Source organism: Negativibacillus massiliensis (assembly GCF_900148495.1).
Taxonomy (GTDB): Bacteria; Bacillota; Clostridia; order Oscillospirales; family Ruminococcaceae; genus Negativibacillus; species Negativibacillus massiliensis.
Window position 1 is genome coordinate 460307 of sequence record NZ_FTRU01000007.1, and the last position, 202720, is coordinate 663026.

Genomic DNA, 202720 nt, shown 5'->3' on the forward strand with positions numbered 1-202720 from the left:
CAGAAGGATGAAATCATAATTCTGTTTGACTGTATCCAGGTACTGACGGAGAATGGTTTCTCGGCTCATGGCGTTTACCAGAGAAACCTCCAAGCCAGACAATTCGATATTGGCGGGCATATAGTCCACACCTTCGGGATGTCGCAGGATTCCTTCTCCTGGAGCAATCGGCTTCTCCGTGATGATCTTTCCCATCATATCCGAAAGGGTAGGTGACAACTCATCAGGATATGGGTTCCCAAGGCTGACGGTTAAGGATGCCTGGGGATCTGTGTCTACTAACAGAACCTTTTTACCCTCCATAGCCAATCCGACACCTAAGTTTTCACAGGTTGTTGTCTTACCCGTGCCGCCTTTTTGGTTTACTACTGCGATGACGGTCGCTTTTTTCGACAATTCTTGTCACCTCGCTTTCTTCTTTTGATTTGCTTCAATTCTTACCACCTCCCTCCAAGTTTTCCCGAAGCCATATCATGCCTTACTTGTGCATCATAGTGGGCATCTATGGTGTACGGGGCATTGTATATCGAAGCAAGTAGATACTGCTTGATATTGCGAACCTCTGTTGTGTTCTCTTTGAAACGATCTATTACAAACCTGATGTGTTCAGAATCCAGTTTCATAAAGGTACTTCGGACGATTTCTACCGGCTTATCATCGCTGGCTATTCGTATCTGTTTACGGTTGCTGCACATCACTTCAACGATAAGTCTGAGAATCAGTTCAAGAATTTCTTCATCATGCCGGAAGTCCTGCTTCAGATATTCCATCTCAAGCTGATCGTAAAAATACTCATAATACCGGGTGAACTCTCCGGTCCCGTCGGCTTCCTGTCCGTGAAAAACGGAAGAAAGGAAAGGATCAGTATCACTAAATTCAGTATTTTTAATATCAGTATTATTACATTGTGATTTTGGCAGTTCTTGAGTTGTGATTTTCATTGTTCCAGAATTGTGATTTTCACAATTCAAGAGTTGTGAATCCACAGCAGAAATAAAGTTCTTCACATAGATCAGATTGGGTTTTCCCAACCCCTGACGTTTTCGCTCGATCAATCCTGCTTTCTTCTCAAGTTCGCTGAGTAGCTTTATAGCCTTTTGTTCAGCGCAGTTCAAAGCCGACTTTGCTTCGTCGATTGTGAAGATGATATATACACGACCGTTTTCATCTATCCATCCATTCCTGGCAGATAAACTCATGCGATCAAGCAATATACCGTACAACATCTTGGCATCGGCAGAGATGTTCCAAAATCTCTCGTTCGTGAATAACACCTTCGGAACTCGATAGAATGTGAACAGTTCAGATTGCTGACCGTAGAAGTAATCATACGTCACTCATTTTCACCACCTCTTTCTGCGGGAAATTTTCTTTTTTCAGAGGGGATCTGCGGAATGTCGTGTCTTTTAATCCATACGGACAGCGGACGAAATAACAGGAACGATACCTCCAGCGAGGTTGATGATACTCACAATCTCGACAGCTTTTGGGCTTTTGGCAACGGACACGCTCATACTCATACATATCAACGCACCCCCACTTCCTTCAAAATCTTCTTGGTACACCAACCGATGCAGGGATGATCTCGACCATAAGGGCAACCATCACATTCGGACTTCGGTTTTTGGGGTGCAGAGATTAAGTAGTAGCATTTATCTTCACCCAGACAGCAGCCCTTTTTGTTATTTCTCCAGAAATGGCAGTAACGGCAGTCGTTTGGCTTGTCGGGGGAATAAGAAATCTTACTCAAAAATCAAACCTCCAATCTTTTTAGATTTACCCGTGGATTTGGGCATAAAAAAAGAGCGTCTATCCATCCCCAATGCGGGGCAAATAGACGCTCTATGTACGAGGTAATATTCAATTTTATCTGCTATAACGGGGTGATACTTAAAACATCCGCCTTTTGCAATTAGCAAGAATTTTAGCACGATTTTGGGGCTGATTAGCAGGAAGGGCATTTTCATTAGCAAAAACAGCCTTTTTTCTGCTAATCATTAGCAGAAATTTTTGTCTTATAACAGTAGTTCGATTTTTTAGGGCTTGTCAAAAATCAGAATTTGGAGTAAAATTCAGAACCATGATTTAGACACAGTAAGGGGAAGCTGTTGGGATGAAAAAAGCCGAAAACCCTTGAAAACAAAGGCTTTCGGCGTTGTTAGCTGGCGTCCCAAAGAGGACTTGAACCTCCGACCCCACGCTTAGGAGTAGACCCGATACGACATCGGGAAGTGGCATCTAATGCTTAAAAATGCTTGGAAATACAAGGTTTTTCAGCATTTCAAATCCCATCTGATACTACGCTGTGATAGCTAATTCAGAGGGATTTTACACCGTCCGATTGGCTCGAAATTAGCAAGTCTTTCGATTTTTGGTGGACGTTGCAAGTGCAAGTAAATGTCACTATGTAACTTCTCGTGATGCGAAATGATAGGAAATCCTATTCATTCTCGTGTGAGGGTGCGGGTGTCCTTAGACACAGATTTCAGTCTGTTTTATATATCATTTCAAAATGAATTTTTCAACCAGAATTATTAAGAATTTCAAAGGTTTTTCAGACTCAATGATTCTATGTAATTTAGACCCGCCGAAGCAGGTCTTTTTTTATTTCAGCATAATCTCTCTATCCTCAGCGCCGAGCATATAAGCACCCTTGGCAAAAGCATCCCTTGCAAGAAGCTCTGCTACATCAACCCTATCGAACAGCATCCATATTTCTTTCTCTTTCGGAGTCAGTTCATGGCTATGGTCAAACAAATGCTCAAGTCCCAATCCTTCAAGCAATGCCGACTTTGCTGCTTTGTATTCCTCAGCTCTGCCAACATATTCGTCGTTCCTTTCCTTGGAAAATGCCTCGATATTGTCAGCTCTCAGATGCTCGTAATACTCGTCCATAAAGATTCTATCCATACTCGTTGACCTCCATAACAAAAAAATAAGGGCAGACCCTTTTACAGCTATTGTAGCTATGTAAAAGGATCTGCCCTTGCAGTTACTATAATGTTTTTGCCAGCGACTTCAGGAGTGCTGCCATTTCCGGATTTTGCAGAAGCTTCAGAAGAAGTTCTTTATCATCAGCGGAGCTTTCCGTTGCGGCTGGTTGAACCGGCTCAGGCGTTGCCTGTCTGCCTGAGTAGAACGCAGCTTCCATTCTTTCAGCGTTCAGTCTGCGGTCATCGTCGATGATATGGGAGTAAACATCCGCTACCATCTTGACCTGTGCATGACCGGAATCGCCTTGAACGGATTTCATATCGCCGCCGTTCAGCTTCAGCTTGTAAGTGATACTGGAATGTCGGAGACTATGGAAAACCACTTTCGGCAGTCCCTTCTCCTCAATCAGCTTATTGAAAGCACGGTTGATAACCTGCCCCTCAATCGGCTTGCCATTGGAAGAACAGAAAACCAGATTGAAGTCTACGAACTCGTCACCGAAAAGGTCTTTCAGTTCTTCGATGTCAGCCTTTCGCTGTACCAACATTTCCGCTACGGTTTTCGGTAAGAACACCTTGCGGACACTTGTTTTGGTCTTAGGAGTTTTGAGAACCAATGCGGTATGCGTACTGGCGAAGGTCGGTGGGAACTTGAACATGATGTCCTTACCGTCCAGATCTGCCATCGCTTCACGATTTACTCTCTGCAACTCCTTTTCAACGAAGATGCTTGCCTGACCAAGTTCAATACTGGTGGGGGAAATGTCAATACAGTCCCAGGTAAGCCCCAGAAGCTCGCCCATTCGCAGGGAACAGGAGAAGGCAAGGTTAATAGCCAGACGAAGAATATCATCGTCACAGGCTTCCAGAGCCTTCTGGAGCACTTCTGCTGTCCAGATATCCCTGGTCTTGTGTTCTTCTTTCGGCAGCGTAGCGTGCTCCACAGGGTTTCTGGTCATCAATTCCCACTTGACCGCTTGATTGAAAGCATTTCGCAATGTCTTGTGAACCTCTCGGACAGTATGCGGAGTCAGATATTCTGTACGGGCTTTTACATACTTAGAAGAAACCGCTTTGACAGAAAGCAAATCTCGGTAATACTTGTCCATGATTCTCGGCGTGACATCCTCCAGCTTCATATCACCGATGAGGGGACGAATATAGTTTGCAATCAGGCTCTTTCTGCTTTCATAGGTAGACATCGCCCAGGTGTTCACACCATAGATTGACATATACTCATCCAAAAGATCATTGACGGTTTTAGCAGAAGGGGGAATAAAGGTTCCGGACTCCTGCTCATATTCAACCTGCAACTTCCTTTTCTTTGCTTCGGCATTCGTTTCAAAGGTTTCCCACTTCTGACGCTTGTTGCCGTTCTCATCGGTGTATGTATAAACCACAGAATACTTCTTTTTTCTCTTAACGATAGATGCCATGTAATCAGCTCCTTTCCTGTCTATCTTCCGCTAACTGGTAGCGGGTCTGATTGTGATACCATTTTTCAAAGCTCTCTTTGGTAGCTCGCTTATACCTGCCAACCTTGATAAGCTCAAAATCTTCATTGGCAACGATATAGTAAATGGTCTGACGATGTACCCCAAGCATTCTTGCCATTTCCGGCAGACCGTAGGTGGATGCCATAATATCTGCATCCAGTTCCTGATCCTCTACCGTGCGGTAATCGGTTTGAGAAGCATACCATCTTTCAAAGCTCTCCTTTGTCACTCTGCGCTTGCCCAGGACATCGACCACATCAAAATGCCCTTTGGCAACCAGTTCGTAAGCAGTCGCTTCTTTCAGCCCAAGGCGCTGTCCAAGCTCCTCCATTGAATATGTAGTTTTCTTCAATTCCTCGCCGGGAGGGGTTCCATCGACCTTCTGGTATTTGAACTGATTGGCATACCATTCTTCAAAGCTGTCGATCATCACCCTCATGGTGTTGCCGACAAGAATGGTTTTGAAGTAATTCTTCTTAATGAGCCAGTATGACTCCGTTTTACCAAGACCGAGCATCCTGCCCATTTCCAGAACAGACATACTCGTGCGTTTTCTCATTTCCGCCATCGTACAACCTCCTATGTAAAAAATGTAGCCATGTGTTTCTTGTCATGGCTACATTTTATCGAACTCTCAATATGTTTTGAAGTTTGTCGCCGGGTTGTACGACGCCCTTGACAAATCTTACATTTGATGATCCAACCACTCATCAAAACTCTTTTTGGAGATTCTGATACTGCCACCGATGCGGACGCTATGGAAAACTTTCTTTTTCACAAGGTTGTATGCGCTGGTTCTGCTGATGCCCAGAATATCCTGAATCTCATCAACCGTATAGGTTCTCTTATCAAACTGAACTGCGTTAGCAGCCATCGCTTCTTCGGTGCGCTGATTCATGGCAGCGATTCTTTCTTCAAACATTTATGTTCACTCCTTCGCTCTCTTTGCTTTATGTTTTGGGGAACGCTTTTTCAGCTGTTCCATTGCCAGGCTGACAGATAAGGCTTTCTCAATCGCTACCATTTCACGGGGCGTTACCTTACCTAAGTAATTATCAATCCTGCTTTTATCAATGGTACGAATCTGTTCCAGCTGAACAACGGACGCTTCTTTGAATGCAGGATTGTCGTAAATAACAAAGTGCGTCGGCATATTCGCTTTCTTATGGATTCTGGTGGTGACCGTTGCCACAATCAATGTGGGAGCGTGTTTATTACCGGTATCGTTCTGAATGACGATAACCGGACGGATGCCGCCTTGTTCCGACCCAACTACCGGGTCCAGCTTGGCGCAATAAATATCACCACGGCAATATACCCAATTTTCTTTCATCATGTGCCATGACCTCCTTTCGTTGGCTATGTAATAACTGACTGCCAGAAAGGAATCAGGCAGTCAGTCCAAAAGTCTATGTGTCCCATATTTGCCACGCACCCCTGGGAAAGAGGGCTTACGCCCTCAGGGAATCACCGAACGACTGATTGCGAATCAGTTCCATAGGAATCTAACCTCTGCCGGGTTCTCCGCCAGCTCCGTAGAGAAGTATCTTTAATCCTGTTGCTTTCATGGCCGTATTGGGAGCAACCCAATATTTACAAGCCAGTATTGATCGCTGGCATCGGGAGAGAGACAAGCGCTTAATTTATAGAAGAAAGTCGTTCTGTTTCTCTATCCGATACGTCTCGGCGTACCGCTGATGTGGCTGATGCTCTCGCACCGGCAACAGGAACGTATTCGATGACTGTGTATTCAGTTTTCAAGGATCAAGCAGCCGATTTTCTTTGGCTGTATCTAAATTGTACCTGTTCCTCATGCAAGTTTTTATTGCCTCGTAGGTATAGTTTTGAGGTTATTCACGACCTAAAAATATGTAATCAAGGGTTGTCTCAAAGCGCACAACCAGTTCGATTGCCAAATCAATAGAGATACCTCTGTTGCCGGTTTCAATTCGTGCAATGGTGTTTGCGGCAACACCTAACTGCTCCGCAAGCTGTTCCTGTGTAAGCCCATGTTCCTTTCTCAAGGCTTTAATTCTTTTTCCGCTTTCAACCAAGTCGTAATACATTTTCGTTCCTCCGTGTTTTTGAATTTGTGAAGTTGCAAAATCAAAAACAGCGGGAGGAGATCGTGCCCGATTCTCAATACCCTTTGCCATCTGCCTGTCCTCCTTGCAGGCATAAAAAAAGAGCCGGAGTAAATTACTCCAAGCTCTCGTTCATGCCTTTGTGTTAATTATGGGGGAAAATAGGCAGGTATAAAAAAAGCCCCGTACCCATTACAGGCACGAGGCGTAACTCTCTCTATTCAATTTTATGCCGCTATCTCCCAGCATAGCCATTTTAACACTGGACAAGTCGGACTTTCAGTAGGGGAACCGTCGTATTTTCATCGGATTTTAGTCGGACTAAAATCCTGTCTTAGCATTCACAATAACACAATGCTTCTTCCTCCCGGGCACTTTCCAGGAAATCTTTCAATTTAGGAATGGCTGTTCCCCAAAGTGACAGACCAAATAACAGTATCGCTTCTTTCTTTCGGTCATAGTAGGTGCTGCGTTCCATATTCAAAACCTCCAGCATTTCTGATTCCCTGTACTTGAAGCGGTTGAGATATGCCTTTGAGATAATCTCACAGTACAGAGCGCCTTTATCTGGATATTCTCTGATTTTCAACATAGCCATATCTACCAGTTCAATGATCCACTTTGTCTCAAATAAGCTGCGAATGCGTTCTTCAAATCGTTCTCTCGCTTCATCCGGAGCAAAGTTCTCCAGATAAATCAATGCACCATCTAAGCTGTCACCGTAAGTACAAATAAGGGTATCACATACATCATTCGCACGATCAATGGTAGACCAGCACACCTCTCGATATATGGATAAAATCAGCTTTGCTCTTTCATACAGAACCTTCTCGTCAATGTTCTGCATCCGGCAAAGCATTCGAATACTGCTTAATACCTGTGTATTATATCTGCTCATTCAGAATCTCCTTTCAGCCTAATCCATAAAATAAGAATTCCTTTCTAACTCCTGTCACTTGGCTAAAGGGAAACAAATACCATGGGACAAGAATGACTATAACTTCCGATATTTGATTAAAATAACAGAAGTGAAATCGGAAGTTCTTGACTTTATAAAAGTTCCGATATATAATTAAGTGGAATTAAAACTTCTGTTATGATTCTTATTATAGCATTTTCCAGAAGTTTGTCAACAAATAATCGGAAGTTACGAATAAATATTTTTTGAAAGGAAGGATACTACCATGACATTTGGAGAAAAAATTAAAGAAGCTCGTTTGGCTATGAACCTATCTCAAACGGAGCTTGCCCAGATGACCGGCATTTCCGAAAGATCCCTTTACACCTATGAGCAGCTCGGAACACTCCCCAGAAAAAGCAACATCAGAAAACTTGCTGAAGCACTGCATATCTCTGTGTCCTATCTTTTGGACGAATCTGAAACGGATAGCCAGAGCCATATAGATCAGGATATGTTTATTTTAGAGGCAAAGGAAAACTTCGGTTCAAAAGGAGCAAAAGAAGCTCAGGAAGTGTTGGGTCGTGTAAATTCTCTGTTTGCCGGTGGAGAATTGGACGAGGACGCAAAAGATGTATTCTTCCAGGCGATTATGTCAGTTTATATGGACTCTAAGAAAACAGCACGGGAAAAGTACACTCCGAAGAAATACAGAAAGCATAAAGATAAAGAGTAAAATCCTCAAGCACAGAATATGTTTTCTGTGTGCGATTCGGAGGTGAAGCAAATGAAAACGGCAGAGCATATCATTGAAACTGTCGATAAGCTTGTGCGAAAATATCACACCAGAGACCCTTACGAGCTATGTCAGCTGTTAGGTATCAAAATCCACTATTACGATTTACAGAAGAAATTGAAGGGCTTCTTCTATTACCAGTCCAGACAAAAGAATATCGTGATAGATCACAATGTGAACGGTATCCTGGAGCGTATATTAGTCGCACATGAATTAGGACACGCTGTCCTGCATACAAAAATCGCTATGATGCACGGCTTTCAAGAAATGGAAGTTTTTGATGATAGATCAATCGAAGAAAATGAAGCAAACTTCTTTGCGGCGGAGCTTCTGTTAGAAGATGGGAAAGTCCTGGAATGCCTTTCGGAACACACATTTTTTGAAACGGCTAAAATGCTCTATGTACCGGCAGCATTATTAGACTACAAATTCAGCCTGCTCCACGAAAAAGGAGAGCTGGTAAATTCGATGTATATTCGTAAAGCAGATTTCCTGAAAGAAGATCTTCATGCCTACGATAACGACATTGGTTATGGCGATATATGAATATCTATTTTTATATCTTTACAGAAAAAGTCCACCAGTACGATGCGTAGTGCATCATGACTGGTGGACTTTTTGCTTCTTAAAGAATCAGTATATTGTGCTGCAAAAAAGAACCCCATAGCAGTTCACTCTGTACCGTCAATGGGCTTCTTTTTCATTATATCAATCAAGCTCCGCTTTTTTTATCATCTCTTGCTGGTCAATCAAGACATCAATCAACTTTCCTACGGTTATCAATGTTGTTACATTACACTTTTTCAGTTTTGCAGCAATCTCATTATCAATGATGCTGTCGCATTTTGCATATGGGGTATCCAGTAAAAAATAGTCAAAGTTCTTTTCCAAGACGAATGCCAGTTTTAGAAGCATTGCCAAAGAAACTTTCGTCTGTCCAACTTCAACATGGCTCATATGATTGTTCGAGCAACCAACCAACGCACCCAAATCAGCCTGACTATAACCCTTTTCCAGTCGGGCAGCTCTAATGCGCTGACCAATCTTAACGTAATCAATTTCCGGTTGCGTTTCAATCACCTCCATGCTGTGTATGATTCTGCTATACATTATAAAATGTACCAAAAATCTCAACAACCAACATCGGGTGCAAGTTGCATTTATAAATGCAATATGATAAAATTTTATAGGCAGATTGCATTAAATGATAGAATGAAAAGAACCCCAAGACGACAATATGAGCTATCTTGAGGTTCTTTAAAATAAAAAATTCGTAGAGTACATTACTCCACGAATCGCATTCTTCTCTGTTTTTTTTAGTTTATATCTTTATTTTACAAATTGTCGCACTGTTTGTCAATATGTTAGGGACATAAAACACGAGGTTTTGCACAAAAATCCATCTTAGAAAGTTCCAAAGTCACAATTTGCCGTCAGAATTATAGTCATATTGAAGGAGGTGTACCTTATGGCACGAAAAGGAGAAAATATTTACAAAAGGAAAGACGGCAGATGGGAAGGAAGATACATTAAGTCCCGATCTTCTACAGGCAAAGCCAATTACGGTTATGTTTATGCAAAGTCATATCGAGAAGTCAAGGCAAAACTTATCAGTCAAAGTTCGTGCACGAGTAATTCTGTCACTGTCGATCCAGAAATTAGCTCAGATCAATTTGAACAGGTTGCTATGGAATGGTTTCAAGCTATATGTCCTAAAGTGAAGGAATCTACAAGCAACAAATATAGGAATCTTCTCAGCTCGTATATACTTCCTGTGTTCGGAAGCAAACAATTGCGTGATATAACACACGAGTTTATTGAAACGCAGTGTAATTTTTTCCTTGTTTCTGGTGGATTAAAGGAGAATGGACTTTCCTCTAAAACTGTTTCAGATATTTTATCTCTAATTCGAAATGTCTTACAATTTGCCACCCGAAACGGGAAAGCCATTTCTTGTGACGCACGATCTATACAGATAAAACGTCAAACGAAGGAAATGAGAGTTTTGAGTCGTGCTGAACAGGAAAAATTATGCCAATACTTGTATTCTAATCTTGATTCCTGCAATATTGGTATATTAGTATGTTTATTCACTGGTCTCAGAGTAGGTGAAATTTGTGCGTTACGATGGGAAGATGTTTCATTCTCAGATTACACAATCCACGTGCATCAAACGCTCCAGAGAATCCAAGATAGAACCAACAGTGAATACAAGACAAGGATTGTTGTTACCACACCAAAAAGTGCTTGCTCCATCCGTACTATTCCAGTACCCCATGGCTTAATGACTATTCTTACAGCACACAAAGCTTCTTCTACTGGCTACATCCTAACCAATAGCGATCAGAATCCATTAGAACCAAGAACCATGCAAAATCATTTTAAGAAGGTATTGAAAAACAGCGGAATCACCTCCGCAAATTATCACTCGTTACGTCATACATTTGCTACAAGGTGCATAGAGCTTGGATTCGATGTAAAAAGTCTCAGCGAAATATTGGGTCATGCCAGCGTGAATATTACAATGAATCGCTATGTACACCCATCCATGGATTTAAAAAGAGAAAATATGCAACGGCTTTCTGATTTATTAGCCGTCAAATAAATTGTCAACACCGTCAAATAATGCTGAGTTTTCAGTGTTTGGCGGTGTTTTTTCGTGGAGTAATGTACTCTACGAAAGAGTATACCCAGGAGGAGATTTATTGATTCAATTTGTAGGGCGAGATGCTTATAAGCAGTTTTGGAATTTTAGTAAAGATGAGAAAGAGAACTTGGCCACTCAATTGGCGATTGAGTTACCCGCACTCAGAGGAAAAGTTGGTGCATCACAAGAAGAAATTGCTTCGGCTGTTGGTATTTCACGACAAACTTATAGTGCCTACGAAAATCGGACACGCCCAATTCCATGGAGTTTATATCTAGCACTATTGTTTTATTTTGATTACATTCCAAGTACACATTATATGATTCGCCAGCTTGAATTATTCCCAAATGAAAGAAGTTATGGAAATAAGACTTAGAAGCAAACTTAAGAGTGTGTTGATAGTGCAGTATCTTAAAATTTTGTATAATAGGAATTGAAGTTAAATTAGATGCTAAAAATTTGTAATTAAGAAGGAGTGATTACATGAACAAAAATATAAAATATTCTCAAAACTTTTTAACGAGTGAAAAAGTACTCAACCAAATAATAAAACAATTGAATTTAAAAGAAACCGATACCGTTTACGAAATTGGAACAGGTAAAGGGCATTTAACGACGAAACTGGCTAAAATAAGTAAACAGGTAACGTCTATTGAATTAGACAGTCATCTATTCAACTTATCGTCAGAAAAATTAAAACTGAATACTCGTGTCACTTTAATTCACCAAGATATTCTACAGTTTCAATTCCCTAACAAACAGAGGTATAAAATTGTTGGGAGTATTCCTTACCATTTAAGCACACAAATTATTAAAAAAGTGGTTTTTGAAAGCCATGCGTCTGACATCTATCTGATTGTTGAAGAAGGATTCTACAAGCGTACCTTGGATATTCACCGAACACTAGGGTTGCTCTTGCACACTCAAGTCTCGATTCAGCAATTGCTTAAGCTGCCAGCGGAATGCTTTCATCCTAAACCAAAAGTAAACAGTGTCTTAATAAAACTTACCCGCCATACCACAGATGTTCCAGATAAATATTGGAAGCTATATACGTACTTTGTTTCAAAATGGGTCAATCGAGAATATCGTCAACTGTTTACTAAAAATCAGTTTCATCAAGCAATGAAACACGCCAAAGTAAACAATTTAAGTACCGTTACTTATGAGCAAGTATTGTCTATTTTTAATAGTTATCTATTATTTAACGGGAGGAAATAATTCTATGAGTCGCTTTTGTAAATTTGGAAAGTTACACGTTACTAAAGGGAATGTAGATAAATTATTAGGTATACTACTGACAGCTTCCAAGGAGCTAAAGAGGTCCCTAGCGCCTACGGGGAATTTGTATCGATAAGGGGTACAAATTCCCACTAAGCGCTCGGGACCCCTTGTAGGAAAATGTCCTAAGTGTGGCAACAATATTGTATTAAAAAAATCGTTTTATGGTTGTTCAAATTATCCTGAATGTACCTTCACTTTAGCTGAACATTTTAGAAAGAAAAAACTCACCAAAACAAATGTAAAAGAATTACTAGAGGGAAAAGAAACCCTGGTAAAAGGAATCAAAACGAAAGATAGAAAGTCCTACAATGCCGTTGTAAAAATCGGAGAAAAGGGATATATTGATTTTATCTCTTTTTCAAAATAAGCATAAAAGCCCTTTAAAGAGGGCTTTTATATATTAATCACAAATCACTTATCACAAATCACAAGTGATTAATCACAAATCACTTGTGATTTGTGATTCCTAATGATACAATATTACTATACAAAAAAAGAATGGGGCGTAGTTATGGAGAAGGAAGAACTCAAAATACTTGAAGAATTAAGACGTATTTTAAACAGTAAAAATGAAGCGATTGTTATCTTAAACAATTATTTTAAAGGTGGTGTTGGAAAGTCAAAATTATCGACTATGTTTGCTTACTTGACAGACAAATTTAATTTAAAAGTTTTAATGATCGATAAGGACTTACAAGCAACATTGACAAAAGACTTAGCAAAAACATTTAAGGTAGAATTGCCACGTGTTAATTTTTATGAAGGACTGAAAAATGGAAACTTGGCTTCTTCTATTGTTCATTTGACTGATAATTTAGACTTGATCCCTGGCACGTTTGATTTGATGTTACTGCCAAAATTAACTCGCTCATGGACTTTTGAAAATGAAAGTAGATTGCTTGCTACTCTTTTAGCACCTTTAAAAAGTGACTATGATCTCATTATTATTGATACTGTACCAACGCCAAGCGTTTATACAAATAATGCAATCGTGGCAAGTGATTACGTTATGATCCCTTTACAAGCAGAAGAAGAAAGTACAAACAACATTCAAAACTATATTTCCTATTTGATTGATTTACAAGAACAGTTTAACCCTGGACTAGATATGATCGGTTTTGTTCCTTATTTAGTTGATACGGACAGCGCAACGATAAAATCAAACCTGGAAGAACTGTACAAGCAACATAAAGAAGATAACTTGGTTTTCCAAAATATTATCAAGCGAAGTAATAAAGTAAGTACCTGGTCTAAAAACGGAATTACAGAACACAAAGGCTATGACAAAAAAGTTTTATCCATGTATGAGAACGTATTTTTTGAAATGCTTGAGCGAATCATTCAATTAGAAAACGAAAAAGAATAGAATCACAAATCACAAGTGATTAATCACAAATCACTTGTGATTTGTGATTGTTGATGATAAAATAAGAATAAGAAGAAATAGAAAGAAGTGAGTGATTGTGGGAAATTTAGGCGCACAAAAAGCAAAACGAAATGATACACCAATCAGTGCAAAAAAAGATATAATGGGAGATAAGACGGTTCGTGTTCGTGCTGACTTGCACCATATCATAAAAATCGAAACAGCAAAGAATGGCGGAAACGTAAAAGAAGTTATGGATCAAGCCTTAGAAGAATATATACGGAAATATTTACCTGACAAACTTTAAAAGGAGTGAAAATGAAATGGCAGTTACGTATGAAAAAACATTTGAAATAGAGATCATTAACGAATTATCGGCAAGCGTTTATAATCGAGTATTAAACTATGTTTTGAACCATGAATTAAATAAAAATGACTCTCAATTATTGGAAGTCAATTTATTAAACCAATTAAAGCTTGCAAAACGTGTAAATCTTTTTGATTATTCTTTAGAAGAATTACAAGCCGTTCATGAGTATTGGCGGTCAATGAATCGTTACTCAAAACAAGTTTTGAATAAAGAGAAAGTGGCTTAATATGGCAAATATAGTCAATTTTACTGACAAACAGTTTGAGAATCGCTTAAATGATAATTTAGAAGAATTGGTTCAAGTAAAAAAGCGGTTGAATCGCCAACCGCTTTTTTACTTGGTGGGCAATCAGGGTCAGGGAAAACCAGTTTGCGAAGAAGATGATTGAGCAGGCAGGAACAAAGTGATAAATTCAAATTGTGAGGGAAAATACAGATGAATCAAGGAAGAATTATTGTGATTACAGGCTCACCGGGGACAGGAAAAACAACAACTGCGTCAATTGTCGCAAAGGAATCAGATATGGATAAATCAGTGCATATGCACACCGATGACTTTTTTCATTACTTAAGCAAAGGCGCAATACCACCACATTTGCCAGAATCCAACAAGCAAAATCTGGTTGTCATTGAAGCCTTTTTAGAAGCTGCAAAGCGATATGCTCGTGGCGGATATGATGTAATTGTAGATGGGATTGTCGGGCCATGGTTTTTGGAGCCATGGAAAGCTCTTGCCCAAGAAGATTACGAGGTACACTATATTGTATTAAGAGCGAGTAAAAAAGAAACTATGAAGCGAGCTGTGGAACGCTCAAAATTAGATAGAAAAACAAATATTGAATTAGTGGAAACAATGTGGGAGCAATTTTCCGGTTTGGGGATATATGAATCAAATGTCATAGACACAACTACATTCACAATTAAAGATACGGTTTCCGCAATAAAAGAAAGAGTTGCATGTGGGACGTCTTTACTATCTTAGACATTCCCATTTGTCAGGAAGATAGCAAAGCCAGCCGAGCCAGTCAACGGTCAAGATGAACGGCGCATTTCATGCGCCGCCGTTGACAGTCACGCCCGTCTTTGCTAAAAAGTAATCAAGGCGGGAAAGCCCTAAAATGGCTTCCCGCCCATTTCAATTTTTAGAAAAGAAACGCTCCAAAATCAGAAAGAGAGCGTCCAAGCACTTTGAGGGATTGGCCGCCTTGTCCACCCATTCAGCGGGACAGCGGGCGGAGGTCAAGGCCGGGTGTAAACCCGTTCATTTCAGCTTAGAAACCCTTCATAAAACGGGCTTATTTAGCGATATAAGGCTTTATAATAGAGAAGGAGTGAAACTTCTATTCAAGTTTAGAAACGCCTTCCATTAGTCCGAAAGAGACCTTAGAAAGAGAATTAAATCGTAAAGTATCAGGGAAAGAAATTCAACCGACTTTGGAGAGAATAGAGCAAAAAATGGTTCAAAATCAACACCAAGAAACCCCTGAATTTAAAGCAATTCAACAAAAATTGGAAAGCTTGCAGCTACCTACACCACCAATACCCAAAACACCTAAACTTCCAGGACTTTAAACCTTAAAAAAGGAAAAGAGTAGTTACCAAAAAACGGTAACTACTCTTTTTTTATAAAAACCTTTCCTCATGTTTGAAAAGCTGATCGAGAAATAAAGCACACAACGGTATTCTTTCTTTTTTCAGTTGGTACATTTTGCAGTCTGTAACGTGTCATTTACTGTTTGTTACCTTAACATATCCAGTCGAAAACACAAGGGTATATAAACGAGCAAGCTCGCCCTTGTGTTTTCTTTGTGTCTATGTTGCGTTCTCGTCACAGCAAACGACACGAACACACTGGCGAAAATGAACCAACAAAACGAAAAAAGAAAGGAGCGTATACTTCACAGACGGTGTTAAGGATACTTACCAGATGAAACCGTACATTGCACCGACCGCTGCTGAGTTGGAACAATTTCTTTCCTCTCTAAATTAAATCTTGCCGAAGCAGTGATGTGTCAGACTTTCCTGACACATCGCCGCTTTGCACTTCACAAAATCCGCTGCCAGGAGGTGATGAAATGAGTATGGTAAATGCTGACTCCGTTCAGCTATTCGCAATGCTGAAAAAAATGCAGGATTCCATTTCCTCCATCGAAACTACCAAAAAATCTGTAAAGATGAAATATGAACAGTTAGGTGCTGGATGGCAAGATAAAAAATACAACGAGTTGGGCGTGGTTGTAAGAGACTGCAACAAGGCTCTCAATGACATATTGGTAATTATGCTTCAAGCAGAAAAATATGTGGCTTTACTCGCCAAGAGCCTTAGTGAATACGAAAGTGTTCAACTAGGATCTACAAATGGAATATCTGCAAGCACACCTCAGACCAGTAGTTTTGCTGTTACACCATCAAGTGCAGATACAACCACCTTTGAGTCAAATACCTTTGGTTCTAATCTTGCATTTGTTCAAGACAGACTATCAGCTGAACGATATTTTTCCCGTGGAAATCACTATGAAGAATATCGAGATTATTGGGAGAACGGGAACTATACCTTTTCTCGAAATGAAAATCCAGAACTCGTATACGTTAGAGCAAGGGATATTGAAGGAGTTTATCTCAGTGACCGAGAACTTGGGAACCCGGAAGGATTTTGGACACGGAATGGTCGAGAGGGATGGTCGAGAGAAAACATTCTAAGGCGAGCTTCGCACATCCAAGATGTTCGTCAAAATACTGAGTCAGGAATGTCTTTGGATGAGCTTTCACAAAACCCAGTGTTAGATGATACCATTCGTAGCTATTACAATAATCCTGTCCAGGTTGCGCAGGTAGGTTCTTATTATGTATTTCAGAGTGATGGGCGACATCGAACACTTGCAGCTCAATCGCTTGATACATATATCCCGGTTTTAGTAACAGGTAGCTACACTCGAAATGATTAACAAATGAGGAGGTGAGTGTTTGAGCAACGTAAATGCTGATGCAACTCAATTACTGACAATACTGAAAAATATGCGGACCTCCATTTCTTCTATCGAAACTACAAGAAGTTCTGTGAAGATGAAATATCAGCAATTGGGAATTGGATGGAATGACAAGAAGTACGATGAGCTGGGAACTATCGTAAAAGATTGCAACAAAGCCCTGAATGATATTTTACAGATTATGCTTCAGGCCGAAAAATACGTTGCTTCACTTGCCAAAAGTGTACAAGAATATGATAATGTTAATTTGGACACTCCTTCTGCACGAAATTCTTTCCTCCAGGGTCTGCAAACACCTAATGTTGGTAATTCGTCTTATCAGTATTGCCTTGGCGTGCTAACCCAAGGTAGCACACCAGACGGATATATCGCTGTTATATCACAACGCCATGAAAATGCAGAGCAGAATGTCAGAGAAGTGTTTGACCATTTCGCTGGTAAACTGATGATACAAGATTCTGAATATCCACCGGATCAGACAGCACATTACTCACCGGGAAATTATATAGGGCATTCACGAGGAGTCTACTACAATGCAGCTTCTGATATGACAAATCCAAGAGGTGCAGGAACAACTTATTTCCACGAGCTTGCTCACATGATCGACCATGCTTCGTGCAACTATCGGAGCAATCTATCCAATACTCCAGAATTTGCTGAGGCACTGGTTGAGGACGGACAAAGAATCCTGAGCTTATATAACAATCTTCCAGTGGAAAAGCAAACTGCTTTTCTGACCCGTATTAGGCAGGATTCAGCTCACTCCTTCTCGGACTTAATTGATGCGACAACAAATGGTCAATTGCACGGAAATTATGGTCACTCAAGGAACTATTGGACGAGACCGGGCAATCTACAAGCAGAAGCCTTTGCCCACTTTTTTGAAGCGTCTATGGGAGACCAAGGCAAATTAGAGCTATTAGCAAATTTCTTTCCTACAGCGTTTGGTATTTTTTCTTCAATGATTGATTCTATTAGACCAGATAATCATGTTAGGGTCTTGAGCAGAGAAAGGTAGGTGCATACAATGGACAAAAACAAGAGCGTTGCAGATTTTATGAATAGCTTCCTTAATACACCTGAACCGAAAATTGATAATGAGTATTATGAAATCGAAGAACAGTATTTTCGGCAATTCGGTCATGGTGTCCCAAGGGAAATGTTGCCTGATAGCATTTCAACGGAACAAATTAAACAAGCCATGAAAAAATGCATTCTTTCCAAAAAGGATAATCTCTTTGAACTATTAGGCATCATTATCAACGATAATTATTTATATTAAGAAAAGGAACGACGACATGGATGAAGACAACATTATAACTTTGAATGATGAGAATGGGAACGAAGTTGAATTTGAATTTCTTGACTTAATACCGTATCGCCAGAACGAATATGTTGTCCTGCTTCCTATTGGAGATTCGGATGGGCAAGTTGTTATTTTGCAGCTGAAAGAAATTGACGATGAAACAGAAGAATATGTTGGTGTTGAAAACGAATTTGTGTTAGAGACTGTCTTTGCTCTGTTCAAAGAGCGAAACAAAGATTTCTTTACATTTGAGTAATTAAACAATGCAAGCTCAAACCAACAACACGATAAAAGGGGGGTGCATTATGGATATTTGGCATCGTGTAGGCAGAATTGTTCGCTTCTCAAACTTAGGAACTCTTCTGTTCTTTACTCTTAATATTCTGCTGATTGTTGCTGTGTTCGGTTCGTCAGGAAGCATTGTTGAACTGATTTGTATTTACTTTTTCACAGTAGCTATCAGCTTATCCCCATTAGGCGAAATGTGCCTGGCTGCCTTCGCAGGAGCAAGCGATATAAAAAGAGTAGATATAAAACTTCGAGTTGTCCCGCTGGTTCAATATGTTTTAGATAAAGCAAAAGAGAACACATCATACTGTCCTAAAAAAGTGAAAGTGAAGATTATCCATGATCCTGCTCCAAATGCATTTGCTCTAGGTAGGCAAACACTATGCATAACTGACGGATTGCTTTTACTCTCCGATGATATGATACTTGGAATTCTCGCCCATGAGATCGGACATCTCTCATACGGACATACTGTTATCCAATTATTGATTGGCGGGGGCAATATATTTATATCCGGGTGCCTCCTGTTAATCAAAATATCCTACTGGATTTTTTCTGCAATCATGGGGCTGTTCGCAATATGCTCTCGTAGTGGTGTAATGGGTATAATTACCGCAGTTTTCGCAGGAATATCAACAGCACTTTCTTGGTTATGGGTAAAGTTCTGTATGCTTTTTCTGATGTGGTCTATGAGACAAAATGAGTATCTGGCTGATGAATTTGCTTATAAAATTGGTTTTGGTCTTGAATTAGCGACGGTATTAGACCAACATATCTCAGATGTTCCGCATGATGGTTTTCTCAGTGCAATATACTCAACTCATCCATGCAACGATGATAGGGTTGCAGCATTGCAAAATTTAGGTGTACCCTATTCTCGATACTAAATTCATAATCTCACAAATTGGCAAGCAGTGTAAACCTGTACAGGTTCACTCATTTTCTCGATTTTCCCTTCGGTGCAATCTTCGCAAATTTGCTTGTTGGGGAAGCATCCCCAATCCCCTTTGAACATCATCTGCCGATGATGGCTACACGATTTTCAATCGTTTCTCAAAGAACAGTAGAATAAAAATTTGCCCATGGTTGAAAGCACCGAAATCGAAAAGCAAAAAAGCAGCCACGATCCGCACCCTTTGGGGAGTGCAGACCGTGGCTTTTTGCTTTAACGGAAGTTCTTCTTTTCCTCTTTCTCTTTCTCTTTTTCCTGCTCTTTCTGCCTGTCGATATTCAAAATCGTTTCAACCGTCCGTTTGGCAATCAGCAGTTCTTCTTTCTCTTTTCTGATCTGACGGTACTCAGCGTAGTCCTGCTTTTTCTGGACTGCCAGCTGATGAAACTCCTCATACAATGATTGCATGGACGGGAGCTTTGTAATCTGCAATTCATCAAAGGCTTGCTTCGCCGCTTTATGAATTGTGATTTCCTGACGGTGTTCTTCAAAGAATTTTTTGCTATATCCAGACTTGCGGTACTCGATATAAATTTGCCTTGTGTTGCGATAATTTTTGATGTGCTGCTGCAACGCCTGAACCTCAACCATACGTTTCTCTGCGACCTTGATAGAATCAGAAAGCGCATCGAACCGGGCAGACAGATTTTCAATATGAGCAGTCAGATCGTCGTAGTTGCCCAAGCCTTTTTCTTTCAGTAGGATTACCGTTCGGGCAGCTTCTTTTCGGTTGAACTTCTTCGCCCACTTTTCATAACCGACCGTCTTGCCCTCGGCCATCTTTGCCTGAATATCAATCAGCATCTGGAACTGCTTCGGGGCAGGAGCCTTGGCAGAGCCGCCTTTTGATTTGTGCAGGTTCTTGCCGGAGATAACCGCTTGAATTTCCTCTTTGCTATATCCTTCGCCCAGGGAACGCAGCCGAATGAAACGCTTCTGATTCTCGCCCTTGAACGCAGGCTGCTTTCCATCCTTGAACTCAAATCCCATGTCAGCCAGAGCCTGAACAAAGCCATCAAAGCTCTTTGGTTTCTGCTTCAGCACCGCATCAATCGCATCACATAATTCGTCACGCTGGGTACGCTTCTTGGGATAAACAGTTCTTTTCTGGCGCTCCCGATACGGCTTCGGTGTAATAATGGACAGCCCGTGTTCCAGGCAAACCATATCACTGAGTCTTTGCACCGCCAGACCGGAAAGAAAGAAGTTTTTGAATTTCCGTGTGGCATCCAGCGAGGTCGAATTATAAATGATATGATTGTGAATGTGGGATTTGTCGATGTGGGTCGCAACGATGAAAGCGTGTTTTCCCTTTGTCCATCGCATCGCTGTTTCATAGCCGACTTGGTTCGCTTCTTCCGGGGTGATTTCTCCCGGCTTAAAGGACTGGCGTATCTGGTATGCGATGATATTGTTCTTCTGCTGTCTGCCGGTAATATGCTGATACTGCCGTTTGGAAAGCAGAAATTCCTCATCTGCTGTCTTTGGATCACACTCATAGGAACTGATAAATTCGCCATCATTGGTTTTTGCGGCATTTTGTGAGTAGTCGGTTCTGTCTGCCAAACATTGAGCGACCGTCTTTCCCTTATTCACATGGAGTGCAATCAATCTTGTCGCTGCCATTCCCATCACTTCCTTCCCAAAAAGAAAAAGCCACCGGTCGGTGACTTTTCTCTGATATTATCTTATGACCTGATAAATGCTCCCAGACTTTCTCCAATATTCTCGACTTTCATAACAGCCCAGACGAGCAAGAACACCGCTGCTATTGTCGCAATTCCAAGAACCACAAGAATAAGCAGGGACTGCCACAAAGCCTTTACAATGCAGTAAATCGCAGATCCGCCAATGACCAAGAGCAATAAACCAATTACATAGGACACAACATTTGTAAGCAGATTTCCAAGAATGCAAATCACTTTTACAACGAACAGCACCGGCAGTGCCAATATCTTCAATACCAGCTTCATAGGCTCAACCCCTTTCTTTTAATTATATTGTACAAGGGTATCTGCCATAACGCAATGATGTCAACCCTTATGTAAAAGCCGCAGCCGAAACTGCGACTTCCCAACAAGTTGTCGGATTACTGGATTGAGGACAGGCGAACAAGAACTTCTCTCATGTCCGTCCAGATCTCCTCCAGCCGTTTTTGCAAATCCTCAATGTCAGCACGATAGATGCTGCCTGTTTCGTTCGCTCGCTTTGCGTACTGGTTCAGGTTGTTGGAGCAGATTCGCAGGAGCGAAACCAGGGCTTTCACATCCTGCAAATCCAGTCTGATACAGTAACCATCCAGAGCCATTTTCCGCAGATAGGCTCCCATGCTGCGGATGCCAAGCTCGTCCATCTTCTCATGGATTCGCTCGACCTCCTCCTTGGATGCAAGGAAATGAACATCCTGATCTCGCTTTGCCATTACAACACCTCCTCACGGGTTTCAGAGTATTTTGCAGGCGGGATATGCTCCGCTTTGGATTTCAGATCAGCCAACACAGAAGGACGCTCTGACTCGCTTCTTTCGTCACGATTTTCCACAGAGTCCTCCATATTCAGGGCTGCATCCAGTTCTGCCAGTCGCTGACTTTTGGCTGTCAGCTCTGCTTCCTGCGGGAACGGTTTTCCAACCTCCGCCTTGGCTGCTTCCTGCTGATTGTAGAGATTATTCAACTGCTCATTGGCTCGTTCTAAGCGCTCAAGGATGCCTGCAAGGGCATTGTCCAGTCGGGTGATATTTCCTCGTGCGTCCGTTCCAAGGGCTACTCTGTGGCTCACAGCGCCCTTCAGGGTCACATCGAACTCGTTCCGGAAACTGTCAAACGAAAGCTCCATCTGAAAGCCACGGTAACTGCCAAGAGGAACCGGATCGGCACTTTTCGTGTCCTTACAAGCCGCAAGGAGGATTTCACCGGCATCTGCCTTTTCGGTGTAGGCTTTGCCCATGATTTCCATGCCGCAAAAGCCATCGGCAATCTGCGGGTGTGCTTCCACGGTTTTAATATCAGCTTCAAAGCCATGAATATAGCCTGTCTGCTTTTCAATCTCAGCCGGGAAGTATTTCAGAAGCTTATCTTCCATACGGTACTGCTGGCTCTGGTGGTCAGCTTTCAGCACCTTCAGCCTTGCCACATCAATGTCCAAGTCCATCTTTTCCTTGATAAGCGGATTGCCGGCACACAGCGCCTTGATCTCCGCATAGGACAGCGCCTGCTCATCCACATCGTCACAGGAGCGAACCGGTGATTTGGAGGTCATAATCTGAGAAATAAACTTCTGCTTGTTTTCCAAGGTCTGATACAGGTAGGCATCGAAGGTTCCCTCGGTCACATACTGATACACCTGAACCTCTTTGTTCCGGTTGCCCTGACGGATGATACGACCGTTTCTCTGGGTCATATCAGACGGACGCCAACCCACATCCAAGTGGTGAACTGCCACCAATTTGTCCTGGACGTTGGTTCCTGCACCCATCTTTTGCGTACTGCCAAGAAGCACTCGCACCTGCCCGGTACGAACCTTGGCAAAGAGGTCTTTTTTCTTTGCCTCGGTATCTGCATCATGGATAAAGGCAACTTCTTCCGCAGGCACACCGTTTGCAATCAGCTTGGTTTTGACATCATCATAGACATTGAAGGTTCCATCATTTTTCGGTGTGCTAAGGTCGCAGAACACCAACTGGGTCAATTTGTCAGCCTGACCGTCCTGCCAGATACGCAGGATATTTCCCACGCAGGCATTGAGCTTGCTGTCAGGGTCATCGGGTAACAGGGTGTTCATTAGCCGCTGATCCAGTCCCAATTTTCGTCCGTCGCTGGTAATCTTGAGCATATTATCGACGGACGGGTCTACAATACCGGCATGAACATCTGCTGCTCTCTCTGAAAGGGAAGCCACCATATCCTTCTGGTACTCAGAGGGCTGAACCACAACCGTTTCAAACTTTGCTTCGGGAACAGGGAGATGCAACTGGTCAGAGGTCTTGATGTCGGCAACCTCCTTGAACATATTCATCAGTTCAGGCAGGTTGAAGAACTTCGCAAATCGGGTTCTGGCACGATAGCCGGTTCCCTCCGGTGCAAGCTCAATCGCAGTTGTTGTTTCTCCGAAGGTCGATGCCCAGGAATCAAAATGGGTCAGGTTCTTTTGCTGGAGCGTACTGTACTGGAGATAGCGCATGACCGTATAAAGCTCGGTCATCGAGTTACTTACTGGAGTACCGGTTGCAAAGATCACACCACGCCCGCCGGTCAGCTCATCCATATAGCGGCACTTCATAAACATATCCGAAGATTTCTGGGCTTCGGAGGTGGACAGACCTGCCACATTTCGCATTTTTGTGTAGAGGAACAAATTCTTGAACGCATGGCTTTCGTCCACAAACAGCCGGTCTACACCCAACTGCTCAAAGGTAATGACATCATCTTTCTTGTCAGCGGCAAGGAGCTTGTCCAGTCTGGCTTCCAATGATTTTCGTGTTTTCTCCATCTGCTTGATCGTGAAGTTTTCGCCACGCTGCCATTTCAGCTCCGCAATCGCACCCTCGATCTCATCAATCTGCTCCCGCAGCTGCCGTTCCTGTCGTTCGGCAGAAAGCGGGATTTTTTCAAACTGGCTGTGACCGATGATGACTGCATCATAGTCACCCGTTGCGATACGAGCGCAGAACTTCTTACGGTTTGCTGTTTCAAAATCCTTCTTGGTGGCAACAAGGAGCTTGGCACTCGGATAGAGGTGCAGGAACTCGTTTGCCCACTGTAAGGTCAAGTGATTCGGCACAACGAACAGGGATTTCTGGCTCAATCCAAGCCGTTTACTCTCCATAGCCGATGCAGCCATCTCGAAGGTCTTGCCCGCACCAACTTCGTGTGCAAGCAGCGTATTTCCACCATATAGCACATGAGCGATAGCATTTCTCTGGTGTTCACGGAGGGTAATATCCGGGTTCATGCCGCCGAAACGGATATGAGAGCCATCATACTCACGAGGTCTGGTGGAGTTAAAAAGTTCGTTGTACTTGGTGGAAAGGGTTTCTCGTCTGTGCGGATCTCTCCAAATCCAATCTCGGAACGCATCCTTGATTGCCTGCTGTTTCTGCTGTGCCAGGGTAGTTTCTTTTTTATTGAGGACACGCTTCTGCTTACCATCTGCATCTTCAATCGTATCATAGATACGAATATCCTTCAGATTCAGCGTTTCCTCCAGAATCCGATATGCGTTGGCTCGCTCTGTACCGTAGGTGACATACGCCGCCACATCGTTGTAGTTGGGAGAACTCTTACCGTTGATGCGCCACTCTGCGGTCAGCTCGGAGAACTTGACCTCAATGGAACGGCGCAAGTAATACGGCGTTTCAAAGGTTTCCTCCATGAACTGCTGAATATAATCGGCATCAATCCATGTTGCACCCAAACGCACATCAATCTCGGACGCATCCAAGTCCTTCGGCTGTGCTTTCTGCAAGGCTTCCACATTGATGTGGAAGGAAGAATCCCTGTCTGCCGCCATCTGTGCGACACGCAGCTTGCTTCTTACATCACCGGAAAGGTAATCATCGGCAGTCTGCCATCCAACTTCCACAGCATCGGGAGCCATCGGGTCTTTGAAGATCACCCCTCGAAGCTCTGCCTGAATCGCATCGTATTCTCCAGGTGTTCCAAGCAGCTGTGCCATAAACGGCAAATCCACCTTGCCACGCTCACCGATAGAGATTGCCAGAGCTTCGGACGGCGTATCCACGCTCGTCACTCTGCGTTCCGGCTTGATGGTTCGCTTGGTGAACATATCCGCCTTGCTTTTCAGATTGCCGTCCTCATCCACATTTTCCAGAGAACACAGGAGATAGTAGGAGGAATCGTCAGCAAATGCCTGACCATTGGCTCGATTATTGATAAGCCCGTTCTTTGCGGCAAACGCATCGTAGGCATCATTCAGTTCTGCCTGTTTCTGAGTAATCATTTCATCCGGGTAATCCTCAAGCTGATATTCGATCAGCTCGTTGACGATACCACGAAGTTCCACCATGCCCATCACACGGTCTTTTGCTTTCTCATTCAGGTCTACACGGCGCATCAGGGAGTTTTCACGGAAGTACACATTGCCATCCACCACGGTATAAGAGAAATTCTTTACATCCGGGGTTGCAGGAATGGTTTCGATTTCCTTACCCTTGTCAGCTTCGGGAAGCTCCACAGCCTGATAGGTTCCTTGGATGTGGGAAACTGCTTCTTTCAGAAGTTCGGACAGTTCCATGCCCTCAATGGGACGCACTGTAATGTCCATGCCGTAGGCGGTACTTTCTTCCACCGTATCGCCCAGAACCATTTCAGGATGAGCGACAAAGTAGCTGTTCATGGTGTGTCCTTCTTCGGTGCGGTCAAGGTTTACCCATTCCGGTACAATGTCAATCGGATGGTCACGCTTTTGCAGGAACAGGATGTCGGACACGACTTCCGTGCCTGCGTTTTTCTTAAAGGCATCGTTTGGCAGACGGATTGCACCAAGCAGTTCCGCCCTCTGCGCCACGCCTTGCGTCAGAGTTCTTGGAATCCATGGTGTAACGGCTTGTCACAAAAGCGACCACACCACCGGGACGAACCTGATCCAAAGCCTTGGCAAAGAAATAGTTGTGAATGGAGAATCCCAGCTTGTCATACGGCTTGTCGGACACTTTGTAGTTGCCGAAAGGGACATTACCCACAGCCAGATCGTAAAAGTCTCGGCGGTCTGTCGTTTCAAAACCGGCTACTTTGATTTCTGCGTTGGGATAGAGCTTCTGAGCAATTCTGCCGGTGATGGAATCCAGTTCCACACCATACAAACGGCTGCTCTGCATTTCAGGAGGGAGCATACCAAAGAAGTTGCCGATACCCATAGCAGGCTCCAGAATATTTCCTGTTTCAAAGCCCATCTGTCCGACCGCATCGTAGATGGAGCGAATGACCGTAGGGCTGGTGTAATGTGCGTTCAGGGTGGAAGCTCTTGCCGCAGCATATTCATCTTCGGAAAGCAGGTTTTTCAGTGTCTGATACTCCTTCGCCCAATTTCCCTTGTCCGGGTCAAAGGCATCTGCCAGACCGCCCCAACCGACATAATTCGACAAAATCTCCTGTTCTTCGGTAGTGGCGTTCCTGTTCTCGCTTTCCAGTTTGAACAGAGTTTCAATGGCTGCGATGTTTCTTGCGAATTTCTGCTTCGGTCCACCTTCACCGATGTTGTCATCCGTGATGTGGAAGTTCACCGCAGGAACAGGTGGGATTTCTCTGGTGGTGATGGACTGCTCAAGCTGAGCGATAATGTCCATGACTTCGGCATTCTGCCATCCGTCCACCTGGGCATAATCCTGAATGATGGTGTCCTTTCCATCTACGCACTGTACGAAGTCCAGACTACCCGGCAGATCTCTGGTATTCATTGCACCCAGGGCTTTTCTCTGCGTGTCAGGAAGTGCATAGTAGGCTCGCAGGGCATCATCAAAGGAACTGTATTCCTTGATGTCCAGCGCACCCCGCTTCTGAATGTCCTCGGCAACATAAAAATGATCGATGAAGTGTTCCGGTTCCTGCTGTTCGGGTTCCGCACTGGCTCTGACCTGTGCGTGTGCCTTTTCGTCAGGGTAGTCCCCATAGATACGGATGCACTTATGCTCCTGCTGATCGTAAACGGCAGCACCATCGTACTTGAATCCGTCATCCTCCATGGTTCCGTCCACATAGCCCTGGGCAGCTTTTTCCGCTTCTTCCAGAGTGTAGTAGTCCAGTTTATCATCGAAGCCGTTTTCAAAGTGATGGTAGGCGGCAACCAGATAGCGGGGAGCCATGCGCTCCTCGTAGCTGTTAATCATCTCAGGTGTCAGCCATTCTGGTTTGTCGGGAATCATTTCATACAGCTCACGCATCTTGGCAATCTGTGCATGGCGGTTGCCTGCCCACAGATGCTTTTCGCTGTGCTGTCCTGCACCAAGGAAGTATTCGCAGTCCATACGCAGACGGTCTAACAGCTGATACTCAGGGGTGTAGTCCCTCGGTTCGGTTTTGCCCAGAAAATCCTCTGTAACGGGCTTTTCTTCGGTTTGGGCATCAACCCTTACCGCATGGTTTCTTTCGTCCTGAGAGAGCATACGCTCGAAATTCTCACGATTCTCGGCACGGAAGATGGGATAAGCAAGCGTAGGGTCACGCAGCTGAACTTCTCTGTCCGTGATCTGCTCCACACGGAAAGCTGTATCGTCCAGATATACCGTGTCACCGACCTGATAATTCCATTTCGGTTCCTCGGAAGCAGATGCTTCCACAACTTCGGCAGGCTCTGCCACAGGCGCTTCTGGCTGAACCGACTCCATCGCAGCTACGGACTGACGAACTTCCTCCAAATAGTCATTGGCAAGCCATTCGTCCGTGAAGTATTCCGTAACGCCTTCCGGGTCTACATAGTAGTCATCGGTCTGATTATCCCAGATCGCATACTCGCCATCCTCGGTATCAATCACTGCGAAACGGTCATAAACATCTTCCAACGGATCAGTTTTAGCTTCTTCGATAGCCTGTCGTTCCGCTTCTTCCTCCGGGCTGAGGTAGCGTCCCTTTCGTATCAGACCGTCGATTCTCTGCACCACCTGCGCCCAGGACATCTGCAATTTATCGCAACCGCTCTTGGTGTAAGCAACACCCTTGGCATCGTGATCCTGACCGCTGTGCGTTGCACCAGAGCAGGCATGGGAATGACCACCGGTTCCGTATTCATGCTTCAGGAAGTCCATCTTTTCCTTGGCAGAATGATTCTCCTGCCAGTAGTTATAAATACGGGCTTTACCACCGGAAAAGCCGCTTCCACGGGTCAAGTCTGCATTGACTTCATCATCCGTAATGAACTGGCGGACAAGGGGCATCTGCATCATATCGGTCTGATACTCACGCAAAGGCATATTCAACTCATACAGCTGTTTCTGAATGAGATTCAGCTTGTGATAGTGAAAACGAAGCAGATCGGGATTTTCCGCAAGGGTTTTTCTAAATTCCGAATACTGCTGTACCAAGGTTGCGTGGAAACGAGGGTCATCCAACTTTTCAGCCAAGTCTGCGGTTTCGTCAGGGAAACCACGAAACGGTTCCTGATGAAGAATTGCCAGATAGTTGCTGGAACGGGCTTCTTCACTCAAATCGTGATAAAGATGCCACAGGGATTCTGCCAACTTCTGACGCTCATATCCGGATGCTTCTACCAGTTCCACATTAGTTGCGAACCGACCATTTTCAAGCAGTTCTCCAATGCGCTCGGCAACCGTTTCCCAAGAAACGATCTGCGCTCTGGGGCTGTCAATGGCAGAGGAACCTTTGGCAAGGTGGATACCGTCCTCGGCATACCACGCACAGATATTCCCGCTATCTTCTTTCAGACCATAGCCGCCGTGATAGACCTGCTTTAAGGTCTGAACGATTTCTTCCAACGGCTTCTGCTTCATATATTCCAGCGCTACGACTTTTCGGGCTTCATCGGTATTGCTACCAAGCAGAAGGAAGTGGTCGATTTCTTCCTGGGCAAAAGAAAAAGCAGAGGGCGTAAAGCTCTCTGCTCGGTCGATAAAACTGATTTGTTCATTTTCGGAGAGGAAAAGGTTCAGACTCAGCTGTTGATAAGCTCCGTCATCACGACTTCCTCCGCCTGTGCTTTCAGGCTGTTCATGTGCTGCACCCACGCCATCTGCTGCGTTTCCTTGTCCGGTGCGGGGCTGTCCTTCAGGTACTGCTCCATCAGAAACTCCACTCTGGCTTTCGCTGTTTCCTCGATCTCCCACAGGTGCGGGAACAGGCTCTCCGTCAGAATCATGTCGTTCAGGAGCATCGGATTGTTCTGTTCCAAAAATGCTCGACGCATCCTGCCGTACTTGCCCAGAGGTTTCTCTCCCTCGTTCTCCAACTGAAGGTTCGGAATCTGATAATCTCCGGCCTGTCTGTAAGTCATCTCGCTCATAATCTGTACTCCTTTCGGTAGCTTTAATCTGCTCATGTTCTCCAATCGCTTTTTCGATTTCCTGAAACATCCTTGTGCTGATGGCATTCACCGCAGTACCAAGGGCATTTACCGTCTGTCTGGTGTTAAAATCAAACACCTTCTGGAAATCCTCATGCTCGAAGTAGTTGTCGGGACTTTCCACGAACCGGCAATACATCGTATAGGATACGCTGTTTGCCACCGCATTTTTGAAAGCTACTTCGATGTTGAGTTCATCATACTCCTCAAGGAAGCTGTTGGCAACGATGTCGAGGAACTGCTTTTTGTAATCGTCCCAATACTCAGCCGCCAGTGCGGATGCAATATCTTCAAGCTGTGCTTCCAGTACCCCGTCAGCGGCAACACCGAAGGTACGCTCCATCGCTTCCATGACATAGGAGCGGTTTTCAGGCGTCACCTCCCACGGTTTCAGTTCCGGGGAAGAACGGCGAACGCCGGTATCCGCCACATCAAACACATAGCGCAGATACGGTTTATCCCTGTTCATCACAAACAGAGCAATGCCGGTAGAGCCACGCTTTACATATCTGCGGTAATTTTCAGCGTTCCAGTCCTCATAGGGCTTGCAAAAGGTCGCATTGGGGCGCTGAGCATAAATCATCACCTGTTCCGGATAGGTGAACTCATAGTTGCGGGACATCGTTCTCAAAAACGAAGTCCAGTTATCTGTGTTCGAGGTGATTTTCCCAATCGTTTCTTTTGCTAATCCGGAATAAAATCGCTCTTTTGCGTTCATTGTATCCCTCCAATCCTATCAATCCGGATAAAGGTTCAGCTTCTCAAAGGCGGCATCGTCCATGGCTGAAACTTTACGGAGAACCGAGTCTGCCAAAGCAAAAAGCTCTGACTCGTCCTCCGAAAGCTGTTCCTTCATCAGTGTCAGTGCTTCACACAGCCCTGACCTTGTGCCAGGGCTGTAAAGCATCATCATGTTCCGCTCATCCTGTGTGAAATCCATCATTCAATCTCCCTTTCCGGGTGGCTCTTGGGCGGCTTATGGGAAACATCCGGCACGGGCTTTTCCTTTAACTGCTCCAACACCGAAGGACGTTCCTCTAATCCGGACGCTTTTCCGTTATTGATGATACCGTCAATCATCCCATAATCATCTTCCATTGCCATCTCTGCGTTTTTCAGGTAGTTTTCGGACTTCATAAAGTTTTCCAGCTTCTGAAACCCAACAGAATCTACATAGTGAAAGGATACCTCACCGACTACCTTTAAGGCTACGATGTCGCTGACCGACATACTGTGACCACGGAAATCATCCGGGTGGTCAATATTGAACTTTACATACAAATCTTCCAGCTGCCGATTCACATCCTCGGACATAGAAATGGAGCCATGATAGACCACCTCGTAACGGTCAATCTCAGGCTCCATTTCTTTCTTCTGAAGGTAGCTGTAATTTGCAAACATGAGCGGGATATTATCGTCTACATCTTCCCGCAGCTGAAGAATCGCATAGGAATCCGTGGGGCTTTCCAGAAAAGCAACCATTCTGTCATCCGGGGTGGTATTTCCGTGAACATCATCCCATTTTTCGTTTTTCATATCCGTGTCCTCCTTATCGTTCAGGCTCTTTGCGTTTGGGAGAGGGACTGGCAGGCGCAGCTTTTTCTGCGGCCTGTGCCAGTTTTTCCATGACCGACTCACGCTTCGGAGAGTCGAGCTTATCCAGCTGACTTTTCAGCACTTTGGCAACCTCAACCGCAGTTTCCTCACGGGCTTCTTCAATGGCTGTATTCAGGAACTCACGATACGGAGCCGTATTACCAGCGGCAAGATCTGCCTTGATTTCTTGGATATGCGCCTGCACATCATCGACCTGATCCATATATTCATAGGGGTCGAAGTTCTCTGCAAAACGGTCGAGCTTAAAAGCAAGCTCAGCGATAGGGTCATTGACCACCACCGCCTGTCTGCCGACTTCAAAAGCCTGCTCCATGACATCCTCATAGAACATTGCCCGCAGTTCCCGGCGCTCCAGCCCGAAGGATTCCAGAATATCCCGGCGGACTTCGAGCATGGACAGTTCAGGGTTATCAACCTGACCGCCATCAATCTCGTTGTAGTTTTCATCCAACAGGGTGTAGTCGTAACCATCTTCGCAGGTCTGCACCGCAAGGATTCTATCCTTTCCGACCTTCCATGCGGCTTCATCGCCCATAATCTCAGGCTCCGGCATATAGCTTGCGCCGTTGCGCTCCATAATTTCTGCAAACTGGCAGATATGAAACACATTGTATCCGATCTGCGTATGATACTCGTCAATGAAGGTGCAGGGCTTCACAACCATTTCATCCGGGTAGTGAATCTGCACACAGCTGCCATCGGGGATATGAAACAAATCCTTATAATGGCTGTCGATAAATCGGATTTCCTTACCATCCGGGTTGTACTCATTTGTCATTTGCGCTTTCCTCCATTTTCAAATTCCATACTGAACTTCGTTTTGCCATCATCTGATACCTCCATAAAGACGGTGGCATCAAAGGTGTTGCCCGTTCTTTCGGACTTGCAATTCTTGAGCTTTACCTTGCCGGAACCAAGCAATTTCTGCGCCGTGGCAGAAGTCATGCTCTTGCCGATGCTCGCAAAGTAGCGATTGTTTTTCCAGAGGGCAAATTTGCAAGCTCTGTTGGAACAGAAAAATGCCTTGGCTTTGTCCTCTACAGCACTGCCGCAGAGCGGGCATTTGCCGATAGAATTGGCTTCTTTCGACATCATAACCTCGGAATCACGGATTACTTCATAGTTCTGAATCAGACCGGCAATCACATCTTTGATCTCGTCCATAAAGTCCTCGCTGGCATATTCGCCTTTCTCAATGAGCAACAATTTTTCTTCCCAATCCGCCGTCATGGATGGGGACTGAATCTGTTCCGGCATGACTGTTACCAGAGCCGTACCCTTGTGGGTCGGAATCAGGTGTTTGGTTTTCTTATCACCCTTACGCTCCAGAAAACCGATGCGAACCAGCTTCTCAATGATACCGGCACGGGTCGCAGGCGTTCCCAAACCTTTGCGCTCCACCTCATCAGGCATTTCGTCCGCACCGGCAGTTTCCATAGCAGAAAGCAGAGTATCCTCGGTAAAGTGTTTAGGGGGAGATGTTTTCCCTTCCTTGATTTCCGTGCCGCTGACGGTCATTTCGTCACCAACGGAAACAGAAGGGAGTGTCTGCACGTTTTCGTCGGATTTTGTCGAATCATTTTTCTGAACCAGAGCTTTCCATCCATCCTGCACAACAGTTTTGCCTTTGGTGGAAAACACGGTACCGCCACAGTCCAGCTCAATAACTGTCTCTGCGTATCGGTGCGGATCGCCAACAGCTACGCACAACCGATTCGAGATCAGTTGCAAAATTGCAAGTTCACCCTTGGGAAGTTCGCTCAGATTGCATTTCTGCAATTCTCTGGTCGGAATGATGGCATGGTGATCTGTGACCTTTTTGTTATTCACAACCTGCTCTGCATGAACTGGTATGTTATCCACATCCTCCACGGGGAATGTGTGGAAAGCCAGCTTTACGAGGTCGGTCAGGCTATGTGCCATATCTTCCGTCAGAAACCTGCTGTCGGTACGGGGATAAGTGACCAGTTTCTTTTCATAGAGGTTCTGCGTGTAGTCCAAGGTCTGCTGTGCCGTGTAGCCAAGCACACGGTTGGCTTCTCTCTGTAAACTGGTCAGGTCATAGAGCGCAGGCGGCTTTTCTGTTTTCTCCTTACATTCAGCTTTCTGAACGATTGCCACCGAACAGCTTTGTTTGACAGCTTCGGCTGCTGCCTTGGTTTTGAAGCGTTCGCTTGCAGCCGTAAAACCATCCAATCCAATCTGAACTGTGTAGAACAGTTCAGGCTTGAATGCGGAAATGGCAGCTTCTCGCATAACAGCCATAGCAAGGGTAGGGGTCATAACACGACCAACATTCAGGGTCTGCCCGTAAAGGGTCGAAAAAAGTCGAGTAGCGTTAATACCAACAATCCAGTCGGCTCGTTCTCGACACAGTGCTGCTTCATACAAAGCATCATATTCCGTTCCAGACCTGAGATTTTCAAAGCCCTCCTTGATTGCTACATCTTCCATCGAGGAAATCCAAAGCCGCTCAAACGGCTTTCTGCACCCGGCTTTGTGGTACACCAACCGAAAGATCAGCTCGCCCTCACGACCGGCATCTGTTGCACACACAAGACTCGCAACATCTTCTCTGGCCATGAGCTTTTTCAGAATCCCAAACTGTTTTTTCGTACCGGCAGAAACCTCATACTGCCAGTCCATCGGGAAGATAGGAAGGTCTGCATAAGCCCATTTGCTGTACTTCGCATCATAGACTTCCGGCTGTGCCAGCTCCACCAAATGCCCTACACACCAGCTGACCACATATCCGTTTCCCTCTAAGTAGCCATCCTCACGCTTGGCAGCACCTAACACTTTGGCAATACTCTGTGCAACCGAAGGCTTTTCAGCCAAAACTAATTTCATTTGCATCTGCTCCTTTCACAAAAAAATAAGCAGCCACACACCGTAGTGCATGACTGCTATGTAAAAAGTTCGGAAAGGATTTTTGCAACCTGATACAATTTTCTGTTCTACAATCTCCGTCATAATAAAAATATCTCCATCATTTCAAAAGAGAATGACGGAGATATTTCACCTTGCTTATTCTTGTAGCAACCAATCGGCTATATCGTGAATTTCGATTCCTTCATAGCTATATTGGGGATGTTTGGTTCTGGCAATAATCATTTTCGGATAAGCGTCTCGAATCTGAAGCAGAGGAGAGCATTCTCTCTCAAATGTTTCCTGCCCGGAAATGTTGTCGCTGACCTGAATATAAATCTTTTCGCTACCTCTCTGAGCAACAAAGTCGATTTCCTTTTGATAGAGCTTGCCGACATAGACATCATATCCACGGCGAAGAAGCTCGATACAAACAACGTTTTCATATACTCTGCCATAGTCTATATTTCTGCTTCCCAGTATTGCATATCGAATACCGCTGTCACACAAATAGAACTTTTCAGAGCTTTCAAGGTATTTCTTACCTCGGATGTCATATCTCTTAATATCATAAAATACAAAAGCATTGCACAAATACTTAATGTACTTGCCGACGGTTACATGATTGGTTGGAGTCTCATTTGCTGTCAGTAGCTGACTGACCTTATTCGGAGAAGTCAGGTTGCTGATATTATCCATAAGGAACTCGCTCAGACGTTGTAAAACCAAAGTGTCCGGGAGAGTATATTTCTGTACCAAATCCCTTGTAACAATCGTTTCGTAGACCTCTTTGATATAGTTTGTTCTGTCTTTTTCGGTTCTATAAGCATAGGAACCTGCTAAACCGCCCTTGATAGCGTACTCATCAAAGAGCTTATCTTTGTCACTAATATCATCATAATACTGGCAATATTCCTGGAAGCTGAAAGGAAACACATGAATTTCAATATAGCGTCCGGTAAACAGAGTTGCCAGATCTGCACTCAACAGGAAAGCATTAGAGCCTGTTACATAGATGTCGTATTTTCCCTTAGAGTACAGGCTATTGATTGCCAACTCAAACTTGGGACACATCTGAACCTCGTCTACAAACAGGTAGTTCGTTTTTCCTTCCTGATAATGTTCTTCCACATAGGCGTGTAAGGCATGGTATTCCTTGATTTCTTCATACGCCAAATCCATGAAGTCGATGAAGATAATATTGATGTTTTCAAAATTGCTTTTCAGATACGCAATATACGCCTGCATCAATTTGGACTTACCAGATCGACGAATGCCCGTGATGATCTTGATGTCAGGAGTACCATTCAGTTCAATGATTCTATCGAGATATTTTGCTCTCGTGATTGTTTTCATATAGTCACCCGCTTTCAAAAATTGAAGTTTTTTCATTTCTCGAAACCGCTTCGCTGTACTTATTATACTGTCTGCTAATAGTATATGCAAGATGTCACTTTCAAAAACGCAAATTTTTTTATTTTTTGAAAGCGGAAACTATGTAAAGGCAACCCGAAGGCTGCCCCAGGCATCAAGCCTATCCTGTTTACACAGGTTCATTATCATCTTCATCGACGGAGCTATCTTCATCGTCGTCCTCAAACTCCGGATCGTACCCATAGTCCTCGTCATCGTCCACATAATCAGCATCTGGGTCAGGCTTTGCCGCTTCCTGTGCCTTCTTCTTTTCCTGGACTTTCTTAAATACGAAGAATCCACCACCACAGGCAAGCACAATCAGAGTAAGAATCGCCGGGAGCATATTTGTGGATTTCGGCTTTTCCTCCGGTGTCGGTTCTGTAATTTCAGGAACTGTTTCAACTACTTCCGGCTTTGTTTCCTCAACCGGCTTGGTGAACTCTGCAACTTCTTCCTCGTCCATCAGCTTGAGCAGGTCGGCTTCATCCACCTGATTCAGAAAATGCACGGTTTCCTCGCCCTTATCATCACGGTCAATGATGATATAGAAGTAGTTTCCGTTTTTGGTTACAGCGGTAATGAACTGCTTTCCGCTTTTCGTAGGCGAGCCAGCGTCATCAACCAAAGTCAGATTGCCGTCGGGAGTAAGCGGTAGCATCGGCTCCTCCGGCTCTGTTTCGGGAACTTTTTCTTCGACCGCAGGTTCTTCAGTCGCTACGCTTTCATCTACATAGGCAAATGCCGTTGTAGAAAACACGCCAAAACACATTGCACACGCCAGCAATGCGGCTCCAATTTTCTTAAATCTCATTCTGCGTTTCCTCCTCATTCATAGTATTGATCGTATCAGGCTTCGGAGCCATATCCGCAGCAAACATACGGAGCAGCTCGGAAAGCTGTTCGGGATTCAGGTTCGCAGCATGAACCATCTCATGGATTTCGGAATTTTCCTCCTCACGGTATCTGCGTTCCAGGTCTTTCACCTTAGCATCCCATTCTGCCCGTTTCTTACGGGCTTTTTCAAGGTCTGCACCTATTCTGTCTAACTTGGCACTCAATCGCCATCCCTCCTTTAGTTTCTGATTCTGCCGAAGCAGTAAAAATGCTGTTGCCAGTAATTCGATTCGATAGAAGCGTAGGAAATGGGGTTTCCGCAGTGGATCATCATACCATTGCCAACATAGATACCAACGTGTGATGCACCGGAGGTATCATAAGTGCCTTGGAAGAAAATCAAATATCCCGGTTTGGCAGAGCTTTTCGGGATAATGTCGCATACGCCCATCAAACCGTTTGCGGTCAAACGACCAACACTCCAACCGTTTCCGCAGTGATTGATTACATAGGAAACAAATCCGGAGCAGTCAAAGGAGGTAGACGGGCTGCTGCCGCCCCACACATACGGGTATCCCAGATATTTTTCAGCTTCCCGAATCATATTGGCAAATCTTGTGTCTGTCAGCGCTTCGCCCGGAATATCATAATCGGTGTACTCGCCGCCAGGGGTGGCGTAAATGTCATTTCCGAAAATATCCGGTCTGTTGCCCCTTGTCTGAAGCAAAATTCTATATCGCTCCATATCATCTTCCGACAAGCCGGAATTTGAAATCACACTGTTCAAGCCCTTATTTCTGAGCTTCACATTCAGAATATAATATTCGTAATCTTCTTCCTCTGTTGTTGTCTCTCCCGTTTCGGGATCAGTAGAAGATGTTGTTCGTGTACGAATCTCTACTACTTCCGTCAGGGTCAGCTCATATTGTTGCTCAAATAGCCATTGCAGGGTAGCCTGCACCTCATCTCTGGTGTAATCCTCAAACTTCACCGTCAAATACGCCGCCAGCTCATAAGGATTGTGGTTGATTTCATCAAGGTCATACCGGTACTCGTCATATCCGCTATGAGTACGCTCGATATTATTGATTTTATTGCGGAGCGCAGCTTCCAAAGCCTTGTAATCATTGTCCGCACCAATAATATCTTCCTCTTTTGCAGTAAAAGAAGTTCCCAGAATGATCTGTGTGCCGCCTTGGAACATAGCCGAACAAGACGAGAACATCCCTGAGAGTATCATAAAAAGCAGTCCGGCAATCAAAACAAACAGAATCGTTTTAGAGTGTGTGGTGCAGAACTCCGTTACTCTTTCTGTGATGTTCTTGGCTCCCTGAGCTGCTTTGCCCGTTGCCTTGCCTGCACCCTTAGATGCAGAAGCCGTTGTCGAAGCGGTATTCTTACCGGCTTTGGCGGCAGCATATTCTTTCTTGATTGCCCTTTTCTGTTGCCAACGGGAAAAGGGATTGGAACCGGCATCGGGGTTGTCCTTTTTGAACTTCTCATACAGGGCATTTACATTTGCTTTATCTGACTTCTCAACCAGCTTTTCCGCCTTGTCGTAGGCTTTCAGCTTGTGACTGTAAACGGCATGATCGACGGTATAGACAGTGGATTCAACAGCCTTGGTCGTTTCCTGCACAGCCTGAACGCCGATATTATCATCCTCATATTCTGACACCGCCCGATGTGCTTTGGATGTGAGCGTGACTGCGGCACCACGGCTTGCCATGTGCTTTGCCACAGATGGGCGCTCGATTTCCGTAAACTCCGCTTTTTCAAAACGGAGCTTTGCTTTACGGGAACCGGCTGCATCTGTTTCCAGCTTTAGCTTCGGCTTTGCCTTTTTAGAAGCCAATTTGTCTGCCGCTTTTTCAGCCCTATCAACCGCCTTATCTGCACGGTCGGCAGCTTTCTTCACATGAGAATCTGCAAGGTCATCTTCGGTAAAACGGAGTCGTGTAGGTCTTTTCGCCATACATTACGCCTCCTTTTCCTGTGCCACCTCGTTTAACTTCGTGGTCATAATGCGATACAGTTCCAGATCTGTCGGGAATCGGTCAATGAACGGCAGAATCACATTGCCATAGAACAGAAGTCCTTCGCCCTCACCGGAGTTGGTTACATAGGACAGCTGATGCGGCGAAATGTTCAACCGCTGTGCCAGAATACTTCGGTCATCGCTTGCCTGATTCAGCATATAGATGAAATCAGAGTTTTCGAGGATGTTGGCAATCTCCGGGGAACGAAGCAGGTCTTTGACATTCTGAGTAATACCGGTCGGCAAGCCGCCCCATTTACGGAATCGCTTCCAGATTTCTACGGAATAGGTTGCCGTCTGTTCTTCCTTCAGAAGCAGATGGAACTCGTCAATATAATATCTGGTCGATTTACCGGCAGAACGGTTGGCAGTTACACGCCCCCAGACCTGATCCTGAACGATCAGCATACCGATTTTTTTCAGCTGATTGCCCAGCTCCTTAATGTCGAAGCACACCAGACGATTCTGAATATCCACATTGGTTCTGTTGTTAAACAGTTTCAGAGAACCCTTAACATAGATTTCCAAGGCGGTCGCTACATGGTGGGCTTCCTTTTCGTCCTGTTTCAGAAGGGCATCATACAAATCCTCAAGGATCGGCATATTCTCAGGGGCAGGATTGTCGAAATATCTCTGGTAAATCTGATGCACACAACGGTCGATAACCGTCTTTTCGATAGGCTGCAAGCCATCCTTACTGCCCATAATCAACTCACAGAGGGACAGGATAAAATCAGCTTTCAGTGCTACCGGGTTGTCATCCTCAGAGTAGTTCAGGTTGATGTCCATAGGGTTGATATAGTTGGTACTGGAGGAGCTGATTTTTACCACCTGACCATTGAACTTGTGAACCAGAGCCGCATATTCCGCTTCGGGGTCGCAGATGATAATATCGTCATCCGTAACCAGGAACGCATTGGTGATTTCACGCTTTGCGGAAAAGGATTTACCGGAACCGGGAGTACCCAGAATCAGTCCGTTGGGGTTCTTGAGCTTCTTTCTGTCCACCATGATAAGGTTGTTCGACAGAGCATTCAGCCCGTAATAGAGCGTTTCTCCACCATTCTGGAACAGCTCCTGCGTGGTGAAAGGCACAAAAATAGCCGTGGAACTGGTAGTCAGGCCACGACGAATCTCAATCAGGTTTTGTGCCAAAGGCAGGCTGCTCATCAGTCCGGATTCCTGCTGAAAATCCAAACGACGCAGATTGCAGTTATGCTTCTGGGCGATGCTCTGTGCCTGGAACACATTGTTCTCCAGTTCCTGCTCGGTGCGCCCGGTGTTCAGCACCAGAAATGTCACCATGAACATTCGCTCATTCTGGCTCTGCAATTCTTTCAGAAGTGACTTCGCATCTTTACCATAGGTAGCAAGGTCAGATGGGATAATGTCCATGTCATAGCCAGAACGCACAGCCTTTTTCTGTTCCTCGATTTTGGAACGGTCAAGCTCGGTGATGATTCTCTTGATGGTCTTAATCGCCGCAGTCTGGTCAACCGACTGGATGTGCATGGTCACGATCTGCGTGGATTCCATATCCAGAAAATCCGCCAGCATACGATCAGACAGGTCTGATGCCGTAATTGCCAGATAAGACATCGAACCGAAGATACTGCCCATCTGGAAGGTGCGGTTGGTCTTAAAGGCAAACGCCGTCGGAGCAATGAAGTCCTTTACGGAAAGCCCGGATTCTACCAGCCACTTCCAATCAAAGAAGAACTTATCATTATCACCCATGTGGAACATAGAGTGCATCAGATGCAGCCGCTCTTTGCCGTTCATGGTAGTGGCAATGACACCCAAACGCCGAAAGTTATTGAGCAGATCGTTTTCGATATGGTTGAGTCTCGGCTTTGCCTGCCGCATGGATTCGGCTTCAATGCCGAATGTCAGGTACTTGGTTTTGGTCAAGCCGTTGTTGCCCTGCGCCAACTGCTTTTTCAGCATCTGGCTATACTCGGCACGGACGGGATTGAAGCTGTCCTTCTTGAACGGGATACGGATACTCTTTTCAAAGCTTTCAGCATCGGTACTCAGGTTCATAAAGGAAAGCTCAAAGTGAATGGAGCTGTCAAAGAAATTCAGGAAACTGCACCACTCATCGAAGATGGCAGTCTTATCTTCCTGCTGTGCCAGCTGATAGTTGATGTCCTGAAACTGAATGGTCTTGGTGTAATAACTGTCAGTGACACGGCAGATGCCATCCGGGAACATTCTCTGAAAGGGAATGGACTGCTGTGCAGTCTGCGGAATACCGTTGTCCTTCTTTGCCCGTTCCACAACAGCTTTAATTTCTCGCTGCTGCTTCCGATTCAGATTTGCAGGCATTTTGATGTTTCTTGCCTGTGGCTTCTTTTTGAAAAACAATTCGTTCAACCTCCTTTTCCAGTTTGTACTGACGCATCAAAGCGTCATAATAGTTGTCCGTCTGATAAGGGCGAACCTTGGGACGAACGAATTTGGTCTGAATGAAGTGTTCTACAACCACTTCCAACGGCTGACTATCCTTTTCATACATTGCCAGAAAGAACAACGGTAACATGACGATCATCATGGACAGTGCTGCAAGGCTCACATTTCCGGTTGCTTTGACCAGAAAGAAAATCGGCACTCCGATGAGCGCCGCCGCACCAAAGCAAAGTAACTGCCGTTTCGTCAGATTGAAGAACACTTTTGTTTTTACCCTCGTCAGGTCACGAGGTACGGGAATATACGCTGCCAAACAATTTCCTCCTTCCCTTAGTGAGCGCTGAATACACCCTTCGCAAGCGAACCAGTCTTAAACAGGGTGAAGCACAAAAGGACGGTGTAGCCCATAACACCCCAGATAGAACCGATGATGTCATCACTGAATGCGATAGACTGAATCAGCACCGCATAAATGCCCACGCAGATCATAATCAGGAATCCCTGGAATCCGATTGCAAACAGCGAACGCAGATAATTCTGTCCGATATTGCTCTGTTCTCTGTTTCCAAAAGTGGAAAGCGGAATCGGGGCAAGGCTGACCATCAGATAAATTTCAATCATTCGACCGTAGACGATCACAAAGATGATGATTGCCAAAGCGGACATCGTGACCTGCACGATAAAGGATTGCAGGAACAAGCCGAGCAAAGGACCCAAATCCATTGCCATCAGCGTTTCTTCCATTGTTTCCAATGCCGAAGCATCTATGGCAGTATTTCCGGATATGATACCGGCGCTTGCGTTTATAACGTGCTGTGTCACATCAAACACAGCCATCGTGATATTGAATGTGTTTGTGATTAACATGACCGCAACAAAAGTCTTGAACACCCATTTGAAGAAGATCCAGGTTTCAAAATTTGCCAGATTGTTGTGGTCAATAATCATCTGAATTAGCTCATAACAGGCAATGAAGGTCAGAATCAAGCCTGCGATTGGGATAATCACTGACTCGGAGATGTTTCGTACCATGGCAAAGACACCCGGCGAAAAATTCGCCGGGGTCATGCCAACGGAGGTTGCTATCTCGCCAACCTGGTTGTTGACGGACTCAAACATCCCCGACAGATTTCCCATAATAGCTGAAACGAGCATTTCTTTCAGCCAGTCTGTGATCTGTTGGAGTATGCTGTCCAAAGGCGATTACCTCCTTGTTTTGTGATTAACCGAACAGTCCGGAGAGCAGAGGTACAAGGGTGGTGCCGATGAGGGCAACACCGCCGCCAGCCATGAGCTGCTTCATGCCCTGGGACTTTGCGCCGGATAGCGATAGGTAATCCTTTGAAGTTATCTCCAGATTTTCCCCCGCTCCACACCGTGCATGCGACTTTCACCGCACACGGCGTTCCATCGAATTCAGCCGTCCAGGGTTTTAAACACAACTTACACACTTCGTTACAGCATTAAATTCAAAGAATAATAGGTGGCATTTCTGCCATAGTACGAAGTTTGTTAAGCTTTTCTATTTGTTTATCATCAAGATTTAAGGATTTCAGGTACTTCTCAATCGTAGGTTCTGAAGAAGCATGGATAAGGATATGAACTTCTTTGCTGACAAGAATAAGATTTGTGTATTCATCCGAACCACCATTGTTTACGGGCACTTTATGGTGGCAGTGAATATCATGAGAATCCATCAGAATTCCCGTCACTGCACATTTACCATACTGTGCCGCATACAAGGAGATACGGTTATCCGCATATTCAATGGTTCTGCCCTTTACAGGATTTCTCATCAGCCATAACATTGTCGCTGTGTCGATTGCAAGATTCTTATGAATCTGTTCCCGACCTTTGACCGTATACTTATTGATGGATTTCCTTTTATGCTGGGCATTCTTCGGCTGGACATATCCCAGTGGAATCACCGGACGTTCATGAAGGAACCTCATCTGTCTGCTTGCTCCATACTTTTCTTTAATAAACCCATTTCTGAGCTGTCCCTTTTTGGATAAGTCACCTTTCAGTCTGTTTCTGAGTTGTTTGTTGATACTGAAGGCAAGTCTGCTGAAATCATGGGATACTTCTGTGGAAATACAATAGTATTCATGAAGTCCGGCAACTACAGCGTTATATTTCTGAAGCTGCATGAACTGAGCATTATCATCTGACGAATGAGCCAGTTTCTTTACTTCTTCCGAGACTTTTCCATGAGCCTTTTTGTATGCTTTATCGCTCATATGAGACCGAACTACATACTTCTTACCCTTTTTACGGACTTTCAGCTTGAACCCGAGAAAATCAGAATACTGTCTTTTGAGATTAACTACTTTGGATTTGTCAGGGCTGATTTCCAGCCCCAGCCTGTCCTTTAGCCATAACTCTGTTGCCTTGTATGCTCTGACAGCATCCTCATGTGATGCGCAGAAAATTTTAAAATCATCTGCGTACCGGACTGCATGCATCTCTTTTAATCTGCTCCGACGCAGAGCCCTGTAAGCGTGGCTCTTAATCTCTGTTCCCTGCGCATTGCTCCTCTTTTTGAATTTTGTCTTTGTTGGCATCTGCTCCCATTGGGAAGCAATCCACCAGTCCAGTTCATTCAATACGATATTTGCAAGCAATGGCGACAAAATACCGCCTTGCGGGGTACCCCGTGTGGGATATGTTTTCTCCCCATTTGGCAGAACAACAGGTGCTTTCAGCATCTCTTTTATAATGCATAACAGCTTTTTGTCCCGGATTCCCAATGCCCATATCTGACGCATCAGCTTTGTATGGCTGATATTATCAAAGAATCCTTTAATATCGAGGTCAACCACATGGTACAGATGCTGTATCTGTATCAGCCTCATGCATTGCGCAATAGCAGTCTCAGCAGAACGGTTCGGGCGGAACCCGTTTGAGTTCTCACTGAATTTTGCTTCACATATCGGCTCCATAACCTGTAAAATACATTGCTGTACGATTCGATCAACGATAGTTGGAATTCCCAGAGGTCTGGTCTTTCCATTGGGCTTTGGTATCTCCACTCGCCTTACGGGTCGTGGATGATAATTACTGAATTGTCTCCGTATGAGACGGACGTAAGCTTCCTCGCTTAACTTTGCAAGGTCGGCTATCGTCCTTTTATCCACTCCCGAAGTATCACTTCCTGTATTCTTCTTTATCGTCCTGTATGCAAGCTTGATATTTTCTTCACTCTCGATGATTTCCATCAGATGGTTGAAGGTTTTATTTTTCTTACTTTCTGCATACAGCCTGTCAAAAGTGCCCTCCATGTCGTAATACTCTGAGTTGCGGATTTTTCTCTGTTTACTTTTCCTTTCTTGCTGCCCCGAAGTCAACACAGGCATCCTCTCCCTTCGGTTTGGATTTTCTTTGTCATACTCGAAGCTGTGTTTGTTGTGTTTTCATTTTTATTGCTGAATTCGACTTGTGGCTATCCCTCCACCGCTTACTTATTCACGGTTTCATAGGTACTGTGCCACTACTCTCACTGGAATAAAGAATGGTTATTGCCCTCTCGCGAGGGTATTCCCATCCACCACATCATTGGCTTGCAACCGCCTCCGTGTTCCCAGCTTTCCACGTTCCGATATTCCTATCATTAGATATCTTTAGGTTCTTCCTCTAAGCCTGTATCTGGTCATGCATAACCGCACCGCCTGTAACGATGCATGGACTTTCATAACAACCAATTTTACTCGCCCACAGATACCACCATAAAAGGTGTACTGCCTTTCGACAGCATCAACGTTTAGACTCGTACATTCGGAATTTCGTCAGTATTTTCATACATTCTCACCATGGATATCCGACCCCCGGCATATAGGCAACATCATCCACCTCTGGACAGCTTTCGTGTCTGGTCTGAAAACCAGTCTTACGGTTGCTCTCTGCCGACTTCACCGAGCTCTATAAACTTTTGGAGAGAGCCGTTGCATGCTCCCCGCCATTCGGAGTATTAGGGTGGCGCTTCGGGACGTTACCCCCTCATTTCACCCATCGGAATATCAGTTCTCCAAAGTTTCGGGCTACAATTGCCCTTCGACTTTGTGCGCAAGCTTTTCACTTACGAACGTGTCGCACGGTTATCGTTGCCGTAGCCCTCAAGCAGATTGATTGCACCCCAGATGCCAAGACCTGCGCCCAGAGCGATAACGAGAGTCTGAAGAACGGTTACTGCGCTATTGAAAAATGCCATAATATTTTCCTCCTAAAATTTGAAATTGTTTTGAGAATAGAAAAAGCCCTCCGTACTACCGGCATCAAAACCGGACGGAAGGCTTAGTTTACGAGAATCTTTTCAAGGAACTCCTCGACGGTTATCACGCCAAGTTTCTGTTCCATTCTGCTTCTTGCATATTCAGTTTCACAATCATATATATCACCACCACCTTTCATAAGAAACAGCCAATACATTGACTGCAACAAATCTTCACGAGAAGCACAGATTGTCGGTGAAAAAACGACAGGTGAAACCTTCAGAACCTCTGCGAGTTTCGCTGTGGTTTCTGCATTAGGGGTTCGAGCGTTTTTCTCATACTGAGCAATACGGACATCCGCTGTTTTCTCGGAATACCCCATCAGGAGTCCAAGCTCTTTCTGGGTAAGGCGGCGAAATCGTCTAACGAACTTCAATCGCTGCCCAATAGAGGTATCCGTGATCCACCAAGTCATTTTTTTTACACCTCGCTTTCTGCAAATTCTCGATATACAACCTCATTTTTTGCTCTGCGCTTGCCTACGGCTTCACTGGGAGCAAGGTCAGGGTAGGTTGCCTGCACTTTCTGTCTGCTTCTGCGGACAGTTTCAAACCCCGGAAAGCTGCGTCTATCCAGTTCCTTCAAAAACACAGGAACCGTCATGGCATGAATGTCGATGCCACGCAGACCGGAATAGTGTTCCAGTACCATCAGGTACAAATGATTGTCGGTATTTCTTGCCTTGTGGTCGTGTTCCAAGATGTTCTTAACCAGGGCAGATACCGTTTTCAGATTTTCCAAACAGAAACCTCCTTAATCCGCATCGACTACCACAAACTCATCACCTGCCTTGAGCTTCAACCTTCGACTCAGAAACTGCTCAATGTTGAACTCATTTCTCTTATCAAAGTCTGATGTGTACTTATAATTGGGGTGCTGCGTCAGATCGTACTTGTCAGAAAGAAACGGTCTGACACCACGCAACTGCAAAATACACTTGCTGCCATCCAGAACCGCAAGCTCATCTACGCTCGCAAGGTCTTTGCCTAACTTCTGATAATTCAAGCCGTAAGACGGGCTGTTACCTCTGGTGTTGGAGGTGTTGTAGGTGTCGATAGTTTCTTTTCCCAATGCCTGATTCAGTTCTTTGAGCGTGGTTGGCTCAGAACCACCCAGGAAAATTCGGGAATCCATGTTGCCGATGATGGTATCGGCATTGTCTTTATAAATGGCTTTCAGCTGTGATTGTGCCTGGAGAACAAGGCAAGCCGATATTTCACGGCTTCGGATTGTCGCTACCAGTTTTTCCAGATTGGGAATCTGACCGATGTTTGCCATCTCATCAATCAAGCAGCGCACATGAACCGGCAGTCTGCCGCCGTACACATCATCTGCTTTCTCGCACAACAAGTTGAACAGCTGTGTGTAAATCATGGAGATCAAAAAATTAAACGTCGCATCCGTATCTGACATAATCAGAAAGAGCGCCGTTTTCTTATCTCCGAGAGTATCCAACTGCAACTCGTCATAGGCAGTCACATCTCTGACCTCCTGAATATCAAAAGGAGCCAGACGAGCGCCGCAGGAAATCAAAATCGACTTAGCGGTCTTGCCGGCAGCCAGCTTGTATTTTTTATACTGACGGACTGCAAAGTGATTCGGCTTTTTCTTTTCCAGGGCTTCAAACATCAGATCCACCGGGTTCTGGAACTCCTCATCATCTTCCCGCACCTCCATTGCGTTCAGGAACTCAATCAGGGTGGAGAAATTCTGTTCCTCAACCGGAGCTTCATAGTGGATATATCCGATCAAGGCACAGTAGAGCAGCGTTTCCGCCTATAGTGATAGGTAATCCTTTGAGGTTATCGCCGGATTTTCCCCCACTCCACACCGGACATGCGACTTTCACCGCATCCGGCGTTCCATCGGTTGTTTTCACAAGCATTTAATCAATCTCCAAATGAAAATATTATATTTCTATTGCTGACAAACCAGCCTGCTCACGCAAACTGTTCACTTTTAACATCAGTTCCTTTGTCGCCTTGAAAGTATCAGCTATCGCTTTCAGCTCATTTTGCGGACAATCTTGCAGAAGCGGAAGAAATCTCTCGTGGAACAAAATCATATTCTGATAGCGTTCCTTACCGCCCATTTCTGCCGGAGTTTTTAGCCAACATACTATTTCAGCCGCATTTTCAAAAAGTTCTCCGCATAATGCACATTTTCCACGCTGAGCAGAAAATAATGAAATCCTGCTGTCTGTGAGTTCTGTGCTTCGACCACCAGACGGTTGGCTTCTCAAACCAGTCAGAACAAATGAGTTTAGACTTAGGTTCGTGTGTATCAATGCCCGCCCGTCAGCCGTGTAACTGCATACTGCCGTTTTCTTCGCCATTGGTATCTTGTTCTTGATGTAAGCAATAGGGTAGATTGGTTGGTCGATTCCTGATACATACCGCACCATTGCCGACTTTCCAAACCGTTCCTTTTCGCTCTGGGTCATAGTGCCGCCCTCACGAACAAGTTTGCACCCGGTTTCTGTATTGAGCCGATTTGTTAAAACCGTCATAACCTGCCTATGGATTTTCCTGCAATCAATGCTGATACAGGTAGCAAGCTGATAATAATTCTGTATTCCAAGAACCATTGAATTGTATATCCGTATTTCGTCCAAAGGTCTTTTTCCCTCGGACGGTCTGGCAATTCGTTTTGCTTGCTCCACCAGTTTTTGGCGTTCCAGCTCTAACTTTTTGTCGCAGATGTGGGATTGCACGATGTACTTATTGCTTTTCGGTCTGACCCGTATCTTGAATCCGAGAAATTCTGAATAGCGTTTTCTGACATTGACTATCCTTGTTTTCTCCGGCGATACTTCGAGCCTCAACCTCTCGGTTATCCACTCCGTTACAGCTTCTTTTGTTCTCAGAGCGTCCTCTTTGTTCCGACAGAAGATTCTAAAATCATCTGCATACCGCACGATATACATTTCTTTCAGACCCGTTTTCCTCATTTTGAGAAATGCTTTGCTCCGGTCAAAAGTAATCGAGTTTCCGATTTTTCTCTCATACCCGTATTCCTTTACAAGTGGGTGGTTCTGCCATTGGCTCTCTATCCATTTATCCAACTCATTCAACACGATATTGGCAAGCAGTGGTGAAATGATACCACCCTGCGGCGTGCCCCGGTCTGGAATGATAGTAGAGCCGTCCGGCATTTTAATCGGTGCTTTCAGAATCCGCTTGATAATAAAAATCAACTGCTTATCATGTATTCCCAATGCCCATATTTGCCGCACCAACTTACTGTGATTTACATTATCGAAAAAGCCTTTAATGTCAAACTCAATCACATAGTGCAGATTCATGCGTTGGAGCATGGTGTAGGTTCTCTGCATTGCGTGTTCAACGGAACGGTTTGGACGAAATCCATAACTGTTATCGCTGAATTTTGCTTCGCAGATTGGTTCCAGAACCTGCTTGATACATTGCTGTATCAGTCTGTCCCAGATACAGGGAATGCCTAACGGGCGAGTTTTTCCGTTTGGTTTTGGAATGTCTTTGCGTCTGACCGGCTTTGGACGGTATCCGTGCTGACTTCCTGTGACAATAAACCTCACTTTCTCAACAACTGTTTCGGGCGGCAAACACCCGATGTCACTGATGTTTTTGTTGTCTGTTCCTGCTGTGTAGCTTCCTCCGTTTGCTTTGATGTTTCGATATGCCAGAAGAATGTTGTCCCGACTAAGTATCATATCCATAAGGTCGGTAAAAGTATCTCCGTCCATACTTCGGCGATAAAGTTCGTCAAAGGATGGTTGCATACCGTAATACTCGGCGTGTCGTAAATCATCTACACATAGATTTTTGCTTTTCTTTGGCATAAGGCATCACCTCCTTTTGCGAAAGTGACCCTTTTGGTCTTACTCGAATCCTTATGTTGGATTGAATAATGCCTGCTTATTCCAACCGACTTGTGACCATTCCTCCACTCTCATTACAAGAGTTTCACAGGTTCAATCACTACTTTTCAGCAACAGTTCGTCTGCTTATTGTTCTTCGCCAGACTATTCCTTGCGGAATCTGCTGCCTTTCCTCGTTCCGATAGTTCTATCTGTACATACATACCCTTAGGTTCCTGCTATAGACCTGCCGGCTTGCCTGTGCCTGTAACACAGCATGGTCGTTCGTAGGGCAAATTTCTACTAAACCACACCGACTGCGCTTTAACGCACCCACGCATTTCTGCGTGGTCTTCTTTTAGACCTGTACATTCGCAGGTTCGTCAGTCCGCCCGCCAAAGCGAACATTCTAACCATAGGTATCTTGTAGACCCTCGGCTTATAGGTAACACAGTCTGCCTCCAGACCGCTTTCGACCACTTTAGGCAGTGGTTACGGTTACTCTCAGCCTTTGTCATGGGGCTTCGTACACAAGCCATTACAGCCAATGCACGCCCATCAAGGGTAGGCGTTTCAGAGCGTTACCCCGTCATTCCACCTATCAAACTACCAGTTCTCCGAACAACGGAAAACCGTTGCTCGTGCGCAGACTTTTTACCGTCTGCGAACGAGTCGCACTCGTCCAGAACTCATCACCGGCTTTTCCATCACCCTTTGTGTTGGCAATCAGCGTTGTCACCAGTTTCAGAATGTCTTTTTCTGAATGGATATAGGCAAATGGGTTATAGTGCATCGACTTCTGAAAGTTGATGGTGTTGAAAATCTTGATGGTGTAGCCATGCTTCAAAAGGGCGTTGCCGCACTCAATCACGATGCTGCCTTTCGGGTCAGTGACCACATAGGAACTGTGCATCTGGAGAAGGTTTGGCTTCAACCAAAAGCGAGTTTTACCGGAACCCGAACCGCCGATAATCAGAACATTCTTATTTCGGGCATTGGCAGGATTCTTCGGGCGATTGCTCATCATCAGCCGCTCCGTTTTCGTCAGGATCACATTGTCCTCGAACTTTGGTGCAATAAACGGCTCAATATCTTTTGCCGTTCCCCAACGAGCAGAACCGTACTCAACATTGTGTCGGTACTTCTTTGCGTTTTTGCCTTTTAGATAGACAGCCAGCCGAAGTCCTGCGCCGCAGAGAATACCAATCAGCAAATCCAACGGGTGAAAGCTGGGAAACGGATTGTTCAGGGCTATCGGAAGGGCATGAAAAAAGCTGAGGATTTTCGCAGATGAATCTGCCCCCTCAGCCAATCTCCATGCTTCTCCTAAATTCGTAGCGAACAACCCTACCAGAAAATACGGTAAATTCAGAATCAGGAGCTTTTTCATTTTTCTCTTATCCATCACAGATCACGCTCCTGTTTCTTCTCTCGAACCTTCTTCGGAATCGCTGCGACAATTTCCTTGAACTTCTTCAGCTGCGCCAGAACGCTCGGCTTTTCATTCTTGGTTAATGCCCTTGCCTGATGTTCCTTGCAGATTGCATCCAAAGCATCTGCATCTTTAGAACGGACAAAAACAAGAAACCGGGGAGGATCAACGGACTTATCTTTTCTTACGGCAAAGTCCACGCCATACTTCTTGGCGAGCTTTTCAAAATCACGGATACTCTCTTTGTCGATCTCAACATTCGTAGCACCCTGATTCTGTCCCAAAAGCTGTTTCACGGATTGCTTTCCATGAACGGCAGGGTCTCGTGCCTTTTTCATCTTCACTTTTTCCCGGTGCTGCAAATACTTGCGGATACCGGCAATGATAGTGCGCCCCGTCAGCTTGGTTGTGCTGATCGCCAGGTTTACTGTTCTGTTTTCAACTTCTTCCTGCATGATTCATCACCTCCTGCAAGCAGTAGAGTGAACAGATTATCGTGCCATATCTCTGTGGTCGTAATACAGATTGCCCTTGGCAACTGCGGCATGGCTGATAATCTTGATATTGCCAGCTTTCTGGTTATCCAGAGCCTTCTGATAACCCACATCGCTCAAATACAGGCGATTTCTTTCGCCTTTCCAACCGACAGGCGATTCATCGGTCAGCACATCGAAAATAATCATGTGCTTGGTGGCGTCATCAAATCGTGCCAAGTCCATATAGGTATGTCCCTGGTACTCCTTGGCACCATCCTGAATCCGCTTTCGCTCCATCAGCTCTCCAATCGTCGAATTTCTTTGCATAAGAACCTCCTTACAGAACATCTCGGTCAGGGTTACTTTTGTGGGGAACCGAATCAGCTTTGACAGGTGCATCTTCTTTCTTCACCATGTCATCCGGCAGGGGAAGCGCCATAATGCTGCGCCCCATGCGTACAAAAGTCTCAGGCTGATGAAAGTGTTCCTCAAACTGCTTCATCAGTTCCGGGGACAGAGAACAAAAATCATCCTCGCCCAATCCCACAACCAGAAAATCACCGGCGATAATGTCATAAATATCGCCGTCATCATCACGCAGCGCACGGTTCAGTTCTTTGCCTACGAGTTTACCTTCGTCGTGCATCACCAGTGCAACCGGCTCATTGAACGGATAAGTTGCCTCAATATCGCCACCTACGGCTTTCTGCAAATCCTCCAGCTCACAGCCGATCTGCACAGCCTGCGGATACATGAACGGCTTTACCAGCAACACATTCATGGTATCTGCCTGTTCTTTCTGAACCTCCCGTTCCTCGGTCGTGCCGAACGCAACACCGGTAAAGTTTTCGGAGTCCAGAATGTACTCCGAATTGTAATAAGCGGCTCTAACCTGTTCCTCTGCCGCATCGTGAGATTCTGCTTGCACCGTAACCGTTTTCTCCAAGGTTTCGGTGATCTTCACATCGTATTCTTTCAAGTTTCGATACCTCCGTTTCTTTGGAAATAAGAAAAGCGACCATCCATGAACCTGTTACAGTTCATAAATAGTCGCATCCACATCGGCTAAAAGCTCGAACAAGCAAATATCGTCCAGTTCGCAAATCAGGGAACCCATGTCGAAGAAAATATCGTCCTCGCATTCCACCGTAGTAACCACGCTGCGGTGTTCGTTAAGACAAATGGCTTCTTCCTTGTCCATCGTGATCGTAGACATACAGGACACCACATAGAATGTCATATCTTCTGCTAACCACAGCTCCTTGCTCTGAATCGTGCGAACTTTTTCATCGCCGCTCATATCTTCTACATAGGACAGAAGCCGCACGGCTCTGCTGTTCAGAAGTACCTTTCCCTGATAGTCGATACCCTCACCAGCAGAGGACAATACTCGATACTCGCTAATCATCTCGGCATTTTTCTGAAACGACTTTGCCAGAAGCGCAGGAGAAATATCATCGAACTCCTCACTGTAGTTTACGAGCATATCTACCATATAATCAGGATCGCAAAGGTCGTAGAGTTCTTCCAAAGCGCCCTGAATGTTTTTGGGTGTAAACATTTTTTACCTTACCTTTCCATTGATTTTTCTCTTTTTTTCTGCCATTGCTCCAAAAGCTGAATGATTTTATCCTCCATCTGCTTGTTGGTATAGGACTTCGGGAAGTATTTTCGCAACGAATCCGTTTTGAAGGTTACTCTGTCCAGCTCTCCCTTCTTGATTTCATTCATAATCTCGCACATCGCATCCAGCGTACACTCGCCCTCCTGTGCGAGCTTTTTAATTCGCTGTGCTTGCGAAAGGGAAGGAGCTGCTTGAGCATAATCCATTGCAGAAAGAAAATCCTTCTGTTCTTCACTTGCCAGATAGGAAAGCTCCACCGCAGGATTGAATTTGATCTGACCCGTATCTACCATATCCAGCAGTTCCGGAATCAGTTCGGTCAGACGGATATAACGGTGTACCTGATTTCTGCTTTCTCCTGCCTCCTGACCGACTATATCCATTGCCTGCAACTTCATCCCAACTTGGGATGAAGTTAAATCGGTGCGTTGACCTTGATGTTTAATCGCATCCAGCTTCATCTTATAAGCAAATGCTCTTTCACTCGGCAGGATACTCTCCCTCTGCAAATTCGCATCAACCATCAAAATAATGGCTGCATCATCGTCCAGGTCACGAACAATCGCAGGCATGGTTTCCTTACCCGCAAGCTCCGATGCCCGGTGCCGCCTGTGACCAGAAACGATTTCATAACCACCGTCGGGGTCAGGACGGACAATCGCAGGAGTGAGAACTCCGAAATCTCGGACGCTCTCTGCCGTTTTCATCATTTCTTCATCATCAACCACACGGAAGGGGTGTCCCTCAAAGGGGTGTAGCTCAGAAAGCGGAATTTCCTGCACACGCTCCTGCTGGGCTTCAGCTCTGGATTGATCGGTGGAGAAAATATCATCGTACCCCTTCAAGCTGATGTTTGCGCCTTTTTTCTGCATTGTTTAACACCTCCTTCGTCAGAATTTTATAGGCTTCGGCAACTTTGCCTTTGGGATCATGCTTGAAGATACTGGTTCCCTCTGCGCTGATTTCCTCTGCACGGACAGAGCGGGGAATGTCGGTCTTGTAAACCTTCAGCTTTCCGCCGTAGCTCTCCCGAATCAGATTGCTGATGTCTTTGGAGTAGTTGGTGCGGCTGTCCACCATCGTCAGAAGAATCCCTTCAATCCTCAGTTTCGGGTTGATTTGCCTCTTGACCTTGTTGATGGTTCCAAGCAGCTGTTCCAGACCCTTTGCAGGAAGGTATGCTGCCTGAACCGGTATCAGCACATTGTCGGCAGCTGCCAACGCATTGACGGTCAGCATACCCAAAGACGGCATACAGTCAAGAAGAATGTAATCATAATTCTGTTTGACTGTATCCAGGTATTGCCGGAGAATGGTTTCCCGGCTCATGGCATTGACCAGTGCTACCTCCATACCTGAGAGTTCGATGTTGGACGGCACCAAATCAACGCCCTCCGGATGATGAAGAATCCCTTCATCGGGAGTAATAGGGTTTTCCATCATAATCTTTCCCATCAGATCGGAAAGTGTCGGAGACAGATCATCCGGGCAGGGATTGCCCAAACTGACCGTCAGGGAAGCCTGGGGATCGGTGTCTACCAGAAGCACCTTTTTTCCTTCAAGAGCCAAGCCAACGCCCAGATTCTCGGTGGTGGTGGTCTTTCCAGTGCCTCCTTTCTGATTGACCACCGCAATGATGGTTGCTTTTTTCGACATTTATCGTCACTCTCCTTCCTCTCGCTTCATTTTCAATTTCTTAAATCCTCCTTCCAAATATCCGTGTGACATATCGTGCCGAACAAGAGCATCGTAGTAGGTGTCTATTGTCGTCGGCGCATTGTATATCGTAGTCAGCATATACTGACGGATATTTCTAATCTTTGTGGTGTTCTCCTTGAAGCAGTCCATAACATATCGAATGTGTTCGGCATTCAGTTTCATAAACCGACTGCGGACAATTTCTGCCGGACGCTCCTCTGCACCAATGCGAATCAACGGTCGCTTCGTGCAAACTGTTTCAACGATCAACTCCAGAATGTTATCCAGCATTTCGGAATCGTAAGGGTAATCCTTCTTCAACAAATCCATACTAAGCTGATCCGAGAAATAATCAAAGTATTCTTGATACCGGTCATTCTCGTCCATCATTCCACCATTTCCGGAAGGAAAGATAGAATCAGTATCACTAAATTCAGTATTTTTAATATCAGTATTATTACATTGTGATTTCGGAAGTTCTTGAGTTGTGATTTCCATTGTTCCAGAATTGTGATTTTCACAATTCAAGAGTTGTGAATCCACAGCAGAGATAAAGTTCTTCACATAGATCAGGTTGGGCTTTCCCAAACCCTGGCGCTTACGTTCAATCAATCCTGCTTTCTTCTCAAGTTCACTGAGCAGCTTGATAGCCTTTTGTTCAGCACAGTTCAGAGCCATCTTCGCTTCGTCGATTGTAAAAATGATATACACTCTACCGTTTTTATCTATCCAACCATTCTTGGCAGACAGGCTCATGCGGTCAAGCAAAATGCCATACAGCATCTTGGCATCGGCAGAAATATTCCAGAACCTCTCGTTCGTGAACAACACCTTCGGAACTCGATAGAATGTGAATAGATCGGATTGCTGACCGTAAAAATAATCAAAACTCACACGGCTTCACCACCTTCTTTCTGCGGAAAACTTTCTGTTGTCAGCGGAATGCTGCGGAAAGTCGTATCCGTCTTTTCGTAAGGACATCGGGCAAAATAGTAGAAGCGGTATTCCTGTTCATACACATCCATATCAACGAAGCCCCACTTCACGCATAACCTTCTTCGTACACCAACCAATGCACGGGTGATCTCGCCCATAGGGACAGCCATCACATTCCGACTTGGGTTTCGGCGGCAAAGAGATTAAGTAGTAGCAATTATTTCTACCCAGACGGCAGCCCTTTCTGCCATTCGTCCAGAAGTAGCAGTAATGACAGTCGCTCGGCTTGTCTGCGGTATAAACAGGCTTGCTCAAATAAAACACCTCCAATCTCTTGTATTTGCCCATGGGTTTGGGCATAAAAAAAGAGCGCCTATCCATCCCCAATGCGGGGCAAATAGACGCTCTATGTACATAACGATATTTAATTTTATCTGCTATAACTGCATGGTATTCAAAACATCCGCCTTTTTTGATTAGCTGGATTTTTGGCACGATTTTGGGGCTGATTAGCAGGAAGGGCATTTTCATTAGCAAGAACAGCCCGTTTTCTGCTAAAAATTAGCTGGCGATTTTGTCTTATAACAACCGTTCGATTCTGGAGGGGTTGTCAAAAATCAAATTTTGGAGTAGAATTTTATCTCATACAGTGAAAGAGCTTTTTCGTAGCTTTTTATATAAGAAAAGCCGAAAACCCTTGAAAACAAAGGCTTTCGGCGTTGTTCACTGGCGTCCATAAGAGGATTTGAACCTCCGACCCCACGCTTAGGAGGCGTGTGCTCTATCCAGCTGAGCTATATGGACGTGTCTGATATATGATTATAGCCCGATCAAAGTCGAACTGCAATCCCTTATTTAGTTTTTTTTGAGGTGGCCGTTGTAACGCAACCTTAGGAGGGGTTTATTATATCCATTTAACTATGGGGGCAGACAATATAAAAGATAGCTCTACTAGTTTACTATTCTCAAGGAATTTTGTCAATACAGAAAGGAATAGGCAGCTGTTTAAAAAGGATGCTACATATTTATATGAACAAAAGAAGGTGAAAAAACGATTACCCCCTTTTCTATCAGGACAAAACGTGATATAGTAGTTGTCATGTAAAGATTATATTAACGCAGAACAGGAGGGACAAGATGAAGTTTGAGAAATCCTGTGGAGCCATTGTTTATCGCAAGACACAAAATCAGATAGATCTTCTGCTCATAAAAAATCGCTATGGAGGACACTGGTCCTTTCCAAAAGGACATGTGGAAGGGGCCGAAACCGAGATGCAGACAGCATTGCGGGAAGTCAAAGAGGAAACAGGACTGGATATTTCGATTCAGGATGGATTTCGTCAGGCGGTGGAGTATTTTCCAAAGCCGAATGTGCGAAAACAGGTTGTTTATTTTCTGGGAGAAGCGCAGAGCGTGGAATTTAAGATGCAGGAAGAGGAGATCAGCCGCATTATCTGGACCGATATCCGCAAGGCTTACCACATGGTTACCTTTAAAAATGATAAAAACCTGATTTTGGTGGCGGGAAAACGCCTTCGATAGAGGACCTTTCAGGGAATGAAACAGAAGGGAGAACATTTTTTCCATGAATTCAGCCAAAAAGCGGGCAAGCATTAATCCGGCCCGCATGATTTCAGAAAGTTTTGCGGCGGTGATTGTGATTGGAGCAATCCTGCTGTGGCTGCCGATTTCCTCAAAGAGCGGTGAGTTCACACCACTGCTCAGTTGTGTGTTTACAGCAGCAAGCGCGACCTGTGTAACGGGCTTGATTTTGTTTGACACCTATACCCACTGGAACGCATTTGGCCAGGGGATTCTGATGATGCTCATTCAGATCGGAGGTCTGGGTCTGGTGACCTTTACCTCCTTCTTTAACCTGGTGGTGGGAAGAAAACTGGGACTGCGCGGTATGCGTCTCGCGTCCGAGTCGATCAACTCCACCAGCTTCGGGGATGTTCCGCACCTGCTGCGAATGATCATTACCTTTACCTTAACGGTGGAGTCAATCGGGGCGGTGCTGCTATCCCTTTATTTTGTCCCACGTTATGGCTTGCAAGGACTCTGGATTTCAGCCTTTTTGGCGGTATCCGCCTTTTGCAACGCGGGATTTGATATCCTGGGATTTTTGGGAGAGTATACCTCGCTGACCACCCTCAACGACAGTTATCTGGTGCTGTTTACCATTATGGCACTGATCATCATCGGTGGTTTGGGCTTTATCGTCTGGAATGACCTGATCGCATACCGCAAGACTAAAACATTGCTGCTGCATACCAAGATCGTTTTGATGGTTACCATCTTTTTGATCATAAGCGGTGCAATATGCTTCCTTTTGTTTGAGTGGGACAATCCGGCAACCATGCAGCCGATGAACCTCAAAGAAAAGATCGGCGCGGCGTTCATGCAGTCGGTCACCATGCGTACAGCAGGCTTTAACTCGATCGACCTGTATTCCATGCGGGATGTCACCAAAGTATTTTCCATTGTGCTGATGTTTATTGGTGCAGCACCGGGCTCGACCGGCGGTGGTATCAAGGTTACCACCATGGCGATCATCGTCATGACCGCTGTCTCGATTATCCGCGGCAAAGAAGAACCTTATGTCCTCAAACGTCGCATTGCAGCAAATGTGGTTTATCGTTCCATCGCCATTCTGTTTTTGGGTATCGTGGTAGTTAGTGTTACCTCCATTATCCTGATGACGACAAGCCCACTGGAGCAAAACTCTTTTTCCGGTATCGATGCGGTATTTGAAGCAATGTCCGCTTTTGCGACCGTTGGCGTATCGGCAGGTGTGACGGGAATTACCTCGGAAATTTCACAGGTTGCTCTGATTCTGGCAATGTTTATCGGCAGGGTAGGTCCGGTATCGTTTGGACTTTCGCTTGCAGCACAGCAGAGTGTCAGCAGAAAGCTGATCATGCCGGAAGGAAAGGTTATTGTAGGATAACCTGTTATTGTAGGATAACCTGTAATCGATTCATTTTGCTTTACGGGAAAGCTCCGTACCTCTTTTGCAAGGGGACGGAGCTTTTTGTTTTGCCCTGAGAGGAAAGAGACAAAACAGAAAATTTTAAAAAATATGAAACCTGTTTTCCGGTCAGGACGAAATACAGACAGAAAGCAAAAACGGATTGGAGGGAAGAAGGATGGAAACGGAGATGGTGTCGCAGCTCATCGATCAGTTTGGCATGGATGTGATGCGGTTTTGCCGGAAGCTGACCTTTTGCAGCGAGGACGCCCAGGACCTGTATCAGCAGACCTTCTTAAAATTGATGGAACTTCGGGTTGCCATCCGGAAAGAGGAGAATCCGCGGGCCTTTCTGTTCAGCATTGCAAACGGCATCTGGAAGAATGAATGCCGAAAGCTCAGACGCAGGGCAAGGATTGCGCCGAGCATCAGCATCTCCCGGATGCAGGAGGAAAACGAGCAGATACAGGACAGCGCCGATACACAGTCACAGGTGCTCGAGCAGATGCAGCAGGAGGAACTAAGGCGCGCGGTAGAACGGCTGGAACCAAAGTATAAAACACCGATCATCTTGATGTACACCTTTGGGATGAAGGTCGAGGAGATTGCAAAAATCGAACATCTGCCTCAGGCTACGGTCAAGACCAGATTGCGAAGGGCAAGGCAGAAACTAAAGATAGAAATGGAGGAACGAGGATATGGCATCTAGGGAAAAGGAAGAAGCGCTGGAACACCTGCTTTATCAGGCAATGCAGCAGCCAGATGGAAAAGAGCAGGAAGCACAGCTGATTGCACAGAACAACCTCCTGAAGATCGAGATGCAGAAAAGAAAGCAGATGAAGAGAATCTCCCTGTGCTATCTGCCGGGCATCTTAAACGGTGTGATTCTGCTTTTGATGGCGACAGTTGTCTGCATCTTTGTGCCGATTCCATTCGTTCAGTCTTTGGCAGTGATTTTGACAGTTTTGTGGGGGATTGGCGGAATAGTGCTGACCCAAGTGGGCATCCGCTATTTTGAACTGCGGGAAAAGCTCAGTGTGGAGATTACAGCTCCAATTTTTAAAAGAGAAGGAAAGGAAGGATAGAAGATGGCTGCAATGGTTGTTTGTATAGTTTTGCTGATTCTGGCAGCGCTCATTTTCACGCTGCTGATTGCCGGATGGGTTTATCTGGATGCAAAGGAACATGGAGAGCGTGGCTGGATGTGGGTGTGCATCATCCTGCTTTCCTCACCGATTCTGGGAGGACTGATTTATCTGATCGCCCGCAGGGAGGAGCGTCTGCCCTGCCGCTTCTGCGGATGGATGGTGGATAAAAACGCCAACTACTGTGAGCATTGCGGGCAGAAAGCCCCTGTCTGTGAAGGAGGCAGCGGATATTTGCAGGATCTTCCGGCAGAGGAGCTCGGTGGAGATCTTGTGCGCAAGCAAAAGAGAAAGAAACGCAACCTGCGCTTTTTGACGGCGACCTTGCTGAGCGCGGCAGTGATGATTGCAGGTCTTGTAGGAGTGATCTTATTTGCGGTGAATAGCGGTGGAATGGATACCAACCTTGACTGGAACACCGGATGGGTTATGATGAATGTGGAAAAGAGCTGGGACAATGTCTGGACCTTCCGGTACAACAAGGCAAGTGAGAACTATCACACCAGCGCTACCCTCGAGCTAAACGACCCGCAGACAGAACGTCTGGCAGTTGATCTGCATTTTGAGCAGGGGGAGGAGATGCGGGTGCTGATTATCCAGAATGGAGTTGAGTCCGAGTATTTCCTGCAAAGCAGCGAACAGACCCAGTATCTGCCGCTTACAGAGTTTACAGAAGGGAAAATCAAGGTGCGGTTTTACAATAACGGGGTAGAAAATGTCGATGCCAGGGTAACGGTGGAATAGAATATCCCGAAAATTGTTTGTTCGGAGGCATGGATGGGATGGAATCGCGCATCGATCTGCGGTATAATGAAAGCAAAGGACGGTGGTAGCGGTGCAAATCAAGATGTATCAAAAAGAAGACTATCCAGTTTCCAACTGGTCGGGAGGAAAGACGACCCAGCTTTTTATCTATCCGGAGGACAGCGAGTACGCAAAGCGAAACTTTCTGTTTCGAATCAGCAGCGCAACGGTGGACTGTGAGCGCTCGGAATTTACTTCCCTCCCTGGAGTGAATCGGGTGATTCTGCCACTCAAAGGCAACCTGCACCTGTTTTATGAGGGACATGGCGAAAAGGTGCTTGCTCCCTATGAGCAGGACCGCTTTGACGGCGGCTGGAATACGGTGAGCGTGGGCAAAGCGACCGACTTTAATCTGATGCTCCGCGAGGAAACAAAGGGTGAGGTCGAAGTTCATACCCTGCAAACACAGGAAAACTTGTGCCTGCAAAACGATGATTCCATGATGCTGGTGTTTGCGGCGGAAGGAAATCTCTGTCTGGACGAAAAGCCGTTTGATAACTGGCAGCTTGCGGTAGTCGATGGAGAAGGAAAGATTTCTATTCAAAATAAAGAAGAGAAACCGGCAAAAGTCATTGTATGCAGAATACAGCTCTAATTAAAAAAACGAGGCAGTAAAAACTGCCTCGTTTTTTATGTGCTATTTTTGAAATTGGATTTTAATATCGCCCATGCCGCCATTTGCATGGATTTCTCTGTCCTGACCGTTATCTTTTTGATAGCTGCCGCCCATCATTTCAGAGGAGACATCTGCTCCATCAATGTGGAGATCGCCCATACTGCAGTCAACATCATAGTCATAGTCGCCTAAAGATGCACCATGCAGAATCAGTTCGGTGTCTCCCATACCGCCGGAAATGTCGATGTCGCAGAGAAGCGTTCCATCCAGGGTGATGTTTCCCATTGAGCCATCAACAGAGACCTTATCGGAAACGGTAATTCCTTGAGCAGTGATGTCGCCAAGGTTGCCGCTGAGATCCAGCTCTCCGGCAGAGAGATTCTTAAGGCTGACATCGCCAAGAGAACTGTCCAGATGAAGCTCCTTGCAGCTGATATCCTGGATGAGCAGATCCCCCATCGAGGAACTCAGGTCGACGTCCTCAAGAGAGGTACCCTTTGGAACGGTGATGGTGATGTTCTCAGACTGATCGGTGCCGGTATTAGCTGGCCGTTTGTAGGACAGCTTTAATTCTTGGTCGTCAATCTGATAGGAAAAACGTTCCGGCATCGCCAGCTGATAGCTGATCTCCCAGTCGTTGCCCTGCTGGATGGTGACATCGGACTGAAGACCGTCGTCGCAGTCGATTGAGCTGATTTTCTGACCGGAAAGGGGAATGGTCTGTTTTTCCTTTAATGGAAGGATGTCGGCAATGTTTTGGGAGGAGAAGGAGGTGCTTCCCATCAGCTTATCACCGATGGTGATTTTGCCGTTGTGATAGTTTACTGATTTGGCGCCGGTCGCCAGACCGATACCGCAAAAGATGACACCGACAGCGAGCAATCCGCCTGCTGCAATCAGCATATTTTTCTTCCACACTTTCATCGAAATCCCTCCTTATATCTGTTGACGACGGGAATGAATGGTGTTCTTGATGAGTTTGACCGCGGAGCCGACCCCGACAAACATCATGACGCACAGGATAATCAGTGCAGCACAGATAAGGCCCGCGCCCACCATGACCAGTCCGGTTGGTGGATAGACAAACATCAGCCACAGCCCGACACCAACGAAGGTGACTGCCAGAACACCGAATACAAAAATCAGGATGCAGGCAACAAACAGGAAGATAAATCCGACCAGACCAATTACGAACAGCAGCGGCAGCCAGATTGGACTGGTCAGTGCAGCCAGCAGACCGACCAGACAGCCGGCAGATTCCGAATTCTGTTCTCTTTTGGATTGTGCACAGTCTGCAATGATGCGTTCTGCAACATCGCGCGGGGTGCCAAGCTCCATGATGATTTCTTCCATGCTTTTATCGGCGGCATCCTCCAGATATTCCACGTAGTAGCTCATAGCGGCTTCGCGCTCTTCTTTGGGCAGGTGCGCGATTCTTGCACGCAGTTCCCTGATATACTCCTCTCTGGTCATCGATTCATACCTCCGTCCATAATATCGTCTATTTTTCCGCGGAAATGCTTCCATTGCTCATAAAACTGCAAAAACTGCTCTCTGCCCTGCGGGGTCACCGAGTAATAGCGGCGGTTGCGCCCTTGAAACGGTTGATCGTAGGTGGTGAGGTAGCCGTCCTTTTGCAGCCGGCGAAGCACCGGGTAAAGGGTTGATTCCGAAACATCCATGATCTGCTTGACTTCCTGCGTCAGCTTGTATCCGTAGGTGTCTTCCTTCATCACGACCGCCAGCACACAGGCATCCAGCAAAACTGAACCCAGCTGAAATCCCATCTTCCTACCTCCAATCTTATTTTTATGACTATATTATAGTTTATATAATATATAAAGTCAATATAGTATATTTTAATTTTCTTGAAAATCAGGACAGAAGATTTGTCTCAGGTTTTATGCCGTACTTCGGGCAAAAGAGAGAAAGAATCGAGAAGATTTTGGGGAAAAGGATGATTTTACAGGATGAATGTCGGAAAAGAAAGTTTTACAGTTGACGCTATCAGGCTAAAATGATAGGATAAAGAAAAAAGCAAAGAGGAGAAGATTTTATGAAGAATCGGAGCAAGACAAAAATTCTGGCAGTGATGTGTGCAGCTGTCTGCATGATGTCGTTGTCTTTGGGGGCGGGGGCGGAAAAGCCAAACGATGAAATTGCCGGAATCGAGTATGAATCGGTAGCGGATCTGCAAAACTGCCTGAAGAAGCATTCTGCCAGCAAACATACAGAGCTGACCTACCGTCCATCGATGGATCGCCTGTATCTGCCAAAAGTGCTTGAAGGTAAATCGGATAAGGTCAAAGATATTGTTCTGACCCCGACCTATGTGGGCATCTATTTTGATTATCAGGGTCAGGAACTGGAATTTCGCCATTACATAGATGGAGAATATGCGTATCAGATGGCAAAAGACAATCAAGAGAAAAAGAACAATAAAATATATGAATCTTATCCAGCCAGCCAAAAGGTAAATGGTCATCAGGTGTACAGCTACTATGACGGCAGCTCGACCTACTGCTGGAAAGAGGGAGAGGACGTTTTCCTGCTTCGGACATTCGATGAAAAAAATCCAAAAACCAGACAGAATTTTGCTTTATGTCAATCGGATTTCATCAGTCTGGAAGCAGATGGCAGTAAAAAAGAAACTTCCAATAAAGAAGAAACAGAATACATCCAGCCGCAGGAATGTAAGGTTCGGGTGGTGGATGCCAAGGGCAATCCTGTAACCAACCTTTGTGTGGAGAATTATAAAAGTGGTGGCGCGAATCCTGCAAAGGATTACAGCAAGGAAAGATGGTTTGCTTACACCGACTCAAACGGGGTTGCGACCCTCTGCAGGTTCTCGGACGCATCCGATTCCTTTTATGTGGACAACTTCCATTCCTTCGGAAATGGAGATAAGCACGATTTTCAGACCTGTGAAAAGGTAGATGGAATGTATCAGGTTGTCTGGACGGGAGAAACACCACTTGAAACCGCAGAAAAAACAAATGGCAGCGTTCGGATTAAGGTGATCGACCAGAAGGGCAAACCGGTTCCCGGGCTGGAAATCAATGCAGTCAAATATTCTACCCTCGAAAACTGGAAGGAGGGCTGGGATGTCTATCAGTATGAAATCAATGATTTGAAGGGATTTACCGACAAGAACGGTTATTTTTCCGGCTTCAGTTCCAGTGAGAAAAAGCTGGATGGTTCTCCAATGAGACTGTGCATCACGCAGAAAACCAAAGACGGAAAGGAAATTAACCGCTATTACAAGATTGCGCCACAGGCAGATAAAAAGAATCAATATAAGATTGTGTGGTAAATAAATGATAAAAACCTCGATATTTCGACCGGGAAATGCGTCCGACAGCCGAAATATCGGGGTTTCCTTTTATTATTTACAGATGTTTTCTTGTAAGCGGGAGATAATCATGGTATGATAAAAATAAAAAAGAATGTATTGATGGACTTGTATTTTAAAGGAGCTTATATAAATGAACAAGAAACAACAGGTGGTGGCGCTGACGCTGGCAATCACTCTTTTGCTCAGTGGATGTAGTGGTCTTACCATCGGTTCTTCTGAAAAACAAGAGCAGGATACCCAGCAGTCGCTGAATGTGGGACAATCCACTGCTCAGGAAGAAAAAACAGAAGAGGAGCAGGAAGAACCTCTCAGCAACGAAAAAATCCCGACCGAGATGGAAAGTCAGGGTGTGTTTGTTGCACATTATCAGGATTGGGACAGAGAAAGCCTGCCATCCCAGTATCTGATGGAGATGGATGACACCGCACTGATGCTCATTGAGCAGGTGCAGAACGTGACAGCGGATATCCAGCCAGTCGACCTGTTTGACGGCATTGAGCACGCCAGCATGAACAGTCTACTTCGGGTTGCACTGGACAAAACGCCTGCAATCGACCTTGAAGTAGAGGTTGTGGATGGCAGGATCGAGGCAGTCGGAGAAAACTATGCAAACCACGTCCTGACAAAGCTGTTACAGAATGAGCTGGAAGAGGGTCGTGACCTGCGGGAGATTTATTATCAGGAAGATGTTACAGCGGTTTATTCCCAGCTGTTTGGAGAGGGAAGAACCCTTTCTTTCCAGGATTTGTGTCCAAACTACTATTATTATGCAAGGGAAGGCGTATTCGCACATAAAGGCGAAAAGACCGAGCGCTTTATCTGGCCGATGCTGGTGGGATATACTGACAGCAAGGTGAGCATGACGGTGGATCTGCTGCTGACCGAACGGGTTGACGAGACCCAGCCGCTGCTTTATACAAAAGCAGACGGAACACAGGTGGAGCTGAGCGCAGAAAATTATGTCGAGGAGCTTGCCGGAGAGCCGGTTTACCGCTATACCTTCGATAAAGCTCAGGATGGTCATCTGGTTCTGGACGGTGTGCGCTGTGTAGGTGTGCTTAATAACAGCTGTACCGACATTGTCGATCAGGAAGAACCGCTGGAAGATGATACCCTTTCGCTGGAAGCTCCAGAAAAGGTTACTGTGACAAGCGGAGAAGAAAGCACTTCCATCGACCTCCAGGCAGAATATGAGGGAACAACAGTACTGTACTATCTGCTGGATCTGTTGGGAGATGCCCAGAAGGTGGAGGACAGCGCAAAGGAAGAAACCCTGATTGGACGAGGAGCTGCAGCTCTGACCATGGACCTTGATTATACCGGCGAGGAACAGGTCCAGCTGAAGGTTTACAGCCAGAGCTATCTGCCAGGTATTGCGCAGAGCTACCTGCTCATCCAGATTGTGGAAGGAAATGATGTACAGAATTATGTTCTTCCACAGGATGACTACTTCCTGCTGACAGACTGGATGCAGGCGTGCAGCGTTGATGCGCAGCCGGAAAACTAATATATAAATAGGAAGAAAGTTTGTGCCGGAAGCAGAAATGTTTCCGGCATCCCCGGTATTTTTTTGAAAAAACGGGGCATCCTTATCATGACAAAATCCTGCTTGGGCAGGGAAAAAGAAGTTTGTTGTTAAAGTTGCACAGAATTTATCTCGAAAATACTTTGAAATACACGAAATGTTAGAATCGAAGATTTCTGTAAAAACTTTGAAAAAAACTCTTGAAATTTACCACCTTGTGTTGTATTATAATTAAGCGTGACTGCACAAGATATGCGTTGAAGCGGGAGGTTGCTATCCTGAGAGATAGGTAATTTCCGCCGAGTATGTCCGATTTAAAACCGGGCGGCTTTATAACACGGAAGGAATTCCGATCGTTGACAAATGGTTTCAAACCATGACTGTCTAAAGTCCCGGGTAAAGCTGCGTAATGCGGTTTGCCCGATTTTTTATTTGGAAAGTCAGGAAACACGCGGAAGCGTGTTCAATGCGATTGTGAGAACACTGCGTGTTGGCAATCAGTTTTCCACTGGAAAGATGAAATGCCAAAAGACGTCGTCCCACTCAAGAAAATGCTTTAAGGAGGCGATGATGTGGCAGTCAAAGAAAAAATCAGAATCAGACTGAAGGGTTTCGATTATCAGTTGGTAGACTCTTCTGCAGCAAAAATCGTTGAGGTAGTAACAAGAACAGGTGCTAGAGTTTCTGGTCCTATTCCGCTCCCAACCGAGAAAGAAGTAATCACCATTCTGCGTGCTGTTCATAAGTACAAAGATTCCCGTGAGCAGTTTGAGATGAGAACACACAAAAGACTCATTGACGTACTGAGACCTACTCAGAAAACAGTAGAGGCTCTCAAAGGTCTTGAGCTCCCTGCAGGCGTAGAAATCGAAGTAAAACTTTAATCAAAGTTTTCCACTGAAATTTAGGAGAACCGAAAATCCAGGTTTTCCGGCGACTTTGTGAAAACAAAGAACGCTTGTCTGCAAAGGTAATGTTGACGGCAAAGCCGCCAACCAATAACCAATAGGAGGTATATACAATGCAAAAATGCATCGTAGGCAGAAAGCTGGGTATGACACAGCTTTTTGACGAGAATGGAAAATTCATTCCCGTAACAGTAATTGAAGCTGGTCCTTGTGTCGTCGTTCAGAAAAAGACAATCGAAAACGACGGTTACGAAGCCGTGCAGATCGGTTTTGGCGAGGTCACAAGCAAACACGTAAACAAACCACTTCAGGGCCACTTCGCTAAGAGCGACGTTGCTATGAAGAAAGTGCTCAGAGAGTTCAGACTCGATGATTGCGCTGCACTCAATGTAGGCGATCTGATCAAAGCTGATGTCTTTGCAAACGGCGACAAAGTAGACGTTTGCGGCACTTCCAAAGGTAAAGGTTACGCCGGCACAATTAAACGTTACGGCAACCACAGACTCAAAGAGACCCACGGTACCGGTCCTGTTGCAAGACATGCAGGTTCCAACGGCGCTTGTTCCGATCCATCCCGTGTATTCAAGGGCAAACGTCTTCCAGGTCACATGGGTGCTGAAAGAGTTACAGTTCAGAACCTCGAAATCGTTAAAGTTGACGTTGAAAACAATCTTATCGCAATCAAGGGTGCTATTCCGGGTGCTAAAAACGGCGTAGTATACATCACTGACAGCGTTAAGATGGCGTAAGGAAAGGAGGAAACACGATGCCACAGGTTACTGTATTTGATATGACCGGCAAGAGCGTTGGCGAAATGACCCTCTCCGATGCCATCTTCGGAATCGAACCAAACACTTCTGTTATGCACGCTGCAGTAGTTAACTACCTTGCAAACCAGCGTCAGGGCACACAGTCCACTCTTACCCGTTCTGAGGTTTCCGGCGGTGGCCGCAAACCATGGAAACAGAAGGGTACAGGCCGCGCTAGACAGGGTTCCACAAGAGCTCCACAGTGGACACACGGCGGTATCGCTCTCGGTCCTAAGCCAAGAGATTACAGCTACGAGCTGCCAAAGAAAGTTAAGAGACTTGCTCTTAAATCTGCATTCTCCGCAAAAGTTGCTGACAACAACCTGATCGTTGTTGACAACATCGCAGTAGAAGGTTACAAAACCAAAGCTGTTGCAGAGATGCTCTCCAATCTGGGCGCTGATAAGAAAGCTCTTATCGTTATGCCAGAGGTTGATGCAAAACTCATCAAGAGCGCTGCTAACATCCCAGGTGTTAAAACCGCTCTGGTAAATACAATCAATGTGTACGATATTCTTAACTGCGACAAATTCATCGTTGCTAAGAGTGCACTTGAGAAAATCGAGGAGGTGTACGCATAATGAAAACTGCACACGATATCATCCTGAAGCCTGTTATCACTGAGGCTAGCATGCAGGGCATTGCAAACAAAAAGTACACCTTTAAAGTTGCAAAAGACGCAAACAAGATCGAAATCGCAAAAGCAGTTGCAGAACTGTTTGGCGTAAAAGTTGCTAAAGTTAACACCATGAACGTTAACGGCAGATACAGACGCCAGGGCATGCATGCAGGTTACACCGCTGACTGGAAGAAAGCAATCGTAACCCTGACCGAAGACTCCAAGACAATCGAGTTCTTCGATTCTATGATGTAATTGCCCGAAGGATAAACCCAAAAAGGTTTGTCCTTCCAAGTATGGGATCTGACTCAGTCCCGCAAAAATTCATGAGGAGAGTGAAACCATGGCTATTAAAACATATAAGCCAACGACAGCTGCTAGACGTCAGATGACAACAACTGACTTCTCCGAACTGTCCAAGGTTGCTCCTGAAAGAAGCCTTCTGGCTCCACTGAAAAAGAATTCAGGACGTAACAGCTACGGTCGCATCACTGTTCGCCATCGTGGTGGCGGTAACAGAAGAAAATACCGTATCATCGACTTCAAACGTAACAAAGTAGATATGCCTGCAACTGTACTCACCCTCGAGTACGATCCAAACCGCTCCGCTCACATCGCTCTGGTTCAGTACGAAGACGGCGAGAAGAGATACATCCTCGCTCCAAACGGCCTGAAAGTTGGCGACGTAATCGAATCCGGCGAGCATGCAGACATCAAGACCGGTAACGCACTGCCTCTGGCAAACATTCCGGTTGGTACCTTCATCCACAACGTTGAGCTTTACCCAGGCAAGGGCGCACAGCTTGCTCGTGCAGCTGGTATCATGGCTCAGCTGATGGCAAAAGAAGGTAACCTCGCACTGATCAGACTTCCATCCGGTGAGCTGAGAAACGTTCCAGTAAACTGCATGGCAACTGTTGGTCAGGTAGGTAACATCGATCACGAAAACGTATCTATTGGTAAAGCTGGCCGTAAACGCCACATGGGTTGGAGACCTACCGTTCGCGGTTCCGTTATGAACCCATGCGACCATCCACACGGTGGTGGTGAAGGTAAATCCCCAGTTGGCCGTCCAGGCCCAGTTACTCCTTGGGGCAAACCTGCTCTTGGCTATAAGACCAGAAAGAAGAGCAACCGCTCCGACAAGTACATTGTCAAACGCCGCAACGACAAGTAATGCAGGCTGAAAGGAGACGAACTAATGGGTAGAAGTATTAAAAAGGGACCTTTTGTACAGCCTGTACTGCTCAAAAGGGTAAAGGAAATGAACGCTGCTGGTGAAAAGAGAGTGCTCAAAACCTGGAGCCGTTCTTCCACAATTTTCCCTGATTTCGTTGGACATACATTCGCAGTTCATGATGGTCGCAAACATGTTCCGGTATATGTAACCGAGGATATGGTTGGACACAAGCTGGGAGAATTTGCTCCTACAAGAACCTATAGAGGCCACGCTGGCGCTAAAAAAACTAAGTAAGCAAAGGCCGAGAGGAGGATAACAAATGGAAGCAAGGGCTTACCTGAAATATGCCCGTATTGCACCACGTAAAGTGCAGATCGTGCTTGATCTGATCAGAAACAAGCCGACAAAATTAGCTTTGGCTATTCTGAAGCACACTCCAAAGGCCGCATGCGAGCCAGTTGAGAAGCTTCTGAAATCCGCAATCGCTAACGCAGAAAACAACCACAACATGGACGTAAACAACCTCTATGTTGCAGAGTGCTTCGTTGGCGAAGGCCCAACTCTCAAGAGAGTTAGACCAAGAGCACAGGGCAGAGCATTTAGAGTATTCAAGAGAACATCCAACATCACAATCGTTCTCAAAGAGAAGGAATAGCCAAAGGAGGAGGTAAACTATGGGACAAAAGGTTAATCCACACGGCATTCGTGTCGGTGTCATCAAAGATTGGGATTCCCGCTGGTTTGCTAAGGACGACGCTTTTGGCGATATCCTGGTAGAGGACTACAATCTGCGTAAGTTCCTGAAAAACAGCCTGCAGCTGGCAGGTGTACCACGCATCGAGATCGAGCGTGACGCAACCAAAGTAAGAATCCACATCCACTGCGCAAAACCAGGTATGGTTATCGGTAAAGGCGGCGCTGAAATCGAAAAGCTCCGTGCACAGTGTGAAAAAATCATCAACAAGAACAGAGAAGTACCTGCAAAGGTATTCATCAACATTGTTGAAGTTAAGCAGCCAGACAAAAACGCGCAGCTCGTTGCAGAAAACATTGCTTCCCAGCTGGAAAGACGTATCTCTTTCCGCCGCGCAATGAAACAGTGCATCGGCCGTACCATGAAACTGGGTGCACAGGGTATCAAAGTTCAGGTTTCCGGCCGTCTGGGCGGAGCTGAAATCGCTAGAAGCGAACATTACCATGAAGGAACCATTCCGCTGCAGACACTGCGTGCTGACATCGACTATGGTTTCGCAGAAGCAAACACCACTTACGGCAAAATCGGCGTTAAAGTCTGGATTTACGCTGGAGAAGTTCTCCAGGCAGTAAAGAGACAGCCTCGTAAGGAAGGAGGCAAAAACTAATGCTTCTCCCGAAAAGAGTTAAATACCGCAGACAGCACAGAGGCCGCATGAAAGGCGCAGCTCACAAGGGCAACTATGTTGCTTACGGTGATTTTGGTCTGCAGGCACTGGAACCATCCTGGATCACTTCCAACCAGATCGAAGCAGCTCGTATTGCTATGACCCGTTACATCAAACGTGGTGGTCAGGTTTGGATCAAGATCTTCCCACATAAACCAATCACAGAAAAACCTGCTGAAACTCGAATGGGTTCCGGTAAAGGTAGCCCAGAGTACTGGGTAGCAGTTGTTAAACCAGGCACCGTAATGTTCGAAATCGGTGGCGTATCCGAAGAGCTTGCTCGTGAGGCTATGCGTCTGGCTATGTACAAACTGCCAGTTAAGTGCAAATTCATCAAGAAAGAAGTAAAGGAGTGTGAAAAGTAATGAAAGCTGTTGAGATCAGAAACTTGTCCGAAAAAGAACTTTCCGAGAAGCTTGTAGACTTGAAAGCTGAGCTTTTCCACCTTCGCTTCCAGCACGCAATTAACCAGCTTGAGAATCCGAAGAGAATTAAGGCTGTCAAAAAAGACATTGCCAGAATTTCCACGATTATCAAGGAAAATGCAATGAAGAACGTGCAGTAATTCTTGGAAGGAGGACGCAAGGTGGACGAAAGAAACCTTAGAAAAACAAGGGTCGGCACCGTTGTCAGCAACAAAATGGACAAAACTGTTGTCGTTGCAATCAAAGATAACGTAAAACACCCTCTTTACAATAAAATCATGAAACGTACCGTAACATTCAAAGCTCATGACGAAGAAAACGCATGCGGCATTGGCGACAAGGTACAGGTTATGGAGACTCGCCCTCTGTCCAAAGACAAACATTGGAGAGTTGTCGAAATAATCGAAAAAGCAAAATAATTTAAGATTATCTTGCAAGTGTTTTCTGATAGAATATTTGATTCAGTACAACCGAAAGGAGGGGACGCACTGTGATACAGATGCAGACCTATCTGAAAGTTGCCGACAATACCGGAGCTAAAGAACTCATGTGCATCCGTGTTCTGGGAGGCTCCAGACGCAGATATGCAAACATCGGCGATGTCGTTGTTGCTTCCGTTAAAAAAGCTGCTCCAGGCGGTATGGTTAAAAAAGGCGACGTTGTTAAAGCAGTTATCGTTCGTTCCGTTAAAGGTGTAAGACGTGAAGACGGCACTTACATCCGTTTCGACGAGAACGCAGCTGTTATTGTTAAAGAAGATAAAAATCCAAGGGGCACACGTATTTTTGGCCCAGTGGCGAGAGAACTGAGAGATAAAGATTACCTCAAGATTCTCAGCCTCGCCCCAGAGGTTCTGTAGGAGGTGCTCAAGATGAACGTACACGTTAAAACAGGCGACACCGTTGTTATCCTGTCCGGTAAAGACAAGGGTAAAAAAGGCAAGGTTTTGGCGGTAAGCCCAAAAGAAGGCAAAGTCATCGTTGAAGGCTGCAACATGATCAAAAAACATGTTAAACCTCGTCGTATGGGTGAGCAGGGCGGTATCGTTGACGCTGAAGGCGCAATGTATTCTTCCAAAGTAATGCTCGTTTGCCCAAAATGTGGCAAGCCAACAAGAGTTGCTCATAAGATCCTGGCCGACGGCACAAAAGCACGCCTTTGCAAAAACGAAGGTTGTGGCGAAACATTCTAATTAGGAGGAGAAAACATGGCAAAGCTTAAAGAGACCTATGTTAATGATATAGCACCAGCTTTGTTTAAAAAGTTTGGCTATAAAAGCGTCATGCAGATTCCTAAGCTGGATAAGGTAGTCGTAAACGTTGGCTGTGGCGAGGCTAGAGACAACCATAAGATTATCGATGCAATCATGACAGACCTGGCTACTATCACTGGTCAGAAAGCTGTTCCTTGTGCAGCAAAGAAATCCGTTGCGAACTTCAAACTTCGTGAAGGCATGGTTATCGGCGCTAAAGTAACACTCAGAGGCGACACAATGTACGAGTTTGTTGACAGACTCTTCAACATCGCTCTCCCACGTGTAAGAGACTTCAGAGGAATCAATCCAAACGGTTTTGACGGCCGCGGCAACTACAGCCTGGGTCTGAAAGAACAGTTGATCTTCCCTGAGATCGAGTACGATAAAATCGACAAAGTTCGCGGTATGGACATCGCATTCGTAACAACCGCAACAACAGACGAGGAATCCCGCGAGCTGCTCAAACTCATGGGCGCTCCGTTCGCGAAGTAAGGAGGAAAAGGTTCAGTGGCTAAAACATCGAAAAAAGTAAGTCAGGCAAGAACACCTAAATTCTCTACTCGCGCATATAATAGATGTAAAATCTGCGGCAGACCACACGCATATCTTCGCAAATTCGGCATTTGCAGAATTTGCTTCAGAGAACTGGCATACAAAGGCCAGATCCCTGGCGTGAAAAAGGCGAGCTGGTAAGCACGAGCAAAGGAGGTTGACGTCATGCAAATTACTGATAAAATCGCTGATATGCTGACTCGTATCAGAAACGCAAACGCAGCGAAACATGACACGGTTGATGTACCATCTTCCAACATGAAAAAAGCAATTGCACAGATTCTCCTGGATGAAGGATACATCAAGAGCTTCCAGATTGTAGACGATGGTAAACAGGGTATCATTAGAATCACCCTTAAATACGGTCTGGGCAAAGAGCCTGTTATCACAGGTCTGCGTAGAGTATCCAAACCGGGACTGCGCATTTACACCAGCTGCAAGGAAATGCCTAAAGTTATGAATGGCATGGGTATCGCAATCATGTCCACACCTAAGGGCATCATGACCGACAGACAGGCTCGCGTAGAGAATGTCGGCGGCGAAGTCCTTGCATTTGTTTGGTAAGGAGGTGCACAAGAATGTCTCGAATTGGTAGAAAACCTGTAGCTATTCCTGCAGGCGTTGAGGTATCCCTCGACGGTCAGACTCTGACTGTTAAAGGTCCAAAAGGAACTCTGACAAAAACATTCCACAACAGAATGAACATCGCAGTTGAGAACAACGAAATCGTTGTTACAAGACCAAGCGACGTGAAAGAAGACAGAAGCTTACACGGCCTTACAAGAACACTGATCTCCAACATGGTAGAAGGTGTTACAAACGGCTTCAAAAAAGAACTGGAAATCAACGGTGTTGGTTACAGAGCTTCTAAAGAAGGCAAAAACCTCGTTATGATCCTCGGTTACTCCCATAAAGTAATTATGCCAGAAATCGAAGGTATCAGCATCGAGGTACCAGGTCCTAACAAGATCATTGTTAGCGGTCCGGACAAACAGGTCGTAGGTCAGTTTGCAGCTAAGATTCGTGAAAAACGTAAACCAGAGCCATACAAGGGCAAAGGTATTAAGTATATTGACGAAGTTATCATCCGCAAGGAAGGTAAAGCTGGTAAAGGTAAATAATTAAAGGGAGTGAATCGAAATGGTGAAAAAGCTTGATAGCAATGCTGCTCGACTCAAGAGACACAAAAGAGTCAGAGCAAAAATCAGTGGCACACCTGAGCGTCCACGCCTCAACGTATTCCGCTCCGCAAAACATATCTATGCCCAGATTATTGATGATGTTACCGGAACAACTCTGGTAAGCGCATCTTCGATGGATAAAGGTTTTGAAGGTTTTGGCGGTAACAAGGAAGCAGCTGGCAAAGTTGGTAAAAACATTGCGAGCAAAGCTCTCGAGAAGGGTATTTCCGAGGTTGTATTCGACCGCAGCGGTTACATCTATCATGGTCGTGTAAAAGAGCTGGCTGAAGCAGCCCGCGAAGGCGGCCTCAAATTCTAACGAGGAGGGATACTTTTGACTCGCATTGACGCTTCTACACTCGAACTGAGTGAAAGAGTTGTAGCTATCAACCGTGTAGCTAAAACGGTTAAAGGTGGCCGTGTCATGAAGTTTGCAGCACTGGTAGTTGTTGGCGACGGCAACGGCATTGTTGGCTTCGGCACAGGTAAATCTGCAGAGGTACCGGACGCAATCAGAAAAGGTATCGAAGACGCAAAGAAAAACCTGATTAAAGTTGCGCTCAAAGGCACAACTATTCCACATGAAATCATCGGCGAGTTCGGCGCAGGCCGCGTTCTGATGAAACCTGCTCCACAGGGTACCGGCGTTATCGCAGGCGGTCCTGTTCGTGCAGTACTCGAAACAGTTGGTATCAAAGACATCCGTACAAAATGTCTGCGTTCCAACAACCCAACCAACGTAGTAAATGCAACTGTTCAGGGTCTCGCTGCTCTGAGAAATGCTGAAGAAGTTGCTGCTATCCGCGGTAAAACAGTTAAAGAAATTCTTGGTTAAGGGAGGAAGCTACCATGGCAAACCTGAAAATTAAACTGGTTAGGGGCTTCCAGGGTCGTAAAGACGATCAGATCGCTACCGCTAAGTCCCTTGGACTGAGAAAAATCGGTAATGAAGTTATCCAGCCAGATAATGCAGCTACCAAAGGTAAAATCAAAAAGATTTCCCACCTCGTAGAGGTAACCGAAGCTTAATAAGAGGAGGTGCAGAACCATGAAATTGCACGAACTTTCTCCGGCTCCCGGCTCTACAAAGAAAGCCTTTCGCGTAGGCAGAGGTGCGGGTTCCGGTAATGGTAAAACAGCAGGTAAAGGACACAAGGGCCAGAAGGCTCGTTCCGGCGGCGGCGTAAGACCAGGCTTTGAAGGCGGTCAGATGCCACTCCAGAGACGTATTCCTAAGAGAGGCTTCAACAACATCTTCGCTAAACATTTCGCTATCGTAAATGTAAGCGATCTGGAAAGATTCGACAACGACACCGTTGTTACTGAAGAACTCCTCGTTGAAACCGGCCTGGTTAAAAAAGCACTTGACGGCGTTAAGGTGCTGGGCAACGGCGATCTGAGCAAAAAGCTCACAGTGAATGTTACAGCATTCTCCGCTTCTGCCAAAGAAAAGATTGAAAAGGCAGGCGGAAAGGCTGAGGTGATCTAGGATGTTTGAAACCCTCAAAAATGCCTGGAAACTGCCTGATTTAAAGAAAAGAATCTGCTACACATTAATGATTATCGTGATCTTCCGTTTTGGTGCTGCTCTGCCGGTACCATTTCTGGATGCATCCGTAATGCAGGGCTTCGGTGACGGAAACCTCCTCGGTTTCTTTAACCTCTTGACCGGTGGCGCGTTCCAGAACGCAACCCTGTTTGCTCTGTCTATTTCCCCATACATCACCTCCAGCATCGTGGTACAGCTTCTTGCTGTAGCGATTCCGGCTCTGGAACAGCTCGCGAAAGAGGGCGCTGAGGGCCGTAAGAGACTCAACAAGATCACAAGATACGTTACAATCGGTCTTGCACTGATCACTGCGTTGGGTTACTACAGAATCCTTGATTCCAATGGTGCTGTTATGGATGGCGGAAACGCATTCGGTAACGCAATCATCTTCCTGACCATCATGTCCATGTTCACCGCAGGTTCCATGCTCTGCGTATGGCTGGGTGAACAGATCGACGAAAAAGGTATCGGCAACGGCATCTCCATGATCCTGTTTGCAGGTATCGTTTCCCGAGGCGGCTCTGTGGTCGTATCTATGTGGCAGTATCTGGTACTTGGTTACCAGGGCCTGAAGGCAGGCAGCACCGGCACAGGTCTTCGTTACCTGATCGGTGTTCCGCTCCTTGTAGTTATTTTTGTAATCCTGGTTGGCTTCATCGTTCTGATGACAAAAGCAGAGCGCAGAATTCCAATTCAGTATGCAAAACGTGTTGTTGGCCGTAAGATGTACGGTGGCCAGTCCAGCTACATTCCGGTTAACGTTAACATGTCCGGCGTTATGCCAATCATCTTCGCAAGCTCCCTGATGGCGATTCCAGGTACAATCGCTGCTTTCATCCAGCCGGAGGAAGGCTCCTTCTGGGCAAGCTTTGTAAAGATCTTTAATTACAACAGCGGTTTTTACGCATTTTTGTATTTCATCCTGATCATTGCTTTTGCGTATTTCTACGTTGCGATCCAGTACAACCCAGTTGAAATGGCGAACAACCTCAGAAAGAACAACGGCGCAATCCCAGGTATCAGACCTGGTAAACCAACTTCAGACTTCATCGCAAGAATCATTTCCAAAGTTACTCTGATGGGTGCTTTGTTCTGTGCGGTAGTCGCAATCCTTCCAATCGGTATCGCAGCTCTGACCGGAATTCAGGGTGTATCGCTTGGAGGTACTACCATCATCATTATCGTAGGTGTTGCACTGGATACGGTAAAACAGCTCGAGTCTGAAATGATGATGCGTCACTATAAAGGTTTCCTGGAATAGTTTCCAGAAAGGGGATCTGTTTTATGAATATCATACTTCTCGGAGCGCCAGGTGCAGGCAAAGGCACACAGGCCGAAAAAATCTGCGAGTATTGTCATATTCCTCAGATCAGTACCGGCAACATCATTCGTGCAGCAATGCGTGACGGTACCGAAGCCGGTAAAAAGGCACAGGAATTCGTTAATGCAGGAAAATTGGTGCCAGATGCAGTAGTGATCGAAATGGTGAACGAACGTCTGAAACAGGATGATTGCAAAAACGGTTTTATTCTTGATGGTTTCCCAAGAACCGTGCCACAGGCACAGGCTCTTAAAGAAATGGGCGTCGAGATTGATCATGTAATTGACATCGAAGTTCCTGATGAGACGATCATGCAGAGAATGACCGGTAGACGTGTATGCGGCGAGTGCGGCGCAACTTATCACCTGGTTTACAACCCACCAAAGGTTGAAAACACCTGTGACAAATGCGGCCACGAACTGATCATCCGCAAGGATGACCATCCGGATACCGTTAAGGACAGACTGCAGGTTTACCACGAACAGACAGAACCGCTCAAAGACTTCTACAAAGAGCTTAACGTCCTCTATATGATCGAAGGCGACAAGCCAGTTGAGGAAGTAACGAAAGATACACTCAATGCGTTAGGAGTCAAGTCTGCTTTGGAGGGTTAAACCCAATGGTTGTACTCAAAACAAGCAAAGAATTATCCGATATGAAACTTTCCTGCAAGATCAGCGCTCAGGCTCTGAAACTTGCGGGCGAGTTGATTAAACCGGGGGTATCCACAGCTTATGTGGACCAAATGCTTCATGAGTTTATTGTTTCTCAGGGAGCAAAGCCAACCTTCCTGGGATACGGCGGCTTTCCGGCGTCATGCTGTATCTCGGTAAACGATGAGGTCATCCACGGAATTCCTTCCGGCAGGGTGATCGAGGAAGGCGACATTGTCAGCGTCGATGTAGGCGCGGCAATTAACGGCTACACCGGAGACAACGCAGCAACCTTTGCTGCGGGAAAAGTTTCCGAAGAAGCACAGAAAATCATGGACGTTACAAAAGAATGTCTCTACCGTGCAATCGAGGCAGCCCAGCCGGGTAACCGTTTGGGAGATGTCGGATATGCGGTAGAATCCTATGCCAAAAGCTTTGGCTTTGCGGTAGTCCGGGATTATGTGGGACACGGTGTCGGCAGAAAGCTGCACGAGTCACCATCCATTCCAAACTACGGCACACCAGGACATGGACTCAAGCTCCTGCCGGGCATGACATTGGCAATCGAGCCGATGATCAACGCAAAAGGCAGCGAGGTTGTGGTTAAAAAGGACGGAACCGTCCTGACAAGAAGCGGAAGTCTTTCGGCTCACTTCGAACACACCATTGCCATCACCGCCTCCGGGCCGGTCATCATGACCGAGTGGGAGGAACGATGATCAAGACAGGATCCATCGTCCGGCCGATTGCCGGCAGAAATCAGGACCGATTTTTTGTGGTGATCCAGACCGATGCAGACTGTGTGCTGCTTTCCGATGGAAGAAGGCGAAAGCTCAATCATCCAAAACGGAAAAAGCAAAAACATCTGGAAGACACCGGTTACACACTGGATCTTCTCAAGCTCACAACCGACAAACAACTCAGAAAAGCTTTGACCAGTTTGGGTTTTTGTAAGGTACAAACCTTCTAGAAACCGTAAAAGGAGGTTTTTTACTTGTCCAAGGAAGACGTAATCGAAATTGAAGGCAAGGTTTTGGAAGCTTTGCCAAACGCTCAATTTAAAGTTGAGTTGCCAAACGGCCACGTAATTCTGGCTCACATCTCTGGAAAACTTCGTATGAACTTCATCCGAATCCTTCCAGGCGATAAGGTAACAGTGGAGATGTCTCCATATGACCTGCAGAAGGGCCGCATTACATGGCGTTCCAAATAAATCCACGGAATTAAAGGGTAGAGGTTCTTTTTAAAAAGAACTTCATGACAAGGAGGTAGTTTCAAATGAAAGTAAGACCTTCCGTTAAACCCATGTGCGAAAAATGCAAAATCATCAAACGCAAAGGACGCATTATGGTAATTTGCAGCAACCCGAAGCATAAACAGCGTCAGGGTTAATCACTAACCCCGGGCGAACAAACAAGCCCTTTGGGATATGCAAGACCTATATAATGGAGGTGCAACAAAAGTATGGCTCGTATAGCTGGTGTAGACCTGCCTCGCGAGAAGCGGATCGAAATTGGACTGACCTATATCTACGGTATCGGAAGAAAGTCCGCAAACGACATCCTGGCAGCAACAGGTGTTAACCCTGATATCAGAGTTAAAGACATGGACGAGGATGACGTTACAAAGCTGAGAGATTACATTGATAAACATTTTGTTGTTGAGGGTGACCTTCGTCGTGACGTTGCACTCGACATCAAGAGACTGATTGAAATTGGATGCTACAGAGGCGTTCGTCATAGAAAAGGTCTGCCTGTAAGAGGTCAGAGAACCAAGACAAACGCTCGTACAAGAAAAGGTCCAAAGAAAACAATCGCTAACAAGAAGAAGTAAGGGGAGGGATATTGAGAAATGGCTAAAGTTAACAACGGTAAAAAAGCCACCACACCAAGACGTCGTGAGCGTAAAAATATTGAGCGCGGCGCTGCTCATATCCAGTCTACTTTTAACAATACCATTGTTACTATTACAGACACTCAGGGCAACGCAATTTCCTGGGCAAGTGCAGGTGGTCTGGGCTTCAGAGGTTCCAGAAAATCCACTCCATTTGCTGCACAGACAGCCGCTGAAACAGCTGCAAAAGCTGCTATGATTCACGGTCTGAAATCTGTAGAAGTATTTGTTAAAGGACCAGGTTCCGGACGTGAGGCTGCGATCCGTGCACTGCAGGCAGCAGGTCTTGAAGTTAACATGATCAAAGATGTTACTCCAATTCCGCACAACGGTTGCCGTCCACCTAAGAGAAGACGCGTGTAATCTGATTAGGGAGGTACAAGAATATGGCAAGATATACAGGTGCGGTTTGCAAGCTTTGCCGTCGTGAAGGACAGAAACTGTTCCTCAAAGGCGAAAGATGCTACTCTGACAAATGCGCTCTGTCCCGCAGAAGCTATGCTCCGGGCCAGCACGGTCAGAACCGCAAGAAAGTTTCCGAGTACGGACTGCAGCTCCGTGCAAAACAGAAAACAAGACGCTTCTATGGTGTTCTTGAAGGTCAGTTCGCTAAATATTTCGAAATGGCTACCAAACAGCAGGGCATGGCTGGTGAAAACCTCCTGAGAATCCTGGAAAGCCGTATCGACAATATCGTTTACAGAGCTGGCATGGCTTCTTCCAGAGCTGAAGCAAGACAGCTGGTTCGTCACGGTCATTTCACCGTTAACGGCCACAAAGCAAACATTCCATCCATCCTTCTGAAGGCTGGCGATGTTGTTGCTCTGACAGAAGGCAGCAAATCTTCTGAAAAATTCAAAGCTATCATGGAAGCAAACGGTTCCCGTCCAGTTCCACAGTGGCTGGATATGAACAAAGACAACGGCGTAGTTAAAGTTGTTAACCTTCCAAATCGCGAAGATATCGATCTCGATGTTGAAGAACATCTCATCGTTGAGTTGTACTCCAGATAATCGTTTCGATTGGGGCACAATTTTACATCAGCATGGGAACGCGAAAATAACGGCGGCTTAAATGTCGCTGCCATTTAAGGAGGGTTATAATGGTAAAGATAATCGAACCAAAGATTGAGACCGCAGAACTTAAATCTGATGGAACATACGGCAGATTTGTTGTAGAACCGCTTGACAGAGGTTTCGGAACAACATTAGGCAACAGCCTGAGACGTGTGTTGCTCTCCTCGCTTCCTGGTGTTGCAGTAACATCGATCAAAATTGATGGCGTGCAGCACGAATTCTCAACTATTGAGGGCGTAAAAGAGGACGTTACAGAAATCGTCCTTAACATCAAAGGTTTAACTGCAAAACTTTACTGTGACGGACCAAAGGTTGTTTACATCAATGCTGAGGGTGAAGGCGAAGTTACCGCTGGATCCATCCAGTGCGACTCTGATGTCGAAATTCTGGACCCAAGCATGCACATTGCAACACTTGGACCAAACGCTGTTCTCCGTATGGAGATTGTTCTGGACAAAGGTCAGGGTTACGTTTCCTCTGAAAAGAACAAACAGATCGCAAAAGATAAAAACAACGATAAATCTATGCAGGACAAGGCTCAGGTCGACAAAATGTCCCTCAACAAGATTTACGTTGACAGTATCTATACCCCAGTTCTGAAGGTAAATTACACGGTTGAAAATACCCGTGTTGAGCAGATTACCGACTACGACAAGCTGACTTTGGAAGTTTGGACAGACGGCACAATCTCTGCAAAAGAGGCTGTCAGCCTTTCTGCAAAAATCCTTACCAGACAGCTCAATCATTTCGTAGATCTTTCTGAAGAAGTGAGCAACACTGAGATCATGGATACTCAGGAAGATACCGGCAAGGAAAAAGTTCTGGAGATGACTATCGAAGAACTCGACCTCTCGGTTCGTGCATTTAACTGTCTCAAACGCGCAGGTGTCAACACTGTAAGCGATTTGATCAACAAGTCACAGGACGAAATGATGAAGGTAAGAAACCTGGGTAAAAAATCTTTGGAAGAAGTTCTTGCAAAGCTTGATTCCCTCGGATTCAGCCTTACCAAAAGCGACGAATAGTTGAGATCCATTCCATAGTTTATAAAAAAGGAGTGAATTTGGATGCCAGGCACCAGAAAACTCGGCAGAGCTACTGCTAGCAGAACGGCTATGCTTAGAGCGATGGTAACATTCCTGCTGGAAAACGGCAAGATTGAGACCACAGTTACAAGAGCAAAAGAAGTCAAGGCAATGACTGAAAAAATTATCACAAAGGCAAAACAGAATGACCTCCATTCCAAGCGTCAGGTTTATTCTTACGTTACAAAAGAAACTGTTGCTAAGAAAGTCTTTGATGATATTGCTCCAAAATATGCAGAGAGAAACGGCGGTTACTGCCGTATCATCAAGATCGGTCCTCGCCGCGGTGACGCAGCAGAGATGGCAATCATCGAACTGATCTAGTTTGCTTAAAACACTTTAAGCATCACCGGATATATCGATATAACCGGTCCCGGGCGGAAGGAATCTTCTTTCCGCTCAGGATTACGGGGAACCCCAATCTTTGGTTAGATCCATCGTTCCCCTTGACATAACGAATATCCTGTGCTATCATGTACAGGTAACATTTCCGTGACACTTTTCGGGTAGAACCGATTATGATCAGGTCGGTCCGTGAATGGACGCATTCGCCTGATAAAGGGTCATGGGGGAAAGAGCTTCGGGACGCCGAAGCTCTTTTTCTTTGTAAAAAAATATGTTATAATGGGAAAAACCAGCTTGAAGCTGGACACTGTTCGCCTACGGCGCAAAGATGGTTAGTTTGTGTAAAAAGCTTCGATAGAGTGAAACTGAGCTTTTCGTCCACCTTTTCTAAAAGGTGGTGGTGTCCAGAGGCAACGCCTTTGGCCGCCTTCCGCAGAAGGCGGAACGCTTTTATCGTCAGGCGCATTTGAGGAGGTTTGGAACCCTTTTGCAAGAGAAAAGGGTTCCAAGAACTGATTGCAAGTACAGACTATCCCCGAAAAGTTCCCAGTGGGAAGTTTTCGGCAGTAGAAACCCCTGTTTTATAAATTTGTTATTTTGACGATAAAAATCTGAATTTTTATAATGATGTTTTGGGTTCTAATTGACCTTTAGAAGGAAATCGTTTCTTTTATTTGGATTGAAAAATTCACCCGCGCGCTTCCACGGATAAAGTGTTTTGTTCATTGCGACGAGCGACCAAAGGCTCTGCCTTTGGAAACCGCAATTTTTTGAAAAAAATTGAGTAAAACTTTTGTTTTTCTTCAAACGAGCAAGTGTGCAATAAGGAGGATTTTTATGAGCAACTCTGTTCTTGACGTCATCAACAACCGAACTTCGCTGCGAGTCTACGATAATCGGGAAATTTCCCAGGAAATTCTCGACAAAATCCTGCATGCCGCAATGCGTGCTCCGACCGCAGGCAACCAGATGCTTTATTCCATCCTTGTGGTGCGGGATGAGCAGACTCGAAAACTCCTCTCTCAAAGCTGTGACCATCAGGCATTTATTGCGACTGCTCCGGTGATCCTTATCTTCCTTGCAGATCATCAGCGGTGGTTTGATTATTATCAGCTCAACGGTGTGGCAGAATACTGTGATCGGGAAGGTTTGCGGTTTGAGGCACCGCAGGAATCTGACCTTCTGCTCGCAATTGAAGATGCTATGGCAGCCGCACAGAATGCCGTCATCGCAGCAGAGTCATTGGGAATCGGCTCCTGCTATATCGGGGATATCGTCGAAAATTATGAGTTCCATAAGGAGCTGTTTGATCTGCCGGATTGGGCTTTTCCAATCGGAATGCTCTGTCTGGGATATTATCGGGAAAATCATCTCAAAAAGCCGCGTGAGCGCTTTGACAAGCAGTATATCGTCTTTGAAGAAAAATATAAACACCTCTCTCCAGAAGAGTATCAGCAGATGTTTGCACAGAGGGAGCAGACATTCCACGAAGATAATCCATATCATGCCGATAATTTTGCACAGGCATTTTATGCAAGAAAAACTGGTGCATCCTTCAGTAAGGAAATGGCACGTTCGGTGCGTGTTGCGATGAAAGCATGGGATGGACGTCTGCTGAATCCAAAAGCACCAAACAAAAGGTAAATAATAAAGATAAAATAACAATATGTATAGGATGGAGGGGAGATATGTTCTTATTCAGGAAAAATAAACGCTTACAGCAGCAGGAAAAATTGAGAGGAAATGCAACGGTTTTATGGATGAATGCCGCGGTGGCTCCAATTTTTGCAGCTGAAAACAAAAACTGGACCATTTTTGGTGGTTACCGTTTCGGGAATAAAGAAAAAACTGCCGCAGACTACCAGAAACTGCAGATGCAGTACAGTGCCGTCAATCATGAAGAGGTTTTGGACAAAATTCAGGAACTTCAGGAAATTGGCGAAAGTGAAGCATATCACCTGCTGATGAGCCGCTATCAGAATAACGGATTTTTCGAGCTTCGGAGGGAACAGCTCTGCTCAGAAGAAACATTCCCGCAGATGAAACTTTATCAGCGCCGTTGGCTGTATGATATGATTCAGGGATATAAGCGATATGGGGAAAAGGCAATTCTGGCATTCGATCTGTGCCGCATCCTCGCGGTGGCGCAGATGGGATTCATGACAGGACACCTCTCGATGGAAGAAGCGCTGCATCATTGCTGGAAAGCTGCTATTGTACTGCAGGCATCCTTTTCCAGTTGGGAAGAGATGTGTGACAGCTTTTTACGCGGCTATGCCTTCCATACCCAGCAGGATAAGGACGAGCCTACCAGCAGCCTTGCTGTCAGGATGCACCTTCTGGAAGAGATGCAGCAGGCTACCAAGGAAAAATCTTCTGCTTCAGAAAGTCCGTTTGCAATTCATTGGGACCTTTTACTGGAAAAGACATTCTGATTTTAAGGGAAACCGCACCTTTTAAGGTGTGGTTTCCTTTTTGTTTTGCTGTTTTATTGGAAAATACTTTTGTGTGAGAAGATAAAAAAATAATTTTCTATAAAATATATCGAAAAAGTGTGGTATTTACTTATATTTTTGTGATAGAATAGAGGAAAACAAAAGTAATCAGGAAAACAAATATACCAAATACTGATAAATTCACAAGAGAGATAAAGGAGCGAGGAGAAATGTTTTTAATCAAGCAGGCGCAGGTGTATGCACCGGAATATCTGGGGGTGAAGGATGTTCTGATATGCGGGGGAAAGATAGAGGCAATCGAAGATCATATCGATGACCAGATTCCATTTTGCCAGGTAATCGATGGTACAGGGAAAAAACTCACACCAGGCATCATCGACCCACATGTACACATCACCGGAGGCGGCGGGGAAGGAAGCTTCCACACCCAGGTTCCGCCGGTCAAGCTGTCTGAGCTGATTGGCGGCGGTGTTACCACCGTTGTTGGTCTTCTGGGAACCGATGGTATCAGCCGCAATGTGGAAAGTCTGCTGGCAAGGGTAAAAGCGCTGCGGGAGGAAGGCCTTACCGTTTATGCGCTGACCGGTTCTTATGGTTATCCAAGTGTGACACTGACCGGAGATGTCAAAAAGGACATCATGTTTGTGGAGGAAATTATCGGTGTGAAACTGGCACTGTCCGATCACCGTGCCCCAAATGTTACAGTGGATGAACTGGTACGCCTTGCAAGTGATACCCGCGTGGCAGGAATGCTTTCGGGCAAATGCGGAATGGTGACCCTGCACATGGGAAGCGATGACGCTGCACTGAGCAAGGTTCGCGCAGCATTGGAACAGACAGCAATTCCAATCAAGATTTTTCATCCGACCCATATTACCCGTAGTCCAAAACTTTTGCAGGAAAGCTTTGATTTTGCAAATGATGGCGGCTATATCGATATGACCTGTGGTTCCGGTGGAGAAGGTAAACCGTCCAAATGTATCATGAAGGCAAAGGAGCAGGGTGTAGACCTCAAACGGATTACCCTCAGTTCAGATGGCATGGGCAGCTGGTCTAACTATGACAAGGAAGGAAATCTGATCAAGATTGGATACTCTGCGGTAGATACCATCTATCATGAGATTTGTTCTCTGGTGAAGGAAGAGGGCATGGATTTAAGCGAGGCTCTTACCTTTGCAACCAGCAATACCGCACATTCGCTGGAACTGTTCCCACGAAAGGGATGTGTGCGCGTAGGAGCAGACGCAGACCTTCTGCGGATGCAGGATGACCTGTCGCTTGATATGGTAATGGCGCAGGGACAGATGATGATGCAGGACGGCGTTCTGCTCAAAAAGGGAACCTACGAAAAAGATTAAAAACTTTTTTGAGATTTTACCAAAATACAACAGACAAAGAGAAAATAGTGTGCTAAAATAAGAAAGAAGAAAGCAATCAAAGGAGCGGTCAGGATGAAAGCACAACTTCTTTCTTATCAGATACATACTGCTGTGGTTCATCCGGGAATACTGTGTCCGGCGAGACCTTTTGGGAAAAACAGAAACGATAAGCAGCCGATCTTAGGAACAGGACTCAATTGTAATGAGTTTTGTTTGTGAGATGCGGCTGTTTTTTATTGGAAAGGAGCGTTTCCCGATGATTCCATGCCAAAAAACCTGTGCCGATTATTGTGAGGGCTGTCACAAAAACTGTGCCCGCTGGAAAGCCTTTTTGGAGCAAAGCAGTCAGCAGAGACGGGAAAAAAAGAGATATCTGGATTATTATAATGATTTGTGTTCGACGATCATTCGCCAGTGCCGTTCCAATAACCCTTATCTGTCTCATCGTGCAAGCTAGAAAGGCGCTGTGCAAACTGCCTCAAGGGCAATAGAAATAAAAAAGCAGAAAACGGACGGCTGAATTCAGCCGTCCGTTTTCTGTGTGTATGGATGAGTAAATCGGGGAAATCATGTTTGTAAGAGAGAGTATCTAAAAATTTTGAGAAAGCTTGATTTAGAAGAACAGAAGTTTTAATACTCCAACGATTAGAGCAGCCGAGGAAAGAATGTTTGCAGCCATCTGAACTTTTGGCTGTTTATTCTTTACATGGATGCAGATTGCAATCACGCTCAAGAATCCCAGTGCCCAGCAGAAAAGCTTGCTTGGCATAAAATTCATTGGAAGGCTGGTTGCACTGATGTAAGCGACCAGAATGTTCCACAGAGAAACGAAGTAGAACAGGGTGTTTTTTGCTTTGGTGTTTTTGGTTAAGAATAACAGTGCAACAGAGATACCGCTGACTACCGTGATTGCAATTAAAATTAATGTGTAAATACCTAATGCCATAAAAAATTCCTCACTTTCAATCTTTTTTTATTTTTATTTTTGAGGGGTGTTTGATTTGTTGACTTAAATATACCCTAAGGTTCTGAAAAGATTATATAGAAAATTCTGAAGAATTCTAAAGATTTTCAGAACTTTGTGAAGAAATCTCTGGCAATACAGGATTCATGGAAATTAAGATCAAAAACTGATGGTTTTCACTTTGGGTGGTAAGGGTTCCCTGGTAGCTTTTAAGAATCAGACGGATGCTCTTTAACCCGATTTTGCTGCTGTCCAGAGAAGGTGAATCCGAGATGCTGTTTTGCTGTCGGATTGTCAGCATCCCATCGGCAAAGGAAAGATCCAATGTGACAGGGTGTTGAGGATCAGCGTATTTGATGATGTTCGAGCTCAGGTTAAAGAAGATGCGGCGCAGATCCTGGACATCCAGTCGGGCTGCAAAGGCAGTTTGAGGATAATTTACCTGCAGATCAAACTCATCCTCCAGTTCAGCTTCCATCTCCTCCACAAGCTGATAGATCAGCGTCCGGCCGTCCGGGAAGGATTCGATCTTTCGAGCGGAGCTTCCCAGCAGAAGTTCGGTCAGCTCCCGAATCTGCTCGGATTTTTCCCTAACAATCTGCAAATACCCTTCGATCTGCGGGTCGTGGATATTGCCGCTTTGCTGAATAAACTGGGTATAGGAAATGATGGAGGTCAGCGGGTTTTTGATGTCGTGGGAAAGACTGCGGATCAGTTCTTCCTTTTCTGCCTGAATTTCCTGCTGATTTTTTCGATAGCGCAGGATGGAGGCGGAAAAGAGGTTGATGCTTTCGGCAAGTTCGGTCAACTCATCGTTTCCTTCAACCGGGATGGTAAAGTTGAGCCCGTTCTGGCGCAGGGTATGAATGCCGCGGATGATGGTGAGCAGGTAAAGAAACTTTTGTCCCAGAAAGAACAGGAAAAAGACCACAAAAATAATCAATGCGGCAATCATGCAGATGTTGCGCATCCAGCCGGAAACATAGGCCTGCTGAATGTTGGTGAGAGAAATTCCCTTGGCCTGAAGCCGGTTATAAATAATGGAATCGGCGGTAAAGTACAGGAAGGAGAAGCTGAAAGCGGAGATGACCACCGAAATAAAGAACAAACCGAAAATTTCTAACGACAATTTCTCTTTTTGCGGCTGTTTTGGAAGGCGAGATTTAATCGACATAGTATCCCTTTCCCCATGCGGTCTTGATGTATTTTGGATTTTTGGTGCTGTCTCCAAGTTTCTTGCGAAGATTCTTGATATGCACCATCACGGTGCTGTCACCGACGGCGTTGTCTTCCCAGACACTTTGATAAATGTTGTCGATTGAAAAAATCTTTTTGTGGTGGGACAAAAACAGCTCCAGAATCTTAAATTCAGTATGAGTGAGGATGATGACCTCACCATTCTTGGAAACGCTCTGGCTGTCCGGGTCGAGGGTCAGGTCGTACAGGGTGAGGGCTGTGGATGGTGCGCTTGTGCTCTGCTGTACCATCTGAGCCTGATACTGCTGGCTGCGGCGCAGCTGCGCTTTGACGCGCATCAAAAGCTCTGCATTGGAAAATGGTTTGGTCAGATAGTCGTCCGCCCCGGCAGCAAAGCCCATCGCTTTGTCGGACTCTCCTGCATAGGCGGTCAGGAAGATCATGGGGACAAAATATTTTTCGCGCAGCTTTGCCCCGGCAGAAAATCCGGAAATCTTTGGCATGTTGACATCCAGAATGAACATATCAAAGCTGTCATCCGCCAGATCGAGCACCTCCTGACCATCACAGGCAAGTGTGACCTCATATCCTTCGGAACTAAGCAGCAGTTTTAAGATATCGCGAATTTCTTTTTCGTCGTCGGCGACCAGAATTTTATTCTTTTTCTCGGACATGGATGATACCTCCTGAAAAGTAAAATAGAACATCGTTGCAATCATTTTACCATATCTGCCGAATTTCTACTATAAAGAAACAAAAAACCCTTCCCGAAATGGGAAGGGTAAATGGTAAGAGAAAGCGATCTGCTTTTATTTTGCCGCTTATTTTTACATCGCAGCGAGAGAATTAAAACCTGAGTTTGAGCTCATGCAGGATTTCCACATCCGCCGGACAAAATGGATACTGGTCGATTTCGTTGACGGTAATCCACCGAAGGTTAGCATGCTCAAGCAGCTGTGGCTCTCCCGATACAATGGACGAGTGGAATAAGCTAAGATGCACGGTTAAATCCGGGTAGGTGTGGGTCACCTCCATGAATGGCTCCCCAACGGCAATGGTGATGCCAAGTTCCTCGCGGCATTCCCGGATGAGTGCCTGCGGTTTGGTTTCACCGGGTTCCACCTTACCGCCGATAAATTCCCACAAAAGACCGCGCGCTTTGTGAGGTGGACGCTGGCAGATCAAAAATCGGTCGCCCTGCCAGATGAGGGCGGCAACAACTTCGGTTATCATCATGCAGCACCTGTCTTTAGAGATAGGTCATGATCTCTTCCAGCTCTTTGCGGCGTTTTGGACGAAGCTGCTCGGTTGCAGCATAGCCAACCGCAATCACCAGACGAACTCTCTTTGGTTCGGTGATGCCCAGAACCTTTAACAGTGCTTCCGGATCGAATGCACCCATGATGCAGGTGGATAATCCCTGCTGAGTAGCGGCATAGCACAGGTGTGCAATAGCGATGCCGATATCGATCGAAGCATATTTCTGGTCAGGTTCGCTGCGTCCGATCAGCATGGCATCCTCTTCACAAACCACGATGAAGGATGGACATTTTTCGGTAAATTTATTGAGTCCTCTGATCTGCATGCATGGAGCAGCAGCTTTGCTCAGCTCAGGATCGTTGATAACAATAAAGCTCCATGGCTGCGAGTTGCAGGCAGAAGGGGCAAGCTGTGCTGCCTTGATGCAGTTGATGAGCTGTTCTTTGGTTGGACGCTTGTCCGGATCATAATTGCGGCAGCTCTCCCGCTGATTTACCAATTGGAAAAAGTCAGACATAGTAAAACTCCTTTCAAATTTTCTTTAACCACATTTTAGCAAAACAAAACAGGAAAATCAAATGGATATTTTGGATTGCAGAGCAGCGAAAGCCTTGTTTTCTTTTGTAAAATATGTTAGAATTTACTTGCAACGATAAATGTAAAATTTGATAAGGAGGGAAAAAGAAGATGAAAAAACGACTGATTTGTTTTTTGCTGATGGGAGCAGTTGTGCTTGGTTTGTGTTCCTGTCAAAATCAGCAAAAAGAGGAAATTGCACAGGTCGACCTGCTTGAGGAAAATGCGGAACAGACCGCTCAGGTACCACAACAGCCAGCAAGTCTGCCGGTTTTTGATGAAGAAAACGACCCGCAGGCGGTGGAGTATCTCAAAATGCAGTATCAGGTACAGGAGAACGAGGATATCGACTCGATTGTAAAGCGGATGTGGTATCTGGGAAACTTTATCTACTTTGCAGATGAACAAACCTTTGCTGAGTCTGTTCCGCAGAAGGGAATGCAGAATGCCCCTGAGCACAGCCGGTATGTTGATTTTGAGAATCTGACCGCCCATCTTTACACCGAAAAGGGAAAGGAACAGCTGCTGAGTGCGATGGTCGGCGGAGGAAAATACATCGAGCAGCAGGACGGGGAATATTATCATCTGGGTGCATGGAGGACAGAACCGCCCTATCATCTCTGGATGAGCGGATACCAGACAGTCAAATCTTCGGAAGGTCAGATTAAAGTACAGGTCGACTATCAGGAAAAAGACCTGCAGAACAACGTCACAAGCGAAGGCAGTGTCATGATGACGCTGGTAAATCACGATGGTATCTGGCTGATCGATGACTATCAGTCCCCAACGGCATGTTATCCGGAATAAGATAAACAAACCTGCAGAAGTATTTTCTCCTGCAGGTTGTTTTGTTTTACATGCTATTCCTTTTTCATGAGGTAGAAGTTAATCGAGTCGACAATCCCGTGAATCGGATGTTTTTCTGCCTTGTGGGAGACACCTTCCTGTTCAAATCCTAACTTGAGAAGCATCTGCTGGGAAATCTGGTTAAACGAACCAGCCGAAGCCGTGATCATCTCGATTCCGTTTGCAAAACAAAAATCGATCACAGCATTCACCGCTTCCGAAGCGTAACCTCGACGGCGGTAGTCCTTGTTCAGGACATAGCCAATCTCATAAGAAGGCACAGCGCGCTCATTGTCCATCAGATGGATCATGCCGATCGCTTTGCCGGGAGTTTTGTCGCTGTTTGCAAGGTGGATAACATAGCGTCCTTCCTGTGCAGCGAAGGTTTCCATCAACTTAGTATATTTTTCATCACGGGAAAACGGTTCATATCCGCCATCATCATAGCAGGTGTCCCGGTCAGAAAGCATCGGGAACAGATCGTCTGCGTCCTGAATGGAAAACGGGCACAGGACAAGACGAGGTGTTGTAAGAGTGATTAACTGCATCAAAATCCCCTCTTTTCTGATAAGATAGTAGTTTTTGTTGGGAAATACGATTTCATGATAGCACATCTTTGTTGTTCGAACAAGAAAAGCGTCGGAATATCTGTTTTTTTTGCGTATTTTACGTTGACGTAGGGCTGATAGATTGATAAAATGATAGGAAAGAACAAAGAGAACGGACGCTTGATGGATGGTCATAGAGCAGATGATCGCTTGAGGCGCAAAAAGAGGGAGTAAAAAGCATGGAGATTTTGAAACAGCGAATCTTGAAGGATGGAAACGTAAAGGAAGGAAATGTTCTGAAGGTAGACAGTTTCCTCAATCATCAGATGGACATTCGCCTGCTGGACGAAATCGGAAAAGAATTCCGCAGACGTTTTGATGGGGAGGGCGTCAACAAGATTCTGACCATCGAGGCATCCGGAATTGGTATTGCAGTAGCGGTAGCACAGCATTTTGACTATGCACCGGTTGTTTTTGCAAAGAAGAGCAAATCCAAAAATCTGGACGGGGAACTGTACACCTCCAAGGTAACCTCTTTTACCAGAGGAACCACCTTTGATGTCCAGGTTTCCAAGAAATATCTCAATCCAGGGGACCGCGTGCTGATCATTGACGATTTTCTGGCAAAAGGTCAGGCACTGATGGGACTGCTGGACATTGTGGCACAGTCGGGTGCAACCACTGTTGGCTGCGGCATCGTCATCGAGAAAGGTTTCCAGGAAGGCGGTCAGATGCTGCGTGAAAAGGGAATCCGTCTGGAATCGCTGGCTATCATCGACCACTTTGAGGATGGCCATGTTGTGTTCCGCAATTAGCAGGCTGAGCCTGCACCCAATTTCGCGCTTTGGTTTTGTGCGAAATTGTGGTTTCAGCACACGGCGATCGCTCGCGTTAGCACACTCGCTCATTGAAGCAAAAAAGTTTTTGATCGAACTTTTTTGAAAAAGTTCGTGGTGTTCAGAGGCAAAGCCTTTGGTCACTTGTCGCAACGAGCGAAACACCCCAAACAATATAAAGAAATAAAAATGATAGAGACAGGATGTTTTTCTGTGGCTGCCGCACGGTAGTGCGTTGTCTGTGGAGCAGACAATTTGAATATAATGAAACAGCAGAAAAACCTCCCACTGGGAGGTTTTTCTGGAAAGTGAATATCGTTTGTTTTTTTAGGGTGCTTTTCTCTTACAAAAGCACCCTCTTTTGCAATCCAAAATCTGAATTGCAAAATTCACCCGCAAAGGCGCTTCCACGGCAAAGGCGTTGCGCACTCTGCGGAGTGCGCCTTAGGGCGCTGCCCTAAGAACCCGCGAGCTTTTTGTAAAAAGCTCGACCAAAAACTTTTTGACCGGTTTCGTCGCAAAAAAAGCAAGGAGGACAGCAGATATGAGGATGTATGACTTGATTGAAAAGAAAAAACTGGGAAAGGCACTCACTCAACAGGAGATTGACTGGATGGTGCAGGGCTATACACAGGGAGCAATTCCGGATTATCAGATGTCTGCATTTTTGATGGCGGTTTGCTTTCAGGGAATGAACATCGAAGAAACGACGGCAATGACCCTTTCCATGGCGCATTCCGGTCAGATGTCCGACCTGTCCGGCATCCAGGGGGTCAAGGTGGATAAACATTCGACCGGAGGAGTGGGGGATAAAACTACCCTGATTGCAGCACCAATGGCGGCAGCCTGCGGTATTCCGGTCGCCAAAATGTCCGGTCGGGGACTGGGATTCACCGGAGGTACGGTGGATAAGCTGGAGTCCATTCCGGGTTATCGCACCACCCTACCCAAAGAAGAATTTTTTGAAATTGTCAACACAATCGGCATTTCGCTCATCGGTCAGAGCGGGGAGCTTGCCGTAGCAGATAAAAAGATCTATGCATTGCGGGATGTAACCGCGACAGTAGACAGCCTGCCGCTGATTGCATCGAGCATTATGAGCAAGAAGATCGCTGCCGGAGCGGACGCAATCCTGCTGGATGTCAAAACTGGAAGCGGGGCCTTTATGAAGACCAGAGAGGACTCGATTGCGCTGGCGCAGACGATGGTCGGCATCGGGGAACAGGCAGGCCGCAGGACAGCAGCGCTCATCACCGATATGGATACGCCGCTTGGAAACACCGCAGGAAATGCGCTGGAAGTGATCGAGGCGCTGGATACCCTGAAGGGAGAAGGTCCGAAAGATCTGACCGAGCTGTGCATCCATCTGGCAGGAAACATGCTGTATCTTGCAGGAAAAGGAACGCTGGAAGAGTGTCTTGAAAAGGCAGAGCAGTCTATTCGGGACGGCAGTGCTTACCAGAAGTTTTATCAGATGGTGCAGCGTCAGGGCGGAGATGTTTCTTATCTTGAGGATACCCATAAATTTACGATTGCACCGACTTATCCGGTACTGGCACCGAAGGATGGATTTATCGCCGCGATGCAGACCGAGGAGATCGGAGCAGTGGCAGGAATGCTCGGTGCAGGACGGGAGAAAAAGGGGGATGCAGTCGACTTCTCGGCAGGTATCCGCTTTGTCAAAAAGACCGGCGATTTTGTGCATGAAGGAGAGCCTGTTGCATGGCTTTATACCAATCGGGAAAATAGCGTAACCGAATCGACCAGACGTTACCTTAGCGCCCTGACCATCAGCGACAAAGCACCGGAAAAAGTGCCGCTCATTCAGGGAAGAGTGAGCGCAAAGGGTACAGAGGTTTATTAGAAAGAAAAACAAAAGTTTTTGGTTGAGCTTTTTTCAAAAAGCTCGCGGTGTCCAGAGGCAAAGCCTTTGGTCGCACTCCGCAGAGTGCGAAAACTCGAGTTGAACTTGTTCAACTCTCATCGTCAGGCGTATTTTTGAAAGCTCGAAAACTTTTTACAAGAAAAAAAGTTTTCGAAAACTGATTGCTTGCAGAGTATGACCCCGAAAAGTTCCCAGTGGGAAGTTTTCGGCAGTAGAAACACTTGCTTTACAAATACAGATGATTGAACTACAATTTTTATCAATCTGTTTTTATGCTGTCTGTGCTGGATTTGCCAGTCATAGATAAACAGATTTTTATAGAAAATCAATTCGAATACAGGTTTCAGGCGTCAAAAATCATCCACCGGATAATTTTTGAGATTAGTCTGTACACACAATCGGTTCTTGAAAACTTTTTCACTTGCAAAAAGTTTTCAAACTTTCAAAAATGCGCTTTCACGATAAGGCGTTTCGCTCGTTGCGACAAGCGACCAAGGGCTTTGCCCTTTGGAAACCCACAATTTTTTGAAAAAAATTGAGTAAAACTTTTTTCATTATCTCCACACAAAGAAAAAGGACTCCAAACGGAGTCCTTTTGTTTTGCTATTTTACAACGCGGATGATGCCGATTGGGGTCTGTTCGAGGGACTGACCAAGCGGGTTGTCCTTTAAGATTTTGACCAGCAGGTCGCGGTCCATCGAGCTGTGGGAGATACCAAGGATCTGACCTTCCAGGTCGTTGATGTCGGTGATTGCAACCTTGATGCCGCCCAGACGCTGGGACATCTTCTGTGCGGTTTCATCCGGTTCTGCTGGGCCCAGTACAACATAGTGGTTGTATGGAGGCAGGGTGTAATCACATGGTCCGTCGATAGAACGAGCTTTGTAACCTGCGATCTTGTAGAACCAGCCGCGTTTGTGGAACAACTTGCCGACTGCGGATACAGCAGCAGCAAACAGGATACGAGGAGTGCCGCATTCCTGCAAAGCCATCTCCATGGTTTCTGGGATACCCAGACCGATGCCGTATGGGGTTTTGAGTACGAATTTGCACAGGAATTTTGCCAGCGGACGTGGATGAATGTCCTTCATCGGGATTGCACGGCGCTGGGTGCAGGCAACTGCCTTTTCGGTCATGAATACGATGTCGTCCGGTTTTGCATATGGTTTTGCATATTTTTCGATGACGTCACATACATCATCTTTATCGGTGATAACGTGGGTGCGGATCGCAAGACGCTGATATTTGACACCGTCTACCTCGATGATCTCGTTTTTCCCTTCGTTTACGATATAGCTTTCTTCGCTCATGTTTTACAGTCCTTTCAAGGTTTGGAAAATCACAGATTGTCCAAATAAAGATACCTTTATTTTACCCCAAATATTCTGTAAACTCAATATCAGCGCTATTATTTTGTCAATACTTTGTAAAGAGCGGCAATTTCGTCGGCTGTAAAGTGCTTTTTCTTAGGAATTTGTGCTTTGATTTTTTAGAAAAAGTAACTTTAAAATTTTGTATGACAGATGAAAGAAGTATCTTTTAATCGGCAAGGTTCTGTTATATAATAAAAAAGAATCCAAAATGCTCTGTGAGAGGAATCGAAAAATGGTTTTTTCCAATTTGTTTTTTATCTATCTTTTTTTACCGCTTAATTTGATTTTATATTATGCCGTTCCAAACAAAACCTGGAAAAATGTGGTTTTGCTTCTTTTTTCGCTCTTTTTCTATTCCTGGGGCGAACCAGTCTGGGTGTTTTTGCTGATGCTGACCGCTTTCCTGGACTACACCTGGGCAAAATGTATCGAATATTTTAACCTGACCGGACAGCAGCGCCGCAAAAAGATAGCGCTGATTGCGTCTCTGGTGTTTGACCTTGGTATGCTGGGTGTCTTTAAGTACAGCGGATTTGTGGTGGAAAACATAAACCTTCTGACCGGACTTTCTCTGCCAGTGCCGCAGATTGCTTTGCCGATCGGTATTTCCTTTTACACCTTCCAGACTATCAGCTATGTGCTGGATGTCTACCGCGGACAGGTTGCAGCACAAAAGCGATACTATAAATATCTGATGTATCTTTCCAGCTATCACCAGCTGGTAGCAGGACCGATCGTACGATACAGTGATGTCGCTGCTGAAATCGAGAACCGCACCGTATCTGCACAGGATTTCAGCGAGGGTATCACACGCTTCTGTCTGGGACTGACCAAAAAGGTAGTGGTCGCCAATGTGGCAGGCTCTCTGGCGGGAAACTATCTGGACGCAGACCTTGCATCCCTGTCGGTAGCAGGGGCATGGTTTGGTGTGCTGCTGTACACCTTGCAGATTTACTATGATTTTTCTGCTTACTCGGATATGGCAATCGGTCTGGGACGAATGTTCGGCTTCCACTATCATCAGAACTTTAACTATCCGTATATTGCAAAATCAGTTACCGAATTTTGGCGTAGATGGCATATTTCCCTGAGCAGCTTCTTCCGCGATTATGTCTATATTCCGTTGGGCGGAAAATATCGCCATCAGATTTTTAATATCTGCGTGGTATGGTTCTTGACCGGACTGTGGCATGGGGCAAGCTGGAACTTTATTTTGTGGGGTGTCTTTTATGGGGCACTGCTGATTGTGGAGAAGCTGGGACTGTTAAAGGTGCTGGAAAAAATCCCGTCTGTCTTTTCCCACCTTTATCTGCTGTTCCTGACCTTGATCGGCTGGACTATTTTCTATACCACAGATTTAGGAAAGCTGGGCGGATATTTTGGAGTGATGTTCGGACTCTCGGGCAATGCGCTTTCTGACCCTCAGCTTTCCATTACCTTTATGAACAATCTGTTCTGGCTGATTGCGGCAGTGCTGTTCTGTATGCCGATCACTCAGCTTGTAAAGCGCTGGGCGCAGGCACAGCGGTCCGAAGGAGTACGTGCCGGAATCTCGATTGTCAATGCTATTATGAATGTTATGCTCCTGTTTGTCTGCACTGCTATGCTGGTGGGAGACAGCTATAATCCATTTTTATATTTCCGCTTTTAGTCGGATGGTGAAACAGGAACCTGTGAGCAGAAGGGAGAAAGATTCGTGGAACCAACAAAAAAGCGAACAGGAAAGGCAGATTATCTGCCTTTCATCAATATCTGCGTTGTAGTGCTTGCATTGGTTGTGGTGGGAGTGCTGGCACTTGTGCTTCCAAAGCCCACCGTTTCCGAGATCGAAAAGAGGGAACTTGCAAAAAAGCCGCAGTGGACCTTGTCGTCCTGGTTTTCGGGAGCCTTTGCCAAAGATTATGATGCCTATTATGCCGATACTTTTCCGCAGAGGGAAAACTTTGTTTCGGTAGCGACCAAGCTCGAGCAGATGCGCGGACTACATCCGGATGATGTCCGCATTCATCAGGCAAGCACGCCTCAGACCGGCATTGACCAGCAAAAGCCAGCTCAGCAGCCGCAGCAGCAGGAATCTCAGCAGCAGATCGATTATGATTCTTATACCGACCCAAATGCACCGGGAAATGGCCTTAGCGGAAACGGCAGCGCGGGGGAACAGGTGGGAAGCATATTCTTGTATCAGAATATGGGAATGCAGATTTTCGGCTCCAGCGAGACCTTATCCAAGCGCTATGCCGAGGTGATCAACTCCTATGCGGACAATCTGGAAGGGGTGCAGGTGTACAACCTGATTGCACCGACCTCCATCGAGTTCTATCTACCGGAAAAATATCAGGGAATTTCCTCCAGTGAAAAGGAAAATATCGAATTTGTAAACCAGAATCTGTCCGATAAGGTAAAACCGGTGGATGCTTACAGTGAAATAGAGAAACAAAAGGATGATTATATCTACTTCCGCACCGACCATCACTGGACGGTAAGAGGTGCTTATGCCGCATATATCGCTTTCTGCAAAACCGCTGGGCTGGAACCGGTACCGCTCGATGAGATGGAACGACACCAGATCGACGGCTTTGTCGGAACCTTCTATAATCAGACACAGGACGCAAAACTTGCCGAGACACCGGATTTTGTGGAGTACTTTGTTCCACCAACCGAGACCGAAACTCTGCGATATGAGCGAGGAAAAGCATTTGATCCGGTGGAGGGCAGCATCTTTGCAAGCTATGCAACCGGTGGACAGAACACCTACAGTGTTTTTCTGCATGGAGACTTTCCGCTGACCAAAATTACAACCGACAACCATACCGGCAGAAAGATCATGCTGATTAAGGAATCGTTTGGAAACGCTTTTGCACCGTTTTTAGTTTCTCACTATGACGAGGTCTATATTGTGGACCAGCGTTATTTTGAGCTTGGTGTGGAGGATTTTATCAAAGAAAACGGCATTACCGATCTGCTGATTTTAAACAATATTTTTGCGGTCAATACCTCATTGCGTATCGATGAGCTGGAAACGATTCGGGATCAGGAATATACCCCTTATGTTGCGCCGGTCGTTCCGCAGCCTGCACCATCACAAGAGCAGCAGGATGCAGCACAACAGCAGGCTGTAACAAATGAAGAGGAATCCTCCGGACAAAATGCAGCTCAGGATGCATCGCAGTCAACGACACAAAATGCAGAGCAGCAGGTGGAGCAGGATGAAGAGAAAGGGTCTTCAGAGTCTTCGCAAAAACAGCAGTCGGACAAAGATTCCCAGTCGGATCAGGAAAAAACACAATCACAGGAAAAACCGCGCAAAGGATTGGGACATTTTGGCGGATAAAAGAATATAGGGAAAGGAGGGGCGAAAGATGAAGCGATTTTTATTGAGAAAACGGGCACAAAGACAGCTGAAAAAAGCTGTTTTGATGATAACGGCACTGTGTATTTTAGCGACTTCGGGATGCTCTGCCAAAACCACGGAAAGTCAGGAGCAGCAGGAGAAACAGACGCTGAAACTTTCCATGGTAATTTCTTCGGATGCGCCGGAATGTGTGAAGGAGGCAGCCGGGGAGTTTATCAACCGCGCTGCTTACTACTCCAGCGGGGAGCTGCAGATCAGCCTGAGTGAAAGTGCACAGGTGGACAGTGTCCTGCAGGCTTCTGACACCGAGTTTGCATTTGTGGAAAATGAGCAGCTTATATCTTCCATCGAGGAATTAAAGACGCTGGAACTGCCGTTTTTCTTTAAAAACGCCGACTATCAATTTTCGTCCCTCAATACCGAGCAGACACAATATCGTCTCAATGAACTGATTGCCGAACTTTACCCCATGAAGGTCCAGCTTGCAACGACCTGCGGATACGAAGATCTGGCAGCGGATGACAGCATTGATCTGACCGATTTTCGAAAGCGCTATATTCTGGCGGTCAAAGAATCCTTTTTCCCAGATGAGATTCAGGAGGATATCGGAGCACGGGAGATTGTGAGCGACAATCCACTGGGGTTGTTGCTGGAAGAAAAGGCAGAGATCGCACAGGCAGACCTGTCTGAAGTGATTGCTGCGGTGCAGAATCCTTCCTATACCGGTGAGATGGCGGTTCTTACCAGTACACATCGGGTAAAGACGGTGTATCTTCTGGTAAATGACCAGCTGATGGACAAGCTGAGCCCAAGTCAGCAGGCAGCTGTCGAACAGGCAGCGGTTATGTCCTGTGGATACTGCCGGACACTGGCAGACCAAAAGCGGGAAGAAGAACTGGAAACCCTTTCCGAGCTTCGAGTGTCTGTCTATCCGGTCAACCTGGAAAAATATTATGCGATGATGGGCGATATCTACCAGTATGAAGCAGAGCAGATGCTCTACCGTCCTGACCCGCAGCTGGACCGCATGATTCGAAGTGATGGGGTAAAAGAAACATTCTAGGCTTTCGATTTCCAGAAAACACCGATTTTATAAGATAGATTTCATAAAAAGAACGCAAAAAAGAATAAGTTAATCAACAAAATGTATATTTATAGAGGATTTGCCGCTTCTTTATTGATTCGTATAGGGCAATGTGCTATAATTTAGCGAGGTCATTTCAGCAAAAACACAAGAAATTTTGAAATGATAGAGCAACACAAGGTTCTTTTGAATGAATAAGGAGGTTGTATTATGGAGGCAATTCAGGCAGGCTGGCTGTCGATCCTCCCGCCGGTCATTGCAATTGTACTGGCGTTTTTGACAAAAGAGGTTATTTCCTCTCTGACACTGGGAATTTTATCGGGTGCGGTAATTTATGCGGCACTTTCCTATGACGGCGTTGTGATGGTAGCGGCAAAGACAGTCGAGACCGCTTTTTCCACCATGGGAGCAACCGGCGGCTCGGTGTCCAAGTTTAATATTCTGCTGTTCCTGTCGCTGTTGGGTGCGCTGGTGGTTGTGGTGACCAAAGCGGGCGGCTCCAAGGCATACGGCAATTGGGCAGCAAACAAGCTGCGTTCTGCTACCGCGGCACAGCTTGCAACTAGCGCTCTGGGCGCACTCATCTTTATTGATGACTACTTTAACTGTCTGACAGTCGGAACCGTTATGAAACCGGTAACGGACAAATACGGTATTTCCCGGGAAAAGCTGGCATACATCATCGACGCTACCGCAGCACCAATCTGTATTATCGCACCAGTTTCGTCCTGGGCTGCGGCAATTGGTTCGAGTCTCTCGGTAACCGGAGAGTTCGAAAGCGACTTGGCAGCTTTTGTTGCGACCATTCCGTTTAACTTTTATGCACTGCTTTCCCTTGTGATGGTGATTATTCTCTGTGTCACCAACCTGGATTTTGGCCCAATGGAAAAGGCACAGTATCGTGCAAAAACACAGGGCATACTAGGTGCAAGTGAAGAGCAGGAAAACGCTGTAATGCCAACTGGAAAAGGCAGGGTTTATGATCTGGTAATTCCGGTTCTGGCGCTGATTATCTTTTCGATTCTCGCAATGCTCTATACCGGCGGCTATTTCACCCAGGCAGATGTGACAACCTTGCAGCAGGCATTTGGTAACTGTGACTCCTCTGCTTCGCTGGTAATGGGCGGATTTGGCGCTTTGCTGGTTGCTTTTCTGCTGTTTGTCCCAAGACGTCTGCTTGGATTCAAGGCGTTTATGGAGAGCATCACCGAGGGTGTAAAATCGATGGCATCAGCAAACATCATTCTGGTGCTTGCATGGACACTCGGTTCCATCTGTTCGGATGTACTGGGTACCGGCGAATATGTCAAATCGGTCGTACTGGCAAGTCACTTCCCAGTAGCGATTATCCCGGCCGTTATTTTTGCGGTGGCAGCATTCCTTTCCTTCTCTACCGGAACAGCATGGGGAACCTTTGGTATCCTCATTCCAATCGTGGTTGAGATCTGCGCAAGCGCAGCACCGGAACTGTTGATCGTTTCCCTGTCCGCAACTCTGGCAGGTTCGGTATTTGGCGATCACTGTTCGCCTATCTCCGATACCACCATTCTGTCCTCCACTGGTGCAGGATGCAACCACATTGCGCATGTATCGACTCAGATGCCATACGCACTTCTGGTGGCAGTGTGCAGCTTCGTAGGATATGTAGTGGCAGGATTTACCAATGCAAATCTGCTGCTTTCTCTGGGAACCGCTGTTGTTTTGTTGCTGGCAGTTACAATCCTCCTGCATCGAATCGCAGTAAAAAAAGAAAAAGCATCTTTATAAAAGAAAGAACATCCCGTCTGATTTTCAGGCGGGATGTCGTTTTTGATACAGAAAGTTTGCGGTTAACACAAGGCAGGGCATCAGCAGCGCACCTATAACGCCGAATAGATAGAGCCCTGCATAAATGGAGACCAAACTGACAAGCGGATGCAAGCCGATGCAGTCGCCGACAATTTTGGGTTCCAGAAAGTTTCGGGCAATGGTGATAAACAGATAGAGGAGCAAAAGCCCCACTGCAAAGGAGCGGTTCCCGGTTAAGAAGGAAATCAGAACCCATGGAATCAGTATCGTTCCAGTTCCAAGGACAGGAAGGATATCGAGCAGGGCAATCCCAGCAGCAATCGGGAGAAAGTACTGTACACCCAGCAGCCAGAGACCGGCACAGAGCTCCAGAAAGGTGATTCCCAACAGGAGAGCATAAGCTTTTATCATAGAGAAGAGGGTAGAGGTCAGGAAATCTTTGAGTTCGATCAGGACAGGGCGATATTTTTGCGGAAGGACAGAAAAGCAGATGCCGGTGACTTTGGGAAAATCCAGCGAAATGAAGGCAGAACAGAAGATGGTGACAATGACGCTCAAAAACCACATGGGGAGCTTTGCCGCCATCTGAGTGCAGATCTCCAGCAGCCAGGAAGAAAGGTTGGAGGAAAGTCTTGCGGCGGTTTGAGCAAAGCTTTGCATCCACAGCTGAACGGTTCCGGCAAGGTCCGGCACAAATCGGGACAGAAGATCGGAAAGCCACTCGAAAAAGTGTGCCAGTGTCGGAAGAAACAAGGTTTTGTAAAGCTCGGGAACATTTGCCGTTAAAGCACAGAGCTGTCCCCAAACAAGGCTTAGTAAAAGCCAGAGTGCTATGCCAAGGACAGAATAAAATAAGATGGTGGCGAATACGGCAGCTTTTCGGCGTCTTAGGTGCAGCTTGCCGGAAATTTTTAAGGTGAGCGGACGAAGCAAAAACGCGATGAGAAGCCCCAGCCAAAAGGGAAGGGTGGCTGGAATCAACCAGCGCAGAAGGACAAAGCCCCAGACAAGCAGGCAAAGGAAAAATCCGGTATAAAAAAGAAACGGCTTGATTCTGTCTTGCTGCACAAAAAACACCTCCAAAAGAAAACACAGTTAGTATTTGCAGACAAATGTTTTTTATGTAAGGTGAAATTGTGTCTAAAAAAAGTTGACAAAGCAGCAGAATCATGATAGATTAAGGTTGTATCAAAAACAGCATATCCCAAATCGATGAGAAGGAAGTAAAACGATCAGCGCACTCCCAGAGAGCCGGCGGAAGCTGAAAAGCCGGCAGAAAGCGGAATCGACAAAGTAGCCTTTGAGTGTATGCCGAACAGAAAAACAGCTTTGTTTTTCTCAGTAGACCATAACGGCTGAACCCCGTTACCGGTTCGGCGTGTAGCGATGCACGTGCTGAGTGGGCAGAATCTCTGCCAAATAAGGTGGTACCGCAGGAAATATTCTCCTGTCCTTTGCGTTTGCAAGGGACAGGAGTTTTTTATTGCAGAAAATTCTTCTGCAGCCGCTCTGTATCTGTGATTTCCCGGGAAATTTCCGGAGAGATCGTTATTTCCCGGGAAAAGCTGTCATGAAATTTAAATTTTAAGAAAGGAACCTGTCTTATGAAAGAACTGTCCAAGATCTATGATCCAAAACAGGTAGAGGACCGCACCTATCAATTTTGGCTGGACGGCGGATATTTCCACGCTGAGCCAAATCCTGACAAAAAACCATACACCATCGTAATTCCACCACCGAACATTACCGGTCAGCTGCATATGGGTCACGCACTGGATGAAACTTTGCAGGATATTCTGATCCGTTTCAGAAGAATGCAGGGATATGAAACCCTCTGGCTGCCAGGAACCGACCATGCTTCGATCGCAACTGAGGCTAAGATTGTAAACGCAATGAAGGAAGAAGGACTCACCAAAGAGGACCTCGGCCGTGAAGGTTTCCTGGAACGTGCATGGGAATGGAAACGCAAATACGGCGGCAGAATCATTGAGCAGCTGAAAAAACTCGGTTCCTCCTGTGACTGGGATAGAGAGCGCTTTACCCTCGATGACGGCTGTTCCGAAGCAGTTAAGGAAGTATTCGTAAACCTCTATAACAAAGGCCTCATCTATCAGGGCGAGCGTATCATCAACTGGTGTCCACACTGCATGACCTCCATCTCGGATGCTGAGGTTGAATATGAGGAGCAGGCAGGTCACTTCTGGCACCTGCGCTACCCACTGACCGATGGCAGCGGTGATGTGATCCTTGCTACCACCCGTCCGGAAACCATGCTGGGCGATACCGCAGTTGCAGTAAATCCAAAGGATGAACGTTACCAGAATCTGATCGGCAAGACCGTTACTCTTCCACTGGTTAACCGTGAGATTCCGATCGTTGGCGATGACTATGTTGATATGGAATTTGGTACCGGTGTTGTTAAGATCACTCCGGCACATGACCCGAACGACTATGAAGTTGGACGTCGTCACAACCTGCCAATTCTGAAAGTAATGAACGATGACGCTACCATGACCGAAGCATGCGGCAAATATGCTGGTATGGAACGTTATGCAGCAAGAAAAGCAATCGTAAAAGATCTGGAAGAGCAGGGCTATCTGATCAAAGTAGAGGACCATGCACACAACGTTGGTACCTGCTATCGCTGCGGCACAACCGTAGAGCCAATGGTATCCAAACAGTGGTTTGTTAAGATGGAACCTCTGGCAAAACCTGCAATTGATGTTGTTCGTGATGGACAGATCAAACTGATTCCAGAACGCATGAACAAGACCTACTTCAACTGGATGGAAAACATCAAAGACTGGTGTATTTCCCGTCAGCTGTGGTGGGGTCACCGCATCCCAGCTTACTACTGTGAGGACTGCGGCGAAGTAATCGTTGCAAAAGAAGCACCGGAAAAATGTCCGAAGTGCGGTAGCACCCACCTGCATCAGGATGAGGATACCCTCGACACCTGGTTCAGCTCCGCTCTGTGGCCATTCTCCACTCTGGGCTGGCCAAATAACACCGAAGAGCTCAAATACTTCTACCCAACCAGCACTCTGGTAACCGGCTACGACATCATCTTCTTCTGGGTAGCAAGAATGATCTTCTCCGGATTGGAACATATGGGCGATATTCCATTCAACACCGTTCTGTTCCACGGCCTGGTTCGTGACGCACAGGGCAGAAAGATGTCCAAATCTCTGGGCAACGGTATCGATCCACTGGAAATCATCGACCAGTACGGTGCAGACGCTCTGCGTTTCACTTTGGCTACCGGTAACACCCCAGGCAACGATATGCGCTTCAGCGATGAAAAGGTAATTGCAAGCCGTAACTTTGCAAACAAGATCTGGAATGCTTCCCGATTTGTTATGATGAACCTCAAGGACGAAAACATGAGCCTGGAACTGCCAAACGATCTGGCAATCGAGGATAAATGGGTTCTGAGCAAATACAACAAGCTGGTTCAGGAAGTAACAGACAACCTCGAAAAATTCGAGCTTGGTATTGCTGTCAGCAAGCTGTATGACTTCATCTGGGATGTATTCTGTGACTGGTATGTAGAGCTTGCAAAATCCAGACTGTGGGAAGATGGGGAAGGCTCCGACACTGCCCGCAAGGTTCTGGTTTATGTTATGACCAACACCCTCAAACTCCTGCATCCATTCATGCCATTCATCACAGAGGAAATCTGGCAGGCTCTGCCGCATGAAGGCGAAAGCATCATGGTTTCTGCTTGGCCAGTATACCGTGAAGAGCTCAACTTCTCTGCAGAAGAAAAAGAATTCGAGAAGGTTATGGACGCAATCAAAGCAGTTCGTGCACGCCGTTCCGAGATGAATGTACCGCCGAGCAAGAAAGCTACTCTCTATATCGAGACTGCTTCCGAAGAGATCTTCCGACAGTCTGAAGCTTTCCTGACCCGTCTTGCATGGGCAGACCAGATTGTTCTGGGTGCTCCAGAGGATGCACAGTCCTGCGTACAGGTTATCACCGACAGTGCAAAAATCTTTATGCCGCTGTCTCAGCTGGTTGACCGCGAGAAGGAAATTGCAAGACTGACCAAGGAAAAACAGGCTTGCGAGAAAGATATTGCATTCCTCTCCGGTAAGCTCAACAATCCTGGATTCGTTGCAAAAGCACCGGAAAAGGTTATCAATGAGCAGAGAGCAAAACTTGAAAAAGCACAGGAACTGCTGCAGAAGATCGAGTCCAGCCTTGCTGCTTTTAACTAGGCAGGCTGGTACTTTCTGAGAAAGTACCAAAGCTGTTCGCCTACGGCGCAAAGACAGGTAGTTGGGTGAAAACAAAAGTTTTCGTCGGGCATATCTAAAAGATATGCCCTCCTTTTCTCAAAAGGTGGCGGATTCTAAAGGCAGAGCCTTTAGGCGCGCTCCGCAGAGTGCGAAACACTTGAGTTGAACTTGTTCAACTCTTATCGTCAAGCGCCTTTACGGGTGAATTTTACAATCCAAGATTTGGATTGTAAAAGAGGGGGCTTTTGCAAGAGAAAAGCCCCCTTAATAGAAAAACGACACGCACTTTCCAGAAAAACCTCCCGGTGGGAGATTTTTCTGCTGTCTGTGCTATATCAGTCATGGACAAAGAGATTCTTACAGAAAATCACTCAGAATAAAAAATATCATGAATTCAAATGTAGGTCTCAGCCGTCAAAAATCATCCACTGGATAATTTTTGAGGTTAGTCTGTGATTGTAATTGGTTTTCGAGAACTTTTTCACTTGCAAAAAGTTCTCGAGCTCTTAAAAATGCGCTTTCACGGATAAAGTATTTCGCTCGTTGCGACGAGCGACCAGAGTTTCACTCTGGATTGGACAACTTTTGAAAAAGTTGACAAAACTTTTGTTCGCATTCAGTGCGTTAACCAATGTTTTATCAAAACAAAAAGCGACAAATCATTTATGATTTGTCGCTTTTTTATGTTTAGAAAGTTATTTTTCTGATGGAGCTTGCAGGCCAGTCCCTTCCGCTTCCAGACGACGGAACAGCTTTTTGAGAACCAAAATAGCAGCGATTGCGAGAATGACCTCAGCGGTAAACTGTGCGTAGCACAGACCATATAAACCGAATACGGCATTGAGGATAAACAGAGCCGGAATTTCCAGAATAATCTTACGCAGGATCGCAAACAGGAAGGATTCGCGTCCCATGCCGACTGCCTGGAAAACACCGACAGCTAGGAAGTCGATGGACAAAAATGGAAGTCCGAGGCAGAATCCGCGCAGCAGATGAGAACCGTATTCGATGATGGTTTCGTTCTTCATGAACATCTCAACAAAGGTTCCCGGGAAGAGGAAGAACAGAGCTGCAACCGAGATAATGATAGTAAGCGCTGCTTTGCGGGAAAAGCTGATGGTGTGTTTCATACGAGGAACATTTCCGCTGGAGTAGTTGTAGCTGATCAGCGGCATAATTCCCTGGGAAATACCCTGGGAAACATACATCGGCACCATGTAGATCTTCTGGCAGATACCCATTGCAGCAACAGCGTCCGCGCCATAAGCGGAGGTGAAGTTGTTGAGGATGGTCATGCCGGTAACGTTGAGCAGGTTCTGGATGGAAGCCGGAATGCCGACTGCACAGACACCGGTGACGATATCCTTTTTCAGAACAAATTTCTTTGGATTGATGCAGACATAGGTGCGTCCACGCTTTACAAACAGCAGAACGAAGAAGTACAGGCAGGCAACACAGTTGGAGAGGAAGGTTGCAAGTCCAGCACCGCCTGCACCCATATTCAGTCCCCACGGGAGGATAAAGAACGGATCGAGGATGATGTTGAGGATACATCCGCTCATGGTTCCGATGCTGGCATGCAGTGCAGCACCTTCGGAACGTACCAGATATGCCAGAACAACGTTCAGGATGGCAGGAACAGCACCAAAGGATACGGTCCAGTTCATATAAGCGGCGGTAGCTTCGGTGGTAACACTGTCTGCACCCAGAATGGTAAGAAGCGGAGACTGGAATACGGTGCATGCAAGGGAGAAAAGAGCACCACAGATCAGTGCACAGTAAAAGCCGAAGGCAGAACTGCGCCAGACAGTTTCATAGTCCTTGCGGCCGAGTGCACGGCTCATCATACTCGAGCTGCCAACACCAAACAAATTGTTGATAGCGTTAAAAGCAAGCAGAACAGGGGCTGCAAGGGTAACAGCAGCATTCTGTACCGGGTCATTTAACATGCCGACAAAAAAGGTGTCAGCGAGGTTGTAGATTACCATAACCAGCGAGCTCAGTACAGTTGGAACAGCCAACTGAGCGACCGCTTTTGGAATGGGGGTCTGTTCGAAAAGAACAACTTTCGAATCAGTTTGCATGAGGTCATCTCCTTCAAAAATCAGCTTTTATAAAACAGTTTCCTTCTATTGTATCATAGAGAAAAAAGTAGAACAAGAAATAAGTCACACAAAATCCCAAAGAAGAATTTGACACCGTGATAAAAATAAGAAAAAAAACCACTGCCTTTGAAAAAAGACAGTGGGTGAGAGATTATACGTTAAAGGTTGCAATCGCTTCTTTTAATGCGATATCCATATCCGCCTGAATAACGGTGCTCAGGTCAAGTTCCATATCTGCGATGTACTGTTCCATTTCGTTCTTCTTACAGAAGAAATTCATGGCGTTTCAGCAGGAGCCTGCCCAGTTTGCGATTTCACCCAGGGTGAAGGTCAGAGCGTGCAGATCAGCTGGGCTGTGTTCGACAATTTTGCCGTCCTTCACGCGGACAAAAACATCCGCACCGCAGGAGCTGCACTTGGAATGGATTTCGGTATCCTGATGGAAGGTGAAAGCGGAACCGATTGCATCGATTGCGCACATTGCGCAGAATTCTCTGCCATCAGCAAGGGTAACATGGTGGTTGGTAGGAAGCGCAGAAACCGGATAGATGAAGTTTACGTTTCCTTCCTCATCGGTCACCATGCCGTCTTTTTCGCAGAGGACTTCGGTAATCGAGGAAAAATCTTCTGCGGAGGAGAGGGTGATTCCTTTGAGTGCGGTGTAGCCATCCTCTTTCAGGGAGAATGGACGATGATTGTCAACGATAAAATTCATGATCGCAAGGCGAATTTCGTTTTGTGGAGCATTAAATTTTTGATGAATATTCTGGATTTTTTCTTGCATGTTGTTCTCCTATATTGAAAAAGAGCTTAAAAAAAGTCTGTATGGTTAGTACAGACTTTTTTGTTGTTTTTGAAAGCTCAAAAATGATGTGTGACTAGACTAAATTTTGTTTCAGGGAATTTGGATGAGCGAAAATTAGTCGTTCATAGTAATCTCGGCAGCATCATCATATTCATTTGTGGTGATACCGTCGATTTCCTTAGCTTTTGCAAGCCAGTCTTCGAATGTGATTCCGGTTGGATACATTGGTTCTACAGTGTTTGCAATGAAATCACTGAAGTCTTCTACGCCGCATTCCTCAATCAGGTCAGTAGACATGAATTTTTCTACGTCATTGATGTTTGGAATATCTTCTTCTGGAATGTGATCAAACTTGGTGTAGTTTGCGATGTAGTTTTCCAGATTCTTTTCAGAGAACTGCCAAGTCAGGGTGCGGCCCTCTTTTACAGTTTTCATATAGATTGTATTGAGTGCTACTTCTGGTTTTGTTCCGTAAGCGTCAGCAAAGATCATTGCTGCATTGTATGGATGCTGATAAATGTACTGGATGGAGAGCGCATGTGCCAGAACCATACGTTTTGCCAGTTCTGGATGCTCTTCGCGGAAGTTGTTGCTCATTGCGTATACACAGCAAACGCCCCAGTTGTCGAGATCGTTGCCGTCTGTGCCATCTTCTTTGTAACCCCAGTCGGTTGCCATAACGTGTCCGATACCTTCGAACTCTGCCTGAGAGGCAACAGGGTCTCACGTCGAGAAGCAGTCAACCTGTCCTGCCTTCATTGCAAGCAGGGCATCGGTTTCACCCATATCAACGATTTCGTAGTTTCCTTCAGTCATAACTGGAATACCAAGATCTTCTGCCCAGTTACTCCATTGTGGACTCTTCCATGGTTCGTTGCCGATAGCCAGCTTTTTACCGATCAGATCTTCTGGTTCCTGAATATCGTTGCTTACAACCAGATATTCCGAACCGCCCAGATGGTTTGCAGCTGCCATGAACAGTGGTGCGCCGTTGTTTACGGAAAGAATTGCGCCCTGGATACCCTGATAGCCGACGTCCATTTCACCGGAAGCCATTGCTTCCATGATCTGGCCGGTTTTGGTGATGTTTACGGTAAGACCCAGTGCGTCAAAGATGCCGCTTCCTTCTCCAACCAAAGCAGCAACCATGTGGTCACAGTTACGATAACCCAGCTCAACGACATAATCTTTGTCTGCCTCAGGGATTTCACCAAGATAATCCTTGTACTTAGCCACTTCTTCTTCTGCGTTGTAGTCAACCTGTACGGTATTGGTATCATTGCTGCTGTCTTTACAGCCAGTCAAGCCAACAATCAGCATCGAAGCAGCAAGCATGAGGCACAACAGTCTTTTGCGCATTGTCATGCTTTTTCTTCTTCCTTTCTTTTTGTAAAAACACTTAACCTATTTTAAAACAAGTGACCCCGGACAGGTCACTTGTTTTAGTCAGAATATGATTACTAGTCGTTCATTGTGATTTCAGCAATGTCGTCGTATTCATTGGTGGTGATACCATCAATTTCTTTAGCTTTTGCAAGCCAGTCTTCAAAGCTGATACCGGTTGGATAAAGTGGTTCTACTTCATTTTCAATGAAGTCGTGGAAGTCTTCCACACCGCACTCTTCAATGAGGTCGGTGGACATAAAGCTCTGGAGGTCGTTGATCTTGATTCTGTCCTCTTCTGGAATGGTGTCATACTGGTTCCAGTTTGCAACCAGATTCTCCAGATTCTTTTCGGAGAACTGCCAGGTCAGGGTACGACCCTCTTTTACAGTCTTCATATAGATTGTATTGAGAGCAACTTCCGGTTTTGTACCGTAAGCATCAGCAAAGATCATTGCTGCATTGTATGGATGTGTGTAAACGTATTTTACAGAAAGTGCGTGAGCAAGAACCAGACGTTTTGCCAGTTCCGGATGCTCTTCGTAGAAATTGGTGCTCATAGCGTATACGCAGCAGATACCCCAGTTATCCAGGTCATTGCTGTCGCTGTCAACGCCCAGTTTGCTTCCTTTGTAACCCCAGTCGGTTGCCATAACGTGTCCGATACCTTCGAACTCTGCCTGAGAGGCAAACGGGTCTCACGTTGCAAAGCCGTCGATCTGACCGGCTTTCATAGCAATCAGGGCATCGGTTGCGCCCATATCTACGGTTTCATAGTTTCCTTCTGTTACAACTGGAATGTCCAGCTTTTCAGCCCAACCGCACCATTCGGTTCCGGTCTCTGCCTCGCTGCCGATAGCCAGCTTTTTGCCAACCAGGTCTTCCGGGCTCTGGATGTCGTTGCTGACTACCAGATAGTAGGAACCACCCAGATGGTTTGCAGCTGCCATGAAGAGAGGTGCACCGTTATTTACAGAACGGATTGCGCCATTGATGCCCTGATAGCCAACGTCCATCTCACCGGAAGCCATTGCCTCCATGATCTGACCGGTTTTGGTAACGTTGACGTTTAAGTCAAGTGCATCAAAGATGCCGCTTCCCTGGCCGATCAGAGAAGCAACCATGTGGTCACAGTTGTTGTAGCCAAGCTCAATGACATAGTCTTTGTCTGCGTCAGAGAGCTCACCAAGATAATCCTTGTACTTAGCCACTTCTTCCTCTGCGTTATAATCGATCTGTACCGTATTGGTATCGTTGCTGCTGTCTTTACAGCCACTCAGACCCATCATCAGCATGGAAGCGGCAAGCATCAGACATAAAAGTCTTTTTCGAATTGTCATGCTTTTCTTCCTTCCTCAATAAAACCTTTTAACTTATTTCCATCTGCTGACCCGGACAGAACAGCAGAAAGAACCAAAAGAAAATTTTGGCGAAAATCCACCGATTGAGGCCTCGCCAATGGGAAACCTGTTAGATTCCCGGAAAGAATGTTAGTCTGCTTTCCAACGAAGCAGGACAGTTTCTACCAGCAGCATGATGCGGTCGATTGCAAATCCGACCAGACCAGCAATCAGCATGTATGCCATGATGGTAGCAGTTTCCATTCTTCCCTGAGCCTCAACCATTAAGTAGCCGAACCCGGCACTTGTCGCAATGAACTCCGCTCAGATAACAGACATCCAGCCCATACCAATTGCAAGGCGGATGCCGGTGATAACCCCGGGCAAAGCACCGGGAACAACAATATCCTTAACGATATCCAATGTGCTGGCGCCCATACTTCTTGCAGCATTGTAGAAATCCTTGCTGATGTCCTGTACGCCGGCAATGGTATTCAGGATGATGGTGAAGACACCGCTGAACGCAATCATGAAGATGGTTGGACCATCGCCCAGACCAAACCAGACAATGGAAAGCGGAACCCAGGCCATAATTGGAATCTGACGAAGTGAGTTGATGAACGGAGCGAGTGCTTTGAGCATCTTTGGAGAATAGCCCATAATCAGACCAAGTGGAAGTCCAACCAGGAATGCGTACAGGGTACCGGTCAAAACACGACGTAAGGTAATGCCGATGTTTCGCAGTACATACAGGTCACGCAGAGAGTCCACAGTCTTAAACAGTACCGATTCCAGTGTTGGGAATAGGAAGTTGTTTTCGGACATGTGTGCAGCAAAAAACCATACCACACAGATTACACCCACAGCAATTGGAGTATAGATGTTGAATTCTTTGCCGTTGAGTTTCTTCCAGTTGCGGCGGTCAGACATTTTCGCAGCTTGCGCCATTCGATTCACTTCTTTTTCACCGCTGTTCATATTTTTCACCTCCTTAAATTTACAAATTATTTATAATCCATCACCAAATGATAGCATGGTTCGATAGATTTTTCCAATTGCTTTTTTGAATTGCGAAAACAGATGAATAGATTTTATCGATAACAGATATTTTTTTATCGATTATTTAGTGATAAAATCGATAGGTTTATAGGATTTTTCAATTTTTTTTGTTTTTTAATAGTTAATTTCAATAATTGTTTCTTTTTTTGCTATTATTTGTTATGATTGGTATGTTTGAGAGTATGTGGCTTTTTGCGTTCGGAAGGGGAAAGCAGTCCGTACGTGAAGAAAAAGGAGGAAAATAAATGAAGAAACCATGTGTAGAATATATCTGCGCTTGTGCATGATGCGAGGTATATGTCGGATTCGTGGAATCCTTAAAAAAAGAGTATGAAGGCCGTTTGGAAGTTGTGATCTATAAAGCAGGCAAGGATTTTGGCTACATCAAAAAGTATGGAGCAACCACCAAGAGCATGCTGGTTATCAATGAAAGCAAAGCGGTCCGCAATATTAATAAGGAAACAATTGTGGCAGCATTTGAGGAGGCAATTAACAGTTGTTGTTAGAGTTTTTTTCATTTATTGGCGGAGTAATCAACTCGGCATTTGACATGCTGGGAACGTCCTCATCCTGGATGATTCTCAGCTTTTTTATCGCAGGACTCCTGCATGAATTTTTGAGTCCGGAGAAGATGAGAAAAAGTTCCATTGGAACCAAAAAGGTATCCGGTGTATTCTGGAGCACCATTTCCGGAGCATTGATTCCGATTTGCAGCTGCGGTACCATCCCGCTGGGAATCAGCTTGTACTATTCCGGTGCTTATCTTGGTCCAACCCTTGCGTTTATGACCTCGTCCCCAATGATCAACCCGATTGCGGTTATCCTTTCCTGGGGACTTTTAGGACCAAAGATTACTATTATTTACATCATCACCGGTCTGGTTGCACCGATGATCATCGGTATCGTTGCAAACCGCTTTGGAGGCAAGGAAATCTGCCTGTATTCGGAGGAAGAAGCGGCAGAGCGTCCGATTTTGCTGGAAGAGGAAACCATGTCGGTGATGGATAAGATCAAATCTGGACTGCACTGGTCATTTACCGAACTTTCGCTGACTGTATCCAAATATGCAGTTACCGGCATGCTGATTGCAGGACTTTTGTTTAACATCGTACCACAGTCCGCAATCCAGACCTATCTTGGAAATCCGGGCTTTATTTCCTTGTTTGGCATTACCGTCATTGCAGCACTGATGTATGTTTGTGCGGTAGGTCATCTTCCATTTATTGCGGCAATCGTTGCAAGCGGCGCCGCTCCTGGTGTGGCAATTACCTTTTTGATGGCAGGTGCATCCACCAACATTCCGGAACTGATTACCATTTCCAAAACAATCGGCAAGCGTGCAGCTTTGATGTATTTTGGTATGGTAACCGTTATTTCCAATGTTGTGGGCTATATCACCAACCAGCTTTTGATGCCGGGATTTAAGCCAGTTATGGACTTTGACACAACACATAAGACGATTGAACTTGCAAACCGGTTTATCGTAACAACACCGGATTGGGTACAGAATCTGTGCAGCCTGGTTCTGATCGGATATGCCTGTGTAGCAGGTTGGAAGTGGCTCAAGAAACAGTTTGCAAAGGTTTCTGTTGCATAAATGAAGTCGAAGTATCAGGATGGGAGAAGCATGGAAGAAAAGACGAAAAAAAGCAATAAGAAAGTTTCATTGCTGATAAAAGCAGTCATTGTTCTTGTAGTTGTTGTGATTGCTTTTTTCCTCAGCCAGTATGTAGCGGAGAAAAACGAAAAAAGCACCGGTTCTCGCCGTGAGCGCATCTATGCACCGATGGTCGAGGACGACAACGCAGCATTAGTAGCATTCCAGCAGGAAAATCCACAGCGCAAGGTTGTACTTGCCTGTGAGGAGGATGTTACAAACGATACCCTCAAGGATCTGCTGATTATTTATAAGGAAGATGATCCAACCGAGGGAGAGATCACCCGTTTGGTGGTTTCGATTGCTCAGCAGGATGGAAGCTATACCTATACAGAACCGATTCCGGCTCCGATCGAAAATCAGGGAATTCAGTTTAAGAACATTGATGAAGAAGCGGAAATGGAATTTATTGTTTCCGGTGAAAAAGACGGAGCAGCAGGATATGCAATCTACCGCATGATCGATGGACAGCCTATGGATCTGTTCGGTGATGGAATGGAAGATTGCTGTTAATGGAGATACAGAAAAAGATTTTGCTGGCAGGCGTGGGACTGGTGGTCGTATTGTCTGCCATGCAATTTATTCTTCCAAGGGAGAATGAGAAAAACGCACAGGCACAGCTGCGCATCGGAGCCGGAGATGATATTTCCGGCTATCTGGTGCAGGAGATTCTCAGCCAGCAGGACAGTCCGGTGCAGCTTTCGGAACAATCCATGGAAGGATATGAATTTCAGGACTGCTGAAGCAACACTGCACAATGGGCCTTGCGCTCAGAGGAAATTGATATGGCACTGAGCTGTTCCCATCAGGCAGCTCATCTGGTGGAAGAGGATGACCGCTTTGTCATCTATGCGCCGGCGATTATGAATGCAGAAGTTGTCGCCTATCAGGGCGACATCCAGCAGATTAAAACGCTGGGGGTAGGACAGCAGCGCCTGTACCTGCAGAACCTTGCAAAAGAAGCTTATCCACAGATTGAAACGGTGGAGGAAATTAAGCCCAATATGCTGCCATATACCTTGTCGACCGGAGAGATTGACGCAGCGGTGATGGATGTGACCAAAGCGACACTGGTTCCTGAGTTTTCTTTTGCTCCGCTGTCCGATCATGATTATATCTCCTATGTGCTGATTGTCCGGGAAGATCTGATCGGGACAGAAAAATTTGACCAATTTATTAAAAGCTATAACAGGTCGGTGGAGCAGCTGAAAGATGGCCAAAAACTACAGCAGGATCTGGGAATGGACGCACAGTTTTGGAAACAGGTAAAGTTTTTGACGATGGATTCGTATGAATAATAGAGGGGAAGAAAACGAAATGTCAATTTCAGTACAGAATATTACCAAAAGTTTTAAAGACAGGCGCAATGCAAAGGAAAGAAAACTGATTCTGAAGGATATTTCCTTTGACATTTCGGAAGGGGAGTTTGTATCCCTTCTGGGTCCTTCCGGCTGCGGCAAAACTACAACACTGACCATTATCGCTGGGTTCCAGTCTCCGGATGAAGGAAAGATCGTGGTCAATGGCAAGGAAGTTTCCAAGCCAGGTCCGGACCGTGCATTTATGTTCCAGAACTATGCCCTGTTTCCATGGCTCAAGGTCGGGGAAAATATCATGTACCCGATGAAAAAACAGAAAGTTCCAAAAGAACAGCGCCAGCAGCGCCTGAAAGAACTTCTGGATATGGCACAGCTGAGCGAATACGAGAACTACTATATTCATGAGCTTTCCGGTGGTATGAAGCAAAGGGTTGCGCTGCTGCGTGCGATGGCATGTGACCCGAAGGTACTGCTGATGGATGAGCCGCTTGGTGCGGTTGACTTTCAGATGAGACAGCTGCTCCAGATGCAGCTGGAACAGATGCTGATGCAGAAAAAGACCACAGCACTGATGGTAACCCACGACGTGGATGAAGCTGTTTATTTGAGTGACCGTGTTATTGTTATGTCCCGTGACTATGGAAGAATCCTGACCGATCTTCGTATCGATCTTCCTCGTCCGCGTGACCGTACCCATGTTATGTACCACAACTATGTGGATCAGCTGACCAACGTACTGAAATCTGCCCTCAACGGCGATGTCAAGAACGACGAAGATAAGGATCTGCTGGAATTCATCCAGAAATCTGAACTGGAAAAGAATCGTCTGCACAACGCTTTGTTTGGGGATGCAGATAAAAAATAAAAAGGAGACAGAGTAAAATGAAAGTCGCTTATATTTTTATGTCTGATCATGCAAGAGAAATTTTGGAGAATATGATTCTTCCACAGATGGAAGCAGGTGTTCACGGTGCGGATGTTGTGGGCATGGTATTCTTCTTTGACAACGCATACATGCTTCACAAAGACAGCGAGATCGGCAAACGTCTGGCAGCTCTTTCTGAAAAGAATGGTATGATGCTGGTTGGCTGCGATTATTGCTGCCAGCAGCGCGGCATTTCCAATGATCTTGTTTTCCCAGCAGGTGTGGGATGCTTCCCAACCATCTATCCTGCTCTGGAAGGCGCAAAACCAGATCAGGTTATTACTCTGTAACAGAATAACGTGAAAAGAGGTATGGTACCTTGGGTACCATACCTCTTTTTTTATACCTTGTTTTGACATCAGGACAATCAAATTGTAGTATTTATCCAAAACATAATGATTAGAGAATAAAAAAATTTACGAATTAAAAATAAAAAAAGCGAAAAAACCATTTGACAGTTGTTCACGTTTATATTATAATGTGATTGTTAAATAAATAACGTTAAAAAAATAACAAGTTAGAATACAGACACAGCTGATGCAGGGGTTTGAACGATCAAAAGAACCAATTCCAAGCATCACATTTTAAAACAGGGGGAAAAACGATATGGCAACCAAGACGAATGCACCGCAGCCGGAAGTTACAATCATTGACAATGTGGATGCGCTCCAGGCTCGCATGAAAGAGATGCGCAAAGCGCAGGAAGTGTTTGCAACCTATACACAGGAACAGGTAGACAAAATCTTCTTTGCAGCAGCAATGGCAGCAAATAAAGCAAGAATCCCACTGGCAAAACTGGCAGTAGAAGAAACCGGCATGGGCGTTGTGGAAGATAAGGTAATCAAAAACCACTACGCAGCAGAATATATCTACAATGCATACCGCGATACCAAAACCTGCGGTGTGATCGAAGAAGATGCAGCTTACGGCATCAAGAAGATTGCAGAGCCAATTGGTCTGGTTGCTGCAGTTATCCCAACTACCAACCCAACCTCCACCGCAATTTTCAAAACACTGATCTGCTTAAAGACCAGAAACGCTATCATCATCAGCCCACATCCACGTGCAAAGGCTTCTACGATTGCAGCAGCAAAGGTTGTTTATGAAGCAGCAGTGGCAGCAGGTGCACCGGAAAACATTATCAGCTGGATCGATGTTCCAAGCCTGGAACTGACCAATGAGGTTATGCGTGAATCCGATACCATCCTTGCAACCGGTGGTCCTGGCATGGTTAAGGCAGCTTACTCCTCCGGCAAACCGGCTCTGGGCGTTGGTGCCGGCAATACACCAGTTATCATTGATGAAACTGCTGATATCAAGATGGCAGTTAACTCCATCATTCACTCCAAAACTTTTGATAACGGTATGATCTGCGCTTCCGAGCAGTCTGTAACCGTTGTTGGCGATATCTATGACGCAGTAAGAAAAGAATTTGAATACAGAGGATGCTATTTCCTCAAAGGTGATGAGATCGACAAAGTTCGCCACACCATCCTGATTAACGGCGCGCTCAACGCAAAGATTGTTGGTCAGTCCGCATACACCATCGCACAGATGGCAGGTGTAAATGTTCCGGAAAAAACCAAGATTCTGATCGGTGAGGTAGAGTCGGTTGATATCTCCGAAGAATTTGCACATGAAAAACTTTCTCCGGTTCTGGCTATGTACCGTGCAAAAGACTTTGATGAAGCGCTTACCAAAGCAGAACGTCTGGTAGAAGATGGCGGTTACGGACACACCGCTGCACTGTATATCCATCCGGCACAGAAAGAAAAGATTATGAAGCATGCTGAAGCAATGAAGGCATGCCGAATCCTGATCAACACCCCATCGGCTCACGGTGGTATCGGTGATTTGTACAACTTTAAGCTGACACCATCCCTGACACTGGGCTGCGGTTCCTGGGGCGGCAACTCCGTTTCCGAGAACGTTGGCGTAAAACATCTGTTAAACATCAAGACCGTAGCCGAGAGGAGAGAAAATATGCTGTGGTTTAGAGCACCTCAGAAAGTATACCTGAAGAAAGGCTGTATGCCGGTTGCCCTGGATGAACTGGGCAAGGTAATGGGCAAGAAGAGATGCTTCATCGTTACCGACTCCTTCCTTTATAAAAATGGCTATGTAAAACCAATTGAGGATAAACTTGACGAAATGGGAATCCAGCACACCTGCTTCTATGAAGTAGCACCGGACCCGAACCTCTCCTGCGCAGAAGCCGGCGCACATGCAATGCGCGCATTCGAACCAGACTGCATCATCGCACTGGGCGGCGGTTCTGCAATGGACGCAGGTAAGATCATGTGGGTAATGTACGAGCATCCAGAAGTAAACTTCCTGGATTTGGCTATGCGCTTTATGGATATCCGCAAGAGAGTCTACACCTTCCCGAAGATGGGCGAAAAAGCATACTTTGTTGCAATCCCAACCTCTTCTGGTACCGGTTCCGAGGTAACTCCATTTGCAGTTATCACCGATGACCGCGACGGCACAAAATACCCTCTGGCTGACTATGAGCTGCTGCCAAACATGGCAATTATCGATGCAGACAACATGATGACCCAGCCAAAAGGCCTGACCAGCGCTTCCGGTATCGACGCACTGACCCATGCTCTGGAGGCATACGCATCCATCATGGCTACCGATTACACCGATGGTCTGGCACTCAAAGCAATGAAGAGCATCTTTGAATACCTGCCAAGCGCATACGAGAACGGCGCAAATGATCCATATGCTCGTGAAAAGATGGCAGACGCTTCCTGTATGGCAGGTATGGCATTTGCAAACGCATTCCTGGGTGTATGTCATTCGATGGCACACAAACTGGGCGCATATCATCACCTGCCACACGGCGTTGCAAACGCACTGATGATTTCCTATGTTCTGAGATTCAACGCAGAAGAAGTTCCGGTTAAGATGGGAACTTTCTCTCAGTATCAGTATCCACATACCCTGGCTCGCTATGCAGAATGTGCACACTTCTGCGGTGTATGCGGCAAGGATGACAAGGAAACTCTCGAACTGTTCATCAAGAAGATCGAAGATCTCAAAGAGAGAGTTGGCATCAAGAAGAGCATCAAGGATTACGGTGTAGACGAAAAATACTTCCTGGAAACTCTGGACCGCATGGTTGAGGATGCATTCGATGACCAGTGTACCGGTGCTAACCCAAGATATCCTCTGATGAGCGAGATCAAGGAAATGTACCTCAAAGCGTATTACGGAGAGTAAGAGTTTGAAAGGGAATTAGAGCAAAAACAAAAGTTTTTGGTCGAGCTTTTTACAAAAAGCTCGCGGATTCTAAAGGCAGAGCCTTTGGTCGCTCACCGCAGTGAGCGAAACACTTTATCGTCAGGCGCTCATTGGGAGAGCTCGAGAACCTTTTTGCAAGAGAAAAGGTTCTCGAAAACCGATTGCAAGTAGAGAGCAACACTCAAAAATTATCCAGTGGATGATTTTTGACGGTAGAAACCTGTTCCGATTTGCGTGGCGCACTGTGTTGCGCCCGCGCACTAACGTGCGACAGTATCGAAACAACAATCAGTCTCAATCGATTTATATAATGTTTTTGTTGGGTGTCACAGGGGTATTGCCCCCGTACCCCCACAAACTTTTGTGTACAAAAGTTTGACAAAAAACTTCTGTTCGCCTACGGCGCAAAGACGGGCAGACCGAATGGATAACCATATTAAGGAGGGAACCATCAAGATGTCAGAAAAGAATATTATCTTTACAAGACCACATAAAACAATTTACGAACAGGATGGCAAGGTAGTTAAGGTATTTGACCAGAACTATACTCTGTCCAGTGTACTCAACGAAGCAAAAAATGAAGCACTCGTTCAGGAAAACACAGACCTTAATGTTCCAAAGGTTCTTGCAGTTACCAAAGAAGAGGGTGGTTGGAGCATCACCCGCGAGCATATCGAGGGAAAAACTCTGGCTCAGCTGATGGAAGAACATCCAGAGAAAATGGATGAATATATGGAGCAGTTTGTTGACCTTCAGCTGATGATCCATCAGCAGAGAGTTCCAGCAATCAAAACACTGCGTCACAAACTGGCAGATCAGATCAATTCTCTCAAGGATATCGATGCAACTGCTCGTTATGAGCTGTCTGCACGCCTCCAGAGCATGCCAAAACATAACAAACTGTGCCATGGTGACTTTAATCCAAGCAATATCATCGTTGACAAGGAAGGAAAACTGTGGGTAATTGACTGGGCTCATGCTGCACAGGGCAATGCATCCGCAGATGCAGCTATGACCTATCTGCTGTTTGCACTTCATAATAAAGATGCAGCAGAACAGTACCTTAAACTGTTCTGCAAAAAGGCTGATACTGCTCGTCAGTACGTTAACCGTTGGCTGCCAATCGTAGCGGCTGCTCAGCTTACCAAGAAGAAAGAGGAAGAAAGGAAGCTTCTGATGAGCTGGATTGATGTTGTAGAATATCAGTAAACTTGTAACAAAGCACCTGACTTTCACGAAAAAAAAGAATCTTATTCCAACCAAATTGTTTCCCCCTTGGGCGCTGCAAAAATTGCAGCGCTCTTTTTTTGCAGAAAAATCAGAAGCAAAACCAGAATTTATGTTCTGGTTTTGCTTCTTTTACTATTAAAAGATTTGTAACAATTTTCGAATGTTTACAGTCAGTGATATTGCGTTAGTTTCTAATTCGTATCAGATATGACTTTATGCAAAAATCATTGGTTAGATTTTATATAATAAAAATAATACTTTACAGAAATAAAATAAGTACAGAATTTCTAAAAAATTAATTTAAAATTAGGTAGAAAATAGTAGTATCGTCGAATAGCATATTTTAAAAAAGATAATGAATAGAAAAAAAGAAATTTTAGACAAAAATAGCAGTATTTTCAGAATAATCAGGAAAAAGGATAGACAAACAAGAATTTAGATGATATAATGCACCGGAAGTCACAAAATAAAAATATAAAAAATTACTTTTGCAAATCAAAATCGGAAAAACCGGAAGATTGCAATCGGAACTTGTGACAGATATCCTCCAAATGGGAAACAGGGGGAAAACGTTTAGGGATCGATCAATGTGTATCCCGGAAAGAGAGGAAACTATGTCCAGCAAAGTATTGGAACTGAGCAGTGTCAGATTTCCACAGGTTGTCACACAGGAAAAGCCGTTGTACGAAAAAGTAAAACGCAGCTTTGATCTGTGTATGAGTCTTTGTGCGCTGATCGTTTTGTGGCCGCTTTTTCTGCTGATTGCCGTTTTGGTATACAGCGAAGATAAAGGCCCGGCTATTTATAAGCACAAACGAATCGGCAGAGATGGCCAGGAAATCTACCTGTACAAATTCCGCACCATGAAAAACAACTGCCCGCCGATCGAGGAGATCTTTACAGAAGAACAGATGAAGCAGTGGAAAGAAAACTTTAAAGTTGACAACGATCCACGCATCACCAAAGTCGGCAATTTCCTAAGAAAGACAAGCCTGGATGAACTGCCGCAGCTTCTCAACATCATTCGCGGTGATATGAGCATCGTTGGTCCACGTCCGGTAACGCAGGAAGAAACCGAAAAATATGGTGTTCACCGCGCATTGTTTTTAAGCGTGATGCCGGGACTGACCGGATACTGGCAGGCAAACGGACGCAGCGCAACAACCTATGAGCAGAGAATGGAGATGGAGCTGTACTACGTAAGAAACTGCAAGTTTACAATGGATCTTCAGATCATCTTCCAGACCGTGGCAGCCGTATTGAAACGGGAAGGCGCAATCTAAAGCTCTAAGGAAAATTTCGTTAAAACAGGCTAAAATATTCTTTTTCATGGAAAAACAGAAAACCAATATACAAAGGAGGACGATATCCATGCGCAAAATTACTTCCGGTATGGCAGCTTTGGCACTGTGTGTCTCCCTTTCTGTTCCAACTTTCGCAGCAACAGGTTATGCAAGCGGCACTGTTAACAGAAATGACTACACTCCAAGCACCACCACAACAACCACCACAACCAACAAAACCCAGACTTCCACCACAAATAGCACAAAAGCAGAAACCCAGCTGAGCACTTCTGCTGTCAGCAAGAACATTGCAGATGCAGTAAAATCCGGCAGCACCACAGCAACCGTAAAGGTAAAGAATGCAAAGACCATCGATGCTGCAACCATCAAAAATGTAGCGGCTGAAGCTGCAAAAGCAGGTGTAAACAGCAAAATCCACGCAGACCAGGTAGTAGGCGGCAAGGTAGTTGCCCGTATGTATCTGGACCCTGCAAAGGCAGCAAACCTCAAAGGTGAGATTAACCTTAGCGTTAATACAGATGCAGAAAGCACAAAAGTTGCTACTGACACCTTCAAAAAATATTTTAACAATGAGATTGCAGCGGTAAACCTTGGTCAGAAAGGCTCCTATGGAATGGATGTCAGAATCGCAGTTAAGGTAGACCTGAGCAAGCTCAATACCGAAAATCTCAACTTCTTTGCTTATGACAAAGAAAGCAACACCTATGTAAAACTGACAGAACCAAAATATCAGATCGACGCAAACGGCTACCTGCATTTTGACACATCGGTAGGCGGCGATGTTATCATCACAGACCAGGCACTGACCGCAAAATAAAAAAAGAATCATTGCGGTTTTCTGATCTACCATGAAAAGGAATATTTTAGTCTGTTTTAAACGAAAAAAGGAGCGTTTTTAGTGTTAACATATGATCTTTTACTGGGAGGGATGCTGCTGCTTGCCGGTCTGTTCCAGATTGGAGGCAAAGGAAAAAATCGAAAACGAGAACTGACATTTCTTTTGATTGTTTTTGTGATTTTAGGTGTGACCTCCGCAATACGTTATTCCACCGGAATCGATTACAGCTACACCTATGCACCAGGATATGAACAGGTGCTGCAAAATCCGGACATTTCACTGTTTGGACATCACTACGAGCCGGGATATATGCTGCTGCAAAAGATTGTTGCGTTTTTCAGCAGTAACTATCAGATGATCTTTGTGGTGACAAGCCTGCTGATTATCGGACTGTTCTGTATCTGCTATGCTAAATATTCCAGCAACGTTTATTTGAGCGTTATGCTATTTTTGCTGCTCAGTGAATACTACTGCACAATGAACTTTATTCGTCAGAGCATTGCCGGAATCATTGCACTTTTTGCACTGGAATTTTTAAAGAAGAAAAAGTTCCTGCCGTATCTGATGATTATTCTGGTGGCATCCACCTTCCACAAGTCTGCGTTGATTTTGATTCCATTTTTCTTTATCAACCTGATTCCGTTAAACAAGTGGGTGCTTGCAGTTTATTCTGCTGTGACAGCACTGATTTACTTTAACACTGATAAAATCATGGGACTGGTTACCCAGTACTGGTATAAGGGCTATCATATGGAGAGCGTTCATGTACAGAGCACCTTTGAATGGCCGTTTGCACTGGCAATGTTTGTTCAGTTCCTGATTGTATTTTTAGGAAGCGCCAGACTGCGCAAGAAGGATAAGAGCAACTATGTTTATGTAAACTATGCCTTCTTTGCTTTCTTCTTTACCCTGATGGGAACAAGACATTCTATCTTGGACCGCTTTTCTATCTACTTTGAGTTTGCCTTCCCACTTTCCATTCCACTGCTCTATACCTGTCTGAGAGAGAGCTTTACAAGCTGGTGGGCTTTGAATGGACGGGGAGAAGGAGAAAAACAGGAAAAGAAAAGTGCCTGGCTTGCAGCCGGATTGCTCACGGTTATCTTCTGCGGCGGATTTGCAATCCATCAATACGCACTGATGATGGATCACCACGGCGTAATTCCTTATCGAACCGTGCTGAATCAGCCGTTTTATCAGGAATATCTGCAGCAGCTCAAGCAGGATGAGCAGGAGTTTGAAGAGCAGATTTTAACTGAGGAACAGGAACCGGTGGAGCAGCCGATCGATGAACCAATTGATGATGAACCGATAGAAGAACCAAGTATCCAGCAGGATGAGCAGAGCTTATCGAAAAAACAAGAACAGCAAAACTCCTCCGACACGTCTTCCCAAGTTACGGAAGAAATTCCTTCTGAAATTCCAGAAGGAATGCCGGTCGAGGTATTTTTGGAGTAAAAGATGAAACACAAATCCTATCTCTTATTTGCATTTTTGATAGCGGCATGGCTGGGAATCATCTTTCTGTTTTCAGCACAGCCGTGGCCCAATTCATTTCATACCAGCAGCGCGGTGGAACAAAAAATTATCAGTTTTGCCGCACAGTTTGCCGGTGGTGAGGCAGTGGCAGAGCAGCTGCTGAAGCTGTTCCCGCTGCGAAAGATCGCCCACTTTACCGAGTATATGATTTTGGGTTGTTTCAGTACAGCAGGATATTGGTATTATCAACGGGAAAAAAGAAAAACAGAGCACAGCAGTGTACTTCCAGTGATGGGATTTTGTGCCCTGCTGGCAGCACTGGATGAATTTCATCAGGCATTTGTTCCGGGCAGGACCAGCTCAATTTGGGATGTCCTGCTGGACAGTGTCGGTGCTTTTACGGGAATTTTCTTATCTGCCTGTGTGATCAAAAAGATAAGAGGAATGAAGAAACAAGGATAGCAAGGAGGTCTATCAATGCAAAATACTCCGATGGAAACTCCCATGGAAACTTCCATGCAGGAAGGAATCAGATTTGATCTGATGGAGCTGACTCAGATTCTGTTTCAGCACTGGATTTGGATTGCAGCAACAACAGTATTATGTGCAGCAGCAGGGCTGCTGTTTACCATCTTTGGGATGACCCCGCAATATCAGGCGGAGGCAACCATGATTGTCAACAACCGTCAGGATCAGACGGTAAGTATCACCAATGACCAGCTGGTTTCGGCACAGAAACTGGTTGATACCTATTCCATTATCATTACTAACCGCGGTGTCATTGAACCGATCATGAAAAACCTCAACATTGAGGAAGATTACGAGGATTTTATCGAGAACATTTCGGTCAAAGCGCTCAACAACACACAGGTTATGAGCATCAAGGTGAAAAATCCGGACCCACAGGTTGCATTGGAAATTGTAACTCAGATTGTAGAGCGGGTTCCAGAGGTGATTACCAGTACCATTGAAGCCGGTTCGGTCAATATTGTTTCTGCACCTTATGTCAATGTAGAACGTCCGGTTTCTCCGAGCAAGGTCAAAAATACGATTTTTGCAGCCGGTGCAGGATTTGTCCTTTCTGTGGCTGCGATCTTCCTGATTGCCCTGCTGGACAATACCTTTAAGTCGGAAGAAGACATTGAAAAACAGCTAGGACTGGTTACCATTGGCATTATTCCTACCACAGAAAGCTGCAGAAAGAAAGGATAGTTTATGGCAAAATTCTTTCAGAAAAATAAAACGATACATGACGAAAATAAGTTGGAGATCGTTTCGGACAAATCTCCCTTTGCATATGTAGAAGCGTATAAGACGCTCAGAACCAATATGAATTTTCTTTCCCGCAACAGCCAGTACAAAAAGCTGCTGCTCACAAGCTCCATTCCGGGAGAGGGAAAAAGCAGCGTGTCGATTAATCTGGCACGGGTACTTGCAGAAAACGGAAAGCGTGTTCTGCTCATCGACTGCGATATGAGAAAGCCGATGCTGCACCGTTACCTTCGCGCACAGCGTTTTCGTTCCAGAGGACTGAGCACAGTGCTCAGTGGGAACAGCACGCTGGAAGAAAGCATCGCGACCTTTAGTGATCTTCAGTTTGACCTGATGACAGCGGGACCGATTCCGCCAAATCCAACCGAACTGCTTGCATCTGCTGAGATGGGCAACCTTCTGGAATTGCTGGAAACACGATATGACTACATCATCTGTGATACACCGCCGGTTTCTCTGGTCACCGATGCAGCAATCCTGAGCGAATATTGTGATGGGGTGTTGCTGGTGGTTCGCCAGAAATATGCGACCTTCCAGCAGGTCAAGCGGGCAAAGCAGAATCTTCAGAATGTGCATGCACAGATTCTTGGCTGTGTACTTAACCAGTACGATGTTTCCAAAAATGTCAGAGAGTCGGCAGGTTCGGCTTATTATCATTATCAATACGGCGACACAAAACTTGCTTCGGACGGGATGATGCAATGATTGATTTTCACACACATATTCTGCCGGGAATCGATGATGGCGCAAAGTCTTTGGAGGAATCCTTGTCTCTGCTGAAAATGGAGCAGGAACAGGGAGTTGACACCATTGTGCTGACACCACACTATTTCCACGAGCGGCAAAGCCTTGATGAGTTTTTACAACAACGGAATACGGCGTATGAACAGCTGCGGCATGCAGCCGAGCGGGAAAAAATTTCCATAAACTTTCATCTGGGAGCAGAGGTCCGTTTTAGCCCATGGCTGGAGAGCAAAGAGGCAAGACAGCTTTGCTTTAGCCGCGATGGGCTGATTCTGGTGGAACTGCCGTTTCAGATCTGTCCACCTAACGTGGAGCAGACCCTGACACTGATGCAGATGAACGGGATGATTCCGGTGTTAGCGCATGTGGAGCGGTATCCATACCTGCGGCAGAACCCGGAACTATTATACCGCTGGATCAGCAAAGGTGCGTTTGCTCAGGCAAATGCAAACAGCCTCCTAGCCGAACGGGAGGGGGCACTGTTTATTCTGGCAGGCATCCGGCATGGGTTGATTCATCTTCTGGGAAGTGATACCCATTCGGTTGACAAGCGCCCGCCAAGACTTCGGGAAGCGATGGAGCTTTTGCAGAAGAGCAAGAAGCTGCCATCCAGGGAAGAACTGGAACAGCTTGCGGAAGACATTTTGCAGGGTGAGATTCTGGAACCTGCACCGTGTACGCCGATGAAAAAGTTTCTGGGATTTCGGTAAATACAAAACAATACGAGGAAAAAGAGCAAATCATGTCAAGAATACATTTTGTCATTTTAACATGGAACTCCGAAAAGGTGATTGGGCAGTGTCTTGCCTCGATGATGAAATTTCGGGAGTTCGAAGTCAATGTCTGCATCGTCGACAACGGTTCGCAGGACAGAACAGTGGATGTGGTGGAACAGATGATACGGGAAGGCATTCCCGGACACTGCTCCATTCAGATCATACGGCTTTTGGAAAATATGGGAACAACCATCAGCCGCAATATAGGGATCAAACAGGTAATAACGCAGGCTGGTCCAGAGGATTTTGTCTGCATCCTTGATTCGGATACCGAAGTAAACGAACAGGCGATGCAGACGCTGGCCAGCGTCCTGAGGGATGATCCCAGCAACGGGATTGTAGGCCCCAAAATGCACAGTCTGGATGGAAGTGTCCAGACTTCGGGAAGAAGAATTCCAACCGTCACCGAAAAGATTTTGAAGGTGCTGCCCAGCAAAGCACTTCAGGAAAAAGGCAACCAGATGCAGCAGATGGACCATACCGACAGTTTGTGTCCGGTGGGATATCTGATGTCGGCATGCTGGATGATGCGTCCGACCCTTTTTGATGAGGTGGGACTGTTAGACGAAAATATTTTCTACGCGCCGGAGGATGTCGAATTCTGCATCCGCGTGTGGAAAAAAGGAAAACGAGTACTATATTGTCCACAGGCACAGATTCTGCACCATTGGCAGAGACTGTCCCGCAAAAAGCTTTTGAGCAAGCACAACTGGGAGCATCTCAAAGGACTTGGATACATGTATCACAAACACAATTTTTTACTTTCAAACAAAAAGATCGAACAGTTAATCTATTAAAAATAAAGGGAAGAAAGAGGAAGGTTTATGCAGCGCACAGCAAAGGTTTATTTTGTCAATCCACCGTTTAAATCAGAATATGGAAAATTTTCCAGGGAAAACAGAAGCCCTGCGGTTACCCGCAGCAGCACTCTGTATTATCCGCTCTGGCTGATTTATGCGGCGGCACTTTGTGAGCAGGAGGGATTTCCTATCTGCTTTCTGGATGCTCCAGCAAAGCCGATGAGCCACAGGGAAGCCTTTGATGTGATCGCGGCAAACGGCAAGGATACTGCACTTTTTGTGGTCAGCACTAGCACCCCTTCCATCTATAATGATGTGGAGTTTGCAGCTTCCCTGAAAAAGAGCTATCCAGACAGCAAGGTGCTGCTAGTAGGCACCCATCCTTCTGCATTGCCGCATGAGACATTGCGGTTAAACGAAGTAATCGACTTTGTGGCAAGAAAAGAGTTTGACGATATCGTGCTCGAGCTTGCAATCGCACTGGATGAAGGAAAAGACCCGTATCAGGTAAAAGGCATCACCTACCGGAAAGATGGGGAGATTATCTCCAATCCGGATATGCCCTATATCACCGATCTTGACAGAATTCCTTATGCAGCAAAGTTTATCCATGAGCATTTAAACCACAAAGATTATTTCTTTGCAGCGGCATCCTATCCGGAAATTCAGATCTTTACCGGACGCGGTTGTATGGCAAGATGCAACTTCTGCGTCTATCCGCAGACCATGCACGGCCATGCATACCGACTGAGAAGCCCGGAAAATGTGGTGGGAGAATTTGAATATATCGCAGAACATTTCCCAGATGTCAAAGAGGTCGTGATTGAGGACGATACCTTTACCGCAAGAAAGGAGCGGGTGCTGGAAATCTGCCGCCTGCTCAAAGAAAAAGGACTGCACAAGCGTCTCAAGTGGCTGTGTAACGCCAGAGTGAACCTTGACTATGACACCATGAAAGCGATGAAGGAAGCGGGATGCCGATTGATTATTCCAGGCATCGAAAGCGGTTCCCAGGAAATTTTAAACAACATCAAAAAGGGAACCACCATCGCACAGATCGAGACCTATATGAAGAGCGCGAAGAAGGCGGGACTTCTGGTACACGCCTGCTATATGGTAGGAAACCGTGGAGAAACAAAGGAAACCATGGAACAGACCTTTCAGCTTGCACGCAGACTGGGAAGCGATACCGCCCAGTTTTATCCGCTGCTTCCGTTCCCGGGAACAGAGGCCTATGCCTGGGCAAAAAGCAACGACTATATCCGGGGTGGATATGCCGATTATGTCAAGGAGGACGGCACCATCAACTGTGTGCTGGAGCTTCCGAATATCTCATCTCAGGAGATGGTGGAATTTTGCGACAGGGCAAGAAAGCGCTATTATTTCCGTCCGGGCTACATCATGCACCGTCTGTGGATGGGACTGCGCGATCCGGATGACCTCAAACGTTCGCTCAAAGCGTTTGGCAGCATCAAACACTACCTGTTTCAAAAATAAGATGATTGGAAAGGGGAAAGAGACTTGGTTTCCATTATCGTAGCGGTTTACAACGTCGAGGAATATCTCAAACGCTGTATTGACAGTTTGCTTGAGCAGACCTGCAGGGATATCGAGATTTTTCTGGTGGATGATGGTTCCAAAGATCAGAGCGGTGCAATCTGCGACAGGGCAAAGGAACAGGACAGCAGGGTCCATGTAATCCACAAGCCGAACGGTGGACTTTCCAGCGCCAGAAATGCAGCACTTCCTCTGGTTCAGGGCGAATATGTAATGTTCGTGGACGGAGATGACCGACTCGAGCCGGAATGTGTCGAGGTGATGCTCAATCTGCTCAACAAGCATGGAGCGGATGTCTCGGTCTGCAACGAGCTGCGTTTTTGTTATCGTGAGGATCAGTCCATCGAAATTCTGCCGGACCAGTACCGGGAAGTGGAGGACGAAAAGGAATACACCGCCCAGCAGGCACTGGAAACGATTTTGTATCAGAAAGACTTCGATGCCTCCGCCTGCGGGAAACTGTATCGCACCGAGCTGTTCTGCGGGGTGGAATATCCGGTGGGACGCATTTTTGAAGATATCGGAACGACCTATCGGGTCATTGCAAAGTGCAGCAAGGTGGTTTTTACCAATCGAAAGCTTTATTGCTATTTGCAGCGTCCGGACAGTCTGGCACACAGCGTTTCGTTAAAACATGTGCTGGATGGAGTGGATATGGTACAGCAGCAGGAACAGGACTTGAATCAAGCATTTCCTGCGCTCAAAAAAGCCTGTCGCTGCCGTTGTCTGAGCATGTATTTTCACGGAATCCTCTCCGGAGAACAGCCGGAAGAAGTACAAAAGACACTTTGGAACAAGATAAGACAAAACCGCTTTGCCGTTTTGACAGACAGCAAAGCAAGAAGAAAAACAAGGTTTGCGGCAATGCTTTCCTATCTGGGAAAAGTGCCACTTCAAAAAATCTATCAGCTTAAAGTATCGTGCAGATAAAACGATGAGGAGGGAAAAGCGGATTGCTGATTTATTATCTTTTAATTTTGGGAGAGCTGATGCTTTCGGCAGTCTATCTGTTTTTCCCCCAGAAAAAGGCGAAGAAAGTTTATCTCATAGCAGTTTTTGTGCTGCTTACTTTGGTGATGGCGTTTCGTTCGCAGCAGGTCGGAGTAGATGCCACCGCCTATTGCAGCTACTATATGCGAATCGGTATCAGCGATCAGTTTATGAACATCGTCAATGCCGCTCCGCTTTACAGCATCTATAACCGGCTGTTATATTATCTGTTTCCTTATGAACAGGCGATATTGGTGTTTAATGCAATTATAGTCAACAGCTGCTTTGGATATTTTATCTATAAAAGGTCGGAGCATCCGGTCTTTTCCAGCGTCTGTTATCTCTTGCTGTACACCTATATGAATACCTTTAACGGAACCAGACAGTATATTGCCTGCGGATTGTTTTTGGTGGGAATTATCTTTTTGCAGGAGAAAAAGACGGTTCGTGCCGTTCTCTGGATGATTGCGGCGCTGGGAGTGCACCAGATGGTGTTTGTCATGCTGCCGATTGTCCTCTTTGTCCTGATGCAGAGATGGACGAAGGGAAAATCCCTCTTCTGTGGGGCCGGTATCATTTTTGGAGGCAGTTTGATTCTTTCCCGCTTCTATCAGCAGATTCTGCTTCTAGTGGCAAGGATGCTGCCAGCTTACCGAAAGTATGTAGAAGGACTGATTCCCTTCTTTAACGAAGAAGCACAGGGAAGAAACATCTATCTAACCATCTTTTTAAGCATCTTTGTGGTGCTTGGATATTTTAAATTTTATGAGGACATCAAAACAGGAAGATTCCGTGATGAAAGAGTACAGAGCGGAGAGTTTTATATTATGCTGATGGCAACTACCGTGTCGATAAGCCTTGGACTTTTGTTTGCGTCCAATACAGGCATGGCGCGAATCCGCGAGTTTTATTCTCCGTACTTTCTAACCTTCCTGCCTTACCTGCTTTACCGGATGGTCAAGCAGTATAAAGTTGCCTGTTTTGCGGTGGGTTCGGTGCTGATGGTGGTTATGACCATCCAGCTGCTGGATAACTATGCCGGTGTTGTCCCTTATGTTTTCTGGAGGTAATCAGGATGAAAAATCAATTGCTGCGCAAGCTGTTTGTCCGGGGTTACAGCAGAATATCTACAGCTTTTTACCACCTGGCCGATCGACTTTTTCAGGGAAAGCACAGGTGGATTGACCTAAAAAATGAGCTGGCATATCATGACTTTCCGTTTGCTGGAGAAAAAGGTGGTTTTGAGCGTATCGACCCCGATATTCTTTCCGGATGCAGCAAAGGGGTTTGTGCTGCAGCAAAAGCATCAGCAGGCGGAGTCATAGAGTTTATGACCGATGGATCTGTCATCGAGCTTTCGGTGGTGATGAAACAGTATCTGTCTGCCTTCGATCAGCCACAGATGCCGCTTAGCAGCTATGCAGGAATTGACATTTACGTAAAAAATCAGGAAGGCTATTTCTGGAAAGGGAATTTTACCCCCAACCGATGGTTTGGAGCAGAGATGCGGTATACAGTTCATCTTTGTGAGGATAAAGAGAAAAAGATGCATCAGGTGATGCTTTACCTTCCGATTATGACGCCGGTTTCCTCGGTGCGTATCGGTATTTTACCAGAGGACAGGCTCCTTCCAGTCCAGTCGCCCAAACTAAAGATTGGGGTTTATGGCTCCTCAATTACTCAGGGCTGCGCGTGCAGCCGACCGGGAATGAGCTATGTTTCTCAGCTTGGCAGGATGCTGGATGCCCGGATGATCAATCTCGGATTTTCCGGCTCGGCAAAAGGGGAACAGAAGATTGCCAACATGATTGCAGCAATCGAGCTGGATGTTTTGATTATCGAATATGACCACAACGCGACTTTAGAAGAATTAAAGAAAACCCACTGGGAATTTTTTCAGACCATTCGCAAAGCAAAGCCAGCTCTTCCGGTGATTTTTCTCTCCCGTATTTCGGGCGGGATTTCGGCTTCGATCGAAGAAACAGAAAATCGCCGTCAGGTGATTTTGGATACCATCCGGCGAGCAAAAGAACAGGGAGATCAGCGAGTATGGTTTGTGGACGGTATGAAGATCAACAGACAGCATGAATCAGGATGTTTGCTTGCAGATGACCGTCACCCCAATGACCTGGGGATGACGATGATTGCCCGACAGCTTGCAGAAGCTGTGCGGAGTATAGTGGAAAAATAGGAAAACGGGAAAGGAAGAAACAAAGATGCAGTTAACGATGAAAAAACGGGTAATTGCTCAGGTGAAATTGCAGCTTGCACAGCCGATGTCGTTTCATCGTGTTCTGCACGCCTTAAAACAGAATCAGGGAAAGCCGCGCTGCCTTTTGGTGGGGACACCGATTCATGGAAATCTTGGTGACCATCTTCTCACCTTATCCGCCATGCAGTATCTGTCGCAAAATTTTGGAGTGCCGATCGAAGTGTCGATGGAATGTTTCATGCTGCATGGGGAGAAGATCGCCCGACAGCTTAACGAACAGGATTTTGTCTTTATCTGCGGCGGCGGATGGATGGGAACTATCTGGAAGGATGATGAACTGCGACTTCAGCAGATGATTACCCTCTTTTGCAGACAGAAGATCGTGGTTTTGCCGCAGACGGCGTTTTATGACCCCAAAAGTCCGGATTATGATTCATTGCTTTCCTCGATGAAGCAGGCAATCAGTAAGGCAGAGCGAATCTGCTTTACCTTTCGGGATCAAAAATCCTATGATTTTGCGCGCAGGGAATTTCCGGAGGGAAAAAGCTATCTTCTTTTACCGGACAATGCGCTGCTCTTTGAGCCGGACTCTTTGTTTTATGGGAAATTAAAGCAGGAGAAAAAAGAAGGAATCTATCTTTGCCTGCGAGAGGACTGTGAGGGGAAGATTTTGCCCTCACAAAAACAGACGTTTTACTCGATGTTGCGCCAGCAGGACTATGTGCTCAAGCAAGGTTCGACTATTGACTGGAAGATTGTTCCGACTGCTCTGCGAAACTGGAGAATCCGGAAAAAAATTTTTGAAATTGGGAAATCCAAATTGATGATTACCGATCGTCTGCACGGAATGATCTTTGCAGTTCTGGCAGGAACACCCTGCATCGTTTTGGATAACGAGAGCAAAAAGGTGTCCGGTGTCTATGGGCTGTGGCTGAAAGACTGTCCACAGATTATGCTGGCACAGGAGCTGTCGGAGATTGGACCGCATACGATCAGCCAGATGATGGACAAAACAGCAGAGAGCCAGATTCAACCGCAGCAGCGTCAATGCTACATACAATTAACGGAGGAAATCAAACGGTGGGAGAAGCAATAAAAAGACTGGTGTTGGGGTATATCCCAAGCAACCGCTGTAATTTAAGATGTAAATACTGCTATATCTCGCAGATCAAGGACTGGGGAGAGGTAAAGCCTGCTTTTCAGTATCCAATCCAGCAGATGGTAGCGGGACTGTCCAAAGAAAGATTGGGCGGCACCGCACAGATTAACCTGACCGCACAGGGCGAAACTCTGATGGTAAAGGATATTGACCAGCTGGTGGAAGGGCTACTCCGACAGGGGCATTTTGTGGAGCTTGTTACAAACGGAACAGTTGACCGCGTGATCGAACGACTGACCCGTCTCCCGGAAGAGCTGGCTTCCCATCTGATGTTCAAGATTTCCTTTCATTATGAGGAACTGGTAAATAGAAAGATGCTCGATAAGTTCTTTGCAAATGTTGATAAGATAAAAGCATCTCCCTGTTCCTTCACACTGGAAATGGTTCCGTACGACGAGCTGGAAGAAAAGATAGAAGAAATTCAGGAGCTTTGTGTCCAGCGTGCGGGAGCATGCTGCCATCTGACCATCGGCAGAAAAGACGATACAGTCGGACGGGGACTGCTCACCAACCACAGCCATGAAGAATATCTGGAAAGATGGAAACCGTTTGATTCCAGAATGTTTGAGGTAAAGATGGAGCTGATGGACCAAAAGCGCAGGGAGTTTTGCTATGCCGGGGACTGGTCAATCTTCCTCAACTTCCAGACAGGGGAGATTCAGCCGTGCTACGGCCAGCCGGTAGTGCAGAATATCTGGGAGAACATTAGCAAACCAATCCGCTTCCAGCCAGTCGGACACTGCTGTACCCAGCCTTACTGCATCAACGGTCATGCCCATCTGACCTTTGGTGTGATTCCATCACTGGAGCTTGGTTCCTACGCACGGATTCGCGACAGGGTGTGTGCGGACGGAACGCATTGGCTGAAAGAAGAGGTAAGAAACTTTTATTCTGGAAAACTTGCAGAGTCTCATACCCTTTTGACCCAGCAGCAGGAGAAAAAAGCGACCAGAAGATACCGGATATCCAGTGCATGCCAGTGGATAAAAAATCCGGAAAAGATTATTGCGCAGGCAAAAAGACAAAGCCGGAAGCTGACAGGAAAATTAAACGGAAAAACTGCAAAAGCATAATGAAACAAGGAAAAGGAGGAGAACGGTGAATCAGGGAGCAAAGCAGCTGATCAAAGATATTTTTGTATTTTCAATGGGAACTGTGATGACCAAATTGATTCAGTTCCTCCTGATGCCGCTGTATACCAGCAGTCTTACCACCGAAGCTTATGGTGCGGCAGAACTGGTAAACAATCTGGCAGAGTTTTTCTATCCGATTCTGACGTTGAGTGCCTTTGAGGCGGTGCTTCGTTTTCTGGTGGGAAAGGAATATGGGGAAAAAACGATTGCTACGGCAGGGCTCAAACTGATGATTCTTTCTGCCGGTGGAGGAATTGTTTTGTTTTCCATCATTGATTTGATTGGAAATTATCCCTATACCACCCAGCTGTTTTGGATTACCTATACCTATGCGCTTAAAACGATGCTTTCCTTTTTTGTGCGGGGAAAAGGGTATTCCAAACTCTTTGCCTCCAGCGGAATCATCAATGCGATCTGTCTGGCAGGGTTCAGCGTTCTGTTTTTGGTGATTGCAGATTTTGGAACCAACGGCTATCTTTACGCAATCGGACTTTCCTATCTGTGCACCAGTGTTTACCTGATTACAGCAGGAAAAATCTATCGCGATATTGATTTGAGAATCCGATGCCGTCCAGCATTGGTTGAAATGCTGCGCTTCAGTGCTCCGCTTATTCTTTATAATATCGGATACTGGCTGATCAATATGTCGGGACGTTATGTCCTGCTATTGTTTACCAGCTATTCGGTAGTGGGAATGTATATTGCGGTGATGAAGATTTCTTCTGTCATCAACATGTTCCAGCAGGCGCTGTATGCAGCACTACAGCTCAACAATTCCCGTATGTTCAACCATAAGGAAAGGGAAAAATATTATTCAGATATTTTTAATGCCTATGCCGTGATTGCACTGACGGCGGGCGGATGGATTTTGTGTTTCTCTCCAATTTTGGTAAAATTCACCCTCAAAAATGAGTTTTACGCAGGGCATATTTATATTCCAGTTGTACTTTTGACAGCTCTGATAGAGTGTATTTTCAGTTTCTATAAGACTCTTTACACTGCCTGCAAAAAGACCAGAAGAGCTTTGCCCAGCATGGTGATTGGTACCTTGGTCAATCTGCTGCTCTGTGTGATGTTTGTTCCAATGTTCGAAATCTGGGGTGTAGTGCTTGCAAGTCTGATTTCCACCCTTTTCCAGATTGTTTATCGTATCTGGGATGTCCGTCATTTTGTCCGGATGAAGGTTTGCTGGGTAAGACTGATTCCAGGTTTTGTGGGGATTGGGGTGCAGACCGTACTGCTCACAACAAACTGGAACCAGACCATATTGCCGGCAGTGATTGCAATTTGTCTGACTGTTTATTTCTTCTTTGCTTATTTCCGAGGCTTGTTGCAGAGCTTGATAAAGTCTGGAGCTTTGCATGTAAGATCGAAGAAACAGAATATCAAAATAAATGGTTAGATATCAAACGAGAATATGTTTTGTTAAGGGGAAGGGATCAACGAGATTTTTTCCCTTTTCTTTTTAAATTGAATATAGAGCATAGATTGGTAAGGGTATCTTTTCAGAATCTCAAAGAATCCTGCACAAATTAGGAAATAAGCTCCCACCCTCCTGCATAGAATAGGATAAGCGAAATGAAATGCAGGGGAGGCAAGAGCGTGAAAGGCTTACCGGAAGAACGTGCCGTCAAGCTGGCACAGTATATTATTGAACAGGACGCCACCGTGCGTCAGGCTGCCAAAAAGTTTGTCATTTCTAAAAGTACAGTACATAAAGACGTTACCCAGCGTTTGCAGCAGATGAATCCGCAGCTGTGGGAACAGGTGAAAAAGGTTCTGGAGCACAATAAACAGGAACGTCATATCCGCGGAGGTCTTGCGACAAAGGAAAAATATGAAATTCTCAGACAAAATAAAATGCAGAAATCTGTGGATGAATCCTTGAAACAGTAAAGTTTGTGCGGGCATAAAAATAATAAAATTTGATGGAAATAAAAGACCAAAATAGTTTATATATACAAAAAATGCAAAGTTTAGCATAAAGATTGAACAAAAACACTTGATTTTCAGGCAAAAATTGACTATAATATAGAAGTAATAACTTTTTCATACTTCTTTTTTGTGCTTCTCTTTTTGCAGCGCAGAATAAAAAATATCTGCGTGGACACCATCAAACGCTATTCATATAAGCCTGCTGATTGGAGCAGGAGTATCTACGTGATGGCCGAAACCATCTACACTATGAGTAGTATCCTTTTTTTGAGAAGCAAACTTCCGAACGTCGGAATCTGAATTTGATATTTTCTTAATATTGTCTTTTTCCCGTATAAGCAAAAGGCGCCGGCAATTGCCGGCGCCTTTTGCTTTGTATTAATAATAGAAAACTTCCTTAAAACGGAGAGTTTTCCCCAGATTCGACTGGAAAATGTGGAAAGATCAACAAAAAAACTCCCGTACCATGTACGGGAGTTTTATCAATTCTATCTTCAGCCAAAAGCCGATTAGCAGAACTTGGATGGGTTAACTTTAACGCCAGGGCCCATTGTTGTAGCCAGAACACAGGATTTAACGTACTGACCTTTTGCTGCTGCTGGTTTTGCTTTTACGATAGCACCCATCAGGGTTTCAAAGTTTTCCTGGAGTTTTTCAACGCCGAAGGAAGCTTTGCCGATTGGGCAGTGGATGATGTTTGTTTTGTCCAGACGGTACTCGATCTTACCAGCTTTTGCTTCCTGAACAGCTTTTACAACGTCAGGAGTTACAGTACCAGCTTTTGGAGATGGCATCAAGCCTCTTGGACCGAGAACTTTACCAAGACGACCAACAACACCCATCATGTCAGGGCTAGCGATGACAACGTCGAAGTCCATCCAGCCGCCCTGGATTTTCTGCATGTACTCTTCAGCACCAGCGTAATCAGCGCCAGCAGCCAGAGCAGCGTCAACTTTGTCGCCTTTGCAGAATACCATTACGCGAACAGTTTTACCGGTACCGTTTGGCAGTACAACTGCACCACGAACCTGCTGTTCAGCATGACGGGAGTCAACACCCAGTCTTACATGGATTTCTACAGTTTCATCAAATTTAGCCTTTGCTGTTTTCAGGCAGTTTTCAATTGCTTCAGTGGTATCGTACAGAGCAGCAGTATCAACCAGTTTAGTGCTGTCCTGATATTTCTTTCCGTGTTTCATTTTAAATTACTCCTCCCTATCCTGAGTGGTAAATGCGGAAATCTCCTCCCACCCGGGGAGTACTAGTCAACTACCTCGACGCCCATTGCGCGAGCAGAACCTGCGATCATGCTGATAGCAGCATCCAGGTTTGCAGCATTGAGGTCTGGCATTTTCATCTCAGCGATTTTCTGCAACTGTGCTTTTGTGATTTTTGCAACTTTAGTTTTGTTTGGAACACCAGAACCGGATTCAATCTTGCACTCTTTTTTGATGAGTACAGCAGCCGGAGGGGTCTTTGTAACGAATGTGAAGGATCTGTCAGCGTAAACAGTGATTACAACTGGAATGATCAGACCTGCATCGTTCTTTGTTCTTTCGTTGAACTCTTTTGTGAATGCCATGATGTTAACACCATGCTGACCAAGAGCTGGGCCAACCGGTGGTGCCGGAGTCGCTTTTCCGGCAGGAATCTGCAGCTTAATGTAGCCGGTAACTTTCTGAGCCATTAGTAAATTGCACCTCCATAAAATGTGGTCAGTCGGGACACGATTTTGGTTTTTTGTCCCTCCCACTGCGCCATCTTTGCCCCATGCAAAGATGACAAAACCCTTTCGGGCACGACCTAAAACGGGTTAAAGTTTTAAGTCACCTCATCAAGACGATATTTATTCTATAGTCTCTACCTGATCCAGTTCAAGCTCTACGGGTGTCTCTCTTCCAAACATGGAAACGACAACCTTGACCATGTTGCGTTCGGTATCGAGTTCTTCTACGACGCCGATGAAACCGTCAAGATAACCGTCGATGATCTTAACAGAGTCGCCAACCTCAAAGTTGACTTCGACCTGTTTTTTCTCCACACCAAGGGCAGCTACTTCTTCGTCAGACAGTGGAACAGGTTTGGAACCAGGTCCGACAAAGCCAGTTACTCCACGAATGTTGCGGACAACGTACCAGGAATCATCTGTCATGATCATGTTGACAAGCACATAGCCTGGGAAAATCTTGCGTTCCACTTCACGCTTTTTGTTGTCTTTGATCTCAACAACCTTTTCGGTAGGAACCATGACACCTGCAATCAAATCATGCAGCTTACGGTTTTCCACCGCATTTTCGATATCTGATGCAACCTTGTTTTCGTAACCGGAATAGGTGTGCACCACATACCATTTTGGAGCTTCAGACATAGGGATACCTCCAATGGTGTAGATGATTGGGTAAGCTTGTGATTAGTGAAATAAACCAACGAGAGCGTTGAAGATGAAATCGATCACTCCAATGCCAACGCTGAAAGCTGCAAGGACGATAATAACAATTCCAGTGTTATTGAGAACTGTTTTTTTGCTCGGCCAAACAATCTTTTTCATTTCACCTTTCGAATCTTTGAAAAAGCGCTTGATCCCAGAGGCGATACGCTTGAAAAAGCCTGGTTTCTTTTCATCAGCCATTTAAACAGCCCGCCTTTCGCCTACTTGGTTTCTTTGTGAAGTGTGTGTTTGCGGCAGAACTTGCAGTATTTGTTCATCTCAAGTCTGTCAGGATCGTTTTTCTTGTTTTTCTTTGTGTTGTAATTACGCTGTTTGCACTCTGTGCAAGCTAAGGTAATTTTAGTCCTCATATCGGCACCTCCTGATAAAACGGATTTTTTTGCCTCCCTCGTAAAGGAAACGCTTGAATCTCCAACCTGACACATTTTGTGCCTGTTGGCGGATGGATGGTTCATTTTTGGACATAAAAAAATAACCCTTTTAGAGGTGATAAAATAATACCACACTCACCCACAGCTCGTCAACGGCTTTTTGGCTTTTTTATCCCGTTTTTTTTAACTTTATGGATTCTGTCAGATAACATCCGGCCAAAACAGCCGTTTCCTTGTCCGTTTTTGCCAGCAGGCTGAGCCTGCACCCAGTTCGCCTACGGCGCAAAGACGGGTGGTAGGAGAAAAAACAAAAGTTTTAGACAATTTTTTCAAAAAATGTCCAGTCCAGAGTGAAACTCTGGTCGCCTTCCGCAGAAGGCGAAATACCTTATCGTTTAGGCGCATTTTTGATAGTTGAACAAGTTCAACTCGAGTGTTTCGCTCATTGCGACGAGCGACCAAAGGCTTTGCCTTTGGACACCATGAACTTTTTGTAGAAAAGCAAGTTGAAAACTTGTTTTCAACTACCAAAAACTTTAGTTTTGCTCTGTCGAAACTTTTTCGCTCCAACGAGCGAGTGTGTTAACGAGAGCGAACGCCGTGTGCTGAAACTGCCATTTTGTACCAAACCAAAGTGCGAAATTGTGCCCAGCTTCAAGCTGGTGCAGGCTCAGCCTGCTGGAAATTGTAACAAGCAAATGGCTGGGGGAATATGTAAAATAATACAATGCACCAATTGAAACCGAAGGGTTTTGTATGATACAATGATAAATACGGATTTTTATACTTATATATAGATAGAAAGCAAGCAGCAAAAAGCTGCGTCAAAAATAGGCCTGTATCAGAATAAAAAAGCAGTGCAGAATATAGTATATTTCTGTATCTTCTGTACTCTGCATGGCAGGGCAAAAGGAGTGTTTGTTCATGAACGAGAAAAAAATCCGAGTTGCCGTACTGTTTGGCGGGGTGTCCAGCGAACATGAAATCTCGCTGATGTCTGTCCAGTCGGTACTTCGGAATATGCCTGAAGATTATGAAGTACTGACCATCGGCATCACCAAGGATGGCCGCTGGGTAGAATATACCGGTTCGATCGATGAGATCACCGATCAGAAATGGGAGCAGGATAAAAATCTGCGCACCGCTGTTGTTTCCCCGGACCGCAGCCACAAGGGCATTTTGCTCATCGATAAAGATCAGGTTACCGTTGTTCCGGTCGATATCTGTTTCCCGGTTCTGCACGGAAAACATGGTGAGGACGGCACCATTCAGGGCCTGTTCCAGCTGGCAGGAATCCCGTTTGTTGGCTGCAACATGATTTCCAGCGCAAACTGCATGGATAAAGAGATGACCCACACCATTCTGGAAGCCAACGGCATCAAGATGGCAAAATGGGTGATCGTAAACGGCGAAAAGATGAATGACTTTGAAAACTTTGCAAAGGATGCCGAAGAAAAACTGGGTTACCCAATGTTTGTAAAACCGGCAAATGCAGGTTCTTCGGTTGGAGTTGGAAAGGCACATAACCGCGAGGAGCTTAAGTCTGCCTGCGAAACCGCTCTCAAAGAGGACTACAAAGCTGTGGTTGAAGAATGCATCGAGATGCAGGAAGTGGAGACCGCAGTGCTGGGCAACGGCGATCCAAAAGCTGCCGGCGTTGTAGGTGAACTGGTTCCGGTTGTGGAATTTTATACCTACGAGGCAAAATATATTGATGGTACCACAGTGCTCCACATCCCAGGAAGAGTGTCGGAAGAAACTTCGCTCAAACTGCGCCAGACCGCAGAAAAGGCATTCAAGGCAATTGGATGTGAAGGATTCTCCCGTATCGACTTCTTTGTACGCAAATCGGATGGAGAGGTCATCTTAAACGAAATCAATACCATTCCAGGCTTTACCTCGATCAGCATGTATCCAAAACTCTGGGACTACTGTGGTGTCTCTTACAGTGAGCTGATTGACCGTCTGATCCGTTTGGGACTGGAACGAAAATAATGAGAAAACAAAGAAAGAAGGAGGCAGCCGATGGATAACAGAGCAATCGGTGTATTTGACTCCGGATTGGGAGGCTTGACTGCGGTCAAGGAACTGCACAAGATTCTTCCAAACGAAAACATTGTTTATCTTGGCGATACCGGAAGGGTTCCTTATGGTTCCCGAAGCCGCGAAACCATCATTAAATACGCACAGCAGGATATAGACTTTCTGATTAAAAAGGACATCAAGATGATTCTTGCTGCCTGCGGTACCGTCAGCAGCACACTGCCAAGGGAGATTTCTTCCAAGCTGCCGGTTCCCTATGTGGACATCGTGCTTCCGGCAGCGCAGGAAGCCTGTGCAATGAGCGCACGGGGCAGAATCGGTGTAGTGGGTACCAACGCTACTTTAAAGAGCAACGCCTTTGGCAGAGCGATGAGGGGTATCCGCAGCGATATTCACGTTTACGGAAATCCCTGCCCGCTGCTTGTACATCTGGTGGAAAATGGCATGATTGAGCCGGACAATCAGATTACCACGCTTGCAGTGCAGATGTATCTGGAGCCGCTGATTAAGGAAAAGATCGACACCCTGATTTTGGGATGCACCCATTATCCGCTGCTGTATGAAACATTCAACCGCATCCTCGATTATAAGGTGACACTCATCGATTCCGGACAATGCGCAGCAAAAGCAGTCCGAAATACACTGCTGAAAAACGGTATGCTTTCTGACCGTACCGAGCCGGGAACGACCGAGTACAATGTTACCGACGAGATCGAAACCTTTGACAAGACAGCATCCATCTTTTTGGGCGAGCCGGTGACCGGAGCGGTCAACCGCATCGAGCTGTTGTAACACAATACGAGAAAAAGTCAATGACACGAAAAGGCATGGTCAAGGAATGGAAAATACAAAGGATATGAAAAAAGATGTGCTCATTACCATTAAGGGCACACAGAAAATCGGAAACGAAAAGGACGTCATCGAGATGGTGACCACCGGACGTTTTTATCGCAAAAATCAGATGTACTACATCAGCTACGAGGAGACCGAGGCAACCGGTTATGAAGGATGCCGCACCACTTTGAAGGTGGGTCCAAAAGATAAGGTGACAATGACCCGCTTTGGAACTTCCCGCTCTCAGCTGATTGTGGAAAACGGTATTCGCCACCAGTGTCAGTATGACACAGGCTATGGCGCAATGACTATCGGTGTGATGGGAAATCACTTTGACAGTGACTTAAGCGACCGAGGTGGAAACCTGTCGTTTGGTTACACGCTGGACATCGAAGCTACCGTAGCCAGCGAGAACACCGTTACCATCACCTTAAAAGAAATTCTGGCACAGTAACAATATCGCAGAAATGCTTTGATTGATTTGTCACAGGGAACTTTTCCCGGTGAGCCAAAGAAAGGAAAGGAAGTCAACATGAATACAAATTTTGTACAGGACGCAATGCATGAGGTAGAGAACCTTCTCAAAAATGCATTCACAAAGGCAATGCAGGATGGAAAGCTCCCAGAGGCAGAAATTCCAAACTTTACCGTAGAGATTCCGGCAGAGACAACACACGGAGATTTTGCTTCCAACGCAGCAATGGTTTCTGCAAGAACCTTCTGCAACGCTCCTGTTAAGATTGCAAACATCCTCAAAGAGGAGATGGATTTTTCCACTGCACGCTACATCGACCGCGTGGAAATTGCTGGTCCTGGTTTTATCAACTTCTTTGTAAGCCCGCTGTGGTTTGCTGATATCGTTTCCGGCGTACTGGCAGCAAAAGAAAACTACGGTCGTTCCGATTACGGCAAGGGCGAAAAGGTTATGATCGAGTTTGTATCCGCAAACCCAACCGGCCCAATGCACATGGGTAATGCCCGCGGCGGCGCAATCGGCGACTGTCTGGCAGCAGCTATGGATGCTTGCGGTTACGATGTAACCCGTGAGTTCTACATCAACGATGCCGGCAACCAGATTGAAAAATTCGGACTTTCTTTGGAAGCAAGATACCTCCAGATCTTTAAGGGTGAAGATGCAGTAGAGTTCCCGGAAGACGGCTATCATGGTGAAGACATCAAAGAGCGTGCACAGCAGTATGCAGATGTACACGGCGACAGCCTGTTAAATGTTTCTGAGCAGGAACGCCGTCAGGCTCTGGTTGATTTTGCTCTGCCAAAGAACATTGAAAAGCTCAGAACCGATCTGGAAAAATACCGCATCGTTTACGATGTATGGTTCCCGGAAAGCACTCTGCATCAGTCCGGCGCAGTAAAAGCAGTTGTGGATGATCTGACCAAACGTGGACTGACCTATGAAAAAGATGGTGCAGTTTGGTACAAGGCAACAGAATTTGGCGGAGAAAAGGACGAAGTTCTGATCCGTGCAAACGGCAACCCAACCTACTTTACCGCTGATATTGCTTACCACAAGAACAAATTTGCTGACCGTCACTTTGACCGCGTAATCAACGTATGGGGTGCAGACCATCATGGCCATGTTGCAAGACTGAAAGGTGCGATGGATGCAATCGGTCTGGATGGCAGCAAGCTTGACATCGTTTTGATGCAGCTGGTTCGTCTGATGAAGGACGGCGAGCCATACCGCATGAGCAAACGTACCGGTAAATCCATCACCCTGTCTGACCTGACCGATCTGGTTCCAATCGATGCTGCACGTTTCTTCTTCAACATGCGTGAGCCAAACTCCACTTTGGACTTTGACCTTGACCTTGCAGTAGAAGAATCTTCCCAGAACCCGGTTTACTATGTACAGTATGCACACGCAAGAATCTGCTCGATCCTCAAAAACCTCTCTGCACAGGGTATCCAGCCAAGAGAGTGCACCGCAGAGGAGCTGACACTGCTGAGCAAAGATGAAGAAAGAGAACTGATCCGCAAACTGGCACAGTGCCCACAGGAAATCATCAACGCTGCAAAGAACTACGACCCTGCAAGACTGACCCATTATCTGATGGATGTTGCAACCTTGTTCCACAAGTTCTACAATGCTTGCCGTGTACAGGGTGAAGACGAAGCACTGATGCAGGCAAGAATCTCCCTGTGTATCGCTGCACGCACCGTAATTGCAAACCTGCTCAAGCTTTTGAAGATCACTGCTCCAGAAACCATGTAGCAGGCTGAGCCTGCACCCTGTTTCGCGCTCTGGTTTTGTGCGAAGACGGGTAGCTGGGAGAAAAAAAGTTTCGACAGAGCGCAAACAGAAGTTTTCGTCCACCTTTTTTAAAAGGTGGCGGATTCTAAAGGCAGAGCCTTTAGTCGCTCGTCGCAACGAGCGAAAATCTCGAGTTGAACTTGTTCAACTCTCATCGTCAGGCGCATTTTTGAGAGCTCGAGGACTTTTTGCAAGAGAAAAAGTCCTCGAAAACCGATTGCGAGCAGTAGCTGTCTCCGAAAAGTTCCCAGTGGGAAGTTTTCGGCGGTAGAAACTCACGTCTAATTTTTTAAATCTGCGTTCTCAATTAGGCTAAGCCAGCTTAGCCTGGTACTGACGTACCACAGCATCGAAATAGCTTTGCTGCCCCTATCGATTTAAATATTTTTTCTTATTTGTCACAGGGGTTTCACCCCCGTACCCCCACAACTTTTGAAAAAGTTGACAAAATTTTTTGTTCGCCTACGGCGCCGACAAGAAGTTTGATAAAACAATCAGCCTTTTGATACAAACTCATTGGAGGAAAAAATGGACGTTCGATTATCACAGCCGTTGCTCATGGATGGGGCAACGGCAACCAACCTTATGTTAAATGGAATGCCGCAGTACAGCTGTCCTGCTCAGTGGATTCTGGAAAATCCATCGGCACTGCAGCAGCTGCATCACGCCTTTTTGCAGGCGGGCAGCCGCATGATCTGTACCCCGACCGCACAGGCAAATGCTGTGATGCTGGAAAAATGGGAATTGCAGGATAAGATGGCAGAATATAATCGGCAGTTAGCTCAACTTACCGTAGAAACCTGCCGTCAGTTTGATCCTTCGGTTCTGGTAGCGGGAGTGGTTGCGCCTCTGGAAATTCAGGCGGAACCGTTTGGTGAAACTCCATTTCTGGATTTGGTTGGAATTTATGCCAGTCAGGCACTGGCACTCAAAGAGGGCGGTGTTGATCTGCTGATTGCAGATACCATGACCACCATTTCTCAAAGCAGGGCAGCGATTTTGGGCTGCCGTCAGGCAGGACTGCCGGTTATGGTGACCCTCAATGTGGAAGAGGATGGCGAGACCTGCATGGGAAGTGACCTTGTTTCGGCGCTGATTGTCTGCCAGAATCTGGGAGCGGCAGCGTTTGGGCTTTCCTGCTGTGATCGTCCGGAAAAGCTTTATCACCACATCGAGGAGATCGCCCCTTATGCTAAGATACCGCTGATTGTCCGTCCGAGAGCAGGAGAAGATTTTGACCGGATGCTTTCACCGGAGGAGATGGCAGAGCAGATGCGCGGATTGCTTTCCCGCGGGGCGACCCTGGTGGGTGGATGCTGCTACACCACTCCGGAACATATCGCGAAAATCGGACAGATGATGCGGGAGTTTGATTTTCACAGCGTCCATGTGGAAAAGGAGGATGCCCAGACCATTTTGATGGCAGGAGCAACCGAACCTTATTTCCTTGATGAGTATTTTGATCAGACCGAGCCGATTTACTGCCGCAGGGATATGTCGGATGAGCTGCTGGAGCTGGAGGAAAGCGGAGCGGATGTTGCCACCATCTGTATCGAGACGGTGGATGACGCGTACTGTTTTGCACTCAATGCTTACATGCTGCACATGCCGGTATCCTTCCTGTCTGACAGTGAGGAAGCGCTGGAGATGGCACTGCTGATGTATAACGGCTGTGCCTTTGTGGATTCCAGAAGCAATCTGGATGAGTCGATTCTGGAACGTCTGGCAAAGGGCTATGGAGCGGTTGTCCGTTAATATTTTACATAAAAAGGATCGTCATGAATTTCATGACGATCCTTTTTTGGTATATTGTGTTATGAAGACAGCGGACATAGAAAGATTCAACGGATTATTTAAATGTATATTCCGAGCAGGCAATGGTCTTTGGATAATCGTCGATTACTTCGATCTGTTCCCAGCCGAGCTGCTCGATGTTTCCATCCTGATCCAGCTGAATATAAGAAGATACGGTTCCGTCAATCTCCTGATCGTACAGTGACTTGAGTGCTGCCGGAGTATAAACAGCTTCAATCAGATAATGACCATCCTCCTGTGTCATGGTGAGTTTGGAAAAGTTTTTCAGCATAAATCCTTCGTCGCTTAGCAATGGAGATTTGAGCCATTCCAAGGTATCTGCATATTCCTGATAGGTCTTATAGGTTTCGCGGCTGCCCTGACCATAATTGATGCCAGCCTGCAAAGTTTCGGCAACCTTCATGTTAGCGTCCACGGCTGCATTTTTATTGAGATTTCCCTTTTCATCATAAGCTGCGTTTAAATCAAACTGGAGCTCATAGGCGCCCTCGGTTCCGTCATAATTGAGACGGTAAACTGACAGGGTGCCTTTTTTGCGGGAAAAATTTTGTTCCATTGTGTTTTTAAACACTGCATAAAGCCGGGTATCCAGTTTTTGTGGATTCTCTTTCAGTTCCTCCTGTGGGCGGATCTGAAGTTGCTGCGAGAAAGGCAGAGTTTGTGTCTGGGAGACCGGAGTTTCCTGTTCGGGTTCCGGGGTTTTTTCGGTGGTTTCTTCTGTCGGTTTTTCCTCTGTCTGAGAAGATGGCAGTTGCGTTTCAGCTTTTACTTCTTCCTCTTTATCTTCTTCAGAAGACTCTTTTTCGTTATCTTCTCCGCCAAGCTGAGCAAGGGAAGGCTTGGTGTTTTCTTCTTTCTCGGAATTATCTTCTCCAAGTTCCAGCGAAACCTCCGGTTCAGAGTCCTGTTCTGTTGGCTTCGGGTCACGGCTGCATCCGGTCATAGAAAGAGAGATAATCAAAGCTGCCAGCAGGCAGAGTAGTGTCGTGTATTTCATAGGGTGTCCTCCTTTTGTGGGTGATACTCTTTTTCTTTATTGTAACACAGGATGATGGGGATTTCTATGCTATTTGTAAAACTGTAAAGAAATTCCCATTTTTGTAAAGAATTGTCTTCCACCCATTTCACAAAGATTTGTGGAAAACTTTTCCGATTGTATAGTGTCAAAAAAAGGAAAAAAAGATGCAGGAAAAAATAATTTAACAGATTGGAAAGAAAAAGAAAAAACAGCTGACAGCTTTCCCGAAGTTTTTTAAGCAAAAGGGGGTATGATGTGGATACAGCAAAGGAAAAAAGTGGACAGGAATGGCCGAAAGGAAACAGGAAAAGAGTTTAAACAAAACAGGCCCTGGTGAAACGGAGGGAGAATAATCAGATGGCTGTTGAGATACAGATCAAGGAGGACGTGGTCAGAGCATATCTGTCAGGAGAGATTGACCATCACAGCGCCGCTCAGATCCGGGAAACAATTGATGAAAGCATTATACAGGCAGCTCCTGCCGAGCTGATACTGGATTTTGCGAGGGTTACTTTTATGGATTCCTCCGGAATTGGACTGGTAATGGGGCGGTTTCGGCTGATGCAGGAAACCGGAGGAAAGGTGATTTTGCAAAATCTTCCGGCTCCGCTTCGAAAAGTGATGAAGCTGGCAGGATTGGACAAGCTGGCTGAAATCCAATAGCAGACGTATGGAAAGATCAGAACTGACAGAATAAAAAAGAACAGATGACCGGAGGTTTTGTGATGAAAGCAATCAATACGATGCGTCTTTGCTTTGACTCAAGGTCGGCAAACGAATCGTTTGCGAGAACTGCGGTAGCGGCGTTTTTGTGCGGGCTGGACCCCACAGTAGAGGAACTGACCGACGTAAAGACCGCTGTCTCCGAGGCTGTGACCAACTGCATTGTTCACGGCTATCGGGAAAAGATAGACAAGGTGTACATAACAGCGAATATCTATTCGGACAATCGGATCGTAATCAAAATCAAAGATAAAGGGTGCGGAATCGAAGATGTGAAAAAGGCGATGGAGCCTTTGTTCACCACCGCTCCCGAAGAAGAGCGTGCAGGGCTGGGATTTGCTGTGATGGAAAGCCTGATGGACAAGGTGAAGGTTTTCTCCCAGCCGCAAAAGGGCACGACGGTCGTGCTGGAAAAGCGGATTGTCTCCAAAGGAGAAAACAATGTACACAACAGCCGAGAATGAACGAAGCCGCATGATTGAAGAAAATATGGGACTGGTGCATGCCTGTGCCCATAAGTTCAAGGGAAAGGGAATTGAATACGACGATCTGTTTCAGGCGGGATGTATGGGGCTGGTCAAAGCGACCGATGCCTTTGATACACAGCGGGGTGTTCGGTTTTCCACTTATGCGGTTCCGGTTATTTTAGGAGAAATGCGCAGACTCTTTCGGGATGGCGGCACTGTGAAAGTCAGCCGCAGTCTAAAGGAGCTGTCGATGAAGGTAGTGAGGGAAAGAGAAAAATTTGCCAAGGAAACAGGGAGAGAACCGACTGTCGGGGAACTTTCCCAAAGACTTGGGGTAGAGGAGGAAGCGGTGGTTGAAGCGCTGGGCGCAAGTGCTCCGGTGGTCTCGCTGACAAGCGACGAGGATAGCTCGGAGATCGATTTGCCGGTATCCTCTCCGGAGGAGCTGCTGTCCGATTTGATCTCGCTCAAACAGATGCTGGGACAGCTGGAGGAGCGTGACAGGAAGCTGATTCAGCTGCGGTATTTTCAGAACAAAACGCAGGTACAGACCGCAAAGGAACTGGACATGACCCAGGTGCAGGTATCGCGCCGGGAGAAGAAGATTCTGTTGTGGTTAAGGGGAATGCTAATATAGCTAACTTCAAGCTGGACATAGTTCGCCTACGTCGCAAAGACGGTTGGAGAGCGAAAAACAGAAGTTTTTGGTCGAGCTTTTTACAAAAAGCTCGCGGTTTCCAAAGGCAGAGCCTTTGGGCGCACTCCGCAGAGTGCGAAAGGCTTTTATCGTTCAAGAGCATTTAGGAAAGTGTGAAAACCCTTTGCGATAGAAAGGGTTTTCACAAACTGACGAACTGTACAAGCTGTCCCCGAAAAGTTCCCGGTGGGAAGTTTTCGGCAGCAGAAACCTTATTTTACAAATACAGATAGCTGAGACATAATTTTTATCGATCTATTTTTAATGGTATCAGCATAGACAGCAGAAAAATCTCCCACTGGGAGGTTTTTCTGGAAAGTGCACATCGTTTGTCCCATAGGGGGCTTTTCTCTTACAAAAGCCCCCTCTTTTTCAATCCAAAACTTGGATTGAAAAATTCACCCGCAAATGCGCCTGGCGATAAGAGTTGAACAAGTTCAACTCGAGTTTCCGCACTCTGCGGAGTGCGTCAAAGGGCTTTGCCCTTTTGAAACCCACCACCTTTTGAAAAAGGTGGACGAAAACTTTAATTTAAAAACTTTAGCTTTTTCGATATCTTCTGCTGCCGGATGGTTTGCATCCGCCGTCTGGCAGCTTTTTATAGGACCCAAACATACTTACTCTCGAACCCAAAAAGACCGAAGGATTTTCCTTCGGTCTTTTTGGGTTTTATAGTTGTTTCTTTTTCTGCCAGTCTTCTTTTAAGATCGCATATGAATCGCAATCCTCAAAAACACCGCGCATACTCAAATATTTCTGGCGCATATGTCCCTCATAAAGCATTCCGCATTTTTTCAAGACAGCACCGGAAGCAACATTATCGACTGCATAATGCGCTTCAATGCGGTTGAGACAAATTGTACCAAAGGCAAAATCAAGGACAGCCTGAACGGCTTCGGTTGCGATTCCCTTGCCGCGCCATGCTTCATTGATCGTGTAGCCAATTTCCGCAGTTCGTGCCGTATCACTGAGCATGGTGAGGGTAATGTTTCCAACAAACGTCTCTCCGACACAGATACACCAGCGATAAAAGTCAGGGTGCTTGTACTGAGAGAGAATATATTGCTGGAAAAGCTGATAAGCTTCTCGGCGGGAATATGACGGTTGATCGCTGGAGAATGGAGAGGTTTTCGGAAGCTGGGAAACATGCTCGAACATGGCTTCCTCGTCCTCTGGAGTAAATTTTCTCAAAATCAGACGTTTGGTGATGAGTGTCTGTGTGCCGACATGGTGCGGCAACTTTTTATTTCTTTCCCAGTCCTCTTTGAGAATCGCATACAGGTCGCAGTCCTCGAAAACGCCACGGGTACTGAGGTACTTTTTGCGCATATGCCCTTCGTAAAGCATCCCACATTTTTTCATGACGCCGCCGGAACCGGGGTTGTCCACCGAATGATGGGCTTCAATCCGCTCAAAACCGACCGTTTCAAACGCAAAGTCGATAACAGCCTGTACCGCTTCGCTCATGATGCCATGTTTCCACCATTTTTGGCTCAGAGAATAGCCGAGATCCCCGACACCGGCTCTTTCATTGAGAATATACAGCCCCACTGCACCAATCGGCGTCCCGTCCAGGGTAATCGCCCAATGATAGTAGTCCGGCTTCTCGTACAGAGGCATCCAGCTTTCCAGAATCGATTGAGTGACCTCCACCGAAGCGTGAGGCTCCCACATCATAAACTTTGTTACTTCAGCATCATTTGCCCAGTTGTCATACATTGCCTGTGCATCAGAAAGGCAAAAGGGGCGCAGGACCAGACGGGTAGTTTTAAGTGTTCTGGTACCAACATGATTTAATTCCATGATAATCCCTCCTCTTACAAAGAATTTTAGAATAAAAAAAGCGCAGGGAAAGACGTTAATCCTTCCCTGCACAAAGATTACAGATCGAATTTGTCGTGAATTGCATTCACTGCCTTTTTCGCAAGATCCTGTTCGATCAGAACGGAGATCTTGATCTCACTGGTGGAGATCATGCTGATGTTGATGTTGTTTTCACCCAGTGCTTCAAACATCATAGCAGCTACACCAGGGTTGGAAAGCATGCCGGCACCAACGATGGAAACTTTGGAAACGTTGTCGTTAAAGGTAACTTCTTTTGCACCGATAACCGATTTGAGCTCTTCGGAGATGCGCAGGGCATCTTCTTTCTGAGAGGTGGAAACGGTGAAACTGATATCTTTTGTTCCAGCGCGGCCTACCGACTGAAGGATGATGTCGACGTTAATCTTGTTTGCAGCCAGAGCAGAGAAGATCTTGAATGCGATACCCGGATGGTCAGGAACCTCAATAATCGAAATACGGGTTACGTCATTGTCCATTGCGACGCCCTTAATCAGCATTTTCTCCACTTTGCAAACCTCCTTGACTTCGGTGCCCGGTACATCACTGTGGATGCTCGAGCGAACTTCCAATTTCACAGAATATTTTTTAGCCATCTCAACCGAACGGTTGTGCAGAACGGTGGCACCGCAGGTTGCCAGCTCCAACATCTCATCATAGGTGATCTCATCCAGCTTGTGTGCATGAGGTACAATGCGAGGGTCGGTGGTGTAAACACCATCAACGTCGGTGTAGATCTCGCACTTGTCAGCTTTCATAGCTGCAGCGATTGCTACCGCACTGGTATCGCTTCCGCCGCGTCCGAGTGTGGTGATATCGTCGTAGCGGTTGATTCCCTGGAATCCTGCAACAATGACGATATTTTTCTTGTCCAGCTCGTTTTGCAGACGCTCGGTGTTGATCTTCTTGATGCGGGCATTTTTATGGGTGGATTCGGTTAAGAATCCTGCCTGCCAGCCGGTCAGAGAGATAACTGGATAACCCAGTTTTTCAATTGCCATGGCAAGCAGCGACATGGAAATCTGTTCTCCGGTGGACAGAAGGACGTCCATTTCACGGCTGGATGGTTTATCGCTGATTTCAGCGGCTTTTGCAATTAAATCGTCAGTCGTGTCGCCCTGAGCGGAAACAACAGCGATGACGGCATTTCCTTTTTCATATGTATCGGTGATGATCTGAGCCACATGGCGGACACGTTCCGCATTAGCAACAGAGGTTCCACCGAACTTTTGCACGATCAGGTTCATAGCATTACCTCCATCAATCTCTTGATTGTTTGATTATAATACAATAAAAGACAACAATTCAAGAGTTATTGAAACTTTCCCTAATAAACTCTACCTTTCGCGGTAAAAAGCAGGACGCAGAGTCAAACATTTTGTATTATATGACATTGTGCTACTACTTTACATCGATAAATTATCGGGTTTATCCGGCGACTTACAATCTATCCTATGCAGGCAGAATACACACAGCCACACCAGTTTGTCCCAACTGTTTTTTCACAAAAGAAGAGGGCAAGGCTTTTTTTATCAAAAGAGCATTATAACACCACAATTTTGGAAAGAAGGGTGATGCCTTCTTTTTTTGCACTTTGCAGTAAAAGATCCAGATGCTCTGGTGTCATGCTGTCGGTGACAAGAGCTGCTTCGGTCTGCGGCTGATTTTTTCTTGCCAGAAATTCCGCATGGCAGAAACTGTGTTCCAGCCAGCTAAGCTGCTGACTGTACTGCATCTGGAAGCGCAGGTAGAAGCGGGAAGGAAGGAGGGAAAGATCGGCAAGTTCACTGCCATCGCCGTCTTCCCAATAGAGAGTATCGATGGTATCGGTTGCTTTTGCACAGTCGATCACGTCGGACATGACAGCAGATGCGGTTGGAAGTTTTCCGGCACCCTTGCCGTAGAACAAAACTTCACCGGTTGCGTCTCCGGTGACCAGAATACCATTGAACACATCATCCACAGTGGAGAGCTGGCTTTCCTGCGGAACAAACATCGGTGCAACCATCATGGCAATTTTCTGGGTCTGCTCGTCGCGGGTGGCTTTACCGATCAGTTTGATGACACCGCCCCAGTCCTTTGCGTATTCCACATCTTCGGCTGTAATTTTGGAGATGCCTTCGCAGGAGACCCACTGCGGATTGATTTGTTTGCCATATGCAAGGGAAGCAAGAATGCAGATTTTGCGGCAGGCGTCTAGGCCCTCGACATCAGCGGTAGGGTCAGCTTCTGCATAACCGAGTTTCTGTGCAAGGGAGAGAGCATCTGCAAAATTCATGTTCTCCCGAATCATTTTGGTGAGGATAAAGTTTGTGGTACCGTTTAAGATACCCTGAATGTCGTCAATTTCGTTTGCACCAAGGCATTGATGAAGGGGACGGATGATCGGGATGCCGCCGCCCACACTTGCCTCAAACAGGATATTGACATGGTTTTGTTTTGCAATCGAGAGCAGCTCCGCACCCTTGTTGGCGATCAGCTCCTTGTTTGCGGTAGCAACACTTTTTCCTTTTTGCAGGCAGGTTTTTACAAAGTGGTAAGCAGGGTCAATGCCGCCCATCACTTCGACCACAATGTTGATCTCAGGATCGTTTGCGATGGTGTCAAAATCAAAGCAGAATTTTTCCTCCAGATGCAGGTCGGGATATTGTGTAAGCAGCTCGGGGTGTGCCCGGCGAAGATAGATGTATTTGATGTCCATATCACATCCGCTCTTTTTCTGGATGCTGGAACGATTTTTATAAAAGACTTCGACAACGCCCGAACCGACCGTGCCGCAGCCAAGTACTGCGATTTTTTTCATGTAGATAAATTCTCCTTCTGCGTGATGACACGCACCGATTGACATGGGATATTAGGAAACTTTGCTGACCTTCACAACGCCCTTCAAAGCGCGCAGACGCTGTATCAGCTGTTCTTCCTCAAGGGTAACGTCGGTCATGCGAATTGATACGGTGACCGCAGCGACCCCGTCAGAAGGGATGTTCTGGTTGATGGTGAGGATGTTTGCGCCGTATTCGGCAAGGTGATTGATGACCGATGACAGCACACCGGGGATGTCTTCCATGGTCAGATAGAAGGTGACAATGGAGTTGGAGCTGCTGGAATTATATTCCATAACCCGATCTTTATATTTATAAAAAGCACTGCGGGAAATATTGGCAAGCCGCACCGCTTCCGAGGAATTTTTTGCCTTGCCGGTTGCAAGATATTTTTTTGCCTCTAAAACTTTTTTAAAGATGTCCGGTACAACACGTTCGTCAACAAGCAGATATTTTTCTTCTTTTGCCATCGTCGGCTCCTTTCCGGACAAACAGTCTTTGTCCTCTGATGTGTTTTTATGCAAAAAACAATTGTGTGGAGTATAGAGAAAATATACCACGTCTTGCGGACAGACTCAAGGGGTTTTTCTGATTTTGTTAGGATTGTGTCTTGTATGCGGGAAAAGAAAAGGTGTTATTTCTTCCTTTGTTTCCATAAACTTACATTTGGAAAACAAACAAAGTTTTTAGAAAAATCTTTTTTCGCAATGATAAATATGATATAATTTTACAAGGCTAGAGAAAATATAAGAATCCATATCTTTTCTTACCCTGTGCAAAACATTCTCAAAGAATTAGAGAGCAGAACAAGAAAAGTTTACATTTTTCCGATAGGATTAATTTAGAATCATTTTTGGCATCAAAGGAGCATCAGTCATGAAACAGCGCAGTGCGGAAATTTTGTGTATTGGAACAGAAATCCTGATGGGAGATATTATCAATACCAATGCGGCATATATTGCAAAGGAACTTGCCGGTTTGGGAATCAATGTATACCATCAGAGCGTGGTAGGAGATAATCCCCAGCGCTTAAAGGAAAGTCTTGCACTAGCTTTTTCCAGAGCAGATATTGTCATCACCACCGGAGGACTTGGACCTACCTATGATGACCTGAGCAAGGAGACCATCGCAGCTTATTTTAACCGTAAGCTTGTGATGGACGAGGAATCGCTGCACGCAATCGAATGTCACTTCCTGCGCTTAAACCGGGTGATGACAGACAACAATAAAAAACAGGCAATGATGCCGGAAGGCTGTGTGATCTTTGCAAATCACAACGGAACCGCACCGGGCTGTGCCATCGAAGGCGAGGGAGAACAGCAGGGCAAAACAGCTATCATGCTGCCAGGACCTCCACGCGAGATGAAACCAATGTTTGAACAGGGCGTCAAACCGTTCCTGCTCAAGGACAGCGATACCAGACTGGTTTCCCACACTATGCACTTTTTCGGTATCGGGGAATCCATGCTGGAAAGTATCCTCCACGAGCTGATGGAGGAAAGCACCAATCCAACGGTTGCACCTTATGCAAAAACAGGAGAGGTACAGCTGCGTGTTACAGCAAGAGTAAAGCAGGGCGAAGATGCCGAAGCACTGCTGCAGCCGGTGATGGAACAGATTAAAGAGAAGGTCGGCGAGTTTCTGTACGGAATCGATGTTGGAGATCTTCAGACAGCGGCAGTACGGGCGCTCAAGGAAAAAAATCTGCATGTAGCCGTAGCGGAAAGCTGTACCGGCGGTTATGTGGCAAAGAGAATCACCGATGTCAGCGGTGCATCCGACGTATTTGAATGCGGTATTTGCAGCTACTCCAACCGCATCAAACATCAGATTCTGGGTGTTAAACAGGAAACGCTCGACACCTTTGGCGCGATTTCGGAAGAGACTGCCAGAGAGATGGCAGAAGGGATACGCCGTATTTCGGGAGCAGAAATTGGGGTATCGGTTACCGGAAATGCAGGACCGCAAGCATCTGAAGGCAAGGATGTTGGATTGGTCTACATCGGTGTGGACAGCGACCACTTTAAAAAGGTATTTATGCTGCACGTAAACCGAAAAGATCAGGATGCAAGGGAAACAATCCGTTATCTGGCATCTTCTCATGCACTGAGCCTGATCCTCAAAGCAGTGGAACTTTCGGCGCAGTAATCTGCAGGGCAAACAGACACTGTAATATCAATCAGGTTTTAGTAAAAACCTCAATCATAAACACAAACAGGAAAGCGGGAAAGAATGAAAGGGATTTCAAAGCCAGTTCGAATCGGACTGATCATCTTTTTCCTGATGGTGGCGCTGTTTTCATCACTCCATCTTGTCAAATGGGCGATCGAATCCTATAACAGCAGCCAGACACAGAAGGAATTGCAGCAGCTGTATCATCAGGGTTCCCTGACAGGTGCTGGAAAAGAGGAGCAGTCAGCACAGGAACCAGTGCCGGGAGAAAGCGGCAGCCAACAGAATAATCTGCCTGCGGCTGGAGAAGAAAATGCAACTTCGACCGGTCCGGTCATGCTGCCCGAATACAAGGCTTTGTATGAAGTAAATTCCGATATTGTCGGATGGCTCAACATTGGAAACGGATTGTTGAGCACCCCAATCATGCAGCGGGACAATGAATATTATCTCACCCATAATTTTTATGGGGAGGAGGACAATCACGGTCAGGTTTTTCTGGATGAGCGTAATTCGCCGGATCTAAGCGACGATAACACCATCCTTTATGGACACAACATCACCAGTGATAAGTCGATGTTCAATGTACTGACCAACTACCGCGATCCTCAGTTTGTGGCAGATAATCCAATCATTCAGGTCAACACTTTGTACCAGAAGTATGAGTATGTGGTTTCGGCGGTGTACATCGTGTCCACCAGACCGGAGCACGGGGAGCTGTTTGACTACATCAACTACCTGAAATTCAGTACTAAGGCAGCCAAGGAAGCGTATATTGCACAGATTGACCGCCGTTCGCTGATTGATACCGGTGTGACGATGAACGCAGACGACAAGATTTTAACCTTTTCCACCTGTACCTATGAGTTTGCAGATGCGCGGCTTGTTGTAGTGGCAAGACGTTTACGGGACGGAGAAAAGGCAGAAGATTTTGGTCACAATGTAACGATGCGTGAAAACCCGCTGATGCCAGAGGTCTGGACCAAATTGTTTGGATAAAGAAGGATAAATAAAAAATCCCTGCATAATCTGTGCAGGGATTTTTTTATGTTTAATTGGATGTGCTTTTTGTGGAGCTGCGCGCTCCACACCGCGCCTACTTTCTTGTGTAAAGAAAGTAGGCAAAGATACACCAAAAACCTCCTGGTTTTTGGATTTCCAGCAGAAGGGGGGCTCCCCTTCGATCCCCCCAGCGGAGAATCGAGCTTGTCGAGATTCTCAAGGGCAATGACTGTCAAGGTTGTTTTTTATTGAAGCTAGAACGTTGCCCTGCCCCCTTCGATCCCCCAGTGATGCTCGAAACTTTCGTAATAGATGAGGAGGAGCGTGACCGCTTTGCGGTTACTGCGGGGGCAAAGCCCCCAGGGGATATCTAAGGGGAAACCCCTTAGATACGCTTTTGCTTCCTTTTCTCGTAAAAGAAAAGGAAGTGCCAGTGTGGGCGGCATGAGCCCACAAAAACTGTCATTTTGATTAAGATTTATTTTGTGGCAGAAAGGCAGATATCTCATATCCTATTGAAAGCATAGACTTGTGCTGTAGAAGATATGACTTTATAAAACCTATAAAATTTTAATAAAAATAAAAAGGGTTTGGGGGAATTTCCCCCAAACCCTTTTATGCATGATGACGGCTGTTGAGCATTTCCTCCGCTAACCGCTGTAAATCATCATAGGTGCAAAGCTGACCTGCACGGCGGCGGAAATCTGCACTGCCGTATTCTCCCTTAAAGTACCATGCAGCATGCTTTCTGGCTTCCCGCATGCCGATCTTTTCCCCTTTGTAATCGCAGGAAAGACGGATGTGACGCAGTAAAATCTCCATCTTTTCTTCTAAAGTTGGGTCCGGGAGCAACTCCCCGGTCTGCATGTAGTGAGCAATCTGTTTGAATACCCATGGACGGCCCTGTGCGCCGCGGCCAATCATGACAAAATCGACCCCGGTTTCCTCGTACATCCTTTTGCAGGAAACAGCGTCGATGACATCGCCGTTTCCCATGACCGGAATGGATACCGCTTCCTTTACCTTGCGGATAATTTCCCAGTCGGCACTCGGTGCATACATCTGCTGGCGAGTACGTCCGTGGATGCACAGTGCAGCAGCTCCGTTTTCCTCCATGATTTTGGCAAACTCCACCGCATTGACCGAATTTTCATCCCAGCCCTTGCGGAACTTTACGGTGACGGGAAGCTCAACTGCCGAAGAAACGGCTTTGACAATCTCTCCGGCAAGCTTTGGATTTTTCATCAATGCGCTGCCGCCGCCATTTCCGGCAACCTTGGGTGCAGGACAGCCCATGTTGATGTCGATGATGTCCGGTTTAAATTTTAAGGTAAGCTGTGCTGCCTGCGCCATAATCTGCGGGTCATCGCCGAAAATCTGGATAGCAGCAGGGCGTTCCTTTTCGGAAAGGGTTAACAGTTCCTCGGTTTTGCTGCCCTGAAAGCTTAGGCCCTTCGAGCTTGCCATTTCACTGACCACATAGGCACAGTCAAATTCCTTGCAGATTTCGCGGAAGGCGCGGTCGCCCACACCTGCCATCGGGGCAAGTCCGGCGGTTTTGGGGATGGTGATGTTGCCGATCTTCAAATCAGGTATCGTCCTTTCTGGTATCAATCTATCGTAATGATCAATAAGCAATTTGGTGCAAAAGACATTCTAGCAGAAATTTTTCCCCTCGGCAAGCGCTTTGGAAAAAAGTGTGGTATAATAAACAAAATTGAGAAAAATAATGGAAGGGAGTGCTGTTTTGCATCGGGCAGACAGCGAAGAAACAATGGAATTGTGGGATATTTATGATATCGACCGCCAGAAGACCGGAAAACTTGCCCAGAGGGTGAACGGAAAATCCATGCCGGAAGGAGAATACCATCTGGTGGTGCATATCTGTCTGTTTAATGCAAAGGGACAGCTGCTCATTCAGCAAAGGCAGCTTGATAAAATCGGTTATCCGGGACTTTGGGATGTTACTGCTGCAGGTTCTGCGCTTGCCGGAGAAAATAGTGCCTCTGCCGCTGCCCGGGAACTTTGGGAAGAAATGGGCATTTGTCACGACTTTCATGGGGAGCGCCCTTTCTATACCATCAATTTCCCGGACGGATTTGATGATGTTTACCTGATTGAGAAAAATGATGTTGCACTTTCTGACCTGCGTTTACAGCAGGAGGAAGTCAGAGACGCAAAATGGGCAACCCTCGAAGAAATCGAAGAGATGCTCGACAGCGGGGAATTTGTCCCCTATTACCGCCATCTGGTTCGTGTGTGGTTTGAGATGGTAAAACATCGAGGCTCCACCACAAGAGAATAAACAGGAAAAGGAGATTGTACGATGAAACTGCTGTGTCTGGATTCCAACAGTATCTTAAACCGCGCCTTCTATGGGGTCAAACTGCTGACCACCAGTGACGGCACCTATACCAACGCAATTTATGGATTTTTAAATATTCTGCAGAAGCTGTTAAACGATGTAAACCCTGATGCAGTTGCCTGTGCTTTTGACCTGAAGGCACCTACCTTCCGTCACAAGATGTATGACGGATATAAGGCGCAGCGCAAGGGTATGCCCGAAGAACTTGCTCAGCAGCTGCCGATTATCAAGGAACTGCTGCAGGATATGGGATACCGCATCATCACAATGGAAGGATATGAAGCAGACGATATCCTCGGTACCCTTTCGGCAAAATGTGAGCAGGAGGGTCATGATTGTTTTATTGCGACCGGTGACCGCGACAGCCTGCAGCTGATTGGGGAACACACCACCGTTCTGCTCGCAAGCTCCAAGATGGGCAGAAGCGAAACCGTTTGTTGCGATGAAAGCTACTTCCAGGAAAAGTACGGAACCACCCCGATTCACCTCATTGACATCAAGGCGCTGATGGGAGACAGCTCGGACAACATTCCAGGCGTTGCGGGAATTGGTGAAAAAACGGCGCTCAAGCTGATCGGTCAGTATGGTAATATTGAAACCATCTATGCTGATCTGGATGCCATCGACGCAACCAAATCGGTCAAGGCAAAGCTGGAAGCAGGAAAGGACGCTGCTTTCTTAAGCAAAACACTGGCTACTATTGACCGCAATGTTCCAATTGAACTCTCCCTTTCTGATTTTATCCCACAGCCGATGAAGGAGCAGGAAACCTTTGAGCTGCTTTCCCATCTGGAAATGAACAGTATTATCAAGAAACTGGGAATCAGCGGAACTTATGTTCCATCTGAAAAGGGAAAAGAAGCAAGGGAAATCCCGACTGTGCATTTTGTCTCCAAGTTGATCTCTGAACTGATGCAGCAGGCAGGAGAAGCTCCAGTCAGCTTTTTGATTGGCTGGAACAAAGAAAATGATGAGAAGATAGATGCGATTGCTGTTTGTGCAGGAAATGAAATCATTCTGCATCATCCGCAGGAGGGTGCTTTGTACGAGCAGGATCTGATCGAGCTGTTTTCGTCCAAAAATCCAAAATACACCTTCGACAGCAAGAGTGTTTATCACTGGATTTTAAGCAGGGGCGGGGAGCTTTGTAACCTCACAGATGATCTGCTGCTGTCGGCCTACCTGCTTTCGGCAAACAGTTCGGAATACAATATCGAAGGCTTGTGCGCAGGCTATCACACTGGATGCAAGCTGGACGGAGCTACTTCCATGGAAGAAATGGAAGAACAGGACAGAAAACTTTTGGAGGACTGTGCCTGCCTTGCACCGCTGCATGAAGCGCTGAGCGAGGAGATATACAAAAATAAACAGGAAGCTTTGCTGCAGGACATCGAAATGCCGTTGTCCGAGGTGCTTGCTTCGATGGAAATGTACGGCTTTGAGGTGGACACCGCTGCATTGACAGAGTACGGCAAAATGCTGGATGAAAAGATCGAGGATTATCAAAATGTCATCTATCATCTGGCAGGAGAACAGTTTAACATCAATTCTCCAAAACAGCTGGGAGAGGTGCTGTTTGAGCATCTGGGCCTGCCGGCAAAGAAAAAGACCAAGACCGGTTATTCGACCAACGCAGATGTGCTGGAATCTCTGCGAGGAAAACATGAGATTATCGACGCAATTCTGGAGTACCGCAAGGTAGCAAAGCTCAAGTCGACCTATGTGGATGGTCTGCTTAAAGTAGTGGGCAGAGATGGAAGAATTCACTCCCATTTTAATCAGACCGATACCAGAACGGGCAGACTCAGCTCCACCGAGCCAAACCTGCAGAATATTCCAGTCCGCACCGAGCTTGGCAGCCGTCTGCGTGCCTTCTTCCGCGCAAAGGATGGCTATACTCTGGTCGATGCCGACTACTCACAGATCGAACTGCGTGTTTTAGCGCATATCTCGGGCGATGAATATATGATCGAGGCATTCAACTCGGATGCAGATATCCACACCAACACCGCAGCGCAGGTGTTCAACATGCCGGCATTGTATGTAACTCCGGAGATGCGCCGCAAGGCAAAGGCGGTAAACTTTGGTATCGTGTATGGAATCGGTGCTTTTTCGCTCTCACAGGATATCGGTGTCAGTGTAGCGGAAGCCGACCGGTATATCAAAAACTATCTGGACACTTTCAGCGGGGTTAAAAAGTATATGGAAGATACCGTAACTTTTGCTCAGGAAAACGGATATATTGAGACGTTGTACGGCCGCCGCCGCGCTCTGCCGGAGATTTCTTCCAGCAACAAAAATATCGTTAACTTTGGCAAGCGTGTTGCGATGAACACACCAATTCAGGGAACAGCGGCAGATATCATCAAGATTGCAATGATTCGTGTGTATCGCCGTTTAAAGAAAGAGCAGCTGGATGCGCGCCTGATTTTGCAGGTACATGATGAACTGATTGTAGAAGCACCACAGCACGAGGTAGAGCAGGTAAAAGCACTGCTGCAGGAAGAGATGCAGGCAGCGGCAAAACTGAAGGTTCTGCTCAAGGCAGATGTCGGCACCGGCAAAACCTGGTACGACGCCAAATAGTCAGGCTGAGATTGGACGCTGTTTTGCGCTTAGCTTTGGTGCAAAGTTGCAATTTTGTTACGAGGTGCTTGTTGGTTAGAGCAAAAGCAGAAGTTTTCGTCGGGCATATTTTTCAGATTTGCCCGCAGGTAAGAAAATCTTTAAGAAATTGTAAAAAGCTCTTTTTTCCAGCGGGGAAATTTGCTATAATCGTTTGATGACGGGAAAAACCGTATTTTATTGAAACCTCAGGCGGCGTAAAAAAAACAAGAGCCGCGATTTACAGAAAGGAAGTTATACATGGAAGAACAGGGGCAAAGTATTACGGTCGTTCCAATGCAGCCTTGCCACATTGAGGAGCTGGAGCGACTGGAAAAAGAGTGCTTTTCCACCCCATGGAGCTTTGATGCTCTGGTGTCTGAGCTTTCCAATCCGCTTGCCGTATTTCGTGTTGCCGAAATCGGAGGCAGAGTAGCCGGTTATGTCGGTATGCAGCATATCGTGGATGAAGGGTATATCTGCAATATCGCAGTATTTCCGCAATTTCGGCGTCTTGGTGTAGCAACCAGACTGATGGAAACGCTCGATGAGTACGCAAAGGAAAACGATATGGCGTCGATCTCGCTGGAAGTGCGGGAGTCAAACGTCAGTGCCCAGCAGTTCTATGATAAATTTGATTTTGAGGTGGTTGGTCACAGAAAAAATTTCTATTCCAACCCTACCGAAGATGCGCTGATTATGACCAAAACCTATGGAGGAATTTTTTCCTAAATTTCAGCGCCGACAAGAAAAGGAGAAAGACTTTGAAGATACTTGCAATTGAGTCCTCCTGTGACGAAACCGCAGCTGCGGTCATCGAAGACGGACGAACCATCCGCAGCTCGGTCATCAACTCACAGGTCGAGGAACATAAACTTTATGGCGGCGTTGTGCCGGAGATTGCTTCCCGACGCCATGCCGAAAATATCTGTGCGGTGGTGGAAAAAGCCCTTTCCGATGCTGGAGAAACCTTTTCAAGCATCGATGCCGTTGCAGTTACCTATGCACCGGGACTGATCGGTGCGCTGTTGGTGGGAGTAAACTACGCAAAGGGCGTGGCGCTTGCTTCTGGAAAACCGCTGATTCCGGTTCACCACATCCGCGGACATATTGCAGCAAATTATCTGACCCATCCAGACCTGAAACCTCCGTTTCTGTGCCTGGTAGCCTCCGGCGGACACAGCCACATCATCAAGGTAAACGACTATACCGATTTTGAGATCATCGGACGTACCCGTGATGATGCCGCAGGAGAAGCCTTTGATAAGGCTGCCCGTGTTCTGGGATTCCCATATCCGGGCGGAATCTATATCGACAAGGCTGCTGCTCAGGGCAAGCGCGGGGAATACAAGCTGCCAAAACCGAAGGTAAACGGCTCGGACTTTGATTTCAGCTTTTCCGGTTTAAAGACAGCGGTCATCAACATTTCTCATCACGCACAGCAAAAAGGCGAAAGCATCGATGTAAACAATCTGGCAGCAGATTTTCAGGGTACCGTAGCGGATATTCTGACCGATCACCTGATGCGTGCGGCAGAGTATACAAACAGCACGAAAATCGTGGTGGCAGGCGGTGTCAGTGCAAACAGCGGTCTGCGCTCTGCACTGGAAGCGGCATGCAAAAAGCATGGATATGAGCTGTATCTGCCAAAGCTTAGCCTGTGCGGCGACAATGCTGCTATGATTGGTTCGCAGGCATATTATGAGTACTTGGCAGGAGTAAGAGCAGATTTGTCCTTAAATGGTGTTGCGTCGATGCCGGTCGACCAGGCTGAGCCTGGACGCTGTATCGCGCTTTAGTTTTGTATGAATTTGTAGTTTCAGCACGCGGCGCTCGCTCTCGTTAACACACTCGCTCGGCAGGCTGAGCCTGCACCCAGTTTGCCTACGGCACAAGGATGGGGGAAGAGGACAAAAACTAAAGTTTTTGGTCGAGCTTTTTACAAAAAGCTCGTGGTGTCCAGAGGCAAAGCCTTTGGGCGCTCGTCGCAACGAGCGAAAAGCTTTATCGTCAGGCGCATTTTTGAGAGCTCAAAAGGAGCTTTGCTCGGTTGCCACAGGCAATTTTGCCCAATCCTTTATGGACCAAAAGAGCAAACTCCAGATTGAAAACAAGTTTTCAATCCACTTTTCTACAAGAGAAAAGGTTCTCGAAAACCAATTGTCAGTAGAGAGCAACCTCAAAAATTATCCGGTGGATGATTTTTGACCAGGCTGAGCCTGGTCACTGTGTCGCGCTTTAGTTTTGTATGAATTTGTAGTTTCAGCACGCGGCGCTCGCTCGCGTTAGCACACTTGCTCGTTGAACAAAAACAAAAGTTTTTGTTTTGTGCTTCAATGAAAAAACATTGGATTCTGCATTGCGTGGTGCATCACTGTGTATAGGCACACTTGCCGTGTACCACGCACTGACGTGCGGCAGCATCGAAACAGCTTTACAGCCCCTATCGTTTTTATATTGTTTTTGTTGGGGATGTTTCGCCTTCTGCGGAAGGCGACCAAAGGCTCTGCCTTTGGAAACCGCAATTTTTTAAAAAAATTGAGTAAAACTTTTATTTTTTCCTTTTGCGGCGCATAAATATCAGCAGAACAAAGAATGGAGGTGCCCAAGATGCGGGTTGTTACCATCAATGGACAAAACCACAAGGGATCTACCTATCATATCGGGCGGATGCTCGCCGAAAAACTCTGCGATGGGGACGAGATTGAAGAAATATTCCTTCCACGCGATTTTCCTTATTTCTGCACTGGATGCAGTCAGTGTTTTTTAAAGAGTGAGAACTTGTGTCCGCATTATGAGGCGCTCAAACCGTTGGTTGAAAAGCTAGACCGCGCACAGGTTATGATTTTTACCACGCCGGTCTATGTCTATCATGCCACAGGCTCCATGAAGGCGTTTCTGGATCACTTTGGCTATCGCTGGATGATTCACCGCCCGGAAGAATCGATGTTTCATAAACAGGCTGTCTGTCTCTCCACAGCGGCTGGCGCTGGAATGAGCAAGGCAAACAAGGATATTAAGGATAGCCTGGATTTCTGGGGCGTTGCCAAAACCTACTGCTGGGGAATCGCTGTCGCTGCGACAAACTGGCAGAGTGTGTCGCAGCAAAAACGCCGGAAAATTGAGCGTGCAGTAGCTGTTCTGGAAAGAAAGATTCGCGCCCACGAAGGCAGAGTCAAACCTTCACCTAAAACAAAAGCGATGTTTTATCTGTTTCGCTCCTTTGCAAAGCGTCCCGGATGGAATCAGGCAGATGCTGATTATTGGAAACAGAAAGGATGGACCGACAAAGTTCGTCCCTGGAATCATAAAAGCTGATACAACAAAAGCCTCCCTTTTGGGGAGGCTTTTTCGTTACAGCCATGCTTCACATTGATCAGCAAGCTGTTGACATTCATTGACAAAGCGGCAGAGATGAAATCCATCGCAGACAGCATGATGAACCTGAACGGACAGCGGCAGCAGGATTTTTCCATCCTGTTTAAAGTATTTTCCAAAGGTAAAGATCGGGAGAAGAAAGCGGCGGGCATCTGGAAGGTCCAGATGAAATTCGGTAAAGGTTGCCCATGGCAGACAGGAAATGTCAAAGCAGTCTTCCCTTGGACTTCTCGCAAGCATTCCATGGTTGTTTCCATACTGCTGCATATCATCTAGATAGTTTTGATAAAATGCGGGGAAGGACGGATCATACTGTGTCCAGGTGCTGGAGAACGTTTCGTCATCAGTATGGAAGATGGTGTAGGAAGGGTTCAGCAGATCAAAATAGTACAGCTGATCGTCCTGATCGAGGGTCATGCGAAATTCCTTATGCTGATTAACACAGCGGGATAGAAGGTGGATAACAGCAGGATAGAGTTTGTAGTTTCTTTTTTTAAGAGCAGCACGCAAGAGGGTGATGTCGAGATTTACCGTCATGCCATAGCGGCAGGAAACAGTGTTGAGGTAGTGGTGAAAGTGTTCTTTACGGTTCCAAGTGGTAAGATCAAAGGGAATCTTTGACATGAAAAAATCTCCTTTTTAGTCCTGATTTGCCAAAGGTGGGAAGGATGGGCATCTGTTTGCGATTCCAAGAATGCGCAGCATTCTGGAAGTCGGGTTTTTCCAGAAATGTCTGGAGTTCGGTGGGATATAGGCACAGTCTCCAGGATTGAGGGTGTATTCCTGATCGTCTATGGTCAAAAGGCACACACCTTCCAGAATATACAGATACTCTTCTTCCGGGTGACCAAACAGCATGGTTTCTTCCGCCTTCTGTCCTTCATGAGAAGGATAGATCTCATAGATAACAGGCTGAATTTCGGAGTACTGACGGCTTAGAGAATAGTGCAGAAACTGATTGGAAACCTGAAGTTTTTCTCTCTGATGGCTGTATACAATCAGGTCGCTGTTTTCTTCTTTTTCCTGCTCAAAAAAGGAGCTCATCTCGATGTGGAGAATGTTGGAGAGGTTTTCCAGCGCAGGCAGGCTCAGAGTGCCCAGACCGCGTTCAACCTGAGACAGATAACCGATGGACAGACCGGTTGCATCGCTTAATTATTTTAAGGTCATCTTGTGGTATAATCTCTGTTTTTTGATTTTGGTTCCGATGATCTGAGATTGGTTCATGGTGTCAGCTCCTTTGAATATATTTATGTGTTTGGAATCAACTCAATATGAAATATTGTATCATCCCACAACAATTTTTGCAAAGATGTTTGAAAAAATATTAGAACTGGTAAAGGTTAAGTCACAGAATATTTTAAAATAAAAAGAAGCAGGAACGCTCCTGCTTCTTTTTGCTGCAAGATATTATTTTTCAAAAAACGGGTAGTCTTCCAACACCACAGCACTTTCACCGCAGAGTACACCGTCGTGATATTCTCCCAGAAGGATATGGGCTTCAGCATCGGTAAAGTCTTTTGGAAGAGGCAGTGTGCGCGGCTGATTGGAGCGGTTAATTGCAATCAGTGCCCGTTCTTCTTTGTTTTTACCACAGCGAAGATAGCAGCAGAGAGCTTCATCCACCACCAGAGGAATGAAGGACGCCTCGGTTAAAAACGGCATCGAAAGCCGTAATTTGCCAAGTTCGGAGAAAAAGGCAATCAATTCCTGATTTTCATACCCCCACGGATAGCAGCAGCGGTTAAATGGGTCAGCATAACCGCTTAAACCTGCCTCATCCCCATAGTAAAGGCAGGGGATGCCGGGAAGGAAATATTGCAGGGTGGAGGCAAGCTTTAATAAGACCTGCCCTCTTGCATATTTATCTAACGAGAGGTAGTGATGGGCTGCCTGCCAAGGGCGATCCTTGCCTTCCATCGATTCGCCGACCAGAACGGTGATGGCGCGGGGCGTATCGTGGGTGGAAAGAGAGTTCATCATGGAATTCATCGCCGGTGGAGGATAGTTTTCAACAATTGAGACGACACTTGTTAAAAAGTCATCGGCATTTCCGGTCAGGATATAGCCCAGAACCGCATTGCGGAACGGATAGTTCATTACGCTGTCCAGCTGGTTGCCCAGCAGGTAGCGGCGGCGGTTGCCATAGCTGATTTTATTGGAGGCATCTTCCCACACCTCACCAATGACAACTTTATCCTCACCAAAGGATTTTACCGTCTGATAGACGCGGTCCAAAAAGGAGTCCGGAAGCTCATCGGCAACATCCAGACGAAAACCGGATGCACCCAAAGTCAGCCATTTGGCAAGCACGCCAGTTTTGGGGTTGCAGATAAAGTCCATGTAGTCAGGCTGGGTCTCTCGAACATTTGGCAGGGTCTTAAAGCCCCACCAGCATTCGTAATCGTCCGGATAGCGCTTGAAGGAATACCATTCGCGATAAGGACTGTTAGGATCTCGATAAGCACCGGAATGTTCACCGTATCGGCCATTCTGATTAAAATAGACGCTGTCACTGCCGGTGTGGCTGAATACACCGTCCAAAATCACCGAGATGCCAAGTTTTTTTGCCTGAGCGCACAGGTCTGCAAAATCTTCTTCGGTGCCGAGCAGAGGATCGATTTTTCGGTAGTCGGCAGTGTTGTAGCGATGGTTGGAATGTGCCTCAAAAATTGGATTGAGGTACAGGCAGGTCACACCAAGGCTTTGCAGGTAAGGCAGTTTTTGGGTGATGCCGGCAAGGTCACCGCCAAAGTAGTCGGAATTGGTGATTTCTCCCTCTTCGTTTGGCAGATAGACCGGAAGATTTCCCCAGTCAGAACGCAGGGTGCGGTCAGCAGGGACATTTTTCTTAGGTGTGCCGGAATTGCAGAAACGATCGGGGAAGATCTGATAGAGGATACCGTTGCCCAGAGAAGCAGGGCGCTTCATCTTGGGGTCGTAAACGGTCAGCTGCCAGTAGCGGTCGGTATCGACCGAAAGTTCTCCGCGCATTGATTCATTTGCGTGGATGACGTGGGTGGAGCCGTCCTCCGTGGTAACGCCAAAATAGTAAAAATACAGTTTGGGGTGCTGGGCGACAAAGTGGATGGAGTAGCAGTTGTACCGCATGGTACATTCATCCGGCTGCATTGGGAAGAATCGGTCGCTTTCTCCATCGCAGCACAGAACAAGATGAGCGCTTTTCACACAAAGATTTTTTGGAAGGTGGATGGAAAAGCGCACAGTCTCACCGGCAGCAACCGCACCAAACGGCTGTTTAAAGGCGGACAATCGGCTATCATAAATACAAAAGTCCATAAAAGGATTCCTTTCCAAAAAGTTTAAAAAGCGTCCGGTTTTATGCCGGACGCTTTTGGGTTTTGAGAAAAATGAAAGATTAGTCCAGATTCCAGATGGTGTGTGCGTATTCCTGGATTGCACGGTCAGCACAGAAATAACCGGACTGAGCAATGTTGACAAGCGACATCTTCTGCCAACGGGTCTGGTCGTTCTGATAGGTGCTCAGAGCAAGGCGGCGAACCTTGTCATAGGATTCAAAGTCACGCAGAACCATGTATGGGTCGCTGTTCTTAAGCGAGTCGCTGATTGGCTGGAAAGCATCGCCGGCAATGTTGGAGCCAATCTGATCGATTGCTTGTTTGAGAACAGGATTGCCAAGATAAATTTCGTTTGGATAATATCCGCTGGATTTGAGCTGGTTTACTTCCGGAGTGCGCATACCGAATACAAAGATGTTGTCCGGACCAACCGCTTCACCGATTTCGACATTCGCTCCGTCCCAGGTGCCAAGGGTAACAGCACCGTTTAACATCAGCTTCATGTTGCCGGTACCGGAAGCTTCGGTTCCTGCAAGAGAAATCTGTTCGGAGATCTCACTTGCCGGCATCAGCAGCTCGGAGAGAGTAACACGGTAGTCTTCCAGGTAAACGATCTTTAAGATGTCGCGGACCTGCGGATCGTTTTCAATCATTTCACCCAGGCTGCAGATAAACTTGATGATCTGTTTTGCCATGTAGTAGCCCGGAGCAGCCTTTGCACCGAAGATAAAGGTGGTCGGCTGGATGTTTGCGTGCGGATTGGTTTTCAGCTCATTGTACAGCGAGAGAATGTGCAGTGCGTTTAAGTGCTGACGTTTATATTCGTGCAGACGTTTTACCTGTACATCAAAGATGGAATTCGGATCGATAATCTGACCGGTCTGTTCCTTGATGTAAGCGGCAAAGTCCTTCTTGTTTTCCAGTTTGATTTTTGCAAGCTGTTCCAGAACCTGCTTATCGTTTTGATATGGGAGAAGTTTTTTGAGTTTTTCCATATCATGCAGGAAACCGTCGCCAATCAGGTCTTTGATGAGGTTTGTCAGGCGAGGGTTGGACTGATAGAGCCATCTTCTGGAAGCGATACCGTTTGTTACGCTGCAGAATTTGTATGGCTGGATTTTATAGAAATCATGGAAGAGGTCGTTTTTGAGGATCTCACTGTGCAGTGCAGATACGCCGTTGACACTGTGAGAACCAACAATAGACAGGTTTGCCATGCGGATGGAGTGATCGTGGATGATCGCCATGCGGGAAACGGTGTATCCATCCAGATGGAAGTGTTCGGAAAGCTGACGGCAGAAGCGGTTATTGATCTCCACAACGATCTGATAGATTCGTGGCAGGAGGGTGCGGAACATATCTTCGTTCCAGCACTCGAGTGCTTCGCTCATAACAGTGTGGTTGGTGTAAGCAAAGGTATTGCATACGATGGTCCAAGCCTTATCCCATGGATAGCCGCATTCGTCCAGTAAAATTCTCATCAGTTCCGGAATGGCAAGTGCCGGATGGGTGTCATTGATATGGATTGCATTCTTTTCAGCAAAGTTTTCCAGTGTGCCGTACAGATCCATATGGCGGCGGACAATGTCGGCAACCGAAGCAGATACAAGGAAGTATTGCTGGCGCAGACGCAGGTTTTTACCGGCTGGATGGTTGTCGTTTGGATAGAGCACCTTGCTGATCGCTTCTGCGCTGGAATCCTGACCAAACGCTTTGACATAGTCGCCACGATTGAAGGCATCCATATCGATGGCAGAGCTCTGTGCGCTCCAGACACGCAGCATGCTGACACCTTTTCCATCATAACCGGAAATCATGATATCATAAGGAACTGCTTTGACAGTGGTGTAGTCTTTGTACAGGACGTGATGGTAACCATAGTCCCAGAATTCCTCGACCTTGCCGCCAAAGTTAACATCAACGGTCTGTTCTGGTACGCGCTCCAGCCATACCTCGCCGCCCGGCAGCCAGTTGTCCGGCAGCTCGCTCTGCCAGCCATCGATGATCTTCTGTTTGAAGATACCAAACTCATACAGAATCGAGTAGCCGATTGCAGGATAGCCGCAGGTAGCAAGTGCGTCCATGAAGCAGGCAGCCAGTCTTCCAAGACCGCCGTTTCCAAGACCAGCGTCCGGTTCCAGTTCGAACAGATTTTCCATCTTGACGCCCATTTCTTTGAGGGCTTCCTGAAATTCCGGTGCAAGGTTGAGATTATAAATCGAGTTTTTCAAAGATCTTCCCAGCAGAAACTCCATGCACAGATAATAGGTCTGTTTGCGGCCTTTTGCTTTGGATTCTGCCATGAAATGATTGTGTTTTTCGGTCAGGATTTTGCGCACAACACCTGCGCAGGCTTTATAAAACATTTCATCCGAAGCGTTTTTAGGGGTAAATCCCATTTCTTCAAGGCGCTCGGTCAAAAGTTTTTTAATCTCAGCAGTTGTGAGTTTTGTTTCAACAAACATTAAATTAACCACCTTTTTTCATACAAAGAATCACAGCACAAAGATGTGCTGCAACTCCAATTTATCATAGGATGATTGAATAACAACTATTCCTGATAAAATTATAGTATATCAAAAAGATGAAAACAAGGGTAAAAAGGAAAAGAGAAGGTTAATTCTGGCAGGATGTACAGAAAAATTCCCGAAAAAACGACAGATATTCGAAGAGACAAAGGATCAAAGATTCATTTTTATGTGAATATTGCGGCACAGAGTCGGAAAAAACTTTCGGAAACAGGAAAGAAATACAAAACAAAGAAAATTACAGATCAAATCCTCTTTACTTTAAAGGGTGTCATCATATATAATAAAAGTACATATATCCAAATGCAAACAGGAAAAATTTTATGAGGGAAAACCTCAAAAAAGGATAGAGAGAAAGGGTGGTCTTGATGGCTGGACAGAACAAGATCAGAGTTGAAATCTGCGGCTCACGGTATGTGGTTTCCTCCAACGAATCTCCGGAGTATGTCAAACGTCTGGTGAACACAATCGAGAACAAGGTCAAAACGATCATGGATTCAGGTCCGAGCGTGACCTTAAATGACGCTTACTTTCTTGCACTGCTCAGCTACGCCGACCTTTACGAGAAAAGTGAGCTCAATGCCGATCATATCCGCAGCCAGCTGACCGAGTATCTGGAAGATTCCACCAAGGCAAAGCTGGAGGTCGATGAATACCGCCGCGAAAATGAAAAGCTCAAAAGGGAAATCGATATTCTCAGACAGAACATCGGCAGAGATCATTGAAGGAGCCCACTGGAAGATGCGGAGTTTGCCACAATGGATGGCTTCCTCTTCCAGCCTGAAGAGGGCACGGACAATGAGTACGGCGAGGACGACTATGAGTATGATTACGAAAGTGAACGCCGCGCCGCTGAGCAATCAGAGCAGCAAGCAGTTCTGAATGCTGCATCACCGGAAGAAAGAAGGGAATAATCCCATGGAATATCAGTTTCGGGCAGCAGGACCGGAGGATGTGGATGATATCATCGGCATCATTCAGGAACGCATCGACTGGATGGATGAAAAGAATCTGTACCAGTGGAACCGCACCAACTATATGCAGCGCTATCCCAGAGAATATTTTCTGGGAAGGATCTCCTCCCATGAGTTTTATCTTGCCGTTGATCCAGAGGGAAAAACGGTCGGTGTGATGGCGCTTTTGCTGGAAGACGGACGCTGGACAGAAGACGAGAAAAAGAACTGCTATTACGTCCATCATCTGGCGACCAGACCACAGGCAAAAGGAGCAGGCAAAGCGCTGCTTTCCTTTTGCGAAGATCTTTCCCTGCAGGAAGGCAAAAAGGTGGTTCGACTGGATTGCCAGAAGGGAAATGATCGCTTAAACGCCTTTTATCAGTCGCTTGGCTATCAGGTTGTCGGCCCGATGGTCGAGGGAGCGTACGAGGGCATCAAGCGGGAAAAGAAGCTGAAAGCATAAAAGGGAGGGAGAACATCCCCTCCCTTTTTTAGACAGGTTTTTGGAAAAGAAAGGAACGGTTATGAAAAAGATTGAGATATTGGCGCCTGCAGGAAATCTGGACAGCCTGCTTGCTGGCATCCACAGCGGCGCAGACGCAGTTTATTTTGGCTATGGGGAGTTAAACGCCCGCCGCAACGCCAAAAACTTTGATGAGCAATCCCTTGCCGAGGCGTCCCGCCTGTGCAAGGAGCGCGGCGTCAAGATGCATATGACAGTCAACACCATGGTGTATGACCGGGAATATGACGAGGTGCTGCGCACGCTGGAAATTGCCTGCAAATACGGCATCGATGCGCTGATTGTACAGGATCTGGGTGTTGCAAAGATTGTGCGGGAAGCCGCTCCCGAGATGAAGATGCATGCGTCCACCCAGCTTACCGTTCACAATGTATCCGGTGCGTGGCAGGCAAAGGAACTCGGCTTCTCCCGCGTGGTGCTCGCCCGTGAGATGAGCCGCGAGGAGATTTTGCAGGTAACCACACAGGTGCCAGTCGAAACCGAAGTTTTTGTTCACGGGGCACTGTGCATGTGCGTGTCGGGTCAGTGTTACATGAGCTCGGTTATCGGGGAGCGCAGCGGCAACCGCGGATTATGCGCACAGCCTTGCCGTCTGCCTTTTGCCAGTGGCAGAAAGGGTGACAGCGGATATGCCCTTTCCTTAAAGGATCTAAGCCTTGCTGACAGGGTAAAGGAACTGATGGCACTGGGCGTAGATTCCTTTAAAATTGAGGGCAGGATGAAGCGTCCGGAATATGTAGCGGCGGCGGTTAGCCAGTTTAAAGAAGCAGTGCGCGGTGCACAGGCAGACATGGACCTGATGGCAGCGGTATTCTCTCGCAGCGGCTTTACCAAAGGTTATTTTGACGCCAAACTGGGTCAGGAAATGTTTGGAACCAGACAAAAAGAGGACGTGCTGGCTTCCCAGAAGGTGCTCAAAAAATTAAGTGATATGGCTTCCAAAGATGTTGCTCGTGTCGGGGTGGATTTCTCCTTTACCATGAAGGAAAACGAGCCGACGGTACTGACTGCTTTGGACGGGGAAGGACATACTGTGCAGGCACAGGGAGAAATCCCACAGCAGGCGCTCAAAGCTCCGACCACCGAAGAATTGGTTTGGCGCAGTTTGGAAAAGACCGGCGGCACCTTTTATTATCTCAATTCCCTTACCTGTGATCTGGGAGATGGATTAATCTATCCGGCATCCCAGTTAAACAGCTTGCGCAGGGAAGCGCTGGACAAGCTGACACAGCTGCGCGGTGAAATCCACGAAATCCCGTTTCACAAGCCAGAAAAACAGCCAGTTCCAAAGCATATCGGTGCACAGAGTGAAAAGCTCCCACTGCGTGCAGCAGTTCGGGAGATCGCACAGATTACCGAGCGGATGGGTGAGGTCTGTGAGCTGATTTCTGTGCCGCTGGACGAGCTGTTAAAGAATAAAAACAATCTTCCAAAAGAGATTGTCCCCAAAATCAGTGTATCACTGCCAAGAGTGGTGTTCGGTGATGATGAAAAATATCTTGCCGAGCGTCTGACCGAGTGTAAGCATCTGGGAATCTGGCATCTTTCGACCGGAAACTTAGGCGGGGTGTACCTTGGCAGAAAGATGGGATTTGTGCTGCACGGGGAATTTGGTCTAAACATCGCAAACGCCGGCTGTCTGGCAGAATATGAGCGGCTGGGGCTGAGCGACTGTCTGCTCTCATTTGAGCTTTCGCTGGCGCGTGCCAGAGCGATTGGCGGAACATTGCCGCGGGGATTGCTCATTTACGGAAAACTGCCACTGATGGTGACCCGAAATTGCCCGATTCGTCTTAGCGGATGTAAAGACTGTAAGGGATTTGGAACGCTCACCGACCGTAAAAAAGAGGTCTTTGAGGTGCGCTGTACCGGCAGACGCTATTCGGAGATTTTCAACAGCAAGCCGGTTTATCTTGCAGACAAGCTGGAGGAAGTGAGCGGCATTGATTACGGACTGCTTTCCTTCACCAGTGAGGGAGCAAAGCAGGTCGACCGTATCCTGCTGCGATACACCCAGACACATGAGCCGATGGAAAACATCACCCGCGGTTTGTATTATCGTAATGTAAAATAAGAGGATGGAGGACAAAAATGTCTGTACTGAAGATAAAAAAAGTGAGAGAAAATGCAAAACTTCCTTTTCGGGCAACCGAGGGCAGCGCAGGAATGGACCTGTATGCTTGTATCGAGGAGCCAGTGGTAATTGCACCGAATGGGACACAGAAGATTCCGACTGGGCTGAGCATCGAGCTTGAGGACAGAAATCAGGTTGCGCTGATTTTTGCACGAAGCTCGATGGGAATCAAGCATAGTGTGACTCCGGCGAATGCGGTTGGAGTGGTAGACTCGGATTACCGCGGCGAAGTGTGCGTATTTCTGCACAATTATTCGGACGTAGAGTACACCGTTCAGCCACAAGATAGGGTAGCACAGATGGTGATTATGCCGGTGTTGCTGCCGGAGATTGAGGAAGTCACCGAGCTTTCGGACACCGAACGCGGCGAAGGCGGTTTTGGCTCGACCGGTAAATAACCAGCTTGAAGCTGGACACTGTTTCGCGCTTTGGTTTTGTGTGAAATGGCAATTTCAGCACACGGCGCTCGCTCGCGTTAACACACTCACTCGTTGGATCAAAAACAAAAGTTTTTGGTCGAACTTTTTTCAAAAAGTTCGTGGTGTCCAGAGGCGAAGACTTTGGTCGCACTCCGCAGAGTGCGAAATTCTTTATCCGTGAAAGCGCCTTTGCGGGTGAATTTTTCAATCCAAATCTTGGATTGAAAAAGAGGGGGCTTTTGTAAGAGAAAAGCCCCCTTGACAGACAAACGATATGTACTTGCCAGAAAAACCTCCCGGTGGGAGATTTTTCTGCTGTCTGTGTTGTTGAACATAAAAACAGATTGACATAAGAAGTATTTCAGTTATCTGTATTTATAATGAGAAAGTAAGGGTTTCTACTGCCGAAAACTTCCCACTGGGAACTTTTCGGGTATAATCTGTGCAATTCGGCAGTTTGTGAAAACTTTTTCTCTTACAAAAAGTTTTCACACTTTCAAAAATGCGCCTGACGATAAGGATTGCGCCTTCTGCGGAAGGCGTCAAAGGGCTTTGCCCTTTTAAAACCCACAAACTTTTGTGTACAAAAGTTTGACAAAAAACTTTAATCTTTAACTGGCGAAAACTTTATTTTTCGCAAAGGAGAACATCATGAATTTAGTCTTAGCTTCGCAGTCCCCGCGCAGACGGGAACTGCTTTCCTTCATCCAAAAAGATTTTCAGGTCTGCGCAAGCAACGCAGAAGAAATTATCCCCGATGGCCTTAAGCCTCATGGGGTAGTTATGCACCTTGCAAAGATCAAAGCAGAGCAGGTTGCACATGAGCATCCGGAGGCAGTAGTAGTCGGTGCAGATACTGTTGTCGTACTCGATGGACAAATTATGGGAAAACCTAAAGATCACGAAGATTGTGTGCGAATGATTTCGGCTCTTTCCGGCAGAGAACATGAAGTATTTACCGGAGTCGCTATTGTAGCAAATGGCAGGACTGATTCGTTTTATCAAAGGACGGCTGTTCGCTTTCTGAAACTTACCAAAGAGGAAGTTAACTGGTATGCTTCTCTGGATGAACCGTATGACAAAGCAGGAGCTTATGGAATCCAAGGATATGGCAGTCTGCTCATCGAAGGAATCAACGGGGATTATTTTAACGTGATGGGACTTCCGGTATCCCTGCTTGCCAGACACTTAAAAGAAATTGCCCAATAGGCGGAAAAAACTGCCGGAAAAGGTAGAATTTTTCTGTCAGAAACAAGACGCGTTTGGCGATTTTAAACAGAGAATTTGCGGACAATACGGGATGATTGGTACAATTATCGTAATTTTTCTACCCTCACAAAAAATTCAAAAAATCCTGTTGAGATTGGAGAATTTTCGGGTTATAATATATAAGATAATGCAGTTGTACTGACCTTTTTTGACAGTTTTAGGCGAAAAAAGTACCGACTGCTTTTCTTTCAGAATAACTCATTGTGAGAACGGATAGACGAAGCGGCATTGAGGGGCACAAATAACACGGGAATGTTTGCCGCGCTTTTTAATTTTTGGCAGGAGGAAAAGTTTATGTTTGGAAAAGATATCGGAATCGACCTGGGTACCGCGAATACTCTGGTTTTCATGAAGGGAAAAGGCATCATCATGCGTGAGCCATCGGTTGTTGCGGTGGACACAAGAAATTACACAGTAAAATATGTTGGTCAGGAAGCAAAGGATGTAATCGGCAGAACACCAGGTTCCATCGTTGCAGTAAGACCATTAAAAGACGGCGTTATTGCTGACTTTGATATTACCGCAAGCATGCTGCAGATCTTCATCAAAAAAGCATGCAACAACTCTGTTTTTGCACGTCCGCGCGTGGTTATCTGCATTCCATCCGGCGTTACCGCAGTTGAGCGACGTGCAGTTAAGGAAGCATCCCTGAAAGCAGGCGCACGTACCGTTGCAATCATTGAAGAACCAATGGCTGCAGCAATCGGTGCAGGCCTTCCAGTTGCAGAAGCTACCGGCAGCATGGTCGTTGATATCGGCGGCGGTACCAGCGAAGTTGCCGTTATTTCTCTGGGCGGTATCGTTGCTTCCCGTTCGGTAAGAGTGGGCGGCGATGAGTTTGACTCCGCAATTATTCAGTATGTAAAGAAAAAATACAACCTTCTTATCGGTGACCGCACTGCGGAAAACATCAAGATTGAGATCGGTTCTGCATATCCATATGAAGATGAGCAGCCAATGGAAATCAAGGGAAGAAACCTGGTTGATGGTCTGCCAAAGAACATGATGCTGCATCCTGACGAGGTTCGTGAGGCACTGGCTGACTCTGTCATGTCGGTACTGGATGCAATCCGCACCACCCTTGAGCGTACTCCACCGGAACTGTCTGCGGACATCATCGACCACGGAATCACCCTGACCGGCGGCGGCGCACTGCTGCGCGGACTGGACCAGCTGATTTCCAAGGAAACCGGTATGCCGGTACAGGTTGCGGAGAATCCACTGGATTGTGTTGCAGCCGGCACAGGTAAACTTCTGGAAAACATCAATACCATGAAGGAACTGCTCTCCGACGACGATTCCAAATATTAACAGCCATAAAAACGGCTGCCGGCGGCAAGTTTATTTCTTGAATCCGCGGGCAGCCGTCTGTTTTTGCCCTGATTTTTTAGCTAAGGGAGGTTTGTCTTTAAGGTGAAAGAGTTTTTTCACAGCTGGGTATTCAAGGTGCTGCTGGCACTTGCTGTCATCATGTTTGCCTTTATGCTGCGCGCAACGGTAACGATGGGTGCTTCCACCGTCCTCGAGCGGATTGTGGGAACTATTACAGCGCCGTTTCAGTCTTTGAGCGCAGGGGTCAGCGGCTCGGTGACAGGATTCCTGGACCAGTTTTTGAGAGCATCCGAGATTTCGGAGGAAAATGAGCGCCTTCGGGAAGAAAACCGTCAGCTGATTGAGCAGATGGTGGATTATGAAAATTACAAACATGAAAACGAGAGCTTGAAAGAACAGCTGAAAATACAGGAAGAGCACCCCGAGTGGGAGATGATGACTGCTTCGGTCATTGGACGGGACCCGGCAGACCAGTTTTATTCCTTTACCATCGATAAGGGAACACTGGACGGAATATCCTATCAGGACCCGGTCGTTACCTCGGATGGTCTGGTCGGCATCGTTTCGGAGGTAGGACCGGTGTTTGCCAAGGTGACCACCATTCTGGATGTGCGCTTAAATGTAGCGTGTCAGGATGTCCGTACCCAGGACGTAGCAACTGTTTCGGGTGATATTGCACTTTCAGAAAATGGCCAGTGCAGAATGTCGCTGATTCCAAGAGAAAGCGGTATTGCAAAAGGAGATATTATCCAGACCGCGGGCACATCAGGATTGTATCCGCAGGGAATTGTGATTGGAAGAATTGCGGAAGTTGGTTTTGAGCCGCAGGGAACCATGATGTATGCGGTGGTGGAACCGACCAACGATATCAAGAATGTCAAGGATGTTATGGTGATCACCTCGTTTAAAGGACAGGGCAGCAGCCTGAAGAGCTTTGAGGAATCACTGGTACAGGACCAGTCGGAGGCATCGAAGGAAAGCAATGAATAAAAGAGCGAAAATCATGGTGGTCAAGTATGTGACATACAGCCTGCTGATGCTGATACTGTATGTGTTGCAGAGCACGCCGCAGCTTTTTTCGATTGCAGGAATCAAGCCGATTTTGGTTTTTCCTTTTGCTGTGGCAGTGGCAATGTTTGACAAGCAGCTGGCAGGAGGATTGTTCGGACTGTTTGCGGGGATTTTGTGCGATACCTCCTCCAATGTTCTGTTTGGATTCCAGTCGATTTTATATCTGGTCATCTGTACGGCGGTAGGGCTGCTGGTCGTTTATTTTATGCAGCCTTCGGTCGTCAACAGCTTGATTTTTACCGGATGCGGACTGGGGTTCAGACTGTTTTTGGAATATTTCTTCTACTATGTGATGTGGGGATACGACAACAGCCATCTGATCCTTTTGGGACAGATGCTGCCGTTGTTGTTGTATACTTTGGTGGTGACACCGCTTCTGTTTTTGGCAGTTCGGAAGATGCACCTGTTTTTTGAAGAGAAAATGGAGTAAGTAGGCGCATTTACCATTTGTTTTGTGATGTGCCACAGGAATTTGCGGTAAAGGACATTACTCAATTTTTTCAGCGAAGAGGTGAAGAATTTAATGGAAGAAAAACAGGTCCATAAGGGAAGGATCATTCTGCTGATCTCACTGATTGTGATTGTGTTTGTCGCGTTTGCTCTCAAGCTGATGCAGTATCAGATTGTCAACGCAGAGGAATACAAGGAGATGGCGCAGGGCAATTATACCAGCGTACAGAGCATTGACGCTGCGCGCGGTGAGATCCTTGACCGTTATGGCAGGCCGCTTGCGGTCAACCAGGTCAGCTATGACATTATGATCAATGAGGCGTATCTGCCGGCAGATATGAAAAATACCGTCATTGAGCGAATTATCCTGCTGATGGAGCAGGAGGGACAGACCTGGATTGATACCCTGCCGATCAGCACAACCGAGCCGTTTACCTTTTTGACCGAGACGGATTCTCAGAAAACGCAGATCGAAAAGCTCAAGACGGACAACAAAATCAATCTGGATGCGACCGCAGACGTAACGCTGAATAACCTTCTGGATAAGTATGACCTTTTGGAATATAACTGCGCTTCCTGCGGATATGTTTATCAGGGAGATATCAGTACCGAGAAGGATGACTATGTCTGCCCTGAATGTGGTGCAGCAAAATCTCAGTTTACTCTGGCAGACCGCACCATGGCGCGTAAGATTGCGGGAGTACGCTATCAGATGGAAGTTTATGGCTCCAACGCCAGCAATCCATACACTTTCTCGAAAGATATTCCAATCGACGTCGTGGTTAAGATTCGGGAATACAGCCAGCAGATGCCGGGTGTGGAAATCAAGGAGACAACCAGCCGCCGGTACGTGGATGGAACATTAGCTCCGCACGCGGTAGGTGTGGTAGGCTCGATCAATGCCGAGGAGTATGAGGCAGAAAATGCGCAGATTCTGGAACAGATCAAGGAGGAACATCCAGACTGGACGGAAGAACAGATCAACGAGCTGTATCAGGAACAGAAATACGGTTACAATGACATCATCGGAAAGAGCGGGCTGGAGTACGCGATGGAAGATGAACTGCGTGGGGAACGCGGCAAAAAGCGCATTACGACCGACGCACAAGGTAATGTTCTGAGCACCGAGATCATCAAGCAGGCAGTTCCGGGCAACACCATCGTCACTACACTGGACAAAGACCTTCAGCGTGCAGCGCTGGAAGGAAGTGCCGAATTTCTGGAGATGGCGAAAAAGACCTATTCTCCGGAGGAAGGCGGAAGTGCAGACCGAATCTCGGTGGTAGCACAGGATGTTAAAACCGGCGAAATTCTTGCGATGGTAAACTATCCGACCTATGATCTGTCCGATTACTACACCAAGTATTCGGAATTGAGTTCAGACCCGCTGCATCCGCTGATCAACTACTGTACACAGGGTATTTATATGCCGGGTTCGATTTATAAGCCGGTTGTCGGTATCGGAGCGCTTGCATCCGGTGTTATTGATGGAGATACCCTGATCGACTGTAAGCAGATTTATCAGACCGGAACAGATTATAATCCGCGTTGTCTGGGTCTGCACGGACCAATCAATATTCAGTATGCACTGATGGTATCCTGTAACTACTTTTTCTATGAGGCAGGAACCAGACAGGGAATCGACAATATCGTAAAATATTCCGAGCAGCTTGGCCTTGGTGTAGAGAGCGGTATTGAGCTTTCCGAGGCAACCGGTCATGTTTCCTGTCCGGAGTACTACGAGTCGGTGAGGGAAGGTCAGGTTGGCGGTACCTGGACTTACGGTAACGTTTTGCAGTCTTCCATCGGTCAGCTGGACAATGCCTATACACCGCTTCAGATGGCAAACTATGTTGCAACGCTGGCAAATGATGGAACCAGAATGCGTTCCCATCTGGTCAAATCGGTAGAGTCGTATAACCTGGAAGAAACCATTTCGGTGACAGAACCGGAAGTACTCAATCAGGTGGAAGCAGATCAGGAAGCCTTTGATCAGGTAAGGGAAGGTATGGTACGCTGTTCCCGTGACACCACCCGCGGTTCCGCACGTTACTACTTTGGAGATTATCCAATCGATGTAGCAGCAAAAACCGGTACACCGCAGGCTTCCGGCGGCGACCTTGACGCGACCTTTATTGCTTATGCGCCGGCGTATGATCCGGAGATCGCAGTAGCAGTTGTTGTGGAAAATGGTTACAGCGGTCAGCGTGGTGCGCCGATTGCAAAAGCGATTTTCAATGAGTATTTTGGACTGAATGAAGAAACCGAAACACAGCAGCAAAATACAGACGGACAGCTAATTCCTTAGAACAAAAAACACATCCATTGTTTGGATGTGTTTTTTGTTGGGAAATAAAAGAAAAACGCAATAATAGGAATTGATAACCCAAAATATGAAGTTTATTCATAGCTTTCCACAAATTTTAGAGAAAAATAGTTTACAAAACAGAGCAAAAATGATAAACTGTAAATACGGCATAAGCACATGTATGAGAAGAAGGGACGCAGAGAGGTAAGCTCTGCGATTTTTTAAGGTTCAGACGAGGATAATTGTGGGACAACCTTCCCTTCGGTGCATGCAATCAATCAATACATCCAAGGCTTGCTTTGAGGTATTTATTATGTTTTTAAGAAAGGAATGAAAAGAAGATGAATATTGGTTTGATTGCCCATGATTCCAAAAAAGAACTGATGGTACAGTTTTGTATTGCATATTGCGGGGTACTCAGCCGCCACAGTGTATGCGCAACAGGAACAACTGGAAAATTGGTGGCAGAGGCAACGGGATTGGATATCCTGCGTTTCCTCAGCGGTTCTCAGGGCGGCGATCAGCAGATTGCAGCAAGAATTGCCTGCAACGAACTGGACCTTTTGCTGATGTTCCGTGACCCGATCACAGTAAAGCCAAACGAGCTTAACGAAGCAAATATCTTAAGATTGTGTGATGTACACAATGTTCCGGTCGCAACCAATATTGCAACAGCAGAAGCGTTAATCCATGCGCTGGAACGAGGAGACCTCGACTGGAGAAATATCGGAAATCCAAATGTTTAAAGCACCAGTCGCTTGCGGTTTTAAGACAAAATGATGCAGGGGGAGAATGCCATGAGGTGTGCAAAGTGGCATTCTTTTTTTGTATCTTTCTTTGGGAAAACAGGCAGAACAAACCGCTTTGCCATCCGGATAAAAATGGTATTTCCCAAAAGAAGGGCTTGCGGGGCTTGACCTTTTACAAAGAATGATGTATGATAGAACCATTCCTGATAGTGACAATTGCATAGAAAAAAAGCGATTGAAACAGGAGGAGTAGCAGAATACCGTCCAAGCAGAGAGGGTTCCCATTGGCTGAAAGGAACTCGGGAAAAGGGTTTTGTGAAGACACCTGTCTAGCCGGAACTTTCTGGATAGAAGAAAGGCTCCCGTCCTCCCGCGTTAAGGGAACAATGAGCGGTTATTGGGTTAACCGAAATCAGGGTGGCACCACGTGGAAATGATCTCCTCGTCCCTTGCAGCGAAAGCTGTGAGGAACGAGGAGTTTTTTATTTACATAAGAGGTGATGACTGATGCGCTTTTTGATTCCGGAAGAAACAAACCCTTATTTTGGCGGGGAAGATTTTCATTTACAGCTTAAACGTACCACCCCCGATATGCCCGAAATGGGCATGCTGCCCTCCTATTATTTTGATATGATGGTGCAGAAGGAAACGGTCGGTCAATGTGCTTTGCGGATTGGAGACGGTGAAATCGCTCAAATGGTGGGGAACATCGGCTATCAGGTAAAGGAAGAATACCGGGGAAAAGGTTACGCAGTCTCTGCGTGTTATCTGCTTTGCTCTCTTGCAAGGCGGCATGGAATGAAAGAACTTTTTATCACCTGTACTCCGGACAATCATCCTTCCCAAAGGGTGTGCGAAAAAATTGGGGCAAAATTTCGGGAAATGGTCAATGTTCCGGATGAGCACGACCTATATCAAAGGGGTAAGAAGAAACTGATGCAGTATGTTTTGAAAATACAACCAATTCGACCAGCAACCGAACAGGATATTCCCGCTATTGCTGCCCTCTACGATCGTATTACCGAAAGGGAAGCCAAGGAAACAAATTATTCCGGTTGGGCTCAGGGAGAATATCCGATGGAATGGACGGCAAGGGAACTGCTTGAGGCAGGCGGTTTGTACTGTATGACAGACCAAAGCGGAAAGGTGATTGCTTCAGCCGCATACGACAACCGCCATGACAGCTGCTATGACGATGTCGTATGGGGAAAGGATATTCCAAGTGAGGAAACCCTGTGCATTCATACACTGGCAATCGACCCGGACTGCCGCGGTGAGGGTCTAGGTGAAGCGATGATGCGCTTTGGCTTTGAGATGGCAGAAAAGCTGGGGCTCAAGGGCATCCGTATCGATACTTGGGTCGAGAACACGCCGGCATTAAAGCTTTATCACAAACTGGGATACCGGGATGTAGCGGTGCTGTCGGACAATGTGCATTACGAGGGCGACAGGATGGCATATCAGTTTTTGGAATGGTATCGGTAAGGGAGAGATTGCAATGAGTACAGAAAAAAGCTGCCTGCGCTATATCGAGCGGAGCATTCTGGACACAGCCCGCTTGTATGGCATCGAGGAGACTTCACAGGGAGAAATACTCTGCTTCCCTCAGATGGCAGGCTGGTTTGAAGGAGAAAAGATTGGCGGAGATTTCCTAGTAAGAGTTAACCAAACAGCAGAAAACAGCGAGCTTATCCTGGGTACTATGATGGGGTTTGTGTCGCAGCTGACAGAGTTTTTGGGACTTGCCCCAATCAGTGCTCAAACAGGGATCAGCGAAAAAAACATCGAGACCTTGTTTTCACAAAACAAAATCTTTAATACAAACAGTCTAGATAACGATAAAAATAACATAAAGTTTATGACAGAAGAACTGCCGCTTGCTGAGATCTCGGTTTTGGATCAGGAAATTTTGCTGAGAGTGATGACCCAAAACCTGCTTTGCAAAATGATGGAGCAGCAGATCGAACTTCCTGAGCAGAAAGGCTGCACCCTTCTTTTGTGCGCAGAGGAGAAGACGTTTCTGAAAGCACTGGAGCTTGCACGTCAGCTGCGGGAAGAAGGCTTTGCAGTAGCGGTGATGCAAAAACAGGATCACAAGCAGGAAGCAGAATATTTGGGCGCAGAATTTATCGCGCATCTGACCGAACAGGAAGTTTTAAACGGTGTGGTTCTGGTCAGCAGCCAGAGAAACGACCGGATTGACGAGGTGCCGATCAGCGGACGGGGTCTTACCGATTATATCTATGAGCGCACCATGTCCCAGGCGATGCAGGATGTGGAAGAAAGCTTGAACGCTGATACCAGCACTTACGATTTTACAAAAGGCTTTTCTTTGTTTTAAAAAACATTGAGATAGAAAATCAGAAAAAAGGAGAATAGACTATGGCAGAAACAATGAATGGTTTAAAGAGAACCAGCTATTGCGGCAGACTTTCCAAAGAGAACATCGGCAAAGAAGAAGTCGTTTGCGGATGGGTACAGAAACAGAGAGATAAGGGTCACTTGATCTTCATCGACCTGCGTGACCGCACCGGCGTGGTACAGCTGGTATTTGACGATGGTACTGACAGAGAGGTATTCGAGAAGGCAGCTTCGGTTCATTCCGAGTATGTTCTGATCGCAAAAGGTATGATCCGTCAGAGAGAAGCAATCAATACCGAAATCTCCACCGGCGAGATCGAGATGTATGTCAGCGAGCTTCGCATCCTGTCCAAAGCACAGACCCCTCCATTTGAAATCACCGACAAGAGCAAGGTAAAAGAGGAACTCCGCCTCAAATACCGTTACCTCGATCTGAGAAGAAAGACCCTGCAGGAAAAGATGATTCTGCGTCATCAGATCGCAAAGGTTACCAGAGATTATTTCTATGAGAATGACTTTCTGGAAATCGAAACTCCAATGCTCATCAAGTCCACACCGGAAGGCGCAAGAGACTATCTGGTTCCATCCAGAATCCATCATGGAAAATTCTATGCGCTCCCACAGTCCCCTCAGATCTACAAACAGCTTCTGATGCTGTCCGGTTTTGACCGTTATATCCAGCTTGCAAGATGCTTCCGCGACGAGGACCTGCGTGCAGACCGTCAGCCAGAGTTTACTCAGGTCGACCTGGAAATGTCCTTTGTTACTCAGGAAGATATCATGGACATGCTGGAAGGCTATATGAGACGCCTGTACAAAGAGGTTAAGGGAATCGACATTCCAAAGATGCCTCGCCTGACCTTCAACGAAGCAATGGAACGCTATGGTTCGGACAAGCCGGATACCCGCTTTGGCATGGAAATTATTAACCTCACCGAACAGGTTAAGGACAGCAGCTTCCCAGTATTTGCAAATGCGATTGCTGAGGGCGGTTCGGTTCGCTGCATCGTTGCAAAGAATGCGGCTGCTACCCTCACCAGAAAAGCAATTGATAAACTGACCGAACAGGCAAAAGGTATCGGTGCAAAAGGCCTTGCATTCATTCGCTGGGCTGACGAAAAACCAAACTGCTCCTTTGCTAAATTCATGAGCGAAGAAGAGTTGACCGCACTGCTGAACACCCTTGGCTGCGAACAGGGCGACGTTGTCCTCATCGTAGCAGATAAAGACCGCGTTGTTCTGCCAACACTTGGTCAGCTGCGTCTGACTCTGGGCAAACAGCTCGAGCTGATTCCGGAAGGACAGTACAACTTCCTGTGGATCACCGAGTTCCCATTCTTTGAGTGGGATGAAGAGAGCCAGACCTGGCTTGCAATGCATCATCCATTTACCATGCCTCTGGAAGAATGCCTGCCATACATCGACTCCGATCCGGGTTCGGTTCGTGCACAGGCTTACGACATGGTAGTAAACGGCGTAGAGCTTTTAAGTGGTTCCATCCGTATCACCGACTACGAGCTGCAGCAGAAGATGTTCGAGGCACTGGGCCTGACCGACGAGGAGATCGAAGCAAAATTCGGCTTCCTGGTAGATGCTTACAAATACGGTGCACCACCGCATGGCGGCGCTGCTCTGGGTCTGGACCGCATCGTTATGACTATGTGTGGCTGCGACAGCCTGCGTGACGTTGTTGCCTTCCCGAAGGTTCAGAACGCAAGCGAGCTGATGAGCCAGTGTCCATCTCCGGTTGACCAGAAGAGCCTGGATGATCTGGCAATTGCTATCACCGAAATGGAAAAAGAAGAAGAATAAAGATCATATCAAAACGGAGCCTGTATTTTGCAGGCTCCGTTTTCTAAAAGAATTTTGGGGAAAAGGGGAGATTCTGCTTGAAACTGAAACTTTGGGTCGAAGGAAAGAAGATTCGGGTGGAGTGCAGTGTTTTTGTCAAAAAGGAAGATTTTTGTTTTGCACTGGCAAAGTCATTTACCATAACAAAAGCAACCTGCAATCAAAAAGAAATCTTAGTCCAGGGGGAAGACTACGATTTGTTGTACCGTCCTCCGATGAAAAAATACCACTTTACACAGTTACAGACTGGTGAGTTGACCTTCTGGTATGAAGGAGGACTCGAGGGTTTGTGGGCGACCGAACAGGCACCTGAAGGACCGTATTCCTGCCTGCGGGATGAAGTATTTGCGTTTAGCACCCTCAACGGCTGGTACCCGATGGAGTTTGATGCAGACCTGTGCGAAGTCGAGGTGCAGGTCGGCAAAGAGTGGCGGGTGATTGGTGCAGAATATCTGGAAGAAAAAGATGTCTGGCTATACCGCCAGACAAGCGAAATTGACTGCAATATCATCGGGGTTTGTAAAGAAAAATATTTTGTAATGGAGGATGAGGAGCTCAGTCTCTTTTTCCCGGACGAGCGGATGCGGGACAAGGTAGAGCCGTATTACCGTGGTTACCATGAAATTGCAGAATTTTACCGTTCTTTCTATGGAAATGACAAGATGGGGAAGATGACCCTGTTTTTCCTGCCGGATATCGGGGAAGATTTTGGCGGGTACAAGCGGGACGGATTGATTGTGTTCACTGCGGTGAAGGAAGATATTCCGTCTGCGCTTCACCATATTGCACATGAGCTGGCACACAGTTACGCGATGGGAGCAAACTGTTATTCCTGGGAGGATTGGCTCAATGAGACGCACGCGGAATGGAGCGCACTTTTATATGAACTGGAAAAGGACGAAGCCTTTTTTGAACACTGTCTTGCTAAAACAAGGAAACGCTATGGAGACAGAAAGCTTGCGTTAAAGGAAAATGGAGAGGAACATCAGGAATTTGTGCACGAGGCAGGAGTGCTTGTTTATGAGAAAATTTACCGCAGGTATGGGGCAGACAGCATTCGCACCATTTTGCGGACCTTTGATCATTTAAGCGAAAAATCCACCGCAAAGTTGTTGGAAAGACTGACAGCGGATGGAGAGAAAAAGCTTGCCTGCATGATCGAATCCTACTGCTGATGGCAAAATATAAAAAAACAGCACCGTTTGTACGGTGCTGTTTTTCGTTACAGAATATTTTCCGTTTTATGCCATGGTAAAATAAAGACCGCGCCAGAAAAAGACGGGATTTCCGCCCTGAGAAAGCGGGGTCTGAGGGTCTTCATAGATGGTAAATTCGCATAGGAGTTTTCCATCCTTTACAAAGCCTGCGGTATGCTCAGTTGAGGTCAGTGCGGCAATTTGCTCGTGCTCATATTTGGGGTTTATCACATAGAAAGAAACCTGCCCGTCAGCATAGATTTCATCAATCAATTCTTGCGGGAGAACATCACTTTCCAAAGTGGATGCCTGATCACAGATTTGAATCAGCTCGGTTATTCTAGCATCCCGACTGAAAAATAGTCTGCCAACCAGAACAACAACTCCGAGTACAACAACGAGTACAACAAGAACGGTGATGGTTCTGGCAATTTTATGATTCCAGAATTGGAGAAGGAAGGCTTTTTTGGAAGAAGCCGCATATGTGATTAAATCAAACAAAACGGCGAGCACAAAAAAGAGAATAAAGTTTTTGGCAAATACCAAAAATATCTGTTTAGACAGAATCGGAAAGTACAGTCTACCGCCAAAGAAATCAAAGAGTGTGAAGACAACAGAAAGTAGCAGGGATTCCAACAGTGCTTTGTCGAGGATATCCTCCAACAGATATTGAAACGGTTTCTTTTGTTTGTTCATGGGAAAGCCTCCTTTGTGCAATATAGGGTGCAGCTTATTTGGCAGTGACCGGAAGTAGGGTAAAGTCATAGCTTCCATCCTGCTGGTTTAGGTACATCAGCAGCACCGTCTTTCCATCATTGGAAACAGTCTGGTAGTAAACATTTTCATCCATTCCGCAGTTTTTGGGAAGCGGAGCAGTTGCCCTTACCGAAAAGTCCTTGGTATTGTAAACGGTAACAGCATCTTCTCCCAGTGCGGAAGCATATTTCCCATTGCCGCTGAAACGGATGGAGGTCTGTTGGAGAATATCCGTGACAGGAAGTTCCTTCCATTCATGTGTTTTGATGTGAAAACAGGTCAGCTTATCATCCGGAAATCCTTCATATAAGCTGGGACGCAACACCACATAATCGCCCCACATGGTAATTTCATGCAGTCCTTCCCGCTGGTCAATGACCTTACCTTCGTTCAGGTCAAAGAAAAGGCTGGTGTTTTTGTGGTTTGGCTGGTCAAGCAGACAAAGCCATGCAAGGTCGTTGCTGACACATTCCAGATCGACCAGTCCTTCCATGGGATACTGTGTGACATTGCCATCAGTTTTCACATATAAAATATCCTTTTCAGGGTTTGCATAGATGAGGGTTTTGTTGTCGGGGGTAAGACTCAGGCGTTCGCCCATCGTTTCATCCATCGACTGGATGCCATCCTGTGTGACCAGATTTCTGCTTCCATAGTCGACATACAGAAAGCCATCCGGGAGTTTTTTATATACATCTACCGGTAATTCCCGAGTGAGGTCGGAAGGAAGGTCAGATTGGATGCTGGTTTTAGGGTGGAGGTCTCTGCCATAGCGGTCAATCTGAATCGCTGTCAGAGTTTCAGGAAAGGAAACGACTTTATAGTTACTTCCATCCCAGGATGCGTGTACTACCCGATCCAGTGGATCAAAGGGAGCACTGGGTGCCTGTTTTCCGAAACAAAGCTGAAATACCAGAAGAAGCAAAACCAGAATTGAAATGATGGAAGAAAGCTTTTTTGGCATAAGAAGACCCCCTTTGGATGACCACTGAAAGTTTAGTTTTCTACAAACAGCATAATCTATAAATTGACAAAAGTCAATTTAAATCTAAGACTTTCTGCTTTTTGTAAAATATTTTTCTGGTCGATTGGGCAAAAGGATGTGAAAGGGAAAATAAAAAATCTTTGCTTATCTTAAAATTCCAAACGAAAACAGAATTGCTGCCAGAGAAAAGTAAAACGGATTGTCCATCTGGTTTAATATCGCTGCCAGAGACGCTGGAAGGCTTCCTGAGAGGTTTAACAGCACAAATGCCAAAAAGAATACCAAAAACAGGATTGGCAGCAGCAGGAGCATCATACGCAGTGCTGCAGGTGGGCTTTTAAGCCACTGACCGCTGATAACCGATACGATGGCGCCGGTAAAGGAAAACGAAAACAGCGGCAGAAAGAACAATGTTTTTAGGGCAGAAAAGGAAGAGTTATAGTTTGCCGCAGCAATGTCTGCCAGAACAAAACGGTAAAGCAGGAGATAGATTGCGCTCAATATAGCAGCGACAATGCAGAAAATCGAAAAACGAGATATTTGACGTGTCATAAAATCCCTCCTCAGGGGTTTGGTGGAGAAAGTATTTTCTGTCGAATCATTTGTCACCATTATAGCATGACAAAAAAGTAGCTGCAATAGGACTTGACAACAGTAACGCTTTACGGCATTCTTGTAAGGGAAATTCAGGAAGAAAGGACGGATCGTTTTTGAAAACATTATATATTTCGGATGTGGACGGAACTTTATATCGAGGCGGGGAAGCTTCCCTGCGGGACCAGACAAGAGAGTTGTTTTCCAGATTGCTGCAGACAGGAACTGCGGTCACCATCGCTTCGGGAAGAAATCTTTATGGAATCTATGATATTGCAACCGAAAGCGGCATCACCCTGCCGGTTATTGCCTATAACGGGGCAGCAGTTTATGATTTTCACAAGGGCAAGGCAGTCAAAATTTTTCCGATGGAACGGGAAAAAACGAGGGAGCTGTGCCAGATGTTTGAAGATGTAGGGCATCGGTACAAAGCCTGTGTCTTTTTTGAGGAGGAACAGCGCTGCTTGACCTTCAACCAGAATGGCTATCGTTCCCAGCTGTGGACCGATCTGGCGCGGCACCCTCAAAATGGATTACTCTATGATGAGCCGGTACTGGAACGGAGTGTTTCGGAAATCTTGTCGGGGGAATGTCTTTACATCGGAACCAGTGGAACGTATGAGCAGCTTTTGCCAATCCATGAAAAGGCGTGCACCATTTCGGGAGTACAGTCGGTGATGCACCGCAGTCCGTACGATGAAAACAAGTGGTTTGTGGATATCGGTTCGGACAAGGCAGGAAAAGGCGCGGCGGCACTTTTCTTAAAGGAGATGCTGGGAGCTGAGGAACTGGTGACCTTTGGTGACAATCACAACGACATCCCGATGCTGGAAGCTGCTGACCGCTGCTACACCGTGCCGGAAGCACCGGAAGAGGTCAAGGCGATTGTAAATGGTGTACTGGATGACGACCCGGATTGTGTTTTGAAATTTTTGCTCAAAGAAGTAAACCAGCAGGCATAATTGCCTGCTGGTTTTTGTGTAATGATAGCTTTTAGTGAGAAGGTGCTTTACATGGGGTAAGCTCATAAACTTTATCAAAGCGTTGTTTTCCTTCCTCAGTCAAATGATGACTGATTAAAATCAATGTCAAATCTGTGTTAGAAAGCAAGCTTTGTTCGACAATATCAGCATTTTTCTGATCAAGTGCAGAAGTTCCCTCATCAACCAGCAAGATAGAACGGTTGTGAATCAGTGCACGAGCGATAGCAACACGCTGTTTTTGACCGCCGGAGAGATTTCGCCCCTCCTCGCCCACAATAGTATCCAAGCCATCTGGCATAGATGTAAGGTCACCTGCAAGTGCACTGTCATGAAGTGCTTTCTGAAGCTGGGATTCAGTGAAATTTTCACCGAGGGTGATATTCTCGCGGATAGTAGTGTTGAACAAAAAGACATCCTGTTCAATATAGCTCATCTGTTGTTGAAGTTGTTCGGTGGTGTAGTTTTTCGCATCTTTGTCATCGAGCAGGATCGTACCTGTGTAGTCTGGCAACCAACCGAGCAGGATTTTGAGCAAGGTGGATTTTCCACAACCGGAAGGCCCTATCAAGGCATATTTTTTTCCAATTTCAAAAGTACAGTTCATCCCATCCAGGATTGGCTTTTTGTCATACTGGAAGGAAATATTTTCCATAGAAATCTTATGATGCAAACAGGAAAGTTCTTGCCTAGACTTTGTCTCTTCACAGTCATTGTGCTTAATTTTCTCAAAATAAGGTTTGCTTGCCGAGATGGAAAGACGAAGGTTTGCTAAACGATTGAGTCCATTTGTTACCCCCGCAAACAGGTTACTGCTGCCAGCTAAAACAGCAGGCATAACCTTTCCTCGAAATGCTAAAACAACGATCAAAATATCGGAAAGAATCTGGATGACAACACTCACAAAGCTCATGGCAGAATTTACAGCACTTTTGCTATAAGTTAGTCTACAATTTGGTTTTTCGATCTGGTCACTGATTGCGTCACTCTGTATTAGGAATCTGTGGGTCTTATTAAAACATCTCAACACGTCTGCACCCCGCAGTAAATCCTTCAAACGACTGACAGCATTGGATTCTGCATCAGAACAATCCTTTCCCATCTTTTCCATCTTCTTATCAAATAATTTTGGTAAAAGCAACATGATCGCCGATGAAACCAGAGAAGCTAAAAGTAACGACCAATGTAAGCTAAACAAAACTATCATGCTCCACAGTACCTGTGCAACCCTTCCTACACTGTTAAAGAAAGGGTCCCAGGCAAGTTTCTCAATCTGTTTAATATTGTTGGTCATCCATGAAATGTATTCGCCGCTATCCTGATTATGAAAATCCTTGTAATCTCTGTTAAGCAACAATAAAGAGATATCATGGCGGACCTGATTGTTCATGGTACGAATTGCTTTAGATTGAAAATAGTCCAGTAAAGCACAAAGTGCAAAATAAAGCCCCCAACTCAACAAGCTGATCAGTGTCCAAAATACAAACCGTTTAAAATCAAATTTCATAGCGGAATCAAATGTCTGCATTAATAAAAGCTGAACACCTGCCTGCAATCCCCAGACAACAATCTGAAAAAAACATACAATTGATGTCAGTTTCCAGTTTTTTTTGAGATAATACTGCATTTTTGCATCCTCCACATTTAATCCAAATCAAAATACCCTTTTAAAATACCACTTAATTAGAAAAATTGACATATCATTTTATGCAATTTAGTATTTACAAAGAATAATTTATCTTTAAAAATGAAATTTTTCGTAAAGTGTGGTACAATGGAGAAAAATTTCACAAAAAGGGAGAGAGTTCCTTGGAAAAATATTTTATTGGAGAAATCATCCGGCAAAAAAGAACCGAGCTGGGACTCAAACAATGTCAGCTTTGCGAGGGAATCTGTGAGCCGACAACGATGTCCCGAATTGAATCCGGAAAACAAATGCCGGGCTTAAATACATTAAAAAACTTATTGCAGCGATTGGGATTATCGGACGAGCGTTACTATGCGCTGGTGAGCAAAAACGAAATGCAGATTGCTGATCTTCAGACAGAGATTGTTTCCGCCAATGTGTTTAAAGACCCTCAGAGAGGCTTGCCTAAAATCGCGGAACTGGAAGAACTTGCTGATCCAGACGATCACTTGCTGCATCAATTTATTCTTCGTTCTAAAGTTTTACTTGGGAAAAAAGAAAATGAACAGATTATCCCATACACTTATGAGGAAAAACTGGATATGCTCTTTAAAGCGATCCGCTTGACGGTGCCGAACTTTGATATCGATGCGATTGCGGATGGCCTTTACAGCATTGATGAAGCGAAAGTCATCAATCAGATTGCGCTTGTTTACTCGAATCATGGGGAAAATCAAAAAGCAATCCATATCTACGATCAGCTTTTGCAATATATCAAAAAACATTTTCAGAATATTTTGCAGTCCGGAGGTCTGCTCCCTTTGGTCGCATTCAATTACGCGAGAGAGCTGGATCTGATCGGACGCTATACAGACGCAATTGAAATTGCTGAAACTGGTTGGAAAGCCTGTACCCAATACGGGCAATACCGTATGCTGGCACCTACAATTGCGCTTATCGCAGAATGTAATCACTTTTTGGGAGATGACAGTAAAAATAAGGAGTATTACCGCCAATCTTATTATATTTATAAAGCCGTAGATGATGAGCGTGGAGCTAGGGTTATAACGGCTGAAGCTAAAAAATATTTTGGAGAGGATTTTTCCTTTTAGCAAAACAGCCGGCGATATCGCCGGCTGTTTGATTTTTGGCTATTTTGTCCCTGAACCGTTCTGCACAATCTCGAGCAGGCAGGGCAGGGAATCAATATCATAGTGAATCGGGATATCTTGCGGGCGGGGTTTGTGCTGTGGGTTAAACCAGCAAGCATCCACGCCGGCGCGGCGCGCTCCCTCCATGTCCGAGGAGAGGGAATCGCCGATCATCAGCGCGCGGGTCTTATCAAAATCTGGGATGCGTGCAAAGACGTAGTCAAAAAATTCCTTCATCGGTTTTTGAAAGCCCGATTCCTCCGAGACGAAAATATCGGTCAGGAAAGGAGAAAGTCCGCTTGCCTGAATGCGGCGGCGCTGGGTGGCACCGACCCCATTTGTGAGGATGTACAGCCTGCAGCCCATCTCATGCAGCTGTTTGCAGGTGTCCAGAGCATGGGGCAGGGTTTTGCCGCCAAAGCCGAGATTAAACAGGTATTCGGTGTTGAAGGCGTCAGAATCAAGGTCGATATGAAGCGCTTCAAACAGCTTTGCAAATCGGGTGGTGAGCAGCTGCTGACAGGTGATTTTGTTCTGTTCAAACTCCCGCCAGAGATTTTGGTTGATTGACTGATAAAGCTGGTCGATCTCGTCGGAGAAGGGGAGATTGTGTGCCTGAAAGGTGCGGATGAGCGCCTGATGTTCGGCGGCGGGGAAGTCCATCAGGGTTTCGTCCGCATCGATGAGAAGAATATCATATTTCATGAGAAAACCTCCATTGCTCGTTTTCTTTTAGGATAGCAGAGCGGGGGAATTTATGCAAACAGAAAATCCCCTCACATGCTCCATGGTATGTGAGGGGGAGAAACTATTCGTTATCGAATGCCTGCCATTTTTTGCAGTCCTGACAGTAGCGGAACAGCTTGGTGTCATTGTTCTGGTCGGTTACTTCAAAGTACATCCAGTTGTGCTCGTGGTACGAAGGTGCTTTTTCGATGACCTGATGACGGAGCATCGAGGAAAGCTTTTCAGCGGTGACACCGGAAACCTGATAGGTATACTGGTTCTTTAACGGGTCGGATGCGGTGAGCTTTATTTCGAGCTTATTTTTCTGAGCAAAAAGCTCGAACGGGTTAGCTTCTTCGTAAGGCTCCCAATAGTAGTCCATCAACATCATGTTGAGAAGCTCCGGGTCCTCCAGAATCAGACGTGCCTGTTCGTTTGATGTGGATGCAAGGTATTCGATCAGGCGAGCGGTCGCGCGGGGAGTGTGTGCTGTACGTTGAGCAAGTTCTTCTTCGGACATTTCCTCAGATGTTTCCACAGAAAGCAGTTGCTGTTCTGTTTTGTCGTTTGGTTCTGCGCTGTCCCAGATTTTGGCGATATCCTCGTCCGAAAGGCCTTCCTCATGCATCTGTTGTACATATTCTTCGGAAGGGTAGAGGTAGAAATTTAACCCGGATTCGCTCTCTTTGTGGGAAACGACCGGCGGGACATACTGGTTGTCCTGATTTTCCGAAAAGTTTTGTGCTTTGATGGCAACCGAGTTTAACGAAAACAGGAAGGCTGCCGAAAGGATGGAAACGGAGATAAACAGAAAAATCTTTTTTGACATGAGAAAAGCTCCTTTCTATTATGGATGAATGGATTCTAAGCCCATCATAACCGAAAGAACTACAAAAATCAACTATAATCGAACGAAAGACACAAAAAAGAAAGCCCTCCGCTGTGGGATAGCGAAGGGCTCTCTTTCGACGAATCTATTAAAGGAGGGTTAATCAGGAGTGTTCCTGCTGCGGGACGGGATGTCCGCAGCGGGGGGAATCGTTTTCTTTTAAAGGGTGGACTCCTTTTAAAAGAAGATTAACCTTACTTCGAATTCATATTATTCCATTTTTCGCCAAAAATCAATGAGCATTTCGTGCAATCGGTCAGTTGCATGAAATGCCCATTGACAAAGGATTCAAAACGATATTATGATTAAAGGGTACGGAGTCGAAAAAACTCGAATTTTAGAAAGGATGTATTATTATGAAAAAATTATTCATTACTCTGCTGGCAGCTCTGACCCTGTTTGCAGCAGTACCACAGATGTGCTTTGCAGAAGAACCAACCACCCCACCAACCGTAGAACAGGGCGAAGGTGAAGAAGGCGATGAGCAGATTCCAGCTGTAAATCCAGCTTGTGTAAATGGTCCAGGTGGAGATGTTGCTTAAAATAAAACAATGCCAATTTTTTGAGCATATGTAAGGACAATTTTGCAACTTAAATCGTCATGCATTAAGTGATAAGAATAGTAAGCATCGATTAGGGCATCTTTACTCTCTTTATTTCGTCCTAATTCATGCAGTGCATAACCGATATTTAACAGTAAACCGCCGAGATATTGACAACGGTTGTGACGGATACAAATATCCTGTCCAAATGTTGCGATTTCAATACATTCTTCATACCGTCGTTCCAGTCCAAGAAGACGAGAATAATTATAAGCAAGCATAGTGAAAAGAGAAACCATGGACTCTATATTCAAAAGTCGTTTGTGTGAATCTTGAAAAAGCTGACGATAGATGTGTATGGCAAAGCGGCGGTCTCCGGCTTCCGAGTAACTATTAGCTATCTGATTCAAGATTTTGACTTCCTCAATGCCCAACAGGTAATCAGAGATGTGGTCAAAATCAAAGTCTGGCAGAGTGAGGGAAAGTGCCTGAAGAAGCAGGTCACGCGAGGCAGGATAATCCTCAGGGAAATATGCCAGCGCCTTGCATCGCAAAATAAATTGCTGCGTGATTTTATCCGTAGGTTCGACCAACTGTTCGAGCCTGCGGATTTTTTCTGCCGCTTTTTCGTATTCTCTTTGGCAATTGAGGGCAACAATCTCCTTTTGCAGGTCGGAAATTTCAAAATCTTTTGGTCCAAGCAGAACCGCAAGCTGGTCCTCGTTGATTCCCAAACGCTGTAATAAAACACCCAGTATCCCAGAAGAAGGTTCCTGTTTTCCACGTTCAATGCGGGAAAGGGTGGATTTGTCACAGATGCCACGACAGAGATCTTCCTGACGGATGTGTTGTTCCTCCCGCTTCTTTTTGATAAAAAGCCCGATATTGTAAGCTTTCATGGTAAGATCTCCTTTCATGGCCTTTTTCTTCATTATACCATTAAATGGAAAAAATTGTCTACCGTATTATAGAAAGATTTTGAAAGACGAAATTGTGATAGGATTTTTGTGTAAGAATCAAAAAGGACACCACAGCGGGTGCCCTTGGATGAGATTTTTGTCTGTGGTCAAAGAAAGCGGGTGTAGTTTTTGATTTGCAGAAAAGTGGGGGATTGTGAGTAGTTGAAAAATGAGAGAAACTCAAAGTTTCAATAGCAGTATAAAAAAGAAAAAGCACTGCAATTTGCAGTGCTTTTTTAGCTCTTTTGAAATGGAGGAAGGATAGACGACTTGTCCCTCCTGAGACAGCAAAAAAGACATCACATTTTGTGATGTCTTTTTTGCTTGGCGCGCTTGGAGGGACTCGAACCCCCGACCTACTGGTTCGTAGCCAGTCACTCTATCCAGCTGAGCTACAAGCGCATTCATATTGTTGCTGTTTGAATCAGCTTTCATATAATATCACAGCCAGAAATTTTTGTCAAGGGATTTTTTCAAATTTTTTCAAGAATTTTCTTTTTCCGCGCAAAAGAGGTTGAGCAAGGTGTTTCCACCGGCAAAAGGAGAGGAAATGACACCGCCGCGGTCATAGCGGATGGAGAAAGGAAGCTGATGATCGGAAAGGGTATGTTCTTTGAGCAGAGAAAGAGGAATCACGAGGTTTGCGCCCCAGAACACGCCTTCCAGATTTTCGCCGCCATCACGGGAAAGCTGGATGAGACTGTCTGGCAAGACAGTGTCTTTGCAGGAAAACTGGATAGAAAAATCAGAACCAAAGCAAAGGAAAAACATGTAGGCTGGGTCTGGATTTTTTTCAAAGCAGGTGATGTGCAGACAAAGGTCTTCTCCTTCGCGGTGGAGCGTCAGGGTGGTGTAGGTGAGCGGTTCATATTCTGCGCTCAAGCGGTGGCAGAACGGCAGCGGGGAAATAAGGTTAGACAAAAGATCACTTCCTTTATGGTTTTATTATCTTTATGATACAAAACAAAATAGTAGAATAAAAATGGCTCAAAAGGGGAGTCCTTTTGAGCCGAGCAAGTTCGCAGTTTACAGCAGGTTGATTAGGCTGTTTTCTTTTCATTTAAAGCAGGGTCAGCAAAAATCTTTTTGCCGACGCCGGTTTTTTCCAGTGCGCGCACCATCGGAAGTCCCAGTGCAAAGCAGGCAATCGCTTCACCCAAAGCGACCTGGCCGGCATTGATAAGGAAAACACCGAGGTTAAAGCCGCCGCTGATGACAAAGGTCAGTTCCAGGCCGACAATGATGCCGTTTGCAAGAACCGGCATGAGCGCGGAAAGGATTGGAAGACCTTTCAGGCGGATGTCGCGGAAATGATAGCTTAAAAATCCCGCGAGGAGGGTTGCTGCCGAGCCAAAGACAATGTCAAGAGGTCCCAGGATGTTTGCTCCGGTGGCAGCACCAAGGGTGTTGACCAGCACACAGCCGAGGGTAAGTCCGGCAACAGGGTTTGCTGCGAATACTGGCAGGAGGGTCAATGCCTCTGCAATGCGCAGCTGAACAGGACCGAAGATCAGAGTCATAAAGGGCAGACTCAGCGCAAAATAAAGCGCAGCGATCATAGCGGTCATCGCCATTTTCTTTACAGTGTTGTTTCTCATATTCAATTTTCCTTTCGTAGTGTGTTTTTAAGTCAGGAACTTGCGACTGACTGCATTCGGGTGTTTCGTTTTGAATGCGCAAGTATTATACCGCATTTGTGCGAAGATTTCAAGCGGGTTGAACCCGCCGACCATTTCGTGCTTTGGTTTGGTGTGAAATGGCAGTTTCAGCACACGGCAATCGCTCGTGTTAACACACTCGCTCGGTAGGCGAAAACTTTGGTTTCGTTTCGTCGAAACTTTTTTCCTCTCGCTACCCGTCTTTGCGCCGTAGGCGAAGGGCAAAATTTCACTTTCCATTTTTGGAGAATCGAATGAAATTCGATTCTCCTGGTGACGGTGCATTATTTTGATTTGAGCAGTTTACTCTAACCGTCACCTTTGCCCTCGAGAATGTCGCTGCGCTCCATTCTCCGAATGAGAAAACCAAAGCTTCCTACCAAACCAAAGCGCGAATGGGCAATGTTTCACTTTCCATTTTTGGAGAATCGAATTTCATTCGATTCTCCTGGTGACGGTGCATTGTTTTGATTTGAGCAGTTTACTCTAACCGTTTACTCTAACCGTCACCTTTGCCCCCGAGAATGTCGCTTCGCTCCATTCTCCAAACTACCCGTCTTTGCGCCATAGGCGAACAGGGTCCAGCTTCAAGCTGGGGGCTTGTAAAAATGGGGATTTTCATATATTATAGTAAATAATAATGGGGTGTCCTGCGGTGATGGGATTCTAAACCATGAGCAGGACCGTAGTTTAACAGAAACTGTGAAACGAACGGGGGATTTATCGTGGAATATTTACAGGGAACTTACCGCGTTGTAAAAATTCGTCCGGGCTGCATGTGTGACTTTACCATCGAGTGTCCGGAAATTGCGGCTCTGTCCAAAGCAGGTCAGTTTGTTCATATCCGTGTGCCGGGATTTACTCTGCGCAGACCAATTTCTATCTGTGAGGTGGACAAGCAGGCAGGTACCATCCGTATTCTGTTTGATATCCGCGGCGAAGGCACCAAGGTGCTTGCCAACACCAAGGAGGGCGACCTTCTGGATGTGATGGGACCATTGGGCAACGGCTTTGAACTGCTCGATCCGAGCAAAAAAGCAGTTGTAGTCGGCGGCGGCATCGGCGTGCCTCCAATGCTTGAGACTGCAAAATCCTATGGTGAAAACGCAACTGCTATTCTGGGATTCAGAAGTGAGGACAAGATTGTGCTGACTGATGACTTCACAGCGCAGAAAAACCGCGTGATGCTGTGCACTGATGACGGTTCCGCAGGTCACCATGGTTTGGTTACCGATCTTTTGAAAGTTCGGATGGAAGAGGAAAAACCGGACATCGTTTATGCGTGTGGACCGAAGATCATGCTCAAGTTCGTGGCAAAGATGTGCGAGGAATACGGCGTTCGCTGCCAGGTTTCTCTGGAAGAGCGCATGGCGTGCGGTGTAGGTGCTTGTCTGGGATGTGCAACACCGATTAAAGCAGATGACGGTTCGATTACCTATCTGCATGTCTGCAAGAACGGTCCTGTATTTGAGGCAGAAAGGGTGGTATTCGATGAGTAATTTAAAAGTTAATATCGCCGGCGTGGAATTTAAAAATCCAGTCATCACAGCATCGGGCTGTTTTGGCTTTGGAAGAGAATATGAATGTGTTTATCCACTGGAGCGTCTGGGCGGAATCTCGTTAAAAGGTATGACCTTTAAAGAGCGTCTGGGCAACCCTCCACCGAGAATTGCCGAAACTCCGAGCGGCATGCTCAACTCGGTTGGTTTGCAGAATCCTGGTGTGGAGCATTTTCTCAAACATGATATGCCATATCTTGCAACCAAGGATACAGTAAAGATCGCGAATATTGCAGGCAGCTGCATTGAGGATTACTGTGCAATTGCAGAGCGTCTGAGCGAAAGTGAAATTGATATGTTTGAGCTGAACATCTCCTGTCCAAACGTAAAACAGGGCGGTGTTGCTTTCGGTACCAGCTGTGAAAACGCAGCTCATGTTGTAAAAGAAGTTCGCAAGTATGCGAAAAAACCAATGATCGTAAAACTTTCTCCGAATGTAACCGATATTGCTTCGATTGCACAGGCAGTTGAGGCAGAGGGTGCAGATGCAGTATCTCTGATCAATACTCTGCTCGGTATGAGAATTGATATCAATACCCGCCGTCCAATCCTCAAGAACAATGTGGGTGGTCTGTCCGGTCCGGCAGTATTCCCGGTAGCGGTAAGAATGGTATGGCAGGTAGCAAACCGCGTGAAGATTCCGGTTATCGGCATGGGCGGCATTGAAAAATGGCAGGATGCAATCGAAATGATGATGGCAGGTGCCAATGCAATCCAGATCGGTGCAGCGATGTTCTATAATCCAAAAGCACCAATTGAAGTTATTGATGGAATGAATCAGTGGCTGGAGGACAATCATATCTCTGACATCAATGAGATTGTCGGTACCGTTCAGCCTTGGTAGCCACCAGGCTGAGCCTGGACGCTGTTCGCGTTATCGGTTTAGTGCAAACCTGAGAGTCTCGCTCTCGCGCAGGTCGCTTGTCTTCGCCTGCGCTCGTTGGAGCACACCGCAGCAATAAATACAACGATAAAAACAAGGAAAGGAAGAGAGCCTCGCCTTGGGCGGGAAACAAGATGACAATTTTATATCTGATCAGACATGGTGAAACCGGCGGAAATTATGAAGGAAGGTTTCAGGGGATCATCGATAACCCGCTCAATGAGTACGGAATCCGTCAGGCAAAGATGTTAGGTGAGGCATTCAGTCTTTCCAAAATCGATGTGCTGTACACGAGTCCTTTGCAGCGGGCCAAAAAGACCGCAGAGATCATTGCGGAAATGCATGGTTTGGAAAAACTGTCTCCAATTGTGGATGAAGGTTTAATAGAGCTTAATGGAGGACTGCTGGAAGGCAGAAAATTCAGTGAGCTTGCGAAGGAATATCCAGAAGTAATGGAAGCCATGCACAGCTGTCCTGCATCAATGGAGTGTCCGGGTGGAGAATCGATGCGTGATGTATCGGAACGAATCGTGAAAACGATTGATCGTCTGGTGGAACAAAATAAGGGAAAGGTGATTGTGGCGGTAAGCCATGGAATCATTATTTCTTCTTATATCCATTTTGCAAGCGGAAAACCGTTTGAGGAGATGTCCAACAGTATGGTTGCCAATGCATCTGTAAGCAAGTTCCTGTTTAACGATGATATGATTGTTTGTATGGAGTATGCGGATGATCGTCGCCATATGAAGCATGGAACCTATCTGGAAACCACTGGATTTGAAAAACATGAGTGTCCTAATCCAGACCCTTATGCAGTGGAGAATCAAAATTAAATTGAAAAATAGTATGATTTTTTCAGGAAAAGGGGATAAACTGTCGGTTTATCCCCTTTTTTACACCTCAAAAACCCGCATAGATAAGGGAAAAAGAGGGGATTTCCCACTTTTTTGAAAAAAATCTGGATTTTTTTTAAAAAAGGTGTTGACAAAACAGTTTGGGCATGATATTATATATGAGCTGTCAGCGAGACAGCGACACACGAGAGCTTGAAAAGCTCATAAGTAAGCCAAAAACAAGCGATTTCGATTGAAACTTCGGTTTCAAAAAGAAATTAAAAACTTTGAAAAAAGTGCTTGACAAGCTGAAAACAGTGTGATATAATAAATGAGTTCACTTCGGTGAACGAAAAGCACAGGACCTTGAAAATTGAACAACATGAAAGCAAACAATCATGATGATTGCAAAGAATCAAGTTAATTTCTTTGAAGCTTAAAGTACTTTACAAACGCAAGTGATTTCGTTTGGAGGTTAAGTTTCAAATTCTTTTATATGATTAAAACAACGAAAGTTGTTGTAATACCATTTACAAAGAGTTTGATCCTGGCTCAGGACGAACGCTGGCGGCGCGCCTAACACATGCAAGTCGAACGGA

The 202720-nt window shown here is 46.0% G+C and carries 204 protein-coding genes, 2 tRNA genes, 1 rRNA gene, 9 pseudogenes, 1 riboswitch and 1 other annotated feature (1 of these 218 only partly in view); of the genes and pseudogenes, 131 read left to right on the top strand and 85 right to left on the bottom strand.

The features are described 5' to 3' along the window. The 10 genes from BQ5375_RS04920 to BQ5375_RS04975 form a co-directional block, all read right to left on the bottom strand. Nucleotides 1–396: the 5' end (the start) of a ParA family protein gene (locus BQ5375_RS04920; RefSeq protein WP_076917528.1), read on the bottom strand. 432 nt of this gene lie to the left of the window's left edge; 396 of the gene's 828 nt are visible here — the first part of the coding sequence; the start codon lies at nucleotides 394–396; its stop codon lies off the left edge, out of view. Nucleotides 397–437: 41 nt separating this feature from the next. Continuing rightward, nucleotides 438–1337 carry a DUF6017 domain-containing protein gene (locus tag BQ5375_RS04925; protein WP_076917529.1) on the bottom strand — a complete coding sequence of 300 codons (900 nt, stop codon included), beginning with the start codon at nucleotides 1335–1337 and terminating at the stop codon, nucleotides 438–440. Nucleotides 1338–1525: 188 nt separating this feature from the next. Then, nucleotides 1526–1750, bottom strand: a complete 225-nt coding sequence (locus BQ5375_RS14180; protein WP_076917531.1) for a hypothetical protein — start codon at nucleotides 1748–1750, stop codon at nucleotides 1526–1528. Between the two features lie 854 nt (nucleotides 1751–2604). Beyond that, entirely contained in the window at nucleotides 2605–2910 is a 306-nt protein-coding gene (locus BQ5375_RS04945; protein WP_002304425.1) for a hypothetical protein, read from the bottom strand. Nucleotides 2911–2995: 85 nt separating this feature from the next. Next, the gene (locus BQ5375_RS04950) at nucleotides 2996–4369 is read right to left on the bottom strand and encodes a site-specific integrase (RefSeq protein ID WP_002304423.1); all 1374 of its coding nucleotides are present in this window, start codon (nucleotides 4367–4369) and stop codon (nucleotides 2996–2998) included. A 4-nt stretch (nucleotides 4370–4373) separates the two neighbouring features. After that, the gene (locus tag BQ5375_RS04955; RefSeq protein ID WP_002304420.1) at nucleotides 4374–4997 is read right to left on the bottom strand and encodes a helix-turn-helix domain-containing protein; all 624 of its coding nucleotides are present in this window, start codon (nucleotides 4995–4997) and stop codon (nucleotides 4374–4376) included. Between the two features lie 117 nt (nucleotides 4998–5114). Further along, complete coding sequence (locus BQ5375_RS04960) at nucleotides 5115–5351, bottom strand: helix-turn-helix domain-containing protein (RefSeq protein ID WP_002304418.1); 237 nt, start codon at nucleotides 5349–5351, stop codon at nucleotides 5115–5117. A gap of 6 nt (nucleotides 5352–5357) precedes the next feature. Next, nucleotides 5358–5765: a type II toxin-antitoxin system PemK/MazF family toxin gene (locus BQ5375_RS04965; protein WP_002578938.1), complete on the bottom strand. Its 408-nt coding sequence runs from the start codon at nucleotides 5763–5765 to the stop codon at nucleotides 5358–5360. Nucleotides 5766–6279: 514 nt separating this feature from the next. Continuing rightward, entirely contained in the window at nucleotides 6280–6585 is a 306-nt protein-coding gene (locus BQ5375_RS04970) for a helix-turn-helix transcriptional regulator (RefSeq protein ID WP_002304413.1), read from the bottom strand. 262 nt (nucleotides 6586–6847) lie between these two features. Continuing rightward, nucleotides 6848–7411, bottom strand: a complete 564-nt coding sequence (locus BQ5375_RS04975) for a hypothetical protein (protein ID WP_002304412.1) — start codon at nucleotides 7409–7411, stop codon at nucleotides 6848–6850. 286 nt (nucleotides 7412–7697) lie between these two features. Here BQ5375_RS04975 and BQ5375_RS04980 point away from each other — a divergent pair, with 286 nt between their 5' ends. Next, nucleotides 7698–8147, top strand: a complete 450-nt coding sequence (locus BQ5375_RS04980) for a helix-turn-helix domain-containing protein (RefSeq protein WP_002304411.1) — start codon at nucleotides 7698–7700, stop codon at nucleotides 8145–8147. Nucleotides 8148–8198: 51 nt separating this feature from the next. Beyond that, the gene (locus BQ5375_RS04985; RefSeq protein ID WP_002304410.1) at nucleotides 8199–8753 is read left to right on the top strand and encodes an ImmA/IrrE family metallo-endopeptidase; all 555 of its coding nucleotides are present in this window, start codon (nucleotides 8199–8201) and stop codon (nucleotides 8751–8753) included. 162 nt (nucleotides 8754–8915) lie between these two features. On the opposite strand, the gene BQ5375_RS04990 is transcribed toward BQ5375_RS04985, so the two are convergent. Next, on the bottom strand, nucleotides 8916–9293 hold the full coding sequence (locus BQ5375_RS04990) for a helix-turn-helix domain-containing protein (RefSeq protein WP_002578940.1): 378 nt from the start codon (nucleotides 9291–9293) through the stop codon (nucleotides 8916–8918). A gap of 382 nt (nucleotides 9294–9675) precedes the next feature. Here BQ5375_RS04990 and BQ5375_RS04995 point away from each other — a divergent pair, with 382 nt between their 5' ends. The 16 genes and pseudogenes from BQ5375_RS04995 (at nucleotide 9676) to BQ5375_RS05070 (ending at nucleotide 19342) form a co-directional block, all read left to right on the top strand. Next, on the top strand, nucleotides 9676–10812 hold the full coding sequence (locus tag BQ5375_RS04995; protein WP_002304408.1) for a tyrosine-type recombinase/integrase: 1137 nt from the start codon (nucleotides 9676–9678) through the stop codon (nucleotides 10810–10812). A gap of 100 nt (nucleotides 10813–10912) precedes the next feature. Next, nucleotides 10913–11230, top strand: a complete 318-nt coding sequence (locus BQ5375_RS05000; protein WP_010729536.1) for a helix-turn-helix domain-containing protein — start codon at nucleotides 10913–10915, stop codon at nucleotides 11228–11230. Then, a pseudogene (locus tag BQ5375_RS05005) lies at nucleotides 11190–11291 on the top strand (peptide-binding protein); the annotation flags it as partial. The gene BQ5375_RS05000 and the pseudogene BQ5375_RS05005, both read left to right, overlap by 41 nt. A gap of 46 nt (nucleotides 11292–11337) precedes the next feature. Further along, the gene (erm(B), locus tag BQ5375_RS05010; protein WP_002292226.1) at nucleotides 11338–12075 is read left to right on the top strand and encodes a 23S rRNA (adenine(2058)-N(6))-methyltransferase Erm(B); all 738 of its coding nucleotides are present in this window, start codon (nucleotides 11338–11340) and stop codon (nucleotides 12073–12075) included. Nucleotides 12076–12244: 169 nt separating this feature from the next. Beyond that, nucleotides 12245–12505, top strand: a pseudogene (locus BQ5375_RS05015) (topoisomerase DNA-binding C4 zinc finger domain-containing protein); the annotation flags it as partial. 102 nt (nucleotides 12506–12607) lie between these two features. Beyond that, nucleotides 12608–13504, top strand: a complete 897-nt coding sequence (locus BQ5375_RS05020; RefSeq protein ID WP_002304405.1) for a ParA family protein — start codon at nucleotides 12608–12610, stop codon at nucleotides 13502–13504. Nucleotides 13505–13595: 91 nt separating this feature from the next. Beyond that, on the top strand, nucleotides 13596–13811 hold the full coding sequence (locus BQ5375_RS05025) for a peptide-binding protein (RefSeq protein WP_001835296.1): 216 nt from the start codon (nucleotides 13596–13598) through the stop codon (nucleotides 13809–13811). A 16-nt stretch (nucleotides 13812–13827) separates the two neighbouring features. After that, on the top strand, nucleotides 13828–14100 hold the full coding sequence (locus tag BQ5375_RS05030) for an antitoxin (protein ID WP_000301765.1): 273 nt from the start codon (nucleotides 13828–13830) through the stop codon (nucleotides 14098–14100). A 1-nt stretch (nucleotide 14101) separates the two neighbouring features. Then, nucleotides 14102–14250 (top strand): annotated as a pseudogene (locus BQ5375_RS05035) (zeta toxin family protein); the annotation flags it as partial. Between the two features lie 60 nt (nucleotides 14251–14310). After that, nucleotides 14311–14856, top strand: a complete 546-nt coding sequence (locus BQ5375_RS05040; protein WP_002304402.1) for a P-loop nucleotide/nucleoside kinase family protein — start codon at nucleotides 14311–14313, stop codon at nucleotides 14854–14856. A 286-nt stretch (nucleotides 14857–15142) separates the two neighbouring features. Further along, nucleotides 15143–15446, top strand: a pseudogene (locus BQ5375_RS14465) (zeta toxin family protein); the annotation flags it as partial. A gap of 503 nt (nucleotides 15447–15949) precedes the next feature. Continuing rightward, nucleotides 15950–16819, top strand: a complete 870-nt coding sequence (locus BQ5375_RS05050) for a hypothetical protein (protein WP_002578944.1) — start codon at nucleotides 15950–15952, stop codon at nucleotides 16817–16819. A 19-nt stretch (nucleotides 16820–16838) separates the two neighbouring features. After that, nucleotides 16839–17879: a hypothetical protein gene (locus BQ5375_RS05055; RefSeq protein ID WP_002304399.1), complete on the top strand. Its 1041-nt coding sequence runs from the start codon at nucleotides 16839–16841 to the stop codon at nucleotides 17877–17879. A gap of 9 nt (nucleotides 17880–17888) precedes the next feature. Then, the gene (locus BQ5375_RS05060; RefSeq protein ID WP_002588965.1) at nucleotides 17889–18143 is read left to right on the top strand and encodes a hypothetical protein; all 255 of its coding nucleotides are present in this window, start codon (nucleotides 17889–17891) and stop codon (nucleotides 18141–18143) included. 16 nt (nucleotides 18144–18159) lie between these two features. Then, on the top strand, nucleotides 18160–18423 hold the full coding sequence (locus BQ5375_RS05065; protein ID WP_002304397.1) for a DUF1292 domain-containing protein: 264 nt from the start codon (nucleotides 18160–18162) through the stop codon (nucleotides 18421–18423). A gap of 49 nt (nucleotides 18424–18472) precedes the next feature. Beyond that, nucleotides 18473–19342, top strand: a complete 870-nt coding sequence (locus tag BQ5375_RS05070) for a zinc metalloprotease HtpX (RefSeq protein ID WP_002588966.1) — start codon at nucleotides 18473–18475, stop codon at nucleotides 19340–19342. Between the two features lie 278 nt (nucleotides 19343–19620). Here BQ5375_RS05070 and BQ5375_RS05075 read toward each other — a convergent pair whose 3' ends face one another. From BQ5375_RS05075 to BQ5375_RS05240, 33 genes and pseudogenes are all read right to left on the bottom strand, one after another. After that, nucleotides 19621–21033: a relaxase/mobilization nuclease domain-containing protein gene (locus BQ5375_RS05075; RefSeq protein ID WP_002578945.1), complete on the bottom strand. Its 1413-nt coding sequence runs from the start codon at nucleotides 21031–21033 to the stop codon at nucleotides 19621–19623. A 62-nt stretch (nucleotides 21034–21095) separates the two neighbouring features. After that, complete coding sequence (locus BQ5375_RS05080) at nucleotides 21096–21380, bottom strand: hypothetical protein (protein ID WP_002578946.1); 285 nt, start codon at nucleotides 21378–21380, stop codon at nucleotides 21096–21098. A 116-nt stretch (nucleotides 21381–21496) separates the two neighbouring features. Then, nucleotides 21497–21829 carry a plasmid mobilization protein gene (locus BQ5375_RS05085; protein WP_002578947.1) on the bottom strand — a complete coding sequence of 111 codons (333 nt, stop codon included), beginning with the start codon at nucleotides 21827–21829 and terminating at the stop codon, nucleotides 21497–21499. Then, a pseudogene (locus BQ5375_RS14680) lies at nucleotides 21829–30154 on the bottom strand (LPD11 domain-containing protein). The gene BQ5375_RS05085 and the pseudogene BQ5375_RS14680 overlap by 1 nt, the downstream one beginning before the upstream one ends. 18 nt (nucleotides 30155–30172) lie before the next feature. Further along, nucleotides 30173–30379: a transposon-transfer assisting family protein gene (locus tag BQ5375_RS05095; protein ID WP_002578948.1), complete on the bottom strand. Its 207-nt coding sequence runs from the start codon at nucleotides 30377–30379 to the stop codon at nucleotides 30173–30175. After that, entirely contained in the window at nucleotides 30376–30972 is a 597-nt protein-coding gene (locus tag BQ5375_RS05100) for a YodL domain-containing protein (RefSeq protein ID WP_002304389.1), read from the bottom strand. The genes BQ5375_RS05095 and BQ5375_RS05100 overlap by 4 nt, the downstream gene beginning before the upstream one ends. A 13-nt stretch (nucleotides 30973–30985) precedes the next feature. Then, the gene (locus BQ5375_RS05105) at nucleotides 30986–31831 is read right to left on the bottom strand and encodes an LPD16 domain-containing protein (protein WP_002304387.1); all 846 of its coding nucleotides are present in this window, start codon (nucleotides 31829–31831) and stop codon (nucleotides 30986–30988) included. Then, entirely contained in the window at nucleotides 31828–33903 is a 2076-nt protein-coding gene (locus BQ5375_RS05110; protein ID WP_002578949.1) for a DNA topoisomerase 3, read from the bottom strand. The genes BQ5375_RS05105 and BQ5375_RS05110 overlap by 4 nt, the downstream gene beginning before the upstream one ends. A 177-nt stretch (nucleotides 33904–34080) precedes the next feature. After that, a complete protein-coding gene (locus BQ5375_RS05115) occupies nucleotides 34081–35313 on the bottom strand; it encodes an ATP-binding protein (RefSeq protein ID WP_002304383.1) in 1233 nt (410 codons plus the stop codon). A gap of 151 nt (nucleotides 35314–35464) precedes the next feature. Then, complete coding sequence (locus BQ5375_RS05120; RefSeq protein WP_002578950.1) at nucleotides 35465–36148, bottom strand: DUF4366 domain-containing protein; 684 nt, start codon at nucleotides 36146–36148, stop codon at nucleotides 35465–35467. Then, nucleotides 36138–36395: a DUF4315 family protein gene (locus tag BQ5375_RS05125; protein WP_002304378.1), complete on the bottom strand. Its 258-nt coding sequence runs from the start codon at nucleotides 36393–36395 to the stop codon at nucleotides 36138–36140. Before BQ5375_RS05125 ends, BQ5375_RS05120 begins: the two co-directional genes overlap by 11 nt. 14 nt (nucleotides 36396–36409) lie before the next feature. Further along, a complete protein-coding gene (locus BQ5375_RS05130) occupies nucleotides 36410–38146 on the bottom strand; it encodes a C40 family peptidase (RefSeq protein WP_076917533.1) in 1737 nt (578 codons plus the stop codon). A gap of 3 nt (nucleotides 38147–38149) precedes the next feature. Further along, on the bottom strand, nucleotides 38150–40537 hold the full coding sequence (locus BQ5375_RS05135; RefSeq protein ID WP_076917590.1) for a VirB4-like conjugal transfer ATPase, CD1110 family: 2388 nt from the start codon (nucleotides 40535–40537) through the stop codon (nucleotides 38150–38152). Then, nucleotides 40497–40931 carry a PrgI family protein gene (locus tag BQ5375_RS05140; protein WP_002304375.1) on the bottom strand — a complete coding sequence of 145 codons (435 nt, stop codon included), beginning with the start codon at nucleotides 40929–40931 and terminating at the stop codon, nucleotides 40497–40499. Before BQ5375_RS05140 ends, BQ5375_RS05135 begins: the two co-directional genes overlap by 41 nt. A 17-nt stretch (nucleotides 40932–40948) precedes the next feature. Further along, on the bottom strand, nucleotides 40949–41815 hold the full coding sequence (locus BQ5375_RS05145; protein WP_002304374.1) for a VirB6/TrbL-like conjugal transfer protein, CD1112 family: 867 nt from the start codon (nucleotides 41813–41815) through the stop codon (nucleotides 40949–40951). 25 nt (nucleotides 41816–41840) lie between these two features. After that, nucleotides 41841–41939, bottom strand: a pseudogene (locus tag BQ5375_RS05150) (Maff2 family mobile element protein); the annotation flags it as partial. Nucleotides 41940–42087: 148 nt separating this feature from the next. Continuing rightward, on the bottom strand, nucleotides 42088–43974 hold the full coding sequence (gene ltrA, locus BQ5375_RS05155; protein WP_076917513.1) for a group II intron reverse transcriptase/maturase: 1887 nt from the start codon (nucleotides 43972–43974) through the stop codon (nucleotides 42088–42090). A 722-nt stretch (nucleotides 43975–44696) separates the two neighbouring features. Next, nucleotides 44697–44825, bottom strand: a pseudogene (locus BQ5375_RS05160) (Maff2 family mobile element protein); the annotation flags it as partial. 83 nt (nucleotides 44826–44908) lie between these two features. Continuing rightward, nucleotides 44909–45301 carry a helix-turn-helix domain-containing protein gene (locus tag BQ5375_RS05165; RefSeq protein ID WP_002304334.1) on the bottom strand — a complete coding sequence of 131 codons (393 nt, stop codon included), beginning with the start codon at nucleotides 45299–45301 and terminating at the stop codon, nucleotides 44909–44911. Between the two features lie 5 nt (nucleotides 45302–45306). Further along, the gene (locus tag BQ5375_RS05170; protein ID WP_002304332.1) at nucleotides 45307–45627 is read right to left on the bottom strand and encodes a hypothetical protein; all 321 of its coding nucleotides are present in this window, start codon (nucleotides 45625–45627) and stop codon (nucleotides 45307–45309) included. A gap of 12 nt (nucleotides 45628–45639) precedes the next feature. Then, nucleotides 45640–46662: pseudogene (locus BQ5375_RS05175) on the bottom strand (VirD4-like conjugal transfer protein, CD1115 family); the annotation flags it as partial. Nucleotides 46663–46795: 133 nt separating this feature from the next. Beyond that, complete coding sequence (gene ltrA, locus BQ5375_RS05180; protein WP_076917521.1) at nucleotides 46796–48706, bottom strand: group II intron reverse transcriptase/maturase; 1911 nt, start codon at nucleotides 48704–48706, stop codon at nucleotides 46796–46798. Nucleotides 48707–49397: 691 nt separating this feature from the next. After that, nucleotides 49398–50129 (bottom strand): annotated as a pseudogene (locus BQ5375_RS05190) (type IV secretory system conjugative DNA transfer family protein); the annotation flags it as partial. Then, nucleotides 50129–50611, bottom strand: a complete 483-nt coding sequence (locus tag BQ5375_RS05195; protein WP_002304320.1) for a PcfB family protein — start codon at nucleotides 50609–50611, stop codon at nucleotides 50129–50131. The pseudogene BQ5375_RS05190 and the gene BQ5375_RS05195, both read right to left, overlap by 1 nt. 36 nt (nucleotides 50612–50647) lie before the next feature. Further along, the gene (locus BQ5375_RS05200; RefSeq protein WP_002304317.1) at nucleotides 50648–50959 is read right to left on the bottom strand and encodes a DUF5720 family protein; all 312 of its coding nucleotides are present in this window, start codon (nucleotides 50957–50959) and stop codon (nucleotides 50648–50650) included. A 10-nt stretch (nucleotides 50960–50969) separates the two neighbouring features. Then, nucleotides 50970–51611, bottom strand: coding sequence for a DUF3846 domain-containing protein (locus tag BQ5375_RS05205; RefSeq protein WP_002588969.1), 642 nt, complete (start codon nucleotides 51609–51611; stop codon nucleotides 50970–50972). Nucleotides 51612–51665: 54 nt separating this feature from the next. After that, entirely contained in the window at nucleotides 51666–52193 is a 528-nt protein-coding gene (locus BQ5375_RS05210; protein ID WP_002304315.1) for a hypothetical protein, read from the bottom strand. An 8-nt stretch (nucleotides 52194–52201) separates the two neighbouring features. Continuing rightward, nucleotides 52202–53128: a ParB/RepB/Spo0J family partition protein gene (locus BQ5375_RS05215; protein WP_002304314.1), complete on the bottom strand. Its 927-nt coding sequence runs from the start codon at nucleotides 53126–53128 to the stop codon at nucleotides 52202–52204. Further along, on the bottom strand, nucleotides 53085–53912 hold the full coding sequence (locus tag BQ5375_RS05220) for a ParA family protein (protein WP_002304313.1): 828 nt from the start codon (nucleotides 53910–53912) through the stop codon (nucleotides 53085–53087). The genes BQ5375_RS05215 and BQ5375_RS05220 overlap by 44 nt, the downstream gene beginning before the upstream one ends. A 6-nt stretch (nucleotides 53913–53918) precedes the next feature. After that, on the bottom strand, nucleotides 53919–54848 hold the full coding sequence (locus BQ5375_RS05225; RefSeq protein ID WP_002304312.1) for a DUF6017 domain-containing protein: 930 nt from the start codon (nucleotides 54846–54848) through the stop codon (nucleotides 53919–53921). Continuing rightward, nucleotides 54845–55000, bottom strand: a complete 156-nt coding sequence (locus tag BQ5375_RS05230) for a hypothetical protein (RefSeq protein WP_227131618.1) — start codon at nucleotides 54998–55000, stop codon at nucleotides 54845–54847. Before BQ5375_RS05230 ends, BQ5375_RS05225 begins: the two co-directional genes overlap by 4 nt. Beyond that, nucleotides 54981–55214 carry a hypothetical protein gene (locus BQ5375_RS05235; RefSeq protein WP_032508086.1) on the bottom strand — a complete coding sequence of 78 codons (234 nt, stop codon included), beginning with the start codon at nucleotides 55212–55214 and terminating at the stop codon, nucleotides 54981–54983. Before BQ5375_RS05235 ends, BQ5375_RS05230 begins: the two co-directional genes overlap by 20 nt. Nucleotides 55215–55617: 403 nt before the next feature. Continuing rightward, nucleotides 55618–55694: transfer RNA gene (locus BQ5375_RS05240), tRNA-Arg, on the bottom strand. 333 nt (nucleotides 55695–56027) lie between these two features. Here BQ5375_RS05240 and BQ5375_RS05245 point away from each other — a divergent pair. From BQ5375_RS05245 to BQ5375_RS05270, 6 genes are all read left to right on the top strand, one after another. Next, on the top strand, nucleotides 56028–56432 hold the full coding sequence (locus BQ5375_RS05245; RefSeq protein WP_022132056.1) for a bis(5'-nucleosyl)-tetraphosphatase: 405 nt from the start codon (nucleotides 56028–56030) through the stop codon (nucleotides 56430–56432). 43 nt (nucleotides 56433–56475) lie between these two features. Continuing rightward, entirely contained in the window at nucleotides 56476–57840 is a 1365-nt protein-coding gene (locus tag BQ5375_RS05250; RefSeq protein ID WP_022132057.1) for a TrkH family potassium uptake protein, read from the top strand. Between the two features lie 199 nt (nucleotides 57841–58039). Further along, nucleotides 58040–58570 carry an RNA polymerase sigma factor gene (locus BQ5375_RS05255; protein WP_022132058.1) on the top strand — a complete coding sequence of 177 codons (531 nt, stop codon included), beginning with the start codon at nucleotides 58040–58042 and terminating at the stop codon, nucleotides 58568–58570. Then, nucleotides 58560–58946 carry a hypothetical protein gene (locus BQ5375_RS05260; RefSeq protein WP_022132059.1) on the top strand — a complete coding sequence of 129 codons (387 nt, stop codon included), beginning with the start codon at nucleotides 58560–58562 and terminating at the stop codon, nucleotides 58944–58946. Before BQ5375_RS05255 ends, BQ5375_RS05260 begins: the two co-directional genes overlap by 11 nt. A gap of 3 nt (nucleotides 58947–58949) precedes the next feature. Then, entirely contained in the window at nucleotides 58950–59750 is an 801-nt protein-coding gene (locus BQ5375_RS05265; protein WP_076917535.1) for a PLD nuclease N-terminal domain-containing protein, read from the top strand. 91 nt (nucleotides 59751–59841) lie between these two features. After that, nucleotides 59842–60405 carry a HutD/Ves family protein gene (locus tag BQ5375_RS05270; RefSeq protein WP_083687509.1) on the top strand — a complete coding sequence of 188 codons (564 nt, stop codon included), beginning with the start codon at nucleotides 59842–59844 and terminating at the stop codon, nucleotides 60403–60405. Nucleotides 60406–60447: 42 nt separating this feature from the next. On the opposite strand, the gene BQ5375_RS05275 is transcribed toward BQ5375_RS05270, so the two are convergent. Genes BQ5375_RS05275 through BQ5375_RS05285 form a run of 3 tightly spaced genes read right to left on the bottom strand, consistent with a single transcriptional unit; the run spans nucleotide 60448 to nucleotide 62213 of the window. Further along, nucleotides 60448–61350: a DUF4097 family beta strand repeat-containing protein gene (locus BQ5375_RS05275; RefSeq protein ID WP_076917536.1), complete on the bottom strand. Its 903-nt coding sequence runs from the start codon at nucleotides 61348–61350 to the stop codon at nucleotides 60448–60450. 12 nt (nucleotides 61351–61362) lie between these two features. Continuing rightward, the gene (locus tag BQ5375_RS05280; protein ID WP_076917537.1) at nucleotides 61363–61899 is read right to left on the bottom strand and encodes a DUF1700 domain-containing protein; all 537 of its coding nucleotides are present in this window, start codon (nucleotides 61897–61899) and stop codon (nucleotides 61363–61365) included. Continuing rightward, nucleotides 61896–62213 (bottom strand): PadR family transcriptional regulator, encoded by a 318-nt coding sequence (locus BQ5375_RS05285; RefSeq protein WP_022132064.1) that lies wholly within the window; start codon nucleotides 62211–62213, stop codon nucleotides 61896–61898. The genes BQ5375_RS05280 and BQ5375_RS05285 overlap by 4 nt, the downstream gene beginning before the upstream one ends. Nucleotides 62214–62482: 269 nt before the next feature. On the opposite strand from BQ5375_RS05285, the gene BQ5375_RS05290 reads away from it, so the two are divergent. The 38 genes from BQ5375_RS05290 (at nucleotide 62483) to BQ5375_RS05475 (ending at nucleotide 85870) form a co-directional block, all read left to right on the top strand. Then, nucleotides 62483–63739 (top strand): hypothetical protein, encoded by a 1257-nt coding sequence (locus tag BQ5375_RS05290; protein ID WP_076917538.1) that lies wholly within the window; start codon nucleotides 62483–62485, stop codon nucleotides 63737–63739. A 172-nt stretch (nucleotides 63740–63911) separates the two neighbouring features. Then, complete coding sequence (locus BQ5375_RS05295) at nucleotides 63912–65288, top strand: hypothetical protein (protein ID WP_022132066.1); 1377 nt, start codon at nucleotides 63912–63914, stop codon at nucleotides 65286–65288. Nucleotides 65289–65878: 590 nt separating this feature from the next. After that, nucleotides 65879–66190 (top strand): 30S ribosomal protein S10, encoded by a 312-nt coding sequence (gene rpsJ, locus BQ5375_RS05300; protein ID WP_022132067.1) that lies wholly within the window; start codon nucleotides 65879–65881, stop codon nucleotides 66188–66190. A gap of 137 nt (nucleotides 66191–66327) precedes the next feature. Next, entirely contained in the window at nucleotides 66328–66963 is a 636-nt protein-coding gene (gene rplC, locus BQ5375_RS05305; protein WP_022132068.1) for a 50S ribosomal protein L3, read from the top strand. A 17-nt stretch (nucleotides 66964–66980) separates the two neighbouring features. Further along, nucleotides 66981–67604, top strand: a complete 624-nt coding sequence (gene rplD / locus BQ5375_RS05310; RefSeq protein ID WP_022132069.1) for a 50S ribosomal protein L4 — start codon at nucleotides 66981–66983, stop codon at nucleotides 67602–67604. After that, nucleotides 67604–67897 carry a 50S ribosomal protein L23 gene (rplW, locus tag BQ5375_RS05315; protein WP_022132070.1) on the top strand — a complete coding sequence of 98 codons (294 nt, stop codon included), beginning with the start codon at nucleotides 67604–67606 and terminating at the stop codon, nucleotides 67895–67897. Before rplD ends, rplW begins: the two co-directional genes overlap by 1 nt. 88 nt (nucleotides 67898–67985) lie before the next feature. After that, on the top strand, nucleotides 67986–68819 hold the full coding sequence (rplB, locus tag BQ5375_RS05320; protein ID WP_022132071.1) for a 50S ribosomal protein L2: 834 nt from the start codon (nucleotides 67986–67988) through the stop codon (nucleotides 68817–68819). Between the two features lie 24 nt (nucleotides 68820–68843). After that, nucleotides 68844–69116, top strand: coding sequence for a 30S ribosomal protein S19 (gene rpsS / locus BQ5375_RS05325; RefSeq protein WP_022132072.1), 273 nt, complete (start codon nucleotides 68844–68846; stop codon nucleotides 69114–69116). Between the two features lie 25 nt (nucleotides 69117–69141). After that, the gene (gene rplV, locus BQ5375_RS05330; protein WP_022132073.1) at nucleotides 69142–69477 is read left to right on the top strand and encodes a 50S ribosomal protein L22; all 336 of its coding nucleotides are present in this window, start codon (nucleotides 69142–69144) and stop codon (nucleotides 69475–69477) included. Nucleotides 69478–69496: 19 nt separating this feature from the next. Then, nucleotides 69497–70183: a 30S ribosomal protein S3 gene (rpsC, locus tag BQ5375_RS05335; protein ID WP_022132074.1), complete on the top strand. Its 687-nt coding sequence runs from the start codon at nucleotides 69497–69499 to the stop codon at nucleotides 70181–70183. Further along, nucleotides 70183–70608, top strand: a complete 426-nt coding sequence (gene rplP, locus BQ5375_RS05340; RefSeq protein WP_022132075.1) for a 50S ribosomal protein L16 — start codon at nucleotides 70183–70185, stop codon at nucleotides 70606–70608. Before rpsC ends, rplP begins: the two co-directional genes overlap by 1 nt. Continuing rightward, nucleotides 70608–70808: a 50S ribosomal protein L29 gene (gene rpmC, locus BQ5375_RS05345; protein WP_022132076.1), complete on the top strand. Its 201-nt coding sequence runs from the start codon at nucleotides 70608–70610 to the stop codon at nucleotides 70806–70808. The genes rplP and rpmC overlap by 1 nt, the downstream gene beginning before the upstream one ends. A gap of 21 nt (nucleotides 70809–70829) precedes the next feature. Further along, nucleotides 70830–71087, top strand: coding sequence for a 30S ribosomal protein S17 (gene rpsQ / locus BQ5375_RS05350; protein WP_022132077.1), 258 nt, complete (start codon nucleotides 70830–70832; stop codon nucleotides 71085–71087). Nucleotides 71088–71158: 71 nt separating this feature from the next. Then, complete coding sequence (rplN, locus tag BQ5375_RS05355; protein ID WP_022116016.1) at nucleotides 71159–71527, top strand: 50S ribosomal protein L14; 369 nt, start codon at nucleotides 71159–71161, stop codon at nucleotides 71525–71527. 12 nt (nucleotides 71528–71539) lie between these two features. Beyond that, nucleotides 71540–71860 (top strand): 50S ribosomal protein L24, encoded by a 321-nt coding sequence (gene rplX / locus BQ5375_RS05360; RefSeq protein WP_022132078.1) that lies wholly within the window; start codon nucleotides 71540–71542, stop codon nucleotides 71858–71860. A 15-nt stretch (nucleotides 71861–71875) separates the two neighbouring features. Continuing rightward, nucleotides 71876–72415, top strand: a complete 540-nt coding sequence (gene rplE, locus BQ5375_RS05365; protein ID WP_022132079.1) for a 50S ribosomal protein L5 — start codon at nucleotides 71876–71878, stop codon at nucleotides 72413–72415. Between the two features lie 15 nt (nucleotides 72416–72430). Beyond that, nucleotides 72431–72616: a type Z 30S ribosomal protein S14 gene (locus BQ5375_RS05370; RefSeq protein ID WP_076917539.1), complete on the top strand. Its 186-nt coding sequence runs from the start codon at nucleotides 72431–72433 to the stop codon at nucleotides 72614–72616. Nucleotides 72617–72640: 24 nt separating this feature from the next. Next, the gene (rpsH, locus tag BQ5375_RS05375; protein WP_022132080.1) at nucleotides 72641–73039 is read left to right on the top strand and encodes a 30S ribosomal protein S8; all 399 of its coding nucleotides are present in this window, start codon (nucleotides 72641–72643) and stop codon (nucleotides 73037–73039) included. A 14-nt stretch (nucleotides 73040–73053) separates the two neighbouring features. Further along, nucleotides 73054–73596 carry a 50S ribosomal protein L6 gene (rplF, locus tag BQ5375_RS05380; RefSeq protein WP_022132081.1) on the top strand — a complete coding sequence of 181 codons (543 nt, stop codon included), beginning with the start codon at nucleotides 73054–73056 and terminating at the stop codon, nucleotides 73594–73596. Between the two features lie 19 nt (nucleotides 73597–73615). Continuing rightward, nucleotides 73616–73975, top strand: a complete 360-nt coding sequence (gene rplR / locus BQ5375_RS05385) for a 50S ribosomal protein L18 (protein ID WP_022116021.1) — start codon at nucleotides 73616–73618, stop codon at nucleotides 73973–73975. Between the two features lie 15 nt (nucleotides 73976–73990). Next, the gene (gene rpsE / locus BQ5375_RS05390; RefSeq protein WP_022132082.1) at nucleotides 73991–74491 is read left to right on the top strand and encodes a 30S ribosomal protein S5; all 501 of its coding nucleotides are present in this window, start codon (nucleotides 73991–73993) and stop codon (nucleotides 74489–74491) included. A gap of 14 nt (nucleotides 74492–74505) precedes the next feature. Then, the gene (rpmD, locus tag BQ5375_RS05395) at nucleotides 74506–74685 is read left to right on the top strand and encodes a 50S ribosomal protein L30 (RefSeq protein WP_022132083.1); all 180 of its coding nucleotides are present in this window, start codon (nucleotides 74506–74508) and stop codon (nucleotides 74683–74685) included. A gap of 19 nt (nucleotides 74686–74704) precedes the next feature. Continuing rightward, on the top strand, nucleotides 74705–75145 hold the full coding sequence (rplO, locus tag BQ5375_RS05400; RefSeq protein ID WP_022132084.1) for a 50S ribosomal protein L15: 441 nt from the start codon (nucleotides 74705–74707) through the stop codon (nucleotides 75143–75145). 1 nt (nucleotide 75146) lies between these two features. Next, nucleotides 75147–76466, top strand: coding sequence for a preprotein translocase subunit SecY (gene secY, locus BQ5375_RS05405; RefSeq protein ID WP_022132085.1), 1320 nt, complete (start codon nucleotides 75147–75149; stop codon nucleotides 76464–76466). 23 nt (nucleotides 76467–76489) lie between these two features. Further along, the gene (locus tag BQ5375_RS05410) at nucleotides 76490–77140 is read left to right on the top strand and encodes an adenylate kinase (protein WP_022132086.1); all 651 of its coding nucleotides are present in this window, start codon (nucleotides 76490–76492) and stop codon (nucleotides 77138–77140) included. Between the two features lie 5 nt (nucleotides 77141–77145). Then, the gene (map, locus tag BQ5375_RS05415; protein ID WP_022132087.1) at nucleotides 77146–77898 is read left to right on the top strand and encodes a type I methionyl aminopeptidase; all 753 of its coding nucleotides are present in this window, start codon (nucleotides 77146–77148) and stop codon (nucleotides 77896–77898) included. Next, nucleotides 77895–78149: a KOW domain-containing RNA-binding protein gene (locus BQ5375_RS05420; protein WP_076917540.1), complete on the top strand. Its 255-nt coding sequence runs from the start codon at nucleotides 77895–77897 to the stop codon at nucleotides 78147–78149. The genes map and BQ5375_RS05420 overlap by 4 nt, the downstream gene beginning before the upstream one ends. 24 nt (nucleotides 78150–78173) lie before the next feature. Next, nucleotides 78174–78392: a translation initiation factor IF-1 gene (gene infA, locus BQ5375_RS05425; protein ID WP_022116029.1), complete on the top strand. Its 219-nt coding sequence runs from the start codon at nucleotides 78174–78176 to the stop codon at nucleotides 78390–78392. A gap of 65 nt (nucleotides 78393–78457) precedes the next feature. Beyond that, the gene (gene rpmJ / locus BQ5375_RS05430; protein WP_022116030.1) at nucleotides 78458–78571 is read left to right on the top strand and encodes a 50S ribosomal protein L36; all 114 of its coding nucleotides are present in this window, start codon (nucleotides 78458–78460) and stop codon (nucleotides 78569–78571) included. A 72-nt stretch (nucleotides 78572–78643) separates the two neighbouring features. Beyond that, nucleotides 78644–79012, top strand: a complete 369-nt coding sequence (rpsM, locus tag BQ5375_RS05435; RefSeq protein ID WP_022132089.1) for a 30S ribosomal protein S13 — start codon at nucleotides 78644–78646, stop codon at nucleotides 79010–79012. An 18-nt stretch (nucleotides 79013–79030) separates the two neighbouring features. Next, complete coding sequence (gene rpsK, locus BQ5375_RS05440) at nucleotides 79031–79435, top strand: 30S ribosomal protein S11 (RefSeq protein ID WP_022132090.1); 405 nt, start codon at nucleotides 79031–79033, stop codon at nucleotides 79433–79435. A 23-nt stretch (nucleotides 79436–79458) separates the two neighbouring features. Continuing rightward, the gene (gene rpsD, locus BQ5375_RS05445; protein ID WP_022132091.1) at nucleotides 79459–80085 is read left to right on the top strand and encodes a 30S ribosomal protein S4; all 627 of its coding nucleotides are present in this window, start codon (nucleotides 79459–79461) and stop codon (nucleotides 80083–80085) included. Between the two features lie 89 nt (nucleotides 80086–80174). Beyond that, the gene (locus BQ5375_RS05450; protein WP_022132092.1) at nucleotides 80175–81173 is read left to right on the top strand and encodes a DNA-directed RNA polymerase subunit alpha; all 999 of its coding nucleotides are present in this window, start codon (nucleotides 80175–80177) and stop codon (nucleotides 81171–81173) included. Between the two features lie 42 nt (nucleotides 81174–81215). After that, the gene (rplQ, locus tag BQ5375_RS05455) at nucleotides 81216–81557 is read left to right on the top strand and encodes a 50S ribosomal protein L17 (protein WP_022132093.1); all 342 of its coding nucleotides are present in this window, start codon (nucleotides 81216–81218) and stop codon (nucleotides 81555–81557) included. Between the two features lie 858 nt (nucleotides 81558–82415). Then, nucleotides 82416–83222 carry a nitroreductase family protein gene (locus BQ5375_RS05460; RefSeq protein WP_022132724.1) on the top strand — a complete coding sequence of 269 codons (807 nt, stop codon included), beginning with the start codon at nucleotides 82416–82418 and terminating at the stop codon, nucleotides 83220–83222. A gap of 44 nt (nucleotides 83223–83266) precedes the next feature. Then, nucleotides 83267–84013 carry a DUF1266 domain-containing protein gene (locus tag BQ5375_RS05465; RefSeq protein ID WP_022132723.1) on the top strand — a complete coding sequence of 249 codons (747 nt, stop codon included), beginning with the start codon at nucleotides 83267–83269 and terminating at the stop codon, nucleotides 84011–84013. A 230-nt stretch (nucleotides 84014–84243) separates the two neighbouring features. Further along, nucleotides 84244–85392, top strand: coding sequence for a beta-aspartyl-peptidase (iadA, locus tag BQ5375_RS05470; RefSeq protein WP_022132722.1), 1149 nt, complete (start codon nucleotides 84244–84246; stop codon nucleotides 85390–85392). A gap of 223 nt (nucleotides 85393–85615) precedes the next feature. After that, on the top strand, nucleotides 85616–85870 hold the full coding sequence (locus BQ5375_RS05475; RefSeq protein ID WP_022132720.1) for a hypothetical protein: 255 nt from the start codon (nucleotides 85616–85618) through the stop codon (nucleotides 85868–85870). Nucleotides 85871–86026: 156 nt separating this feature from the next. On the opposite strand, the gene BQ5375_RS05480 is transcribed toward BQ5375_RS05475, so the two are convergent. From BQ5375_RS05480 to BQ5375_RS05500, 5 genes are all read right to left on the bottom strand, one after another. Then, complete coding sequence (locus tag BQ5375_RS05480; RefSeq protein ID WP_022132719.1) at nucleotides 86027–86359, bottom strand: hypothetical protein; 333 nt, start codon at nucleotides 86357–86359, stop codon at nucleotides 86027–86029. Between the two features lie 115 nt (nucleotides 86360–86474). Further along, entirely contained in the window at nucleotides 86475–87551 is a 1077-nt protein-coding gene (locus BQ5375_RS05485; RefSeq protein ID WP_076917541.1) for a HAMP domain-containing sensor histidine kinase, read from the bottom strand. Continuing rightward, nucleotides 87541–88248 carry a response regulator transcription factor gene (locus BQ5375_RS05490; RefSeq protein ID WP_022132717.1) on the bottom strand — a complete coding sequence of 236 codons (708 nt, stop codon included), beginning with the start codon at nucleotides 88246–88248 and terminating at the stop codon, nucleotides 87541–87543. Before BQ5375_RS05490 ends, BQ5375_RS05485 begins: the two co-directional genes overlap by 11 nt. Before the next feature lie 172 nt (nucleotides 88249–88420). Further along, the gene (locus BQ5375_RS05495; protein ID WP_076917593.1) at nucleotides 88421–88804 is read right to left on the bottom strand and encodes a (deoxy)nucleoside triphosphate pyrophosphohydrolase; all 384 of its coding nucleotides are present in this window, start codon (nucleotides 88802–88804) and stop codon (nucleotides 88421–88423) included. A 19-nt stretch (nucleotides 88805–88823) separates the two neighbouring features. Beyond that, entirely contained in the window at nucleotides 88824–89351 is a 528-nt protein-coding gene (locus BQ5375_RS05500; protein ID WP_022132715.1) for a nitroreductase family protein, read from the bottom strand. A gap of 170 nt (nucleotides 89352–89521) precedes the next feature. Here BQ5375_RS05500 and BQ5375_RS05505 point away from each other — a divergent pair, with 170 nt between their 5' ends. Then, complete coding sequence (locus BQ5375_RS05505; RefSeq protein ID WP_022132714.1) at nucleotides 89522–90217, top strand: hypothetical protein; 696 nt, start codon at nucleotides 89522–89524, stop codon at nucleotides 90215–90217. 53 nt (nucleotides 90218–90270) lie between these two features. On the opposite strand, the gene BQ5375_RS05510 is transcribed toward BQ5375_RS05505, so the two are convergent. Beyond that, nucleotides 90271–90804: a GNAT family N-acetyltransferase gene (locus tag BQ5375_RS05510; RefSeq protein WP_076917542.1), complete on the bottom strand. Its 534-nt coding sequence runs from the start codon at nucleotides 90802–90804 to the stop codon at nucleotides 90271–90273. A 239-nt stretch (nucleotides 90805–91043) separates the two neighbouring features. Here BQ5375_RS05510 and BQ5375_RS05515 point away from each other — a divergent pair, with 239 nt between their 5' ends. Together BQ5375_RS05515 and BQ5375_RS05520 are read left to right on the top strand one after the other, a co-directional pair. Beyond that, a complete protein-coding gene (locus BQ5375_RS05515) occupies nucleotides 91044–91619 on the top strand; it encodes a xanthine phosphoribosyltransferase (protein ID WP_076917543.1) in 576 nt (191 codons plus the stop codon). A 565-nt stretch (nucleotides 91620–92184) separates the two neighbouring features. Beyond that, a complete protein-coding gene (locus BQ5375_RS05520) occupies nucleotides 92185–93504 on the top strand; it encodes a pyrimidine-nucleoside phosphorylase (protein WP_076917544.1) in 1320 nt (439 codons plus the stop codon). A 624-nt stretch (nucleotides 93505–94128) separates the two neighbouring features. Here BQ5375_RS05520 and BQ5375_RS05525 read toward each other — a convergent pair. After that, nucleotides 94129–94836 carry a coenzyme F420-0:L-glutamate ligase gene (locus BQ5375_RS05525; protein WP_022132710.1) on the bottom strand — a complete coding sequence of 236 codons (708 nt, stop codon included), beginning with the start codon at nucleotides 94834–94836 and terminating at the stop codon, nucleotides 94129–94131. Nucleotides 94837–95221: 385 nt separating this feature from the next. Here BQ5375_RS05525 and BQ5375_RS05530 point away from each other — a divergent pair, with 385 nt between their 5' ends. The 4 genes from BQ5375_RS05530 to BQ5375_RS05545 all read left to right on the top strand — a co-directional run bounded on the left by BQ5375_RS05530 (nucleotide 95222) and on the right by BQ5375_RS05545 (nucleotide 101102). Continuing rightward, nucleotides 95222–96550, top strand: a complete 1329-nt coding sequence (locus BQ5375_RS05530) for an MBOAT family O-acyltransferase (protein ID WP_328587007.1) — start codon at nucleotides 95222–95224, stop codon at nucleotides 96548–96550. Nucleotides 96551–96595: 45 nt separating this feature from the next. Beyond that, complete coding sequence (locus BQ5375_RS05535) at nucleotides 96596–98230, top strand: DHHW family protein (protein WP_022132708.1); 1635 nt, start codon at nucleotides 96596–96598, stop codon at nucleotides 98228–98230. 28 nt (nucleotides 98231–98258) lie between these two features. After that, the gene (locus tag BQ5375_RS05540) at nucleotides 98259–99314 is read left to right on the top strand and encodes a type 2 periplasmic-binding domain-containing protein (RefSeq protein WP_022132707.1); all 1056 of its coding nucleotides are present in this window, start codon (nucleotides 98259–98261) and stop codon (nucleotides 99312–99314) included. A 231-nt stretch (nucleotides 99315–99545) separates the two neighbouring features. Beyond that, entirely contained in the window at nucleotides 99546–101102 is a 1557-nt protein-coding gene (locus BQ5375_RS05545; protein WP_022132706.1) for a Na+/H+ antiporter NhaC family protein, read from the top strand. Between the two features lie 24 nt (nucleotides 101103–101126). Here the strand turns inward: BQ5375_RS05545 and ytvI are convergent, their stop codons facing one another. Then, entirely contained in the window at nucleotides 101127–102191 is a 1065-nt protein-coding gene (gene ytvI / locus BQ5375_RS05550) for a sporulation integral membrane protein YtvI (RefSeq protein WP_022132705.1), read from the bottom strand. Between the two features lie 135 nt (nucleotides 102192–102326). Beyond that, nucleotides 102327–102581: a binding site (T-box leader), on the top strand. A gap of 146 nt (nucleotides 102582–102727) precedes the next feature. Between ytvI and BQ5375_RS05555 the strand changes: the two genes are divergently transcribed. Next, nucleotides 102728–105346 (top strand): valine--tRNA ligase, encoded by a 2619-nt coding sequence (locus BQ5375_RS05555; RefSeq protein WP_076917545.1) that lies wholly within the window; start codon nucleotides 102728–102730, stop codon nucleotides 105344–105346. A gap of 716 nt (nucleotides 105347–106062) precedes the next feature. Here the strand turns inward: BQ5375_RS05555 and BQ5375_RS05560 are convergent. The 5 genes from BQ5375_RS05560 to saoP all read right to left on the bottom strand — a co-directional run bounded on the left by BQ5375_RS05560 (nucleotide 106063) and on the right by saoP (nucleotide 111978). After that, the gene (locus BQ5375_RS05560; RefSeq protein WP_022132702.1) at nucleotides 106063–107451 is read right to left on the bottom strand and encodes an MATE family efflux transporter; all 1389 of its coding nucleotides are present in this window, start codon (nucleotides 107449–107451) and stop codon (nucleotides 106063–106065) included. A 172-nt stretch (nucleotides 107452–107623) separates the two neighbouring features. Next, nucleotides 107624–108256, bottom strand: a complete 633-nt coding sequence (gene saoL / locus BQ5375_RS05565) for a MerB-like organometallic lyase SaoL (RefSeq protein WP_238493469.1) — start codon at nucleotides 108254–108256, stop codon at nucleotides 107624–107626. Nucleotides 108257–108391: 135 nt separating this feature from the next. Further along, on the bottom strand, nucleotides 108392–109642 hold the full coding sequence (saoX, locus tag BQ5375_RS14630) for an ABC transporter substrate-binding subunit SaoX (RefSeq protein ID WP_248000901.1): 1251 nt from the start codon (nucleotides 109640–109642) through the stop codon (nucleotides 108392–108394). Between the two features lie 95 nt (nucleotides 109643–109737). Further along, complete coding sequence (gene saoX / locus BQ5375_RS14635) at nucleotides 109738–111000, bottom strand: ABC transporter substrate-binding subunit SaoX (RefSeq protein ID WP_248000900.1); 1263 nt, start codon at nucleotides 110998–111000, stop codon at nucleotides 109738–109740. Nucleotides 111001–111150: 150 nt separating this feature from the next. After that, on the bottom strand, nucleotides 111151–111978 hold the full coding sequence (saoP, locus tag BQ5375_RS05585) for an ABC transporter permease subunit SaoP (RefSeq protein ID WP_239591054.1): 828 nt from the start codon (nucleotides 111976–111978) through the stop codon (nucleotides 111151–111153). A 326-nt stretch (nucleotides 111979–112304) separates the two neighbouring features. Here saoP and saoT point away from each other — a divergent pair, with 326 nt between their 5' ends. The 24 genes from saoT (at nucleotide 112305) to spoIIID (ending at nucleotide 136599) form a co-directional block, all read left to right on the top strand. Further along, nucleotides 112305–112565 (top strand): thioredoxin-like (seleno)protein SaoT, encoded by a 261-nt coding sequence (gene saoT / locus BQ5375_RS05590; RefSeq protein WP_240067709.1) that lies wholly within the window; start codon nucleotides 112305–112307, stop codon nucleotides 112563–112565. Beyond that, nucleotides 112556–113656 carry an efflux transporter SaoE gene (gene saoE, locus BQ5375_RS05595; RefSeq protein WP_022132694.1) on the top strand — a complete coding sequence of 367 codons (1101 nt, stop codon included), beginning with the start codon at nucleotides 112556–112558 and terminating at the stop codon, nucleotides 113654–113656. Before saoT ends, saoE begins: the two co-directional genes overlap by 10 nt. A gap of 30 nt (nucleotides 113657–113686) precedes the next feature. Beyond that, nucleotides 113687–114229 carry a Cys-Cys-COOH (seleno)protein SaoC gene (gene saoC / locus BQ5375_RS05600; RefSeq protein WP_022132693.1) on the top strand — a complete coding sequence of 181 codons (543 nt, stop codon included), beginning with the start codon at nucleotides 113687–113689 and terminating at the stop codon, nucleotides 114227–114229. Further along, nucleotides 114229–115014 carry an ABC transporter substrate-binding (seleno)protein SaoB gene (gene saoB / locus BQ5375_RS05605; RefSeq protein WP_239591073.1) on the top strand — a complete coding sequence of 262 codons (786 nt, stop codon included), beginning with the start codon at nucleotides 114229–114231 and terminating at the stop codon, nucleotides 115012–115014. Before saoC ends, saoB begins: the two co-directional genes overlap by 1 nt. Nucleotides 115015–115033: 19 nt before the next feature. Continuing rightward, nucleotides 115034–115900, top strand: a complete 867-nt coding sequence (saoA, locus tag BQ5375_RS05610) for an ABC transporter ATP-binding protein SaoA (RefSeq protein WP_076917547.1) — start codon at nucleotides 115034–115036, stop codon at nucleotides 115898–115900. 17 nt (nucleotides 115901–115917) lie between these two features. Next, entirely contained in the window at nucleotides 115918–116250 is a 333-nt protein-coding gene (gene saoD, locus BQ5375_RS05615; protein WP_022132689.1) for a DsrE-related protein SaoD, read from the top strand. A gap of 316 nt (nucleotides 116251–116566) precedes the next feature. After that, a complete protein-coding gene (gene adhE, locus BQ5375_RS05620; RefSeq protein WP_022132688.1) occupies nucleotides 116567–119188 on the top strand; it encodes a bifunctional acetaldehyde-CoA/alcohol dehydrogenase in 2622 nt (873 codons plus the stop codon). 471 nt (nucleotides 119189–119659) lie between these two features. Beyond that, complete coding sequence (locus BQ5375_RS05625) at nucleotides 119660–120418, top strand: phosphotransferase (protein WP_076917594.1); 759 nt, start codon at nucleotides 119660–119662, stop codon at nucleotides 120416–120418. Nucleotides 120419–121053: 635 nt separating this feature from the next. After that, on the top strand, nucleotides 121054–121722 hold the full coding sequence (locus tag BQ5375_RS05630) for a sugar transferase (RefSeq protein ID WP_076917595.1): 669 nt from the start codon (nucleotides 121054–121056) through the stop codon (nucleotides 121720–121722). 88 nt (nucleotides 121723–121810) lie between these two features. After that, the gene (locus BQ5375_RS05635) at nucleotides 121811–122560 is read left to right on the top strand and encodes a hypothetical protein (RefSeq protein WP_022132686.1); all 750 of its coding nucleotides are present in this window, start codon (nucleotides 121811–121813) and stop codon (nucleotides 122558–122560) included. A gap of 81 nt (nucleotides 122561–122641) precedes the next feature. Next, the gene (locus BQ5375_RS05640; RefSeq protein ID WP_022132685.1) at nucleotides 122642–124039 is read left to right on the top strand and encodes an EpsG family protein; all 1398 of its coding nucleotides are present in this window, start codon (nucleotides 122642–122644) and stop codon (nucleotides 124037–124039) included. Nucleotides 124040–124042: 3 nt separating this feature from the next. Further along, nucleotides 124043–124522: a VanZ family protein gene (locus BQ5375_RS05645; protein WP_022132684.1), complete on the top strand. Its 480-nt coding sequence runs from the start codon at nucleotides 124043–124045 to the stop codon at nucleotides 124520–124522. Nucleotides 124523–124537: 15 nt separating this feature from the next. Next, nucleotides 124538–125272, top strand: coding sequence for a YveK family protein (locus BQ5375_RS05650; protein ID WP_022132683.1), 735 nt, complete (start codon nucleotides 124538–124540; stop codon nucleotides 125270–125272). Nucleotides 125273–125275: 3 nt separating this feature from the next. After that, nucleotides 125276–126037: a CpsD/CapB family tyrosine-protein kinase gene (locus tag BQ5375_RS05655; protein WP_022132682.1), complete on the top strand. Its 762-nt coding sequence runs from the start codon at nucleotides 125276–125278 to the stop codon at nucleotides 126035–126037. Next, on the top strand, nucleotides 126034–126786 hold the full coding sequence (locus BQ5375_RS05660) for a tyrosine-protein phosphatase (protein ID WP_022132681.1): 753 nt from the start codon (nucleotides 126034–126036) through the stop codon (nucleotides 126784–126786). Before BQ5375_RS05655 ends, BQ5375_RS05660 begins: the two co-directional genes overlap by 4 nt. A 32-nt stretch (nucleotides 126787–126818) precedes the next feature. After that, nucleotides 126819–127649 carry a glycosyltransferase gene (locus tag BQ5375_RS05665; protein WP_022132680.1) on the top strand — a complete coding sequence of 277 codons (831 nt, stop codon included), beginning with the start codon at nucleotides 126819–126821 and terminating at the stop codon, nucleotides 127647–127649. Between the two features lie 27 nt (nucleotides 127650–127676). After that, entirely contained in the window at nucleotides 127677–129149 is a 1473-nt protein-coding gene (locus tag BQ5375_RS05670; RefSeq protein WP_022132679.1) for a B12-binding domain-containing radical SAM protein, read from the top strand. 24 nt (nucleotides 129150–129173) lie between these two features. Next, nucleotides 129174–130139, top strand: a complete 966-nt coding sequence (locus BQ5375_RS05675) for a glycosyltransferase family 2 protein (protein WP_022132678.1) — start codon at nucleotides 129174–129176, stop codon at nucleotides 130137–130139. 23 nt (nucleotides 130140–130162) lie between these two features. After that, complete coding sequence (locus BQ5375_RS05680) at nucleotides 130163–131269, top strand: EpsG family protein (protein WP_022132677.1); 1107 nt, start codon at nucleotides 130163–130165, stop codon at nucleotides 131267–131269. 5 nt (nucleotides 131270–131274) lie between these two features. Further along, nucleotides 131275–132390, top strand: coding sequence for an SGNH/GDSL hydrolase family protein (locus tag BQ5375_RS05685; protein ID WP_022132676.1), 1116 nt, complete (start codon nucleotides 131275–131277; stop codon nucleotides 132388–132390). A gap of 25 nt (nucleotides 132391–132415) precedes the next feature. Next, on the top strand, nucleotides 132416–133507 hold the full coding sequence (locus BQ5375_RS05690; protein WP_022132675.1) for a polysaccharide pyruvyl transferase family protein: 1092 nt from the start codon (nucleotides 132416–132418) through the stop codon (nucleotides 133505–133507). Continuing rightward, nucleotides 133492–134643 carry a radical SAM family protein gene (locus tag BQ5375_RS05695; protein WP_022132674.1) on the top strand — a complete coding sequence of 384 codons (1152 nt, stop codon included), beginning with the start codon at nucleotides 133492–133494 and terminating at the stop codon, nucleotides 134641–134643. Before BQ5375_RS05690 ends, BQ5375_RS05695 begins: the two co-directional genes overlap by 16 nt. 25 nt (nucleotides 134644–134668) lie before the next feature. After that, nucleotides 134669–136105, top strand: coding sequence for a lipopolysaccharide biosynthesis protein (locus tag BQ5375_RS05700; protein ID WP_022132673.1), 1437 nt, complete (start codon nucleotides 134669–134671; stop codon nucleotides 136103–136105). A 200-nt stretch (nucleotides 136106–136305) separates the two neighbouring features. After that, nucleotides 136306–136599: a sporulation transcriptional regulator SpoIIID gene (gene spoIIID / locus BQ5375_RS05705; protein WP_022132672.1), complete on the top strand. Its 294-nt coding sequence runs from the start codon at nucleotides 136306–136308 to the stop codon at nucleotides 136597–136599. 208 nt (nucleotides 136600–136807) lie between these two features. Next, nucleotides 136808–136908: riboswitch (purine riboswitch) on the top strand. A gap of 239 nt (nucleotides 136909–137147) precedes the next feature. On the opposite strand, the gene rplA is transcribed toward spoIIID, so the two are convergent. The 5 genes from rplA to rpmG form a co-directional block, all read right to left on the bottom strand. Continuing rightward, entirely contained in the window at nucleotides 137148–137837 is a 690-nt protein-coding gene (gene rplA, locus BQ5375_RS05710; RefSeq protein WP_022133154.1) for a 50S ribosomal protein L1, read from the bottom strand. Nucleotides 137838–137899: 62 nt separating this feature from the next. Continuing rightward, nucleotides 137900–138325, bottom strand: a complete 426-nt coding sequence (gene rplK / locus BQ5375_RS05715) for a 50S ribosomal protein L11 (protein WP_022133153.1) — start codon at nucleotides 138323–138325, stop codon at nucleotides 137900–137902. Between the two features lie 159 nt (nucleotides 138326–138484). After that, nucleotides 138485–139006, bottom strand: coding sequence for a transcription termination/antitermination protein NusG (gene nusG / locus BQ5375_RS05720; RefSeq protein ID WP_022133152.1), 522 nt, complete (start codon nucleotides 139004–139006; stop codon nucleotides 138485–138487). Between the two features lie 42 nt (nucleotides 139007–139048). After that, nucleotides 139049–139267, bottom strand: coding sequence for a preprotein translocase subunit SecE (gene secE, locus BQ5375_RS05725; RefSeq protein ID WP_022133151.1), 219 nt, complete (start codon nucleotides 139265–139267; stop codon nucleotides 139049–139051). Between the two features lie 20 nt (nucleotides 139268–139287). After that, nucleotides 139288–139437, bottom strand: a complete 150-nt coding sequence (gene rpmG, locus BQ5375_RS05730) for a 50S ribosomal protein L33 (RefSeq protein WP_022117277.1) — start codon at nucleotides 139435–139437, stop codon at nucleotides 139288–139290. A 945-nt stretch (nucleotides 139438–140382) separates the two neighbouring features. Here rpmG and BQ5375_RS05735 point away from each other — a divergent pair. The 5 genes from BQ5375_RS05735 to BQ5375_RS05755 all read left to right on the top strand — a co-directional run bounded on the left by BQ5375_RS05735 (nucleotide 140383) and on the right by BQ5375_RS05755 (nucleotide 146362). Next, nucleotides 140383–141453, top strand: coding sequence for a D-alanine--D-alanine ligase family protein (locus tag BQ5375_RS05735; protein ID WP_022133150.1), 1071 nt, complete (start codon nucleotides 140383–140385; stop codon nucleotides 141451–141453). Nucleotides 141454–141483: 30 nt separating this feature from the next. Then, nucleotides 141484–142293, top strand: coding sequence for a glutamate racemase (gene murI, locus BQ5375_RS05740; RefSeq protein ID WP_022133149.1), 810 nt, complete (start codon nucleotides 141484–141486; stop codon nucleotides 142291–142293). Between the two features lie 46 nt (nucleotides 142294–142339). After that, the gene (locus BQ5375_RS05745; RefSeq protein ID WP_022133148.1) at nucleotides 142340–142789 is read left to right on the top strand and encodes a YwiB family protein; all 450 of its coding nucleotides are present in this window, start codon (nucleotides 142340–142342) and stop codon (nucleotides 142787–142789) included. A 78-nt stretch (nucleotides 142790–142867) separates the two neighbouring features. Next, nucleotides 142868–144568, top strand: coding sequence for an arginine--tRNA ligase (argS, locus tag BQ5375_RS05750; protein WP_022133147.1), 1701 nt, complete (start codon nucleotides 142868–142870; stop codon nucleotides 144566–144568). Between the two features lie 567 nt (nucleotides 144569–145135). Further along, nucleotides 145136–146362 (top strand): homocysteine S-methyltransferase family protein, encoded by a 1227-nt coding sequence (locus BQ5375_RS05755; protein WP_022133146.1) that lies wholly within the window; start codon nucleotides 145136–145138, stop codon nucleotides 146360–146362. 94 nt (nucleotides 146363–146456) lie between these two features. Here BQ5375_RS05755 and BQ5375_RS05760 read toward each other — a convergent pair whose 3' ends face one another. Beyond that, complete coding sequence (locus tag BQ5375_RS05760; RefSeq protein WP_022133145.1) at nucleotides 146457–147419, bottom strand: hypothetical protein; 963 nt, start codon at nucleotides 147417–147419, stop codon at nucleotides 146457–146459. 378 nt (nucleotides 147420–147797) lie between these two features. Between BQ5375_RS05760 and BQ5375_RS05765 the strand changes: the two genes are divergently transcribed. From BQ5375_RS05765 to BQ5375_RS05775, 3 genes are all read left to right on the top strand, one after another. Continuing rightward, nucleotides 147798–148103: an STAS domain-containing protein gene (locus BQ5375_RS05765; RefSeq protein ID WP_022133144.1), complete on the top strand. Its 306-nt coding sequence runs from the start codon at nucleotides 147798–147800 to the stop codon at nucleotides 148101–148103. Between the two features lie 62 nt (nucleotides 148104–148165). After that, nucleotides 148166–148627: an anti-sigma F factor gene (spoIIAB, locus tag BQ5375_RS05770; RefSeq protein WP_022133143.1), complete on the top strand. Its 462-nt coding sequence runs from the start codon at nucleotides 148166–148168 to the stop codon at nucleotides 148625–148627. Next, nucleotides 148605–149267 carry a sigma-70 family RNA polymerase sigma factor gene (locus BQ5375_RS05775; RefSeq protein ID WP_022133142.1) on the top strand — a complete coding sequence of 221 codons (663 nt, stop codon included), beginning with the start codon at nucleotides 148605–148607 and terminating at the stop codon, nucleotides 149265–149267. The genes spoIIAB and BQ5375_RS05775 overlap by 23 nt, the downstream gene beginning before the upstream one ends. Nucleotides 149268–149996: 729 nt before the next feature. On the opposite strand, the gene BQ5375_RS05780 is transcribed toward BQ5375_RS05775, so the two are convergent. From BQ5375_RS05780 to BQ5375_RS05795, 4 genes are all read right to left on the bottom strand, one after another. Then, a complete protein-coding gene (locus BQ5375_RS05780) occupies nucleotides 149997–151130 on the bottom strand; it encodes a GNAT family N-acetyltransferase (protein ID WP_076917549.1) in 1134 nt (377 codons plus the stop codon). 77 nt (nucleotides 151131–151207) lie between these two features. Next, nucleotides 151208–152416: an aspartate kinase gene (locus BQ5375_RS05785; protein WP_076917550.1), complete on the bottom strand. Its 1209-nt coding sequence runs from the start codon at nucleotides 152414–152416 to the stop codon at nucleotides 151208–151210. A 296-nt stretch (nucleotides 152417–152712) separates the two neighbouring features. Continuing rightward, on the bottom strand, nucleotides 152713–153972 hold the full coding sequence (locus BQ5375_RS05790) for a homoserine dehydrogenase (RefSeq protein ID WP_076917551.1): 1260 nt from the start codon (nucleotides 153970–153972) through the stop codon (nucleotides 152713–152715). A 51-nt stretch (nucleotides 153973–154023) separates the two neighbouring features. Next, on the bottom strand, nucleotides 154024–154461 hold the full coding sequence (locus tag BQ5375_RS05795) for an ACT domain-containing protein (protein WP_022131363.1): 438 nt from the start codon (nucleotides 154459–154461) through the stop codon (nucleotides 154024–154026). A 406-nt stretch (nucleotides 154462–154867) separates the two neighbouring features. Between BQ5375_RS05795 and BQ5375_RS05800 the strand changes: the two genes are divergently transcribed. Further along, nucleotides 154868–156139: a competence/damage-inducible protein A gene (locus tag BQ5375_RS05800; RefSeq protein ID WP_076917552.1), complete on the top strand. Its 1272-nt coding sequence runs from the start codon at nucleotides 154868–154870 to the stop codon at nucleotides 156137–156139. 84 nt (nucleotides 156140–156223) lie between these two features. After that, nucleotides 156224–157162, top strand: coding sequence for a class B sortase (srtB, locus tag BQ5375_RS05805; protein WP_076917553.1), 939 nt, complete (start codon nucleotides 156224–156226; stop codon nucleotides 157160–157162). A gap of 618 nt (nucleotides 157163–157780) precedes the next feature. Here srtB and dusB read toward each other — a convergent pair. Further along, a complete protein-coding gene (gene dusB / locus BQ5375_RS05810; protein WP_076917554.1) occupies nucleotides 157781–158752 on the bottom strand; it encodes a tRNA dihydrouridine synthase DusB in 972 nt (323 codons plus the stop codon). Nucleotides 158753–158912: 160 nt separating this feature from the next. Between dusB and BQ5375_RS05815 the strand changes: the two genes are divergently transcribed. From BQ5375_RS05815 to BQ5375_RS05840, 5 genes are all read left to right on the top strand, one after another. Next, the gene (locus tag BQ5375_RS05815) at nucleotides 158913–159470 is read left to right on the top strand and encodes an NUDIX hydrolase (RefSeq protein ID WP_022132624.1); all 558 of its coding nucleotides are present in this window, start codon (nucleotides 158913–158915) and stop codon (nucleotides 159468–159470) included. A gap of 21 nt (nucleotides 159471–159491) precedes the next feature. Next, nucleotides 159492–162116: a DNA polymerase I gene (polA, locus tag BQ5375_RS05820; RefSeq protein WP_076917555.1), complete on the top strand. Its 2625-nt coding sequence runs from the start codon at nucleotides 159492–159494 to the stop codon at nucleotides 162114–162116. A gap of 279 nt (nucleotides 162117–162395) precedes the next feature. Further along, entirely contained in the window at nucleotides 162396–162866 is a 471-nt protein-coding gene (rimI, locus tag BQ5375_RS05825) for a ribosomal protein S18-alanine N-acetyltransferase (RefSeq protein WP_022132627.1), read from the top strand. A 32-nt stretch (nucleotides 162867–162898) separates the two neighbouring features. Continuing rightward, nucleotides 162899–163933 (top strand): tRNA (adenosine(37)-N6)-threonylcarbamoyltransferase complex transferase subunit TsaD, encoded by a 1035-nt coding sequence (gene tsaD, locus BQ5375_RS05830; protein ID WP_022132628.1) that lies wholly within the window; start codon nucleotides 162899–162901, stop codon nucleotides 163931–163933. An 811-nt stretch (nucleotides 163934–164744) separates the two neighbouring features. Continuing rightward, complete coding sequence (locus tag BQ5375_RS05840) at nucleotides 164745–165452, top strand: flavodoxin family protein (RefSeq protein WP_022132104.1); 708 nt, start codon at nucleotides 164745–164747, stop codon at nucleotides 165450–165452. 36 nt (nucleotides 165453–165488) lie between these two features. On the opposite strand, the gene catA is transcribed toward BQ5375_RS05840, so the two are convergent. From catA to BQ5375_RS05860, 4 genes are all read right to left on the bottom strand, one after another. After that, a complete protein-coding gene (gene catA / locus BQ5375_RS05845) occupies nucleotides 165489–166136 on the bottom strand; it encodes a type A chloramphenicol O-acetyltransferase (protein WP_022132105.1) in 648 nt (215 codons plus the stop codon). A gap of 15 nt (nucleotides 166137–166151) precedes the next feature. Next, on the bottom strand, nucleotides 166152–166556 hold the full coding sequence (locus BQ5375_RS05850; RefSeq protein ID WP_076917557.1) for a cupin domain-containing protein: 405 nt from the start codon (nucleotides 166554–166556) through the stop codon (nucleotides 166152–166154). Between the two features lie 366 nt (nucleotides 166557–166922). Next, on the bottom strand, nucleotides 166923–168812 hold the full coding sequence (locus tag BQ5375_RS05855; RefSeq protein ID WP_022132107.1) for a glycoside hydrolase family 13 protein: 1890 nt from the start codon (nucleotides 168810–168812) through the stop codon (nucleotides 166923–166925). Between the two features lie 79 nt (nucleotides 168813–168891). Next, entirely contained in the window at nucleotides 168892–171297 is a 2406-nt protein-coding gene (locus BQ5375_RS05860; protein ID WP_022132108.1) for a glycogen/starch/alpha-glucan phosphorylase, read from the bottom strand. A 431-nt stretch (nucleotides 171298–171728) separates the two neighbouring features. Here BQ5375_RS05860 and BQ5375_RS05870 point away from each other — a divergent pair, with 431 nt between their 5' ends. From BQ5375_RS05870 to BQ5375_RS05940, 15 genes are all read left to right on the top strand, one after another. Then, nucleotides 171729–172085: a cell division protein ZapA gene (locus BQ5375_RS05870; RefSeq protein WP_022132109.1), complete on the top strand. Its 357-nt coding sequence runs from the start codon at nucleotides 171729–171731 to the stop codon at nucleotides 172083–172085. Between the two features lie 33 nt (nucleotides 172086–172118). Beyond that, a complete protein-coding gene (locus tag BQ5375_RS14335; protein WP_022132110.1) occupies nucleotides 172119–172274 on the top strand; it encodes a hypothetical protein in 156 nt (51 codons plus the stop codon). A 4-nt stretch (nucleotides 172275–172278) separates the two neighbouring features. Continuing rightward, nucleotides 172279–172779, top strand: coding sequence for a GNAT family N-acetyltransferase (locus tag BQ5375_RS05875; RefSeq protein WP_022132111.1), 501 nt, complete (start codon nucleotides 172279–172281; stop codon nucleotides 172777–172779). A gap of 61 nt (nucleotides 172780–172840) precedes the next feature. Then, the gene (locus BQ5375_RS05880) at nucleotides 172841–174913 is read left to right on the top strand and encodes a U32 family peptidase (RefSeq protein ID WP_022132112.1); all 2073 of its coding nucleotides are present in this window, start codon (nucleotides 172841–172843) and stop codon (nucleotides 174911–174913) included. 17 nt (nucleotides 174914–174930) lie between these two features. Beyond that, complete coding sequence (gene dut, locus BQ5375_RS05885) at nucleotides 174931–175371, top strand: dUTP diphosphatase (RefSeq protein WP_022132113.1); 441 nt, start codon at nucleotides 174931–174933, stop codon at nucleotides 175369–175371. A gap of 672 nt (nucleotides 175372–176043) precedes the next feature. Then, nucleotides 176044–176601 carry a Maf family protein gene (locus tag BQ5375_RS05890; protein ID WP_022132114.1) on the top strand — a complete coding sequence of 186 codons (558 nt, stop codon included), beginning with the start codon at nucleotides 176044–176046 and terminating at the stop codon, nucleotides 176599–176601. Between the two features lie 354 nt (nucleotides 176602–176955). Next, nucleotides 176956–177972 (top strand): rod shape-determining protein, encoded by a 1017-nt coding sequence (gene mreB / locus BQ5375_RS05900; RefSeq protein ID WP_076917562.1) that lies wholly within the window; start codon nucleotides 176956–176958, stop codon nucleotides 177970–177972. A 102-nt stretch (nucleotides 177973–178074) separates the two neighbouring features. Further along, nucleotides 178075–178983 (top strand): rod shape-determining protein MreC, encoded by a 909-nt coding sequence (gene mreC, locus BQ5375_RS05905; protein WP_076917563.1) that lies wholly within the window; start codon nucleotides 178075–178077, stop codon nucleotides 178981–178983. Beyond that, nucleotides 178976–179494, top strand: a complete 519-nt coding sequence (locus BQ5375_RS05910; protein WP_022132147.1) for a hypothetical protein — start codon at nucleotides 178976–178978, stop codon at nucleotides 179492–179494. Before mreC ends, BQ5375_RS05910 begins: the two co-directional genes overlap by 8 nt. Before the next feature lie 93 nt (nucleotides 179495–179587). After that, entirely contained in the window at nucleotides 179588–181822 is a 2235-nt protein-coding gene (locus tag BQ5375_RS05915; RefSeq protein ID WP_076917564.1) for a penicillin-binding transpeptidase domain-containing protein, read from the top strand. A gap of 341 nt (nucleotides 181823–182163) precedes the next feature. Next, complete coding sequence (locus BQ5375_RS05920; RefSeq protein WP_022132149.1) at nucleotides 182164–182568, top strand: methylglyoxal synthase; 405 nt, start codon at nucleotides 182164–182166, stop codon at nucleotides 182566–182568. A gap of 510 nt (nucleotides 182569–183078) precedes the next feature. Then, nucleotides 183079–184056, top strand: a complete 978-nt coding sequence (locus BQ5375_RS05925) for a GNAT family N-acetyltransferase (RefSeq protein WP_022132150.1) — start codon at nucleotides 183079–183081, stop codon at nucleotides 184054–184056. A 13-nt stretch (nucleotides 184057–184069) separates the two neighbouring features. Continuing rightward, the gene (locus BQ5375_RS05930; RefSeq protein WP_022132151.1) at nucleotides 184070–184912 is read left to right on the top strand and encodes a HisS family protein; all 843 of its coding nucleotides are present in this window, start codon (nucleotides 184070–184072) and stop codon (nucleotides 184910–184912) included. A gap of 41 nt (nucleotides 184913–184953) precedes the next feature. Further along, nucleotides 184954–186744, top strand: coding sequence for an aspartate--tRNA ligase (gene aspS, locus BQ5375_RS05935; protein ID WP_022132152.1), 1791 nt, complete (start codon nucleotides 184954–184956; stop codon nucleotides 186742–186744). Between the two features lie 77 nt (nucleotides 186745–186821). Continuing rightward, nucleotides 186822–187958, top strand: coding sequence for a M1 aminopeptidase family protein (locus tag BQ5375_RS05940; protein WP_022132153.1), 1137 nt, complete (start codon nucleotides 186822–186824; stop codon nucleotides 187956–187958). 66 nt (nucleotides 187959–188024) lie between these two features. Here the strand turns inward: BQ5375_RS05940 and BQ5375_RS05945 are convergent, their stop codons facing one another. The 3 genes from BQ5375_RS05945 to BQ5375_RS05955 form a co-directional block, all read right to left on the bottom strand. Further along, nucleotides 188025–188675, bottom strand: coding sequence for a hypothetical protein (locus tag BQ5375_RS05945; protein ID WP_022132154.1), 651 nt, complete (start codon nucleotides 188673–188675; stop codon nucleotides 188025–188027). A gap of 34 nt (nucleotides 188676–188709) precedes the next feature. Beyond that, a complete protein-coding gene (locus BQ5375_RS05950) occupies nucleotides 188710–189699 on the bottom strand; it encodes a hypothetical protein (RefSeq protein WP_022132155.1) in 990 nt (329 codons plus the stop codon). Between the two features lie 165 nt (nucleotides 189700–189864). Continuing rightward, entirely contained in the window at nucleotides 189865–190272 is a 408-nt protein-coding gene (locus BQ5375_RS05955; protein WP_022132156.1) for a hypothetical protein, read from the bottom strand. 158 nt (nucleotides 190273–190430) lie between these two features. Here BQ5375_RS05955 and BQ5375_RS05960 point away from each other — a divergent pair, with 158 nt between their 5' ends. Further along, nucleotides 190431–191276, top strand: a complete 846-nt coding sequence (locus BQ5375_RS05960; protein ID WP_022132157.1) for an HAD hydrolase family protein — start codon at nucleotides 190431–190433, stop codon at nucleotides 191274–191276. A gap of 31 nt (nucleotides 191277–191307) precedes the next feature. On the opposite strand, the gene BQ5375_RS05965 is transcribed toward BQ5375_RS05960, so the two are convergent. Then, nucleotides 191308–192921 carry an ABC transporter ATP-binding protein gene (locus BQ5375_RS05965; protein ID WP_022132158.1) on the bottom strand — a complete coding sequence of 538 codons (1614 nt, stop codon included), beginning with the start codon at nucleotides 192919–192921 and terminating at the stop codon, nucleotides 191308–191310. Between the two features lie 182 nt (nucleotides 192922–193103). On the opposite strand from BQ5375_RS05965, the gene BQ5375_RS05970 reads away from it, so the two are divergent. Next, nucleotides 193104–194033, top strand: coding sequence for a helix-turn-helix domain-containing protein (locus tag BQ5375_RS05970; protein ID WP_022132159.1), 930 nt, complete (start codon nucleotides 193104–193106; stop codon nucleotides 194031–194033). Nucleotides 194034–194072: 39 nt separating this feature from the next. On the opposite strand, the gene BQ5375_RS05975 is transcribed toward BQ5375_RS05970, so the two are convergent. After that, nucleotides 194073–194777, bottom strand: coding sequence for a YjjG family noncanonical pyrimidine nucleotidase (locus tag BQ5375_RS05975; RefSeq protein WP_022132160.1), 705 nt, complete (start codon nucleotides 194775–194777; stop codon nucleotides 194073–194075). 103 nt (nucleotides 194778–194880) lie between these two features. Continuing rightward, nucleotides 194881–195627: a hypothetical protein gene (locus BQ5375_RS05980; RefSeq protein WP_076917565.1), complete on the bottom strand. Its 747-nt coding sequence runs from the start codon at nucleotides 195625–195627 to the stop codon at nucleotides 194881–194883. A gap of 416 nt (nucleotides 195628–196043) precedes the next feature. Between BQ5375_RS05980 and BQ5375_RS05985 the strand changes: the two genes are divergently transcribed. Continuing rightward, the gene (locus BQ5375_RS05985) at nucleotides 196044–196229 is read left to right on the top strand and encodes a hypothetical protein (protein ID WP_076917566.1); all 186 of its coding nucleotides are present in this window, start codon (nucleotides 196044–196046) and stop codon (nucleotides 196227–196229) included. Here BQ5375_RS05985 and BQ5375_RS05990 read toward each other — a convergent pair. The 4 genes from BQ5375_RS05990 to BQ5375_RS06005 all read right to left on the bottom strand — a co-directional run bounded on the left by BQ5375_RS05990 (nucleotide 196226) and on the right by BQ5375_RS06005 (nucleotide 198786). Beyond that, nucleotides 196226–197128: a helix-turn-helix domain-containing protein gene (locus BQ5375_RS05990; protein WP_076917567.1), complete on the bottom strand. Its 903-nt coding sequence runs from the start codon at nucleotides 197126–197128 to the stop codon at nucleotides 196226–196228. The two genes, BQ5375_RS05985 and BQ5375_RS05990, sit on opposite strands and share 4 nt — an antisense overlap. Nucleotides 197129–197513: 385 nt before the next feature. Next, a tRNA-Arg gene (locus BQ5375_RS05995) sits at nucleotides 197514–197590 on the bottom strand. Between the two features lie 81 nt (nucleotides 197591–197671). Further along, on the bottom strand, nucleotides 197672–198109 hold the full coding sequence (locus BQ5375_RS06000) for a hypothetical protein (protein WP_022132165.1): 438 nt from the start codon (nucleotides 198107–198109) through the stop codon (nucleotides 197672–197674). 119 nt (nucleotides 198110–198228) lie between these two features. Beyond that, nucleotides 198229–198786 carry a QueT transporter family protein gene (locus BQ5375_RS06005; RefSeq protein ID WP_022132166.1) on the bottom strand — a complete coding sequence of 186 codons (558 nt, stop codon included), beginning with the start codon at nucleotides 198784–198786 and terminating at the stop codon, nucleotides 198229–198231. A 785-nt stretch (nucleotides 198787–199571) separates the two neighbouring features. Between BQ5375_RS06005 and BQ5375_RS06015 the strand changes: the two genes are divergently transcribed. From BQ5375_RS06015 to BQ5375_RS06030, 4 genes are all read left to right on the top strand, one after another. Beyond that, complete coding sequence (locus tag BQ5375_RS06015) at nucleotides 199572–200345, top strand: dihydroorotate dehydrogenase electron transfer subunit (RefSeq protein ID WP_022132168.1); 774 nt, start codon at nucleotides 199572–199574, stop codon at nucleotides 200343–200345. Next, entirely contained in the window at nucleotides 200338–201249 is a 912-nt protein-coding gene (locus BQ5375_RS06020) for a dihydroorotate dehydrogenase (RefSeq protein ID WP_022132169.1), read from the top strand. Before BQ5375_RS06015 ends, BQ5375_RS06020 begins: the two co-directional genes overlap by 8 nt. Before the next feature lie 173 nt (nucleotides 201250–201422). Next, entirely contained in the window at nucleotides 201423–202121 is a 699-nt protein-coding gene (locus BQ5375_RS06025) for a histidine phosphatase family protein (protein ID WP_022132170.1), read from the top strand. A 529-nt stretch (nucleotides 202122–202650) separates the two neighbouring features. Then, nucleotides 202651–202720 (top strand): 16S ribosomal RNA (locus BQ5375_RS06030); the annotation flags it as partial.

Coding starts and splice junctions, on each gene's coding strand:
- BQ5375_RS04945 (WP_002304425.1), bottom strand. CDS start 2,910: ATGGATAGAATCTTTATGGACGAGTATTACGAGCATCTGAGAGCTGAC.
- BQ5375_RS04950 (WP_002304423.1), bottom strand. CDS start 4,369: ATGGCATCTATCGTTAAGAGAAAAAAGAAGTATTCTGTGGTTTATACA.
- BQ5375_RS04955 (WP_002304420.1), bottom strand. CDS start 4,997: ATGGCGGAAATGAGAAAACGCACGAGTATGTCTGTTCTGGAAATGGGC.
- BQ5375_RS04960 (WP_002304418.1), bottom strand. CDS start 5,351: ATGTTTGAAGAAAGAATCGCTGCCATGAATCAGCGCACCGAAGAAGCG.
- BQ5375_RS04965 (WP_002578938.1), bottom strand. CDS start 5,765: ATGATGAAAGAAAATTGGGTATATTGCCGTGGTGATATTTATTGCGCC.
- BQ5375_RS04970 (WP_002304413.1), bottom strand. CDS start 6,585: ATGGCAAAGGGTATTGAGAATCGGGCACGATCTCCTCCCGCTGTTTTT.
- BQ5375_RS04975 (WP_002304412.1), bottom strand. CDS start 7,411: ATGAGCAGATATAATACACAGGTATTAAGCAGTATTCGAATGCTTTGC.
- BQ5375_RS04980 (WP_002304411.1), top strand. CDS start 7,698: ATGACATTTGGAGAAAAAATTAAAGAAGCTCGTTTGGCTATGAACCTA.
- BQ5375_RS04985 (WP_002304410.1), top strand. CDS start 8,199: ATGAAAACGGCAGAGCATATCATTGAAACTGTCGATAAGCTTGTGCGA.
- BQ5375_RS04990 (WP_002578940.1), bottom strand. CDS start 9,293: ATGGAGGTGATTGAAACGCAACCGGAAATTGATTACGTTAAGATTGGT.
- BQ5375_RS04995 (WP_002304408.1), top strand. CDS start 9,676: ATGGCACGAAAAGGAGAAAATATTTACAAAAGGAAAGACGGCAGATGG.
- BQ5375_RS05020 (WP_002304405.1), top strand. CDS start 12,608: ATGATACAATATTACTATACAAAAAAAGAATGGGGCGTAGTTATGGAG.
- BQ5375_RS05030 (WP_000301765.1), top strand. CDS start 13,828: ATGGCAGTTACGTATGAAAAAACATTTGAAATAGAGATCATTAACGAA.
- BQ5375_RS05040 (WP_002304402.1), top strand. CDS start 14,311: ATGAATCAAGGAAGAATTATTGTGATTACAGGCTCACCGGGGACAGGA.
- BQ5375_RS05050 (WP_002578944.1), top strand. CDS start 15,950: ATGAGTATGGTAAATGCTGACTCCGTTCAGCTATTCGCAATGCTGAAA.
- BQ5375_RS05060 (WP_002588965.1), top strand. CDS start 17,889: ATGGACAAAAACAAGAGCGTTGCAGATTTTATGAATAGCTTCCTTAAT.
- BQ5375_RS05065 (WP_002304397.1), top strand. CDS start 18,160: ATGGATGAAGACAACATTATAACTTTGAATGATGAGAATGGGAACGAA.
- BQ5375_RS05070 (WP_002588966.1), top strand. CDS start 18,473: ATGGATATTTGGCATCGTGTAGGCAGAATTGTTCGCTTCTCAAACTTA.
- BQ5375_RS05075 (WP_002578945.1), bottom strand. CDS start 21,033: ATGGCAGCGACAAGATTGATTGCACTCCATGTGAATAAGGGAAAGACG.
- BQ5375_RS05080 (WP_002578946.1), bottom strand. CDS start 21,380: ATGAAGCTGGTATTGAAGATATTGGCACTGCCGGTGCTGTTCGTTGTA.
- BQ5375_RS05085 (WP_002578947.1), bottom strand. CDS start 21,829: ATGGCAAAGCGAGATCAGGATGTTCATTTCCTTGCATCCAAGGAGGAG.
- BQ5375_RS05095 (WP_002578948.1), bottom strand. CDS start 30,379: ATGATGGATTTCACACAGGATGAGCGGAACATGATGATGCTTTACAGC.
- BQ5375_RS05100 (WP_002304389.1), bottom strand. CDS start 30,972: ATGAAAAACGAAAAATGGGATGATGTTCACGGAAATACCACCCCGGAT.
- BQ5375_RS05105 (WP_002304387.1), bottom strand. CDS start 31,831: ATGACAAATGAGTACAACCCGGATGGTAAGGAAATCCGATTTATCGAC.
- BQ5375_RS05110 (WP_002578949.1), bottom strand. CDS start 33,903: ATGAAATTAGTTTTGGCTGAAAAGCCTTCGGTTGCACAGAGTATTGCC.
- BQ5375_RS05115 (WP_002304383.1), bottom strand. CDS start 35,313: ATGAAAAAACTTCAATTTTTGAAAGCGGGTGACTATATGAAAACAATC.
- BQ5375_RS05120 (WP_002578950.1), bottom strand. CDS start 36,148: ATGAGATTTAAGAAAATTGGAGCCGCATTGCTGGCGTGTGCAATGTGT.
- BQ5375_RS05130 (WP_076917533.1), bottom strand. CDS start 38,146: ATGGCGAAAAGACCTACACGACTCCGTTTTACCGAAGATGACCTTGCA.
- BQ5375_RS05135 (WP_076917590.1), bottom strand. CDS start 40,537: ATGCCTGCAAATCTGAATCGGAAGCAGCAGCGAGAAATTAAAGCTGTT.
- ltrA (WP_076917513.1), bottom strand. CDS start 43,974: ATGCCTGTGTTGACTTCGGGGCAGCAAGAAAGGAAAAGTAAACAGAGA.
- BQ5375_RS05165 (WP_002304334.1), bottom strand. CDS start 45,301: ATGACTTGGTGGATCACGGATACCTCTATTGGGCAGCGATTGAAGTTC.
- ltrA (WP_076917521.1), bottom strand. CDS start 48,706: ATGCCAAAGAAAAGCAAAAATCTATGTGTAGATGATTTACGACACGCC.
- BQ5375_RS05195 (WP_002304320.1), bottom strand. CDS start 50,611: ATGCAGGAAGAAGTTGAAAACAGAACAGTAAACCTGGCGATCAGCACA.
- BQ5375_RS05200 (WP_002304317.1), bottom strand. CDS start 50,959: ATGCAAAGAAATTCGACGATTGGAGAGCTGATGGAGCGAAAGCGGATT.
- BQ5375_RS05210 (WP_002304315.1), bottom strand. CDS start 52,193: ATGTTTACACCCAAAAACATTCAGGGCGCTTTGGAAGAACTCTACGAC.
- BQ5375_RS05215 (WP_002304314.1), bottom strand. CDS start 53,128: ATGCAGAAAAAAGGCGCAAACATCAGCTTGAAGGGGTACGATGATATT.
- BQ5375_RS05220 (WP_002304313.1), bottom strand. CDS start 53,912: ATGTCGAAAAAAGCAACCATCATTGCGGTGGTCAATCAGAAAGGAGGC.
- BQ5375_RS05245 (WP_022132056.1), top strand. CDS start 56,028: ATGAAGTTTGAGAAATCCTGTGGAGCCATTGTTTATCGCAAGACACAA.
- BQ5375_RS05250 (WP_022132057.1), top strand. CDS start 56,476: ATGAATTCAGCCAAAAAGCGGGCAAGCATTAATCCGGCCCGCATGATT.
- BQ5375_RS05255 (WP_022132058.1), top strand. CDS start 58,040: ATGGAAACGGAGATGGTGTCGCAGCTCATCGATCAGTTTGGCATGGAT.
- BQ5375_RS05260 (WP_022132059.1), top strand. CDS start 58,560: ATGGCATCTAGGGAAAAGGAAGAAGCGCTGGAACACCTGCTTTATCAG.
- BQ5375_RS05265 (WP_076917535.1), top strand. CDS start 58,950: ATGGCTGCAATGGTTGTTTGTATAGTTTTGCTGATTCTGGCAGCGCTC.
- BQ5375_RS05275 (WP_076917536.1), bottom strand. CDS start 61,350: ATGAAAGTGTGGAAGAAAAATATGCTGATTGCAGCAGGCGGATTGCTC.
- BQ5375_RS05280 (WP_076917537.1), bottom strand. CDS start 61,899: ATGACCAGAGAGGAGTATATCAGGGAACTGCGTGCAAGAATCGCGCAC.
- BQ5375_RS05285 (WP_022132064.1), bottom strand. CDS start 62,213: ATGGGATTTCAGCTGGGTTCAGTTTTGCTGGATGCCTGTGTGCTGGCG.
- BQ5375_RS05290 (WP_076917538.1), top strand. CDS start 62,483: ATGAAGAATCGGAGCAAGACAAAAATTCTGGCAGTGATGTGTGCAGCT.
- BQ5375_RS05295 (WP_022132066.1), top strand. CDS start 63,912: ATGAACAAGAAACAACAGGTGGTGGCGCTGACGCTGGCAATCACTCTT.
- rplC (WP_022132068.1), top strand. CDS start 66,328: ATGCAAAAATGCATCGTAGGCAGAAAGCTGGGTATGACACAGCTTTTT.
- rplD (WP_022132069.1), top strand. CDS start 66,981: ATGCCACAGGTTACTGTATTTGATATGACCGGCAAGAGCGTTGGCGAA.
- rplW (WP_022132070.1), top strand. CDS start 67,604: ATGAAAACTGCACACGATATCATCCTGAAGCCTGTTATCACTGAGGCT.
- rplB (WP_022132071.1), top strand. CDS start 67,986: ATGGCTATTAAAACATATAAGCCAACGACAGCTGCTAGACGTCAGATG.
- rpsS (WP_022132072.1), top strand. CDS start 68,844: ATGGGTAGAAGTATTAAAAAGGGACCTTTTGTACAGCCTGTACTGCTC.
- rplV (WP_022132073.1), top strand. CDS start 69,142: ATGGAAGCAAGGGCTTACCTGAAATATGCCCGTATTGCACCACGTAAA.
- rpsC (WP_022132074.1), top strand. CDS start 69,497: ATGGGACAAAAGGTTAATCCACACGGCATTCGTGTCGGTGTCATCAAA.
- rplP (WP_022132075.1), top strand. CDS start 70,183: ATGCTTCTCCCGAAAAGAGTTAAATACCGCAGACAGCACAGAGGCCGC.
- rpmC (WP_022132076.1), top strand. CDS start 70,608: ATGAAAGCTGTTGAGATCAGAAACTTGTCCGAAAAAGAACTTTCCGAG.
- rplX (WP_022132078.1), top strand. CDS start 71,540: ATGAACGTACACGTTAAAACAGGCGACACCGTTGTTATCCTGTCCGGT.
- rplE (WP_022132079.1), top strand. CDS start 71,876: ATGGCAAAGCTTAAAGAGACCTATGTTAATGATATAGCACCAGCTTTG.
- rpsH (WP_022132080.1), top strand. CDS start 72,641: ATGCAAATTACTGATAAAATCGCTGATATGCTGACTCGTATCAGAAAC.
- rplF (WP_022132081.1), top strand. CDS start 73,054: ATGTCTCGAATTGGTAGAAAACCTGTAGCTATTCCTGCAGGCGTTGAG.
- rplR (WP_022116021.1), top strand. CDS start 73,616: ATGGTGAAAAAGCTTGATAGCAATGCTGCTCGACTCAAGAGACACAAA.
- rpmD (WP_022132083.1), top strand. CDS start 74,506: ATGGCAAACCTGAAAATTAAACTGGTTAGGGGCTTCCAGGGTCGTAAA.
- rplO (WP_022132084.1), top strand. CDS start 74,705: ATGAAATTGCACGAACTTTCTCCGGCTCCCGGCTCTACAAAGAAAGCC.
- secY (WP_022132085.1), top strand. CDS start 75,147: ATGTTTGAAACCCTCAAAAATGCCTGGAAACTGCCTGATTTAAAGAAA.
- BQ5375_RS05410 (WP_022132086.1), top strand. CDS start 76,490: ATGAATATCATACTTCTCGGAGCGCCAGGTGCAGGCAAAGGCACACAG.
- map (WP_022132087.1), top strand. CDS start 77,146: ATGGTTGTACTCAAAACAAGCAAAGAATTATCCGATATGAAACTTTCC.
- BQ5375_RS05420 (WP_076917540.1), top strand. CDS start 77,895: ATGATCAAGACAGGATCCATCGTCCGGCCGATTGCCGGCAGAAATCAG.
- rpmJ (WP_022116030.1), top strand. CDS start 78,458: ATGAAAGTAAGACCTTCCGTTAAACCCATGTGCGAAAAATGCAAAATC.
- rpsM (WP_022132089.1), top strand. CDS start 78,644: ATGGCTCGTATAGCTGGTGTAGACCTGCCTCGCGAGAAGCGGATCGAA.
- rpsK (WP_022132090.1), top strand. CDS start 79,031: ATGGCTAAAGTTAACAACGGTAAAAAAGCCACCACACCAAGACGTCGT.
- rpsD (WP_022132091.1), top strand. CDS start 79,459: ATGGCAAGATATACAGGTGCGGTTTGCAAGCTTTGCCGTCGTGAAGGA.
- BQ5375_RS05450 (WP_022132092.1), top strand. CDS start 80,175: ATGGTAAAGATAATCGAACCAAAGATTGAGACCGCAGAACTTAAATCT.
- rplQ (WP_022132093.1), top strand. CDS start 81,216: ATGCCAGGCACCAGAAAACTCGGCAGAGCTACTGCTAGCAGAACGGCT.
- BQ5375_RS05460 (WP_022132724.1), top strand. CDS start 82,416: ATGAGCAACTCTGTTCTTGACGTCATCAACAACCGAACTTCGCTGCGA.
- BQ5375_RS05465 (WP_022132723.1), top strand. CDS start 83,267: ATGTTCTTATTCAGGAAAAATAAACGCTTACAGCAGCAGGAAAAATTG.
- iadA (WP_022132722.1), top strand. CDS start 84,244: ATGTTTTTAATCAAGCAGGCGCAGGTGTATGCACCGGAATATCTGGGG.
- BQ5375_RS05475 (WP_022132720.1), top strand. CDS start 85,616: ATGAGTTTTGTTTGTGAGATGCGGCTGTTTTTTATTGGAAAGGAGCGT.
- BQ5375_RS05480 (WP_022132719.1), bottom strand. CDS start 86,359: ATGGCATTAGGTATTTACACATTAATTTTAATTGCAATCACGGTAGTC.
- BQ5375_RS05485 (WP_076917541.1), bottom strand. CDS start 87,551: ATGTCGATTAAATCTCGCCTTCCAAAACAGCCGCAAAAAGAGAAATTG.
- BQ5375_RS05490 (WP_022132717.1), bottom strand. CDS start 88,248: ATGTCCGAGAAAAAGAATAAAATTCTGGTCGCCGACGACGAAAAAGAA.
- BQ5375_RS05500 (WP_022132715.1), bottom strand. CDS start 89,351: ATGTCTGACTTTTTCCAATTGGTAAATCAGCGGGAGAGCTGCCGCAAT.
- BQ5375_RS05505 (WP_022132714.1), top strand. CDS start 89,522: ATGAAAAAACGACTGATTTGTTTTTTGCTGATGGGAGCAGTTGTGCTT.
- BQ5375_RS05510 (WP_076917542.1), bottom strand. CDS start 90,804: ATGCAGTTAATCACTCTTACAACACCTCGTCTTGTCCTGTGCCCGTTT.
- BQ5375_RS05515 (WP_076917543.1), top strand. CDS start 91,044: ATGGAGATTTTGAAACAGCGAATCTTGAAGGATGGAAACGTAAAGGAA.
- BQ5375_RS05520 (WP_076917544.1), top strand. CDS start 92,185: ATGAGGATGTATGACTTGATTGAAAAGAAAAAACTGGGAAAGGCACTC.
- BQ5375_RS05525 (WP_022132710.1), bottom strand. CDS start 94,836: ATGAGCGAAGAAAGCTATATCGTAAACGAAGGGAAAAACGAGATCATC.
- BQ5375_RS05540 (WP_022132707.1), top strand. CDS start 98,259: ATGAAGCGATTTTTATTGAGAAAACGGGCACAAAGACAGCTGAAAAAA.
- BQ5375_RS05545 (WP_022132706.1), top strand. CDS start 99,546: ATGGAGGCAATTCAGGCAGGCTGGCTGTCGATCCTCCCGCCGGTCATT.
- BQ5375_RS05555 (WP_076917545.1), top strand. CDS start 102,728: ATGAAAGAACTGTCCAAGATCTATGATCCAAAACAGGTAGAGGACCGC.
- BQ5375_RS05560 (WP_022132702.1), bottom strand. CDS start 107,451: ATGCAAACTGATTCGAAAGTTGTTCTTTTCGAACAGACCCCCATTCCA.
- saoC (WP_022132693.1), top strand. CDS start 113,687: ATGGAAGAAAAGACGAAAAAAAGCAATAAGAAAGTTTCATTGCTGATA.
- saoA (WP_076917547.1), top strand. CDS start 115,034: ATGTCAATTTCAGTACAGAATATTACCAAAAGTTTTAAAGACAGGCGC.
- saoD (WP_022132689.1), top strand. CDS start 115,918: ATGAAAGTCGCTTATATTTTTATGTCTGATCATGCAAGAGAAATTTTG.
- adhE (WP_022132688.1), top strand. CDS start 116,567: ATGGCAACCAAGACGAATGCACCGCAGCCGGAAGTTACAATCATTGAC.
- BQ5375_RS05630 (WP_076917595.1), top strand. CDS start 121,054: ATGTCCAGCAAAGTATTGGAACTGAGCAGTGTCAGATTTCCACAGGTT.
- BQ5375_RS05635 (WP_022132686.1), top strand. CDS start 121,811: ATGCGCAAAATTACTTCCGGTATGGCAGCTTTGGCACTGTGTGTCTCC.
- BQ5375_RS05645 (WP_022132684.1), top strand. CDS start 124,043: ATGAAACACAAATCCTATCTCTTATTTGCATTTTTGATAGCGGCATGG.
- BQ5375_RS05650 (WP_022132683.1), top strand. CDS start 124,538: ATGCAAAATACTCCGATGGAAACTCCCATGGAAACTTCCATGCAGGAA.
- BQ5375_RS05655 (WP_022132682.1), top strand. CDS start 125,276: ATGGCAAAATTCTTTCAGAAAAATAAAACGATACATGACGAAAATAAG.
- BQ5375_RS05660 (WP_022132681.1), top strand. CDS start 126,034: ATGATTGATTTTCACACACATATTCTGCCGGGAATCGATGATGGCGCA.
- BQ5375_RS05665 (WP_022132680.1), top strand. CDS start 126,819: ATGTCAAGAATACATTTTGTCATTTTAACATGGAACTCCGAAAAGGTG.
- BQ5375_RS05670 (WP_022132679.1), top strand. CDS start 127,677: ATGCAGCGCACAGCAAAGGTTTATTTTGTCAATCCACCGTTTAAATCA.
- BQ5375_RS05685 (WP_022132676.1), top strand. CDS start 131,275: ATGAAAAATCAATTGCTGCGCAAGCTGTTTGTCCGGGGTTACAGCAGA.
- BQ5375_RS05690 (WP_022132675.1), top strand. CDS start 132,416: ATGCAGTTAACGATGAAAAAACGGGTAATTGCTCAGGTGAAATTGCAG.
- rplA (WP_022133154.1), bottom strand. CDS start 137,837: ATGAAACACGGAAAGAAATATCAGGACAGCACTAAACTGGTTGATACT.
- rplK (WP_022133153.1), bottom strand. CDS start 138,325: ATGGCTCAGAAAGTTACCGGCTACATTAAGCTGCAGATTCCTGCCGGA.
- nusG (WP_022133152.1), bottom strand. CDS start 139,006: ATGTCTGAAGCTCCAAAATGGTATGTGGTGCACACCTATTCCGGTTAC.
- secE (WP_022133151.1), bottom strand. CDS start 139,267: ATGGCTGATGAAAAGAAACCAGGCTTTTTCAAGCGTATCGCCTCTGGG.
- rpmG (WP_022117277.1), bottom strand. CDS start 139,437: ATGAGGACTAAAATTACCTTAGCTTGCACAGAGTGCAAACAGCGTAAT.
- BQ5375_RS05735 (WP_022133150.1), top strand. CDS start 140,383: ATGAACGAGAAAAAAATCCGAGTTGCCGTACTGTTTGGCGGGGTGTCC.
- murI (WP_022133149.1), top strand. CDS start 141,484: ATGGATAACAGAGCAATCGGTGTATTTGACTCCGGATTGGGAGGCTTG.
- BQ5375_RS05745 (WP_022133148.1), top strand. CDS start 142,340: ATGGAAAATACAAAGGATATGAAAAAAGATGTGCTCATTACCATTAAG.
- argS (WP_022133147.1), top strand. CDS start 142,868: ATGAATACAAATTTTGTACAGGACGCAATGCATGAGGTAGAGAACCTT.
- BQ5375_RS05755 (WP_022133146.1), top strand. CDS start 145,136: ATGGACGTTCGATTATCACAGCCGTTGCTCATGGATGGGGCAACGGCA.
- BQ5375_RS05760 (WP_022133145.1), bottom strand. CDS start 147,419: ATGAAATACACGACACTACTCTGCCTGCTGGCAGCTTTGATTATCTCT.
- BQ5375_RS05765 (WP_022133144.1), top strand. CDS start 147,798: ATGGCTGTTGAGATACAGATCAAGGAGGACGTGGTCAGAGCATATCTG.
- spoIIAB (WP_022133143.1), top strand. CDS start 148,166: ATGAAAGCAATCAATACGATGCGTCTTTGCTTTGACTCAAGGTCGGCA.
- BQ5375_RS05775 (WP_022133142.1), top strand. CDS start 148,605: ATGTACACAACAGCCGAGAATGAACGAAGCCGCATGATTGAAGAAAAT.
- BQ5375_RS05780 (WP_076917549.1), bottom strand. CDS start 151,130: ATGGAATTAAATCATGTTGGTACCAGAACACTTAAAACTACCCGTCTG.
- BQ5375_RS05785 (WP_076917550.1), bottom strand. CDS start 152,416: ATGAACCTGATCGTGCAAAAGTTCGGTGGAACCTCTGTTGCTAATGCG.
- BQ5375_RS05790 (WP_076917551.1), bottom strand. CDS start 153,972: ATGAAAAAAATCGCAGTACTTGGCTGCGGCACGGTCGGTTCGGGCGTT.
- BQ5375_RS05795 (WP_022131363.1), bottom strand. CDS start 154,461: ATGGCAAAAGAAGAAAAATATCTGCTTGTTGACGAACGTGTTGTACCG.
- BQ5375_RS05800 (WP_076917552.1), top strand. CDS start 154,868: ATGAAACAGCGCAGTGCGGAAATTTTGTGTATTGGAACAGAAATCCTG.
- srtB (WP_076917553.1), top strand. CDS start 156,224: ATGAAAGGGATTTCAAAGCCAGTTCGAATCGGACTGATCATCTTTTTC.
- polA (WP_076917555.1), top strand. CDS start 159,492: ATGAAACTGCTGTGTCTGGATTCCAACAGTATCTTAAACCGCGCCTTC.
- rimI (WP_022132627.1), top strand. CDS start 162,396: ATGGAAGAACAGGGGCAAAGTATTACGGTCGTTCCAATGCAGCCTTGC.
- BQ5375_RS05840 (WP_022132104.1), top strand. CDS start 164,745: ATGCGGGTTGTTACCATCAATGGACAAAACCACAAGGGATCTACCTAT.
- catA (WP_022132105.1), bottom strand. CDS start 166,136: ATGTCAAAGATTCCCTTTGATCTTACCACTTGGAACCGTAAAGAACAC.
- BQ5375_RS05850 (WP_076917557.1), bottom strand. CDS start 166,556: ATGAGCTCCTTTTTTGAGCAGGAAAAAGAAGAAAACAGCGACCTGATT.
- BQ5375_RS05855 (WP_022132107.1), bottom strand. CDS start 168,812: ATGGACTTTTGTATTTATGATAGCCGATTGTCCGCCTTTAAACAGCCG.
- BQ5375_RS05860 (WP_022132108.1), bottom strand. CDS start 171,297: ATGTTTGTTGAAACAAAACTCACAACTGCTGAGATTAAAAAACTTTTG.
- BQ5375_RS05870 (WP_022132109.1), top strand. CDS start 171,729: ATGGCTGGACAGAACAAGATCAGAGTTGAAATCTGCGGCTCACGGTAT.
- BQ5375_RS14335 (WP_022132110.1), top strand. CDS start 172,119: ATGGATGGCTTCCTCTTCCAGCCTGAAGAGGGCACGGACAATGAGTAC.
- BQ5375_RS05875 (WP_022132111.1), top strand. CDS start 172,279: ATGGAATATCAGTTTCGGGCAGCAGGACCGGAGGATGTGGATGATATC.
- BQ5375_RS05880 (WP_022132112.1), top strand. CDS start 172,841: ATGAAAAAGATTGAGATATTGGCGCCTGCAGGAAATCTGGACAGCCTG.
- dut (WP_022132113.1), top strand. CDS start 174,931: ATGTCTGTACTGAAGATAAAAAAAGTGAGAGAAAATGCAAAACTTCCT.
- BQ5375_RS05890 (WP_022132114.1), top strand. CDS start 176,044: ATGAATTTAGTCTTAGCTTCGCAGTCCCCGCGCAGACGGGAACTGCTT.
- mreB (WP_076917562.1), top strand. CDS start 176,956: ATGTTTGGAAAAGATATCGGAATCGACCTGGGTACCGCGAATACTCTG.
- BQ5375_RS05910 (WP_022132147.1), top strand. CDS start 178,976: ATGAATAAAAGAGCGAAAATCATGGTGGTCAAGTATGTGACATACAGC.
- BQ5375_RS05915 (WP_076917564.1), top strand. CDS start 179,588: ATGGAAGAAAAACAGGTCCATAAGGGAAGGATCATTCTGCTGATCTCA.
- BQ5375_RS05920 (WP_022132149.1), top strand. CDS start 182,164: ATGAATATTGGTTTGATTGCCCATGATTCCAAAAAAGAACTGATGGTA.
- BQ5375_RS05925 (WP_022132150.1), top strand. CDS start 183,079: ATGCGCTTTTTGATTCCGGAAGAAACAAACCCTTATTTTGGCGGGGAA.
- BQ5375_RS05930 (WP_022132151.1), top strand. CDS start 184,070: ATGAGTACAGAAAAAAGCTGCCTGCGCTATATCGAGCGGAGCATTCTG.
- aspS (WP_022132152.1), top strand. CDS start 184,954: ATGGCAGAAACAATGAATGGTTTAAAGAGAACCAGCTATTGCGGCAGA.
- BQ5375_RS05945 (WP_022132154.1), bottom strand. CDS start 188,675: ATGAACAAACAAAAGAAACCGTTTCAATATCTGTTGGAGGATATCCTC.
- BQ5375_RS05950 (WP_022132155.1), bottom strand. CDS start 189,699: ATGCCAAAAAAGCTTTCTTCCATCATTTCAATTCTGGTTTTGCTTCTT.
- BQ5375_RS05955 (WP_022132156.1), bottom strand. CDS start 190,272: ATGACACGTCAAATATCTCGTTTTTCGATTTTCTGCATTGTCGCTGCT.
- BQ5375_RS05965 (WP_022132158.1), bottom strand. CDS start 192,921: ATGCAGTATTATCTCAAAAAAAACTGGAAACTGACATCAATTGTATGT.
- BQ5375_RS05975 (WP_022132160.1), bottom strand. CDS start 194,777: ATGAAATATGATATTCTTCTCATCGATGCGGACGAAACCCTGATGGAC.
- BQ5375_RS05980 (WP_076917565.1), bottom strand. CDS start 195,627: ATGTCAAAAAAGATTTTTCTGTTTATCTCCGTTTCCATCCTTTCGGCA.
- BQ5375_RS05985 (WP_076917566.1), top strand. CDS start 196,044: ATGAAAAAATTATTCATTACTCTGCTGGCAGCTCTGACCCTGTTTGCA.
- BQ5375_RS05990 (WP_076917567.1), bottom strand. CDS start 197,128: ATGAAAGCTTACAATATCGGGCTTTTTATCAAAAAGAAGCGGGAGGAA.
- BQ5375_RS06005 (WP_022132166.1), bottom strand. CDS start 198,786: ATGAGAAACAACACTGTAAAGAAAATGGCGATGACCGCTATGATCGCT.
- BQ5375_RS06020 (WP_022132169.1), top strand. CDS start 200,338: ATGAGTAATTTAAAAGTTAATATCGCCGGCGTGGAATTTAAAAATCCA.
- BQ5375_RS06025 (WP_022132170.1), top strand. CDS start 201,423: ATGACAATTTTATATCTGATCAGACATGGTGAAACCGGCGGAAATTAT.